Raw genomic sequence first — 230,686 nt, 5'->3', positions numbered from 1 at the left:
CGGGATGCCGTCCAGCAGGTCGTCGGGGCCGAACCGGGCCCAGCGGTGCCGCCAGCCGTGCCAGACGGTGCCCGGAAGGCCGAGGGCGGAGAGGTCGGTGACCCCGTCGCCGTTGCCGTCGGGCACGACGCTGACCGTCGACAGGTCGCGGACGCCGAGGCGGGCGAGCTCCAGCGCCAGCACCGTGGAGTCGAGGCCACCGCTGAGCGCCAGGCCGAGCGGCCGGTCGGACACCAGCAGCCGCCGCACCGACTCGGCGACGGCCGCCCGCAGCTCGCCGGGCCCGGCCGGCTGTGGTGCGGGGGCGACCGTGTCCGTGCCGAGGTGCTGTACGTGACCTTCCTTGATCAGCAGTCGGGCGCCCGGCGGCACCGGCGTGATGTCCTCGTAGAAGGTGCCGCCGTCGACCACGCGGCCGTACAGCAGGAACTGGGCGACGGCCGCCCGGCGCACCTCGGCGGGCCCGAACAAGTCCAGCAGCGCCGGGATCTCCGAGGCCACGGCGACGCCTGCCGGGTGGCGGCGCAGATACAGCGGTTTGATGCCGAGGAGGTCCCGGCCCACCGTGAGCGAGCCGTCGGGCGCCCGGCGGACCAGGGCGTACATCCCGTCGAGTGCCGTGCCGGACGGATCCCCGGCAGCGTGCACCGCCTCGGCCTCGTCGAGGCCGCCCGCCGGCACGGTCCCGCCGGCCACGTACACCTCACCGTTGAAGGCGTACGCGGCCGACGGGCCGGCGAAGGGCACGGCGTCGCCCGGCCGGCTGCGGACCCGCAGCCGGCACATGGCCACCGCGGACCCGTCGTCACCGACCACCCCATGGCCGTCCGGGCCCCGGTGCGGCAGCTTGCCGATGGCCTGCCGGGCCAGCCGGTCGGCCCGCCACCGCCGGGACGGGGCGGGGGCCAGGCTCACGCCCACGACGCCGCACACCGGTCAGCCGTCCTGTCGTGCGGGACGTGCCTCGGCGGTGTACATCCGCGTCGACGGTGCCTGCCCGAACGGCGTGGTGGCCAGCAGGGCCAGAGTGCGACCGGCCACGTCCGCCGCGTCCAGCAGGGCGACGATGTCGTCGTGGTCGAACCGCTGCTCCCGTCCCCGGCCGCGGTACCACTGGAGCAGGGTCGCCGAGTCGATGGCCCCGTGCGGGAGGAGCGCGTCGGTCAGGACGTCCCCGGCGGCGGCGAAGTCGACGATCTTGGCGTCGGCGTCGTAGAAGCGCTCCAGGCATCCGCGCTCACGCCCGACGGCGATCATGCGCTCGTCCATCGGGTACAGGCCCAGCTTGATCGAGGTGTGCAGCCGGCCCCCGTCGGCGAGCAGGTCCAGCATGCCCTCGACGCCCCGGCGGGCCTCGGTCTCGCTGAAGCGGTTGACCAGCCGGTCGTTGAGGACGAACTGCTGCGTGCCGCGCAGGTCCTCGGGCGCGGGCCTGGTGATGTCGTGCCGCAGCACCCGGCAGGAACCGGCGGGCAGCGCGGCGCGAAGGTCGTCACACATGCGCGCGGAGAAGTCGAGGACGGTCACCTCGGCGCCGCGCGCGATCAGCGCCTCGACGAGGTCCTTGGTGGAGGCGCCGACGACGGTGCACGTGTCACCGGCGCCGATGCCGTCCATGAACAGGCCGATCTCCTCGTCGCTGGGCTTGGCGGTGGTGCGCCCCGACTCCCAGAACAGGGAGCCGATCAGGTCCCAGGCGGCGGACTTCTCGTTCTCGGACGCGGTCTCGGTCGCGGTGGTGGTCACTGGTGGCTCCCTACGGGGTCGAGCAGGCTGGAGTTGTAGTCGCCTGCCAGTACGTGGTTGATGTAGGTCCCGGCGCCGCCCACGACGCGGTAGCCGTGCGGGACGCCGGCCGGGATGAACACGCCGGCCGGGCTCTGGACGGGGAACGTGCGGTCGCCGAGCGTCACCTCGACGGACAGGCCCTGGTACGCCTCCTCCTCGCCGAGGAAGACGAACAGGCTGTCGCAGTGGTGCACATGGGTGTCGACGTGCCCGGCGCCGTAGTCGTCCATGAGCGGGATGCGGCGAGCGATGCAGTACTGCTCGGCGCCGGGCACGAACCGGTTGTCGACGACCACGAAGCGGTCGCCCGGGCCCTTGCGGTGGTGGCGCAGTTCGGTCGCGGAGATGATCTGCGGGTCGTTGATCCACTCCTCCGGCCGCTCGGGCAGGCCCGCCCGGTGCGTGGTGCCCGTACGGCCGACCCGAGCCGGATCCATCCACTCGTAGGAGGACGGCTCCCGCTCCACGGCCGCCACGTGGAGCTTGGCGACGTGGTGGAACACGTCCCGGCCGACGATCGGGCGCCGGTGGTCAGGCATCGAGCGGGAGTGCGCGCCGACCAGTCGGCTGAGCTCGGGCAGCAGCTCACCTGCGGTCAGCGGCCGGGTGCCGCGGAAGTCGAGGTTGGTGGCGAGGGCGGCGTAGTCGGTGATGCCGGCCCGCTCGCCAAGTCCGTTGACGGAGGTGGAGGCCCAGGTGGCGCCCGCGTCGAGCGCCGCGAGGGTGCCGGCCAGGGCGAGTCCGCGGTCGTCGTGCAGGTGCACTTCGATGTCGGTGCCGGGACACGCCGCGCGCAACCTGCCGATCTGCTCGCCCACTTCGTGCGGCTCCAGCACTCCGACGGTGTCCGCGAAGCAGATCCGCTCGGCTCCCGCCGCCACCGCGATCCGGTAGGCCTCGACCAGGTCCGCGGTCTCCGTGCGGCTGCTGTCCTCCACCGTGAACCGGACCCGGAGTCCGAGGCGCCGGGCGTGCGTGACGGACTCCTCGATCCGCAGGTGCAGGTCCTCCACGTTGTGGCCGGGCAGCCGGGAGCGGCGCGATATCTCGTTGACCCCGAGGAAGACGCCCACCCAGGCCGCGCCGCTCTTGGCGACGGCCTCGATGTCGTCGACGTGGGCGCGGGCGTGGGCCAGCACCGGTACGCCGCCGGCCGCCTCCACCACGGCGGCGGTCCGCAGGACCTCCTCCGGGCCGACGGCGGGATGGCCGCACTCGATGGCGTCCGCCCCCGAGCGCACCAGGAGGGTGGCGATGTCGACGCTCTGTTCGAGGGTGAAGCGGCCGTGCGCGGACTGCGTGCCCTCGCGCAGCGTGCTGTCGATGATGTACGTCATCGGGTCTCCCGGAGGTCCTGGAGGTCGGCGAGCGGGAAGCTGTCCTTGGCGCGGAACTCCGGGTCGGAGCCGTCCGCGAAGACGACGACCATGCCGCGCCGGTCGTCCGGTGAGGTGTTGGCGGCGCTGCCGTGGGCGAAGTGGCGGTCCCACATGACGGCGTCACCGGGGTTCAGCTCGAACTGGACGGGCTCGCGCAGTCCGTCCTCGACGGCGTCCAGGCCCGGGTGCCAGCGGTAGTGCGGGCGCTCGCGGTGCGGGATGTGGCCGCCGGCGTGCGAACCGGGACTGCCGAAGAGACCGCCGTTGGCCGGGGATACCGGGGTAAGCGCGAACCAGACGCTGAACGCCTTCGGATACTGGTACGTCCACAGGGCCTGGTCCTGATGGAGGGTCACCTCGGTTCCGACCAAGGCGGGTTTGAGGAAGGCGGCGTGGAACACCACGGTGGCGCCGTCGCCGATCAGTCGCCGGGCGATGCCGGTGACGCCGGAGCGCACCAGCATGGGACCCCACAGCTCGGGGTCGTTCCACAGCAGCCGGCGCAGCTTGCGCAGCCTACGGCCCTCACCGTCGGCGCCCCCTTGGTCGTACTCGGCCTCGTAGCCGGCGGGCACCTCGTCGGCGGCGTCGAAGGTGTCGAAGGCCTCGACGGCGAGCTGCTGGTCCTTGTCGTCCAGGAGCCCGGGCAGCAGGTGGTGGCCGTCGCGGGCGTAGGAGTCGTAGTCGATGTCAGGCATGGCGGTCCTGTCGCTGGGAGGAGGGGCCGGCTGCGAGGACCTCGCGCACCGGCAGATCGGGCTGGGCCGCGAGGGCCTGGACGGCGGCCAGGAAGTCGTGGGCGAACTCCCGTACCACGGCGTCCGGGTACTCGGAGCGGTAGTACAGCGCGGTGAAGCGCACGTTCGGGCCATGCCGCAGCATCCACAGGTGGAGGCCGGGCGAGTCCGCCGTCTCCGGCAGGAAGACCGGCTCGGCCCGTGTCCCGCCGAGCTGCAGCGACCCGCCCCACACGTCGTTGAACATGAAGTACACGCCGGGCGACTTGCGGAACCCGCCGTTGCCGGCGGCCGAGCCGGGCCACATCACGGCGCGGACGTAAGCGGCGGGCAGGTCCCCGTGCGCGGTCGCGGCGAGCGCGGTCTCCCGCACGGCGGCGACGAGATGGCCGAAGCCGCGGGAGAGATCGACGTCGGTCGTCGGGAAGACCCCGTTCGCGAACCAGCCGACGGTGTCCTGGAAGCCCGGCTCCAGCCGGTTGGCCGCACTGGTCAGCAGGGTGACCCGGGAGCGCCCGGTGCCCTGTGCGACCAGCGCCTTGAGCGCGGCGAGCGTCACGACGTACGGCGTCGTGCGCAGACGTGCGCACAAGGAGTCGAGTGCCTCCACGGCCGGGGCGGGGACGTTGTACTCCAGGCTCGCCGGGTCGTGCAGACCGCCGTCCGGCAGATAGCCGGGCAGGCGCAGCTCCAACGCCGTGGGGTCGGAGCCGAGTTGGTCCAGCCAGTAGCGTGCGACCTCGTCGCCGCGGCCGTCGAGGAAGCTCTCCCACTGCAGTGCCGACCACTCCGCGTAGCTGCCGGAGGCGGTGAGCCGGGGCGGCTCACCGGCGGCCAGGGCACGGTAAGCGGTGGCCAGGTCGGCGGTCAGGACGTCCAGCGACCAGCCGTCGGCGACCATGTGGTCGAACACCAGGGCCAGGTAGTGGTCGTCGGCGGCACAGCGCACCAGGTGGGCCCGGAACAGGGGTGGCGCGGTGCGGTCGAAGGTGCGGCGGACCTCCTTGTCGAGGAGCCGTATCGCCTCCTCTGACCGCTCGTCCTCAGGGAGCCACGACAACTCGTCGGCCAGGAGTTCCACGCGGGCCCCGGCGACGGTGTACTGGCGGACGGTGCCCTCGCGAGTCTCGAACCCGGTGCGCAGCGTCGCGTGCTGCTCGGCCACGGCCTGCAACGCGCCCTCCAGCAGCGCCGGTTCGAGGGGGCCCCTCAGCCGGTAGACCGCGTGGAACTGGAGCGCCGGTGCGTCCGGATCGCCCAGCGCGGACAATCCAGCCCACTCCTGGGCCATCGAGGCACGGCCGTCGGACTGCAGGGCGGCGGGCTTCGGTGCCGCTACCGCTGCGCTCGTGTCCATCCGTTCGGCGAGCTCGCGCACGGAGGCGGCGGTGAAGACCGTACGCGCGGACAGCCGGACCCCGAGTTCTTCCGCCACGAGGCGGATCAGCCGGAAGGCGAGGATGCTGTTGCCGCCACGGTCGAAGAAATTGTCGTCGGGCGCGATGTCCGGCGCTTGAAGCAACTCGCGGTGAATGCGCAACAGAGCGTTCATGGCGACCGGGAAGCTTTCGTCGGTATTACTCTCGGTCACGTGAGGGTCTCCATTGATCGGCCGTAGAATTCCGCGAGAATGCCGATGACGGAATCCTTCAGAAAAGACTGGTGGGTGCCTTCCGTGACGACGCAGGAGAAGTGTCCTCCGCGTTGCGCGCGGGCGAGCATGCGGGCCCGCTCGGCTTCCGGAACCACCGGGCTCTGCCGGGCGACGACGGAAAGGACGGGGATTCCCAGACCATCCAGCGCGTCCAGCAGGTGGCGATAGTCGTAGTGCCACTTGAGGAAGCTGGCCTCAGCCCAGTCGTCGGCCTCGTAGCGTTCCGGGAGCCGTTCGAAGGACTGGTCAAGGAGGACGACGCCGGCGATCCGGCGAGGTCCCAGGGCGGCCCCCAGTACGGCAGCGACCAGGGCCCCGTACGAGTAGCCGATCACATGCAGCGGCCCGGGCAGCGGGTCGAGGATCCGCTGTACATCGGCGGCGAAGTCCAGCGGCGAGTACCCCCACTTCGGGGCCGGGCTGGCACCGTGTGCCCGCAGCGAGGGGTAGACGGCGACGGAGCCCACGGGGCAGAGGGCGTCACCGATGGCCCGGAGGGCTGTCTTGTCCTCGCCGAACCCGTGCAGGAGCAGCAGGGACCCCGGTGCGGCGGGACCGGTCGCGGTCCCCGACAGCAGGTCGTGGTCGAGAAGTTCCACTGTGCCGACCCGGTGGAGCTCGGGCAGTGCGTAGGGCATCGACGTCTCCGCGGCCTCAGCGGAGCTCAGTCAGCGGCCGGCCCAGCCCGGGCGGGGTGACGCTGGTCGGCCAGACCCCGCCCCGGTAGCTGCCGGCGGCGGTGGCGCCGTACAACGAGGCGAAGTCGTCCGGTAGTTCCGGGCTGCCGGAGAAGGCCAGCCACAGCCTGAGCAGCAGCCGTCCCCGCCCGCCGCCGTCGGTGAAGGCCGTCCGGGCGTGAAAGATGTGGAAGTTGTTGATGAGCTGCAGGTCACCGGCGCGCAGCTCCATGTCGAGGGCGACCCCGGGCCGCCGCAGTGTCCGATCGAGCGCGTCCATGGCGGCGATCTGGCGTTCGGTGAGCCGCGGCGCCGTGGCGTGCCGTTGCGAGCCCTCTATGAAGCGGCGCACGTACCGGGCGGCGAAGTCCCCGCCGGTCTCGCTGAACACGGGGATGCCGGACCAGGGGGCCTCGCCCGGCTGTTCCTCGCCGCGCCGGTCGTTGGGGAACGGCCGGCACAGTTCCGCCAGCAGTTCCGGATGCTCGTCCGCCAGTACGTCGTGCACGTACCGGGACGACGCGAGCCTGCTCAGGCCGCCGCTGCGCGCCGGGCGCACGCACAGCAGGCCGATCACATCGGTACGGTCCACGTGGAACGGCAGTTCGGCAGAGCTCTCGTAGCCCCGCTGCACCGGACTGGACACGTCGGCGCCGCGGTCCTCGACCCGGCCCAGCACATCACCCTTGCGGCTCTGCGAGACCGGGCGGCCGAGGAGCTGCCCGAGGATCCAGTAGGCCATCTCGACCTCACGCGGGTCGGTGCGGTCCACCGGGAACCCGGTCAGGACTACGAACCCCGGGCCGCCTGCCAGTCGATGGCGCAGACCGGCGGCGAACGCCCGGGCACGGGACAGTCCCGTGGGAACGGCCCCGCCGATCTCGAAGCCCGCGCCGCCCGACATCGCCGAGCCGGCGGCCTGTACGAGTTCGGCGGCCACGTCCGGCGGGAAGGGAACACGCCACAGCTTCTCTCTGCCGACGAGTTGATCCCCTGACCAGACCGCCCCCGTCGGACCCTCGGCGAGTGGATTCGCTGAACCTGTTTCCTCGGTCTCCGCTATGGTCACCGTCACGACCGCCCGTCTCTCCGTGAATTCGCAGAGAAGGATTTCGTCGGCCGGGTACGCGAGTCAACGGGCTACGGCGTCCCCATTAAAGGGGACAGACGGAGGAGTTCGGACGCCCTTATCATGGTGGGACTTGCGGCCACTCTCGTGGTATTCAGGTCCCGGTGGAGTGGGACGGCGGGCGTGGGCTTCCGACTGTCCTCCATGCGGAAGCCGAAGTGGTTCACCCCGACCGGGATAGGAAGCAACTGCCGTCCGGGTCACGGTGGAAGAGTTCCCTCGCGAAGACCGAGGAGTAGCGCTCCGACCGTTTCTCCGGATCGCGGGCCGATGTCCTGGACTTGTAGCCGGACCCGCGCCGCCGCCAGGGGCGCCGGTATCGCTTGGGTGCCGTGCTCGCGGTGTGCATTTCGCCTGCGAGGGCGCGGCAGCATTCCAGACCTGCGCCATCCGTGACAACCAGGAGACGAGCACTTCGCCGGCTGACGCCAAAGCCAACGGAGTTCGCCTACCCGGCCAACGCAAGGACGAGTGGCAGCACTTGGCCGGCTCCGGCCTGGCGCAGGAGGCGTGCGCCTACGGCCAGGGTCCAGCCGGAATCGGTGTAGTCGTCGACAAGCAGGACCGGTCCCGGGGCGGCGGCCAGGGCGGCGGCAAGTTCGTCGGGCACAGTGAACGAGGCAGCCAGGGCCCGCAGCCGCTGGGCGGAGTTGCTGCGGTGCGCCGCATACTCATCCGCTTGCGGGGTGTAGGCAAGGCTGCCGAGTAGCGGGAGCCTGCCGACACGAGCCACGCCCTCGGCCAGGGAGGCGACCAGCTGGGGGCGGGAGCGGGAGGGCATGGCCACGATGCCCACGGGCCTCGCCACCGCGTCAGGAGAACCACTGGCCCAGCCGCCCGGCGAGCGAGCCCAGTCGGCCAGCACCGTCACGACGGCGGCCAGCACGTCGTCCGGGACCGGCCCGTCCGCCGCTTGCGCCGCCAGGATCGGCCGCAGCCGGTTGCCCCAGCCGATATCCGACAGCCTTCCCAGCGCACGCCCCGTGACCGCCTGCTGGCCCACCGGGATACGGCCTTTAAGATCCATGCCGACCGCGGCGAGCCCGGTCGGCCACATCTTGCGGGGCTCGATCTCAACGCCCGGGCGGTCCAGCTCTCCCGTCGCTGCCGCAAGGGCTGAAGGAGAGACGGCGGGATCGAGCCAGGACCCGGCACAGTTGTCACAGCGGCCGCACGGGACCGCCTTCTCATCATCGAGCTGCCGCTGCAAGAACTCCATCCGGCATTCCGCGGTCGCCACGTAGTCCCGCATGGCCTGCTGCTCGGCCTCCCGCTGCTTGGCGACCCAGGCGTACCGCTGCGCGTCGTACGCCCACGGCTGCCCTGTCGCGGTCCAGCCACCCTTCACCCGTTTGACGGCCCCGTCCACGTCCAGGACCTTCAACATCGTCTCAAGGCGCGAGCGCCGAAGATCCACCAGCGGCTCCAGCGCCGGCAGCGACAACGGACGGCCCGCCTCCTCAAGCACCGCCAGAGTGCGCCGGACCTGCTCCTCGGGCGGAAAGCCCACCGAAGCGAAGTACGCCCAGATCGCCTCGTCCTCCTTGCCCGGAAGCAGCAGCACGTCCGCGTGATCCACGCCACGCCCCGCACGCCCCACCTGCTGGTAATAGGCAATCGGCGACGAGGGCGACCCCAGATGGACCACAAAGCCGAGGTCAGGCTTGTCGAAGCCCATCCCCAGCGCGGACGTGGCAACCAGCGCCTTCACCCGGTTCGCCAACAGGTCCTCCTCCGCCTGCAACCGGTCGGCGTTCTCCGTCTTCCCCGTGTAGGAAGCCACCGGAAACCCCCGCTGCCGCAGGAACCCCGCGACCTCTTCCGCCGCCGCCACAGTCAGCGTGTAGATGATCCCCGAACCCGGCATATCCCCCAGCCGCTCCCCCAGCCACGCCAGCCGGTGCGCCGCGTCCGGCAACTCCAGCACACCCAGCCGCAAGCTCTCCCGGTCCAGCGGCCCACGCAGAACCAGAGCATCCCCACCCCCCGTGCCCAGCTGATCGGCCACATCCGCGGTCACCCGCGCGTTCGCGGTCGCCGTCGTGGCCAGCACCGGCACGCCCTCCGGCAGCTCTGCCAGCATCGTGCGCAGTCGACGGTAGTCGGGCCGGAAATCGTGGCCCCAGTCAGAAATGCAGTGCGCCTCGTCGACCACCAGCAGACCAGTCGTGGCGGCGAGCTTGGGCAGTACCTGATCGCGGAAGTCCACGGAGTTGAGGCGTTCCGGGCTGACGAGGAGAACGTCGGTCTCGCCGCGCTCGACCTCTCCGTAGATGGTGTCCCACTCTTCCGGGTTGGCCGAGTTGATCGTGCGTGCCTGGATACCGGCCCGCGCCGCCGACTCGACCTGGTTGCGCATCAGCGCCAGCAGCGGCGAGATGATCACTGTCGGCCCGGAGCCACGCCGGCGCAGCAGAGCTGTGGCCACGAAGTAGACCGCCGACTTGCCCCAACCAGTGCGCTGCACCACCAGAGCACGCCGACGCTCCTCCACCAGGGCCGCCACCGCCTGCCACTGGTCCTCCCGCAACCGCGCCGAACCCCCCGGGGCACCGACTAGCTCAGCAAGGATGGCATCGGCTTCAGCACGGAGCTCCAGGTTGTCCATGTCTCCATGCAACCCGATGGCAGGGACTGTCGGCCACTTCACCCCTTGTGACACCCCAATCACGATCCGCTTTCCGGTCAGGATCGGCTGAGGGGCCGAAGTCGCCGCCGGGGTAGGCGCGACACCAGGCCGGCCGCAGACCACTAGTCTAGTAGTGCTTCGTTACGCCGGGTGATATCGCCTGGTGGTGGGCATCTTCTTCGGTATGAGGTTGGGGGAGGTGGAACGGCTCCGGGGTGAGTTGGCGGAGTTCGTTGCCGATGTGTTCGCCTCGCTGCCGCGGCGGGATCAGCGGCGGTGGGGCGCGTGTTATCTGCGGGGTCTGATGCTGGACGGCCGTCGGAAGTCGATCCAGCCGATGGCCGAGCGTCTGCCGGACGGCAACATGCAGGCCCTGCAGCAGTTCGTGAACCAGTCGCCGTGGGATCCGCTGCCGGTGCGGCGGCGGATCACCCAGAGGCTGTGCGAGGCGATCAGCCCTGAGGTGTGGGTGGTCGACGATGTGTCGTTTCCCAAGTGCGGCACCGCGTCGGTGGGGGTGGCCCGGCAGTACCGCGGGGCGTTGGGCAAGCGGGGCGAACTGTCAGGTCGCGGTCAGCGTGCACGCGGCCACCGACACCGCCTCGTGCCCGCTGGAGTGGGAGTTGTTCCTGCCCCGGGAGTGGGCGGACGATGACCGGCGACGGCAGCGGGCCGGGGTGTCCGAGGAAGTCAGTCATGTGTCTAACTGGCTGTTCATGGTTGCCGGGTCCAGTCCGTCCACTCCTGGGTGTGACTGTCTCGCCCACAGGTTCGGGAACGCGGCCGACCGGCCGGGGCGCCGGCCCCGGTACGGCTCGGACATGAGCGATGCCGAGTGGGCTGTGGTGAAAGATCTACTGCCGGTTCCGGGCTGGCTGGCGGGCCGAGGCGGCCGGCCGGAGGGGTTCTGCCACCGGCAGATGATCGACGCGGTGCGCTATCTCGTCGACAAGGGCATCAAGTGGCGGGCGATGCCGTCCGACTTTCCGCCCTGGCCGCGGGTCTATGCATTCTTCGCCCGATGGCGGGACACCGGGCTGGTGGGCGAACTGCATGATCGCCTGCACCAGGCCGTTCGCCAAGCCGAAGGCCGTGGTCCGGAGCCGAGTGCGGCGGTGGTGGACTCACAGTCGGTGAAGGCGGACGCCACCGTCGCCCACACCTCACGCGGGCTCGACGCGGCCAAGAAAATCGACGGGCGCAAGCGGCACCTGCTCACCGACACGCTCGGGCTCCTCCTGGCCGTGCTGGTCACGCCGGCGTCCGTGACCGACCGGGACGGCGCCCGGACCCTTCTGCCGACAGCAACCGGCCGCTTCAGGCGGCTGGCACGGGTCTGGGCCGACGGCGGCTACACCGGCCACCTCACCGACTGGACCAGCCAGCATCTGGGGATCGTCCTAGACATCGTCCGCCGAGGTGAGGAAGTCCGAGGCTTCCAGCCACTGCCCCGCCGCTGGGTCGTCGAGCGGTCCTTCGCCTGGTTTCTGCGCAGTCGGCGCCAGGTCCGGGACTACGAACGCCGCACCGACACGAGCGAAGCAGTCATCCGCTGGTCGATGATCGCCCTGATGAACGCCGCCTGGCCGCACAGTCTCATCAGTCCGCTGTCCTGCCGGCAGGCTGAATCTTCCCGGCCTCACCTCCACCAGCCAGCCCCGTTCCACCAGCCTCTTCAGCCGTGCTCGCGCACCCTCGACCCGAAGTCCTGAACGGCCAGCTACCCGCAGCAGTGACAGCGACCGTGCCGCCAGAAAACCTGGGGGACCAACGAGAGAGCAGTCGTACCGCACCGCTGCCCTGACACCCCTCGCGCTACACGTTTACACAGGTCAGGACCTCAAGTCCGCCTGGAATTTGAATGCCTTCCCAGTTTCGTAGCCCGGAGCGGCTCAACAACCCGGACTTCCGGCACCAGGTGCTGCCCCGGCTCGCGGCCGCCACCGGGCTCCTGGTGGTGGACGAGGCCCACTGCATCTCCGACTGGGGCCACGACTTCCGGCCGGACTACCGCCGGCTGCGCACCATGCTCGCCGACCTCCCGCCCGGTGTGCCGGTGCTCGCGACCACAGCCACCGCCAACGCGCGGGTGACGGCCGATGCCGCGGAACAGCTCGGCACCGGCGTCAGCTCGAACGCCCTTGTGCTGCGGGGCCCGCTGGACCGCGACAGCCTGAGTCTGAGTGTGCTGCGGCTGCCGGACGCGGCGCATCGGATGGCCTGGCTCGCCGAGCACCTCGACGAACTGCCGGGCTCCGGGATCATCTACACACTCACCGTGGCCGCCGCCGAGGAGGTCACCGCGTTCCTCCGGCAGCGCGGGCACACGGTCTCGCCGTACACGGGCAAGACGGAGAACGCAGATCGTCAGCAGGCCGAGGAGGACCTGCTCGCCAACAAGGTGAAGGCGCTGGTCGCCACCTCCGCGCTCGGCATGGGCTTCGACAAGCCCGATCTGGGCTTCGTGGCGCACCTCGGCTCGCCCTCCTCCCCCATCGCCTACTACCAGCAGGTGGGCCGCGCGGGACACGGTGTGGAGCACGCCGAGGTGCTCCTGCTCCCGGGGAAGGAGGACGAGGCGATCTGGAAGTACTTCGCGTCGCTCGCCTTCCCCTCGGAAGACCTGGTGCGCCGAACGCTCGATCTCCTCGCGCACGCGGAGAAGCCTTTGTCGCTGCCCGCTCTGGAGCCCTTGGTGGAACTGCGCCGGTCCCGTCTGGAGACCATGCTCAAGGTCCTCGACGTGGACGGCGCGGTCAGGCGGGTCAAGGGCGGCTGGGTCTCGACCGGGCAGCCGTGGACGTACGACGCCGAGCGGTACGCGTGGGTGGCACGCCAGCGGGAGACCGAGCAGCAGGCCATGCGCGCGTACGCGTCGACGACGGACTGCCGCATGGAGTTTCTGCAGCGCCAGCTCGACGACGAGGCCGCCAAGCCGTGCGGTCGCTGCGACAACTGCACGGGCCCCCGCTTCGTCGCCGAGACGTCCGATGAGGCGCTCGACGCCACGCGCGTGGACCTGGGCCGGGCGGGGGTCGAGGTGGAGCCCCGGCGCATGTGGCCCACAGGGCTGCCGGCGATCGGGGTGGACCTCAAGGGACGTATCCCGGCCGGTGAAGGCCGCGTCGGGACGCGCCTTGGGACGTCTGTCGGACATCGGCTGGGGCAACCGGCTGCGGCCCCAGTTCGCACCCCAGGCCCCCGACGGACCTGTTCCGGACGATGTGGCGAAGGCCGTGGTGGGCGTGCTGGCCGACTGGGCCAAGGGTCCCGGCGGCTGGGCTTCCGGCACATCGGATGCCCAGCCGCGCCCGGTCGGCGTCGTCACTGTGGCCTCCCGCACCCGCCCCGCGTTGATCCACTCCCTGGGCGCGCGCATCGCGGAAGTCGGCCGGCTGCCGCTGCTGGGGTCCATCGAGTACACCGACGAAGCGCACCCGGGCTCCCGGAGCAACAGCGCGCAGCGGCTGAAGGCACTCGACGGCGCTCTGACCGTGCCGCACGCCCTCGCCTCCGCCCTGGCCGAGGCCCAGGGGCCGGTCCTCCTCGTGGACGACTACACGGAGACCGGGTGGACCCTCGCGGTCGCGGCCCGCATGCTCCGGTGCGCAGGGGGTGTTGCCGCTCGTACTGGCCTTGCAGGGCTGACGGCCGAGCCTCCGGTTGCAAGGTGTCGGCTCAGGAGCACAGGGCACCCGCCACCTGACGAGTTGCGCACCCCTCTGGACGCCGCACACACCTGTGGCGTACGAACGTGTCGTGCTCGAACGCCCCATGGGTGGCCCGGCGGCGCACTGGGTAGGGATATTAGCCGCGCATCATCTGATAACGGTCGACGGCCTCAATTGCTCGTTGCCGCATTCAAGTTCGACAGGAAGAATTGAAGTCCGCTCCCGCACGGCGCGCCCGCCGATCCGGTAGGGCTTCGCTGCGGTGCGCGCTCCCAGGAATCCGACCTCGCCCGCAGTGTGGGCGCGTAGCCGAAGGGAGGACCGTGACCTTCGGATTCGCTCCGGCCTCGGCAGCGGCGTCGACGTCCGCCGCTTCCGCCAACCGCTTGCTCGAACCCGCGGAATGGGCCGCCGCCGGGATCCCACTGTTGCGTGACCCCCGTGAGGTCGTCAGCGGACTGCATGCCCGGCACCACCCGCAGCCGGCGACGGCTGTCGTCGCCGTGCTCGACCCGGACGAGCGGCTGCGGGCGAGCGCCTCGTTCGTCCGCCGCCCGGCCCTGGCCGACGGCTGGATGTTCCGCAACGTGCTGCTCGCGCAGCTGCGCCGGGTGATCCCGCACGATCTGCGGCGTCGCACCCCGGTGCGGACCGCGGTGCTGCTCTACTGCCGTGAGGGCGACGCTCGTTGGACGGAGGAGGACGGCGCGTGGATGTGGGGCCTGCGCGACGCCTGCACCCTGCACGGGCTGCGCTGCGGGGCGTACATCACGCTGACGCGTGACGGCTGGCAGGTCCTCGGCGAAGGCCGCGGCGGACGCCGCCCCCACTCGGCCTCGGCACCGGAGCCGTTCGCCGCGTCCGAGGCGGTGCCACCGCTGCCGCGCACCGGTGGCGCCGCCTCGGAGGTCCTGCGCCGCGCGGCGGCGGCACGCTGAAACCCTCTGGCCCGACCGTTCGCACGGGTGCTGTGCCGTGCCTCCAGGGCTGTGCCCTCAAGGCGCGGCATAAGAGCCCGTGTACCGACGAGCACAGGGCCGCCGGGCGCGTCTCCCCACCGCGCAAAACCCGTACGCAGCCACGGCGTCCAGTCCTCCGGGCATGACGAACCGCCCACCCTGCGGAGACGCCGTAGCGGCGCTGAAGCCCTCCTCAGCGCCCGACCGGACGCTGAGGAAGCGGCTCAGACGCCCGCGCCCAGCACCGAGTTGATCTGCTGCGGGTCACCGCAGACGATCAGCAGGGTGTTCGCCCGGGTGTGGGCCAGGGACAGCACGCTCGCGGCTACGGCCTCGGAACCACCGTTGACGGCGACCACGACCACCGGACGCGACGCGGCGCGGGCCGCGACGGTGGCGTCCGTGTAGAAGACGTCGTCACGGGCGTCGTGCTGGGCCCAGTAGGAGGTTTCTCCGAAGGACAGCTCGTGGATGGCCCACGGGTGCTGTTCACCGGTCGTGATCACCAGGACGTCACTGGGGGCGCGACCGGAGTCCAGGAGCAGGTCCACGGCCTCCTCCGCGGCGTCGAGCGCGCCCTGTGCGGAAGCCGGGATCAGCTGGATCTGCGGGGCGGCCGAAGCGGCGGCACCGGCCGGGGGCCCGGACGGGCCGGGCTTGGCGGCTGCGTCACGCGACGAACGTTGCACCGGAGGCGCGGGCCGGAGAGGGCCTGGACGACCGGGACGCGACGGAGCCGCGGGACGGGGGCCGGGTACGGGACGGGGGTCGGCGCGGTGCGGCCGCTGGCCGGAGTGGCGCGGGGACCCTGGGCACTCTCGTGAATCTGAGGCTCCTCGGGAATGAGAGGCATGAGTTGATATCTATCAAACGTTGGTACGGCCCGCGTCGGCGGGTAGCGCACGAGTGCGAACGAAACCGTCAGAAATCGAAGCCGAGCTGACCCTCGATTTCCGGAACACTTCCGTCCGCCCAGCTGCGGACCTTCTTGAGGTGCCGCCACTGGGGCAGCGCATCAAGATACGCCCATGACAACCGGTGGTAGGGGGTGGGGCCCCGCTCCGCCAGTGCGGCCTTGTGCACGGGGGATGGATACCCGGCGTTGTCCGCAAAACCGAAGTCTGCATGGTCGATACCCAGTTCGGCCATCATTTTGTCGCGCTGAACCTTGGCGATCACCGATGCCGCGGCCACCGCCACGCAGGACTGGTCGCCCTTGATCACCGTACGGACCCGCCAGGGCGTGCCGAGATAGTCGTGCTTGCCATCGAGGATGACCGCGTCCGGGCGGACCGGCAGGGCATCCAGCGCACGCCCCGCCGCGAGGCGCAGGGCGGCCGTCATCCCCAGATCGTCTATCTCCTCCGGGGAGGCATGACCCAGGGCGTACGACGTCACCCACGTCCGCAGTGTCTCGGCGAGTTGGGTGCGCCGCTTGATGGTGAGCAGCTTCGAGTCCGTCAGGCCCTCGGGCGGCCGGCGTAGTCCGGTGATCGCCGCGCAGACGGTGACAGGGCCGGCCCACGCGCCGCGCCCCACCTCGTCGACACCTGCAACGATCTTCGCTCCGGTCGTGGCTCGAAGGGAGCGCTCGACGGTGTGAGTAGGTGGTTCGTACGGCATGGCGCCCCTAGGTTACGCCGCCGGGAAGCGCCCGCGACACCCCGGCCCGCCCTGGCGGCGTCACGCCTCTCGCGAGCCCCCGCAAGGAGCCGCTCGGCAGCAGCAGCGGAACCGTCAACTGGTCGATCATCTCCTCGATTTCATGATCCTGCCATTCGCAACCGCACATCCCGGAGCGGCACATCATCGTCGTGGGGATGACCTCCAGGGCAGAGCCGTTCGCAGCGCCAGAAGCGCACCTAGCCTCTCCTGACTCCCCGGTTGATGACCTCTCACAGCATCTCGATGGCAGGCTCCACGGCCCCGAGGATCACGGCATGAACCCCTCGGCCCACCTCATATCGCATTAGTGAATCAGGGAGCGAAGCGCGACGCCGGGACGGAAAGAGGAGCGGGCGACTACGGAAGGTTCCCGCTGTCCACGGAGAGTTCTCGAAGAGGTGGAAGGGCTCTTGCCGCTACGCCGACGCGGGCACCCAGCCCGGGAGCGGTTCTGTCCGCCCCACCCATTCGGCGGGCGGCGCCCCGGCCTTGCCCGCGGCGATCACGCCGCCGACGATGGCGCAGGTGGTGTCGACATCCCCGCCGACCTGCGCGGTCGTCCAGAACGCCTGCTCGTAGTCACCGAGGCTTCTCGCCGCCGACCAGAGGGCGAAGGGCACGGTGTCGTGGGCGGTCGTGCGCCGGCCGCACCCCAGTACCGCCGCGACCGTGGCCGGGTCGCCGTAGTCGAGCATGTCCCGGGCCCGGCGCAGCCCCGCGCCCACGGCGCTCTTCGGTACGAGGTCGATGACCCCGTCGAGGAGGGCCTCGGCACCGGGCGGCCCGCCGGGGGCGGCCGCGAAGGCGGCGGCCGCGGCGACGGCCATCGCACCGACTACCGCCTCGCGGTGCTGGTGGGTGGTGTAGGCCGAGATCTCCGCCTGGTGGGTCGCCTGCTCCGGGTCGCCCGCGTACCAGGCGCCCAGCGGGGCGATCCGCATCGCGGCGCCGTTCCCCCAGGACCCCTGCCCGTTGAAGAGCGCCGCGGCGAGTTCACGCCAGTCCCCGCCCTCCCGGACGAGTCGCAGCAGCCGGTTGACCGCGGGGCCGTAGCCGCGGTCGAAGTCGTGGTGCTCGGCGAAGGAGCGGGCCAGGGCGTCCTGGTCGACGCGATGGTGTGCGGCCAGCACGGCGACGACGGAAGAGGCCATCTCTGTGTCGTCGGTCCACTGCCACGGTCCGGAAGGCACCTCTCGGCGCTTCAGCAGCGGGTAGTTCACCGGCACGAAGTACTGGGAACCCAGGGCGTCTCCGACGGCCAGTCCGCGCAGACTGGCCAGGGCGCGGTCCAAGCGCCCTTCGGGGGAGGAGTCAGCGGTCATCGCCCTGCCACTCTATCCGGTGATCCCGTAGGGTTCGGGATCTCGCCAGCGGTCGAACGGCCGGTCAAGCGTGTACTTGCCGTCCTCCCCCAGAACGAGCATCCGCACCTCGCCGTTCCCCGGGTTCGCCAGCGATTCGAACTCCGCGACCGTCCAGTGGAACCACCGCATGCAGAACAGCCGCATGGCCAGACCGTGGGTCACGATGAGGACGTTCGGCGGGTGGTCGGGGTCCTCGAAACTGCGGAACAGGCTCTCCAGGAAACCGCCGACCCGGTCATAGACGTCGGCGCCGGACTCCCCCTGGGCGAAACGGTAGAAGAAGTGACCGTACGCGTCCCGATAGGCCTTCTGGAGACGGACCTCGTCCCGGTCCTGCCAGTTGCCCCAGTCCTGCTCGCGCAGCCGGGGCTCCTCACGTACACGTATGAGGTCGGGGTCGAGATGGAAGGAGCGCAGCGTCTCGTGCGTACGGCGGTACGGGGAGACGTACACACTGACGTGTTCACCACCGAACCGGTCACGCAGCCGCTCTCCCGTCGCCTCCGCCTGCCGCCGGCCCTTTTCGGTCAGCGACAGGGCGTGGTCGGGTACACGCTCGTACACGGAGTCATCAACATTGCCCGTTGACTCGCCGTGCCGGACAAGGACGATGCGCCGTGGTCGTGCCATGCCAAGACCCTAGATCGGGTGAGCGCTTGCGCAGCACTCATACCTCACCCATACAGCGTAGGTCACACAGATCCTGCACCACAGGTCACACAGGTCACGCCCGTTGCCGACCGGAACCAATCCGCCCAGACCATTCTGAATCGGACCGCCCGAATCAGACTTTTCCGAATCGGGCCGTCCGGGCCGTCCGGGCTGTCCGGGCTGTCCGGGCTGTCCGGGCTGTCCGGGCTGTCCGGGCCATCCGAGCCGTCCGAATCAGACGGTCCAGCTCGACTCCATGCCCACGATGTCTCCGGTGAGCGCCGCCACGTCCGCCTCCGTCTGAGCCCTCAGGGCGAGCCGCTCCACGCGCTCGGTTCGGTACTTGCCGTGTTCTGCGTCCGAGCGCCACATCGACAGCACCAGGAACTCGTGCCCGGGCGCCTCTCCGAACAGCCCGCGCACCATGCCGGGAGAGCCGGCCATCGCCGGGTTCCAGACCTTCTCCTGCATCAGCACGAAATGCTCGGCCCGCTCCTCGTGGGCACGGCAGAGCGCCACTCGCAGCAGGTCGGCGTCCGTGAAGCGAGGTTCGAAGCCGGTCTTCACGTCGAAGCGGTAGTCGAAGAGCCTGACCTGGGCGTCCTTGAAGGTGCCCGACTGGGCCGACGCCAGCCGGTCGTGGGACCGCGCCATGAAGGAGTCGTAGAAGGCACGGCTCTCCCAGAACGCGAAGATGTGCGCCACATCCGGCCGCCCCCGGCTCCAGCCACCCCCTGCCCGCGAAACCCCGGCTCCCCCAGAAGCCCCGCCCACTTCCGCTGCCCCCGCTCGAACCCGCGGCGGTCCACCACGGTGCAGCGAATCCACTTGACCAGCACCGCGCCATGGTAAGGCCACGGAGCGTGGCCCCGGTCACTCTCGGCCGAACCACTCCTCCCCGCGCGCACCCGCACGCGTGGCAGGATGGGCAAACAGTGGCAAGCGCCCGGCAGTTGGGGCGAACAGGCGGGTCGGTACGGGGAAGGGGACTCTGGTGGACGGGCTCAACAAGGGACTGAGCAAGATCGAGATCGCGATGAGGTGGGATCCCAGTCCGGCAGGGCATCCGTCCACCGATCTGGATCTCGTCGCGGCCACGTATCCGGCGGACGACCCGCACGGCGATCCCGCCTACGTGGTGCACTTCGACAGCCGTTCCCCCGACGGCACCATCTATCTCAACCGGGACAGCAAGGACGGCCAGGGCTTCGGCTACGACGAGGTCATGACGCTGGAACTCGGCCGGCTCGCCGACCGGTACGCGCGCGTGGTGGTCGGTGTCGTCATCCAGCAGCGCCCGGCGGAGCGCACCTTCGTCAGCGTGATCAACCCGGGCCTGCGGATCCGCGAGGGGTACACGGTCCTCGCGGAGGACGACTTCGGCGGTGTCCTCGGCGCCACGGCGGCGACGGTCGCGGAGTTCGTCCGGGACGGCTCGGGTCCGTGGGAGTACCGCCGCGGTCTGCACGGCTTCGAGGGCGACCCGTCCGACTTCGCCAGGACGATGGGCGCCGCACGCCGGCCCTGAGCTTCTTCCGCCGCCGCACACGGTCCGCCGCGCCCGCGACCGGGACCCGCGGCCGGCGCACGACAAGAGGGGCACCGCCCGAAGGCGGTGCCCCTCCGTCATCGGCTCAGGCGCTCGGCGTCAGCTGCAGCCGCTGGTCGAGCCGCAGCCCTCGCAGATGTAGCACGAACCGGCGCGCTGCATCTTCGTACCGCAGGAGAAGCACAGCGGGGCGTCGGCCTGGATGCCCAGCTGCATCTCCACCAGTTCGGCGCTGGTGTGGGCCTGCTGCGGGGCGGGCTGGGCCGCCACTTCGTTCTTCGGCGCGGAGACGGCCTTCAGCTCCTGGGCGCGCGGCGCCGACTGGGCCAGGCCCTCGACGTCGACCTCGTCCTCGTTCGGCTCGTACGAACCCGTCTCGAGGTGGCGCTGGCGCTCATCGGCGGAGTGGATACCGAGCGCGGAGCGCGTCTCGAAGGGCAGGAAGTCCAGCGCCAGGCGACGGAAGATGTAGTCGACGATCGACTGCGCCATCCGCACGTCCGGGTCGTCCGTCATGCCGGCCGGCTCGAAGCGCATGTTCGTGAACTTCGAGACGTACGTCTCCAGGGGGACGCCGTACTGGAGGCCGACGGAGACCGCGATGGAGAAGGCGTCCATCATGCCCGCGAGGGTCGAGCCCTGCTTGGACATCTTCAGGAAGACCTCGCCGAGACCGTCGTCCGGGTAGGAGTTGGCGGTCATGTAGCCCTCGGCACCGCCGACGGTGAAGGACGTGGTGATGCCGGGACGTCCCTTCGGGAGGCGCTTGCGGACCGGGCGGTACTCGACCACCTTCTCGACCTTGGCCTCGACGGCTGCGGGCTCCTCGACCTTCTCCGCCTCCTTCTTCTTGGCGGAGAGCGGCTGGCCGACCTTGCAGTTGTCGCGGTAGATCGCGAGCGCCTTGACGCCCAGCTTCCAGGCCTCGAAGTAGATCTCCTCGACCTCCTCGACGGTCGCCGACTCCGGCATGTTGACCGTCTTGGAGATGGCGCCGGAGATCCACGGCTGGATCGCGGCCATCATGCGGACGTGGCCCATCGCGGAGATGGACCGCTCACCCATGGCGCAGTCGAACACCTCGTAGTGCTCGGGCTTGAGGCTCGGGGCGTCGATCACGTTGCCGTGGTCGGCGATGTGGGCGACGATCGCCTCGATCTGCTCTTCGAGGTAGCCGAGGCGGCGCAGGGCCTGCGGGACGGTGCCGTTGACGATCTGCATCGAGCCGCCGCCGACCAGCTTCTTGAACTTGACCAGCGCGAGGTCGGGCTCCACACCGGTGGTGTCGCAGGACATCGCGAGGCCGATGGTGCCGGTCGGGGCGAGCACGGACGCCTGGGAGTTACGGAAACCGTTCTTCTCGCCGAGGCGGACCACGTCCTGCCAGGCCTCGCTGGCTGCGGCCCACACCGGGGTGTCCAGGTCGTCCATACGGACGGCCTTGTCGTTGGCGTCCGAGTGCTGCTGCATGACGCGCTTGTGAGCGTCGGCGTTGCGGGCGTAGCCGTCGTACGGGCCGACGACCGCGGCGAGTTCGGCGGAGCGCCGGTACGCCGTACCGGTCATCAGCGAGGTGATGGATCCGGCGAGGGAGCGTCCGCCGTCGGAGTCGTAGGCGTGGCCGGTCGCCATCAGCAGGGCGCCGAGGTTGGCGTAGCCGATGCCGAGCTGGCGGAACGCGCGCGTGTTGTCGCCGATCTTCTGGGTCGGGAAGTCGGCGAAGCAGATCGAGATGTCCATCGCGGTGATGACCAGCTCGACGACCTTCTGGAAGCGCTCGGCCGCGAAGGACTGGTTGCCCTTGCCGTCGTCCTTGAGGAACTTCATCAGGTTCAGCGAGGCCAGGTTGCAGGACGTGTTGTCCAGGTGCATGTACTCGCTGCACGGGTTCGACGCGGTGATCCGGCCGGACTCGGGGCAGGTGTGCCAGTTGTTGATGGTGCCGTCGTACTGGATGCCGGGGTCGGCACAGGCCCACGCGGCCTCGGCGATCTTGCGGAAGAGCGCCTTGGCGTCGACCTCCTCGATGACCTCGCCGGTCATCCGGCCGCGCAGGCCGAACTGGCCGCCCTGCTCGACCGCGGTCATGAACTCGTCGTTCACACGGACCGAGTTGTTGGCGTTCTGGTACTGGACGGACGCGATGTCGTCGCCGCCCAGGTCCATGTCGAAGCCCGCGTCCCGCAGGATGCGGATCTTCTCCTCTTCCTTGACCTTGGTCTCGATGAAGTCCTCGATGTCCGGGTGGTCCACGTCGAGGACGACCATCTTGGCGGCACGGCGGGTGGCGCCACCGGACTTGATCGTTCCTGCGGAGGCGTCGGCGCCGCGCATGAAGGAGACCGGACCGGAGGCGTTGCCACCGGAGGACAGGAGTTCCTTGGAGGAGCGGATCCGGGAGAGGTTCAGACCGGCGCCTGAGCCGCCCTTGAAGATCATGCCCTCTTCCTTGTACCAGTCGAGGATCGACTCCATGGAGTCGTCGACGGCCAGGATGAAGCAGGCGGAGACCTGCTGGGGCTGCTTGGTGCCGACGTTGAACCAGACAGGGCTGTTGAAGCTGAAGATCTGGTGCAGGAGGGCATACGCCAGCTCGTGCTCGAAGATCTCGGCGTCGGCGGGAGAGGCGAAGTACTTGTGGTCCTCTCCGGCCTTCCGGTACGTCTTCACGATGCGGTCGATCAGCTGCTTGAGGCCGGTCTCACGCTGCGGGGTGCCGACGGCACCGCGGAAGTACTTGCTGGTGACGATGTTGACCGCGTTCACCGACCAGAAGTCGGGGAACTCGACGCCGCGCTGCTCGAAGTTGACCGAGCCGTCGCGCCAGTTGGTCATGACGACGTCACGGCTCTCCCACGCCACCTCGTCATAGGGGTGGACCCCAGGGGTGGTGTGGATGCGCTCGATACGCAGCCCCTTGTTCGCCTTGGTGCCCTTGGCGCGGGAACTCCGTGCCGGACCGCTCGCCGTCTCTGTCATGCCGCCTCCCTGTACGGGCGAAAACGCCCTGAAGTGCCCCGTTGTTCCCGTGGCACGGTGTTCTGTCTGGTGTTGCGGGCACCGACTCGCATCGCCCGCAACAGGTCTTCACGTCGCCGCCGCCCGGCCGGGCCCGGAGCTGCCGTCCGGGTCCGGCCCGCCGGTCAGTCGGCGGCGCCTGCGGGCTCGGGGACCTGCTTCGTCCCCCAGGCCCGCCGTCGTCTTCCCGGCTCCCCGCAGCCGCGTCCTCGCGGTCGTCGTCGTCCGCGTCGGTGCGTCCCGTCTCTTCCCTCAGTTCCGCGATGGCCGCCTCGAAGTCCTCGAGCGAGTCGAACGCCCGGTAGACGGAGGCGAATCGCAGATAGGCGACCAGGTCGAGCTCCTGCAACGGACCGAGAATGGCCAGCCCCAGGTCGTGAGTGGTCAGCTCGGCGCTTCCGGTGGCCCGCACCGCCTCCTCGACCCGCTGGCCGAGCTGGGCGAGCGCGTCCTCGGTGACGGGCCGTCCCTGGCATGCCTTGCGCACACCGGTGATGACCTTGGTACGACTGAAGGGTTCGGTGACTCCTGACCGCTTGACCACCATGAGCGAGCACGTCTCCACGGTCGTGAAACGACGGGAGCAGTCCGGGCACTGGCGGCGCCTGCGGATCGACGTGCCGTCGTCGGTCGTACGACTGTCGACGACACGGCTGTCGGGGTGCCTGCAGAAGGGGCAGTGCATGAACTCCCAACCCTCCTCACAGCAGACTCAATGGCCTCGCTGGGCATCTTGCGCCCCACGAAGCAGTCCCAAGCATAGGCGATGACCATGGGCACCGAGACCCGGGGGACCACAACTTGTGGGCTGCTGCTGCAATCCAACCACTAGATGTGGGGATTGGCTCATACATCCACACCGTCCACGCGTGTCGCACGCGCAGACGCAGGTGAGGCGGGCAAGCCGAGCCGCACCGCCCCACGCCGCACAGCGCCACCCTGCTTTTCGCGCGCGGACGGACGCGCCACGCGTGCGCAGCCGCACCAGTTCACGCACGGCCGTATCGCTGCGGCACATGCGGAGATACGGTGAGCGCCGCGAGGAGGGGGCGTGGGACTCCCGCACAGATGACCGCTGGTCCCAGGGCAGGGGAATGCCGGATGGCAGACTGGGGCAACAGTCCACGAGGCGATCACCCCGGCGGTGAAGAGTACAGCAATGGACCCTTTCGCCCGCCAGGAAACACGGCAGCCAATACACCCGGACACATGATCGCGACAGTCGATTCGCGATTTTTCACTCGAACGTGTGTTTGGCGCAACCTTTCGAAACCAACTACCGTTGTCCAGCAGGGAGACCATCGAGAGGGGCCGACGTGACCACCACCGCAGACAGCGCCACCATCACTGCCCAGGACCGCTCCCAGGGCCGACTCGAGCCGGTGCACGCGATGAACGAAGTTACGAACCCGGAGGGGCACAAGCGCTCCTTGCCGGGACGACCTCCCGGCATCCGGGCTGACAGCTCCGGACTCACCGACCGCCAACGCCGCGTGATCGAGGTCATCAGGGACTCAGTGCAGCGGCGCGGCTACCCGCCGTCGATGCGGGAGATCGGACAGGCCGTCGGCCTTTCCAGCACCTCCTCCGTCGCACACCAGCTGATGGCACTGGAGCGCAAGGGCTTCCTGCGCCGCGACCCGCACCGCCCGCGTGCGTACGAGGTGCGCGGCTCGGACCAGGCCGCCTCCGTGCAGCCCACGGACACCGCGGGCAAGCCGGCCGCGTCCTACGTCCCGCTGGTCGGCCGCATCGCCGCCGGTGGCCCGATTCTCGCCGAGGAGTCCGTCGAGGACGTCTTCCCTCTCCCCCGCCAGCTCGTCGGCGACGGTGAGCTGTTCGTCCTGAAGGTCGTCGGCGACTCGATGATCGAGGCCGCGATCTGCGACGGCGACTGGGTGACGGTCCGCCGCCAGCCGGTCGCGGAGAACGGCGACATCGTGGCCGCGATGCTCGACGGAGAGGCCACCGTCAAGCGCTTCAAGCGCGAGGACGGCCATGTCTGGCTCCTGCCGCACAACGCGGCCTACGAGCCGATCCCCGGCGACGACGCGACCATCCTCGGCAAGGTGGTGGCCGTGCTGCGCCGCGTCTGACGCCACGCACCGCGTCGGGTGGGCCCAGCGGGCCCGCCCTCTGACCGGGCCCCGGGACCTCTGCGCCGGTTCCGGGGCCCTGTGCTGTCCGGGCCCGGTAGCCCGTAGGTCAGCCTGGGGCCGAGGTGCGTGGCGGGGGTCGGCGTGTGACTCCGCGGCCGCGGACCGACCCCCGAGACTCATCCCGCTTCCGTCTCCTGCGCCGCCGCGTCGATCGCCGCCAGCGACTTCCGCACCTGATTACGGTCGGCCGTGAACCAGAAGTCAGGCATCGACGCCTTCAGATAGCCGCCGTAGCGGGCCGTCGCGAGCCGCTGGTCCAGCACGGCGACCACACCGCGGTCGCCCGATGCCCGTACGAGACGGCCGGCGCCCTGGGCCATGAGGAGCGCGGCGTGGGTGGCGGCGACCGCCATGAAGCCGTTGCCGCCCGCGTCCTCCACGGCCTTCTGGCGGGCGCTCATCAAGGGGTCGTCGGGACGCGGGAACGGGATCTTGTCCATCACGACCAGCTGGCAGCTGGGCCCTGGTACGTCCACGCCCTGCCACAGCGACAGCGTGCCGAACAGGCAGGTCTTCGGGTCCGCCGCGAAGTTCTTGATGAGCTCGCCGAGCGTCTCCTCGCCCTGGAGGAGGATCGGGAACTCCGGGATCCGGGAGCGCAGTTCCTCGGCGGCCAGCTGGGCCCCCCGCATGGAGGAGAACAGGCCGAGGGTGCGGCCGCCCGCCGCCTGGATCAGCTCCGTGAGCTCGTCGAGCATGTCCGCGCGATCGCCGTCCCGTGCGGGGCGCGCCAGGTGCTTGGCGACGTACAGGATGCCCTGCTTGCGGTAGTCGAAAGGCGAGCCGACGTCGATGCCCTTCCACTGAGGGAGGTCGCCGCCCTCGGTGCCCTCGGGGGCGAGGCCGAGGGAGGCACCGACGCCGTTGAAGTCGCCGCCCAGCTTCAGCGTCGCGGACGTCAGCACAACGGAGCGATCCGCGAAGAGCTTCTCCCGCAGGAGACCCGAGACCGACATGGGGGCGACGCGCAGGGAGGCGCCGAAGCGGTCGTGGCGCTCGTACCAGACCACGTCCCATTCGGAGCCGTTCGTGATCCGCTCCGCCACGTCGTGCACGTTCTCCACGGACGCCAGAGCCTGTTTGCGGATCGCGTCCTCGTCCTGGACGGACTTGTCGCGGGTCGCGCCGATCGCGGAGATGACGGTGCGGCACGCGTCGCGCAATGCCATGAGTGCGTAGCCGAGATCCTCGGGGATCTCCTCGAGCCGGCCCGGCAGCGCCAGTTCCATCAGCCGCTCGAACCCCTCGGAGGCGGTCTGGAGCTGGTCCGCCGCCTTCTCGTTGACGAGCTTCGCGGCGCGGCGCACCGCCCGGTTGACCTGGCCCGGGGTCAGCTCACCCGTGGCGACTCCGGTGACCCGGGAGACCAGCTCATGGGCCTCGTCGACGATCAGCACCTCGTGCTGCGGAAGGACCGGGGCGCCCTCGATGGCGTCGATGGCGAGCAGCGCGTGGTTGGTGACGACGACGTCGGAGAGTTTGGCCCGCTCGCGGGCCATCTCGGCGAAGCACTCCGCTCCGTACGCGCACTTCGAGGCGCCCAGGCATTCCCTCGACGACACCGACACCTGGGCCCAGGCCCGGTCCGAGATACCGGGCGTGAGGTTGTCACGGTCCCCGGTCTCGGTCTCGTCGGCCCAGTCGCGCACCCGCAGCAGGTCCTGACCCAGCTTGCTGGTGGGCGCGGCCGCCTCGAACTGATCGAAGAGGCCCTCTTCCTCGTCCTGCGGGACACCTTCGTGCAGACGGTGCAGGCACAGGTAGTTCGACCGGCCCTTGAGCATCGCGAACTCCGGGCGGCGGCGCAGCAGGGGGTGCAGCGACTCGACCGTTCTCGGCAGGTCGCGCTCCACGAGCTGGCGCTGCAGGGCCAGGGTGGCTGTCGCGACGACCACACGCTCCCCGTGCGCGAGCGCGGGCACCAGGTAGCCCAGGGACTTGCCGGTGCCGGTGCCGGCCTGGACCAGCAGGTGGGAGCCGCCGTCGATCGCTTCCGCGACGGATTCGGCCATGGTCACCTGACCGGGGCGCTCCGTACCGCCGACGGCGGTGACGGCAGCATGCAGGAGTTCGGGGAGTGAGGGCTTCGTCATAGCGCGACCACCCTACGACCCGGCACTGACAAACGGGTGATCAAGGCGGGGGCGGGGGACGGGATCAAGACCTTGGGCTCCTCGGCGGGGTGGGTGCTCGTGGGAACTACAGCGCCACGCGCCGCGTTCAATGAGTGATGCGGCGGTGACACAGCGCTACAGCAGATGCCGGAGAGACCGGTCTCGGACCATGAGGGCGGCCCGCTTCTCGGGCAGGGCGACCTCGGCGGAGAACCGGAAGCCGGCGGTCAGAAAGGCGGCGATGGAGGGGGTGTTGCGAATGTCGGGTTCTGCGATGACGCGGGCGCAGGAGGACCGCTGCGCGAGAGCGAGATCGGCCACGGCACGCAACAGCAGACCGCCCAGACCGCGTCCCCGGTCGGCGACAGCGCCGACGACGACGTGGATCCCCGTGTCATGAGGCCGGGCGGGATAGTGGCGGGCCAACGGGTCGAGGTCCGCTCGGTAGATCTCCCAGTAGCTCATCGGCGTTCCGTCCAGCACTCCGACGCACGGCACGCTGCGTCCTTCGCCGGCGAGCTGGGCCCGTAGGTGGTCCTCGGTCCTGTCCTGCGGTCCGGACAGCTCCCAGAACGCCGCGGCAGGGTCGTTCATCCATCCGCTGATCAGCGGAAGGTCACGGTCGACACGCACGGGGACGAGGTGGAAGTCGCCTGCGGAGGTACGGGCCGGGCCCCAGTCGGCGACGTGGTCGAGGAGGTCGGCCGCAGCCGGGAGGACCGATGTGTCACGGGTCGTGGTGAGGGAGACGACGCCCGGAAGCCTCAGATCCATCGTGTCCTCGCCACACTCGCCCTCACCGGCATCGGAGCCGAGGACGGCCGTGAGGGGAGCGGCGGTACCGGGGGCGGTGGTGGGATCGGCGAAGGGCACCGAACGCTCCTCTCAGTAGGGGAGGTGGGCATGTCCGCAGAGATGAGAGAGGTCGGTTGTGGTCGGGGACGGTCAGGGCGATCAGGAGTGCAGGGGGTTGGCGATGGTGACGTAGACGGACTGGGTGTCGACCGGGCCGACGAGTTCGTCGAGGCCGTGCAGCCGGGTCAGCAGGTTGGCCTTGCAGCGCAGCACCGGTGAGTCGAGCAGGCGGGCGGGCAGCGACGTGCGCAGCCGGGCCGGACCGGAGGCTACGTCTCCCAGGAAGCGGCGGAAGGCGGCGAGCAGCAGCCGCTCGTCGGCCAGTCCCTGGGAGCCGAACGCGCCGATGAGGCCGAGCACGTTGTTGACGGCGAGGTAGTAGGCGAAGCGCTCGTCGGCGACCTCGTCACGGACGAACGTGTCGCTCTGTTCTCCGATGCCGGCCAACCGGGCTTCGAGCTCCGCGCGCCGGGACTCGCGGAAGTAGTAGCCCTGGTTGTCGCGGTAGCGGCCGCCCGTGGGCCAGCCCTCGGCGTTCAAGACAAGCAGGGTGTTCTGCTGGTGCGCTTCCAGGGCGATGCCGGCCTCAGCGTCCAGCCACAGAACGGGGCGCACGACATGCTGGAGGTAGCGCAGGAACCACTCGGCGGCAACGGCTCCGTGCGGTCGGCCGGTCCGGCGGGCGAGACGCGTGACGACCTCGGCCAGCCTGGACCGAAGTACCGGGCGATGGGCCTCCGGGCGGTCCGGAACGGCCCCGGGCCGGGCCGGCGAGCTCGGGCGCGGCGAGACGAGTCCGGCCACGCAGGAAACGTCGTCGGAGGGGGTGAACGGGTTGTGGCGGATCACCACGTCCAGTCCGGGCAATGGAGCACCGTCGGGATCGTCTACAGCCAGCCAGGCCGGGTCGCGCACGATGTCGAAGCCCGGGTGCACGGCACGCCACTGCTGCGCGAGTCCGCTGCGGAGCAGGCGGTGGACCTCGACGCCCCGGTGGAGTTCCTTGCGGAGGTTCTCGCGGCGGGAGTTGGTGATGCGCAGGCCCAGCGACAGTTTGAGCATCGCGGGGGCATCGGTTCGGTAGACGGTTCGTACGGAGGAGGTGGGCTGCCAGGAAGTGCCGTGAGTGCCGAGGTCACGGAGCAGCCCCGAGTCCAGCAGGGCAGCCGTCTCGGGACGGTGCCGGACCTCACCCGCCTGCCAGGGGTGCAGGGGCAGCAGGGCGTACCCGTCCGGCAGCGGCAGGCATGTGCCGGCCAGGCGTGCGGTGAGCCGGGCGGCGGGGACGGTCCGGCCGCGTTCGGTCCAGGCGGAGTCGGTGGCGAGGACGGAGGGAGCGACAGCCAGCCAGTGCAGAGGGAAGGAGCCGCGCAACTCGGGTGAGTAGAGCCGGGCTTCGGTCTCGGAGAGGCCCTCTCGGCTCTTCGGTGACGGATGCAGGGGGTGTCCGAGGACGAGTGCCTGCTCCGCGGCGAGGAAGAGGTCAGACCCGTCGGCCGGATGTTCCCGGCGATCGCTGACGAAGGCGGCGACACGGCGGAGGGAGTCGGCGACGCCCGCGACCAGCGAGACGCCGCCGAGGCCGTCGCCGGCAGCGACACCGACGGTGGGGTCGTGGGCGCCTGTGAGACCGGAGTCCGGGGCGGGGCTGACGCAGGTGTCGGTGCCAGTGCCGGTGTCGGTGTCGGCGCCTTCGGTGAACGTCTCTCTGGTGAGCAGGGCGGCGACGGTGACGGCATCGGCCGACGGGGCGTGGTCGGGGGCGTCGGCCAGTTGCGGCGGGCCGAAGCGGTGCCAGCCCGTCAGGGACCAATAGCGGACCGGGGCGAGAAGGGCCGTGCCGCTGGCGGGAAGGGGGATGCGAAGGATCCCGTCGGCGGGGGCGGGCTGGTCGTTCTCGCGCACCCAGCAGCGCAGCAGGTTCTCCACGGCGGCCGCCTGGGCGGCGATGTGCGGGTCGGGGTGGTCCAGAAGTTCGGTGACGGGTCCGGGGCTCAGCTCCTCGGCGGACGGTGAGCCGGGCCTCTGACCAGGAACCGCCGACTCCGCGCACGCACGCGGCAGCCGGGCGTCGACGGGGCCTGCTCCCCGCATCGCGGCGTGTTCGTTGGGCTCGGGAAGGGCGTTCAGCACGGTTACCTCGTGGAGTGGTTCAGGGACGTGCGGTCGGGGCGTACGAGCCGAGGAGTTCCACGCGGCTCGCTGGTTGGAAGCCGAGGGCTCACGGCGTATACGGCTCCGCTGCCGCGCCCGCGTGGCACCGAGCGGCCGCTAGCACGGCGTCGGCCAGGCGGTCCAGCACGGCGGTCGCCTGTTCGTCGGTGATCGTCAGCGGCGGCAGCAGTCGTACGACGCTCGCGTGAGAGCCGCCGAGTCCGACGATGAGGCCGCGCCGCAGGCACTCCCGCTGGACCGCGGCGGCAAGTTCGGGCGCGGCGGGAAGGGGCCGGCGCGCTCGGTCCGGGACAACCGGTGCCTTCAGTGGGGCGGATGCCTGCGCCGCGTGGTCCCGGCAGCGTCCCCCAGTCCCATCGGCGCCCCAGTCACCACTTACCGATCCCCCGGGAATCCGCCCAAGTCCCGCGACTTCCCCGTTCTCTCCTGCCTCCCCCTCGGGATCCACGAATTCCACCCCGATCATCAGCCCCCTCCCCCGGACATCCCCTACACAGGGGAACTCTCTTACCAGCAAACGAAGTTGGTTCAGCATGCGCGCACCGAGAGTCGCCGCGCGCTCTGCGAGGCGGTTCTCCCGGACGTGGGCGAGGGTTGCCGTGCCGGCTGCCATGGCGAGCTGGTTGCCGCGGAAGGTGCCGGTGGGGGCGCCGGGTTCGCCGGCGTCGAGGTCGTCGCGGTGGACGACGACGGCCAGCGGCAGGCTGCCTCCGATGGCCTTGGAGAGGACCATCACGTCGGGGGTCACTCCGCTGTGTTCCACCGCCCAGAAAGCGCCGGTCCGCCCGACGCCCGTCTGGCTCTCGTCGGCGATCAGCGGGACGGACCGGTCGGCCGTCAGCTGCCGCATGCGCCGCAGCCAGGCGTCCGGCGCCGGGATCACCCCGCCCTCGCCCTGGACGGGCTCGAGAATCATCCCGGCGGGGAGCGGTACTCCCGGATCGGGGTCGTCCAGGACGGACTCGGTCCAGCGGGCGGCGAGGTCGGCACCGGCCTCGCCGCCGACTCCGAACGGGCAGCGGTAGTCCTGCGGATAGGGCAGGCGGGTGACCCGTACGTCGTGGGCGACGGTGGACGCGTCGGGCGGCCCGGCGGCCCTTGCGTGGCAGGCACCGGCGAACGCGATGAGGCCGGTCCGCCCGGTCGCCGCGCGGACGAGTTCGCAGGCGGTCTCCACGGCGTCGCCGCCGGCCGGTCCGCAGAAGCGCACCCGGGCCCGGTCGGCGAGGCCTGGCGGCAGAGTATGGAACAACTCGGTGATGAAGGCGTCCTTGACGGGGGTGGCCAGGTCGAGGACGTTCAGCGGAGCACCGGAGTCGAGGACCTTGCGAATGGCCTCCAGGACGACGGGGTGGTTGTGCCCGAGCGCGAGCGCGCCGGCGCCCGAGAGGCAGTCCAGGTAGCGGCGACCGTCAGCGCCCTCGATGGTCAGCCCCCGCGCCCGCACCGGGACGATCGGCAGGGCCCGGGCGTACGTCCGGGCCGCGGGCTCACGCGCGGACTGGCGGCGCAGGATGCCCTCCTGTGCGGCGCGCGTTCCTGGTGCCGTGTCGCCGTCGACCGCACCACCCGGGAGGGTTCTCACCGGCGTACGCCCCACAGCGACCTCCTCTGACGCACATCCCCCACGGGTGGATTTCGCCACGACTTCCCTGACCTCCCACTGGGCACGGGCACAGAGGACCGCACGCAGACAGCAGACCCCCCACCGCTACCAACCCCCGACCGCTCACCGGGTTACGGGTTGCTTCAAGATCCTTTCCGTGACGGAACTGTTGCGGTCCCGTCGGATCGCCCCCACAGCCACCGCATAGTGTGTGGTGCCGTTCCCGGGCGCCGGGAGGCCGGCCCGAACTCCCCGCGAGTTCGCCGGACACCGCACCCGAGGCGCCGGTTCGTCCCAGTTCGTTCACATCAGGGGGAGTCAGATCATGCGATCCATACGGCCGTCGTCCACCACCAGCCGAGGGGGGTGGACGCGCCGCAGGAACTCCCCCGTGCTGGCCGCCGCCCTCGCCTCGGCCCTCGCACTGACCGCCACCGCCTGCGAGTCGGGTGACGCCGCGGCGGGCGGTGAGGCCTCCTCATCCGCGGCCGCCTCCGCCTCCGCCTCCGACGACGGCAAGCTCAAGATCCCGGACGACATCAGGGACCGGCTCCGTGAGCACGGGATCGACGTCGACAAGTGGAAGAACGGCGCCTGGAAGAACTGGGACCGGGACGACTGGCTGCGCGAGGCCAACGAGTACATCAACCCGATCATCGAAGGCCTCTGGGACCCGGACCGTATGCGGGATGCCGAGGAGCCCGACCAGGGCGTGGACGACAGCGACCTCGCCGGTGACCAGGGCGTCACCGACCCCACGCCCGAGCCCGTCGAAGCGCAGGCCGTGCCGCCGTCCTACCACGCCAACGCCCCCACGGCCGGGAAGGTGTTCTTCGACTCCCCCAAGGGCTCGGCCGTCTGCTCGGCGACGGTGGTGAAGGACCCCGCCCACCCGGGCAAGTCCAACCTGGTGTGGACGGCGGGCCACTGCGTGCACGCGGGCAAGAAGGGCGGCTGGTACCGCAACATCGCGTTCGTTCCGTCGTACAACGACGACGGCAAGCCGGTCGCGGAGCTGGAGAACGTCACCCGGGAGGACGTGGCTCCCTACGGTGTCTGGTGGGGCGACTGGGCGCAGACCTCTGACCAGTGGATCGAGCAGGGCGGTTCGACGGGCGGCGACGGCGCTCCGTACGACTTCGCGGTGATCCATGTGACGCCGGAGAAGGGCAGCGGCGGCAAGTCGCTGGAGGAGATGACCGGTTCGGCGCTGCCGGTCGATTTCAAGGCTCCCGCCGTGCCGAAGACGAAGAGTGTCACGGCGATCGGCTACCCGGCCGCGCCGCCGTTCGACGGGCAGAAGCTGTACCGGTGCCAGGACCGGCCCGGGCGGCTGTCGATCACGGCGTCGGATCCGACGATGTACCGCATCGGCTGCACCATGACCGGAGGTTCCTCGGGCGGCGGCTGGATCGCGCCGGGGACTGACGGCAAGCCGGCGCTGGTGTCCAACACCTCGATCGGCCCGGTGACGTCGGGCTGGCTGGCCGGACCGCGCCTGGGCGACGTGGCCAAGGGTGTGTACGACTCGGTGAGCAAGAAGTTCGCGGGCCGCTGACGGCAGGCTGATCAGCACGGCGGTGGGGCCGGGGACTCACGGAAACCTTCACCGGCCCACCGCCGTTCGCCCCCAACTCCCCGGGCATAGTGGGGTGTCGCGCATCGCAGGCCACACCGAGGCCTCTGCGTGACAAGCACATGACATCCACACGCAGCAGCACCCCAGCACCAACAGCACGCACAGCACGCACCAACGGGGGTCATCGCACCATGCGCTCCACACGTACGTCCGCGGCACCGAACCGCGGGCGGCGCACCGTCCTCGCCGCGACCGGGCTCGTCGCCGCCCTGGCACTCACGGCCACCGCCTGTGACGGTTCGGCGGACTCGGCGAGCGACAAGCCCGACGCCACCACCTCGCAGGCCGCGGACGGCGGCGGCAAGGTACGGATCCCGGCCGAACTCGCCGGCAAGCTCAAGGAGCACGGGATCGACGCCGACCGGTGGAAGGACGGGGGCTGGAAGGACTGGGACAAGGACAAGTGGCTCAGTGACGCCAAGGACTTCGTCAACCCGGTGATCGAGGGCCTCTGGAAGCCGGACCGGATGCAGTCCGCGAAGGAGGCCGACAAGACGGTCACGACGAAGGACGCGTCGGCCGGTCAGGGCGTCAGCGACCCGGATCCGGCGCCCGTACGGGCACAGGCGGAGAAGACGCCGTACCACCGGAACGCGGCGCCGGTCGGCAAGGTCTTCTTCGACTCCCCCGACGGCCCGGCTGTCTGCTCCGGCACGGTCGTCAAGGACGTCAACCACCCGGGCAAGTCCAACCTGGTGTGGACGGCGGGCCACTGCGTGCACGCCGGTGGCAACGGCGGCTGGTACCGCAACATCACCTTCGTCCCCGCCTACAACGACTACGGCAAGTCCGAGGCGGAGCTGACCAACGCGAACCCTGCCGAGATCGCCCCGTACGGCAACTGGTGGGCCGACTGGGCCTCGACCTCGAACCAGTGGATCAAGGGCGGCTCGGAGACCGGTGGCGAGGGGGCCGCGTACGACTACGCCGTGCTGCACGTGAAGCCCGAGCGGGGCGGCAAGTCCCTGGAGGAGACGGTCGGCGCCGCGCTGGACGTGGACTTCTCCGCCCCCTCCGCGGCCGAGGCGCGCAAGATGGGCGCCTGGGGCTACCCGGCCGCGCCGCCCTACAACGGCCTGAAGATGTTCAAGTGCGTCGACATCCCCGGCCGGTTCTCACTCAGCCCGACCCTGCCGACGATGCACCGCATCGGCTGCACCATGACCGGCGGTTCGTCCGGCGGCGGCTGGTTCCGGGTGCGGGACGGCAAGTCCGTGCTGGTGTCCAACACCTCGATCGGCCCGGCCGACAACTCCTGGCTGGCGGGCCCGCAGCTGGGCCGCGACGCCGAGGCGCTCTACCAGAACATGAGCAAGACGTACGGCGGTCGCTGACCGAAGCGCGCCGAAGGCCCGCTCCCTGCGGACAGGGAGCGGGCCTTCGGCGGGCTTGCGCGCTTGCGCTTACGTCAGAGCGCCGGTGCCGGAGCGTACGGCACGAGCTCCGCCGCCAGCTCCTCGTGCACCCGCACCTTGAGCAGGGTGCCCTCCGGGGTGTGCTCCTCGGAGATCACCTCGCCCTCGTCATGGGCACGGGCGACCAGCTTGCCGTGCGTATACGGCACGAGCGCCTCGATCTCGACCGAGGGGCGCGGCAGCTCGTTGTCGATGAGCCCGAGCAGCGTGTCGATGCCCTGGCCGGTCCGGGCCGAGACGGCGATGGACCGCTTCTCGACGCGCAGCAGCCGCTGCAGGGTCAGCGGGTCGGCCGCGTCGGCCTTGTTGATCACGACGATCTCGGGTACGTCGGTGGCGCCGACGTCCCTGATCACCTCGCGCACGGCGGCCAGCTGCTCCTCCGGGAACGGGTGCGAACCGTCCACCACGTGCAGGATCATGTCGGACTCGCCGACCTCCTCCATCGTGGAGCGGAACGCCTCGACCAGGTGGTGCGGCAGATGGCGGACGAAGCCGACGGTGTCGGCCAGCGTGTACAACCGTCCGCTCGGGGTCTCGGCCCGGCGCACGGTCGGGTCGAGGGTCGCGAACAGGGCGTTCTCGACCAGCACGCCCGCGCCCGTGAGCCGGTTGAGCAGCGAGGACTTGCCGGCGTTGGTGTAGCCGGCGATGGCGACCGAGGGCACCTTGTTGCGCTTGCGCTCCTGGCGCTTGATCTCGCGGCCGGTCTTCATCTCCGCGATCTCCCGGCGCATCTTCGCCATCTTCTCGCGGATCCGCCGCCGGTCCGTCTCGATCTTGGTCTCACCGGGGCCACGGGTGGCGAGGCCGCCGCCCTTGCCACCGCCCATCTGCCGGGACAGCGACTGACCCCAGCCACGCAGCCTCGGCAGCATGTACTGCATCTGCGCGAGCGCGACCTGCGCCTTGCCCTCTCGGGACTTGGCGTGCTGGGCGAAGATGTCGAGGATCAGGGCCGTACGGTCGATGACCTTGACCTTGACGACGTCTTCGAGGGCGATGAGCTGGCCGGGGCTGAGCTCACCGTCGCAGATGACGGTGTCCGCGCCGGACTCGACGACGATGTCACGCAGCTCCAGGGCCTTGCCGGAACCGATGAAGGTGGCCGCGTCGGGCTTGTCGCGGCGCTGGATCACGCCGTCGAGCACGAGCGCGCCCGCGGTCTCCGCGAGGGCGGCGAGCTCCGCGAGGGAGTTGTCCGCGTCCTGCGCGGTCCCCGTGGTCCAGACGCCGACGAGCACGACCCGCTCCAGGCGGAGCTGGCGGTACTCGACCTCGGTGACGTCCTCGAGCTCGGTGGAGAGGCCCCCACACGGCGCAGGGCCGCGCGGTCGGAGCGGTCGAACTGTTCGCCGTCCCGCTCTCCGTCGATCTCGTGGCTCCAGGCGACGTCCTCTTCCATCAGGGCATCGGCCCGAAGACCCTCGGGGTGGCTCTGCGTGAAGCGCTTGGTGTCCTGGGAGGGGGAAGAAGAGGAGGTCATTGGATCCTTACGTAGCTGGGAAGCCGTTCAATGTTCAGAACGCACGAGCACTCCGGGAGATTCCCGGCGCTCCGTGCCGCGCCGACCTGTCGATAGTCGCACGGCACGGGGCGTCTCGTCACCGTGTTATCGGGCGGCTCCCGGGGCGGGCGCAACCTGCTTCGCGGGTGCCGTCTGCTTCGCGGGCGCCGTCTGCTTCGCGGGCGCCGTCTGCTTCGCGGGCGCCGTCTGCTTCGCGGGCGCCTGACGCTTCCAGTCCGGGTGGCCCGGCATCGGCGGGGTCTTCTCGCCGTACAGCCAGTCCTTGAAGAAGCCGCTCAGGTCGCGCCCCGAGATCTCGGAGGCGAGCCGGACGTACTCCGCCGTCGAGGCCGTGCCGTCCTGGTGGCGGCCGACCCAGGCGCGCTGCAGGCGGTCGAAGGCCGGGCTGCCGATCTCCTCGCGCAGGGCGTACAGGACGAGCGTCGCGCCCTCGTACACGTTGTGCCGGAAGATGCCGGTCTTGCGGCCGGGCTCGGGGACCTTCGGCGCGGCCGGCGGGCCGCCGACCGTCCGCCAGCCGTCGGAGGAGGCGTACGCGGCCTTCATCCGGTCCCGCATCGGCTTGCCGCCCCGCGCCTCGGCGTACAGCGCCTCGTACCAGGTGGCGTATCCCTCGTTGAGCCACAGGTCCGACCAGGTGCGAGGGCTGACGCTGTCGCCGAACCACTGGTGGGCCAGCTCATGGACCATGATCGACTCGACGTACCACTCCGGGTAGGCGGACTGGGTGAAGAGCTCCCGCTCGAAGAGGGAGAGCGTCTGGGTCTCGAGTTCGAAGCCGGTGGAGGCGTCCGCCACGAGCATGCCGTACGTCTCGAAGGGGTAGCGGCCGAGCTTCCTCTCCATCCAGGCCATCTGGGCGGGGGTCTTCCTCAGCCAGGGTTCGAGCGCCTTGCGGTCCCGGGTCGGTACGACGTCCCGCAGGGGCAGTCCGTGCGGGCCCGTGCGGTGCAGCACGGTGGAGCGGCCGATGGAGACCTGCGCGAGCTCGGTGGCCATGGGGTGATGGGTGCGGTAGGTCCACGTGGTCGAACCGTTGTTCTTGGCCACACCGGCGGGCAGGCCGTTGGCGACGGCCGTGAGGCCCGTCGGCGCGGTGACCTGGATGGTGAACATCGCCTTGTCGGAGGGATGGTCGTTGCAGGGGAACACCCGGTGCGCGGCATCGGCCTGGTTGGCCATGGCGAGGCCGTCCGTGGTGCGTACCCAGCCGCTCTCGAGGCCCTTGGCGGACACGGGGTCGCTGGTGTGCCGCACGGTGATCCGCATCCAGTCACCGTCCGGCACGGCTTGCTGGGGCGTGATCACCAGGTCCTCGCCGGCGGTGCTGAATCCGGCGGGCTCGCCGTCGACCTCGACCGAGTCGACCGTGCCATGGGCGAAGTCGAGATTGACGCGGTCCAGGTCGGCGGTCGCCCTGGCCTTGATGGTGGTGACGGCCCGCAGCGGCCGGCTGTTGCTGCCGGGATAGGTGAAGGAGAGGTCGTACGACGCCACGTCGTAGCCGGGGTTGCCCAAGTACGGGAAGAGGCGGTCGCCGACGCCGAGCGGGACGACAGGGGCACTCGCGGCGACGAGGCAGACGGAGACGGCCGAGGCGAGCAGCGCCGCTGCCGTTCTCCGGCGGCGCGAACGGGGGCCTGGATCTGGGGGGTGAGGAGCATGCCCCACGGCTATCAGCGCAGGCGAGCGCGGTGGGGACGGCGCGCGTCCGGCCCTCCCGGGGCTCACCCGCCCGGCCGTCCGTCGGTACCTGCTCAGCCGCCCTGCGGCTGCGGCTGCGGCTGCGGCTGCGCCCTGCTGACGTCGTACACCCCGGCCACGTTGCGCATCGCGCGCATGAGGGCGGGCAGGCGGGCCGCGTCCGGGAGTTCCACGGTGTACGTGTGCCGCACCTGTTGCTGGGTCGGGGGCTCGACGGTCGCGGAGACGATCTCGGCGCCTTCGAGGGCCATGGCCTCGGTGAGGTCCGCGAGCAGATGGGGCCGGACGAACGATTCGGCGGTGAGTGTGACCCGGCACTCGGTGGTGTCGCCCCAGCGCACGCCGACCTCCGGACGCCCCGCGTCCTTCATACGGGCCACGGCGGCGCACTCGACACGGTGCACGGTGACCGCTCCCCCGCGTACGGAGAAGCCGGTGATCTCGTCGGGCGGTACGGGCGTACAGCAGCCGGCGAGCCGGACGGTCGCGTCGGGCAGGTCGGCGAGGACGTGGCCGGCGGTGGGTCGGGCGGACGTCTGTTCGGGGGCCGGCCCGTCCGTGCCGGACGCGTCGCCGCCGGCAGGCCGGGGAGCCGCCGCGCGATCCTCGGCCTGGCGGTCCTCCCGGGCCTCGGTCCGCTGAGCCTCGGCCTGTGCCGGGTGGGCGGTCAGCCACCGCTGGATGGCGATCCGTGCCGCGGGTGTGTGGGCGTGCTCCAGCCACTCCCGGGACGGCTCGGACGCCGGGTCCTGGCCCATGAGGAGCTGGACGGTGTCGCCGTCCTTGAGGACGGTGCTCAGCGTCGCCAGGCGGCCGTTGACCCGGGCGCCGATGCACGCGTGCGCGTCCTCGCCGTACTGCGCGTACGCGGCGTCCACACAGGTCGCCCCCTCGGGCAGGCCGATCGTGCCGCCGTCGGGCCGGAACACGGTGATCTCCCGGTCCTGGGCGAGGTCCTCGCGCAGCGTCGACCAGAAGTGGTCCGGGTCGGGCGCCGCCTCCTGCCAGTCGAGGAGCCGGGAGAGCCAGCCGGGGCGGGTCGGGTCGACACGCTCGCCGTCGGCCGGGTAGTCGGGGGCCGGTGCGTAGGGGTTGCCGAGCGCGACCACTCCGGCCTCGGCGACCTTGTGCATCTGGTGCGTACGGATGAGGACTTCGACGACCTGGCTGTCCTCCCGCGCCACGGCGGTGTGGAGCGACTGGTAGAGGTTGAACTTCGGTACGGCGATGAAGTCCTTGAACTCCGAGACCACCGGCTTCATACAGGTGTGCAGTTCGCCGAGGACGCCGTAGCAGTCGGCGTCCTCGTTCACCAGGACCAGGACGCGGCCGAAGTCGGAGCCGCGGAGCCGGCCGCGTTTGCGGGAGACCCGGTGCACGGAGACGAAGTGACGGGGACGGATGAGGACTTCGGCCGGGATGTCCGCCTCGCGCAGCACAGTCCGCACCTCGTCGGCGACCTCTGCGAGCGGGTCGTCCGCGCGGGCGGCGTTGCGGACGATCAGCTCCCTGGTGTGCGCGTACTCCTCGGGGTGGAGGATCGCGAAGACCAGGTCCTCCAGTTCGGTCTTGAGCGCCTGGACGCCGAGCCGTTCCGCGAGCGGGATGAGCACGTCACGTGTCACCTTGGCGATGCGCTCCTGTTTCTCGGGGCGCATGACGCCGAGGGTGCGCATGTTGTGCAGCCGGTCGGCGAGTTTGATCGACATGACGCGGACGTCGTTGCCGGTGGCGACGAGCATCTTGCGGAAGGTCTCGGACTCGGCGGCGGCGCCGTAGTCGACCTTCTCCAGTTTGGTGACGCCGTCGACGAGGTAGCGGACCTCCTCGCCGAACTGGTCGCGGACCTGGTCGAGTGTCACGTCCGTGTCCTCGACGGTGTCGTGGAGCAGGGACGCGGTCAACGTCGTCGTCTCGGCACCGAGTTCGGCGAGGATCAGGGTCACGGCGAGCGGGTGCGTGATGTACGGCTCGCCGCTCTTGCGCATCTGCCCGCGGTGCGAGGACTCGGCCAGGACGTAGGCGTGGCGCAGGGGTTCGAGGTCGGCGTCGGGGTGGTGGGCGCGGTGGGCCTCGACGACATGGCTGATGGCGTCGGGCAGCCGGTCGCGCGCGGCGGAGCCGAGGAGCGCGGCTCTGCCCAGGCGGCGCAGGTCGATCCGGGGACGGGCCTTTCTGCGCGGGGCCGTCGGCGTCAGCGGTGATGACACCGCGCCCGGCATCGGGCCTGGGGTCACGGAATTCGTGGCCTCCGCACTCATGGGCACCTCCGGCTGCGTGGACCGGCGGACGGGTGCCCCTGGGCGGACACGGCTCACGGGGCGGCTTCGGTCCCCCGTCCGGGCCGGTGCTTGATGCTACCGAGCCCACCACGTCCGGCTGACCGCCTCTCGCCGAGCGTGAAACTGATCACCCATTCGAGGGACGAATGTGAGGTTTGTGCCCCGCTACGCCGCACCCCTGACGATCTTTTTCCGCCAAGTGGCCGATTCTCGCGATGGTTTCGGGTCGAGTGGCCGAGGGTGATCGGCTGTTTCGGGCCGATCACCCCGGCTCACGCGCCGCTGACGGTTTCCAGCCAGGCCGAGTCGATCTCGCCCTCGGCCACGATCACGGCCGGGCCGGTCATCTCGACCTCGCCGTCGGGCCGCTCGGTGATCTCCAGGGTGCCGCCGGGGACGTCCACGATGTACGTCGCCGGGGTGCCGGTGGCGGCCGGGTCGGCGCCGTCGCGGCGGGCGGCGGCCACGGCGACCGCGCACGCGCCCGTGCCGCACGAGCGGGTCTCGCCGGAACCCCGCTCGTGCACGCGCATCGCGACGTGCCCGGGGCCCCGGTCGATCACGAACTCGACGTTCACACCGTCCGGGTAGGCTGCGGCCGGGCTGAAGGGCGGCGGGGAGAGCAGATCGCCCGCGTGGGACAGATCCTCCACGAAGGCGACCGCGTGCGGGTTGCCCATGTTGACGTTCCGCGCGGGCCAGCTCCGCTCGCCGACGCTCACCGTGACGTCGCTTTCGGGGAGCAGCGCCCTGCCCATGCCCACGGTGACGTCACCGTCCTCGGCGATGTGCACGGCCTTCACGCCTCCGCGCGTGGCGACGGCGATGTCGCCTTCGGTCACATGCCCGGCGCGCTGGAGGTAGCGCGCGAACACCCGCACGCCGTTGCCGCACATCTCCGCGATCGAGCCGTCGCCGTTGCGGTAGTCCATGAACCACTCCGCCTGGGCCGCCAGGTGCCGGGCCTCGGGGTGCGCGGCGGAGCGCACCACATGCAGCAGTCCGTCACCGCCGATGCCCGCGCGGCGGTCGCACAGGGCGGCGACGGCGGCCGGGGGCAGGTCGATGGTGTTCTCGGGGTCCGGGACGATCACGAAGTCGTTCTCGGTGCCGTGGCCCTTGAGGAAGGCGATCCGCGTGCGCGTGCTCATTCCTCGATCGTACGGGGCGCTTCGCTGAGCGGACCGAGTACGGGGTGGTGAGGTCCCAGTACGGTCCGTCGCGGTGTGCGGGCCGGTCGTGGCTTGTCGCGCAGTTCCCCGCGCCCCTTTGGGGCGCGGCCCTCAGGGCATTGCTCTAGCGGAGCCTTGCTACTCGCCAGACGGCGAGGGTCACCACGACGGCGACGATCAGGGCGTACGCGAGGACGACGCGCCAGTCCGGTCTGCGGCCGGAGCCGCGGGGCGGGAGGCCCGGCCAGGTGTGGCCGACGCGACGGGCGGCCATCATGCCCCAGCCGGCGGCGCACGAGCAGATCAGCAGGCCGAGCATGGCGATGACGGCCCCGCTGTCGCCGAAGTCGAAGGCGAGCGGGAACGCGAACATCAAGGAGCCGAGTGCGGCCAGGCCCACGATGGGCGCGAGCTGCCAGATGCGCATCCGGCGCTGCGGGCGCAGCTCGACCTCGACCTCCTCCGCGAACATCTCGTCGGGCTCGGGGCCGTCGTCCGTCACACCCTGCGTCTCGTCGTCGGGCCCGTCGGAGCTGAGACGGTCCGTCTCCTGCTCGGATCCGTCCTGGTGCTCCGGTCCGTCCAGACGCTCCGATTCATCCCGGTCGGCGGTGATGTGATCGGTGCTGTGTGCGGTGTCGCGAGGGCCGGCCTCCATCGCCACGCGCCCTCCCAACTAGGACTCACTCGGTCGATCGAAGCTCGATGATGGCACGCCGCCGGAGACCCGGATGACGGCCTGGGCGTCCCGATGCCATGACGTGATCAGGCTGTAACCGGTCGTTCGACCAAGGACAGCGCGAGCTGCGGAAGTTCTGTGAGATCGGCCGCGGCCCCACTCAACCAGTGCACCCGCGGATCGCGCCTGAACCATGAATCCTGACGGCGCGCGAAGCGCTTGGTGGCACGCACGGTCTCGGCCCGCGCTTCCTCGATCGTGCACTCCCCGGCATCCGCCGCGAGGACCTGCTGGTAGCCGAGCGCGCGCGAGGCCGTACGCCCTTCTCGCAACCCTTGCGCCTCCAGTGCGCGCACCTCGTCCACGAGGCCGGCGTCCCACATCCGGTCGACCCGGCGTGCGATGCGCTCGTCCAACTCCGGGCGGGCCACGTCGACGCCGATCTGGAGGGTGTCGTAGACGGAGTCATGGCCGGGGAGGTTGGCGGTGAAGGGCTTGCCGGTGATCTCGATCACCTCGAGGGCCCGGACCACCCGGCGGCCGTTGCTCGCCAGGATCGCACGACCGGCCTCGGGGTCGGCGGCGGCCAGGCGGGCGTGCAGCGCGCCCGAGCCGCGCAGCGTGAGTTCCTCCTCCAGACGGGCGCGGACCTCGGGGTCGGTACCGGGGAACTCCATCTTGTCGACGGCCCCGCGCACATACAGTCCGGAGCCGCCGACCAGGACCGGCCAGCGGCCCTCCGCGAGCAGCGCCTCGATGCGCTCCCGGGCAAGGCGCTGGTACTCGGCGACGGACGCGGTGACGGTCACGTCCCAGATGTCCATGAGGTGGTGCGGGACGCCGCCGCGCTCCTCGGGCGTCAGCTTGGCGGTGCCGATGTCCATCCCTCGGTAGAGCTGCATGGAGTCGGCGTTGACGACCTCGCCACCGAGACGCTGGGCCAGGAAAACGCCCAGATCGGACTTTCCGGCCGCAGTTGGTCCGACGACGGCGATGACGCGGGGGGCGGTGGGTGCACTGCTCACCGACACAGTCTCGCAAACCTGGAGCCCCTCTCTCGAACGAGTTACGTGACGCCGCAGCTCCGGGGTCGTTGCCCGTTGCGAGGTTCCTGCCGCCGGATCACGGAGGCAGTGGCCCTGGTCGCGCAAACGGACGCACCGGGCAACGCGGGATTTCGCCCGCACGAGTAACGTATGGAGTGGATATGGGCGTTTTTGCACGACTTCTCCGGCGGTCGAAGGCCACGCCTGAGGCGCATGCCGCCGAGGCTCAGTCAGACACGGCGAAGGCCGGGCCCGAGGCGGAGGAGGCGGCCGAGGCCCCGGAGGCGAAGGGGGCCGACGGAGCCACGGAAGCGGCAGAGGCGAGTGCGGGGGCCCCCACCGAGGCAACCGAGGGCGAAGGCGTCGACATCCCCAAGCAGCAGTCCACCGACAAGGCGGCCGACAACGAGGCCGGCGAGGGCGCCCGTACGTGACCGCCCCGCGCCAGGGAAGGTGAAGCGATGGGTCTCCTGGACAACGTGAAGGCCAAGCTGGGCCCGGCCAAGGGCAAGGTCTCGGACCTCGCGCAGCGGCACGAGGGCAAGGTCCACCACGGTCTCGAGAAGGCCGCGCATGCCGTCGACAAGAGGACCAAGGGCAAGTACAGCGACAAGATCCAGTCGGGTACGGGCAAGGCCAAGGGTGCCGTGGAGCGACTCGCGCACAAGGGCGAGCACGGACCGGACGCGGCGGACACGACACCGCCGCGGGACGCAGGTGGTACGACGCCACCGCCGACCGCGGGCGGCACCACGCCGCCGGACGGACCACCGCCCACTTCCTGACGGGCACGGGAAACGGCGGACGGCCGCGGAGCACGAGGGCTCCCGGCCGTCCGCCGTTTCCCGTGCCCTGCTGTCCGGTCTACGACCAGGCGGCCACGAAATATCCCACGCCGTACGGCGCGTCCGCGTACAGCAGGGATCCGCCGAGGTCCGTGCCCTCGGCCGCACCCGCCAGGACCTGCCAGGGGGCCCGGCCGGACGCCTTCAGCTCGTGCGCCAGCCGTGTGTCCAGCGCCGTGAGGGCGGCCAGGTCCGCCATGCCGAGGGCTCGCCCGACTTCGGCGTCGAAGGGCGCCGCCCGTTCGTCCAGATAACCCGGGGCCTTGAGCGTCCGGCACGCACTGGCGTCCCCCATCACCAGCAGCGCGACCCGCTCGGCTCGTGCGGCGATGTCCCGTCCGGTCTCGGCGCACCTCTCGGGCGTGAGGGATTCCCCGACGCCGAGTCCCTCGACCGGGGCGTCGGACCACCCGGTCCGCTCCAGCAGCCAGGCGGCCACCGCCAGGGAGTACGGCAGCCGCTGTTCTCCCCGCGTGCCCTCGGCCGGTCCCAGCCGTACGTCGAGATCGACGCCGAAGCTCCGGAACGACCCCCGTGCCCCCTCCGGATAGGTCTCGGGCCCGGCGCTCCCCACCGGCCCGACGGCCACGAGCCGGTCGGGACGGGCGGCGGCGAGCACGCCCAGGGCGTCCGTGCAGGCGGCCCGCGCGGCGTCCAGCTCCGGTGCGGCGCCCGCGGCGACCTCGGGGACCAGAAGGGGCGGGCAGGGGCAGGCAGCGGCGGCGACAAGCATGATCGGCAGGGTAACCCCGGGAACCCTCGCGCGCGCATCCCGCACCCGGCGAACCGGCTGGGGCCCACCGCCGGACGGACCGGCTGCGGAAGCCGGGCAGGAGGCGACCCGCGACGCGAGACCGGGAAATCCCGGGCGGGGCCCGCCCGGCAGACCTCCGACCAGGGAACCCCGGGCAGGAACCCACCCACTACACCGGCCGGGAGACCCCCGGCCCGGACCCGCCCAGCAGGCCGGCGACCAGGCAACCCCGGGCAAGAGCCCGCCCGCCACACCAGCCGGGACCCCTCGGTGAGGACCCACCCGGCACCGCCGACCAGGCAGCCCCGGCAGGAACCCACCCCCGACACAGGCCGGCAGACCCCCGGCCCGGACCGCCCGGCAGATCTCCGACGAGGAGCCCCGGGGTAAGGGCCCGCCCGCCTCGCCGGCCAGGGCCGGGGAACCGCGTGGAGAGCCCGGTCAGTCCAAGCCGCAGCCGCTCGTCGCCGCGGGGAGCGGCTCGGGGACGCCGATCTTCGGCAGACCGAGCAGGACGCCGGCAGGCTGGGCCGGCTTGCCCGTCTTCTCGGCGTTGCGCTTCTCCCAGGCGTCGCCCGCGCGCGTGCGGCGCACGTCGAGCACGGGGCCCTCGGCGAGGAGGTGGTGCGGAGCGGCGTAGGTGATCTCGACCGTCACCACGTCACCCGGGCGGACCTCCTGGTCCGGCTTGGTGAAGTGGACGAGGCGGCTGTCGGGGGCGCGGCCGGACAGCCGGTGGGTGGTCTCGTCCTTGCGGCCCTCGCCCTCGGCGACCATCAGCTCCAGCGTGCGGCCGACCTGCTTCTTGTTCTCCTCCCAGGAGATCTCCTCCTGAAGGGCGACGAGACGCTCGTAGCGCTCCTGGACGACCTTCTTGGGGATCTGGCCGTCCATCTCGGCGGCCGGGGTGCCGGGCCGCTTGGAGTACTGGAACGTGAAGGCCTGGGCGAAGCGCGCCTCGCGCACCACGTGCAGCGTCTGCTCGAAGTCCTCCTCGGTCTCGCCGGGGAAGCCCACGATGATGTCGGTGCTGATCGCCGCGTGCGGGATGGAGGCGCGGACCTTCTCGATGATCCCCAGGAAGCGTTCCTGGCGGTAGGAGCGGCGCATGGCCTTCAGGACCGGGTCCGAGCCGGACTGGAGCGGCATGTGCAGCTGCGGCATCACGTTCGGCGTCTCGGCCATGGCGGCGATGACGTCGTCGGTGAAGTCGCGCGGGTGCGGGGACGTGAAGCGGACGCGCTCCAGGCCGTCGATCCTGCCGCAGGCGCGCAGCAGCTTGCTGAAAGCCTCGCGGTCGCCGATGTCGGAGCCGTACGCGTTGACGTTCTGGCCGAGCAGCGTGATCTCGGAGACGCCCTCGCCGACCAGGGCCTCGATCTCGGCGAGGATGTCGCCGGGTCGGCGGTCCTTCTCCTTGCCGCGCAGGGCCGGGACGATGCAGAAGGTGCAGGTGTTGTTGCACCCGACGGAGATCGACACCCATGCCGCATACGCGCTCTCGCGGCGCGTCGGCAGCGTCGAGGGGAACTCCTCCAGCGACTCGGCGATCTCGACCTGCGCCTCTTCCTGCACGCGGGCGCGCTCCAGCAGGACGGGCAGCTTGCCGATGTTGTGCGTGCCGAAGACGACGTCCACCCAGGGCGCCCGCTTCACGATGGTGTCGCGGTCCTTCTGCGCCAGACAGCCGCCGACCGCGATCTGCATGCCGGGGCGGCTCGCCTTCTTCGGCGCGAGGTGGCCCAGGTTGCCGTACAGCTTGTTGTCGGCGTTCTCCCGTACCGCACACGTGTTGAAGACGACGACGTCCGCCTCGCCGTCGGAGCCCTCGGGGGCGCGCACATAACCCGCGTCCTCCAGCAGACCGGACAATCGCTCGGAGTCGTGGACGTTCATCTGACATCCGTACGTGCGAACTTCGTATGTCCTGGATGTCTGCTCATCCACTGCCGGGCTCCGGTCGCTGCTGATGGTCATGGCTCAAGGGTAGGCGCTCCCGGGCGAGGGCCGTGTCCGGACCGGCTCAGGACGCCTGCAGCACCGAGGGGCCCTCCTCGGCGATGCGCTCGACGATCGCGGGCGGCAGGCGGTCGTCGGTCACGATGGTGTCGAGCCCGTTGAGAGGGGTCACGTTGAACCGCTCGACGATGCCCCACTTCGTACTGTCGGCGAGCAGGGCGACGGAGGTCGCCGCTCGCATCACGGTCTGCTTGAGCAGCACCTTGTCGGTCGAGGGACTGGTCACGCCGTGGGCCAGGTCCCAGGAGCCCGCGCTCAGGAAGCAGATGTCGATGTTCAGCGCCCCGATGGCGTGGGCGGCGAGCGGCCCGCTGCTCGATCCGCTCGACACGTCGATCTCGCCCCCGGTGTGAATGGCGCGGATCTCCGGAAGACCGCAGAGGGCGATCGCGGCGTGGAAGTCGTTGGTGACGACGGTGAGGTCCTTGCGGCCGGCCAGGAACGGGACGGTGGACTGGCAGGTCGTTCCCGCGTCGAGGAAGACCGCCATGCCGTCCTCGACGAGGCCCGCCGCGGTCTCGGCGATGGCCTGCTTGCGGGGAAGTTCCAGCTGGGCCCGGGACTCCCTCTCGCGGGGCGGGGCGTGGCCCGTCCAGTCCGCCAGTCTGACGCCGCCCTGGACCGACACCACCTGGCCGTTCTTCTCCAGGGCGGCGATGTCACGGCGCACCGTCATGTGGGAGACGTCCAGCCGCGTCATGAGCTCCCGGATGCTCAGCACGCCGGTGCTCCGCAGCAGGCGCAGGAGTTCCTGGTGCCGCTGTTCCGGAATCAGCGGTGCCCTGACCATCACGTCTCCTCCAGAACGGTACCGAGGGAGATCAGATTAACTTCCCGCCTCCGACCTAGTGACAATGTGTGAATCCATGTTCTAGCGTGTTCCGCCATGGTAACGAAGTTTCAGTCTCTTGACGCGATCGTCCGTACCGGAGCCCTGCTGATCGTCCGGCTGGACAGCGCGGAAGAGGCCCTGGCCGTGTCCGAGGCCGCGATCGAGGGCGGTGTGCGCGCACTGGAGATCACGCTCTCGGTGCCGGGCGCACTGGATGTCATATCGAAGCTGTCCGAGCGCTACGGCAAGGACGGCGTGGTCGTCGGCGCCGGGACGGTCCTGGACGAGCAGGCGGCCCACGCGTGCGTCTCGGCGGGGGCGAACCTGCTGGTGAGCCCCAATCTGAACCCGGCGATGATCGCGGCGGCCAACCGCTATCAGGCCGTCACGGTCAGCGGAGCCTTCACCCCGACGGAGATCGTCGACACGATGCAGGCGGGCGCAGACATCGTGAAGCTCTTCCCCGCCGAGTTCATGGGCCCCGAATACGTCCGGACCGTCAAGGCCCCCCTCCCCCAGGCACCGCTCATGCCCGCCGGCGGCGTCTCGCCCGACAACGTCAAGGCGTGGTTCGACGCCGGTGTCGTCGCGGTCGGCGTCGGCAGCTCCGTGACCAAGGCCGCCCGTCCCGACGGTGACTACCGACGCGTGACCGAAGCGGCCCGGACCGTCCTGCGGTCCATCGAAGACGCCCGGGCCTGACGCCCGGACACCCGACTCCGCCCACCCCCCACTCCTGACCCTTGCGGTGTCTCGTCCCCCTCCCCAACCCTTGCGGTGATCCCCCAGGAGCCCCCCATGTCCCAACCACTCTCCGATGCCCAGGTTCCCGAGAGAACTGACGCCGACGCCCCGCGGTCGATCAGGATCCGCTGGGTCCTGGTCGCCCTTCTGGTCATCGGCGGCGTCGTCAACTACCTCGACCGCTCCAACCTGAGCGTCGCGAACACGACCGTCGCCAGGGAGTTCGACCTCAGTTCCACCCAGATGGGACTCCTGCTCGCGGCGTTCGCCTGGCCCTACGCGCTGGCCAACCTCCCGGCCGGCTATCTCGTGGACCGCTTCGGGCCCAAGCGCATGTACGCCTGGGCGGCCGCGCTGTGGTCACTGGTGTCGATGCTCTCCGCGACCGCGAGTTCGTACGGCTTCATGTACGCGGCCCGGGTGGCTCTCGGTGTCGCCGAGGCCCCCTTCTTCACCGCGAGCCTGAAGGTCAACCAGAGGTGGTTCGCCCAGCACGAGCGCGCGCTGCCGATCTCGATCGTCAACACGGGCTCGCAGATAGCCAACGCGATCGCCCCGCCGCTGCTCACCACACTGATGCTGCTGCTCGGGTGGCGCGGCATGTTCGTCGCCATCGGCGCGCTGGGCGTGGTGCTCGTGCTCGTGTGGCTGCGTGTCTACCGTGACCCGACGGTGCGCGAGCAGGCGGCCGTCCTGGGCGAAGAGTCCGCGCCCCCGGCGCCCGAGGCCGAGGCCGAGGCGAAGGCCGGGTGGGGACAGCTGTTCCGGCAGCGGAACACGTACTTCATGATCCTCGGCGCCTTCGGCATCTTCTACACGGTGTGGGTGTACCTCACCTGGCTGCCCAGCTACCTGGAGACCTCCCGCGGCTTCAGCCTCACCGCGACCGGCTGGCTGGCGTCCCTGCCGTTCCTGTGCGGTATCGCGGGCGTACTCTTCGGCGGCTTCCTCTCCGGGCGCCTGATCAGCCGCGGGGTCTCCGCCGTCACCTCGCGCAAGATCCCGATCGCCGGCGGCGCGGCCCTGGCGGCCGCCGCCGTGCTGCCCGTGGCCTACGTCGAGAGCACCCCGCTCGCGATGGTGCTGCTGTCGGTGGGCTACTTCGCCGCGCAGGTGCCGATCGGCTGTCTGTGGACCCTGGCGTCCGACGTCGCGGAGCCGCACCAGGTGGCCTCGCTGGGTGCCATCCAGAACTTCGGCGGTTTCCTCGGCGCGACGCTGGCTCCGATCGTCACCGGGAGCATCCTGGATGCCACCGGAGGCAGCTACAACCTCGTCTTCCTGGTCGGCGGGGTGCTGCTGCTGGTCGGCGGTTCCTCGTACCTGTTCTTCGTCAAGGACCGCAGGGCCCCCAAGGAGAGCCTCACATGACCGTTCCACGGGCCTACTTCGTGATCGGGCCGGCCGGGTCGGGAAAGAGCACCGTGGCCCGGCTGCTCGCCCGGCTGACCGGGGCGGCCTGCATCGACAAGGACACCGCCTGCACCCGCTTCACGGAGGCGCTCCTGGAACTCGCAGGAACGGACCCCTCCGAGCGGGACCTCAACCCGTACTACCAGTCGGCGGTGATGGACCTGGAGTACCTGACCATCCTGGACCTGGCGCGAGACAACCTCGCCGTGGGCCGGCCGGTGGTCCTGGACGCCCCGTTCGGCCGGTACTTCTCCCGCCCCGGCTATCTGGCCGAGGTGGCCGAGCGCCACTCCTGGCCCCGCCACGCCGAACCGGTGGTGGTGCGGGTCGAGACCGACTCCGGCACCGCCCGGGCCCGCGTCCGTGCCCGCGGCTGCGCACGGGACCTGTCCAAGCTCGCGGACTGGGACGCCTTCTGGCAGAAGTCCCAGGACAACGAGTGCAGGTGGTCGAGCCGTCACAGCCTGGTGTTCGACAACCGGGCCGACGGTGTCACTCCGGAGGCGGTCGCTCGTGCGCTGGGCGGACTCGCCGACGACGACGTGAGGGCGCCCGGGCTCACGGCTCGATGAGCCCGGCCCGGATCGCGTACCGGGTCAACTCCAGGCGGTCGCGCATACCGAGCTTCTGGAGGAGGTTGGCGCGGTGACGTTCGACCGTCTTGGCGCTGATGAAGAGGAGTTCGCCGATCTCCTTCGAGGTGTGGCCCTCGGCGACCAGCTTGAGGATCTCCTCCTCGCGCTCGGTGACGGCCCGTTCCGGCAGGCCGTCGCCTTGGTGCAGCCGCTCCAGGTAGGAGCGGACCAGGGCCCGCTCGGCGCCCGGGTAGATGAACGGCTCGTCGCGCACGGCCGCCCGGCAGGCCTCGACCAGGTCGCGGTCGGCGACGGACTTGAGGACGTAGCCGCTGGCTCCGGCCCTGAGCGCCTCGAAGAAGTACTCCTCGTTGTCGTACATCGTCAGGATCAGGATGTGCAGGTCGGGCAGCCGGCGGGAGAGTTCGCGGGCCGCCTGGAGGCCGGTCATGCGGGGCATGGCGACATCGAGGACGGCCAGGTCCACGGCGGTGTCCCGGGCCCGGGCGACGGCCTCGGCCCCGTCTCCGGCCTCGGCCACGACCGTCAGGTCCGGCTCCCCGTCGAGGATGAGGCGCACTCCCCGGCGTACGAGGGTGTGATCGTCGGCGAGCAGGACACGGATCGGAGTGGGGGCGGCGATGGGGGCGGGCATCAGGGGGCTCCTCGGCCTGACGGGTGGGGACACATCAGCGGGCGCCTCGGCCCGGCCGGTGGGGACACATCAGGGGGCTCCTTCCGTCATGGGCACGCGCAGGCGTACGTCGGTGCCCCGGCCGGGGGCCGGTTCGACGGTGAGGGCGGCGCCGATCAGGAGTGCGCGTTCGCGCATGCCCGTGATGCCGGCGCCCTCCGGGGCGTCGCCGACGCCCGTGCCGTTGTCGCGTACGAGAAGTTCGACGCCGCCGGGGACCTGCTGGAGGCGGAGTTCGGCGCGGTCGGCGGTGGCATGCCGGGCGGTGTTGGTCAGGCCTTCCTGGGCCACCCGGTAGACGACGAGTTCCGCTTCCGGGCTCAGGGCGGGGAGGTCGCCGGTGACATGGTGGCGCACGGTCAGCCCATGGGCCGTGAACTCGGAGGCGAGCGAGCGCAGGGCGCTGGCCAGCCCGAGCTCCTCCAGGACACCGGGGCGCAGCCGGCGGGCGATGCGGCGGATCTCGTCCAGACCGGCCCGGGTCGCCTCCTGCGCCTGGCCCACCTCCTCGCGCAGCTCCTCGGGCGCCCGGTCGGCGACGCGTTTGAGCTGGAGCAGGACGGCGGTCAGGGTCTGCCCGACCTCGTCGTGGAGTTCGCGGGCGATCCGGTGCCGTTCGCTCTCCTGCGCGGACAGGGCCCGGGCAGCGCCCGCGGCCCGCTCGGCCTCCAGCCGGTCGAGCATGGTGTTGTACGTCGTGATCAGCGCGGCCGTCTCCGCCGGTCCGGCGACCACCGGGCGGGTTCCCGGACGCAGCAGGTCGGCGGTGGCCATGGCCCTGCCGAGCCGTTGCAGGGGCGCGAGTCCGAAGCGCAGCACCAGCGCGTTGCCCGCCAGCAGCATCACCAGGCCGCCGAGCAGGACGAGTGCCTCGCCCGCCAGGACGGGGGTGGACACGGTGACCGGCCCGAGCAGCAACGCCGTGGCCACGACCAGGCCCGCGGCGTTGAGCGAGAAGATCCGCCAGAACAACGACACGTTCCTGGATCCGCCCCTTCCGGCCTTCGCGTACGGCACCTCCCTCTCCACCCTTTCCGGCGACCGGCCGCTGTGTATATCCGTCACAACACCCATGTCGTCACCGTACGGCCGGATGGCAGCATGCGGACTTGACTCGTCCGTTGATCGACACCGACACGGCACGACCTACAAGACAAACAAACCAAACAAGACGCAAAAGGGGAAGAAACGTGTCAGCTCCGCGCCTGAGGGCGACGCCGCTGCCGGGTATCGGGGTCCAGTACGACCTGGAGACCCGGGAACACCGCCATCTGTCGGTGGTGGCGCACCGCGACGGCACGCGCACGGTGAACGTGTACCGGGCCGACGATCCCGATTCCTGCGCGCATTCGCTGCGGCTGACCAGCTCGGAGGCGGGTTCGCTGATCGACGCGCTGAAGCCGTCCCACCACAGCCCGAGCCTGCTGTACACCACGGACCTGGGGCTGGTGGCCGAGCGGATCGAGGTGGCCGCGACCTCGCGCTGGAACGGGCGGGTGCTGGGCGACATGAAGATGCGGACGGAGACCGGCGCGTCGGTCGTGGCGGTGCTGCGCCGGGCCGAGGCCATTCCGTCGCCCACGCCGGACTTCCGGCTGGCGGGCGGTGACACGCTGATCGTCGTCGGGACCCGTGAGGGCGTCGACGCCGCCGCGACGATACTCGGGCGGGAGTGAGCCTGTGCACTCCGCGGTCCTGCTCATCGAGTTCGGTTCCATCATCCTCGGCCTCGGCCTGCTCGGCCGGTTCGCCGCCCGCTTCCGGCTCTCGCCGATACCGCTGTACCTCCTGGCCGGACTGGCCTTCGGCGAAGGCGGGCTGCTGCCGCTGGGCGCGAGCGAGGAGTTCGTCGCCACGGGCGCCGAGATCGGCGTCATCCTGCTCCTGCTGATGCTGGGGCTGGAGTACACGGCGAGCGATCTCGTCTCCAACCTCAAGACGCACTATCCGTCCGGTCTGGTCGACTGCGCGCTCAACGCGCTGCCGGGAGCGGCGGTGGCGCTGCTGCTCGGCTGGGGGCCGGTGGCCGCCGTCGTCCTGGCCGGTGTCACCTGGATCTCGTCGTCCGGCGTGATCGCGAAGGTGCTCGGCGATCTGGGCCGGGTCGGCAACCGGGAGACACCTGTCATCCTCAGCGTGCTGGTGCTCGAGGATCTGGCGATGGCCGTGTACCTGCCCATCGTCACGGCACTGGTCGCGGGAGTCGGGCTGATGGCAGGCAGTGTGACCCTGGCGATCGCGCTGGGCGCGGCCGGGCTCGTGCTGTTCCTGGCCCTGCGCTACGGCCGGGTCATCTCGCGGTTCGTCTCCAGCGACGACCCGGAGAAGCTGCTGCTGGTGGTGCTGGGCCTGACGATCCTGGTCGCCGGTGTCGCGCAGCAGCTCCAGGTGTCGGCGGCGGTGGGCGCCTTCCTGGTGGGCATCGCGCTGTCGGGCGAGGTGGCGGAGGGTGCGCACACCCTCCTCAGCCCCCTGCGGGACCTGTTCGCGGCGGTCTTCTTCGTCTTCTTCGGACTGCACACCAACCCGTCCAGCATCCCGCCCGTCCTGCTGCCCGCCCTCGCGCTGGCCGTCGTCACGGCGCTGACGAAGATCGCCACCGGGTACTGGGCGGCCCGGCGGGCCGGGATCTCCGTCAAGGGCCGCTGGCGAGCCGGCGGTGCGCTGGTGGCACGCGGGGAGTTCTCGATCGTCATCGCGGGCCTGGCGGTCGCGGCCGGCATCGAACCGTCCCTCGGCCCCCTGGCCACGGCCTACGTCCTCATCCTGGTCGTCCTGGGCCCCCTCACCGCGCGCTACACGGAGCCGGTGGCGATGTGGTGGAGCGGACGCCGCGAGGCCCGTCGGGAAACCCCGGCGCCCGCGCCCCGGAAGGCCGAGGCGGAGGCGCCGGTGAGCGACTGAGGAGGGGACGCCGGTGGGCGACTGAGGAGGGCGTGGGCCGGCCCCCGGGGTTCCCGGGGGCTGGGGCCCTGGCCCTGGGAGCGTCAGTCGCCCCCGCCCGAAGCCCACCCCTGCCTCCGCAGCACCCCCGGCACATCCGGTGCCTCGTAGTGCTCGCCCTTGAGGACCTTGCCGTCCTCGCGTCGCGAGACCGAGCCATCGGGGCCGATCTTGGTCATGTTGGAGCGGTGGATCTCGGTCAGTACCGCGTCGAGGTCGATGCCGTGGACGAGGGCGGTGCCGTACGCGACGTAGACGACGTCCGCCAGTTCGTGGGCGAGTTTGTCGAGCGGGCCCCGGACCGACACCTCGGCGACCTCCGCGGCCTCCTCCGCGAGGAGTTCGCCGCGGTGGGCGGCGAGTCCGGGGGAGATCTCCGTCGGGGTACTGCGGGCGTCCAGGCCGAAGGCGAGGTGGAATTCGCGGACCAGGTCAGCGGGCGAGGAGCTCATGGGGACGACAGTATCGGCCGCCACTGACAGTCCTCCCCGCCCCGGCGCCGACCGCGGCCCCTGGTCAGCGGGGCACCCAGGCTGGCAGGATCTCGCGCATGTCCAAGATGTTCCCCCGTATCGGCAGGCGCCGGGCCCTGCAGGGCGGCGCCGCCTCCCTCCTGGTCCTCGGGCTGCTGCTGGCATGGCTGCGCCCCTGGGCCGAGGAGCCTCCCGGCGGGGCGATCACGTTCAGCACGGGCACGCGCGCCGGGGTCTACCACGAGTACGGCGAACTCCTGCGCGCCGAGATCGACCAGGACATGCCGGGCCTGAGGGTGCGCCTGCTGACCAGCGCCGGATCGCAGGAGAACGTCTCGGACGTGGCGACGGGCAAGGCCGACTTCGCGATCGCGGCGGCGGACGCGGTCGCCACGTACAAGCTCGACCACGGCGCAGGTGCCGGCCGGCTGCGCGGCATGGCCCGCCTGTACGACGATTACCTGCAGCTCGTCGTACCGCCGGACTCGGACATCCGCTCCGTCGCGGACCTGCGGGGCAAGCGCGTGGCCATAGGGCTGCCGAACTCCGGCGTGCGGCTGATCGCGAACGGGGTCCTCAAGGCGGCCGGGATCGACCCGGAGAAGGACATCAAGCCCTCCTCGGACGGCATCGACACCGGTCCCAAGCGGCTGGGGCACGGCCTCGACGCGTTCTTCTGGTCGGGCGGACTGCCCACGGACGGGCTCAGCCGCCTCGCCAAGAAGTCGTCCTCCGCCTTCCGGTTCGTGCCGATCGACGCCAGGCTCGTCGCCAAGCTGCACGACCAGGGCGGTGCGACGCGGTACTACCGCGCCACCAAGATGCCGGAGTCGGCCTACCCCACCATCCAGCGCGGTGACCCGGTGCCGACCCTGGCGGTGTCCAACGTGCTGGTCACGCGCAGCGACATGGACCCCCGGCTCACCGAGTGGCTGACCCGTACGGTGATCGACAGCCGGGACGGCATCGGCGCGACCGTGCACTCCGCCCAGCTGGTCGACGTCCGCACCGCGATCTACACCGACCCGCTCCAGCTGCATCGCGGCGCCCAGCGCTACTACCAGTCCGTCAAGCCGTAGGCGCCGACCTCGGCACGCTCACTGTCACCCGCAGCCCGTGCGGCTCGTGCCGGTCGTACGTGATCGAACCGCCGCCCGCCGCGAGCAGCGCCCGTGAGATGGACAGTCCAAGGCCCGACCCCTTGATGTTCTGGTGACCGGCGCTGCGCCAGAAGCGGTCGCCGACCCGGGCCAGCTCCTCGTCGGTGAGGCCCGGGCCGTGGTCGGTGACGGCGATGGTGGAGGTGTCCCCGTTGGAGGCGACGGTCACCTCGACGGTCTGGTCCTCGGGCGTGAACTTCACCGCGTTGTCGATGACCGCGTCCAGCGCGCTGGACAGCGCGACCGGGTCGGCCCACGCGGTCGTGGGCGGGCAGTCGCCGACCAGGCGTACGCCCTTGGCCTCGGCGGTCGGGGCCCAGGCCGCGAGTCGTTCGGCGGCGAGCTCTCCGATGTCGGTGATCCTCAGGTCCGCCTCGGTGTGCTCGGCCAGCGCCAGATCCAGCAGATCGTCCAGGACCTGCGCGAGGCGCTTGCCCTCGGCCTGGACGGAGGCGATCTCCTTGTTGCCCTCGGGCAGTTCGAAGGAGAGCAGCTCGATGCGCAGCAGCAGCGCCGCGAGCGGGTTGCGCAACTGGTGCGAGGCGTCGGCGACGAAGGCGCGCTGCTGCTCCAGCACGTCCTCGACGTTGTCCGCCATCTCGTTGAACGACCGGGCCAGCCGCCTGAGTTCCGGCGGACCGCCGGCGGCGGCGACCCGGGACTTGAGCCGTCCGGTGGCGATGTCGTGGGTGGTGGCGTCGAGGACACGCACCGGCCGCAGGACCCAGCCGGTCAGTCGCAGGGCGGCGCCCACGGCCAGCAGCATCGCGGCGGCCTCGCCCGCGCCGATGACCAGCCAGCCGTGCAGGGTGCGCGAGCGCAGCTGCCCGGTGGGCGAGTCGGTGACGACGACCGCGACCACGTCCCCGTCCCGGATGACGGGCGAGGCCACCACGAGGTTGTTGCGCTGCCAGGGCCAGACCTGCTGCGGGTCGTGGCTGCGGCGGCTGAGCAGCGCCTCGTCGAAGGCGTCGCGCACCTCGCCCTCTTCCGGCAGGGACCACCTGGCCGGTGCGTGAGCCATGGCACTGCCGCTGCGATAGAAGACACCGGCACGGATGCCGTAGACGTCGTAGTAGCTGTCGAGTTCACTGCTGAGCGTGGCCAGGCGCTCGTTCTCGAACGCACCGGTGGTCCCGTCGGGCGAGTCGGTGACGAACTGGGCGAGGGCGGCGAAGCGCGCGGTGTCGTCGATCCGGTCGACGACGACCCTCTGCTGCTGGGCCCCGGCCAGACTGACGGCCAGCGGGACCCCGAGCGCGAGCAGCACGGCCGCCATCAGGATGATCAGCAGCGGGAGCAGACGAGTGCGCACCCGGCCCCGCTAACCGGCGGGCGCGACGAGCCGGTATCCGACTCCGCGTACGGTCTCGATGAGGGCCGGCATGCGCAGCTTGGCGCGCAGCGACGCCACGTGCACCTCCAGAGTGCGCCCCGTCCCCTCCCAGCTCGTCTGCCACACCTCGCTGATGATCTGCTCCCGGCGGAACACCACCCCGGGCCGCTGCGCGAGCAGGGCCAGCAGGTCGAACTCCTTACGGGTCAGCTGGATCACCGAGCCGTCCACGCTGACCCGGCGATTGGGCAGCTCGATGTGCACCAGGCCGAGCCGCAGCTCGGTCTCGATGCCGCTGGAGGTGTCCTCGTGGGAGGTGCGCCGGCTCACGGCGTGGATGCGGGCGAGCAGCTCTCCGGTGTCGTACGGCTTCACTACGTAGTCGTCGGCGCCGAGGTTGAGGCCGTGAATGCGGGAGCGGACGTCGGAGCGGGCGGTGACCATGATCACCGGGGTGGCGGTGCGCTTGCGGATCTTGCCGCAGACCTCGTACCCGTCCTGGTCGGGCAGGCCGAGGTCGAGCAGGACGACACCGAAACAGTCACTCTCGGGGACGAGTGCCTGGAGGGCCTCCTCACCGCTGCGCGCGTGCGTGACGTCGAACCCGTGGCGTGCCAGGACCGCCGACAGGGCGGCGGCGACGTGGTTGTCGTCCTCGACGAGCAGCAGTCTCACCCGGGCCCCCTTCGGTTCACTGGCCGTACGATCTGTCTGTGTACAAAAAACGCGTGCACGCGCGCGCGTGCACCTTGTGCAGTCACGCTGATGGATGAGGACGGCGTCAAGAGGGTTCCGGTTGCGGAGAGCTTCCGTTACCCGGCCGATATGAGCGCTGCTCATAAGTGCTACGACACGTGTCCGATTGCTATCGGATCGTGATGCTCAGATTCCCCTCAGATGTAATGACGCAGGTCGTAGAGGGTAACTACTGTCCTCCGAAACCGAGGAGGACGGAGCCTGAGAGCGATGACCGAAGTATCGGTGGCCAAGGAAGATGTGGCCGCGACCGGCGAACTGGTCGTCCTGAAGAGCGTCAACAAGCACTTCGGCGCGTTGCACGTACTCCAGGACATCGACCTGACGATCGCCCGCGGCGAAGTCGTCGTGGTCATCGGACCCTCCGGGTCCGGTAAGTCCACCCTGTGCCGCACCATCAACCGCCTGGAGACGACCGACTCCGGCTCGATCACGATCGACGGCAAGCCCCTGCCGGCCGAGGGCAAGGAGCTGGCCAAGCTCCGGGCCGATGTCGGGATGGTCTTCCAGTCCTTCAACCTCTTCGCGCACAAGACCGTGCTCGAGAACGTGATGCTCGGCCAGATCAAGGTCCGCAAGAAGGACAAGAAGGCGGCCGAGGAGCGGGCTCGGACCCTGCTCGACCGGGTCGGCGTCGGCGCACAGGCCGAGAAGTACCCCGCACAGCTCTCCGGCGGCCAGCAGCAGCGCGTCGCGATCGCGCGGGCGCTGGCCATGGAGCCGAAGGTCATGCTCTTCGACGAGCCGACCTCCGCGCTCGACCCCGAGATGATCAACGAGGTGCTGGAGGTCATGCAGCAGCTCGCCCGCGACGGCATGACCATGATCGTCGTCACCCATGAGATGGGCTTCGCACGATCGGCCGCAAACCGCGTGGTGTTCATGGCGGACGGCCGAATCGTCGAGGAGGCTGCGCCCGACCAGTTCTTCAGCAACCCGCGCAGTGACCGCGCCAAGGACTTCCTGTCGAAGATCCTGCACCACTGACGGCGCACTGCGCGTGCGACGCGCCCCGCGTCGCACGCCCTGCCGGCCCGCATCTCTTCACCAGCCAAAGGATGTTCATCATGAAGCTCCGCAAGGTCACCGCCGCCTCGGCCACCATCTTCGCTCTCGCTCTGACCGCCACCGCGTGCGGCGGTGAGGGCGGCGACTCCGGCTCCGACGGCGGCGGCGAGACGATCACCGTCGGCATCAAGTTCGACCAGCCCGGCCTCGGCCAGAAGACGCCGCAGGGTTACGCCGGCTTCGACGTCGACGTCGCCACGTACGTCGCGAAGAAGCTCGGTTACAACGCGGACCAGATCGAGTGGAAGGAAGCGAAGAGCGCCGACCGCGAGACCATGCTGCAGCGTGGTGACGTGGACTTCATCGCCGCGACCTACTCGATCACCCCTGAGCGCCAGGAGAAGGTCGACTTCGCCGGTCCTTACCTGCTGGCTCACCAGGATGTGCTGGTCCGTGCCGACGACAACAAGATCAAGTCGCCGAAGGACCTGAACAACGCCAAGCTCTGCTCGGTGACCGGCTCCACCTCCGCGCAGAACGTGAAGGACAAGCTGGCTCCGAAGGCGCAGCTGCAGCCGTACCCGACGTACTCCGCCTGTCTGCCCGGCCTGCAGAACGGTGCCGTCGACGCGCTGACCACCGACGACTCCATCCTCGCCGGTTACGCCGCCCAGTCGCAGTTCAAGGGCAAGTTCAAGCTCGGCGGCTTCAAGCTGACCAACGAGAACTACGGCATCGGCGTCAAGAAGGGCAGCGACCTCAAGGCCGACATCAACAAGGCCCTCGAGGCCATGGTCGCCGACAAGGCCTGGCAGGAGGCCGTGGACAAGAACCTCGGCCCGGCGAACTACAAGAACGAGCCCGCGCCGAAGATCGGCGACATCAAGAGCTGAGGCAACGCCTGACGGGTGCGCCGCCCCGCGGGGCGGCGCACCGGGGCATCCCTATACGCGGAAGCGCGGGAGATCGTGTTCGACTTTCTTGAAGGTTACGACCTGCTGGGAGCCTTCTGGACGACAGTGCAGCTCGCTGTGCTGTCCGCCGTGGGCTCTCTCATCTGGGGCACCATGCTGGCCGCCATGCGCGTCGGCCCGGTGCCGTTGATGCGGGGTTTCGGGACCGCGTACGTGAACATCGTGCGGAACATCCCGCTGACCGTCATCATCCTGTTCACGTCGCTGGGCCTGAACCAGACGCTGGGTGTCTCCCTCGGCGCCGACGACGTCGAGACGATCAACTTCCGGCTGGCGGTCCTGGGCCTGATCTTCTACACGTCGTCCTTCGTGTGCGAGGCGCTGCGCTCCGGCATCAACACGGTGCCGGTCGGGCAGGCGGAGGCAGCCCGGGCGATCGGTCTCAGCTTCAGCCAGGTACTGGGGCTGGTCGTGCTGCCGCAGGCGTTCCGTTCGTCCGTCGTCCCGCTGGCGAACGTGCTGATCGCCCTCATCAAGAACACCACGGTCGCGGCCGCCATCGGTGTCGCCGAGGCGGCGGTACTGATGAAGGAGATGATCGAGAACGAGGCCCAGCTGCTGCTGATCGCGTCGATCATCGCGTTCGGCTTCGTGGTACTGACGCTGCCGACCGGTCTGATCCTCGGTTGGGTGGGCAAGAAGGTGGCGGTGAAGCGATGAGCTCCGTTCTGTACGACGCCCAGGGCCCCCGGGCCAAGCGGCGCAACGTCATCCTCACGGTGGTCTTCGTGGCCGCCGCCGCGGCCCTGCTGTGGTGGGTGTTCAGCACCCTCAAGGACAAGGGCCAGCTGGAATGGGTGCTGTGGGAGCCGTTCTTCTCCGGCACCGAGGCCTGGTCCACCTACATCTGGCCGGGCCTGCTGAACACACTGAAGGCCGCCGTCCTGGCGGTGATCATCGCGATGCCGCTCGGCGCGGTTCTCGGCATCGCCCGCCTTTCGGACCACGTGTGGGTCCGGGTTCCGGCCGCGGTCGTGGTCGAGTTCTTCCGGTCCATCCCCGTGCTGGTCCTGATGATCTTCGGCCTCGCTCTGTTCGCCGAGTACACCAACGTCAGCTCCGACGACCGTCCGCTCTACGCGGTCGTCACCGGTCTGGTGCTGTACAACGCGTCCGTCCTCGCCGAGATCGTCCGGGCGGGCATCCTGGCCCTGCCCAAGGGCCAGTCCGAGGCGGCGCAGGCGATCGGCCTGCGCAAGGGCCAGCTGATGCGCCTGATCCTGCTGCCGCAGGCGGTCACCGCGATGCTCCCGGCCATCGTGAGCCAGCTCGTCGTCATCGTGAAGGACACCGCGCTCGGCGGCGCCGTTCTCACCTACTCCGAACTGCTCTCCGCGGCGAACACGATGAGCGGCTACTACGGCGCGAACATCATCGCCAGCTTCACGGTCGTGGCGGTCATCTTCATCGCGCTCAACTTCGCCCTCACGTCCTTCGCGAGCTGGCTCGAGCGCCGGCTGCGGCAGGCCAAGAAGTCGACGGGGGCGGTCGTGGGCGCGAACGACGCGCAGATTGCCGGCGGGCCTGGAGCGGGCGCCGGAGGCGGCGTCTGACACTCGGTCACCTCATGTGACACCATCAGGGGCAGTGGCATGATCGCCACTGCCCCTGGTCACTTGACGCAAGCACCGGCAATGGGTTGCATACGTTCTGTGATCGTGCACCCTGCTCCAACTTCGTGTTCACCTGCGTCCCTCGGGACGTCACCACGGGCAGGGGGCGCCGCGCCGTGGACCCGGTGATCGTCGTCGGAGCGGGGCCCGTCGGGCTCACGCTCGCCCTGGCGCTGGCGCGTCAGGAGGTGCCGTGCGTGGTTCTCGACGAGGGGCCGGGCAAGGACGAACCCCGTGCGTCGCGCACCGTGGTCCTCCGCGAGGACACCACCGCTCTCATCGAACGGCTGACCGGCGTCCCCCTGGACCGGATCGGCGCCCACTGGGCCGGATGGCGGTCGGTGCGGCGCAAGCAGGTGATGCGCGAGGTCTTTTTCGACGGTACCGAGCCCGTCCCGCTGCACATCGCCCAGCACGAGCTGACCGGCGCCCTGCGCGCGGCCCTCGCGGGCGAACCGCTCGTCAAGGTCGCGGTGGAAAGCCGGCTCGACAGCATGGAGCAGGAGTCCTCGGGCGTCACGGCCCACACCCGCGGCCCCCAGGGCACATGGTGGCGCGGCAGTTACCTGGTGGGCTGCGACGGCCCCCGTTCGACCGTGCGCAAGCTCCAGGACATCCGTTTCCCCGGCCGTACGGCGGTGGAACGCCACGCCGTCGCGGCGCTGCGGACGGAACTGCCCTGGTACAACGAGGCGTTGCTGCACCGTATGCCGCCGTGGCGCATGTCGGGTCCCTCGGCAGGCGAGGTCACCGCGCGTCCCCTGCCGGACGGCGTCTGGCGTCTGGACTGGCTCCTGCCACCCGGCAAGGATCTGGTCACACCGGAGCTGCTGCTGACCCGCATCCGGGAGACTCTGGCGGGTTGGTCGGGCGGTACGACCCCGCCGTACGAGCTCCTGGACACCGGTGTGCACACCGTCCACCACCGTCTCGCCCGCCGCTGGCGCGCCGACCGCGTCTTCCTCGCCGGGGACGCGGCGCACCTCCACGGCTCGCTGGGCACGCACGGGCTGGACGAAGGTCTGCGGGACGCCGACAACCTCGCCTGGAAACTGGCCCTGGCCTGGCACCACGGACCCCACGAGGCGCTCCTCGACAGCTACCAGACCGAACGCCGGGCAATTGTGGCGGCCCGGCTCCGCGCGGCCGACCAGGCCCTGCCCCTGCTGCGCGGCGGCGGAGGCCTGCGCTCCTACGTCCCCGGCTCGGCCCGGGGCCACGACTCGCTCCTCACGGACGGCCACTTGGGGCACGGCCAGCTGGGCGCGCCGGGGGCGTACGCCGACTCGCCGCTCGCGCCCCCACCCCTCGAAGGTGAGGTCCCGGTCCGGACATCGCCCGGCTCGTCGGTCATCGACGTACGGGTCACCGCGGAGGACGGCACCTTCGTCCGGCTGCGGGACCGGCTGGGCCGCGGCGCGCTGCTCGTCGTGCTGATCGCCCCTGGCACGGGCGTGTGGGAGCGCAGGCACTGGGTGAGCGCCGGCATCATGCCCCAGCTCGCCGCGGCGGTCATGGCGCTGCCGCACCACGCCGAGCTGCTGGTCGCCGAGAGCTATCCCGGCGCTGCCGCGCACACGGTGCTTCTGGTGCGCCCCGACGGCCATCTCGTGACCGCGCTGGGCGGAGTGCGCCCGGCCGATCTGTACACGGCGGCCGAGGCCGCGCTGGGCGCGCAGGCGCAGGCACAGGCGCAGTCACAGGCGCAGGCACAGGCACAGGCCGGTGCCTCGGCCGGTTTGCGCTGACCTCGGGTGCCGGAGGGGACGTGCTCTCTGTCACAGTGCGTCCGCAGGTGACAGTGAGTTGACCGGTTCGGACGGCCGTGGTGTACTCCGGTGCGTGACTGACACCTGTGTGCGCCTGTGGCGGAGGGTCCATATGGACCTCCTCCGCTATGCGGGCTGCGTGTGTCGCCCGTCCTGCTGACTTCGCATCCTTCTTCCCCTCCGCGCGCGCCGCGCTCTCCACGCCGGCCGACGCGTCCCCATGCGAACCCGCATCAGGACTTCCAGGACGGCACCCGTGTCTGTTTCCCCCTCCGCATCCCCTTCCCCTGTCTCCACGTCCGTCACCTCCACCTCTTCCGGGCCCACCCAGGCCGACCTCTTCGACTTCGTCCGTCGTACGGCCGCCGACACCGAGCTGATCGACTCCCTGCCGCTCGACCCGGAAGGCCGTACCTGGGTGCGGCTGGAGGGGCCCGGCGGCAGCGAGGCCTGGCTGATCGGCTGGCCGCCCGGCTCGGGCACCGGCTGGCACGACCACGCCGACTCCGTCGGGGCCTTTCTGACCGCGTCGGGCGAGCTCAAGGAGAACTCGCTCGCCGCCCGGCTGCCCACCGACGGCTGGAAGACCCTGGAACTCTCCGACGGTGTGGACCGGGAGCGCCGGCTGTCGTCCGGGCAGGGCCGCGCCTTCGGCCGCCACCACGTCCACGAGGTGCTCAACGAGTCCCCCGAGCGGCACGCGATCTCCGTCCACGCCTACTACCCGCCCCTGCCGCAGATCCGCCGCTACAGCCGCAGCGGGCCGATCCTCCGGCTCGAGCAGGTGGAGCGGCCGGAGGACTGGCAGTGAGCGCCGGCGCGCACGAGCCGGTGAGCGGTGGCAGCGGCAGCGGCAGCGGCAGCGGCAGCGGTGCGCAACCTCCCGTCGGCATCGACGAGTTGTTGGAACGCGTACGCGCGGGCTACGAGCGGATCGAGCCGCAGGAGGCGTACGAGGCCGCCGAGGCGGGTGACGCGCTGCTGGTGGACATCCGCTACGCGGCACTGCGCGAGCGCGACGGCCTCATCCCCGGCGCTCTCGTCGTCGAGCGCAACGAGCTGGAGTGGCGTCTCGACCCGCAGGGCAGCCACCGCGCCGCCGAGGCCACGAGCCACTCCCTGCGTGTCGTCGTGATCTGCAACGAGGGCTACGCCTCCAGCCTGGCGGCTCAGTCCCTGCACCAGCTGGGCCTGCTCCGGGCCACCGACCTGGTCGGCGGGTTCCAGGCGTGGAAGGCGTCGGGGCTTCCGGTCGTGTGATCACCGGTGAATCCGAACGGCTCGTCTCAGAACTGCTCGTCCCCGAGAAACTCCGCGTCCTCGCCCTCCTCCTCCAGCGCCTGCCGGACCACGCGAAGGGCCATGCCCTCGGAGTAGCCCTTGCGGGCGAGCATGCCCGCGAGACGGCGGAGCCGCTTGTCGCGGTCGAGTCCCCGGGTGGAGCGGAGCTTGCGCGCGACGAGTTCACGCGCGGTCGCCTCTTCCTGCTCGGGCTCCAGCTGGGAGACGGCCTCGTCGATCAGCGTGGAGTCGACGCCCTTGGTCCGCAGTTCCCGGGCGAGCGCACGCCGCGCCAGTCCCCGGCCGTGGTGGCGGGACTCCACCCAGGCGTCCGCGAAGGCGCTGTCGTTGATGAGGCCGACCTCTTCGAACCTCGACAGCACCTCCTCGGCGGCGTCGTCCGGGATCTGTCGCTTGCGCAGGGCGTCGGCGAGTTGCTTGCGGGTCCGCGGGGTCCCGGTGAGCAGGCGCAGGCAGATCGCCCGGGCCTGCTCGACCGGGTCCCCTGGAAGCTCCCCCTGCTCGGCCCTCGACGAGGAGGGGGAGCCTCCGTCTTCGGTAATCACCTCACCGAAGCCCTGCCGGCGACGTCCACGCCCACGACGCGCCCCGCCGTCACGCGAGCCGTCCCCGCGTGAGCCATCCCGGCGTGAACCGCCTCCGCGTGCGCCCGCGCCGGGTGAGTCGCTGCCCTGGGAGCCGCCCCCGTACGGCCCCTCGTCCTCCCTGTACGGCCCGTCGGAGTACGGCCCGTCGGTCCCGTACTCGCCGTCACCGTCCACGGCCGAGCCCGCGTCGCCTCCGGTGCCCCTCCCCCGTGGGGTACCGGAGGCGGCGTACTCGTACTCCGCCCAGTCGGTTCGTCGTGTCACGGGTCAGCTCTTGGCTGCGGCGGCCTTGGACTTGGCGGTCTTGGCCGCTGCCGGGGCGGGCACCGCGGGCGCGGCGTCGGCCGGAGCGGGGGAGACCGCGGCGTCCGTGCCCGGCTCGGCGGCCGGCTCCTCGGGTCGCACGCCGACGCCCAGCTTCTCCTTGATCTTCTTCTCGATCTCGTTGGCCAGGTCGGGGTTGTCCTTCAGGAAGTTGCGCGCGTTCTCCTTGCCCTGGCCGAGCTGGTCACCCTCGTACGTGTACCAGGCGCCGGCCTTGCGGACGAAGCCGTGCTCCACGCCCATGTCGATCAGGCCGCCCTCGCGGCTGATGCCCTGGCCGTAGAGGATGTCGAACTCGGCCTGCTTGAAGGGCGGCGCGACCTTGTTCTTGACGACCTTGACACGGGTGCGGTTGCCCACCGCGTCCGTACCGTCCTTCAGGGTCTCGATGCGGCGGATGTCCATGCGCACCGAGGCGTAGAACTTGAGCGCACGGCCACCGGTCGTGGTCTCCGGAGAACCGAACATCACGCCGATCTTCTCGCGGAGCTGGTTGATGAAGATCGCGGTGGTCTTCGACTGGTTGAGCGCGCTGGTGATCTTCCGCAGGGCCTGGCTCATCAGGCGGGCCTGCAGACCCACGTGCGAGTCGCCCATCTCGCCCTCGATCTCGGCGCGCGGGACGAGCGCGGCGACCGAGTCGATGACGATGAGGTCGAGGGCTCCGGAGCGGACCAGCATGTCCACGATTTCCAGGGCCTGCTCGCCGTTGTCCGGCTGCGAGAGGATCAGGTTGTCGATGTCGACGCCGAGCTTCTTCGCGTACTCGGGGTCGAGGGCGTGCTCCGCGTCCACGAAGGCGACCTGGCCGCCGGCCTTCTGCGCGTTCGCCACCGCGTGCAGAGTCAGGGTCGTCTTGCCGGAGGACTCCGGGCCGTAGACCTCCACCACTCGGCCGCGTGGGATGCCGCCGACGCCGAGCGCCACGTCGAGTGCGGTCGACCCGGTGGGGATGACCTCGATGGGCTCATTCGGCCGCTCGCCCATGCGCATGACAGCGCCCTTGCCGAATTGCCGTTCAATCTGTGCGAGCGCGGCGTCCAGGGCCTTCTCGCGGTCGGTTCCTGCCATGGGTTCCACCCGATTTGCTTGAGTCGATCGCTTCACGTCAAAGACGCTAATGCCTGCCACTGACAATGCGCCCCGACGCACGTCCAGCCTGTGGATAACTCGGGCACTTCTCTACCCAAAGTACGTCGAAATGCTCGCCGTTGAGCCTTGCCGGAGACTCCATAAGAATGGATGTTCGATTTTCGTGTCAAGCGCACCCCCTCGGCGACGGCAGCGGTGCCACGTCGTGGCTCGGTCCAGCGAACGACGAGATCAGGAGGAGCCCTGGCCGGGTCCTCCGCCCTCCGGGTCCTTCGAGTCCTCCGGTCCCTCCGCACCTGGCCGCCGTGCCCACAGCCGCCTCGTCCGCGCTATCAGGCCCGGCCCCTCCCCGCGCCAGCGATGGCCGTGCACACGCGGGTCGTCCGTGACGTCGTAGCGCTTCACGTACGCCCCCAGGAAGGCCTGGAGCGTCGCGATGGCGGGGATGGCGATCAGCGCGCCGACGGCGCCGAGGAGCGCGGTGCCCGCGATGACCGAGCCGAAGGCGACCGCGGGGTGGATGTCGACGGTCTTCGAGGTCAGCTTGGGCTGAAGCACGTAGTTCTCGAACTGCTGGTAGACCACGACGAAGGTCAGCACCCACAGCGCGTACCAGGGATCCACCGTGAACGCGATCAGCATGGGCAGGGCGCCCGCGAGATACGTGCCGATGGTGGGGATGAACTGCGACACCAGGCCCACCCACACGGCCAGCACGGGCGCGTACGGCACGTCCAGTATCTGCAGCAGGACGAAGTGCGCCGCGCCGGAGATCAGCGCCATCAGGCCGCGTGAGTAGATGTAGCCGCCGGTCTTGTTCACGGCGATCTCCCAGGCGCGCAGTACCTCGGCCTGCCGGGCGGGCGGCAGGACGGAGCAGAGCGCGCGGCGCAGTCGCGGGCCGTCCGCGGCGAAGTAGAACGAGAACAGCCCGATCGTCAGCAGCTGGAAGAGGCCCCGAGGACCTGGGCGGACACGTCCAGAACGCCCGTGGCGCTGTTCTGCACGTAGTTGCGCAGCCAGTCGGAGCGGAGCACACCCTCCTGGATGTCCACGCGCTTCAGGTCGGTCTTGAAGTGTGTGTTGATCCAGTGGATGACGGAGTCGAGGTACTCCGGGAAGCCCTCGATCATCTTGATGATCTGGTCCGCGAGGATGGAGCCGAGCAGGGTGACGAAGCCCGCCGACACGATCACCACGCCGATGAAGACGACGAACGCGGCCAGGCCTCTGCGCATGCCGCGCGAGGCCATCCAGCCCACCGCCGGTTCGATGGCGAGCGCCAGGAAGAACGCGATGAGGATGTTGATCAGCAGGCCGGTGACCTGGTGGAAGGCCCAGCTGCCCAGCTGGAAGGCGGCGACGAGGGCGAGCGCGAGCACCATGGCGCGCGGCAGCCAGCGCGGCATGCGGCCGTTCGGCTCGGCGGTTCCGCCGGCGGGGGCCCGGCCGGCGGCGTCGTACCGAACGGGGAGGACTGCCGGGCTTCCTGCCCGCTCTCGTCAATGGGTGCCACGGACCAAGTCTCACCCACGCCACCGACAGCCGTCTGCCCGCCTGCGATCTTCGTGACCCGTCAGCGGTCTGTGCGACCGGTCGGCCGTCCACCGCGACCGGTCGACGCACTGCGCGCCGGGTCGGTCAGCGCCTCTCCCGGGGCACGTCCATGACCGAGCAGACCACCTGCCAGACCTCCTTGGCTGCCCAGCCGGCCTCCAGCGCCTCGTGCACGGTGCGCCCGCCGAGCTCCGTCATCACGTGATCGCGCGCGAAGGTGTCGGCGTAGCCCGCACCGAAGTGCTCCGCCATCCGCTGCCAGAAGACCGTCAACCGCATGACTCCAGTATCCCGCCCCTGGGGTGGGCCTGAGCCAGGACCGCCTGCCGGCGCCGCTTTCCGCCCTACGGTCTGACCCATGGCCGAAACAGGAGCTTCCACACTCCCCCCGACGCCCATGCCGCACAGCCCTGTCACGCGCGCGGAGCGCTTCGTCTGGCTCACCGCGCGCGTGCTGGAGCAGCGTCTCTTCGCCCACCGCTTCCGCGGCGCCGCCGCAGACCCGGTGGAGACGGCGCTGGACGCCTACCGCAACGAGGACGGCGGGTACGGCCACGCGCTGGACCCCGATCTGCGCGGCCCGGTCAGCCGGCCGCTGCACACCGCCCATGCCCTGCGCGTCCTGGACGCCGTGGCGCGCTGCGCCGGCCAGCGCGTGGAACGCGTGTGCCGCTACCTGACATCGGTCTCCACGGCGGACGGCGCGCTCCCGGTGATCCATCCCAGCGGGCGTGGCTACCCGACGGCCCCCTTCGTGCCGGTCGTGGCCGACCCGGCCGGCGACCTCCTGGCCACCGGGCCGGTGGTGGGGCTGCTGCACCGCAACGAGGTGTGGCACGCCTGGCTGTTCCGGGCCACTGACTTCTGCTGGCAAGCGGTCGAGTCCCTGCAGAAGTCGCACCCGTACGAGATCGAGGCCGCCGTGGCCTTCCTGGACTCCGTCCCCGACCGCCCGCGCGCGGAGGCGGCCGCCGACCGTCTGGGCCGCCTGGTACGCGCACAGGGCCTTGTGGCCCTGGACCCCGACAACCTGGAGGCGTATCCGGTCTCCCCCGGCTACGCCTCCGGCGCGCACCACTTCCCGTACGACTATGCGAGGACGCCGCGCTCCCTCGCGCGCGCGTGGTTCACGGACGACGAGATGACCCGCTCCCTGGACCACCTCGCGGCCCGGCAGCAGGAGGACGGCGGCTGGCCCGTCCGATGGCGCCACTGGGCCCCGGCTCCCGCCCTGGAGGCCCGGCCGGTCGTGACGATCGAGGCCCTGCGCGTCCTCAGCGCCTACGGCCGCACCATCGACTGATCACCAGGCCCCCGTGGCCCGCACCCCCGCGGTCACCACCACGGCCGCCGCGACGACCAGCAGGAAGGGGGCACGCAGCACCAGGGCCACGGCCGCCGCTGCGAGCCCGGCGGCCCGTGCGTCCAGCACCAGCGTCTGCCCGTCGGCGAAGGTCTGCTGGGCCGTGAGCGCCGCCAGCAGCGCGACGGGCAGCAACGCGGCGAGACGCTTGACGACGGGCCGCTCCAGGGCTCCGGCCGGTACCAGCAGCCCCGCCAGCTTGACGGCGTAGCACCCGAGGACGGTCACACCGATGGCGATCCAGACGTTCACTCGTCGTCCTCCCGGGAAGCAGGCGCACCCCGGCGCCGGCCGTCCGCCCAGAGGACGACCGGCGCCGCCAGCGCGGCCAACAGCACCGGCACCCCGGCGGGGAGCACGGGCAGCAGCCCGAGCCCCAGCAGCACGGCCAGCCCGGCGACGGCCCGCTCGGGGCCTGTCCTCAGCATCGGCGCGAGCAGGGCCAGGAACACCGCGGGCCCCGCGGCGTCCAGCCCCCACGCGTCGGTGTCCCCGATGGCCTCGGCGCCCAGGGCGCCGAGCAGGGTGGTGAGGTTCCACAGGACGTACAGGGTCAGCCCGGTCACGAAGAACCCGATCCGCGCACCGCGCCGCGTGGGCTGGGCCAGCGCGACGGCGGCCGTCTCGTCGATCACCCACTGGGCGGCGAACGGCCGCACCGCGCGCGGGAGGGCCAGCAGCTGCGACAGCCGCAGGCCGTAGAAAGCGTTCCGCACGCCCAGGAAGAAGGCCCCGGCAGCGGCCGTGAACGGACTGCCTCCCGCCGCGAGCGCACCCACCAGGGCGAACTGGGACGCCCCGGTGAACACCAGAAGGCTGAGCGCACATGTCTGCGTCAGCGTGAGTCCGCTGCCGGCCGACGTCACTCCGAAGGCGAAGCCGGACAGCCCGACGGCCACCCCGACGCCCAGTGCGTCCCGCACGACGGCCCGGTCCTGTTTCCCACCGGTCCCTGTATCTCCGAGAGCTGTCTGATCCACCACGCCCCGCACGCTACGAGGAGCCGCTACCGCAGGTCTTGTACGTTCTTGCGCTCCCGCTGATACGCCCCGGGAGGCACCCCGACCATCCGGGTGAAGTGCCGGTTGAGATGCGGCTGATCGGTGAACCCCACGGCGACGGCGACCTCGGCGGGCGCCGTCCCGAGGTCCAGCAGCCGCCGCGCACGCCGGACTCGCGCGTCCGTGAGCCACGCGTGCGGGGGCATCCCGTAGGTGTCCCGAAAGGCCCGCAGCAGCGAGAACGGACTGGTCCCGAGATCAGCCGCCAGCTGTTCCAGGGTCGGCGGCCGCGCCATCCGTTCCTGCAGCACACCACGCGCGCGTGCCGCGATCCGGGTCCCTGCCGTCCGCACCTGCCGCCGCGGCATCGGCCCACCGTTCAACCGCAGCAGCCTGGTCACGGCGACCCGCAGCAGCGTGTCCGCGGCCAGTGCGTTGCCCTCGTCGGCGGCCCGCAGCACCTGGTGCACCAGACCGGCGGCGTACGGATCGTCCACCACCGGGCTGACGAACCCCGGCGTCCCCCGCAATGCCGTCGTCTCGGCCGCGATCTCCGCCACCACGTCGACCGGGGGATACACGGCCCCGTACCGCCACCCCTCGGGTACGCCGGCCCGCCCGGTGTGCGGAGTGTCGGGATTCACCAGCGCGAGAGCCCCCGCCCCGGCGTACTGATCACCCCCGCCGTGGTGGAACACCTCCACCCCGTCGGCGATGGCGGCGACCACGAAGTTCTCGTGCGTGTGCCGGACGAATGTCTTCCGCACGTACCGGGCCCGCAGCAGATCCACCCCGGGCAGCTCGTCGTACTGCCAGTGCCGAGCGCGCTCTGTCATACGGCCATTGTCCGCTGCCCCGCCCACGGCTCCCCGGTCACCCGTCTCGGGCGCCCGCAACGCTCGCGAAGCCGCCCCGGCCGAGCCGCCACGGGACCCGTTGTCAGTGCCGAGGTGCACGATGGACGCATGCCCAGCAATGCGCACCGAGCCCTGGACGGCTTCTCCCCCGCGACCCGCGCCTGGTTCACAGGTGCCTTCCCCGCGCCCACCACCGCCCAGGCCGGCGCATGGGGGGCCATCCAGGAGGGCTCGGACGTGCTGGTCGTCGCCCCCACCGGCTCCGGCAAGACCCTGGCCGCCTTCCTGGCCGCCCTGGACCAGCTCGCCTCGACCCCTCCCCCCGCCGATCCCAGGAAGCGCTGCCGGGTCCTGTACGTCTCGCCCCTCAAGGCCCTGGCCGTGGACGTCGAGCGCAACCTCCGCAGCCCCCTGACCGGCATCCGCCAGGAATCCGTGCGGATGGGCCTGCCCGAGCCCGAGGTCAAGGTGGGTATCCGCTCGGGCGACACCCCGGCCGCCGAGCGCCGCTCCCTGGCCACCCGCCCGCCGGACATCCTGATCACGACGCCCGAGTCGCTGTTCCTGATGCTGACCTCCGCCACGCGCGACGCGCTGACCGGTATCGAGACGGTGATCCTCGACGAGGTGCACGCGGTCGCCGGTACCAAGCGCGGCGCCCACCTGGCCCTCTCCCTGGAGCGGCTGGACGGCCTCCTGCCGAAGCCGGCCCGCCGCATCGGCCTCTCGGCGACGGTCCGCCCGGTCGACGAGGTGGCCCGCTTCCTGTCGCCCCAGCGCAAGGTGGAGATCGTCCAGCCGGAGTCGGGCAAGGAGTTCGACCTGTCCGTGGTCGTTCCGGTCGAGGACCTGGGCGAGCTGGGCGGCTCCCCGGTGGCGGACGGCTCGGAGGGCGCCGAGCGCCCGTCGATCTGGCCGCACGTCGAGGAGCGGATCGCCGACCTCGTCCAGTCCCACCGCTCCACGATCGTCTTCGCGAACTCCCGCCGCCTCGCGGAGCGCCTGTGCAACCGCCTGAACGAGATCGCGTACGAGCGGGCCACCGGCGAGCCTCTCGACGAGCACCACTCCCCCGCCGAGCTGATGGGCGGCTCGGGAGCCGTCCAGGGCGCCCCCAGGTCATCGCCCGTGCCCACCACGGCTCGGTCTCCAAGGAACAGCGCGCCTTGGTCGAGGAGGACCTCAAAGCGGGCCGGCTGCCCGCGGTGGTCGCCACCTCCAGTCTGGAGCTGGGCATCGACATGGGCGCGGTGGACCTGGTCGTCCAGGTCGAGTCCCCGCCCTCGGTCGCCTCCGGCCTCCAGCGTGTGGGCCGCGCGGGCCACCAGGTGGGCGCCATCTCCACCGGCGTCGTCTTCCCCAAGTACCGAGGCGACCTGGTCCAGGCGGCGGTGGTCACCGAGCGCATGCGCACCGGCGCCATCGAGTCGCTCAGGGTCCCCGCCAACCCCCTGGACGTCCTGGCCCAGCAGGTCGTCGCCATGACGGCTCTGGACACCTGGCAGTTCGACGACCTGCTGGCAGCCGTCCGCCGGGCCGCCCCCTTCGCCTCGCTCCCCGAGTCCGCCTTCACGGCGGTGCTCGACATGCTCGCCGGCCGCTACCCCTCCGACGCCTTCGCCGAATTGCGCCCGCGCGTGGTGTGGGACCGCGTCACCGGCGAGATCACCGGCCGCCCCGGCGCCCAGCGCCTCGCCGTCACCTCCGGCGGCACGATCCCCGACCGCGGTCTCTTCGGTGTCTTCCTCGCGGGTGCCGACCCCAAGAAGGGCGGCGGCCGGGTCGGCGAGCTCGACGAGGAGATGGTCTACGAGTCCCGCGTCGGCGACGTCTTCACGCTCGGCACCAGTTCCTGGCGCATCGAGGACATCACCCGCGACCGCGTCCTGGTCTCCCCCGCCCCGGGCGTGCCGGGCCGGCTGCCCTTCTGGAAGGGCGACCAGCTGGGCCGGCCGCTCGAACTGGGCCGGGCGCTGGGCACGTTCCTGCGCGAGGTCGGCTCCCTGCCCGAGGACGACGCCCGCCTCCGCCTCCTCGCCGCGGGCCTGGACGCCTGGGCGGCGGACAACGTGCTCTCGTACCTGACGGAGCAGCGCGAGGCCTGCGGCCACGTCCCGGACGACCGGACGATCGTCGTGGAGCGCTTCCGCGACGAGCTCGGCGACTGGCGGGTGGTGGTGCACTCCCCTTCGGCGCCCAGGTGCACGCCCCGTGGGCGCTCGCGCTCGGCGCCAAGCTCTCCGAGCGGTACGGCATGGACGCGCAGGTCATGCACGCCGATGACGGCATCGTGCTGCGCCTGCCGGACGCCGACCTGATGAGCCTGGACCTGCTGGACCAGGAACCGCTCAAGACGGGCCGGGAGTACGACGCCGATCAGGCCCCCGTGGGCGCCGCCGACGTGGTCTTCGACAAGGGCGAGGTCGACCAGGTCGTCACCGACCAGGTGGGCAGCTCGGCCCTGTTCGCGTCCCGCTTCCGCGAGTGCGCCGCCCGCGCCCTGCTCCTGCCCCGCCGCAACCCCGGCAAGCGCACGCCTCTGTGGCAGCAGCGGCAGCGCGCCTCCCAGCTCTTGCAGGTGGCGAGCGAGTTCGGCTCGTTCCCGATCGTCCTGGAGGCGGTCCGCGAGTGCCTCCAGGACGTCTTCGACGTCCCCGGGCTCGTCGAGCTGATGGGCGACCTGGAGTCCCGCAAGGTGCGCCTCGTCGAGGTCACGACCGCCGAACCGTCACCCTTCGCGCGGTCCCTCCTCTTCGGCTACGTCGCCCAGTTCCTGTACGAGGGCGACTCCCCGCTCGCCGAGCGCCGCGCCGCCGCCCTGTCGCTGGACTCCCGGCTGCTGGCCGAGCTGCTGGGCCAGGCGGAGCTGCGCGAGCTGCTCGACGCGGAGGTGCTGACCGAGCTGGAGCGCGAACTGCAGTGGCTCACCGAGGACCGCCGCGTCAAGGACGCCGAAGGAGTCGCGGACCTGCTCCGCCTCCTCGGCCCGCTCACGGATACGGAACTCGCCGAGCGGGGCGCTGAACCCCAGTGGGCTCAGGAGCTGGCCGGTGCCCGCCGTGCCATCCGGGTCCGGATCGCGGGCGGGGACCACTGGGCGGCGATCGAGGACGCGGGCCGGCTGCGCGACGCCCTGGGCACGGCCCTGCCGGTCGGTGTCCCGGAAGCGTTCACGGAGCCCGTCAAGGACCCGCTCGGCGACCTCCTCGCGCGCTACGCCCGCACCCACGGCCCGTTCACCTCGGCCACGGCGGCGAGCCGTTTCGGTCTGGGTGTGGCCGTCACCGAGGGCGCCCTCCAGCGGCTCAGCGCGGCGGGCCGGATCGTCCAGGGCGAGTTCCACCCGGCCGGGATCGGCCAGGAGTGGTGCGACGCGGCCGTGCTGCGCCGGCTGCGCCGCCGCTCCCTGGCCGCCCTGCGGCACGAGCTGGAACCGGTGGCGCCCGCCGCGCTCGCCCAGTTCCTCCCGCAGTGGCAGCACATCGGCAAAGGGCACTCCCTGCGCGGCGTCGACGGGCTGGTGCGCGCCATCGAGCAGGTGCAGGGCGCGTCGGTGCCGGCCTCCGCCCTGGAGAGACTCGTCCTGCCTTCCCGGGTCGTGAACTACACCCCGGGGATGCTGGACGAGCTCACCGCCGCGGGCGAAGTGGTGTGGGCCGGGGCGGGCTCGCTGCCCGGCAAGGACGGCTGGGTCTCCCTCTACCTGGCGGACGCGGCCCCGCTGCTCCTGCCGCCCCCGCACCCCTTGGAGCTGACCGCCCTCCACCAGTCCGTCCTGGACACCCTCTCCGGCGGCTACGGCCTGTTCTTCCGCCAGATCGCCGACCAGGTCCGCGCCACCACCCACCCCGACGCCACCGATCCCCAGCTGGCCGACGTGCTCTGGGACCTGGCCTGGTCCGGCCGCCTGACGAACGACACGCTCACCCCCATGCGCTCGCTGCTCGGCTCGGGCCGTACCGCCGGGTCCACGGCCCACCGCGCCAAGCGCGCGGTCCCGCGCGGCCGGTACGGCACCCTGACGGCCGCGGCCCGCCCCGCCGCGTCCCGCTCCGGTCCGCCGACCGTCGCCGGCCGCTGGTCCCTGCTCCCGTCCCACGAGCCGGACCTCACGGTGCGCGCCCACGCCCTCGCCCGCACCCTGCTCGACCGGCACGGCGTGGTGACCAGGGGGGCGGTCTCGGCGGAGGGCGTCGAGGGCGGGTTCTCGGCGACGTACCGCGTCCTGTCCGTCTTCGAGGAGAGCGGCCAGGCCCGCCGCGGCTATGTGGTGGAGGGCCTCGGCGCGGCCCAGTTCGCGATGGACGGCGCCGTGGACCGCCTGCGCGCGGTGTCCAACGCCCGCGACCGCGGCCAGGGCCTGCCAGGCCCCCACACGGGCCCCGACCTCGATCCGTTCCCGGCCCATGATTTCGCCGAGCCGGACGACGCGCCCCGCTCCAACGACCACACCGACGACCCGGGCCCCGACGGCCTCCCCGACTTCGGCCCCACCTACGACACACCAGCACCCCAGCCGTCTCCGGGCGACTACGTCTCGCCTCGCGACCACCCCCCGCAGGCCGCCCCGCCCTGGCAGAACGGCGGACGCGCGGCCTACGAAGCCGGGTTCCCGGGCCGCCGTACCCGCCCGGACCCCGCGTCCAGAGCCGTCGTCCTTGCCGCCGCCGACCCGGCGAACGCGTACGGCGCCGCCCTGGCCTGGCCCGAGCCCCCGACCGGCGCCGGGCACAAGCCGGGCCGCAAGGCGGGCTCCCTGGTGGTGCTCGTCGAGGGCGAGCTGACGCTCTACATGGAGCGCGGCGGCAAGACCCTGCTGGCCTGGGCCGCCGACCCGGACGGCGCCCCCACCGACGACCCCCGGCTGCGCACCGCGGCGGAGGCACTCGCCGCAGCCGCCCGCGCGGGCTCCCTCGGCACGGTCACGGTGGAGCGGGTCAACGGCACGCAGGCCCTGACCTCCCCCATCGGCACCCTCCTGGAAGGAGCGGGCTTCATCGCCACACCCCGCGGACTCCGCCTCCGCGCCTGACGCCCACCACTCCCGGCGCATGCGCGAACGCCCCGTGCCACCCTTGACCCATGCCCGAAGGTGACACGGTCTGGCAGACCGCGAAGCGGCTGCACGGCGCCCTCGCGGGCAAGGTGCTGACCCGCAGCGACCTGCGGGTGCCCCGGTTCGCCACGGCCGACCTCACGGGCCGTGCGGTCCTCGACGTCACCCCGCGCGGCAAGCACCTCCTGACCCGCGTGGAGGGCGGCCTGACGCTCCACTCCCATCTGCGGATGGACGGCTCCTGGAAGGTCTACGCGAACGGCCGGCGATGGACCGGCGGCCCCGGCCACCAGATCCGCGCGATCCTCGCGAACGCCGACAGCACAGCCGTCGGCTACCGCCTCCCCGTCCTGGAACTCCTGCGCACCACCGACGAGCACCGCGCGGTGGGCCACCTCGGCCCGGACCTCCTCGGCCCGGACTGGGACCCCGAGCGGGCCCTCGCCCATGTCCTCCAGGACCCCGCCCGCCCCTTCGGGGAAGCCCTGCTCGACCAGCGCAATCTCGCCGGCATCGGCAATGTCTACAAGAGCGAGCTCTGCTTCCTGCTCGGCGTCACCCCCTGGCTCCCCGTGGGCGACCTGCCCGCCGAACGCACCGCGAAGCTGCCCGCGCTGGCCAAGAAGCTGCTGGAGACCAACCGCGACCGCCCGGTCCGCAGCACGACGGGCCGCCACGGCCAGGACCTCTTCGTCTACGGCCGGGCTCCCCGCCCCTGCCTGCGCTGCGGTACCTCCGTACGCGTCGCCGACCAGGGCGACGGCTCGCGCGAACGTCCGACCTACTGGTGTCCCACCTGCCAGCCGGGCCCCGCCCCGGCCCCGGCCAGACGCATCCGGCCCGCCCCAGGCAATTGACGACCCGTCAGATCCGCTCGTACGGTCCTTGCATGCCCGTCACGGCGTACGACCTCACCGGCCGCAGCGCGTTCGTCACCGGGGCCGCGAGCGGTATCGGCCGCGCCTCGGCCCTGCTGCTCGCCGAGGCGGGCGCGACCGTGCACTGCGCGGACCGCGACAGCGAGGGGCTGCACGAGACGGCGACCCTGATCAAGGACACCGGCGGCACGGCCCACCCACACCTCCTCGACGTCACCGACCGCTCCCAGCTGAAGCAGGCCATCACCTCCTGCGAACGCCTCGACGCCCTGGCCGCGATCGCCGGCATCATGCACAGCAGCCCCGTACTGGAGACCCGGGACGAGGACCTCGACCGGGTGCTCGACGTCAACTTCAAAGGTGTGCTGTACACCTGTCAGGAGGCGGCCCGACTGATGATCGCCACCGGCACCCGGGGCAGCATCGTCACCATGGCCTCGGGCGCCGTCGACACCGGCGGTCCCGGGCTGCTCTGCTATGGCGCGGCGAAGGCGGCAGTGGTCCAGCTGACGAAGACCCTCGCGACGGAGGTCGGCCGACACGGTATCCGCGTCAACGCGGTCGCTCCCGGCTGGATCCGTACGCCGATGACCGACCGCCACGACAGCGAGGCCCAGACCCACACGGAGTCCTTCATGGCCCGCATGTCACCCCTGGGCCGGGTGGGTGAGCCCGAGGACATCGCTCACGCGGTCCTGCACCTGGCATCCGACGCCTCGGCCTTCACCACAGGCCAGATTCTCCGCCCGAACGGGGGTGTGGCGATGCCGTGGTAGCGCGGGTCCGACGATCACCCCGCACGCGTCCCGCGTTCACCCCGCACCCCCCACACCCTCCGCCACCGCCCCGAACCGAGCACACCACTCGCCCTCCCCTTCGGCACACAGTGCACCGGCAACACGCTCAGCCCCCATCCCCCGGCCACGACCGCCGCCTCCAGCTCCCCGGCCGCGGGCACGACCGCCAGCCGGAGCACGGCCCACCACCACAGCAACCCCAGGCCGAGCACGGCTCCGCGGATCCCCCAGCCCCAGGCCCCCAGCGCCCTATCCCCGCCATGGCCGACACCTCCAGCCCGACGCTATTCGGCCGCTCGGACCCGCGGGCAGGGCGCACCAACGGCACACAGGCGCACCGCGCACCACTCGAAGCCGGGCGGCATCGCACCCGGCCGGCCTGTCACCCGGTTCCGTCACCCGTTCTCGGCCTGGAACATCCAGTGATGCTTCTCCAGTTCCGCTGTGATCCCGATGAAGATGTCCTGGCTCACCGGGTCCGGCTCGCCTGTCGCCTCGACCCGCTCCCGCATCCGCGCGATCACCGCGCCCAGCGCCTCCACGAGCGTCCCCACGGCGGTCGTGTCATCGACCCACCCTTCGGGGGTCACGCCGATTCCGCTGCCGACGGCCACCGTCGCGGCACGTCCGTCGGGCGAGATACCGAGCGCCGCGGCACGCTCCGCCACGGTGTCGGAGTACTTCCGCGCGGTGTCGACGACCTCGTCGAGCTGGAGATGGACTGAACGGAAGCGCGGTCCCACCACGTTCCAGTGGATCTGCTTCGCCACGAGCGCGAGATCCACCAGGTCGACCAGCGCACCTTGCAGCGCCTCCGACACGGTCTTCAGGCTCGCGTCGGACAACGGGCTCTTCACGACGTACATCCGCACCTCCGTGGACTGGCCCCCGCCATCCCCTCAACGATGACCGCCGTACGCCACACCAGCAAACGCACATGAAAAAACGGGCGTCCGACGGCGGACTGTCCGCGCGCAAGCAAAAACCCCGGGCGGGCACCCCTCCGGATCTCCCGGAGAGGCCCGGCCGGGGCCTCAGCACTTCTCAGCGCCTGATCGGCGCCGTTCGCTTCATACCGCGTACGCGAAAACGCTCACGCGGCGACGACGTCCACCGCCTCGGCGGGCGCCTTGATGGTCACCCGCTCCGGTGGCACACCGGTCACCGAAACGGAACCCAGCATCGGGCGAACCGGCGTGGGTACAGGCTCGCTGGGGGTGGCCGCAGCAGACTGAGCCAGCTCGGCGAGGGCGAGCTCATCGCTCACTTCCCGCATGAGCTCGGACATCCGTACGTCCAGCGCGTCGCAGATGGCGGAGAGCAGCTCGGAGGAAGCCTCCTTCTGCCCCCGCTCCACCTCGGAGAGATAGCCGAGTGAGACTCGGGCGGACGAGGAGACTTCGCGCAGAGTACGGCCCTGGCGCTGGCGCTGCCGACGCAGCACGTCACCCAGCAGGCGACGGAGCAGAATCATCGGTGGCTCCCTCCTCGGACCGCGTAGCCGCATCCATTACGCCCCACCGTACCGCCTTGCGCCGCGGCCGTGCGGGGAGCGATGTCGTGTTCACTCAGGGCTGCAAACATCAAAACCCCCCGTTCCGTTCCGTATCCTGTGTCCGCTCATTCCCAGTCTGTTCGCCCGCAAGCTCCTTCAGGAGCAGTGCGAGTACGCTCCGTACACTCTCTCTACGAATTTCCTCGCGGTCGCCGTTCAACCGCAGAGCCTTCACTTTTCCGCCGCGGGCAGAACCGGAATCGCCCCCGAAGGGCCCCTCCAGGGTGCCTGTGACGCTCTGGAGGTTGATGTGACGTCCGCCGCCGCTACGAGGCCACCGGTCAACGACTCCGAGACGGCGAGCGCCCGGCCCTTCACCGTGAGTAGTCGCACCACGTAAGTGGCCGTGGAACTCACGCTTCCTTCTCCTCCAACGCGGCCTTGCGCTCGGCGATTCCCTGCCTGCGCAGCACAATGGCCTGTTTCACATAGTCGAGCCCGGTCACCACGGTCAGCACGACCGCAGCGGCCATCACCCACCACCTCAAGGTGGCCAGCCACCCCGTCAGCGCCAGCACATACATGCCCACGGCCACGCCCTGGGTGAGGGTCTTGAGCTTGCCGCCGCGGCTGGCGGGGATGACGCCGTACCGGATGACAACAAAACGCAGGAGGGTGATCCCGAGTTCCCGCCCGAGGATGACGCCGGTCACCCACCACGGCAGATCCCCGAGCGCCGACAGGCAGATCAGCGCCGCACCCATGATCGCCTTGTCGGCGATGGGGTCGGCGATCTTCCCGAAGTCGGTGACCAGGTTGTACGTGCGCGCCAGGTGACCGTCGAAGATGTCCGTGATCATGGCGATGGCGAAGGCCGCCCAGGCGAGGGCGCGCCACGCCGGGTCGTACCCGCCGTCCGCGAGCATCAGCGCCACGAAGGCCGGCACGAGGACCAGCCGGAGCATGGTCAGGAAATTGGCGATGTTCCAGACACTGGCCTGGTTGACGGCCGCCGCCGTCAGCTTCCCGCCCCGCGCACCCTTGTCTTCACCCTGGGCGTCGACGCCGGCCCCGTCCGAGCTCTCACCGACGAAAGCCCCACTGCCACTCGCACCGTGCCCCGCACCGGACGTCCCGCCCTCGGCCGACCTCGCGGCCGTACGGCCGACCGCCGACCCGGGCACCTGCCCCGAGGCCGCACCGGCCGCGGCCCTCCTCGCGCCGGAGGCGCCTCCCGCCGCAGCTGCCGGGACACCGGTCATCTGCCCGCCTCCTCACTCCACGCAGGCGACGCGAACGAACCCTGCAGGGGCTCGGCCACCAGGTCGACACCCTCCGTACCGACCACCTTCGCCTCGACCATACGACCGGTGCGGAGTCCCGCGCCGCTCGTGAGCTGCACCTGGCCGTCCGTCTCGGGCGCCTGGTGCGCGGCGCGGCCGTACACGCCCTCCTCGTCGACAGACTCGACGAGCACGTGCAGCGTCTGGCCGACGCGCTCCTCGGCGCGCTGTGAGACGAGCTCCTCGGCCAGCCGCGAGACCCGGGCCAGCCGCTCGGCGACCACGTCCTCGTCGAGCTTGTTCTCGTAGGTCGCCGCCTCGGTGCCCTCCTCGTCGGAGTAGCCGAAGACGCCGATGGCGTCCAGCCGCGCGCCGTTCAGGAACCGCTCCAGTTCGGCGAGGTCGGCCTCGCTCTCGCCGGGGAAGCCGACGATGAAGTTGGAGCGCACACCGGCCTCGGGCGCCTTGCTCCGGATGGTGTCGAGCAGCTCCAGGAAGCGGTCGGTGTCGCCGAAGCGGCGCATCGCGCGCAGCACGCCGGGCGCGGAGTGCTGGAAGGAGAGGTCGAAGTAGGGCGCGACCTTCGGGGTCGACGTCAGGACGTCGATCAGGCCGGGCCGCATCTCCGCGGGCTGGAGGTAGCTCACCCGGACCCGCTCGATGCCGTCGACCTCGGCGAGCTCGGGCAGCAGCGACTCCAGCAGGCGGATGTCGCCCAGGTCCTTGCCGTAGGAGGTGTTGTTCTCGGAGACCAGCATGATCTCCTTCACGCCCTGCTCGGCCAGCCAGCGGGTCTCGTTCAGCACATCGCTCGGGCGGCGGGAGATGAACGAGCCGCGGAAGGACGGGATGGCGCAGAAGGAGCAGCGCCGGTCGCAGCCGGAGGCGAGCTTCACGGAGGCGACCGGGGTGCCGTCGAGGCGACGGCGCAGGGGCGCGCGGGGACCGGAGGCCGGAGCGAGGCCTTCCGGAAGGTCGGCCGGGGCGTGCCCGGGCAGGGCGACCTCGGCGGCTGACTCCTGTCGCTCCGCCGGGCTGATCGGCAGCAGCTTGCGCCGGTCGCGCGGGGTGTGCGAGGCGTGGATGCCGCCGTTGAGGATGGTCTGGAGCCGGTCCGAGATGTCCGTGTAGTCATCGAATCCGAGCACGCCGTCCGCCTCGGGGAGGGCCTCGGCGAGTTCCTTGCCGTACCGCTCGGCCATGCAGCCCACCGCCACCACGGCCTGGGTTCTGCCGTGCCCCTTGAGGTCGTTGGCTTCCAGGAGGGCGTCGACGGAGTCCTTCTTGGCGGCCTCGACGAAGCCGCAGGTGTTCACGACGGCGACGTCCGCGTCCTCGGCGTCCTCCACGAGGTGCCAGCCGTCGGCCTCCAGACGGCCTGCGAGCTCCTCCGAGTCCACCTCGTTACGGGCGCAGCCAAGGGTGACCAGTGCGACGGTACGGCGTTCAGGCATGGGCTCAAGAGTACTTCGTCCCGCTGACACCCCACGTCGACGGGGTTGGCCGATCCCGGCCAACCCCGTACGTCGGACACCCCTGGGGCGCGGTCACCCGGCCTCGGGGTCGCCCTTCGTGTACGTGAGACGTTCCACGGACCCCGGCTGGAAGTCGTCCTCGATCTTCTTGCCGTTGACGAAGAGGTCGATCGCGCCGGCGTCCCCGAGGACGAGGTGCACCTTCGAGCTGTCCTGGAAGGTCTTGGAATCGCCCTGCTTGAGGACGCCGTCGAAGAGCATCCGGCCGTTGTGGTCCTTGGCGGCGATCCAGCTGCGGCCGTCGGCGGCGGCCACCCGGACCGTCACCTTGTCCTGAGGCGCGGCCGCGATGGCGCTGTCGGAGGGTTTGGGCTTGGGTTCGGCGGGCTTCTTGGACTTGGTGGTCGGGGAGACGGACGCACCGGGCGTGGAGCCGTCGGCCACATTGGCCTCGCCGGCGCCGTCGTCGCCGCCCTGGAACATGGTGAACCCTACGAAACCGATCACGACGACGATCGCGGCGACCATGGCCGCGGTCCAGTTCGGGCCCCGCCGCTCCGGACGGATGCGTTCCGCCTCGAACAGGGGAGCCGCCGGGGTCGGCGCGGGACGGCCGCCGTGCGTGTCGCCGTACTGGGCGAGCAGCGGCGCGGGGTCGAGATGGACGGCCTTGGCCAGGGTCCGGATGTGCCCGCGGGCGTAGACGTCCCCACCGCAGGCGGTGAAGTCGTCGGCCTCGATGGCGTGCACGATGTTCATGCGGACCCGGGTGGCGCTACTGATGTCGTCGACGGTCAGTCCGGCTGCGATACGCGCCTGCTGCAGGACACGGCCGATGGAGGGGCGGGCTTCCTCGCGGTCGTCTTCGACGCGCTCGTCTTCGAACGGACGCTCGTCTTCAGGGGAGTTGCCGATGGACACGGGGGCGCCTTTCGAGCGTGTAGCCGCCTGTGCTGGAAGTTCAGTCTAGGGGGGGTGTGAAAGGGTGGGGCAACCGGGCGGAGTCACTTTGTACGCCATCGGAATGGCCCGACATTCCGATGGTGGGGTCGGTGCTTTTCGCCTCCCTCAACTTGACGTACGCCGGAGGGAAACGGTTGCTCAATGACTCCTAACGGGTGAGTCACGATCCGGACACCCGGCCCGGTTGCCGTACCCGCCCCGCGAGGCGACCGCCGCTTCCCTACCCTTCAGACTCCCCCCGGATCAGCGCGAGCACGCCATCCAGCTCATCAGGCTTCACAAGAACGTCACGTGCCTTGGAACCCTCGCTCGGTCCGACGATGTTCCGGGACTCCATCAGGTCCATCAGCCGCCCGGCCTTGGCGAAGCCGACACGCAGTTTGCGCTGGAGCATGGACGTCGACCCGAACTGCGTGGAGACGACCAGTTCGGCCGCCTGGCACAGCAGGTCGAGGTCGTCACCGATGTCCTCGTCGATCTCCTTCTTCTGCTTGGTGCCGACGGTGACGTCGTCCCGGAAGACGGGTGCCATCTGGTCCTTGCAGTGCTGGACGACACCCGCGATCTCCTCCTCGGTCACGAAGGCGCCCTGCATACGGGTCGGCTTGCTGGCCCCCATCGGCAGGAACAGCCCGTCGCCCTTGCCGATGAGCTTCTCGGCACCCGCCTGGTCGAGGATGACGCGGGAGTCCGCCAGCGACGAGGTGGCGAAGGCGAGCCGCGACGGCACGTTCGCCTTGATCAGACCGGTGACGACGTCGACCGAGGGCCGCTGCGTGGCGAGGACCAGGTGGATGCCGGCCGCGCGCGCGAGCTGCGTGATGCGCACGATCGCGTCCTCGACGTCCCGCGGCGCGACCATCATCAGGTCGGCGAGCTCGTCCACGATGACCAGCAGATAGGGGTACGGCTGGAGCTCCCGCTCGCTGCCCTCGGGCGGCTTGACCTTGCCCTCGCGCACGGCCCGGTTGAAGTCGTCGATGTGCCGGTATCCGTAGGCCGCCAGGTCGTCATAGCGCAGATCCATCTCGCGTACGACCCACTGGAGCGCCTCGGCGGCCCGCTTGGGGTTGGTGATAATCGGCGTGATCAGGTGCGGGATGCCCTCGTAGGCGGTCAGCTCGACCCGCTTCGGGTCGACGAGGATCATCCGGACGTCCTCCGGGGTCGCCCGCATCATGACCGAGGTGATCAGGCAGTTGATGCAGGACGACTTGCCGGATCCGGTGGCGCCGGCGACCAGCATGTGCGGCATCTTCGCCAGCGAGTGCATGACGAAGCCGCCCTCGACGTCCTTGCCGAAGGCGACCAGCATCGGGTCGTCGTCCTCCGCGGACTCCGCCAGACGGAGTACGTCACCGAGGTTGACCATCTCCCGGTCGGTGTTCGGGATCTCGATGCCGACCGCGGACTTGCCGGGGATCGGGCTGATGATCCGTACGTCCGGGGAGGCGACGGCGTAGGCGATGTTCTTGGTCAGCGCGGTGATCCGCTCGACCTTCACCGCGGGTCCGAGCTCCACCTCGTAGCGCGTGACCGTCGGCCCGCGAGTGAAGCCGGTGACACTGGCGTCCACCTTGAACTCGGTGAAGACGGTGGTCAGCGACTCGACGATGGCGTCGTTGGCGGCGCTGCGGGCCTTGCCCGGGCCACCGCGCTCCAGCAGATCGAGCGACGGCAGGGAGTACGTGATGTCCCCGGAGAGCTGCAACTGCTCCGCACGCGCGGGCAGGTCGCGGGGCTCGGAGGGCGGGGCCTTGGTGAGGTCCCGGACGCCCGCCCTCGGCTTCTCCCGCTCGGGCTCGTCCTTCTTGAGCTTCTCCTGCCTGGGCTTGGCCTTGTCCTGCTGGGGGCGTGCGGCCGGGACGGGCGTCGGCGTGGTCGCCTCGCGGTCCCCTACCGTGACGCCCTGGGTGAGGTCGGCGACGATCGGCGAGGGCGGCATCCCGTGCATGACGGCACCGTCGAGCGCGGCGGCGGCCGCGGCGGCGACGTCCACGGCGTCCATGGGCCGGTTCATGTCCGGCTGCGGCACGGCGGACCGGCGGGGACGGCCGCGGCGCCGGGAGAGAGCCTCCTGCTCGGCAGTGTCGGGGTCGTACTCCGCGGGCGCCGGCGCGCGCCTGCCCCGCGGCCTGGCGGGCAGTGCCTCCCGCCACTGCTCCTCGTAGCGCTCGTCGTCCTCGCCGAACTCGTCCTCGGCCGGATCCCGGACGATCCCGAGCCGCATCCCGAGCAGCCGCAGCCGCTGCGGAATGGCGTTGACGGGAGTGGCCGTGACGACCAGCAGCCCGAAGACCGTCAGCAGCACGAGCAGCGGCACGGCGAGCACATGGCCCATGGCGTACGACAGCGGCGTCGCCATGGCCCAGCCGATGAGCCCGCCGGCATCCCTTATGGCCTGCATGCCTGCGCCACGCGCGGGCGAGCCGCAGGCGATGTGGATCTGGCCGAGCACGCCGATGACGAGCGCCGACAGGCCGATGACGATGCGTCCGTTGGCCTCGGGCTGCTCCGGATGGCGAATGAACCGCACGGCGATGACCGCGAGCAGTATCGGCACGAGCAGGTCGAGCCGGCCGAAGGCACCGGTCACCAGGATCTCGACCAGATCGCCCACGGGGCCCTTCAGGTCGGCCCAGGTGCCGGCGGCGACGATCAGCGCGATGCCGAGCAGCAGCAGCGCGACACCGTCCTTGCGGTGCGCCGGGTCGAGGTTCCTGGCGCCCTGCCCTATGCCGCGGAACACGGCGCCGACGGCGTGTGCGACGCCGAGCCACACGGCACGCACGAGCCGGTAGATGCCCCCGGTCGGGCTGGGTGCCGGTTTGGGCGCGGGCTTCTTCGCCGCGGCCTTCTTGGCGGGCGCCTTCTTCGCGGGAGCCTTTTTGGCAGCGGCCTTCTTCGCCGGAGCCTTCGCGGAAGCGGCCGCCTTCTTCGCGGGCGGCTTCTTGGCTGCGGAGGAACGTGAGGCCATGGGTGTGAGGTTACCGGTGGAGACGGCAGGGGACACGTGTGCCTGCGGCTTCACCCGTTCGTGTCGCTCCGGGAGAGGCGCGAAACTGACGCGCGTTCATGGACGGGCAACCACGCCCGCCCGCGCGTCAGTTCTGCGAGGACACCGAAGGTGTGCTCCCGGTGCCCGGCTCCAGCGCGTCCAGCGCCCGCCGCAACCCCGTGAGCTTGCGCTCAAGATGAGCCGCCGTGGCCACCGCGGCCGCGTCCGTCGACTCGTCGTTCAGCTGCTTGGTCAGCGCCTCGGCCTGCTCCTCGACGGCCGCGAGCCGCGCCGAGAGCTCCGCGAGCAGCCCGGCCGACTCCTTGGCCTCGCCGCCCTCGCTCTTGTCGCCGCCCTCCAACTGGAGCCGCAGCAACGACGCCTGCTCACGCAGCTGGCAGTTCTTCATGTACAGCTCGACGAAGACGGAGACCTTCGCGCGCAGCACCCACGGGTCGAACGGCTTGGAGATGTAGTCGACCGCGCCCGCCGCGTAACCCCGGAAGGTGTGGTGCGGGCCGTGGTTGATCGCCGTGAGGAAGATGATCGGGATGTCCCGGGTCCGCTCACGTCGCTTGATGTGCGCCGCTGTCTCGAAGCCGTCCATGCCCGGCATCTGGACGTCCAGCAAAATGACCGCGAAGTCGTCCGTGAGCAGCGCTTTGAGTGCTTCCTCCCCGGACGATGCCCGCACCAGCGTCTGATCGAGCGCAGAGAGGATCGCCTCCAGCGCCAGCAGATTCTCCGGCCGGTCATCGACCAGGAGGATCTTGGCCTTCTGCACCATGGCCCGCCCTCCTCGCCCCGGCGTGGGGCCTCCCCTGTCCGCAGGACCTGGGGACGCACCGGTCGGTGCCGCCCCAGGGGACGACTCCCTTACGTCGCCCGTCCTTGTGCCGGTCATCGTAGCCGCACCCTGCCTGTCGCCACACCCTGTCACCGTGATGTCACTGTGCACGTAGCGGAAACGCGGCAGGAGACCAGAAGGTTCCCCAGATCTTGTACTTCTACACGACTATGCGCACATCGAGTCGGCAACTCCGCGTGAACACCGAACCTTCCCCGCACGGTTGCGCGACGACCCGATGTTCCCCTCATTCCCCTCGCATCCACTGATCCATCACCGCGAGCAGGTGATCGGGGTCGACCGGCTTCGTGACGTAGTCGGAGGCACCCGACTCGATCGCCTTCTCCCGGTCGCCCTTCATGGCCTTCGCGGTCAGCGCGATGATCGGCAGCCCGGCGAACTGCGGCATCCTGCGGATCGCCGTGGTCGTCGCGTACCCATCCATCTCGGGCATCATGATGTCCATCAGGACGACCGCCACATCGTCGTGCTGCTCCAGCACCTCGATGCCCTCTCGGCCGTTCTCGGCGTACAGCACGGACAGGCCGTGCTGCTCCAGGACACTGGTCAAGGCGAACACGTTGCGGATGTCGTCGTCGACGATGAGGACCTTCTCACCGCCGAACCGGATGCCGCGGTGCGTCTTCGGCGCCAGTTCCCGCTCGGAGGGCGTCCACTGCTCCGGCGGCGCGGGGCGCGCCTCCAGCTCGGGCATCCTGCGGCGCCGCCGGAACAGGGCCGCCGGTCCGTTCTGCGTGTCGCGGTACGACTTCACCTCGGCCGGCGTGTCGACCTCCGCCTCGGACAGCTCGGACAGGTCGGACGACGGCGCCACCAGGTCACCGACCTCCAGGGCGGGCAGCTGCTGCTGGTAGCCCTGTGGCGGCAGTTCGCTGGGGTGCAGCGGCAGGTACAGCGTGAACGTCGAGCCGCGGCCCGTCTCGCTCTGCGCGTAAATCTCACCGCCGAGCAGCTGGGCGATCTCCCGCGAGATGGACAGCCCGAGGCCCGTACCGCCGTACTTGCGGCTGGTCGTGCCGTCGGCCTGCTTGAACGCCTCGAAGATCACCCGCATCTTGCTGGAGGCGATACCGATGCCGGTGTCCGTCACGGAGAACGCGATCAGCTCGGCGTCCGGGTCGGTCAGCGACCCGGTCTCCAGCAGCTGCGCCCGGATCCGCTGCGGCACATCGTCCCGCGCCGGCCTGATGACCAGCTCCACCGACCCCGAGTCGGTGAACTTCACCGCGTTCGACAGCAGGTTGCGCAGCACCTGCAGCAGCCGCTGCTCATCGGTGTGCAGCGTGGCGGGCAGCTCCGGCGACACCCGCACCGACAGGTCAAGGCCCTTCTCCGCGGTCAGCGGACGGAAGGTGGCCTCCACGTAGTCCACGAGCTGGACGAGCGCGATGCGCGTCGGGGAGACGTCCATCTTGCCCGCCTCGACCTTCGACAGGTCGAGGATGTCGTTGATGAGCTGGAGCAGGTCGGAACCGGCCCCGTGGATGGTCTCGGCGAACTCGACCTGCTTCGGGGAGAGGTTCCCCTCGGCGTTGTCGGCGAGCAGCTTGGCCAGGATCAGCAGCGAGTTGAGCGGCGTACGCAGTTCGTGCGACATGTTCGCCAGGAACTCGCTCTTGTAGCGCATCGACACGGCGAGCTGCTCGGCGCGCTCCTCCAGGACCTGGCGCGCCTCCTCGATCTCGGTGTTCTTCACCTCGATGTCACGGTTCTGCTGGGCCAGCAGCTCGGCCTTCTCCTCCAGTTCGGCGTTGGACGCCTGGAGGGCCTTCTGCCGCTGCTCCAACTCCGCCGACCGTTCACGCAGTTGCTCGGTCAGCTCCTGCGACTGCGCCAGCAACAGCTCGGTCTTGGTGTTGACGGAGATGGTGTTGACGCTCGTCGCGATCATCTCGGCGATCTGGTTGAGGAAATCCTTCTGGATCTGCGTAAAGGGAGTGAAGGAGGCCAACTCGATGACCCCGAGCACCTTGCCCTCGAACAGCACCGGCAACACGATCACCTGCGCGGGCGGTGCCTCACCGAGCCCCGAGGAGATCCTCAGATAGCCGCTGGGCGCGTTCTCCACGAGGATCGTGCGCTTTTCCGTGGCGGCCGTCCCGATGAGCGCCTCACCGGGCTGGAACGACGTCGGCATGGAGCCCATCGAGTAGCCGTACGAGCCGAGCATGCGCAGCTCGTACTGGTCGTCGCCCGCGGGGTTCTTGTCCTCGCCGTCGACGAGCGGCATCGCCAGGAAGAACGCGCCGTGCTGCGCGGACACCACCGGCGTCAGCTCGCTCATGATCAGCGAGGCCACGTCCTCCAGGTCACGGCGGCCCTGCATCAGCGCGGAGATCCGGGCCAGGTTGCCCTTGAGCCAGTCCTGCTCCTTGTTGGCGATCGTGGTGTCACGCAGGTTGGCGATCATCTTGTTGATGTAGTCCTGGAGCTCCTGGATCTCCCCGGACGCGTCCACGTCGATCTTCAGGTTCAGGTCGCCACGGGTCACCGCGGTCGCCACGCGCGCGATGGCACGCACCTGCCGCGTCAGGTTCCCGGCCATCTCGTTCACGGACTCGGTCAGGTCGCGCCACGTCCCGTCGACGTCACGCACGCGTGCCTGCCCGCCGAGCTGCCCTTCCGTACCCACCTCGCGGGCGACCCGGGTGACCTCCTCGGCGAAGGAGGACAGCTGGTCGACCATCGTGTTGATGGTCGTCTTCAGCTCCAGGATCTCGCCGCGCGCGTCGATGTCGATCTTCTTCGTCAGGTCACCCTTGGCGATGGCCGTGGTCACCATGGCGATGTTGCGCACCTGGCCGGTCAGGTTGGAGGCCATGCCGTTCACGGACTCGGTCAGGTCCTTCCACGTACCGGCCACGCCCGGCACATGCGCCTGCCCGCCGAGGATGCCGTCCGTACCCACCTCACGGGCCACCTTGGTGACCTGCTCGGCGAACGAACTCAGCGTCTTCACCATCGTGTTGATGGTGTCGGCGAGCTGCGCGACCTCACCGCGCGCCTCGATGGTGACCTGCCGTGTCAGGTCACCGCTGGCGACCGCCGCCGAGACCTGGGAGATGTTCCGCACCTGTGTGGTGAGGTTCTTGGCCATCAGGTTGACGTTGTCGCTCAGGTCCTTCCAGATGCCCGTGACACCCGGCACGTGCGCCTGTCCGCCCAGGATGCCCTCGGTGCCCACCTCCCGGGCCACCCGGGTCACCTGCTCGGCGAAGGAGGACAGCTGGTCGACCATGGTGTTGACGGTCGTGACGAGCTCGAGGATCTCGCCCTTGGCGTCCACGGTGATCTTCTTCGACAGATCGCCCCGGGCGACCGCGGTCGTGACCTCGGCGATGTTGCGCACCTGGATGGTCAGGTTGTTCGCCATGCCGTTCACGGACTGGGTGAGGTCCTTCCAGGTGCCGGAGACACCCTGCACCTCGGCCTGACCACCCAGGATGCCCTCCGTACCCACCTCGCGGGCCACACGCGTGACCTCCTCGGCGAAGGACGACAGCTGGTCCACCATCGTGTTCAGGGTGTTCTTCAGCTCGAGGATCTCCCCGCGCGCGTCCACGGTGATCTTCTGCGACAGGTCACCCCGGGCCACCGCCGTGGCCACCTGCGCGATATTGCGCACCTGGCCGGTCAGGTTGGACGCCATGCCGTTCACGGAGTCCGTCAGGTCACGCCACACACCGGCCACGCCCGGCACCTGCGCCTGACCGCCCAGCCGGCCGTCCGTACCCACCTCGCGCGCGACCCGGGTCACCTGGTCGGCGAAGGCCGACAGCTGGTCGACCATCGTGTTGATGGTGTTCTTCAGCTCGAGGATCTCCCCGCGCGCGTCCACGTCGATCTTCTGCGACAGGTCGCCCCGCGCCACGGCCGTCGTCACCTGCGCGATGTTGCGCACCTGGGAGGTGAGGTTGCCGGCCATCGAGTTGACGGAGTCGGTGAGCTCCTTCCACGTGCCCGAAACACCGTCCACCCGGGCCTGACCGCCGAGGCGGCCCTCCGTGCCCACGTCCCGGGCCATCCGCGTCACCTGGTCGGCGAAGCTCGACAGCTGGTCCACCATCGTGTTCACGGTGTTCTTCAGCTTGAGCATCTCGCCGGAGACGTCGACGGTGACCTTCTGCGAGAGGTCGCCGTTGGCCACCGCCGTCGTCACCTGGGCGATGTTCCGCACCTGTCCGGTGAGGTTCCGGAACGCCGTGTTGACGGAGTCCGTCAGGTCCTTCCATGTCCCGGCCGCACCGGGCACCTGTGCCTGGCCGCCCAGCTCACCCTCGACACCGATCTCCCGCGCCACACGCGTCACTTCGGCACCGAAGGAGGACAACTGGTCGACCATCGTGTTGACGGTGTTCTTCAGCTCCAGCATCTCGCCGGCCACGTCCACCGTGACCTTCTGCGACAGATCACCATTGGCCACCGCCGTCGTGACGGCGGCGATGTCCCGCACCTGAGTGGTCAGATTCCGGAAGACCGTGTTCACCGAATCGGTGAGGTCCTTCCACGTCCCCGCCGCACCCGGCACGTTCGCCTGACCGCCGAGCTGCCCCTCGGCCCCGACCTCGTTGGCTACACGCGTGACCTCGTCGGCGAAGATCCGTAGCGTCTCGGTCATCTGGTTGATCGTGTCGGCGAGCTGCGCGACCTCACCGCGCGCCGGCACGGTCACCTTGCGCGACAGGTCACCGTTGGCGACCGCGGTCGTCACCTCCGCGATCCCGCGCACCTGGGCCGTGAGGTTCCCGGCCATGGTGTTCACCGAATCGGTCAGTTCTTTCCACACACCGGCGACGCCCGGCACCTGCGCCTGACCGCCCAGCGCACCCTCGGTGCCCACCTCACGGGCCACACGGGTCACCTCGGAGGAGAACGCCGACAGCTGGTCCACCATCGTGTTGACGGTGTTCTTCAGCTCCAGCATCTCGCCGGCCACCTGGACCGTGACCTTCCGGGACAGATCACCCTTGGCGACCGCCGTCGTCACCAGCGCGATGTCCCTCACCTGGGCCGTCAGCCGGTACGCCATCGTGTTGACCGAGTCCGTGAGATCCCGCCACGAACCCGACATGCCACGCACACGTGCCTGACCGCCCAGCTTGCCCTCGGTGCCCACCTCACTGGCCACACGCGTGACCTCGTCGGTGAACGTCGACAGCTGGTCGACCAGGTTGTTGACCGTCCGCCCGACCTTCAGGAACTCGCCGCGCAGGGGATGCCCGTTGCCATCCGGAGCCTGCGTCCGCAACTCCATACGCGGCGACAGATCACCCTCGGCCACCGCGGACAGCACCCGGCTGACCTCGGAAACCGGCCGCACCAGATCGTCCACCAGGGCGTTCGAGTTGTCGATCGCCGTCGACCACGAGCCCTCGCAGGCCCCGGTCTCCAACCGCTCGGTCAGCTTGCCCTCACGGCCCACCATCCGCCGCACCCGGGCCAGCTCGCCCGTCAGATGCAGATTGCGGTCGGCCACTTCGTTGAAGACGGCCGCGATCTCGGCCATCACGCCGTCCCCGGACACCGTGAGCCGCTTGCGGAAGTTCCCGTCCCGCATCGAGACCAGGGCCGCCATCAGACGGTTCAGGGCCGCCGTGTCCACCTCGGTGGTGCCATTGCGCGCTTTGCCCTGGTTCCCCGGGGACTGTTTGCCCTGGTTGCTCGGGGACTGTCCGCCTTTCGCGCGCGTCTTCGTGCCACGCGTCGCTGCGCCAGACTCCACTGTGTCCCTCCCGCAGGGGTCGACCGTCACTGCTGTGCTCGGGTACCGCGCTCGGCGTACCAGTTACTACTGCGTATTCTCTGCCCTGCATATCAGGCTCTTGCCAGAGGGCTGCTGCCCGCCGTACGCCTCGGGCACTCAGCCTGCCCGGACCTTCACAAGAAGCTTGCCCAGTGTTTCACCCTGGCCGAACCAGGCCATAACAGTTCGGCAGCTTCGCACATCGTCCGCACACCCTCCGGACGGAAACACTGCAGACCGGCATCCGAATGGACCGCGAAGGTAAGTAACCTTGCATCCGGCTGTCCAGCCGCGCCGGTCCGTCCGGCCTGGGCGGTGGCACGAAGACGAGCGGGCATCGGAGGGGCGGCCGCACACATGACCACCGGACTGATCCCGGGGGACAGCCCCCGGACCCCCGGCCGACGGGCAGCCTGCCGCAACAGCGGCGCGAGCCGGTCGGCCACGCAGCCCAGCACGTCGAGAACCGGTCAAGGAGTTCTGTGATCACCGCGCGCGCGGCCGCCAGTTTCGAGCCCGTCGGGCGCTCGGTCGCGAGCGCCCGCTCCTTCGTCCGCGACACCCTCCAGGGCTGGGGCTTCGCCGACATCGTCGACGACGCCGTGGTTCTCACGAGCGAACTGGTGACCAACGCCGTGGTCCACGCCGGCACCTCCGCCGACCTGCTGTGCCTGCGCAGCGACGAGGGCGTGCGCATCGAGGTGGCGGACCGGTACCCCGAGCGGGAGATCCCGCTCCAGGCCACGGCCATCAACATGGGCAGCCCCGACCGCGAAGGCGGCCGCGGCCTCCAGCTCTGCGCGGCCCTCGCCGGCCGCTGGGGCGTCGAGTACACCCCGACGCACAAGACCGTCTGGTTCCAACTCGACCTGCCCGCACGCGCGGTGGGCACCCGAGCGGCCGGACCGGCCCTCCCCGCCGCCCTCCTCCCCCTCGCCGACGGCCGGGTCCGCGTGGCCGTCATCCAGATCGACCGCGTCGGCCACATCACCGCCTGGAGCGAGGACGCCGAGGAACTCTTCGGCTACCCGGCCGAGCAGGTCACCGGCAAGCCCCTGACCGACCTCGCGGCCTGGCCGCACACCCCGGGCACCAGCACCGGCGTCGCCGAGGCACTCCAGCTCTCCCGCTGGGAGGGCAGCTACGGCATCCGCGCCGCCACCGGCCGCGTCACCCCGGTCTACGCCTCGCACCTGCGCGTCCGTGACACCGGCGGCGAGCCGTCAACCGTGTGCCTCCTCGTGAGGGACCACGAAAGGGCCGTTCTGCAGACGCCCCTGCGCGTCCCCGCCTCCGACACCTCGACCACCTCCGAGGGCCAGAGCACCGACCCCTTCGAGGTGTTCATCGGCTCCCCCGCCCCGGACGACCTGGACGGCCTCCTCCAGCGCACGGTGGAACGCGCCCGCGACATGCTCGACGGCGACTCGGCCTTCCTCCTGCTCGCGACCGACGACGAGACGGAACTGGAGGTGCGCGCCTCCACGGGCCTGCCCTCCGCCCGTCAGCGCTTCGCCCGTGTCCCCGTCGAGGCGGGCCCCGGCCGCTACGGCTCAGCCCGCATGCCGGCCGTCCACGAGGATCTGACGGCGGTCCCCGGCGCGGTGCCCCTGCTGAACAGCACGGGCATGCGCTCGGTCGTCACCGTCCCCCTGAAGGTGGAGGGCCGCCTCACGGGCTCCCTCGGCGTCGCCGCCGAAGCCCCCGGCAGATACAGCAACGAGGAGGCGCTGCGCCTCCAGTTCGCCGCCGACCGCATCGCGCTCGCCGTCGAATCGGCCCGCCTGGGCGAACTGGAACGCCTGCGCCGAGGCTCCCTGAGCTTCCTGGTCGAGGCGTCCGACCTGCTGGCCGGCACCCTGGACCGCGACCAGACCCTGGCCCTGATGGCCCAGATGACGGTCCCGACCCTCGCTACCTGGTGCGCCGTCTACACGATCGCCGACCAGGCCTCCGAGCCGTACCTCTCGTACGTCCTGCACGAGGACGAGGAACTCATCGACGGCATCAAGTCCCTGTTGTCGAAGGTCCCTCCGCCCGACCCGGTCCCCACCCCCGGCGCCCGCGTCTGGACAGCCCCCGCAGAGGTGGCCCACCAGGCGGCGCTGCGCACCTCCATGCGCAGCCTCGGCCTCAGCGGCGGACCCACCCACCAGGTCACGACCGGCATCGGCCCGACCCTCGCCACAGCCTCCGCCGTCGGCGGCGAGACGGTCGTCCTCCCCCTGGTCGCCCGCAACCGCGTCATCGGCATGCTGACCCTCGGCAAGCCGACCGACGAACACTTCCGCCAGGAAATCCTGGAACTCGCCGAGGACCTCTCCCGCCGCGCCGCCCTGGCCTTGGACAACGCCCGCCTCTACTCGGAGCGCACGGCGATCAGCCAGGCCCTCCAGCGCAGCCTCCTGCCCCCGGAGCTCCCCGTGATCGCGGGCGTCGAGGTCGAGGTCATCTACCGCGCCGCCGGCGAGGGCAACGAGGTCGGCGGCGACTTCTACGACGTCTTCCCCATCCGCGACGGCGCCTACGGCTTCGCCATCGGCGACGTCTGCGGTACGGGCCCGAACGCGGCGGCGGTCACCGGCCTGGCCCGCCACGCCCTGCGCCTCCTGGCCCGCGAGGGCCTCAGCGGCCCGGCGGTCCTGGAACGCCTCAACTCCGCGATCCTCGACGAGGGCGCCCGCAGCCGCTTCCTCACCCTCCTCTACGGCGAGATGCGGCCCCAGGAGGACGGCAGCGCGGAACTGAAGGTCGTCTGCGCCGGACACCCGCTCCCGCTGCGCCTGCGCCAGGACGGCTCGGTCGAACCGGCAGCCGAACCCCAGCCGCTCCTCGGCGTCATCGAGGACCTGGAGCTGTACGAGCAGACGGTCACCCTCGACCCGGGCGACGTCCTCCTGTGCGTCACGGACGGCGTCACCGAACGCCGCGAAGGCGCCCGCATGCTGGGCGACGACGGTCTCGCCGACGTCCTCACGACCTGCACGGGCCTGACAGCCGGAGCGGTAGCGGCCCGCATCATGCGCGCGGTGGAACGCTTCGCGTCGGACGCCCCGTCGGACGACATGGCGATCCTGGCCATGCGCGTCCCGGGCCTCCACAAGGACTAGGACATGCGAAAGGCCCCACCCGTGAGGGTGGGGCCTTTTTGCTGGAGCCCCCAAGCGGAATCGAACCGCTGACCTTCTCCTTACCATGGAGACGCTCTACCGACTGAGCTATAGGGGCCTGTCGCCTTGCGGTTTCCCGCGCGGCAACGGAATAGATCATACCCCGAACAGACCCGTGCTCCCAACCACGTCAGAAGGCGGGCTGCAGCAGCCCTCCGAGGGCGTTGCACGCGGAGACGATCCGCTGCATTTCCCGCTTGGTCAGCGTCGCATCGACGGGCAGCGCAAGCGTCTCGTCAGCAGCTCGCTCCGTCTCCGGGAGAGAAACACACCGACGGAATTCGGGCAGCCTGTGCACCGGGGTCTTCACCGGCACCCGGCATTCAACTCCCTTGGCCCGCACAGCCCGCGCGAACGCGTCCCGGTCCGGTCGCCCGTTGCCCGGAACCCGCACGACGTACTGCTGGTAGGTGTGCCCGTCACCGTCGTCCGGCGTCCGCACGCCCCTCAGCTTCGCGTCGAGATAGCCGGCACGCTCCCTGCGCTGCGCTATCTCGTCGTACGGCGCTTCGGACTCTCCCTGCTCCAGCACGAGCAGTCCGTGCCGTGCTCCCAGCGTGTGCAACCGCGCGAGGTCGGCGAGCCGTCCGAAGCGGTGCACGACAACCACGGCCGCGGTGCGCGGAGTTACCGCCGCTTCCACAGCGACGGCGTCGAGGCAGTAGGTGACAGGATCTATGTCGGCGAACACCGGCATCGCCCCAGCCATGGCAACGGCCTCGGCGACCTCGACGTTCCCGAAGGCCGGCACGACGACCTCGTCACCGAGTCCGACTCCGGCAGCCCTGAGCATTGCAGCAGTACCCATGCTTTGGATGCTGAGCGCGCAACGTGAACTTCAAGTGACGCGGAACAAAAAAGGGCCGGTCCCGTAACCAAAGTTACGGGACCGGCCCTTTGAATGATTGTTCGGCGGCGACCTACTCTCCCACAGGGTCCCCCCTGCAGTACCATCGGCGCTGAAAGGCTTAGCTTCCGGGTTCGGAATGTAACCGGGCGTTTCCCTAACGCTAAAACCACCGAAACACTATGAAACTGTTGAACTGCCGCACCACACCATCACCTGGCATGGGGCTGTTCGTGGTTTCAGAACCAACACAGTGGACGCGAGCAACTGAGGACAAGCCCTCGGCCTATTAGTACCGGTCAACTCCACACGTTACCGTGCTTCCATATCCGGCCTATCAACCCAGTCGTCTACTGGGAGCCTTACCCTCTCAAGGAGGTGGGAATACTCATCTCGAAGCAGGCTTCCCGCTTAGATGCTTTCAGCGGTTATCCCTCCCGAACGTAGCCAACCAGCCATGCCCTTGGCAGAACAACTGGCACACCAGAGGTTCGTCCGTCCCGGTCCTCTCGTACTAGGGACAGCCCTTCTCAATATTCCTACGCGCACAGCGGATAGGGACCGAACTGTCTCACGACGTTCTAAACCCAGCTCGCGTACCGCTTTAATGGGCGAACAGCCCAACCCTTGGGACCGACTCCAGCCCCAGGATGCGACGAGCCGACATCGAGGTGCCAAACCATCCCGTCGATATGGACTCTTGGGGAAGATCAGCCTGTTATCCCCGGGGTACCTTTTATCCGTTGAGCGACGGCGCTTCCACAAGCCACCGCCGGATCACTAGTCCCGACTTTCGTCCCTGCTCGACCCGTCGGTCTCACAGTCAAGCTCCCTTGTGCACTTACACTCAACACCTGATTGCCAACCAGGCTGAGGGAACCTTTGGGCGCCTCCGTTACTCTTTAGGAGGCAACCGCCCCAGTTAAACTACCCATCAGACACTGTCCCTGATCCGGATCACGGACCCAGGTTAGACATCCAGCACGACCAGACTGGTATTTCAACGACGACTCCACCCACACTGGCGTGCGAGTTTCAAAGTCTCCCAGCTATCCTACACAAGCCGAACCGAACACCAATATCAAACTGTAGTAAAGGTCCCGGGGTCTTTCCGTCCTGCTGCGCGAAACGAGCATCTTTACTCGTAGTGCAATTTCACCGGGCCTATGGTTGAGACAGTCGAGAAGTCGTTACGCCATTCGTGCAGGTCGGAACTTACCCGACAAGGAATTTCGCTACCTTAGGATGGTTATAGTTACCACCGCCGTTTACTGGCGCTTAAGTTCTCAGCTTCGCCAAGACGAATCTTGACTAACCGGTCCCCTTAACGTTCCAGCACCGGGCAGGCGTCAGTCCGTATACATCGCCTTACGGCTTCGCACGGACCTGTGTTTTTAGTAAACAGTCGCTTCTCGCTGGTCTCTGCGGCCACCCCCAGCTCACCGAGTAAATCGGATCACCGGATGTGGCCCCCCTTCTCCCGAAGTTACGGGGGCATTTTGCCGAGTTCCTTAACCATAGTTCACCCGAACGCCTCGGTATTCTCTACCTGACCACCTGAGTCGGTTTAGGGTACGGGCCGCCATGAAACTCGCTAGAGGCTTTTCTCGACAGCATAGGATCATCCACTTCACCACAATCGGCTCGGCATCAGGTCTCAGCCACAAGTGATCCGGATTTACCTAGACCACGGCCTACACCCTTACCCCGGGACAACCACCGCCCGGGATGGACTACCTTCCTGCGTCACCCCATCACTCACCTACTAACCGCTTGGTTCGGCGGCTCCACCACTTTCCTTTCCCCGAAGGGTCCGGAACGGCTTCACGGCCTTAGCATCACGATGCTCGATGTTTGACGCTTCACAGCGGGTACCGGAATATCAACCGGTTATCCATCGACTACGCCTGTCGGCCTCGCCTTAGGTCCCGACTTACCCTGGGCAGATCAGCTTGACCCAGGAACCCTTAGTCAATCGGCGCACACGTTTCTCACGTGTGAATCGCTACTCATGCCTGCATTCTCACTCGTCAACCGTCCACAACTCGCTTACGCGGCTGCTTCACCCGGCAGACGACGCTCCCCTACCCATCACGATCCCCGTTGGGGGTATATATCGCAATGACACGACTTCGGCGGTACGCTTGAGCCCCGCTACATTGTCGGCGCGGAATCACTAGACCAGTGAGCTATTACGCACTCTTTCAAGGGTGGCTGCTTCTAAGCCAACCTCCTGGTTGTCTCTGCGACTCCACATCCTTTCCCACTTAGCGTACGCTTAGGGGCCTTAGTCGATGCTCTGGGCTGTTTCCCTCTCGACCATGGAGCTTATCCCCCACAGTCTCACTGCCGCGCTCTCACTTACCGGCATTCGGAGTTTGGCTAAGGTCAGTAACCCGGTAGGGCCCATCGCCTATCCAGTGCTCTACCTCCGGCAAGAAACACACGACGCTGCACCTAAATGCATTTCGGGGAGAACCAGCTATCACGGAGTTTGATTGGCCTTTCACCCCTAACCACAGGTCATCCCCCAGGTTTTCAACCCTGGTGGGTTCGGTCCTCCACGAAGTCTTACCTCCGCTTCAACCTGCCCATGGCTAGATCACTCCGCTTCGGGTCTTGAGCGTGCTACTGAAACGCCCTGTTCGGACTCGCTTTCGCTACGGCTTCCCCACCCGGGTTAACCTCGCAACACACCGCAAACTCGCAGGCTCATTCTTCAAAAGGCACGCAGTCACGAGGCAAGCACAAGTGCTTGCCCGACGCTCCCACGGCTTGTAGGCACACGGTTTCAGGTACTATTTCACTCCGCTCCCGCGGTACTTTTCACCATTCCCTCACGGTACTATCCGCTATCGGTCACCAGGGAATATTTAGGCTTAGCGGGTGGTCCCGCCAGATTCACACGGGATTTCTCGGGCCCCGTGCTACTTGGGTGTCTCTCAAACGAGCCGTTGACGTTTCGACTACGGGGGTCTTACCCTCTACGCCGGACCTTTCGCATGTCCTTCGCCTACATCAACGGTTTCTGACTCGTCTCACGGCCGGCAGACCGTAAAAGAGAGATCCCACAACCCCGTATACGCAACCCCTGCCGGGTCTCACACGCATACGGTTTGGCCTCATCCGGTTTCGCTCGCCACTACTCCCGGAATCACGGTTGTTTTCTCTTCCTGCGGGTACTGAGATGTTTCACTTCCCCGCGTTCCCTCCACTTGCCCTATGTGTTCAGGCAAGGGTGACAGCCCATGACGACTGCCGGGTTTCCCCATTCGGAAACCCCCGGATCAAAGCCTGGTTGACGACTCCCCGGGGACTATCGTGGCCTCCCACGTCCTTCATCGGTTCCTGGTGCCAAGGCATCCACCGTGCGCCCTTAAAAACTTGGCCACAGATGCTCGCGTCCACTGTGCAGTTCTCAAACAACGACCAGCCACCCATCACCCCACCCTTACCAGGTGAGTGCACTGGGGCCGGCGACTGAGGAAAAATTCGTTCCCTCAGACACCCAACAGCGTGCCCGACACACTCCCCGCTCCCCTCAACGTTCCACACTCAAAGAGCAGTACTAGAAGGAGAAGACGATCAAGTGTGCCGAATAGTCAACGTTCCACCCATGAGCAACCAGCATCAGACATTCGCTGATGTACTGGCCTCTGACCTCACCCCCGGAGGGGATCGGTAAGAAGTGCTCCTTAGAAAGGAGGTGATCCAGCCGCACCTTCCGGTACGGCTACCTTGTTACGACTTCGTCCCAATCGCCAGTCCCACCTTCGACAGCTCCCTCCCACAAGGGGTTGGGCCACCGGCTTCGGGTGTTACCGACTTTCGTGACGTGACGGGCGGTGTGTACAAGGCCCGGGAACGTATTCACCGCAGCAATGCTGATCTGCGATTACTAGCGACTCCGACTTCATGGGGTCGAGTTGCAGACCCCAATCCGAACTGAGACCGGCTTTTTGAGATTCGCTCCACCTCGCGGTATCGCAGCTCATTGTACCGGCCATTGTAGCACGTGTGCAGCCCAAGACATAAGGGGCATGATGACTTGACGTCGTCCCCACCTTCCTCCGAGTTGACCCCGGCGGTCTCCCGTGAGTCCCCAACACCCCCGAAGGGGCTTGCTGGCAACACGGGACAAGGGTTGCGCTCGTTGCGGGACTTAACCCAACATCTCACGACACGAGCTGACGACAGCCATGCACCACCTGTACACCGACCACAAGGGGGCGCCTGTCTCCAGACGTTTCCGGTGTATGTCAAGCCTTGGTAAGGTTCTTCGCGTTGCGTCGAATTAAGCCACATGCTCCGCCGCTTGTGCGGGCCCCCGTCAATTCCTTTGAGTTTTAGCCTTGCGGCCGTACTCCCCAGGCGGGGCACTTAATGCGTTAGCTGCGGCACGGACAACGTGGAATGTTGCCCACACCTAGTGCCCACCGTTTACGGCGTGGACTACCAGGGTATCTAATCCTGTTCGCTCCCCACGCTTTCGCTCCTCAGCGTCAGTATCGGCCCAGAGATCCGCCTTCGCCACCGGTGTTCCTCCTGATATCTGCGCATTTCACCGCTACACCAGGAATTCCGATCTCCCCTACCGAACTCTAGCCTGCCCGTATCGACTGCAGACCCGGGGTTAAGCCCCGGGCTTTCACAACCGACGTGACAAGCCGCCTACGAGCTCTTTACGCCCAATAATTCCGGACAACGCTCGCGCCCTACGTATTACCGCGGCTGCTGGCACGTAGTTAGCCGGCGCTTCTTCTGCAGGTACCGTCACTTTCGCTTCTTCCCTGCTGAAAGAGGTTTACAACCCGAAGGCCGTCATCCCTCACGCGGCGTCGCTGCATCAGGCTTTCGCCCATTGTGCAATATTCCCCACTGCTGCCTCCCGTAGGAGTCTGGGCCGTGTCTCAGTCCCAGTGTGGCCGGTCGCCCTCTCAGGCCGGCTACCCGTCGTCGCCTTGGTGAGCCATTACCTCACCAACAAGCTGATAGGCCGCGGGCTCATCCTTCACCGCCGGAGCTTTTAACCTCCACTCAGGAGAGTGGAAGTGTTATCCGGTATTAGACCCCGTTTCCAGGGCTTGTCCCAGAGTGAAGGGCAGATTGCCCACGTGTTACTCACCCGTTCGCCACTAATCCACCCCGAAGGGCTTCATCGTTCGACTTGCATGTGTTAAGCACGCCGCCAGCGTTCGTCCTGAGCCAGGATCAAACTCTCCGTGAATGTGTACCGGTAATCCGGTGCCACAGCACGAGAGCGGAACAGTCAGGCGGAATAGGCCCGACCGTTCACAGCGTCCTCGCTGTGTTTTTTCAAAGGAACCTCGTCCCAGCCTGACGGCCGGAGACGGGGTATCAACATATCTGGCGTTGACTTTTGGCACGCTGTTGAGTTCTCAAGGAACGGTTGCTTCCTTTGTACTCACCCTCTCGGGCTTTCCTCCGGGCGCTTCCCTTCGATCTTGCGTTTCCGACTCTATCAGATCTTTCCGATCCGATTTCCTCGGTGCTTTCCAGGTTCCCGCTTCCGCGTTTCCCTTTCCGGCGGTTCCGACTTTATCAGAAGTTCCTGAGTCGGATTTCCCCTCCCTCGGCCGAAGCATGATCCCCGGCGCTGAGTTGGCCGGGTGCCCCGTCGGGAGGAGTTGTAAACCTACTGGAGCGGGGCTCCTCGATGCAAATCGAGGAGCCCCGCTCCGAGTTGGCGCCTGGTCGGGCCCGACGGTCCGTCAGACCTCGACGACCACAGGCAGGATCATCGGCCGGCGCCGGTAGTTGTCCGAGACCCATTTGCCCAGCGTGCGGCGAACGAGCTGCTGGAGCTGGTGGGGTTCGACCACGCCGTCCTGGGCGGAGCGTTCGAGCACCTCCGTGATCCGGGGTGCCACGTCGCCGAAGGCGGAGTCCTCGATGCCGGAGCCGCGGGCCTGGATGTGCGGGCCGCCGGTGATCTTTCCGGTGGACGAGTCGATGACCACGAAGACCGAGATGATGCCCTCGTCGCCAAGGATCTTGCGGTCCTTGAGGGCCGGCTCGCCCACGTCGCCGACCGAGAGGCCGTCGACGTAGACATAACCCGCCTGGACCTTGCCGGAGATCTTCGCCTTGCCTTCGACGAGGTCTACGACCACTCCGTCCTCGGCGATGACGATGCGGTCGTGCGGGACGCCGGTCAAGGCGCCCAGTTCGGCGTTGGCCCGGAGGTGGCGCCATTCGCCGTGCACCGGCATCAGGTTCTTCGGGCGGCAGATGTTGTAGAAGTACAGCAGCTCGCCGGCCGAGGCGTGGCCCGAGACGTGGACCTTGGCGTTGCCCTTGTGGACCACGTTGGCGCCCCAGCGGGTGAGGCCGTTGATGACGCGGTAGACCGCGTTCTCATTGCCGGGGATCAGGGACGACGCCAGGATCACCGTGTCGCCGCTGACGATGCGGATCTGGTGGTCGCGGTTGGCCATGCGGGACAGGGCCGCCATCGGTTCGCCCTGGGAGCCCGTGCAGACCAGGACGACCTCGCGGTCGGGAAGGTCGTCGAGCGTCTTGACGTCGACCACCAGGCCCGGCGGGACCTTCAGATAGCCCAGGTCCCTCGCGATGCCCATGTTGCGGACCATCGAGCGGCCGACGAAGGCGACCCTGCGGCCGTACTCGTTGGCCGCGTCCAGGATCTGCTGGATGCGGTGGATGTGGCTGGCGAAGCTCGCCACGATGATCCGCTTTCGGGCGTTCCCGAAGACCTGGTGCAGGACGTTGGAGATGTCCCGCTCGGGCGGGACGAACCCCGGGACCTCGGCGTTCGTCGAGTCGGAGAGGAGGAGGTCGATCCCCTCCTCGCTCAGACGTGCGAACGCGTGCAGGTCCGTCAGACGGTTGTCCAGCGGGAGCTGGTCCATCTTGAAGTCGCCGGTGTGGACCACCATGCCCGCCGGAGTGCGGATGGCCACGGCCAGCGCGTCCGGGATGGAGTGGTTGACCGCGACGAACTCGCAGTCGAAGGGGCCGATGCGCTCGCGGTGTCCTTCCGCCACCTCGAGGGTGTACGGGCGGATGCGGTGCTCCTGGAGCTTGGCCTCGATGAGGGCGAGGGTCAGCTTCGAGCCGATCAGCGGGATGTCCGGCTTCTCGCGCAGGAGGAACGGGACGGCGCCGATGTGGTCCTCGTGGCCATGCGTGAGGACGATGCCCTCGATGTCGTCGAGGCGGTCCCTGATGGACGAGAAGTCCGGCAGGATCAGGTCGATTCCGGGCTGCTCCTCCTCGGGGAAGAGCACTCCGCAGTCGACGATCAGCAGGCGGCCGCCGTATTCGAAGACCGTCATGTTGCGGCCGATCTCACCGAGACCGCCGAGCGGGGTGACGCGCAGGCCGCCTTCGGGGAGCGGCGGGGGCGAGCCGAGTTCGGGATGCGGATGACTCAAAAGACTCTCCTCACCACGCACGCCACGTACCGGTGGGGCACGTGGCGCGCGTGACGTTCGTGCAGAAGCAGTTGTCTGTATGGGATGCGCGGGCACCGGTGGCCCGCTTATTCAGTTGTGAAGCACGCGCGCGGGGGTCCGCGCGAAGTCTGGTGTCAGAGCTGTACCCCGCCGGCGGCAAGATCGATCTTGAGTTGCTCGATCTCTTCGGGCGCGCACTCGACCATGGGGGCGCGCAGGGGCCCGGCGGGCAAGCCCTTCAGGGTGAGCGCCGCCTTCGTCGTCATCACGCCCTGGGTACGGAACATGCCCGTGTAGACGGGGAGCAGCTTCTGGTGGATCTCGGTGGCCTTCTGGACGTCGCCCGAGGTGTACGCCTCGACCAGGGCGCGCAGCTCGGGGGTGACCACATGGCCGACGACGGAGACGAAGCCGACCGCGCCGACGGAGAGGAGGGGGAGGTTCAGCATGTCGTCGCCGGAGTACCAGGCGAGGCCTGAGGTGGCGATGGCCCAGCTCGCGCGGCCGAGGTCGCCCTTGGCGTCCTTGTTGGCGACGATGCGCGGGTGCTCGGCGAGGCGGACGAGCGTCTCGGTGTTGATCGGGACGCCGCTGCGGCCGGGGATGTCGTAGAGCATGACCGGCAGGCCGGCGGCGTCGGCGATGGCTGTGAAGTGCCGGTAGAGGCCCTCTTGCGGGGGCTTGTTGTAGTACGGCGTCACGATGAGCAGGCCGTGTGCGCCGGTGCGCTCCGCCGCGCGGGCGAGCTGGATGCTGTGGTGGGTGTCGTTGGTGCCGACGCCGGCCACCACGTGGGCGCGGTCGCCCACGGCCTCCAGGACCGCCCGTACGAGATCCGTTTTCTCCGCGTCGCTGGTGGTCGGGGACTCGCCGGTGGTCCCGTTGATGATCAGGCCGTCGTTGCCTGCGTCCACCAGGTGGGTGGCGAGCCGCTGCGCGCCGTCGAGGTCGAGTGCGCCGTCCGCCGTGAAGGGCGTGACCATAGCGGTGAGGACCCGCCCGAAGGGGGTCTGCGGAGTGGAGGTCGGAGCCATGGGTTACACGCTACTCGTTGCTCAGGACCGGGTCTGCCCTAGGGGCAGGCGACAAGTCGCGACAAAGGTGGAGCCCGGCACTGCCTGCTCGGGGGTTCAAGCAGTGCCGGACCCGTTCGATCAGGCTAAGTGAACTTCTCGAAATGCCGCAATACGGACACTTCGCACGGCTGAACCGTACATCTGTGCCTGATCGGGGAGCCGGGCCGTCTTACGGCGCGACGCGTCCGTTCGCGTTGAAGGCGGCGTAGGTGAGCGGCATGAGCCGGGCCCACTCGGCCTCCATCTTCTCGCCGACCATCTCGATCTCGCGCTGCGGGAAGGAGGGGACCTTGGCCAGCTCGTGCTGGGTGCGCAGGCCGAGGAAGTGCATCAGCGAGCGGGCGTTGCAGGTGGCGTACATCGAGGAGTACAGGCCGACCGGGAGGACCGCGCGGGCGACCTCGCGGGCGACGCCGGCGGCCAGCATCTCCTGGTAGGCCTCGTACGCCTGCCGGTAGGAGTCCTCCATCACACGGCCGACCAGCTCCTGCTGGGCCTGGGTGCCCTCGACGAAGACGTACTTGCCGGGACGGCCTTCCTGGACCAGCTTGCGGGACTCGTCGGGGACGTAGAAGACCGACTGGAGCTCCCGGTACCGGCCCGACTCCTCGTTGTACGACCAGCCGACGCGGTGCCGCATGAACTCGCGGAAGACGAAGATCGGGGCGCTGATGAGGAAGGTCATCGAGTTGTGCTCGAAGGGGCTGCCGTGCCGGTCCCGCATCAGGTAGTTGATCAGGCCTTTGGAACGCTCGGGGTCCTTGCCCAGCTCCTCCAGGGACTGCTCGCCGAGGGTCGAGACGCGGGCGGCGAAGAGGACGTCCGCGTCGGACGCGGTGTGCTTGACCAGCTCGACGGTGACGTCGCTGCGGTAGCTGGGCTTGGGGTCGTCGGCGGGGGTGTCGGTCACGGTTGGCAGGGCCTTCCCATCTCGTCGTGTGGCGACGTCACTCTACGGCCCGTCGAAATCAGAGCGATCGGTGGCGTGCCGCAATGAAGTCGGTGAAACAGGGCACCTCTGAGGGAGTTCTTTCGTCTCTACTGATGAAAGTGATCCGTTCCACTCCGAAGGAGAAGCACCCCTGATGTTCGGTCGGCGTGAACCCGTACCGTTTGCCTTCGTCGCCGAGGCCGACAGGTTCCGCAGCAATATCACTCCCCCACCGCGTGAGCGGCTGTCGGTCAGCCAGCAGGCCGGCCGCTGGCTGATGGGGCTGACCATCGTGGCGGGGCTCGTGGGTTCCCTGGTCATCGGGACACCCGCGCTGACGGTCGATCGCCCGGAGTCGCATCCGCAGCAGTCGCAGGCGTCCCAGAACCACTGAGCGACCGCGGGCCGGCGGTGACTCCATCCGGCCCCCTGCCGGTGGTGACCGCGGAATCAGATCGGTAGCCTCACCGGGCACAGCCCACGCATGGATCGAGTGAGGACCAGCCGTGCCCCTGCCCTTCCTGACGGCCGACCGCGTTTTCGACGCGGCGGACGACGTTCCGCTGCCGCACGAAGACCGTGACACCTGGCGGCGGCCGTACCGCCCCGGGCCGTGGCGAGTGGGGGCGGCGGCGCTGGCGCTGCTGCTCGCCTCGTTCGTGCTGTTCGCCGCGGTCATCATCGCGGCGACGGCCGAACCGGCCTCGGCCGGGCTGGTCTTCGCTCTCGCGCTGCTCGTCATCGCCGGGGCCATGCGGTTGCTGCGCATGGGCGTGTGGGTGAGCGCGCGCGGGCTGCGGCACGTGGGTTTCCTCACGACGCGTACGGCGCCCTGGGAGCAGGTCGTCTCGGTACGCACGGTGCAGCAGCCGGTGCGCTGGCTGGGGCTCCCCCGGACCTTGCAGGGCCAGGCGCTGCTGCTCGTCCGGCGGGGGCAGGCCGCGGACGGTGTGCCCCCGCTGCTGACGACGCACAACGCGGACTTCCTGGGCCGGGCGGAGGCCTTCGAGCGGGCGGCCGACGCGGTGGAGGCGTGGGCCCACGAGTACGGCCTTCGCTGACGTCCCGGTGACATGCCTGAGGGGCCGGACCGTACGCGGTCCGGCCCCTCAGGCATGTGCGGGTGCGTCTCAGGCGGCCTCGGGCTGCTTGCCGTCGTGCAGGGCGATCGCACGTTGCATCGCCTTGCGGGCACGCGGGGTGTCGCGGGCGTCGTGGTAGGCGACGGCCAGGCGGAACCAGGTGCGCCAGTCGCCCGGTGCGGCCTCCGTCTCGGCCTTGCGCCGGGCGAAGACCTCGTCGGCCGAGTCCCGGTCGATGCGCCCGCTGGGAGTGCGCTTCAGTTCGTCGACGGGCAGGCCGCCCTCGGCGTCGAGTTCCGCGGCGAGCTGGTTGGCCCTGCGGACGAACTGCGTGTTCTTCCAGAGGAACCACAGGCCGATGACCGGCAGGATCAGCACCGCGACGCCGAAGGTCACGGTGAGGGGCGTACCGGTCTCGATGAGCAGGACGCCGCGGCTGCCGACCAGGACGAAGTAGACGACCAGGACGGCGGCCGTGAGGGCGTAGGTGAGCTTCGCGCGCATGACGGTCAGGGGCTCAGCTCAGGTCCAGGAAGTGTTCCAGGCCGAAGGTCAGGCCGGGAACGCTCCCCACGCGGCGGGCGCCGAGCAGGATGCCCGGCATGAAGCTGCTGTGGTGGAGCGAGTCGTGCCGGACCGTCAGAGTCTCGCCCTCGGCGCCGAGCAGGACCTCCTGGTGGGCCAGCAGTCCGCGCAGCCGGACGGCGTGCACCGGGACACCGTCGACGTCGGCACCGCGGGCGCCGTCCAGGGCGGTGGTCGTGGCGTCGGGGGCCGGGGCGGTGCCGGCGGTCCGGCGGGCCTCGGCGATGAGCTGGGCGGTGCGCGTGGCGGTGCCGGAGGGGCGTCCACCTTGTTCGGGTGGTGCAGCTCGACGACCTCGACGGACTCGAAGTACGGGGCGGCGAGCTGCGCGAACTTCATGGTCAGGACGGCGCCGATGGAGAAGTTCGGCGCGATGAGCACGCCGGTCTCCGGGGACTTCGCCAGCCAGCCGTTCAGCTGCGCGAGGCGCTCGTCGGTCCAGCCGGTGGTGCCGACGACCGCGTGGATGCCGTGGCTCACGCAGTAGTCGAGGTTGGCCATGACCGAGTCGGGTGTGGTCAGTTCGACCACGACCTGGGCGCCGGTCTCGGCCAGCGTCTCCAGATTGTCGCCCCGGCTCAGGGCGGCGACCAGTTCCATGTCCTCGGCGGCCTCGACGGCTCGAACGGCTTCCGAGCCGATCCGGCCCTTGGCGCCGAGGACCGCCACGCGCAGCTTGCTCATCTCTTGTGCTTCCTTCACCAGGGGTTCGTCAGGCGACAGCGTCGTGCAGGCGGGCCGCCTGTTTGTCCTTCAGCGGGCCGATGACCGACAGGGAAGGCCGCCGTCCCAGGATCTCGCGGGCGACCGAGCGGACGTCGTCCGGGGTGACCGACGTTATCCGGGCCAGCATGTCGTCGACGGACATCTGCTCGCCCCAGCACAGCTCGCTCTTGCCGATACGGTTCATCAGCGCGCCGGTGTCCTCGAGGCCTAGGACGGTGGAGCCCTGGAGCTGGCCGATGGCGCGCCCGATCTCGTCGTCGGAGAGACCGTGCTCGGCGACCTGGTCGAGTTCGTCGCGGCAGATCTTCAGCACGTCGTGCACCTGGGAGGGGCGGCAGCCGGCGTAGACGCCGAAGAGGCCGCAGTCGGCGAAGCCGGAGGTGTACGAGTACACGCTGTAGGCGAGGCCGCGCTTCTCTCGCACCTCCTGGAAGAGGCGGGAGGACATGCCGCCGCCGAGCGCGGTGTTGAGCACGCCCAGGGCCCAGCGCCGCTCGTCCGTGCGGGACAGGCCGGGCATGCCGAGCACGACGTGCGCCTGCTCGGTCTTGCGGTCGATCAGCTCCAGGCGTCCGGCGGTACGCAGGGCCCGGCGGCCGCTGCGCGGGGCGACGGGCTCGGCGCCCTGGTTCCTGAAGGCACCGGCCCTCTCGAAGGCGGTGCGGACCTGCCGTACGACCTTGGCGTGGTCGACGTTGCCCGCACAGGCGACCACGAGGTGGGTCGGGTCGTAGTGCTTCTTGTAGAAGCGGCGGATGCGGTCGGCGGTGAGGGCGTTGACCGTGTCGACCGTGCCGAGGACCGGGCGGCCGAGCGGGTTGTCGCCGAACATCGTGTGCGCGAACAGGTCGTGCACGCAGTCGCCCGGGTCGTCCTCGGTCATGGCGATCTCTTCGAGGATCGCGCCCCGCTCGACGTCGACGTCCTCCTCGAGGATGCGGGAGCCCGTCAGCATGTCGCAGACGACGTCGATGGCGAGCGGCAGGTCGGTGTCGAGGACACGCGCGTAGTAGCACGTGTACTCCTTCGCCGTGAACGCGTTCATCTCGCCGCCTACCGCGTCGATCGCGGCGGAGATGTCCAGGGCGGACCTGCGGTCGGTGCCCTTGAAGAGCAGGTGCTCCAGATAGTGCGTGGCGCCGTTCAGGGCCGGGGTCTCGTCGCGGGAGCCGACGTGCGCCCAGATGCCGAAGGTCGCGGAGCGGACCGAGGGCAGGGTCTCGGTGACGATGCGCAGGCCGCCCGGGAGGGTGGTCTTGCGGACCGTGCCGATGCCGTTGGCGCCCTTGATCAGGGTTTGGGTACGGGCGACGGCCCGCGCCTCCGAGGAGGTGCGGGCCGTCGCCGTCGAGCTGCTCGACGTCACTTGTCGGTGTCGTCCTTCGTCTCTGCGTCTTCTTCGCCCTCGATCACGGGGATGAGGGACAGCTTGCCGCGGGAGTCGATCTCGGCGATCTCGACCTGGACCTTGTGGCCCACGCCGAGGACGTCCTCGACGTTCTCCACGCGCTTGCCGCCGGCGAGCTTGCGGATCTGCGAGATGTGCAGCAGACCGTCCTTGCCCGGCAGCAGCGACACGAACGCGCCGAAGGTGGTCGTCTTCACGACCGTGCCCAGGTAGCGCTCGCCGACCTCCGGCATCGTCGGGTTGGCGATGCCGTTGATCGTGGTGCGGGCGGCCTCGGCGGACGGTCCGTCGACCGCGCCGATGTAGATCGTGCCGTCGTCCTCGATCGTGATGTCGGCGCCGGTGTCCTCCTGGATCTGGTTGATCATCTTGCCCTTGGGGCCGATGACCTCGCCGATCTTGTCCACGGGGATCTTGACGGTGATGATCCGCGGGGCGTTCGGGGACATCTCGTCCGGCGTGTCGATCGCTTCCATCATCACGTCGAGGATGTGGAGGCGGGCATCACGGGCCTGCTTGAGGGCGGCGGCCAGGACGGAGGCCGGGATGCCGTCCAGCTTGGTGTCGAGCTGGAGGGCGGTCACGAACTCCTTGGTGCCGGCGACCTTGAAGTCCATGTCGCCGAAGGCGTCCTCCGCACCGAGGATGTCGGTGAGGGCGACGTAGTGGGTCTCGCCGTTGATCTCCTGGGAGATCAGGCCCATGGCGATACCGGCGACGGGAGCCTTGAGGGGCACACCGGCGTTCAGCAGCGACATGGTGGAGGCGCAGACCGAGCCCATGGACGTCGAGCCGTTCGAGCTCAGCGCCTCGGACACCTGACGGATCGCGTAGGGGAACTCCTCGCGCGTCGGCAGGACCGGCACGATGGCGCGCTCGGCGAGAGCGCCGTGGCCGATCTCGCGGCGCTTCGGGGAGCCGACGCGGCCGGTCTCGCCGACGGAGTACGGCGGGAAGTTGTAGTTGTGCATGTAGCGCTTGCGGGTCACCGGGGAGAGGGTGTCCAGCTGCTGCTCCATACGGAGCATGTTCAGGGTCGTGACGCCCAGGATCTGGGTCTCGCCACGCTCGAACACGGCGGAACCGTGCACGCGCGGGATGGCCTCGACCTCGGCGGCCAGCGTGCGGATGTCGGTGACACCGCGGCCGTCGATGCGCTTCTTCTCCTTGATCACGCGCTCGCGGACCAGCTGCTTGGTGAGCGAGCGGTACGCGGCGGAGATCTCCTTCTCGCGGCCCTCGAACTCCGGCAGGAGCTTCTCGGCGGCGAGCGCCTTGACGCGGTCCAGCTCGGACTCGCGCTCCTGCTTGCCGGCGATGGTCAGCGCGGAGGCGAGCTCCGGCTTGACGGCGGCGGTGAGGGCCTCGAGGACGTCGTCCTGGTAGTCCAGGAAGATCGGGAACTCGCCGGTCGGCTTGGCGGCCTTGGCGGCGAGGTCCGACTGGGCCTTGCAGAGCACCTTGATGAAGGGCTTCGCTGCGTCCAGACCGGCGGCGACGACCTCCTCGGTCGGCGCCTCGGAGCCGCCCTCGACCAGCTTGATGGTCTTCTCGGTGGCCTCGGCCTCGACCATCATGATCGCGACGTCGCCGTCCTCCAGGGTGCGGCCCGCGACGACCATGTCGAAGACTGCGTCCTCGAGCTCGGAGTGCGTCGGGAAGGCCACCCACTGGCCGTTGATCAGAGCGACGCGGACGCCACCGATCGGGCCGGAGAAGGGCAGGCCGGCCAGCTGCGTGGACGCGGAGGCGGCGTTGATCGCCACGACGTCGTACAGGTGGTCGGGGTTGAGCGCCATGATCGTGGCGACGACCTGGATCTCGTTGCGCAGGCCCTTCTTGAAGGACGGGCGCAGCGGGCGGTCGATCAGCCGGCAGGTGAGGATGGCGTCCTCGGAGGGACGGCCCTCACGGCGGAAGAAGCTGCCGGGGATCTTGCCGGCGGCGTACATCCGCTCCTCGACGTCCACCGTGAGCGGGAAGAAGTCGAGCTGGTCCTTGGGGTTCTTGGAGGCGGTGGTGGCCGACAGCACCATGGTGTCGTCGTCCAGGTACGCCACGGCGGAGCCGGCGGCCTGCTTGGCCAGGCGGCCCGTCTCGAAGCGGATGGTGCGGGTGCCGAAGGCGCCATTGTCGATGACGGCCTCGGCGTAGTGGGTCTCGTTCTCCACTAGCGATATCTCCTCGTCCTCGTCTCCGCTGCCCGTGTGGCAGGGAGACGGTTGCGGAGAGCGCGCCGTGCTGTGCGGGCCGGTCTTCGATCGAAGCCCTCGGGGCTCGCATTCCCCGGGGGCCACTACCGAGGACCGGCGGCGGCTAGGTGCGCTTCTCCTCGTTCTGTGTCGTACGTCCTGTGTCGTACGACATGCGTTGTGCTACCACACTACAAAGGGGCGGTGACACTCCGCACGTACAGCAAAGGGAGCGGTCCCGTTTCCCCGGGAACCGCTCCCCTCACGACGTCTTACTTGGCGCCCGCCGCACCACGGCGGATGCCGAGGCGGTCGACCAGCGCACGGAAGCGCTGGATGTCCTTCTTCGCCAGGTACTGGAGAAGGCGGCGACGCTGACCCACGAGAATCAGCAGGCCACGGCGGGAGTGGTGGTCGTGCTTGTGGGTCTTGAGGTGCTCGGTCAGGTCCGTGATACGGCGCGAGAGCATGGCGACCTGGACCTCGGGGGAGCCGGTGTCGCCCTCCTTCTGACCGAACTCGGTGATGATCTGCTTCTTCGTAGCGGCGTCGAGCGGCACGCGTACTCCTCGTAGTCTCTGATGGCCACCGAGTGCCCCCGGTCTGTGTCTCGGGGGAGCTTCCATGACTCGGAAGGCGGGGATCCGCTGGGCGCGGCCTCCAGAGCGGTGAGCTCCGGGGGTGCGTACACAAACGGCCGTCGACCAGGGTACCAGGCGGTCAGGGGCGTCTTCGCCCCGGTCTTTCGAACCTCACGGCCGGAGCGGAGGGGGCCACTAGGGTGAGCGGGTTCGGATCGTCCGTACGTCGATGATCCGCACTTCGGGAACGGTACGTCGGGAAGGGGTCGCTGCGGCATGGCGGAGACGGCTGAGGAGATCAAGGCACGCAAGGAGCGGGAGCGGGACGAGCTCTACGCCCTCGACATCTCCGGTGTGGAGTGGCACAGCGCACCGGGCACCGAGGAGCACGAGGAGCGGGTCGAGATCGCGTATCTGCCCGAGGGGGCCGTGGCCATGCGGTCCTCGCTCGACCCGGACACGGTGCTGCGCTACACGGAGGCGGAGTGGCGGGCGTTCGTGCTGGGGGCGCGGGACGGCGAGTTCGATCTGGAGCCGGGGGCGCACGACGGCGGCTCGGAGGCGGAGGCCGGGCAGCGGTAGCTGCCGCGGGGCGCGACGAGGGGTGAGCCGGTGACCGGCCCCCCTCGTCGCTCTTTTTTGTGACCTCAAGACACCTTTCCGGCAAGGTGGTTCGAGGTTCTTCACGCTTATCGCCCTTTTTGTTCACCAAAGTGTGTGCTGCGTACGTCACTTCCGGGCAGCTTCTGGGCAGGTTGTGACGCGGCGGACAGGCGCTCGGGGGTGGACGGGCCTGCCGAGGCGGGGCTTGTGGTGATTAGGCTGGGACGGGGCGCCGCGTCAGAACCCGTGGAGTGGGCGTCGGTGCCCCAGGGGGAGAGCGGGGGCGCCTGTGGATCGGACGACCTCGGACGACCTCGGTACGCCGCAAATCGACTTCGTACGACGTCGGACGACAAGCAAGGGTCGCCCCAGCACGGCATGAGGGTGCTCGACCACACCAGGAGGAACACTGTGAGCAGCGATCGGGACGGGATCCGCGGGGGCTGGGCGACACCCGGCGATGACCAGCCCGACGCGGAGTCCGCAGCAGAGGTGACGGGCGAGTTCACCATCGACTACGCGCCGCCCGCCTGGTACACGCAGAACGCCTCGGCGAGTTCGAGCTCGGGGCAGGGGGCGGGTGCGTCCGAGGACTCCAGCGCTTCCGGGGCGCCCGCGAACTCCGGGGGTTCCGGGGCGCCGACGGGGGCTTCCGGGGTACCGAAGGGGCCGGTGCCGCCGCTGCCGGGGCTCACTCCGCCGCCGCACGCGAATGCTTCCGGCGGGACCTCGTCCCTTCCGGGGCAGGCCTCTGGTCCGTCTTCGGCTCCGGCTCCGGCTCCGGCGCCCGGGGCGCCCTTCACGCCACCCGCGCCGCCGCCCGCTCCGGGCGCTCCGTTCACGCCGCCCGCGCCCGCTCCCGCTCCGGGTGCGCCCTTCACGCCACCCGCGCCTTCTGGTGAGGGTCCTTCCGCCGTTCCCAGGCTTCCGATGAAGGGCGGTTTCGAGCCGCAGGTGTCGCAGCCGCAGGAGCGGCCCGAGACGCACGCGGCGGATCCGGCCTCTCCTACGGCCGTGCCGAACATCCCCGTCGGTGGGTTCCAGGCGCAGTGGACGCCGTCGGCTCCGCCGGAGGCCCCGGTCGCGCCTGCCACTCCGGAGCAGCCTCCGGTGGCTCCGACGGCTTCGGAGGTTCCGGCTGCTCCGGTGGCTCCGGTGGCTCCGCAGGCTCCGGCTGCCGAGGAAGCCGAGTCGGGGAACGGCGATCTGGAGAGCGGTGCCACCATGCGCTTCTCCGCCGTCGCCCTGAAGCGGGAGATCGCGGAGCGTGCCACCGAGGCGGAGGCTGAGACTCAGCGCGAGCCGGTGGACGAGGAGCAGGACAAGGACGGGGACGGGGACGAGGTCCAGGACTCGGGCGATGACGTCGAGGGTGCGCCCTCCGCCGACGCCGATGAGGCCGGTGACGGTGTCTCCTCCGAGCCTGCGGACGCGGTGGACGCGTTGGACGCGGCTGATGCCGAGGACGAGGACTCGCCTTCGGACGATGCGGCCGCGGAGGCCGAGCCCGACGAGGCCGTGTCGCAGGATGACGAACCTCAGGACTGGGTGCCCGCGCCTCCGGCGTCCCCGGCCCCCGAGGCCGACTCCATGGCCGTGGATGAGGACTCCGCCGCTCCCGAGCCCTCCGACGCGGAGCCCGCCGACGCCGCTCCCGAGGACAGCGTTCCGCAGGACGCCGCCGGGCGGGATGCGACCGACGCCCCGCCCGCCTGGACTCCCCCGGCCCCGCAGGGCGTGCCGCCGCTGCCGCCGTCGTACCAGCCGGCCGCGCCGGCGCCCGCGAGCCAGTGGCCGGCACAGCCGCAGGGACAGCCCACGGACTCGGACACACCGGCTCAGCCGCAGCCGACGGCCGCGCAGGGGCAGCCGCCCGTGCCGCCGCAGCCGTCGGTGCCGGCCCAGCAGCCGCCGTTCCAGCCGCAGGCGCCGCAGCCCGCGCCTGCCGCCTGGAACCAGCCGGCCGCGCCGACGCCGCCGCACCAGCCGCCGGCCCAGCCCGCACCCCAGCCCGGCGGTTACGGCTTCCCGCAGCAGGGTGGTCCGGGCCCGTCCGCGCCCCCCGCACAGGGTGGCTACGGCTTCCCGCAGCAGGGGGCGCCCGCCCCCGCCGCCCAGCAGCCCGGCACCCCGCCGGCTCCCGCGCCCCACGCACAGGGCGGGTACGGGTTCCCGCAGCAAGGCACACCCGCCGCACAGGGCGGATACGGCTTCCCCCACCCCGGCGCCCCGGCCCCGGCCGCTCAGCAGCCGCCGGCGCAGCAGCCCGAGACCCCGCCGGCCCCGGCGCCGAACCCGCAGGGCGGGTACGGGTTCCCGCAGCAGGGCGCACCCGCCCCGTCGGCGCAGCAGCCCCCGGCCCAGCAGCCCGGCACCCCGCCGGCCCCCGCGCCCCACGCGCAGGGTGGTTATGGCTTCCCGCAGCAGGGCGGGCCGGCTCCTGCGGGGCCCGACCCGCAGGGTGGCTACGGCTTCCCCCAGCAGCCCCGGCCCAGCCTCAGCCCCAGCCCGGTGTGCCCCCGCAGGCACAGCCCCCGTACCCCGGTCAGGCCGCGCAGCCGGGGCATCCGGGGCAGCAGCCCGGTCAGCCGCAGCAGCCCGTGGACCCGCGGACCGGGGCCGCCTGGCCGCAGCCCGTACAGCATGACCAGCGGCAGCCGACCAACCCCGGGGCCGCTCCGCTCGGTTACACCGCTGCCGTGGAGCTGTCGTCCGACCGGCTGCTCAACAGCAAGAAGCAGAAGGCGAAGAGCAGCCGTCCGGCGGCCGGTGGCGGCCGGTTCAAGATCGGCGGCAAGAAGGAGGAGGCCGAGCGGCAGCGGAAGCTGGACCTGATCCGCACGCCCGTGCTGTCCTGCTACCGGATCGCCGTGATCAGCCTCAAGGGCGGCGTGGGCAAGACGACCACGACCACCGCGCTCGGCTCCACCCTCGCCACCGAGCGGCAGGACAAGATCCTCGCGATCGACGCCAACCCGGATGCCGGCACCCTCGGGCGCCGGGTGCGGCGGGAGACCGGGGCCACCATCCGTGACCTGGTCCAGGCGATCCCGCACCTCAACTCGTACATGGACATCCGGCGCTTCACGTCCCAGGCCCCGTCCGGGCTGGAGATCATCGCCAACGACGTCGACCCCGCCGTCTCCACGACCTTCAACGACGAGGACTACCGGCGCGCGATCGATGTGCTGGGCAAGCAGTACCCGGTGATCCTCACCGACTCCGGTACCGGTCTGCTCTACAGCGCCATGCGCGGTGTACTGGACCTCGCCGACCAGCTCATCATCATCTCGACTCCGTCCGTGGACGGTGCGAGCAGCGCGAGTACGACGCTGGACTGGCTGTCCGCGCACGGGTACTCCGACCTCGTCTCGCGGTCCCTCACCGTCATCTCCGGTGTGCGCGAGACCGGCAAGATGATCAAGGTCGAGGACATCGTGTCGCACTTCGAGACACGCTGCCGCGGTGTCGTCGTCGTGCCGTTCGACGAGCATCTCTCCGCCGGCGCCGAGGTCAACCTCGACATGATGCGGCCGAAGGTGCGGGAGGCGTACTTCAACCTCGCGGCGCTGATCGCCGAGGACTTCACCCGCCACCAGCAGGCGCACGGCCTGTGGACCTCCGACGGCAACCCGCCGCCGGTAGCCGCCCCGCCGATGCCCGGCCAGCAGGTCCCGGCCCAGCACCCGTACCCTGGCCAGCCGGGCCCCGACCAGCAGGTTCCCGGTCAGCCCGGCCCGTACCCGCAGCAGCCCGGCCAGCCGTACGCGCAGCCCGGCCAGCCGTACCCCCAGCCGGGTCAGCCCCCGGCCCAGCCGTACCCGCAGGCCGCGGGTCAGCCGCCGTACCCGCAGCCCGGCCAGCCGGGCCCGTACCCGCAGCAGCCGCAGCCCTACGCCCAGCCCGGACAGCCCCCGGCCGCTGCTCCCCCGCAGCCGGGCTACGGCTACCCGCAGCAGGGCCAGCCCGGGTACCCGGCTCAGCCCGACGGGCAGACCCCGCCGCCTGCGCCCCCGACGCAGTAATCGCCTCACCCGATCGGCCCCTTTCGAGGGGCCGTTCGCCTTCCTGGCCCGCGCCGTTCCCACTCGGCGCGGGCTTCGGCGCGTTCAGGGGCGAAATCCGTTGCCAGCCCCTGGCCAGGAGGGCGTCAGTGGTCTCGACCAATGGGTGCGAAAAGCTCGCCAATTCGTTATTTCCGCAGGCCACAAGGGGTGAACGCGCCGTTGACGGGTGGAGACGGCCGCTGATACACACACATCAAACGTCTGACAGCTGATCAACCCGTCCTTCCCGTCCGAGCGATGACGCGAGGTCCGACCATGGGCACGAACGATCAGACACGCAGCCTCCCGCGCGGCCTCCGGCTCGTCGCCGTGGCCGGGGCGGCCGCGCTCACTCTCACCGCCGGGCTCGCGACCCCGCTCGACCCGGCGCCCCGGCAGGCCCGGGCGGCCGACGACGGCAAGGTGCTGACCGTCGCGGTGGCGCAGAGCGTGGACTCGCTCAGCCCGTTCCTGGCAGTCCGGCTGCTCAGTACGAGCATTCACCGGCTCATGTACGAGTACCTGACCAATTACGATCCCAAGGACAACCACGCCATCCCGGGCCTGGCCACCAAGTGGCAGTCGTCGCCGGACAAGCTGACCTGGACGTACACGATCCGCTCGAACTCCAAGTGGTCGGACGGCAAGCAGGCCACCGCCGAGGACGCGGCGTGGACGTTCAACAAGATGATGACCGACGACGGCGCGGCCACGGCGAACGGCAGCTACGTCGGCAACTTCAAGAAGGTGACGGCCCCGAGCCCCACCGAGCTGGTCATCGAGCTGAAGAAGCCGCAGGCCACGATGACGTCCCTCGATGTGCCGATCGTGCCGAAGCACGTGTGGGAGAAGGTCTCGGACTTCTCCGAGTTCAACAACGACAAGAGTTTCCCCGTCGTCGGGAACGGGCCGTTCACGCTGACGGACTACAAGGCCGACAGCTACGTCAAGCTCAAGGCCAACAAGGGCTTCTGGCGCGGGGCGCCGAAGTTCGACGAGGTCGTCTTCCGCTACTACAAGGACCAGGACGCGGCGGTGTCGGCGCTGCGCAAGGGCGAGGTGTCCTTCGTCGCCGGGTCGCCGTCCCTGACGCCGGCTCAGGCGGCGTCGTTGGAGGGCGCGGAGAACATCCAGGTCAACGACGCCCCCGGCCGCCGCTTCTACGCCCTCGCCACCAACCCCGGCGCGAAGGCCAAGAACGGCAAGAAGTTCGGTGACGGCCACCCCTCCCTGCTGGACCAGCGGGTGCGCAACGCGCTGTTCATGGCCGTCGACCGCGAAGCCATCATCGAAAAGGTGTTCCAGGGGCACGCCGTCGAAGGCGAGGGTTACATCCCGCCGCGCTTCCAGAACTACTTCTGGAAGCCGTCCGCGGACCAGAAGCTGGCCTACGACCCGGCCGAGGCGGCCCGGCTGCTCGACCAGGCGGGTTACAAGAAGAACGGCGACGGCAAGCGCGTCGGCAAGGACGGCAAGCCCATCAGCTACCGCGTGCTGTGCCACGCCACCGACCCGAACGACAAGGCGGTCGGCAAGTACCTCCAGGAGTGGTGGGGCGAGCTCGGCATCGGCGTCCAGCTCAACTGCCTGGACAACGTGACCGACCCCTGGCTCGCCGGGAAGTACGACCTGGCGTTCGACGGCTGGTCGGTCAATCCCGACCCGGACTTCGTGATGTCCATCCACACCTGCGGCGCCCTCCCGGCGACCCCCGAGGACACGGGTGCCACCGACAACTTCATCTGCGACAAGAAGTACGACGAGCTCTACGCCCGCCAGCTCGCCGAGTACGACCCCGCCAAACGGGCGGACATCGTCCAGCAGATGGAGTCGCGGCTGTACGACCTCGGGTACATGAACGTCATGGCGTATCCGAACGCGGTCGAGGCCTACCGGACGGACCAGATCAAGTCGATCACCACCATGCCGGCGAAGGCGGGGAACATCTACGGCCAGGACGGCTACTGGAGCTGGTGGTCGGCGGTCCCGGCGGACTCCGAAGGGTCGTCGGACAACGCGTCCTCGACGGGAGTCGTGGTCGGGGTCGTCGCCGCTGTCGTGCTCCTCGCCGGGCTCGGCGGTTTCGCTGCCCTGCGGCGGCGGGCCACCGCCGAGGACCGCGAGTAGCGCGGGCGAGCGGGCACAATGACCGCTGAAGCGACACCCGCGCTGGTCGAGGAGAGGGAACCGGCGGCCGGGCCCCGGGTACGCAAGGGCTCCGCGTACCCGAGGTACCTGGCGGGCAAGGTGGCCGGGGCAGCCGTATCGCTGCTGGCCGTGCTCGTCACCAGCTTCTTCCTCTTCCGGCTGATCCCCGGCGACCCGGTGAAGACCATGACGGGCGGCCGTCAGGTGTCGGCCGAGCAGCTGGCCGCCTACCGCAGGGAGTTCGGGCTCGACCTGCCGCTGTGGCGGCAGTTCACCGACTACTGCGGCAAGGCGCTCACGGGCGACTTCGGGACGTCGTACCAGTTCCGCTCGCCCGTCGTCGACAGGATCACCGAGGCGCTGCCGAACACCCTGCTGCTCACCGGGACCGCCTTCGTCCTGTACACCGCGCTGGGCATCTTCCTCGGCACGCGCTCGGCGTGGCGGCGCGGCACGGTCGGGGACCGGGTCAACACCGGTCTCGCGCTGACGCTGTACTCCATCCCGTCCTTCTGGCTCGGGCTGCTGCTGATCATCGTGCTGTCGGTGGGCATCGGCCCGCTCCCCGGGATGTTCCCCACCGGCGGCATGGAATCGGGCGGCAAGGAGGGCTTCGCGTACGTCCTCGACGTGGCGCACCATCTGGTGCTGCCGGTGGTGACGCTGGTGGCGGTGGAGTACGGGCAGACGCTGCTGGTCACGCGGTCGGCGCTGCTGGACGAGATGGGCAGCGACTATCTGACGACGGCGCGGGCCAAGGGACTGCGCGACGATCTCGTACGCCGTCGGCACGCCGTACCGAACGCGCTGCTGCCGACCGTGACGCTGATCTTCATCAACCTCGGCCGGACGGTGGCGGGCGTGATCCTGGTGGAGACGGTGTTCTCCTGGCCCGGGCTCGGCGGGCTGTTCTACCAGGCGCTGAGCGTGCCCGATCTGCCGCTGGTGCAGGGTCTGTTCTTCGTGTTCGCCGCCGCGGTGATCGTGATGAACACCCTCGCCGACCTGGTCTATCCGCTGCTGGACCCCCGGGTGGCCCGATGACGACGACAACCGACCCGGCCGCCCTGAGCCCGCGCGCCCTCGCCCGCCGGCGCCGCCGGGCCTCCGTCGCCCGCTTCTGGCGACAGTACCGCGCGGAGCGGGCGGGGCTGTACGGGCTGACCGCGCTCGCGCTGTGCGCGCTGCTGGCGTTGTTCGCGCCGCTGTTCGTCGGCTCGGACGTGAGCAGTGTGACCGACGCGCCGGGGCGTCCGATGCAGAGCCCGAGCGCCGAGTTCCCGCTCGGCACCGACCAGTTCGGCCGGGACCTGCTGGGCCTGGTGATCTGGGGCTCGCGGGTGTCGCTGCTGGTCGGGCTGCTCGCCGCCGTGCTGTCGGTGGCGATCGGCACCCTGATCGGGGTGACGGCCGGGCATTTCAAGGGCTGGTACGCCACGGTGATGATGCGGATCACCGACTGGTTCCTGGTCATGCCGACGCTGGTGCTGGCGATCGCGCTGGCCACCGTGATGTCCCGTTCGCTGACGACGACAGTCGTGGCGATCGGCGTCACCACCTGGCCGACCACGGCCCGGCTGGTGCGGGCGCAGACCCTGGCGGTGGAGACCCGGCCGTACATCGAACGGGCCAAGGCGCTCGGCGGCGGGCACGGGCACATCATGTCCCGGCACGTCCTGCCCAACGTCATGCCGCTGGTGCTGGCCCAGACGACCCTGATCATCTCCTCGGCCATCCTCGCCGAGGCGACACTCGCCTTCCTCGGCCTGGGCGACCCCACGGTCGTGTCGTGGGGCGGGCTGCTGCAGGACGCGCGGGAGGCGGGCGCTGTCAGTGCCGGGGACTGGTGGTACCTGGTGCCGCCGGGCATCGCCATCGCCGTGGTGGCGCTGGCGTTCACGCTGTGCGGACGAGCCGTGGAGTCCGTACTCAACCCCAGGCTGGGGGTGTCGCGTTGAGTCTGCTCGACGTCAGGGACCTGACGGTGACGTACCCGGGCGGGGCGGCCGCCGTGCGCGGCGTCGACCTGCGCCTGGACGCCGGCCAGAAGCTCGGCCTGGCCGGTGAGTCCGGATGCGGCAAGTCCACACTGGCGCTGGCCCTGCTGCGGCTGCTGCCGACGGGCACCCGGATCACCGGCGAGGTGCTCCTCGACGGCGAGGACGTGCTGACGATGAAGTGGGGCCGGGTGCGGGCGGTCCGCTGGGCCGGCGCCTCCGTCGTCTTCCAGGGCGCGATGCACTCCCTGAACGCCGTGCACCGCATCGGCGACCAGATCGCCGAGCCGATCCTGCTGCACAAGAAGGCCACTGCGGCCGGGGCGAAGAAGAAGACCGGCGACTTGCTGGAGCAGGTCGGACTGCCCGCCGCCCGCGCGGACGCCTACCCGCACGAGCTGTCCGGCGGCCAGCGCCAGCGCGTCATGATCGCCATGGCGCTGGCCTGCGACCCCCGACTGGTCATCGCCGACGAGCCGACCACCGCGCTCGACGTGATGATCCAGGCGCAGATCCTGCGGCTCATCGAGCAGCTCGTGGCGGACCAGGACCTCGGTCTGATCATGATCAGCCACGATCTGGCGGTCCTCGCCGACACCTGCGACCGGCTCGCGGTGATGTACGCGGGGCGGGTGGTCGAGGAGGGCCCGGCCGCCGAGGTCTACGAGGACGCCCGGCACCCGTATGCCAGGGCCCTGTCGGCCGCCTTCCCGCGCATCGGCGACCCGGCGTCCCGATTCGCGCCGCAAGGGCTGGCGGGCGACCCGCCCGACCCGGCCTCGCTGCCGTCCGGCTGTACGTTCCACCCCCGGTGTCCCGTGGCGCTGGAGTCCTGCGCCGAGGAGGACCCGGCCCTGCGGGAGGCCGGGCCCGAACGCCGGGCGGCATGTGTCCTGGTCGGCGGTCCGACGAGCGAAGCACGCGAGAATCCCGATGCCCTGGAGGAAGCGAGGCCCGGCACGCCATGACCATGTCCCCCACGGCATCCGACGTCACCACCACACCCCTGCTCAGCGCCCAGGGCCTCTACGTCACCTTCCCCGGCCGGCACGGCGGGCCCCGGGCCCGCGCGGTGGACGGGGTGGACCTCGACATCCGGCCCGGCGAGATCGTCGCCCTGGTCGGCGAGTCCGGCTGCGGCAAGACGACCCTGGCCCGCTCGCTGCTGGGCCTGGTCGAACCGACCGCGGGCCGGGTCACCTTCGACGGCCGCCCCCTGGACTACTCCGGCCGGTCCCTCAAGGCCTACCGCAAGCGCGTCCAGCTGGTCCTGCAGGACCCGAGCGGCTCACTCAACCCACGGCACACGGTGTACGACGCGGTCGCCGAGGGCCTGCGCATCCACGGCTACGGCGGAGACGAGCGGACCGCGGTCGCCGAGGCCCTGTCCCGGGCCGGGCTACGGCCCCCGGAGCGTTTCTTCCTGCGCTATCCGCACGAGCTGTCCGGCGGGCAGCGCCAGCGGGTCGTCATCGCGGGCGCGCTCGTCCTGGAACCCGAACTCCTCGTCGCCGACGAGCCGGTGGCGTCCCTGGACGCCTCCGTGCGCGGTGAGATCCTCGCCCTGCTGCTGCGGCTGCGCACCGAACTCGGCCTGTCCGCGCTGGTCGTCACGCACGACCTGGGCCTGGCGTGGAACATCGCCGACCGGGTCGCCGTGATGTATCTGGGCCGGATCGTGGAGACGGGAGCGGTGGAACAGGTGCTGACCGCACCCCGGCATCCCTACACCCAGGCGCTGCTGTCCGTCCTCCCGGAAGCCCCGGGCGCCCCGGTGATCCTCACCGGCGAGCCCCCGGACCCGTCACGCGTCCCGGCCGGTTGCCGCTTCCACGCCCGCTGCCAAATCCTCGCCGCGGGTGAGGCGGCCCGGGCAGGGGTGGCGGACGCGTGCAGGGGCCAGGACTTGGAGGTGCTGAGCGGGAGCGGGGACTCGCAGGTCGCGTGCCACTGGGCCGTGGCCACATCGCCCTCAAGGGGCGCGGGGAACTGCGCGACCGGCCCCCGCTCACCCGCGGACGGCGATCAAGCGGACTAGGCAGCCCCGTCCGCCGCCACCAACTCCCTGCACTTCTTGACGTCCTGCCCCATCTGCTCCAGCAGAGCGTCAAGCGTGTCGAACTTGGCCTGCCCCCGCACAAAGGCCAGGAAATCAACGGCGACATGCAACCCGTACAGATCCAGCCCGACCCGGTCGATGGCATACGCCTCGACCGTCCGCTCGGTCCCCTCGAACTGCGGATTCGTACCGACGGAAATCGCGGCCGGCATCACTTCCCCCTGGGCGTGCAGCCAGCCGGCATACACACCGTCGGCCGGGATGGCCGTGTGCGGCAGCGTCTCGACGTTGGCCGTCGGGAAGCCCAGCTCGCGCCCGCGCTGGGCACCGCGGACGACGACACCCTCGACCCGGTGCGGACGCCCCAGGATCTCTCCCGCACCCTCGACATCGCCCTCGGCGACCAACCGCCGCGTCAGCGTGGAGGAGAACGGCTCCCCACCGCCCGCCTCACCCGTCACGTACAGGTCGACGACCTCGACCTCGAAGTCGTAGGTCTTGCCCTGCGTGGCCAGGAACTCCACGTTGCCGGCGGCCTTGTGCCCGAAGCGGAAGTTGGGGCCCTCGACGACGGCCTTGGCGTGCAGCTTGTCGACGAGCACCTTGACGACGAAGTCGGCCGGGGACAGCTTCGAGAACTCGGTCGTGAAGGGGAGGATGAGCACGGCGTCCACGCCCAGGTCGGCCATGAGTTCGGCGCGGCGGTGGTGCGGGGCGAGCAGCGGCGGGTGGCTGCCGGGCCGGACGACCTCACTGGGGTGCGGGTCGAAGGTGACGACGACTGCGGGCACCCCCAGCTCCCGGGCGCGGTTCACGGCATGCCGGATGATCAGCTGGTGTCCGCGGTGGACTCCGTCGTAGGAGCCGATGGTGACGACGCTGCGCCCCCAGTCCTGGGGGATGTCCTCCAAGCCACGCCAGCGCTGCACTGTGCCTGCTCCTTGTCGAAAGCTCGTCGAGCCGTGTCCGTGGTTGTCCGTGGTTGCCTCGTACGCAGGTCTAAGGGTGCCATGCCGCTAGCTTCCGGCCCGCATCGGCATGGTCAGGCGGGGACGCGTACGCCCGCCAGGTTCTCGATCGTCCGGTGGGAGCTCGGCCCGACCACCGCCGCCCACTCCTCGGGCGCGTCGGCCAGCCAGCCGGCCGCGCGGGCGGCGAAGCCGGGCACGTGCCGGCCCAGATCGACCAGGGCGCGGTCGAAGCGGCCGGCGCCCTCCGGGGTGCGTACGAGGAGCAGGCCGACGCGGTGGACGAGGTCGCGCAGGTCGTCGCCGCTGTTCCGGGCGGCGGCCTGGAGCAGCGCGTCCAGCACGTCGGTGTCGTGCTCGCGGGCCAGGAGCGCGTCGCGCAGTTCGCGGCGCAGCGGGCGGGAGGCCGGGATGCCGGGCGGGGTGAGGACGGCTGCGAGGGCGCACCGCAGCCGCACCGTCCCGCCGTCCAGCAGGCCGGTGACCAGGGGCAGCAGCACTGCCCGGGCTTCCGGGCCCCGGTCGAGCCGCTGGTCGACGTACGCGGCTGCCTGCCCGGCGAGTTCCGGCCGCCGCTCCGTCGCCTCCCGGAGCAGTGCGGCGACCCGCCGGGCCAGGCCGGGCGGGGTGGCGTCGGCGAGTGCCCGCAGGGCCTCTTCCGCGTCGGGTCGCTCCAGCCGCGCGGCGAAGGCTTCGAGGACCGGCTCGGGGTGGGCCAGGAGGGCACCGGCCGGTACGTCCTGAGGGAAGCGCGGGTCGCCCGCCGCGAAGCGCTCCAGTGCCCGGGGGAGGTACTTGGCTCGGGTGTGCGGGTCCTGGACCAGGAGGGCGAGTGCACCGCCGTGCAGGGCGTGGCCGGCGGGGCGGGCGAGCAGGGCGAGGGCCGCGTACCGCAGGAGGGCGCGGTCCTCTCCGGTGCTCGCGTGGGGTGCGACGCGGAGTCCGTGCGCCACCGCGGCGTCGCGGCGCGCGGGCCGCTCGTCGAGCGCCCAGCGGTCCACGGCCCGGCACACCGCCGACGGTTCCTCCTCGGCCAGCGCGGCGAGCAGTTCGTCGGCCCGCCGGTGCGCGCGGTCGACGAGCACGTCCGTCAGCGCGTCCAGGGCTCGCCGGCGGTGGGTGTGCAGCAGTGCCTGGGCGGCCGTGGCCACGGTCGCGTGCGGGGTGGCGGGCAGCGGCCGCTCGTCGTCGAACCAGTCGGCGAGCAGTGGTTGCACCCCCATGGGGTCGTCGGTGAGCAGCCGCGCCACGGCGTCGAGGAAGCGGGGACCTGCCTCGCACGGCGGGCCGTCGGCGTGGACCAGGCGCCGCAGCAGACCGAGGCGCACGTCCTGCGGCAGGCGTACGCCGGTCCAGAAGGCGGGCCCGACCTCCTCCGGCACGGGCCGCTCCCGCCGCCGCCAGGCCACGATCCGGTCGGCGAGCAGCCGCAGCACCTCGGCGTACGGCGCCGCGTCGGGCACGGCCGACAGGGTCCCGGCGAGAAGCCGGGCGGCCCACCAGGACCGCGGATCGGCGTCCAGCGCGTGCACCAGGTCCGCCAGCCGGGAGGCGAGCCGACCGGTGCCGTGCTGGCGGGCGAGGAGCAGCAGGGCCTGGACCACGGGCCCGATGCGATGGTGCGGCACCGGGTCGGACTGCGGTTCTCCGCCGTGGTGGACGAGGGCCCGCAGGGCCTCGTCGAGGTCGAGGTGCGTGCCCTGGAGCCAATCGGCGAGTTCCTCGTGGGCGAAGCGGTAGCCGTTTCCGGCGGGCACGAGCAGGCCCTCGTCGAGGACGGCCCGCGCCCAGCCGGTGCCGCCGCCGAGCCGAGCGGGGGCGGGCCCCCACGGGAACACCGCCTCGAACGCCTCCCGGTCCACATCACCCGCCCCGGGACCGAGGCCGCGCCGGGCGGCCTCGTGCACCTGCCCGGCGACCTTGGCGGCCAGCCTGCGCACGGCGGTGCCGCGCAGGCCGTTCCCGGCGGCCAGGCGTGCGGCGACGCGCAGGGACATCAGGTCCAGGTGGGCGGCGAAGACGTCGTGCCGGTCGACGCCGGTGGCGGGCATGCCGGGGGCATCGCCGAGGGCGGTCCGGATCTCGGCGAGCAGCCGGAGGGCCAGGGGATGCCGGGCGTCGGTGCCGGCGAGGGCGCCGTCCGGGACGCCGTGCCGCAGACGGGCCTCCCGGGCCTCGTCCTCGGTGAGATCGCCGAGGCGTACAGACGCGGGCCGCGCTTGCGCATCGGCCGGCCGGTGCAGTACATCGGCCGGGAACGGCGCCTCCTCCCAGTACTCCGCCCGGCACGCCACCACCAGTCGCACTCCCGTCTCCCGCAGCCACCGCACGGTCCCGTCGGCCCACGAGCCCAGCCGGCGGGCCAGGGCAGGCGGCATCTCCTCGGGGCCGTCGAGGAGGAGCAGCAGGGGGCGGCCGAGGGCTCGGGCGAGGACGGCGAGGCGTTCGGGCGTGGTGTCGCCCAGGTCGGCCGGGAAGGGGGCACGGTCGGCTGCCACGGCCAGGGCGGCCCTTGCCAGCGCCCGGCCCGCCGCGTCCGCCACCGACACGTCGTCGTCCCGGAGTCCGGACCCGCGCAGCCACAGCGTGGGGTGCCCGCCGCGCTCCCGGCGGGCCACGAGCGCCGCGAGTTCCGTCGTACGACCGCTGCCCGGCGGTCCGACGAGGCCGAGGACGGCGGCCGGGCCCGCCGTGAAGGCGCTGAACTCGGCAGCCAGGGCCTCCCGTTCGACCGGTTCCGGCCGGGGACGGGCGGGGCCGTCCTGCGCCACCGATGTGCCGGTCAGCTCCAGCACTCCGGCCAGGTTGAGGTCCGCGCCGTACGCGGGGACCGTCGCCGCGTTCTCGGCGAGCAGTTCGGCGAGCAGGCCCGGCGCTCCGGGGCCCCGGAGACGCAGCGGCACCGCGAACCCGACGTCGCGGTGGTCGGAGCTGAGCGCCGTACCGAGTACACCGACGACGGCACCCGTCGCGGCGTCGAGCACGGGGCCGCCTGCCGCTCCCCCGGCCGGCCGCAGTGCGTCCCGCCCTGCCGTGCCGACCGCCAGTTCCAGCGCGTCGAGGTGGTGGACACGGTTCGTGGCCGTGTACGTCGCGGCGGCCGAGCCCAGGACACGTGCCTCGCGCCAGCCGCCGGCGGCGATCCGCACATAGGTGCCCGTCCGGGTGCCGTCCCGCACGGTGACCGGCAGCGGCGGCACATCGAGGCCCTCGGTCCGTACGAGGGCCAGGCCGAGGGCGGGCAGCGGGGTGACCGCGTCGGCGGTCACGGCACGGCGTCGGTCCCCGGCCCCGTGCAGGACGAGCCGGGGCAGTCCGTCGACGGCCTCGTGGCTGGTGACGAGTGTGCCGTGGTGGTCGGCCAGGAAGCCGGTGCCTCGGGGGCGGCCGGCGAGGTCGTGGATACGGACGAGGACTTCGCCGGGGACCGGGCCCGCCTGCTCCGCCGCCGCTACTGCCTGATCCGCCGTGGCCTGATGCGCTGCTCCGGCGCGGTCCTGGGAGTCTCGTGCGCTGCCGTCCGACTCCCGGGACCGGTTCCGCGACGCCATCGTCGAGCCTCCCCGCCGTACATCCGTGCCCTGCGTTCGACGGTAGGGGCGAGATGATCAGCGGGACAGGCCGCTCGGCGAAAGCGCCCCCTTCCGCTCCCCCCGTTCACTCCGAGCGCCCGCACGCACGGGTGAATCGACGGGGACGGCTGGATACACCCTAGGGGTGGGGGAACCGAGGGGGGACCGTGGAGCGGCGACAGTGGAGGTACCCCGTGGTCGCCGCTCCACGGGCGGACACCGGTCCCCCGGTCCCGCCCGTCAGCCGAAGACGGCCAGGCTCTTGGCCTTGCCCCGTTCCTGCTCGACGAGGGCGAGGAAGCGGCCCTCCGGGTCGAAGACGGCGACGGCGCCGGAGCCCGCGTACTCGTCGGGCATCTCCAGCCGTACGCCGTTGGTGAGCAGCTTGGCCCGCCGGGCGTCGACGTCCCAGCGCGGGAAGGCGGCCGTCGCGGCCTCGGCGATCGGCATCACCGCCAGCTCCTGCTGGTGCTGGTCGAGCGTGCGGGCCGCGTCCAGCTTGTAGGGGCCGACGCGGGTACGGCGCAGGGCGGTGAGATGGCCACCGACACCGAGGTCGGCGCCCAGGTCGCGGGCCAGGGCCCGGATGTACGTACCGGAGGAGCAGACGACCGACACGACCAGGTCGAGTACGGGCGTGCCGTCCTCGGCGACGGCGTCCCTGACGTCGTACACGCCGAAGGAGGAGACCGTGACGGGCCGGGCCGGGATGTCGAACTCCTCGCCCTCCCTGGCCCGCTTGTAGGACCGCACCCCGTTGATCTTGATGGCGCTGACCTTGGACGGCACCTGCATGATGTCGCCGGTCAGCTTGGCGACACCGGCGTCGATGGCGTCGCGGGTGACCTCGGAGGCGTCGGCGGAGGAGGTGAGCTCCCCCTCGGCGTCGTCCGTGAGGGTGTTCTGCCCGAGCCGGATGGTGCCCAGGTACTCCTTCTCGGTCAGCGCGAGGTGGCCGAGGAGCTTGGTCGCCTTCTCGACGCCGAGGACGAGGACGCCCGTCGCCATCGGGTCGAGGGTGCCGGCGTGCCCGACGCGTCGTGTTCTGGCGATGCCGCGCATCTTGGCGACGACGTCGTGCGAGGTGAAGCCCGACGGCTTGTCGACGATGACGAGGCCGTCGGGCGTGGTGTGCTTCTGGGTCATTCGGCGGTGTCGTCCGTCTCGTCGTCCTCGTCCGGCTTCCGGTACGGGTCGGCTTCACCGGCGTACTTCGCGCCGGCGGAGGCCTCGCGCACCTTCTCGTCGGACTGGCGCGCCTTGTCGAGGAGGTCCTCGATGTTGCGGGCCGTGTCGGGGAGGGCGTCCATGACGAAGGTCAGGGTCGGCGTGAACTTCACACCGGCGGCCCGGCCCACCTCGGAGCGCAGGATGCCCTTGGCGCTCTCCAGGCCGGCGGCGGCCTCGTTGCGCTCCTCGTCGTCTCCGTACACGGTGTAGAAGACGGTCGCCTCCCGCAGGTCACCCGTGACCCGGGTGTCCGTGATGGTGACGTGCGAGCCGAGCCGCGGGTCCTTGATCCCGCGCTGCAGCTTCTGGGCCACCACCTCTCGGATGAGGTCCGCCAGCCTTTTAGCCCGCGCGTTGTCGGCCACTGGTCCGTCTCCCGTTCTTTCCTGTCTGGGTCGTTCTCGGGTCGTCAGTCGTCTTCGCCGTGGAAACGCCGCCTGACGGACAGCAGTTCCACCTCGGGGCGGGCGGCGACCAGCCGTTCACACCGGTCGAGCACCTCACTCAGGTGCCCCGCGTCGCCGGACACCAACGCGAGGCCTACGACGGCCCTGCGGTGGAGGTCCATGTGGTCCACCTCGGCCGCGCTCACCGCGTACTTGCGCTGGAGCTCGGCGACGATGGGGCGGACGACGGAGCGCTTCTCCTTCAGCGACCGGACGTCGCCGAGGAGCAGGTCGAAGGACAGAGTCCCCACGTACATGTGTATCCGGATGACCCGCCGGTACGGGATCGATGGCCCTGCGGATTCGGGTGGCAGGGACATCAAGAACGGTACCGCGAACCTGCCGGTGGCTCGACGGGGTTTCCTTTGCCCGCCGACCCGCCACCCGACGCGGTGGGTTCGAGGTGCTTCCCGGGGCTCCGCCCCGGACCCGGGCGGGGACTGCGTCCCCTGCACCCCTCACGGCGATTCGCCCCAGCACCCCTACCGGCTTGCCAACGGCCAGCCGGCCGACGGGGCAAGCCCCGTCGGCCGGTTGGTGGAACCGTGGGTCACACCCGCGGCTTCTCGCGCATCTCGTACGTCGCGATGACGTCGTCGACCTTGATGTCGTTGAAGTTGCCGAGGTTGATACCGCCCTCGAACCCTTCGCGGATCTCGGTGACGTCGTCCTTGAAGCGACGCAGGCCCTCGATGTTGAGGCTCTCCGCGACGACCTTGCCGTCGCGCAGCAGGCGGGCCTTGGTGTTCCGCTTGACCTCGCCGGAGCGGATGAGAACACCCGCGATGTTGCCCAGCTTGGACGACTTGAAGACCTCGCGGATCTCCGCCGTACCGAGCTCGACCTCTTCGTACTCCGGCTTGAGCATGCCCTTGAGGGCCGCCTCGATCTCCTCGATCGCCTGGTAGATGACCGAGTAGTAGCGGACGTCCACACCCTCGCGCTCGGCCATCTGCTGCGCACGCCCGGCGGCGCGCACGTTGAAGCCGATCACGATGGCGTCGGAGCCCATCGCCAGGTCGATGTCGGACTCCGTGACCGCACCGACGCCGCGGTGCAGGACGCGGATGTCGACCTCTTCGCCGACGTCCAGCTGGAGCAGGGAGGACTCCAGCGCCTCGACCGAACCAGAAGCGTCGCCCTTGATGATCAGGTTCAGCTGCTGGACCTCGCCGGCCTTCAGCACCTTGTCCAGGTCCTCCAGCGACACGCGGCGCGTGCGCTTGGCGAACGCGGCGTTCCGCTCACGGGCGGCGCGCTTCTCGGCGATCTGACGGGCCGTACGGTCCTCGTCGACCACCAGGAAGTTGTCGCCCGCACCCGGGACGTTGGTCAGGCCCAGGACCTGAACCGGCGTCGACGGACCGGCCTCGGCAACGCTGTTGCCGTTGTCGTCGTGCATCGCCCGGACTCGGCCGTACGCGTCGCCGACCACCATGGTGTCGCCGACCCGCAGCGTGCCTCGCTGGACGAGGACCGTCGACACGGCACCGCGGCCGCGGTCGAGACGGGACTCGATCGAGATGCCCTGCGCGTCCTGGTGCGGGTTGGCCCGCAGGTCGAGCGAGGCGTCGGCCGTGAGGACCACGGCCTCCAGGAGGGAGTCGATGTGCAGACCCTGCTTGGCGGAGATGTCGACGAACATGGTGTCGCCGCCGTACTCCTCGGCCACCAGGCCGTACTCGGTCAGCTGACCGCGCACCTTGGTCGGGTCGGCACCCTCGACGTCGATCTTGTTGACCGCGACGACGATCGGGACCTCGGCCGCCTTGGCGTGGTTGAGCGCCTCGACCGTCTGCGGCATGACGCCGTCGTTGGCCGCGACGACCAGGATCGCGATGTCGGTCGACCTCGCACCACGGGCACGCATGGCGGTGAACGCCTCGTGACCCGGGGTGTCGATGAAGGTGATCTTGCGGTCTTCCTCGTTGACCTCGGTCGCGACCTGGTAGGCACCGATGTGCTGGGTGATGCCGCCGGCCTCGCCCGCGATGACGTTCGTCTTGCGGATGGCGTCGAGGAGCCGGGTCTTACCGTGGTCGACGTGACCCATGACGGTGACGACGGGCGGGCGGACCATCAGGTCCTCCTCGTCGCCCTCGTCCTCGCCGAACTCGATGTCGAAGGACTCGAGGAGCTCGCGGTCCTCCTCCTCCGGGCTGACGATCTGAACCGTGTAGTTCATCTCGCCGGCAAGGAGGTGAAGCGTCTCGTCGGAGACGGACTGCGTGGCCGTGACCATCTCGCCGAGGTTCATCATGACCGCGACGAGCGACGCCGGGTTGGCGTTGATCTTCTCCGCGAAGTCGGTGAGGGAAGCACCGCGCGACAGGCGAACGGTCTCGCCGTTGCCGCGAGGCAGCATCACACCGCCGACCGACGGGGCCTGCATGGCCTCGTACTCCTGGCGCCTCTGCCGCTTCGACTTGCGGCCACGACGCGCCGGACCGCCGGGACGGCCGAAGGCACCCTGCGTGCCACCACGGCCACCGGGACCACCCGGACGACCGCCGAAGCCGGGACGACCGCCGCCGCCGGGACCACCCGGACGACCGGCGAAACCGCCGCCACCGCCACCGGGACCACCCGGACGACCGGCGAAACCGCCGCCACCGCCACCGGGACGACCCGCGAAGCCGCCGCCACCCGGGCGACCGCCGCCGCCACCGGGACGACCGCCGCCACCGGGACCGCGGCCGCCGGGGCCACCGCCGCCGGGACGCGGGCCGGCAGCGGGACGCTGCGGCATCATGCCGGGGTTCGGACGAGGACCGGCCGAGCCACCGCCGGGACGCGGGCCGCCACCCTGCGGACGCGGCATCGAACCCGGGCTCGGACGGTTGCCACCCGGAGCCTGCGGACGCGGACCGCCGCCGCCCTGGGCGCCGGGCGCCTGGGGACGGGGACCGCCACCCGGGCCGCCGGGGCCGGGACGGCCACCCTGCGGACGGGGCGCCTGCGGGCGCGCCATGCCGGTGGAGCCACCGGAGGTGAAGGGGTTGTTGCCCGGACGCGGACCGGACGGACGAGAACCGCCCTGACGCGGCGCCGGAGCACCGGGACGCGGGCCCCGCTCGCCGCCGGGACGGCCCTGGCCGCCCTGGCCCTGGCCGGGACCGCCGGAGGGGCGGCCACCACCGGGCTTGGGGGCGCCGGGGCGCCCACCACCGCTGGGCTTCGGCGCGGCCGGGGACGGAGCCGCAGCGGGCGGCGCCGTGAACTCGGGCGCGGCCGGGGCCGGACGCGGCGCGGGCTTGGGGCCCGGCGTCGGACGCGGACCCGGGGCCGGCGCGGGGGCCGACGGGGCTGACGGGGCCGACGGCTCCTGGGCCGCGGCGGGCTTGGGTGCGGCCGGCGGCTTCGGGGCAGCCGGACGGGCCGCCTGCGCCGGAGAGGGCGCGGCGGGACGGGGGGTGGCCTTCTTGGGGGCTGCGGGCTTCGCGGCGGACTTGCCGTTGCCACCACCCTGGAAGGCGTCAGTCAGTTTGCGTACGACGGGCGCTTCGATCGTCGAAGACGCCGAACGGACGAATTCACCGAGTTCCTGGAGCTTGGCCATGACGACCTTGCTCTCTACACCGAACTCCTTGGCGAGTTCGTAGACCCGGACCTTAGCCACTTCGCTCCTTTGAGGTCCGGGTTACGTCCGGACCGTCGCTAGTTCATGGGCGTACTCATCGCGTACTCATCGAGTGCTCATCGCAATCTCGACCTGCTTTCGACTCGCGAGGTACCAAGCCGCACGGTGTTCCGTGCGACACGTCTTTACCGTGTTGCCTGGTCGGCAACTGTTGTCTGCTCGACGTATCGGCGCAACGCCTTTGTGTCGAGCGGTCCCGGGGCGCGCAGTGCCCTCGTGAACGCCCGTCGGCGTACCGCCTGGTCCAGACAGATCTGGGCGGGGTGTACGTACGCACCCCGGCCGGGCAGCGTACCGCGAGGATCAGGGGCGCATGCGTCCTTGATCAACACGATCCGCAACAGATCGGCCTTGGCCGCTCGCTCCCGACACCCCACACAAGTGCGTTCAGGGCATGCGCGGACGCGCGTCCGGCCAGACACCGTTAAGTCTACCTCCCCGTACGCGCCTGACCCCTTTGGGGCAGGATTCGAACAGTTGCCGCGCATGAACCTGTCGTGATCTGAACGGCCCGCGGCTTGGATCTATTCCCCGGAGCTGTCCCCGGAGCCTTCCCCGGAGCCGTCCCTGGCGCCGTTCCCGGCCGGTTCCGTGTCCGGGCGGATGTCGATCCGCCAGCCGGTCAGCCGGGCCGCGAGCCGGGCGTTCTGCCCTTCCTTGCCGATGGCCAGGGAGAGCTGGTAGTCGGGCACGGTCACCCGGGCCGACCGGGTCGCCATGTCCACGATCTCCACCTTGGAGACCCGGGCCGGGGAGAGCGCGTTCGCCACCATCTCGGCCGGGTCCTCCGACCAGTCGACGATGTCGATCTTCTCGCCGTTCAGCTCGCCCATCACATTGCGCACCCGGCCGCCCATGGGGCCGATACAGGCGCCCTTGGCGTTCAGACCGGAGCGGGTGGAACGGACGGCGATCTTCGTCCGGTGACCGGCCTCACGGGCGATCGCGGAGATCTCCACGGATCCGTCGGCGATCTCCGGCACCTCCAGGGCGAACAGCTTCTTCACCAGATTGGGGTGCGTACGGGACAGCGTCACGGACGGGCCGCGGACGCCCTTGGCCACCCGGACGACGTACGACCGCAGGCGCATGCCGTGCTGGTAGGACTCCCCCGGCACCTGCTCCTGCACCGGCAGGATGGCCTCGAGCTTGCCGATGTCGACGAGCACGTTCTTCGGGTCGCGGCCCTGCTGGACCACGCCGGTGACGATGTCGCCCTCGCGGCCGGCGTACTCACCGAGCGTCGCGTCGTCCTCGGCGTCGCGCAGGCGCTGCAGGATGACCTGCTTGGCCGTGGTGGCGGCGATACGGCCGAAGCCCGTGGGGGTGTCGTCGAACTCGCGGGCCTCCTGGCCCTCCTCGAGGTCGTCGGGGTCCTCCTTCGCCCACACGGTCACATGGCCGGTCTGCCGGTTGAGCTCCACGCGCGCGTGACGGCGGCTTCCCTCGGTGCGGTGGTAGGCGATGAGGAGGGCCGACTCGATCGCCTCGACCAGCAGGTCGAAGGAGATCTCCTTCTCCCGAACCAAGCCCCGCAGGGCGCTCATGTCGATGTCCACGGCTACGCCTCCTCTTCCTTCTTGTTGTCCTTGCGGCTGAACTCGACCTGGACACGCGCCCGGACGATGTCGTCGAAGGCGAGTCTGCGCGCGGTGGGCTTGCGGCCCTTGACCCCGGGGATCTCGGTGTCGACACCGTCGTCGTCGACCTTCAGGATCCTGGCGACCAGCTCGCCGTCCGCCAGCTGGAACTTCACCAGGCGGTCCTGGGCGCGCACGTAGTGCCGGTGTTCCGTGAGGAGGCGCTCCGCGCCCGGGGTGCCGACCTCGAGGGTGTACTCCCCCTCGCCCATCGCGTCCGACTCGTCGAGCTTCGCCGAGAGCGCGCGGCTCACATCGGCGATCTGGTCCAGGTCGGCGCCCGTGTCCGAGTCGACGACCACGCGCAGCACCCGCTTGCGTCCGACGGAGTCCACTTCGATCTCTTCGAGGTCCAGGCCCTGAGAGCTGACGAGCGGTTCCAGTAGTTCTCGCAGCCTCTCGCTCTGGGTGGTGCTCATCCGGGTGACTCCTCGGCCGCGTGTGCTGTTGTGGGATGGGGCGCGTGTCTGGTCAAAGGGTATCCGGTCGCAGGGAGTGTTGCCGTCCACCCGGTGACGAACGGTGCCGCTGACCGGTCCCGGGCGACGGCCCGGGTACCGTGATCACGGGCGTGCAGCCCTGCCAGCCTCTTCTTTCTCGTACGAGCCCCCGAGGACGTCCGAAGTGCCGTTTTCCCCATCGCCGCGCGCCCGCTCGGGGCCGCGCAGGAGGAGTCTGCTCGCCGTCGGCTCGACGGCCCTCGCCCTGGCCGGCTGCACCGCCGGCGGCGAGGACTCCGGTGACCCGGGCGACGGCCCGTCGGCCGCCGACCGCAGGGCACGCGCGCGTGCGGCGCGGGACAGCGAGGAACTGGTCGAGCGGTACGACGCGGTGATCGCCGCCCGCCCGGGGCTCGAGGAGCTGCTGCGGCCGCTGCGGGGGGAGGTCGTACGGCACGCGCGGGCGTTCGGCGGCGGCCGGAAGCCGTCTTCGTCCCCTTCTGTCTCCTCCGCTTCATCGTCCCCCTCGGCCGCTCCTGTGCCGGGGAACGACCGGGACGCGCTCACCGTGCTCGCCGCGGCGGAGCGGGACCTCGCCGACCGGCGGGCCAAGGCACTGGTCGCAGTGGAGGGCGACCTGGCGCGGCTGCTGGCCTCGGTGGCGGGCGCCGGTGCGGCGCACGTCTTTCTGCTGACGGAGGGGGACGCGTGAGCGACTCGAAGGACCAGGAGCTGCGGGCCCTCCAGGCGGCGCTGGCCGCCGAGCACGCGGCGGTGTACGGGTACGGCGTCGTCGGCGGGCGGATCGGCGACGGGCAGCGCGTCGAGGCACGGACGGCGTACGACGCGCACCGGGCGCGCAGGGATGCGCTGGCGCGCGAGGTGAAGGACCTGGGCGGCAGGCCCGCGGCCGCTGCCGCCGGATACGCGCTGCCGTTCCCGGTACCGGACGCCGCGGCCGCCGTGCGGCTCGCCGCCGAGCTGGAGGACCGGGTGGCCGGGGTCTACTCCGACTTGGTGCGCGCGGCGGGCGGCGGGCGGCGGGTCCTGGCCGCCGAGGCGCTGCGGGAGGCCGCGGTGCGGGCGGTGCGCTGGCGCGGCGAGAGCGTAGCCTTCCCTGGGCTCGCCGAGCGGGCGGACACGGCTCCGCCCGCGGCCGCGCCCACGCCGTGACCCCGTAGGGCACGCATCGCGGACAGTACGAAGGGAACGACTCGCGCATGGTTTTCGAACCGCCGAAGCGCCTGGTCAGGGCGCTCGGTGAGACGGCACCGGACGGTGACGACTGGCTGGAGAAGCTGCCCGAGGCGGCGCGGCGGGCCGTCGCTCTACGCGAGTTGACCGTGGACCGGGTGCAGGTGCCCGGCGGGCGCAGCAGCCTGGTCGTGCTGGTGCGCACGGCCGACGGGACGCCCGCCGTACTGAAGCTGGCGCCGGACCGGGCCCGCCCGGAGGCGGAGCGGGCCGCACTCGCGCACTGGGGCGGCCTGGGCGCCGTACAGCTGCTGGAACCCTTCACGGCCGAGGGTGTGCTGCTGCTGGAGCGGCTGCATCCGGACGTGTCGGTGCGGTCGTTGCCGGAGGCGAAGGCACTGCTGGAGGCAGCGGGGACGATGCGGCGGCTGTGGGTGGAGCCGCCCGCCAGCTTCCCCTTCGAGACCGTGGCCGAGCGGACCGGGCGGCAGGCCGAGGCGATGCGGGCGCGGGCACGGGCCGATTCCGCGGTGGCCCCGCTCGTCGACCTGGCGCTCGCGGCGCGTGAGGAGCTGCTGGCCGCGCCGCCCGAACACCGGCTGCTGCACGGCACGTTCCGGCAGAGCAAGGTGCTCGCCGGGGAGCGGATGCCGTGGCTGGCCGTGGGCCCCGACCCGGTGGTCGGCGAGTGCGCCTTCGATCTGGCCCGGCTGGTGCGCGACCGGGTGGAGGATCTGATCGCCCAGCCGTCCGGCGCGGCCACGACCAGACGCCGGGTGAAACGGCTGGCCGAGTCCCTGGACGTGGACCAGGAGCGGCTGCGCGGGTGGACGCTGTTCCGGGCCGTGGAGTCCGGTGTGCGGGCGGGGCGGGTCGGGCGGCCCCGGGACGCGGAGTTGCTGCTGGAGTTCGCAAGCTGGCTGTGAGCCCCCGGGAGGACCGGGGCGCTCACAGGGCTCGGTAGTGGCTCAGGCCGTGAGCCGGGCGATGGCCTCCTCGACCGTCAGCTCCTCGCGCTCGCCGGTGCGGCGGTCCTTCAGTTCCACCACGCCGTCGGCCGCGCGCCGGCCAGCCACCAGGATCTGCGGTACGCCGATCAGCTCGGAGTCCGTGAACTTGACGCCCGGGGAGACACCGGGGCGGTCGTCGACCAGGACGCGGACACCGGCCGCGGCCAGCTTCTGGGAGATGTCGAGGGCCAGTTCGGTCTGCAGGGCCTTGCCGGCGGCGACCACGTGGACGTCGGCCGGGGCGACCTCGGCGGGCCAGCACAGGCCCTTGTCGTCGGCGCTCTGCTCGGCGAGGGCGGCGACCGCGCGGGAGACGCCGACGCCGTAGGAGCCCATGGTGACGCGGACCGGCTTGCCGTTCTGGCCGAGGACGTCGAGCTTGAGGGCGTCGGTGTACTTGCGGCCCAGCTGGAAGATGTGGCCGATCTCGATCGCTCGGTCGAGGACGAGGCCGGTGCCGCACTTCGGGCAGGGGTCGCCTTCCTGCACGACCACGACGTCGACGTACTCGCCGACCTCGAAGTCGCGGCCCGCGACGAGGTTCTTCGTGTGTGTGCCGGCCTTGTTGGCGCCGGTGATCCAGGCCGTGCCGGGTGCCACGCGCGGGTCGGCGATGTAGGTGACCTTCTCCAGGCCCCGCGGTCCGACGTAGCCGCGGACCAGGTCGGGGCGGGTCGCGAAGTCCGTCTCGGTGACCAGCTCGACGGTGGCCGGGGCGAAGTGCGCCTCGACCTTGCCCATGTCGACCTCGCGGTCACCGGGGACGCCGACGGCGACGATCTCGCCGTCGACCTTGACCAGGAGGTTCTTCAGCGTGGCGGAGGCCGGGACGCCGAGGGAGGCGGCGAGGGTCTCGATGGTCGGGGTGTCGGGGGTCGGGATGTCCTCGGCGGCCGGGACGCCGGAGGCGTCGACGGACTTCAACTCGTACGTGATCGCCTCGGTGTTGGCGGCGAAGTCGCAGTTCGGGCAGTCGGCGAAGGTGTCCTCGCCGGCCTCGGCCGGGGCGAGGAACTCCTCGGACTTGGAGCCGCCCATGGCGCCGGCGGTGGCGGCGCAGATGCGGTAGTCGAGGCCGAGGCGGGCGAAGATCTTCTGGTAGGCCTCGCGGTGCAGCGCGTAGGACCGGGCGAGGCCCTCGTCCTCGGTGTCGAAGGAGTAGGAGTCCTTCATCAGGAACTCGCGGCCGCGCAGGATGCCCGCGCGGGGCCGGGCCTCGTCGCGGTACTTGTTCTGGATCTGGTAGAGGATCACCGGCAGGTCCTTGTAGGAGGACGCCTGGTCCTTCACCAGCAGGGTGAAGATCTCCTCGTGGGTGGGGCCGAGGAGGTAGTCGCCGCCCCTGCGGTCCTGGAGCCGGAACAGCTCGGGGCCGTACTCCTCCCAGCGGCCGGTGGCCTCGTAGGGCTCGCGGGGCAGGATGGCGGGGAGCAGGACCTCCTGGGCGCCGATCGCGTCCATCTCCTCGCGGACGATGCGCTCCACATTGGAGAGGACCCGCTTGCCGAGCGGCAGCCAGCTCCAGATGCCGGCGGCGGTACGGCGCACGTACCCGGCGCGGACGAGGAGCTTGTGGCTGAGGACCTCGGCGTCCGCCGGGTCGTCGCGCAACGTCTTCGCCATCAACTGGGACATGCGCTGGACCGGTACGTTCGCCATGGTTTAGCTCCTGCTACTGGGGGTCCCCCCGCTCGAGCGCGGTCGAGAGTGGGGAGGGTGATGGCAGGAGGTTATCCGGGGGGTGCGGGGCGGTGGAAATCGGTTAGGGGCGCCGCAGGGGCAGCGGGGCGCCCATCACGGCGTACGGCTTCGGGGCACTGGGGAAGAGGACCTGGCGGGCCAGGTCCTGGTAGCCGAGGGAGCGGTAGAGGGCGCGGGCGGGGCTCTCGGTGTCGATCGCGGAGAGGATCGAGCGGGGTTCTGCGGCGCCGTCGGTGATGGTGGTGATCAGGGTGCGTCCGATGCCGCGGCTCTGGTGGGCGGGGTGGACGTGCAGTTCGGTGATCACGAAGGAGTCGTCGAGCCAGTGGTCGTGGTGGTTGGCTCTGAGGTAGGGCTCCACGACGGTGGACCACCAGTGGGTGCGGTCGTTGGGCATGCCGTAGACGAAACCCACGAGGGTGCCGTCGGCCTTGGCTCCGAGGGCCCTCGCCCCCGGGCAGGTCATGTGGCGGAGGACGATCTGGCGGCGGACGGCTACCTCGTCCGGGCCCAGGCCGAAGGCCACCGCTTGGACGGCCAGGGCCTCGTCGACGTGGGCGGAGAGGTCCAGTGGGCCGATCACGAGGTCCATGCGGGGAGCCTACAGGGGGGTTTCGGTTGTCAGCCGGGCGCAGGTTGTCTTTGGCCGGTCGCGCTGTTCCCCGCGCCCCTGAGGCTCGTCCCCCTCACGCCCGGTCAGAAGAGCACGCTCATGAAAGCGCCGACCTCTTGGAAGCCGACCCGTTGGTACGTCCTGCGGGCCGCCGTGTTGAAGTCGTTCACGTAGAGGCTGACCACCGGGGCGACGTCGGCCAGGGCGTAGCGAAGCACGGCTGCCATGCCGGGGGCCGCCAGGCCCGTGCCGCGGTACTCGGGGGCCACCCACACGCCCTGGATCTGGCAGGCGCGGTCCGTCGCGGCGCCGATCTCCGCCTTGAAGACGACCTTGCCGTCCGCGTCGAAGCGGGCGAACGCGCGGCCGGAGCCGACGAGTTCGGCGACACGGGCCTGGTAGAGGAGGCCCCCGTCGCCGGCGAGCGGGGAGATCCCGACCTCCTCGGTGAACATCGCCACACACGCCGGCATGAGCGTTTCCAGCTCGTCCTTGCGGACGCGGCGGACGTAGGGGTCCGGGGCGATGCCGGCCGGCAGGTTGTCGGTGACCATGAGCGGCTGCTGCCGGCGGACGTCGCGGGCCGGGCCCCACTGGGGTTCCAGCAGCCGCCACAGGTCTGCGGTGGACCCGGCGGGCCCGACGATGGAGGAGCAGCGGCGGCCGGCCCGGCGGGCCCGGTCGGCGAAGGCGCGGACGGCGCGCGGGCCGGCGCAGATCGGGACGAGGTTGGCGCCCGCGTAGCACAGGGACGTCAGCATGCCGTCCTCGTACCAGCCCCACATCTCGCCGCCGAGCCGCCACGGGTCGAGGCCGGCGATCTGCACCCTGGACGTCACGAAGGCGTTCGCGACCGGCTCGCGGTCGAGTACGGCGAGCGCGGCGTCCAGGTCGCTCGGTTCGAGGACCCGTGAGGTGGTCTGCGTCAACACGTGCGGGGCCCTCACACACTGGGGTCGGCTGATCCCCGCACTGTACCTGGCGGAGCTGGGGAGCGCCGCCCGCCCGCAGTGCTGTGACCAGTGGGGCATTCGCCGGCGCGGGGCGGTCGGTCGCCGAGTCGCTTCCTGAGCTCACTCACCTCGTCCTGGAGGCCGTGCACCATCCGGTACAGGGCCTGCACGGCGACGACGGCGACCCCGTTGGCGTCGATGGGGTGGATGGTCCGGTCGTCGGCCCCTAGCCCGAGCGCGGCGTACCAGTCCTGGGCCATGGGGCCGAGGTGCCGTACGCCCTCCTCGCCCCGGTAGCTCCACGTACTCACCGGCAGCGCGGCGACGACACGCAGGACCGCGTCTCCGTCCGTCGGGGGGTGGGCGTCGGGACCGGGCGACCAGGTGACGGGGGTGATGTCGACCTTGAGGGCGCGATCACTCGAGGCGCCTCCTGCCTCGCCATAGGTTCTGTACGAGGCCCGGGCACGGATCGGCGGCGCTTCGCGGTCGATGTCCTTGAGGAGCGCCCTGCCCAGGACGGTCTCGGGGTGCTCGTCCCCCAAAACCCTGCGGAGCGAAGCGACGACCTGCGCACACCGCCACTGGGCCGCGGCGGGTCCCTCGGTCTCCAAGGCGGCGATGGCCAGGTTCATCCGGACGCGGAGGGTCTCGGGGTGGTCCTCGCCCAGGGCCTGGCCGGACTCCCGGGCGAGCTCCCGGAACAGGTCGAGAACCTGGAGGGGACCTTCGATCGTGGCCCGGACCGCCGCGTAGTTCGAAAGGGCCTGCATCGTGTGGGGATGCGTGCGGCCGAGATGCCGCTCCCGACGGGTCGCCACGTCCCGGAGGTCGTCGATGGCGGTGCCCTGATCGGTGTCCAGGCGGCACAGCGCCTCGACTTCGGCGGCCTCCGTGCTCAGGGGGTGGTCCGCGCCCAGCAGTGCCTCGCTGCGTTTGAGCACGGCAGTGGCCATGGCCAGGGCCTCCTCGGCCGAACCGCAGCGATGGGCCCAGTAGGCCAGCGAGATGCGGGTGCGCAGGCTGGTGGGGTGGCCGCTGCCGAGGGCCGTGTCGGTCTCGTCGGCGAGCCGGCCGAGCAGCGTGCACGCCTCGTCGTGGTGGCCCGCGCGTGCGGTGGCCCAGGCATGGGAGTGGCGGGCGGCGAGTGCGGCCGGCCCGGCCCGTCCGAACGTCTCGATCATGTCCGGCAGCAGCTGGGCGAGTTCGGTGTGCGCGTGGATCCAGTTGCCCGACCGGCCGCCGGTGCGGGCCATGCCCCAGCGGGCGAGCAGCCACAGGGTCCGGTCCCGGTCGGGGAGCGCCGCTTCACTGTGGGCGGTCTGGGCGTAGAGGCGGTTGGCCTCGTGCCAGCGGCCCATGTGGCCGAGCCACAGTGCCTCCCGCAGGGCGGCGAGCCGGGTGAGGATGTGCTGCGGCCCCAGATGATGCAGGCAGTCGGCGTGCAGCTCCGTCGTCAGCTCCAGGGCGCGGCGGACGTCCTGGGTGTGGCCGGTCCAGAACGCGAGTGCGTGCCGGGCGGCCAGGGTCTTGGGGCTCGTGTCGCCCAACTCCGCTTCGGCGCCGGTGACAAGCCGTGCCGCCGCGTCCCGCGCCAGTTCGGGTTCGCAGGCGGCGCCGAGCCTCGCGACGGCCTGTGCCAGCGCGTCGAGCCGTTCCTCCCCCGCCTCCCAGACCACGAACTCCTGGGCCGAGGAGTAGGCGAGTACGGCGTCGGCGGCGCCGTCCCAGCCGCCGATCCAGGTGTCGGCCGCAAGACGTGGGGCGAAGTCCCTGTCCGGTCGGGTGCCGGAGTTTCCCTGGCGGTCCCGGAGGTTCTGCCAGGACTCCTGCCAGTGGGCGTAGTCGACGTCCAGGGCGTGGCCCTTGTCGCCGGCGAGGGAGTCGACGCAGCGCAGCAGCGCCTCGACGGTCGTCCAGTCGCCGTTGCCGACGCCCGCCTCACGGTCTCTCAGGTAGCCGTAGAGGGTCTCGCGCCCGATGGTGAAGGACGGACCGCGGGCTTCCCGGGCCGGCCTGGTGGCCTTGACCACCTGTGCGACGGTGACGTCGCCGTCTCGCATGAGCCGGGCGAGCTCCGCCCGGAATTGCCGCCATGTCTCCACGGTGCCCTCTCGACGGAGCCTGTCCGGGACAGGTGTCCATGGTGTCCGGGGAGTCCGGGGCCGTCCAGCGGAATCGACCGGTCCGGCTGCCGTTCCCGGACGTCCGGGATTTCCCCGGGCCGGGCGCTCGGGAGGTGCACTCGTCTCAGGTGCCCGGTGGTGCTGCCGGGCGGTTTGGGGAGGTGCCGTGTTTCACTTCGTCGTCGGTCTGCTGGACGGTTCACCGGTCGTCGCCGTCCTGGCCCTCATCGTGCTCACGGGGCCGGTGCTGCTTCGGCAGGTTCTGCTGTTCCTGGGCTTCAGGTGGGCCCTGCGCGGGGTACGGCACGACACATCGCGGGTGTCGCTGTTCACCACGTACTCCGGCGCGCTGACGGCTCGCCGTGCGCGCGGGGTGCGCCGGGGCGGGCCCCGCCGTGGTGGGCCGGGAGATCGCTCACGGTGACCGGAGGGGCGCGGTGGCGGGGGCCGGCACGCCCTCGCGCGACCTGCCATGAGACGGCGCCCGCCGGAAGGCGGCGTGCGGCCGGAAGGCGGCGTGCGGCCGGGAGGCGGCGTGCGGTCCTCCCGGACCGGATCGGTGCGGTCGGTGCGGTGCGGGTCGGTCAGCCCGCCACAGCCACCGACGGTTCGCCCGAGGCGATGCCGTCCGCCTCCATCTGCTCGGCCAGCTTCATGGCCTCCTCGATGAGGGTTTCCACGATCTTGGACTCGGGGACCGTCTTGATGACCTCGCCCTTGACGAAGATCTGGCCCTTGCCGTTGCCGGAGGCGACGCCGAGGTCGGCCTCACGGGCCTCGCCGGGGCCGTTGACGACGCAGCCCATGACGGCGACGCGGAGGGGGACCTCCATGCCGGTGAGGCCGGCCGTGACCTCTTCGGCGAGCTTGTAGACGTCGACCTGGGCGCGGCCGCAGGAGGGGCAGGAGACGATCTCCAGGCCGCGCTCCTTGAGGTTCAGGGACTCCAGGATCTGGATGCCGACCTTGACCTCCTCGGCGGGGGGTGCCGACAGGGAGACGCGGATCGTGTCGCCGATGCCCTGGGAGAGCAGCGCGCCGAAGGCGACGGCCGACTTGATGGTGCCCTGGAAGGCCGGGCCCGCCTCCGTCACGCCGAGGTGCAGCGGGTAGTCGCACTGGGCGGCGAGCTGCTTGTAGGCCTCGATCATGACGACCGGGTCGTTATGCTTGACAGAGATCTTGATGTCGCGGAAGTCGTGCTCCTCGAAGAGGGACGCCTCCCAGAGGGCCGACTCGACCAGGGCCTCGGGGGTCGCCTTGCCGTACTTCTGGAGGAGGCGCCGGTCGAGGGAGCCCGCGTTGACGCCGATGCGGATCGGGGTGCCGTGGTCCCGGGCCGCCTTGGCGATCTCCTTGACCTTGTCGTCGAACTGCTTGATGTTGCCCGGGTTGACGCGGACGGCCGCGCAGCCCGCCTCGATCGCGGCGAAGACGTACTTCGGCTGGAAGTGGATGTCCGCGATGACCGGGATCTGCGACTTGCGGGCGATGGTCGACAGGGCGTCGGCGTCGTCCTGCGTCGGGCAGGCGACGCGGACGATCTGGCAGCCGGAGGCGGTCAGCTCGGCGATCTGCTGGAGGGTGGAACCGATGTCGGACGTACGCGTCGTGGTCATCGACTGCACCGAGACGGGGGCGTCTCCGCCGACCGCCACGGTCCCGACCTGGATCTGCCGGCTCTTCCGGCGCTCGGCGAGCTTGGTCGGTACGGACGGCATGCCGAGAGAAATCGCAGTCATCTGCAGTGCAACCCCAAGTCGTGGATCAAGGTCCGGTCCCGTGAGCGGCGGGCTCCGAGCTTCGCGCTTCGAGATTACGGCACATGGCTGGGGCCGGGCACATCCCGCCCCGCATCGCGCCCCATGGAGGCGGCCCGGCACGAGGAGTGCCGGGCCGCCACGGAACCGCGTATGACTAGGAGATTCTCACCGGGTTAACGACGTCCGCGATCAGGACGAGGATCGTGAAGCAGACGAAGATCCCCGCGACCACGTAGGCGACGGGCATGAGCTTCGCCACGTCGAAGGGGCCCGGGTCCGGCCGGCGCAGCACCTTGGCGGTGTTGCGGCGCAGCGACTCCCAGAGCGCGCCCGCGACATGGCCGCCGTCGAGCGGCAGCAGCGGGAGCATGTTGAACAGGAACAGGGAGAGGTTGAAGCCGGCGACCAGCATGAGGGCCATGGCCAGTTGCTGGGTCGGCGGGATGTCCAGGGTGAAGATCTCGCCGCCGACGCGGGCCGCTCCGACCACGCCCATCGGGGAGTCGGCCTCACGGGGCGCACCGTCGAAGGCCGCGTTCCACAGGGCCGGGATCTTGCCGGGGAGGGCGGCGAGGGAGTCGACGGCGTCGCCGATCCGGTCTCCCATCCAGCTCACGGACTCACCGAAGTCCTGCTTGACCACGCCGGTGGCCGCGCTGAAGCCGAGGAAGCCGGCCTGGACGTACTGGCCTTCGACGATCTGCCCGCTCGAGTCCTTCTTGGCGACCTGGTTGGTGGCGATCTTCGCCTGCAGGGTGATGTCCTGGCCCTTGCGGTCGACGACGATCGGCACCTCCTGGCCGGGGGTGGCGCGGATGAGGTCGGACAGCTTGTTCCAGTCGTCGGTCTTGACGCCGTTGAAGGAGACGATCTTGTCGCCCGCCTTCAGGCCGGCGGCGGCGGCCGGGCTGGCCGGGTCGCCCTTCTCACACTTGTCGCGGTTCTCGCTCTGCGCGATGACGCACTGGGAGACGGAGCTGACGGTGTTCGTCTGCTGGGTGATGCCGAAGCCCATCAGGATGGAGAGGAACAGCACCACGGCGAGAACGAGGTTCATGAAGGGGCCCGCGAACATCACGATCACGCGCTTCCAGGGCTTGCGCGTGTAGAACAGGCGGTTCTCGTCGCCCGGCCTGAGCTCCTCGTAGGCGGCGGTACGGGCGTCCTCGATCATGCCGCGCCACGGGGAGGTGGAGCGCGCGGTGAGCCGGCCGTCGGGGCCGGGCGGGAACATGCCGATCATGCGGATGTAGCCGCCGAACGGGATGGCCTTGATCCCGTACTCGGTCTCGCCCTTCTTGCGCGAGAAGATCGTCGGGCCGAAGCCGACCATGTACTGCGGCACGCGGATGCCGAACAGCTTGGCGGTCGACAGATGGCCCAGCTCGTGCCACGCGATCGAGAACAGCAGTCCGACCACGAAGATCACTATGCCGAGGATGAACATCAGGGTCGTCATGCACGGGCCTCCGCCGTCTGTGCCGCCAGTTCCCGGGCCCGGGTCCGCGCCCAGGTCTCCGCTTCGAGGACGTCCGACACGGTGAGTGAGGTTCCCGTACGCGGGGTGCCGTGCTCCTCGACGACCCGGGTGACGGTCTCCATGATGCCGTTGAAGGGCAGCGCGCCCTGGCGGAACGCCTCCACGCACTCCTCGTTGGCCGCATTGAACACCGCGGGGGCGGTGCCCGCGAGTTCGCCGACGTGCCGGGCGAGGTTCACCGAGGGGAAGGCCTCGTTGTCGAGCGGGAAGAACTCCCAGGTCGAGGCCTTGCTCCAGTCGAAGGTGGGGGCCGCGTCGGGGACGCGCTCGGGCCAGCCGATGCCGATGGCGATGGGCCCGCGCATGTCGGGCGGGGTCGCCTGGGCCAGTGTCGATCCATCCGTGAACTCAACCATCGAGTGGACATACGACTGCGGATGCACGACCACCTCAATGCGGTCGAAGGGAATGTCGTAGAGGAGGTGGGCCTCGATGACCTCCAGGCCCTTGTTGACGAGGGTCGCGGAGTTGATCGTGATGACCGGGCCCATCGCCCAGGTGGGGTGAGCGAGGGCGTCCTCGACGGTGACGTTCGCCAGTTCCCGCTTCGTACGGCCGCGGAAGGGTCCGCCGGAGGCCGTGACGACCAGTTTGCGGACGTCGGCGCGGGTGCCGGCGGCCAGGGCCTGGAACAGGGCGGCGTGCTCGGAGTCGACCGGGATGATCTGGCCGGGCTTGGCGAGGGCCTTGACCAGCGGGCCGCCCACGATGAGCGACTCCTTGTTGGCGAGCGCGAGGGTGCGGCCCGCCTCCAGGGCGGCCAGGGTCGGGGCGAGGCCGATGGAGCCGGTGATGCCGTTCAGGACGGTGTGGCAGTCGGAGGCCGCGAGCCGCGTGGCCGCGTCCGGTCCTGCGAGGATCTCGGGGAGCGGCTCGCCCGTGCCGTACTGCGCGGAGAGCGCCTCGCGCAGGGCCGGGACGACGTCCTCGCGGGCGACCGCGACCGTGGGCACCCGCAGCCGGTACGCCTGCTCGGCGAGCAGCGCGACCCGGCCGCCGTTGGCGGACAGGCCGGTGACCCGGAAGCGGTCGGGGTTGCGCAGCACGAGGTCGATGGCCTGCGTGCCGATGGACCCGGTGGAGCCGAGGATCACCACGTCCTTCGGGCCGTCGCCCGCTACGGGGTCGTAGACCAGGTGTGGATCGGCGAGGGGGGCTGGACTGTCGCTCATTCCTCCATTGTTGCCGTAAGGGTGGTGTGTGAGGACAGCGCATCCCCCTCCCAGGGGCGCGCGCCATGACAGTTCGCGCCCCTGGGAGGGCCGGGTCTACCGGATCGGGCGGTGCAGGTTCTCCCGCTGGGAGGCTCCCGGTGTCGCTTCCGCGATCCAGGGGCCGTCGCCCGAGGGGTCGATGATGCCCTGCTCCAGCCACTCGTACGTGCCGGATAGGACGCCCTTGACGACCTTGCGGTCGAGGTCGTCGGTGTTGGTCCACAGGCGGTTGAAGAGCTCTTCGATCCGGATGCGGGCCTGGCGGCAGAAGACGTCGGCGAGCTGGTAGGCCTCGCGGCCGTTCTGGCCCTGGGTGCGCAGGAGTTCGGCCCGTACGCACGCCGCGCTCATGGCGAACAGTTCGGCGCCGATGTCGACGATCCGGCCGAGGAAGCCCTGCTTGGACTCCATCCGGCCCTGCCAGCGGGACATGGCGTAGAAGGTGGAACGGGCGAGCTTGCGGGAGGTGCGCTCGACGTAGCGCAGGTGCCCGGAGAGGTCCACGCCGTGTTTGAAGTCGCCGTAGGAGGTGGGGAGCTGGCCTGGTCCGGCGACCAGTTTGGGGAGCCACTTGGCGTAGAAGGCGCCCGCGTTGGCGCCGGCCTTCGCCTTGTCGCCCAGGGACTTCTCCGGGTCGATGAGGTCGCCGGCGACGGAGAGGTGGGCGTCGACGGCCTCGCGGGCGATCAGCAGGTGCATGATCTCCGTGGAGCCCTCGAAGATGCGGTTGATGCGCAGGTCGCGCAGGAGCTGCTCGGCGGGGACGCCGCGCTCGCCGCGGGCCCGGAGGGACTCGGCCGTCTCGAAGCCTCGTCCGCCGCGGATCTGGACGAGTTCGTCGGCCATCGTCCAGGCCATCTCGGAGGCGTACAGCTTGGCGAGGGCGCCTTCGATGCGGATGTCGTTGCGGTCCTCGTCGGCCATCTGCGAGGCCAGGTCCGTCACGGCCTCCAGGGCGAAGGTGGTGGCCGCGATGAAGGAGATCTTGGAGCCGACCGCCTCGTGGTGCGCGACGGGCTTGCCCCACTGCTCGCGGACCGCCGTCCACTCGCGGGCGATCTTCAGGCACCACTTGCCCGCCGCGACGCAGGAGGCCGGCAGGGAGAGCCGCCCGGTGTTGAGCGTGGTCAGGGCGATCTTCAGGCCCTGGCCCTCCTCGCCGACGCGGTTGGCGGCGGGGACGCGGACCTGATGGAAGCGGGTGACACCGTTCTCGATGCCGCGCAGGCCCATGAAGGCGTTGCGGTTCTCGACGGTGACACCGGGCGAGTTCGTCTCGACGACGAACGCGGTGATGCCGCCGCGGTGGCCCTCGCTCTTCGGCACCCGGGCCATCACGACCAGCAGGTCGGCGACGACGCCGTTGGTGGTCCACAGCTTCACGCCGTCGAGGACGTAGTCGTCGCCCTCGGGCACCGCGGTGGTGGCGAGCCGGGCCGGGTCGGAGCCGACGTCGGGTTCGGTGAGCAGGAAGGCGCTGATGTCGGTGCGGGCGCAGCGCGGCAGGAAGCGCTCGCGCTGCTCCTGCGTCCCGAACAGCTTCAGGGGCTGCGGCACGCCGATCGACTGGTGCGCGGAGAGCAGCACGCCGATCGCGGGGCTGGCCGAGCCGGCCAGGGAGAGCGCCTTGTTGTAGTACACCTGCCCGAGCCCGAGCCCGCCGTACTTGGTGTCGATCTTCATGCCGAAGGCGCCGAGCTCCTTCAGACCGTCGATCACCTCGTCGGGGATCCTGGCGTCGCGCTCGATGACGGCCGCGTCCACCTTCGTCTCGACGAAGTCGCGGAGCTTGGCGAGGAACTCCTCGCCGCGCTGGACCGCCTCGTCGCCGGGGAGCGGGTGGGGGTGGATGAGGTCGAGCCGGAAGCGGCCGAGGAACAGCTCCTTGGCGAAGCTGGGCTTGCGCCAGTGCTGTTCCCGGGCGGCCTCCGCCACCTCACGGGCCTCCCGCTCGGTGACGGCGGGACGGGAAGAGGGAGTGATGGAAGCGGACATGAGGGGCACCTCGCCGCAACTAGGGTTATTGATGACTGTACGTTACCGACCAGTGCTACTGGATCGTTCGTACCCGAAACCGGACGCCGCCACCAGTCCTCGCGCGTCCGTTCAGCCGAAGGGGGCGCAGCGCTCCCGGCACTTGTCGCGCACCCGAGGACGGTGTTGCATCGAGGTGCCTCCCGGGAGGCTGACTCGTCCCGGGAAATCGGTATCGAAGCGCTTCGACAACCTATGGACACGTACTCCTGCTGGAGCTACTGTCGAATCACCCTCACCCGCCCATATCAGCAAGGCGCATTGTCGAAGCGCTTCACAAAGCTTGGAGAGCTGGATGGTCACCCTCGCCGAGGTCGCCCAGCACGCCGGAGTCTCGGCGAGCACGGTGAGCTATGTCCTCAGCGGCAAGCGGTCCATCTCCGCGAACACCCGGCAGCGGGTCGAGCGGAGCATCCGCGAGCTCGGGTACCACCCGAACGCCGGAGCCCGCGCCCTGGCCAGCAGCAGGTCGAACATCATCGCGCTGATGATTCCGCTGCGCACGGACATGTATGTACCCGTGATGATGGAGATCGCCATCGCGGTGGCGACCTCCGCCCGCACGCACGGGTACGACGTGCTGCTGCTCACCGGCGAGGAGGGGCCGGACGCGGTGCGCCGCGTCGCCGGGAGCGGGCTCGCCGACGGGATGATCCTGATGGACGTCGAGCTCGACGACGAACGACTGCCGTTGCTGCGGGCGACCGACCAGCCGTCCGTGCTCATCGGGCTGCCCGCCGACACCTCCGGCCTGACCTGCGTCGATCTGGACTTCCGGGCGACGGGCGCGCTGTGTGTGGAGCACCTGGCGAAGCAGGGGCACCAGGACATCGCCGTCATCGGCGAGGCCCCGGCCGTCTACGAGCGGCACACCGGCTTCGCCGAACGCACCCTCGACGGGCTGCGGACCCGTGCCCGGGAGCTGGGCGTGCGGCTGCTGCACCGGCCGTGCGAGGCCGGATACGACGCGATGGCCGTGACCCTCGCCCGGATCCTCGACGAGCGCCCGGACACCTCCGGGATCATCGTGCAGAACGAGTCGGCGGTCGAGCCGCTGCTCGCGCTGCTGCGGCAGCAGGGCCGGGCCGTGCCGGAGGACGTGTCGGTGGTCGCGATCTGCCCCGACCAGGTCGCGACGCAGGCCTCCGTGCGGCTCACGTCGGTCGCCATCCCCGCGCAGGAGATGGGCCGGCACGCGGTGGAACACCTGGTCGCCAAGCTGGAGAGGCGCGGTAGCGACGACGTCGTGCTGATCGCGCCCGAGCTGACGGTACGGGCGAGCACCGGGCCGGCGCCGAGCCGCCCGTAATCGGCCCTTCCCTTCCCTTCACTGAACAGCGCCCCTCCTCTCCGAACAACGCCCCGCTCATCGAACAGCGCCCCTTCCGGGGCACCCCCATGTCTGCTTCCGCACAGGAGCCCGCCCCGTGAATCAGCCTGCTGAAACCCAGCCCCAGGTGAGCCTCGCGCAGTCCTCCCCCACTGTCGGCACGTTCCGCGAGCGGGACGGCGCGCTGGAGTGGAGCGGCCGCCAGGAGACCGTACGGATCGAGCCGTGGGGTCCGGACGCGGTCCGGGTGCGTGCCCGGCTCGGCGGCCCGATCATCGAGGGGCTCCCGGGCGCGCTGCTCGACGAGGCCCCCGCGACGCCGTCCACGGTGAAGGTCGAGGACGGCCGGGGACAGCTGACCGTCGGCGCGCTCACCGTCGAGGTGAACGCCGAGGGTCTGATCCGCTTCCTGCGGACGGAGGACTCCGCCGAGATCCTCTCCGAGGACCGGGCCCACTTCTGGTGGCCCGGCTCCCGCCTCTACACGGCCGTCGGCAACGGCCACCACCGCCTGGAGCAGCGCTTCGCCGCCTACGACGACGAGAAGCTGTTCGGCCTCGGCCAGCACCAGCACGGGCGCCTCGACCAGAAGGGCCTGGTGCTGGACCTGGTCCAGCGCAACGCCGAGGTCGGCATCCCGGTACTCACCTCAAGCCGGGGTTACACGCTGCTGTGGAACAACCCGGCGATCGGCCGCGTGGAGCTGGCGCACAACGGCACGCGGTGGGTCGCCGACTCGGCCCGGCAGATCGACTACTGGATCACGGCGGGCGATCCGTCCGGCGCCCAGAGCCGCTACAGCGCGGTGACCGGGCGGACGCCGATGCTGCCGGAGTGGGCGGCGGGCTTCTGGCAGTGCAAGCTGCGCTACCGCACCCAGGACGAACTCATGGCGGTGGCGAGGGAGTACAAGCGGCGCGGTCTGCCCGTCTCCGCGATCGTCTGTGACTTCTTCCACTGGACGCACCTCGGCGACTGGAAGTTCGACCCCAAGGAGTGGCCGGACCCGGCCGTCATGGTGCGTGAGCTGGAAGAACTCGGCATCAAGCTGGTGGTGAGCGTCTGGCCCTCGGTGTCGCCGCTGAGCGAGAACCACCCGGTCATGGAGCAGCGCGGGTACTTCATCGGCACCCAGTACGGCCCGATGGCGCACGCCGACTGGCCCGACAAGGAGGTGGCGTCCACGGTCCAGGTGGCCTTCTACGACGCCACCAACCCGGACGCCCGGGAGTTCGTGTGGTCGAAGGTGAAGGAGAACTACCTCGACCCGTACGGCATCACGGCGTTCTGGCTGGACGCCTGCGAGCCGGAGCTGAAGCCGGGCTTCCAGGAGAACCTGCGCTACTGGGCGGGCCCGGGCCTGGAGGTCGGCAACGCCTACCCGGCCGAGAACGCCCGGACCTTCTACGAGGGCCTGCTCGCGACCGGCGAGGAGGAGATCGTCACCCTCAACCGCTCGGCGTGGGCGGGCAGTCAGCGCTACGGCGCCGCCCTGTGGTCGGGTGACATCGGCACCGACTTCCCGACGCTGCGCCGCCAGATCGCGGCCGGCCTCAACACGGCCCTGTCGGGCATCCCGTGGTGGAACACCGACATCGGCGGCTTCCACGGCGGCGACCCGGACGACCCGGCGTACCGGGAGGTGATGGTGCGCTGGTTCCAGTTCGGCGCGCTGTCCCCGCTGATGCGCCTGCACGGCTTCCGCGACCCGGGCATGCCGTTGGGCCCGGAGATGACCGGCGGCCCGAACGAGGTGTGGTCGTACGGCGAGGAGGCCGGGGCCGTCCTGGAGAAGTATCTGCGGCTGCGTGAGCGTCTGAAGCCGTATGTGCTGGACGTGATGCGCGCGGCCCATGAGGAGGGCCTGCCGGTGATGCGGCCGCTGTTCCTGGAGTTCCCGGACGACCAGGCCACTTGGTCGGTCGACGACTCCTACCTCTTCGGCCCGGATCTGCTGGTCGCCCCGGTGCTGACCGCCGGCGCGACCGCCCGTACGGCGTATCTGCCGGCGGGAGCTCTCTGGACGGACGCGTGGACGGGTGAGACGTACGAGGGTGGCCGGTCCGTGACGGTCGACGCCCCGCTGGACCGGATCCCGCTGTTCCTGCGGGACGGGGCACGGCTGCCGGTGGCGGAGTAGCCGCCACAAGCGGAAGGCCGGGGCCGGCCGCACCTGAGGGTGCGGCCGGCCCCGGCCACGTCGCGGGTCAGCTGCTGGTGATGCTCATACTGTTGGCCCGGAAGTCCAGGCCGCCGGACGACGAGGTGATCTCGAAGCCGAACTGGACGTCACCGATGGTCTCGTTGCCCATCCAGCCCTTGGTGTCCTTGATCCACTTCAGGACGGGCAGGATCTGCACGGAACCGGAGGTGGAGTCGGAGGTGCGCAGGAACGAGAAGACGTCCCAGTAGGTGCCGTCGGACCGCTGGGCCCGGCCCTTGTAGACGTCCCAGGTGTGGCCGCCGACGGAGACGCGCTCCTGGTAGCTGCCGAGCGCGCCGACGGCCCCGTTGTAGTTGACCCAGAGCATGATCTCGTAGTCGTGGTCCGTGTCCCAGACGTCGTACGAGGTGTTGTACGAGCCCGAGGACGGGACGGTGACGTTGTAGCTGCTGTTGAGCGACCCGAGCGAGGTGATGGACTTGTTCACCACCTTCTTGGCGTTCGGGTAGGACTTGATGCCACCGGTGTTGGGGTGGTTGGCGTTGACGCCCCAGTTGGTGCCGGAGTTGGCCCAGATGCACTGGGCGCCGGCGCCGCCGCCCCAGATGTTGTTGTAGAGCGTGTAGCCGTTCAGGCTCGTGTTGCCCCACTGGTCGCAGGAGTTCCAGACGGCGGCGGAGGCCGGCGCGGAGGCGAGAGCGATCGTCGCGCCGAGTGCCAGGGCCGGGGCGACCAGGGCCTTGGTGACCCTGCCGAGCGTGCGTGATGCCATGGGGTCCCTTCCAGGGGTGGGGGGATGAGGGGAGGAGCTACCGCGCCCTCAGGGAGAGGACGTGGTCTTCTCCGGCGACCAGGTGGAGGGATTCTGTGCCGGTGGAAGTCCGCAGTTCGACGCGGTGGGTGCGGCCCGGCCTGATGACGGCGGCGACGCCGTCCCGGGTCCAGGTGAGGTCGAGTTCGGCACCGAAGCGGGTGCGTACACCGCGCAGCGCGCCGCTCGGATACGCCGCCGGGAGCGCGGGCAGCAGGACCAGCCGGTCCGGGGTCGACTGCACGAGCATCTCGATCAGGACGGCGGGCAGGGTGTGCGCGGCGTCCGCGTTGTAGACGTCGCGCTTCGGGTAGTGGGCGCTCATCAGGGAGGCGTGGAAGAAGTCGCCGTCCAGGACCTGGCCGAGGGCGTGGGCGACGCGGCCGCCGTCCCTGAGCCGGGCCGCGATCAGGGCGTGGTGCAGATGGCCGTGCGCGGAGTCGTTCTCGGCGCCGCGCAGTTCGAGGGCGCGGTGGGCGGCCGTGGCGAGTTCGGGGCTGTCGTAGGGGGTGATCTCGTCGAGCGGCCAGACGCCGTAGAGGTGGCTGAGGTGGCGGTGGTCGTAGGAGTCCTCCAGGCCCGGCCAGGCCCATTCGGCCAGGGCCCCGTCCGCGTTGACCCGGTGCGGTGGGAGGCGGTCGGCGAGGGCGTTCCAGCGGTCGGCGTCGGGGCCGGGGTGGTAGACGGCGGCGGTGCGCAGGGCGTGGCGGGCCGCGGAGAGGTCCATGGCCGCGTTGAGGGTGCCCCAGCTCGCGCCCGCGGGGCGGTTCTCGGGCGAGTAGGACGGGACGACGACGAGCCGGCCGTGCTCGTCGGTGCGGGTGAGGAAGTCCTCGTAGAACAGGGCGACTTCGGCGAGGGCGGCGGCGGTGCGCGGGTCGCGGGTGCCCTGGGTCTCGTCGTGGTCGACGAGCGGCTTGAGCAGCCAGTCGGCGCCGGCGGTCCACAGGTGCAGCGGGTACTCGCGGTTGAAGTGGTACGAGTGGCCCGACTCGCCGTCGGTGTGGCCGGGGGCGACGACGCCCCGGGTGCCGAAGATCGCGCGGGCGTTGTCACGCCAGTCGGGCAGCTGCCGCCTGATCAGCGAGGCGTGGGCCTCGGTGACCTCGGGGAGGGCGGCGGAAGCGGCGGAGGCGGTCTGGAGGTTGAGGTTGGCGTCGTTGGTGAACGCGCCCGACCACGCGGTGTTCCAGTCGCCGGTCCACAGTCCGGTCAGCCGGGGCGGGAAGAGGCCACTGGCGGACAGCAGGTGGTAGCGGCCGGCCGCGAAGAGGCGCTCCAGCAGGGCGGTGCCGCGGGGCCGCTTCAGCAACTCGGATCCCGGCAGGGCCCGTTCGGTGGGGTCGGCGTCCAGGTCGAGGGTGACGCGCTCGTAGGCGGTGCGGTGCGGGGCGACGTGGCGGTCGAGGAGCTCGTCGTACTCCATGGGCAGATCGCGCAGGGCGCGGCCCTCGGCGACGACGTCCAGTTCGCCGGTGTGCCGGTGCACCCGGGTGAGGAGCAGCACGGAGCGGGCGCCCTCGATGTGCGCGCCGGGGGGCGCGAGGGTCGTCGTGCCCCCGGTGACGGCGATCAGGGTGACGCCGGTGCAGGCCAGGTCGCTGTCCGGGTAGCGGGCGCGCAGGCTCAGCAGGGCGCCCTCGGGGGTGAGGACGGCTCCGTGGCCGATGCCCAGTCCGGCGGGGGCGCCGGGCAGCCGGTGGTCCAGGTCGAGATCGAGGGTGAGGCCGGGGCCGGTGATCTGCTGGACGATCACGTCGTCGGCGCGGGAGACGAAGACCCGGCTGGTCCAGCCCGCGCAGGAAGCCCGTACGACGCCTGTGGTGAAGTCGACGTCGCGGCGGTAGTCGCGCCGGTCGCCGGGCGGCCTGCGCAGCCGCACCTGGAAAGCCGGGTGGAAGGGCCGCACCCACTGGTGCGGGCGGCCGTCCGTGAAGCTCTCGGCGGCGGTCGTGTCGCCGGCCAGGAGACGGTCCTGGAGCGCGGGGAGGTCTCCGGCGAGCTGCGGGGGCCGTGGGTCCCTGCCGTTGGGGCGCACCAGGGTGTGATGTGTGACGACGACCCGCTCGACGTCCGGATCACCGAACACAAGAGCGCCGTGGTGACCGTTTCCGCTCAGGAAGCCGTCCTCCCAGCGGGCCGCCGGGTGAGGCTCCCAGGTGCCGTGAACGGGGGCGGAGGTGGTCATGGCCGGAGCACCGCCGCCTCGTAGCGGCCGAGGGTGACCCGGTCGGTGACGGCCGTGCCCGTCAGCAGGTCGTGGTGGGTGCCGGGGACCTCGACGGTCACCGGCTCGCGGCCATGGTTGAGCAGGAACAGCAGCTCTCCCCGGCGTACGGCCTCGACCTGCCCGGGAAGACGGTCGAGCACGGGCCGGACGCCCGCGCCGTCGGCGATCCGGGACAGCAGCTCGCGCAGCGCCTCCGGCTCCGGGAGGGTGGAGAGGTACCAGGCGCGGTCCTTGCGCAGCACGGCGGGCATGCCGTCCAGTTCGCCGCCCTTGTAGCGGGTCGTGTCATCGGGGTCGGCGGGCTCGATCTCCTCGGACCACAGGGTGCCCCGGAAGCCCTCGCAGGCGACGGTCTCCCCCGCGTCCAGCGGCCACCATTCGTGCAGCGTGCGGATGCCGAACAGCTCCCGCAGCCGGATGTCCATGCCGCCGGGGCGCACCCGGTCGTCCTCGTCCGCGACGCCGGTCAGGAATCCGCAGACGAGGGTGCCGCCGCCGCGTGCGTAGGCGAGGAGGTTGTCGATCGCCGCGTCGGTGAGCGCGTACAGCTGGGGCACGACGACCATCGAGTACGGCGTCAGATCGTGCTCGGGGTGGGCGAAGTCGGTGGTGAGGTGGGCCTGCCACAGGGCCCGGTGCCAGGCGCGCAGCACGTCCGGGTAGTCGACCTGGGTGGACAGCCGTCCGTCCTGGGCACCGGCCCACCAGGCGTTCCAGTCGTGCAGGACGGCAACGTCCGCCGTGATGTGCCGGCCGGTCACCTCGGGGGCGATCCGCGCCAGGTCCGCCCCGAGCCGCTTGACCTCCTGGTACGTACGGCCCTCCTCCCCGGCGTGGCTGACCATTCCGGAGTGGAACTTCTCGGCGCCCTGCCGGGACTGCCGCCACTGGAAGTAGCAGACGGCGTCGGCGCCCCGGGCCACGGCCTGCAGGGACCACAGCCGGTTGAGGCCGCGCGGCTTGGGGTGGTTCACGCCGCGCCAGTTGACCGGCCCGGCCGCCTGCTCCATGAGCATCCACGGCCCACGCGCCTGGGAGCGGGTCATGTCCTGCACCAGGGCGCCGTTCTGGGCGCCGAGCGGATCGCGCGGATCGGGGTAGAGGTCGACGGAGACGACGTCCTCTTCCTCCGCCCAGCGCCAGGCGTCCTGGCCGACCCACAGCGGCATGAAGTTGCTGGTGACCGGCAGGTGCGGGGTGTGGCGCCGGACGATGTCCCGCTCGGCGGCGTAACACTCCAGGAGCATGTCGGAGGTGAAGCGCCGGAAGTCCAGGACCTGGCCGGGGTTGCGCATGTAGTGGGGCAGCCGGGGCGGCAGGATGCCGTCCCAGGTGTCGTAGCCCTGACTCCAGAAGGCGGTGCCCCAGGCCTCGTTGAGGGCGTCGAGCGTGCCGTACTTCTCGCGCAGCCACCGCCGGAAGGAGGCGGCTGCTTCGTCCCCGTAGTCGAAGGTGCAGTACTCGTTGTTGATGTGCCACATCGTCAGGGCCGGGTGGCCGCCGTAGCGGGCGGCCAGGTCCTCGGTGATCGCGGCGGCGTACCGCCGGTAGGTGGCGCTGGAGTGCGAGAAGTGCTGCCGGCCGCCCCACCACTCGGTGCGGCCGTCCTCGGTGACGGGCAGGGTGTCGGGGTGCAGCCGGCCCATCCAGGGCGGGGGCGAGGAAGTAGGGGTGGCGAGGACGACCCCGATGCCGTTCTCGTGCATGAGGTCCATCAGCGTGTCCAGCCAGCCGAACTCCCGTGCACCCGGTACCGGTTCCAGCTTCGACCAGGAGAACACGCCGAGGGTGACGGAGTTGACGCCGGCGGCCTTCATCAGCCGGACGTCCTCGTGCCAGGTCTCCTCGGGCCACTGCTCCGGGTTGTAGTCGCCGCCGAAGAGGAGCCGACCCCGGGTGGCGTCGCTCAGGGCAGGCCCTTTTCGCTCGGGCATCAGGCGGGCTCCCCGTACTGCACACCGCGACCGTTGGTGGCGATGTAGACCCGGCCGTACACGCGCGGGTCGCCGGTGACGGCCGCGCCGATCCAGCCCCACTGGTGCCGGTCGTCGTTGATCCGGGTCCAGGTCTTCGCCTCGTCGTCGGAGCGGTAGACGGCGGTGATGCTCTCGGTGGAGCCGACCAGGTAGACCGCCGGGTAGGAGGCGCCCTCGGCGGCCTTGCCGAAGCCAAGGGTGTACGAGGCCCAGCAGCCGGCGACCTTGGTGAAGGTCGCGCCGCCGTCGGTGGAGCGGTACAGGCCGTTCCACTTCAGGCTCAGCCACAGGTCGCCGGACCGGCCCGGGGCGGCGGTCAGCTGGAACTCCTTGTCGCCCGAGTTCAGGCCGGTGGCCCGGGCGGTGAAGGTCCTGCCGCCGTCGGTACTGGCGTGGAGCGTCCCGGTCGTGGTGTCGAAGGCATAGAAGCGGGTCGCGTCGACCGGGTCCGCGACCGGGACTGCGCCCTTGGGGAAGGAGGCGACCTCGGACCAGGTGGTGCCGTTGTCCGCCGAGCGGAATCCCGGATCGGCCGTGCCGAAGGACCACAGCAGCACGCTGCCGTCGGCGTTGGTGGCGATCGGCCCGGGCGCGGACTTGGCCATGGGCGGCTGGGCCTTGAAGGGAGCCCAGGTCTTGCCGCCGTCGTGCGAGCAGGCCCCGTTGCCGTTGTCCCCCCACCCGGCCCGGACGACGTACGAGGGCTCGGCCGCGGCCAGCGACAGGCCGGTCGACGTGCCGAACACGGGGTTGGACGCCATGCCGCGGGAGGGGGAGGCGGTGAGCCGCTCGTGGTACATCACGCCGATGTCCCCGGACCCGCTGAGCAGGTGCGCCTCTCCGGCCGGAGGGGAGATCAGCTGGCGTATGGACGCCTCCTCCAGACCGCGGATCTGCGGGGCCCAGTGCTTGAGGTCGCGGGTGCCGTAGAGGGTCGCGCCGGTGCCGTACACGACGTGCTCGGAGTCGAACGGGTCGACGGCGAGGGCCTGGATCCACCAGCCGAACTTGGGCTTGTCCGCGCCGAACGTGAGATAGGGGGTCTCGGAGACGTCGAGGACGGCCTTGTCCTTCAGGGACTTCCAGGTGCGGCCGCCGTCGGTGGTCCGGTACAGGGTGTCGACCAGCGCCCAGCGGTTGTTGGTGGAGACGACGACGGTGCCGGGTCTGCGGGCGTCGACGGCGACACCGCCGTATCCGAAGGAGTCGGTCCCGCCGTCCTCCGTCGCCCCGCCGGGCTTCACCGGCGTGACCTCGGTCCACTTCCCGTCCGTCGTGCGCAGCTTGTGCACACTGCCGTCGGACTGGCCGTTGGGGCCGGGGGCGTTGGCGTACGTCACGTACAGCTCGCGGGTGTGCCGGTCGTACGCGGCCCGGACCGGCACCTTGGCGGCGGTGCCGGCGGGCTGCTTCGGGACGGCCTCCCAGGCGGTGCCGTCAGCGGTTCTGTAAAGGTTCGCGGAGGTGCCGTCGGAGTCGCCCCAGCCCGCGTAGACCGTACGGCCCGCCGCGACCAGCAGCGTGACGCCCTGGCCGGTGGCGCCGGGCGTGGCCGGGAAGCTCACGGCCTTCCAGGTGGCGCCCCGGTCGGTCGACTTGAGCAGTCCGTCGTGGCGGGTGCCGAGCCACAGGGTGTCACTGTCCCTCGGGTCCACGAGCAGCCGCTCCCCGCACCCGCGCCCGTCCTCGTTGGCCCCGAGCTTCACGGTCAGGTCGGTGCGCTTCCAGGTGGCACCGCGGTCCTCGGACCGCAGCACGGCCCCGTTGCCGGCCCAGGACTGCGCGTACGTACCGAGAGCGAGGTACAACCGGTTCGGACGGTCCGGGTCGACGGCCATGGCCTCCACACCCAGCAGGTTCCAGTCGTCCCAGCCGATGTGATCGGTCAGCGGGACCCACCGGCCGGTCCGGTCGTCCCAGCGGTAGGCACCACCGATGTCGGTACGGGCGTAGGCGAGCCCGCGGACCGAGGGGTGGAAGAGGACGCCGGTGACGAAGCCGGTGCCGCCCTGGACCGCGTTGCGCCAGCGGTACGTGGTCCCCGCCGGGGCGGCGGCCTGCGCGCTGCCCTGGACCATCGGGAGGGAGACGACCGCGGCGACGGCAGCGGTCCCGGCCAGCACGGAACGTCTGCTGAGGTGAAACGTGCTCATGACATACCTCGGTTCTTGCAAAGAGAGGGGGAGTTGAGGCACCCAGGGGCGCGGGGAACTGCGCGAACCACCACAACGCAGCCGCAGACAGAGGACGACCGAAGCCCTGCGGCGAGACTCGGGACAAGGGGCGTCACCCCTTGACGGCCCCCGTGAGCATGCCCTTCTTGAAGTGCTTCTGGACGAAGGGAGAGAGGACCGCCACCGGCAGCAGCGCCATCACCATCACCGCCATCTGGATCGCGAGCGGCGAGAGCTGGCCGGTGTTGATCTGCGCCTGGAGGCCCACCGGACGCTGCTGCATCTGCACCAGCTGGATCATCACGTTCTGCAGCGGCATCATCTCCTGGTCGGTCAGGTAGATCGACGCGTTGAACCAGGCGCTCCAGTAGCCCACTGCGTAGAAGAGGCCGATCACGGCGAGGACCGCGCGGGAGAGCGGCAGAACGATCCTCCACAGGATCCGCCAGTCGCCGGCGCCGTCGATGCGGGCGCTGTCGATCAGCTCCTGGGAGATGTTCATGAAGAACGCGCGCAGCACCAGGATGTTGAAGACGCTCACGGCGCTGGGCAGGATCAGTGCCAGATAGGTGTCCGTCAGGCCGAGGGCCTGCACCAGCAGGTAGGTGGGGATGAGGCCGGCCCCGAAGAACATCGTCGCCAGCAGCGTCATCAGGATTCCGCGGTGTCCGAGCGAGCCGCTGCGCGACAGGCCGTACGCGCACAGGACCGACACCGTCATGCTGAACAGCGTGCCGACCACGGTCACGCCGATGCTCACCAGGGCGGCCTTCTGGACCTGGCCGCCGCTGAGGAGTTCCTGGTAGGCGACGAAGGTGATGCCCTTGGGGATCACCACCAGGCCGCCGGCCTCGTCGATGGTCTTCTTCGACTGGAGGCTGGTGACGATGACGATCCACAGTGGGAAGAGGATGGCCAGGCAGGCCAGGGTCAGGGCGGTGCCCTTGCCGGCCAGTCCGGCCTTGTTCGGCGGCTCCTCCCAGACCGGGCGGGGCGGGGCCGCCCAGCGGCTCGGTTTCCTGACGCGCCGGGTGTCGTCGGGCGGAGTGTCGAGGACGGCGGTCACTTCTTGTACACCCCCTGCTCGCCCATGAGATGGGCCACCTTGTTGGCGATCAGTACGAGCGCCAGTCCGACCACGCCCTTGATGAGCCCGGCGGCAGCGGCGTAGCTGAAGTCCTGGTTGCGGATGCCGTTCCACCACACGTAGGTGTCGAGGACGTCCGAGGCGTTGACACCCACGGCTTGTCGTTGGAGGAGCAGTTGCTCGAAGCCGACGGTGAGGGCATCGCCGACGCGCAGTACGAGCAGGAGGGCGATCACGGGTCGCAGGGCGGGCAGCGTGATGTGCCACATGCGCCGCCAGCGTCCGGCGCCGTCCATGGCGGCGGCCTCGTACAGGTCGCCCGAGACCGAGGAGAGCGCGGCGAGGAAGACGATGATGCCCCAGCCCGCGTCCTTCCAGACGGTCTGGGCCGTGACCAGGTACTTGAAGACCTCCGGGTCGGTCATCACATCGAAGCCCTCGTAGCCGTGCTGGCGCAGGGTCTGGGCGATGATCCCGGCTCCGCCGAAGATCTGCATGAAGACGGTGACGACGAGGACCCAGGAGAAGAAGTGCGGCAGGTACATGACCGCCTGGGCGACCGCCCGTATCCGGGGCCTGACCACGCTGTTGATGAGGAGCGCGAGCAGGATGGGGATCGGGAAGTAGAGCACCAGCTGCAGGAAGAACAGCACCAGGGTGTTCTGTACCGCGTGCCAGAAGGCCGAGTCGGCGAAGATCCGCTCGAACTGCTCGAAGCCGATCCAGGGGCTGTTGAAGATGGCGACGAAGCCGTTGTCACCGGCGTACGGGTCGTAGTCCTGGAAGGCCACCACATTGCCGAGGATCGGTATGTAGTTGAAGACCAGGATCAGCAGGACCGCCGGCAGCGTCATGAGGATCAGCGTGCGGTCACGCCTGAATCTGAGCTTCAGGCTCAGCTTGCCCGAGTTCTTCCCCCCACGGGTCCGGTGTCGGGCGGCATCACCGGACGCCGCCGGAGTCCCCGCGGGGGTCTTCGCCTCGGTCCGTGTCCGAGGCACCGTGCTGTTGGACACGGCCGTCTCCTTGCCTGAGCCCCGGATCAGTTCGCCGAGCCGTTGTCGTCGAGCAGCTTCTGGTACCAGTCGCGCAGGTCGTCGCCGCCCTTCTTCTTCCAGTCGGACACCGCCTGCTGCACGTCGCTGATCTTCTTCCGGCCGCGCACGACGTCGTCCTCGAGCTGCTCGAAGTCGTCGGCGAGGTTGGCCCAGCGGTTGGGCTCGGTGACGGTCAGCCCGTAGAAGGAGGACTTCTTGGTGAAGGCGCCCATGCGCTGCTGCCACTCGACGATGCCCCGGGTGATGTCCGGGAAGTCGGGGTAGGCGACGTACGGTGCCGGGTTGCCCGTGAGGTCGTAGGTGCTGCTGACCTCGTTGACGCCCTGCTGCGTCTTGGTCGGCAGGCCCTTCTTCACCGTGTAGTCGGTGCCCTCGACGCCGTAGGCGGTGAGCATGAACTCCTTGGTGCCGTACGGAGCGGCGCAGTAGTTGCAGAGTGCGAGGAAGTCCTTGATCTGCTGCTTGCTCGCCTTCTTGCTGACGAAGGTGAACATGCCGCCCGGCTGACTGGCCCAGAGCGTGGGATCACCCCCGTCGGCCCCGAAGATGTCGAACACGCCCATCTCGAAGTCGGGGTTCTGGGTCCGCTGCTCGGCGGTCTTGCCCCACCAGTCGGAGACGTTGTTGTTGTAGACCAGGACCTGTCCGGCGGTGAAGCGGTTGGCCGCGCTGCCGCCGGCCTTGCCCGAGACCGCGTCCGGGTGGACCACCTTCGCCGCGTAGAGCTTGCGCGTCCACTCCAGGGCTTCCAGGTACTGCTCGGTCTCGATGCGGTTGACGAGCTTGCCGTCCTCCATGTTCCACCACAGCGCCTTGTCGCCGCCCGGCAGGACACCGAAGAACTGGAAGGCGGACCACTTCATGTCGTCGCAGGCCCAGACCTTCGACTTGGCCTGCGTCGCCTCCTTCGCCCAGGAGAGAAACTCTTCGGGGCTCTTCGGGACGGCGTAGCCCTTCTCCTCGAAGATGTCCTTGCGGTACATGGCCGCCATGGTGGTGACCGAGGAGTTCGGCATCGGTATCGCGCGGAGTTGGCCGCCGAAGATGCCACGCTGCCAGGCGTCGGTGGGCACGGCCGCGAGGTTCGGGTAGTCCTTGACCTTGTCGCCGGACAGGTACGGGCCGAGGTCGGCGAACTTGGCGTTGATCGCGCTGGGTATCCGGCCCGTCAGGTTCCAGTCGGGCACCACCACGGCGTCGGGGATGTCGCTGGAGGCGAGGATCGCGCCGAGCTTCTGGTCGTAGGTGACGCCGTCCTGGTTCTGCCAGGTGATGTCCACGCCGACGGCTTTGTTCATGGCCGTGTAGTAGGGGTTGTCGCCCTTGGGCGGGGCGCCCCAGTAGGGGGCCATGATGGTCAGCTTGCCGCCGCTGCCCAGCTTCTGCTGCACCGAGGTCTTCAGCTCGGCCGCCGGGATCGCCTTGGTGAAGCCGACCGGCGAGCCGTTCTTGGACGGGATGTCCGGCGTCACCACGTTGCCGGCGACGTAGGCCGGCAACAGCTTCTTGGCGCTCTTGCCGGACGTCGTGCCGTCCTTCGAGCCACTGTCCGAACCGCCGCAGGCGGCGAGCAACGGCATCCCGCCCGCCACGGCGGCGGTGGCGACCGCCGTGGAGGCGAGGAAGGATCTCCGGCTCGGTCCGGAGGAGGCGGAGGCGGCGTTCGTCATTGCGTCAACCCTTCATGGCACACCAGGACACCCGGCGGAGGGCCGTCGGCTGCGGTGTCTCGAGTGGAACTGGCTGAGCCGAAGCGATACTCCGACGAGTGACGAGGAATGCGCACCACCGGGTGGCGGACTTCACAGTCGAAGCGCTTCGATGTTGCTGCGAGATTAAGTGAACACCCAGGGGTGCACAAGGGGCGATTCCAAGATTCTCCCGAGGTGTGCACGATCGCGGACTGACGCAAATGGCGCTTGGAATGGCGCCGCAGGGTCGGAGTTGTTGCGCCGAGATGTCTTGACACCCACCCCCAGGTCGAATCAGCATCGAAGCGCTTCGAAAGCGTCTGGCCGCTCCATCGCAAAGGGAATCCCACGTGACCGCACACACGCCGCCCACGCCGCCGTTCCGCGATCCGCGCCTGCCGTTCGCGAAGCGGATCGACGACCTCCTGTCGCGGCTCACACGGGAGGAGAAGACCGCGTTCCTGCACCAGTTCGCGCCAGCCGTGGAGCGGCTCGGCATCGCCGCCTTCCGCACCGGCCAGGAGGCCCTGCACGGCGTGGCATGGATGGGCCCGGCGACGGTGTTCCCGCAGGCGGTCGGCCTCGGCGCCACCTGGAACCCGGAGCTGGTGCGGCGGGTCGGCGACGCGGTGTCCAAGGAGGTCCGCGCGATGCGCGCCAAGGACGACCGCGTCGGGCTCAACGTCTGGGCCCCGACGGTCAACCTGCTGCGCCACCCCCTGTGGGGACGCAACGAGGAGGGCTACTCGGAGGACCCGAAGCTCACCTCGGCGATCGCCACCGCCTATACGCACGGCCTGCGCGGCGACCACCCCACCTACTGGCGCACCGCGCCCGTGCTGAAGCACTGGCTCGCCCACAACAACGAGACGGACCGGTCGACGACGTCGAGCTCGGTGCGCCCGCGCGTGCTGCACGAGTACGACCTGCGGGCCTTCCGCGAGACCGTCGAGGCGGGCGCGGTGGCCGGGGTGATGCCCGCGTACAACCTGGTCAACGGCCGCCCCAACCACGTCTCCCCCTACCTCGGCGAGCACCTGCGGGCCTGGACCGACGAGGAGTTGCTGGTCTGCTCGGACGCGGGCGCGCCGAGCAATCTGGTCGACTCCGAGCACTACTTCGACACCCACGAGGAGGCCACCGCCGCCTCCCTCGTCGCGGGCGTCGACAGCTTCACCGACCACGGCACGGACTCCTCGCAGATGATCGGACGGCTGCGCGGCGCCCTGGAGCGCGGCCTGCTGACCGAGGCCGACCTCGACACGGCCGTCCGCCGTCAGCTCTCGGTCCGCTACCGCCTCGGCGAATTCGACCCGGAGTACGACCCGCACGACGCCACCAGCGAGTTCGACTCCCCGGGGCACCGCGCCCTCGCCCAGGAGGCGGCCGAGCAGTCGGTCGTGCTGCTGAAGAACGACGGGGTGCTGCCGCTCGCCCCGGACACCCGCCTCGCCGTGGTCGGGCTGCTCGCCGACGAGTGCAAGCTCGACTGGTACAGCGGCACGCTCCTGCACCGCTCGACCCCGCTGGAGGGGCTGTACGAGCGGTTCGGCGCCGAGCGGGTGGAGTTCGCGGAGGGCGTGGACCGGGTCCGGCTGAGGACCTCCGCGGGCGCGTTCCTGCACGTGCCGGTGGTGGCGGACGCCGCCGACGAGGTGCGCGGCGCCGAGGGAGCGCTCGACCCGGCGCTGCTCGCGGGCCGCACGGACCTGCCCCCGCTGACCACTGACGCGGCCGGCACCGAGCTGGCGCTGGTCGACTGGGGCGAGGGCGTGCTGACGCTGCGCGCGCCCGACGGCCGCTATCTCTCGGTCGCCGAGGACGGCCGGGTCCGCGCCTCCGCCGACCAGCCGGGCGGCTGGGTCGTCCAGGAGACGTTCAGCCTGGAACCGCACGGGAACGGGCACCTCCTGAAGCACCTGGGAACGGGTCGCCACGTGTGTGTCTCCGCCGACGGCGTGAAGGTTGCCGAGGAAGATCCCGAGGTGTTCGAGCTGGTCGTCGCCGAGCGCGGCGAGGACGCGGTGGCGCGGGCCGCCGCTGCGGCCGACGTGGTCGTGGTGGTCGCGGGCAACGACCCGCACATCAACGGCCGCGAGACCGAGGACCGTACGACCCTGCGGCTGCCGGAGCACCAGGAGCGGCTGCTGCGGGCCGCCCGGGCGGCGAACCCGGCGACCGTGCTGGCGCTGGTCTGCGCCTACCCGTACGCCGTCGACCCGGCCAACCTCCCGGCCGTGCTGTGGACGGCGCACGGCGGCCAGGCGGCCGGCACCGCCCTGGCCCGCGTGCTGGCGGGCGACGTCTCCCCGGCCGGCCGCCTGCCGCAGACCTGGTACGCCGACGACGCCGATCTGCCCGGCCTCCTCGACTACGACGTGATCGGCGCCCGCCAGACGTATCTGTACTTCGAGGGCACGCCCCTGTTCCCGTTCGGGCACGGCCTGTCGTACGCGTCGTTCGCGTACGACGGCCTGACGACCCGGGTCGAGGACGGCACACTGCACGCCTCTTTCACGGTCACCAACACCGGTGACGTCACCGCCGACGAGGTCGCCCAGCTCTACACGCGGGCCGTCGACCCGTCCGTGCCGCGTCCGCGCCGCGAGCTGCTGGACCACCGGCGTGTCACGCTCTCGCCCGGCGCGACAGCGGAGCTGAGCTTCGAGGTCCCGCTGACCGCGTTCGCGTTCTGGGACGTCGCCCAGGACCGGTGGCGCGTGGAGCCCGGCGCGTACGAGCTGCTGGCCGGGGCGTCCAGCGAGGACGTCCGGCTGCGGACGGCCGTCACACTGGAGGGCGAGCCCACCCTGCCGCGTGCGGTCGTCGCGGGCGGTCTGACCGCGGCCGGTTTCGACGAGCAGAGCGGCGTCGAGATCGTCGACCGTACGAAGGTGTCGGGCGACGCGGTGACTCCGGTGGACGGAGCTTTTGGTGAACTGGTCTACCGTCGCTGCGACTTCGGGCGCGGAATTGCCGGGATGACGGTGGAGGTGTCCGGCGAGGGCACCGTCGAGCTGTCCCTCGACGGCGGCCCGGCCCTCGCGGTGCTGTCGCCCGCCGACCCGACCTCGGGCCCGTACGACTACGTCTCCCTCGGCGCACCCGTCGCCGCCGCGGGCGTGCACGACGTCCGCCTCAGGCTGCGCGGCCCATTGCGGCTCGCGCACGTCGGCTTCTCCGGTTGAGGGTCCGGAGCAGGCCGGCGTAAAGAAGGGGCCCGGCACCGGAAGGCATCGGTGCCGGGCCTCTTCGGGAACCCTATATGAAAATGATTCCCATGAGCTAGAGCGGTCGGGCTAGAGGTCGATCCCCGTCAGGACCAGTACACGCTCATAGGTGTAGTCCTCCATCGCGAACCGCACGCCCTCGCGGCCCACGCCGGACTGCTTGACGCCGCCGTACGGCATCTGGTCGGCGCGGTAGGACGGCACGTCGCCGACGACGACACCGCCGACCTCCAGGGCCCGGTGGGCACGGAAGGCGGTCTGGAGGTCGTGCGTGAAGACGCCCGCCTGGAGGCCGTACTTGGAGTCGTTGACGGCGGCGAAGGCCTCGGCCTCGCCGTTCACCTTCCGCACGGTGAGGACCGGGCCGAAGACCTCCTCGCAGGAGATCGTCACGTCGGCCGGCACGTCGGCCAGGACGGTCGGCGCGTACGAGGCGCCGTCCCGCTTGCCGCCGGTGAGCAGCGCGGCACCGGCGTCCACGGCCTCCTGGACCCATGTCTCGACGCGCTTGGCCGCGTCCTCGCTGACCAGCGGGCCGACGTCGGTCGCGTCGTCGCCCGGGTCACCGGTGACCTGGGCCTCGACGGCGGCGACGACGCGCGGCAGCAGCCGGTCGTAGACCGAGGCGTCGGCGATGACGCGCTGGACGGAGATGCAGGACTGGCCGCCCTGGTAGTTGGAGAAGGTGGCGATGCGCTGCGCCGCCCGGTCCAGGTCCTCGTCGCTCGCCCAGTCGGCGAGGACGACGGCCGCGCCGTTGCCGCCCAGCTCCAGGGTGCAGTGCTTGCGCGGCACCGAGTCCATGATCGCGTAGCCGACCTTCTCGGAGCCCGTGAAGGAGATGACGGGCAGGCGCTCGTCCCGCACGAGGGCCGGCATCTTGTCGTTGGCGACGGGCAGGACGCTCCAGGATCCCGCCGGGAGCTCCGTCTCGGCGAGCAGGTCGCCGATGATCAGGCCGGACAGCGGGGTGGCCGGGGCCGGCTTCAGGATGATCGGCGCGCCGGCGGCGATGGCCGGGGCGATCTTGTGGGCGCAGAGGTTGAGCGGGAAGTTGAAGGGCGCGATGCCGAGCACGACGCCCTTGGGGAAGCGGCGGGTGAGGGCGAGCCGCCCCTGGCCGCCCAGGTCGGTGTCGAGGCGCTGGGCCTCCCCGCCGTTGAAGCGCCGGGCCTCCTCGGCGGCGAACCGGAAGACGGACACCGCCCGTCCGACCTCGCCGCGCGCCCACTTCAGGGGCTTGCCGTTCTCGGCGGAGATCAGCCGCGCGATCTCCTCGGTGCGCTCGACGAGCCGCTTGCTGACGTGGTCGAGGGCGGCGGCCCGTACATGGGCGGGGGTGGCGGCGAACTCGTCCCGTACGGCGTGCGCGGCGGCCACGGCCTCCTCGACCTGCGCGTCCGTCGGCACGCTCACCCGTCCGACGAGCCGCCCGTCCCACGGGGAGCTGACGTCGAAGGTGTCCTCGCCGGTGGCCTGACGGCCGGCGAGCCAGAAGGCGTGGGTGGAAGTCATGTCTGGGTTCCGGCCCTTCGGCGTCGGGGGTGGTCCTGTGGTGTTACGGGTCCCACGGTAGGGGCGGGGTGGCCGAAGGGTGTTTGTCCGGGGTGTAGCAGTGCCGGCGGCGAACACTACGGTTTGGCGGGCGGGGCCGGTTCCGTGGTCGTCGCCTTGAGAGCCAGCCAGAGCTCCATACGGGCGTCCGGGTCGTCCAGGGAGCGGCCGAGGATCTCCTCGACGCGGCGCATGCGGTAGCGCAGGGTGTGCCGGTGGACGCCGAGGTCGGCCGCCGCCGCGTCCCACTGGCCGTGCCGGGACAGCCAGGCGCGCAGGGAGGCGACGAGGTCGCCGCGGCCCGTGGCGTCATGCTCGTACAGCGGCCGCAGCATCCCGTCGGCGAAGGCCCGCACCGCGTCGTCCGCCAGCAGCGGCAGCACCGATCCGGCCGCCATCTGCTCGTGCTCCACCAGGACGCGTCCGCGCCGTCGTGCCACCGACAGGGCCTGCCCGGCCTGCTTGTAGGCGGCGGAGGCGGCGATGGGCCCGGCCGGTGCCGACAGGCCCACGACCAGCTCGGCCTCCTCGCCGCCCGGCACCTTCTCGCGGACGCCCGCCCGGGCCGCCTCCAGGGCTGCCGCGTACTCCCCGCAGGCAGCGGCGGCGGCACCCCGGTCCGCGGCCAGCACCACAAGACGCTCCCCCTCGGGCACCACCAGGACGGCCTCGCCGGCCCGGGCCGCCGCGGACTCCATGACGTCGGAGAGCGCCGCGAGGGGGTCGCCGCCGGTGTCGGCCGCCGCGAGCGCGGCGGCGGAGGGCCGGTCGACGGCCGGGACGCCCGCCCGGGTCTCCGCACGGGTCAGCGCGGCCGACGCCGACACCGGCACGCGCTCCGCGACCAGCATCCGGAACGGCGCGTCCAGCAGCCCGCCGTACAGGCTCCCGGCGACCGTGCGCGCGTGGTCCGGCTCCCCGGCCAGCAGCATGCGCAGCACCGCCGCACCGACCCGCTGCTCGGCGGCCTGGAGGGACCGGGAGCGTTCCGTGGTCAAGGTCAGCAGTGCTATGGCCGAGTGGACGGCGTAGCGCTCGGCGGTGCCGAGGGCGGCGGCCGTGCCGACCGCGAGGGCCGCGCGAGGGCGCCGGCCCGTGCCGATGGTGTGCAGCTCGACCCGGTCCTCGTTCTCCGGCCCGCCGACCACCGAGGAGGCGGGCGCGGGGCGTTCCCGCAGCCGCTCGACGTCGCCGGTGAGCCGCGCGGCCCGCCGCCCGGCCCACTCCGGTGCCGTGGCGACGACGGCGCCCGAGGCGTCGTACAGCGCCGCCCACCCGTCGACCTGCGAGGCCAGCGCGGACAGCAGCCCCTCCGGCCCGCCGGTCTGCGCCTGCCGGGTCAGCTCGCGCTGGGCGGCGAACCCGGCCGTGACGGCCCGGTACTGGTCGGCGGCGATCGCGGCGGACACGGCCTTGCTGATGGCGAGGAAGGGGGTGCGGCGCGGCACCTCCAGCAGCGGCAGCCCCTCCTCCCCGGCCGCGTCGACGAGCGCCTTGGGCGTCTCCTCGTAGTTGACGCCTATGGCGAAGCCGAGCCCGACCACTCCGGCCTCGGCCAGCCGCCGCACGTAACGGCGCATGACCTCGGGGTCCTCGGCGTCCAGCTTGAGCGCGGTGATCAGCAGCAGTTCCCCGCCCTCCATGTAGGGCACAGGGTCGGCCAGCTCGCTGACGTGTGCCCAGCGCACCGGCACGTCGAGGCGGTCTTCGCCCGCCCGCACGGTCAGTTTCAGCGCGGAGTGGTGGACGAGCGAGGCGAGCGTCGGGGGCATGAGGCCTTCATGTCTGCGTCAGGGCTGTGTGGTGCTGTGAGATCTCTGTGCTCTTTTGGCCGCCACGTATGAACGACCTGTGACGATTCTGCCTCACCGTACGGTCCCCGCGTACCCGCACCCACTCGTGGACGTCAGCCCCGAAGATCCACCAGCAGCGGCGGCGCGTGCTCGCCCTTCACATCCGTCAGCGACAGCACCGCGTGCCCCGCCGGTACGCCGTGCGCCAGCTCGGACGCGGACCAGCGCTCCCGTTCGACCTGCCGCACGGTCACCGCCCGCGCGGTCGGCGCCTTGCCGGTGATCACCCGGCGCAGCATGTGCACGGCCTTGCCCGCCGGGGTCTCGGCGATGATCTGCCGGTCGGTGACGTCCCGGGCCTCGGTCCACTCCTTGCCCCACACCTCGGCGAAGTCCTGTCCGTCCCAGGGCGTGAGCCCCGACAGGGCCATCCGGCAGCCGGTGGAGCCGAGCAGGGGCCCTCGCAGCGGCCGGGCCACGTCGTCCAGTGTCCGCAGGGTGAGCACGACACCGGCGTTGCCGGACCGCAGCCGCTGGATGCCGCGCACGGCCTCCGGCGTCACCACACCGGTCGCGTCGTCCAGCACCAGACAGGCGAAAAGGGACCGGTCCTCGCGTACCGCGACACTCGCCGAGAACTGCGCGAGCACCAGCCGCGCCAGCATCCGGGAGGCGTCGGCGTGCCCGCGCTCGGGCAGGTCGATCCGCACCCGCACGGGGTGGTCGAGGGCCTTGAGAGTGAAGGGCCGGGTGGACCCTGAGGTGTCGAAGAACGAGGCGAAGGCGGGCCGGTCCAGCAGCGCGACCCGGTCCGCGAGCACCCCGCCGACATCTCCGGGCTGCCCCATCTGCCGCTCCCGGGCGTCGAGCTCCCGCAGCAGCGACTCCTGCCCGGAGTCCTGCAGCCCCTGCCGCAGCGCGGCGAACGGCCCGGGCGCCCCGTCCACGAGCTGCCGCAGCTCCGGTACGGAGGGAAAACGCCCGTGCACGGCGCGGAAGGGGCCGAGCAGCTGGGCGAGGACGGTCGTGGAGCGCCGGGTGTCACTGCCCGGGTGCGGATCGGCGAGGTCCCCGACGAGTGCCTCGGCCAGCACGGCGGCGGCCTCGTCCGGGTCGGCGGTTCCTCCGTACAGGTCGAGGTCGTACTCGGAGTCCTGGTTCCCGATCCGCACGACGACGTCGTACGCGTCGGCCGGCCCGAGCCCCGCGCCCGCCCCGCCGACCACGACGACCGCGGCCCGCCCGGCCAGCGCGTGCAGACACAGCGACTCGGCGAGGGGGCGGACGACGGTGCCGGTCTTGCCGGACCCCGCGGGGCCGACGGCCACGAGCGAGGTTCCGAGCAGGTCGGGCCCGAGGGCGAGCCCGGCCCCGCGGTAGGCGTAGGGGTTGCGGGAGTCGTCCACGGTGGTCCCGAGCCGTACCTGGCCGGTGAACAGGTCGTGCCGGGCGAGGCGCGCCGGCAGATCGCGCTCTCCGGAGGGGTGGAGGCAGGCGGCCGCGCCGTCCCGCAGGACGGTGGAGCTGAAGGTGGCGAGGCTGTGCCGTCCGGCGCGCACGCCTTGCCAGGCGCGGAGGATCCGGGCGTGGTCGACGTCCCGCATCAGCCCGGAGCGGGCCTCGGCGGCGAGCCTCTCGGCGGCGTCGACGGCTCCGGCGGCGCGGAGCTCGTTCCACTGGGCCGGGTCGTCCTGCGGGTCCCGATCGGGTGTCCGGGGCTCCTGGCGGCGGAAGCGGGGGACGACGAAGCGGCGCCACACCTCGCCCCAGCGGCCGAGCCGGGCCACCCCGACCATGATCGCCAGGGCGACGAGCAGTTCGTACCCCTGGTACACGATGAAGGTGCCGGTCTCGCCGAGATCGCTGTCGCCGCCGCGCCAGGCATCGGGAATGATCAGGTCGAACGGCACCCACCACCAGTTGCCGAGGTACCCGTTCTGCAGCAGCGACCAGATCAGCCATCCCACCAGGAAGGCGATCAGGGCCCCGCTCAGCAGCTGCCGGGTGGGGATCTCCTCGGGCTCCTCCGCGGGCCGCGGCCGGTGCCCGAACCGCCAGACGCCGGGCGCCGCGTCCGGCCGGGGCGTGCGCAGCCATGTCATGAAGGACGAGCCGTCGGGCACCGGCGGTGTCCCGGGCGCCCGCGTGGGCCGGGGCGGCACCGCCGGTCCGTCCGGGGGCGCGCTCCGGCCGCCCGGTGGCTCGCCGGGGCCGTTCGGTGGCACCGAGGGCACCTCCGGCGCCCCCGCCGGACGCGGTACGGGATTCGCCTGCGTACCCCGCGCCTCCTGCGTCCCGTCGCTGTCCATCGCCCTTTCCCCCTGACCAGCCGCTCCGTCCACCATCAGCGTGCCAATCTAACGCCCTCCCCTGGGGAGTTCACCGCTTACACGGCCGGGTCGTGGGCAGCAGCCCACCAGAGCGCCATGTCCACCCGGACAAGCCGCCCCGCCGACAACGCCCACATGGAGCATGCCCACCCCCTGTCCCCGCCCTAGCCTGCGAGAAAAGAAGCCAAGCGTCCGCAGAAACCCCTTCGCACCACCCAGGAGCCCCGCATGACCTCACTTCCGCAGGAGCGCCGCGTCGTCACCGCCATCCCCGGACCGAAGTCGCAGGAACTGCAGGCCCGCCGCACCGCCGCGGTCGCGCAGGGCGTGGGCTCCGTACTGCCCGTGTTCACGGCGCGTGCGGGCGGCGGGATCATCGAGGACGTCGACGGCAACCGGCTCATCGACTTCGGCTCGGGCATCGCCGTGACGTCCGTCGGCGCCTCCGCCGAGGCCGTCGTCCGCCGGGCCTCCGCCCAGCTCGCCGACTTCACCCACACCTGTTTCATGGTCACGCCGTACGAGGGGTACGTCGAGGTCGCCGAGGCGCTCGCCGAGCTGACCCCCGGTGACCACGCCAAGAAGAGCGCCCTGTTCAACTCCGGCGCCGAGGCCGTCGAGAACGCCGTCAAGATCGCCCGCGCCTACACCAAGCGTCAGGCCGTCGTCGTCTTCGACCACGGCTACCACGGGCGTACCAACCTGACCATGGCGCTGACCTCGAAGAACATGCCGTACAAGCACGGCTTCGGGCCGTTCGCGCCCGAGGTCTACCGGGTACCGGTGGCGTACGGCTACCGCTGGCCGACCGGTGCGGAGAACGCGGGCCCCGAGGCCGCCGCGCAGGCCATCGACCAGATCAGCAAGCAGGTCGGCGCGGAGAACGTGGCAGCCGTCATCATCGAGCCGGTGCTCGGCGAGGGCGGTTTCATCGAGCCGGCCGAGGGCTTCCTGCCGGCGATCCGCCAGTTCGCCTCGGACAACGGCATCGTGTTCGTCGCCGACGAGATCCAGTCCGGCTTCTGCCGCACCGGACAGTGGTTCGCGTGTGAGGACGAGGGCATCGTCCCGGACCTGATCACCACCGCCAAGGGCATCGCCGGCGGTCTGCCGCTGGCCGCCGTGACCGGGCGCGCCGAGATCATGGACGCCGCGCACGCGGGCGGCCTGGGCGGCACCTACGGCGGCAACCCCGTCGCGTGCGCCGGTGCGCTCGGCTCCATCGAGACGATGAAGGAGCTCGACCTCAACACGAGGGCGAAGCACATCGAGGCGGTCATGAAGGCCCGCCTCACCACGATGGCCGAGAAGTTCGACATCGTCGGCGACATCCGCGGGCGCGGCGCGATGATCGCCATCGAGCTGGTCAAGGACCGTGCCACGAAGGAGCCGAACCCGGAGGCGACCGCCGCGCTCGCCAAGGCCTGCCACGCGGAGGGCCTGCTGGTCCTGACCTGTGGCACCTACGGCAACGTGCTCCGCTTCCTGCCCCCGCTGGTGATCGGCGAGGACCTGCTGAACGAGGGCCTCGACATCATCGAGCAGGCCTTCGCCCGTATCTGACACGGCAGTTGCGCATCTGAGCCGTCGTCGGGGCAGGTGAGCCGTCCCGGTTCCGCTCCGAGGGGCGGCGAGCGGCAGAGCGTGTGAAGAAGGTGTGCGAGGTGGATGACAGGCGGCCCTGTGGCCTGTCCTCCGCCCAGCCGCTGTCGTAGGTTCTACCCAGATGAGAGATACACCCCCGCCCACAGGGGACTGTGGGTGACATCAGGCCGGGGCCTCCCCAGCTTCGACCTGGTCGTGCCCTCGCGCACACAACCGGAGCCTGTGGCTCTGGATCTCCTCACCGATCGGACAGTCGCCCGCCCCAAACCCCCCGGGGCGCGCGACGTTCCGGTCCGGACGGCCGCCTCGGAACCACCCCCCCTGTTCCGGGGCGGCCGACCTCCCTCTTCTCGCTCATCGGCCATCGGCCTCCCGCGCGACGCGCTCCAGCCGCCGCCGGTGCTTCTCCCACCACTCCTGATCGCCTTGCGGCATGTTGTCGGTGCTCTTCGTCAGCCCGACACCGCCGTCGATGAGCTCCCGCACGATGTCGGCATGGCCCGCGTGCCGCTGTGTGTCGGCGATCACTCTCACCAGGATGTGGTGCAGCGTCACCTCCCTGCGCTCCTCGGGCCACCACGGGACCTGACCGGTCGCGTCCAGCGCCAGCGCCTCGATCGTGCGGTCCGAGTGCTCCCAAGCCGCGCGGTAGAGCCCGGTGATCCGCTCGCGCGACTCGTCCGCGGTGGCCCACATGTCCGCGTTGGGTTCGGCGTCACGCGTGTACCACCAGGGCGGGGGCGGCTCCTCGACGAAGTAGGGCCGCCCGAACGTGTCGCCGAGATACCCCAGCTCCACCCCGGCGACATGCTTCACCAGGCCCAGCAGGTTGGTCCCGGTCGGTGTGAGCGGGCGGCGGACGTCGTACTCGGAGAGTCCTTCGAGCTTCCAGAGCAGGGCGTCGCGGGCGTCCTGGAGGTAACGGAGCAGGTCGGCTTTCGGGTTGGATCCGGTCATGCAGGGAGTCTGGCACCCGCCACTGACAACACGGCGGCCGTCCGCGCGGCGGAGGGCATCCGTGCCCGTGCCAAGCTGTGTCCCATGCCGATCTCCGGGAACCAGGTCCGCGACGAGCCCACCGCGACACACACGCGCTTCGTGGCCCTCCTGCTCAGCCTCCCGGCCCTGCTCTTCGTCCTGATCACCTGGCAGGTCGTCGCCGACGGCCCGCTGATCCGCCTCGACGAGCGCGCCAGCGCCGAGCTCGTCCACCCGGACCGCTACTCCGAACTCCTCGCCGACCTCGGCAACGTCCAGGTCGCGGTCCCGGTCCTCGCCGTCGCCCTCGGATACGTGGCCCTGCGGACCCGCCGTACGCGGCGCTGGTGGCTGCCGGTCACCGCCGCGGCCCTCCTCATGGCCCTGGTCCCGGCGCTGATCATCCCCCTGAAGGACCTCACGGACCGCCCGGGCACCCCGGCCGTCCCGCCGGGCACCGGCTACTACCCCTCCGGCCACACCGCCACGGCCGCCATCGCCTACGGCTGCGCCACCCTGCTCCTGCTCCCCCGGCTCCGCACCCCCCTCGCCCGCGGCGCCCTGGTCACCGCCTGCGGCGCCCTCGTACTCGGCGCGAGCTACGGCCTGGTCCGCCGTGGCTACCACTGGCCACTGGACGTGGCGGCCAGCTGGTGTCTGGGTGCGGTGCTGCTCTCCTCGCTGTGGCTGCTCCTCAGGCGGGGGACGGCCGGACAGCCGCGGTGAGCATTCCCTAGTCGTCCCGTTCCGTGGCCAGTCGCGCCGCCGCCTCGTGCATCGCCAGTTCCAGCAGGGTCGGGTCCGTCAGCATGCCCGAGCCGTCCGGCGGGATCAGCCAGCGGACGCCGCCGGGTGAGGAACGGCCCGGGTACGGCACGACGATCCAGGTGCCGGCGCCCGCCGTCCTGATGCCCGTGCCCAGCCAGCGGGCCGCGGTGCCCGGCGGCACGAAGAACCCGATGCGCTCGTCGCCGAAGTCGACGAGCACGGGCCCCGGCCGGTCGAGCACGCGGCTGAGCACGTCGAGCGTGGCGTAGCCGAGGTCCGGGGGCAGGATGAGCACGTCCCAGGCGCCGCCGGCCGGCAGCAGCGCGACCCCGAGCGGGTTGCGCTCCCACTCCCAGCGGCAGGCCTCGGGGTCGGGTGCGGCGGATGCGAGCCACTCGACCGCCGTCTTCGCACCGGTCATGAGGAAGACCCCCTGTTCTCTCGTGAAGCTCGTGAATCTCGCGGACGCGGCGCGTCCCGAGGGCGTCACGAGGGAGAAGGGGGTCTCCGTACGGTCATTACGCGGGTTTCGGCTCCTCGTTGGAGTGAACCGGATCACACCCTGCCCGGTCAGCTGTCGAAGCCGAGCCCCAGCCGGTCCATCGTGCGCAGCCACAGGTTGCGGCGGCCGTCGTGGGCGTCCGCGCGGGCCAGGGACCACTTGGTCAGGGCGATGCCCGTCCAGGCGAAGGGCTCCGGCGGGAAGGGGAGGGGCTTCTTGCGGACCATTTCCAGTTCCGTGCGTTCCGTGCGCTCACCGGACAGCAGGTCCAGCATCACCTCGGCGCCGAAGCGGGTGGAGCCGACGCCCAGGCCCGTGTAGCCCGCCGCGTAGGCGACCTTCTTCTGGTGGGCGGTGCCGAAGAACGCCGAGAAGCGGGAGCAGGTGTCGATCGCCCCGCCCCAGGCGTGGCTGAAGCGGACGCCCTCCAGCTGCGGGAAGCAGGTGAAGAAGTGCCCGGCGAGCTTGGCGTAGGTCTCCGGGCGGTCGTCGTACTCGGCGCGGACGCGGCCGCCGTAGGGGTAGATCGCGTCGTAGCCGCCCCACAGGATCCGGTTGTCGGCGGAGAGGCGGAAGTAGTGGAACTGGTTGGCGCTGTCGCCGAGTCCCTGGCGGTTCTTCCAGCCGATCGACGCCAGCTGCGAGTCGGTGAGCGGCTCGGTCATCAAGGCGTAGTCGTAGACCGGGACGGTGTACGAGCGGACGCGTCGGACCAGGTTCGGGTAGATGTTCGTGCCGAGGGCGACCTGGCGGGCGCGGATCCGGCCGTAGGGGGTGCGTACGGCCATGCCGGGGCCGTACGGCTTCAGGGTCAGGGCGGGGGTGCGCTCGTAGACCCGGACGCCGAGCTCCACGCACGCCCGCTTCAGGCCCCAGGCGAGCTTCGCCGGGTGCAGCATCGCCACACCCCTGCGGTCCCACAGGCCTGCCTGGAAGGTGGGTGAGTCCACCTGCTCCCGTACGGCCTCCGCGTCCAGGAACTCGACGCCCTCGGCGAGGCCCCGGCGGGCCGTCTCCTCGTGCCAGGCGCGCAGTTCCGCCGCCTGGTACGGCTCGGTGGCGACGTCGATCTCGCCGGTGCGTTCGAAGTCGCAGTCGATGGAGTGCCGGGAGACGGCCGCCTCGATCGCGTCGAGGTTGCGGGTGCCGAGCTCCTGGAGCTTGTGGATCTCGCCGGGCCAGCGTGCCAGGCCGTTGGGCAGGCCGTGGGTGAGGGAGGCGGCGCAGAAGCCGCCGTTGCGGCCGGAGGCGGCCCAGCCCACCTCGCGGCCCTCCACCAGCACCACGTCCCGTCCCGGGTCGCGTTCCTTGGCGATCAGCGCCGTCCACAGTCCGCTGTAGCCGCCGCCGACGACCAGCAGGTCGCAGGTCTCGGAGGTGGTGAGGGCGGGTTCCGGACGGGGCCGGCCGGGGTCGTCCAGCCAGTACGGGACCGGCTGGACGTCGGAAAGCGAATGAGTCCACTGATTCATGGCGCTCGGGGCCATGATTTCAACTCCCTACAGTGATGCCTTTATGCCTTTTGCCTGTTGCGGCGATTTCCTACGACCATGGAAGCCAGCACGAACAGTACGGCGACGACGAACATGGCCGTGCCGATGACATTGATCTGAACGGGCGTTCCGCGCTGCGCCGATCCCCAGACGAACATGGGGAAGGTGACGGTCGAGCCGGCGTTGAAATTGGTGATGATGAAGTCGTCGAAGGAGAGGGCGAAGGCGAGCAGGGCGCCCGCCGCGATTCCGGGGGCGGCGATCGGCAGGGTGACCCGCACAAAGGTCTGCACCGGGCCCGCGTACAGGTCCCGCGCCGCCTCCTCCAGTTTGGGATCCATCGACATCACGCGCGCCTTGACGGCCGTGACCACGAAACTCAGACAGAACATGATGTGCGCGATGAGGATGGTCCAGAAGCCCAGCTGAGCTCCCATGTTGAGGAACAGGGTGAGCAGCGAGGCGGCCATGACGACCTCGGGCATCGCCATCGGCAGGAAGATCAGCGAGTTCACGGCGGAGCGGGCGCGGAACCGGTAGCGGACCAGCGCGAAGGCGATCAGGGTGCCGAGGAGGGTGGCGCCGAGCGTCGCCCAGACCGCGATCTGGAGGCTGATCGACAACGAGCCACACAGATCGGAGACCCCGCACGGGTCCTTCCAGGCGTCCAGGGAGAACCGCTGCCATTCGTAGTTGAAGCGCCCCTTCGGTTTGTTGAAGGAGAACACCGTCACGATGACGTTCGGCAGCAGGAGATAGCCGAGTGTCAGCAGTCCCGCGATGACGACGAGATTTCTCTTGAGCCAGTTGACGAAGGGCATCAGACCAGATCCTCCGTCCCGGACCTGCGGATGTAGAGGGTGACCATGAGCAGAATGGCCGCCATGAGAATGAAGGAGAGCGCGGCCGCCGTCGGATAGTCCAGCACCCTCAGGAACTGCGTCTGGATGACGTTTCCGACCATGCGGGTGTCCGTGGAGCCGAGAAGGTCGGCGTTGACGTAGTCGCCGGTCGCCGGGATGAAGGTGAGCAGCGTGCCGGAGACGACGCCCGGCATCGACAGCGGGAATGTGACCTTGCGGAACGTCGTCGAGGGGCGTGCGTACAGATCACCGGCGGCCTCGTGCAGCCGGCCGTCGATACGCTCCAGCGAACTGTAGAGCGGCAGGATCATGAACGGCAGGAAGTTGTACGTCAGACCGCAGACCACCGCGAGCGGCGTGGCCAGGACGCGGTCGCCGGCCGTCCAGCCGAGCCAGTTGGTGACGTCCAGGACGTGCAGCGTGTCGAGCGCGCCGACCAGCGGGCCGCCGTCCGCGAGGATCGTCTTCCAGGCGAGGGTGCGGATCAGGAAGCTGGTGAAGAACGGCGCGATCACCAGGATCATGATCAGGTTCCGCCAGCGGCCCGCGCGGAAGGCGATCAGATACGCGAGCGGATAGCCGAGCAGCAGGCAAAGGATCGTGGCGGTGCCCGCGTAGAGCACCGACCGGACGAACTGCGGCCAGTACGAGGACAGCGCGTCCCAGTACGTGGCGAAGTGCCAGGTGACCTTGTAGCCCTCCTCCAGGGAGCCCGTCTGCACGGACGTGGAGGCCTGGTAGATCATCGGCAGCGCGAAGAAGACCAGCAGCCAGAGGATGCCCGGCAGCAGCAGCCAGTACGGCGTCCAGCGGCCCCTGCGCTTCGGGGGTTTCGGCTCGGGGGCTTGAGGTGCGAGGGGCGGTGGTGCCTCGGTGAGTGTGGACATCAGGCCGCCTCTTCCACTCCGGCATCGGCGTCCTGGTCGGCGTCCAGACCGAAGGTGTGGGCCGGGTTCCAGTGCAGGACGACCTCGGCGCCGGGCACCAGACGGGGGTCGCGGTCGATGTTCTGGGCGTAGACCTCGAAGTCGGAACAGACGGGGCTGTCGACGACGTATTGCGTCGAGACGCCGATGAAGCTGGAGTCGGCGATCCGGCCCGTGATGCGGTTGCGGCCCTCCGGTATCTCGCCGGCGTCGTCGGCGTGGGTGAGGGATATCTTCTCGGGGCGGACCCCGACCAGCACCTTGCCGCCGGTCGTCGTGGGCGCGCCGCACCGGGCTCCGGGCAGGACGAGCTTGCCGCCGCCGGCCTTCAGCACGATCTCCTCGCCGTTCCTGGAGTCGACCTCGGCCTCGATGAAGTTCGAGGTGCCGAGGAAGTTGGCGACGAACGTGGTGCGCGGGTTCTCGTAGAGGTCGGTGGGCGCGCCCAGCTGCTCCACTCGGCCCGCGTTCATCACGGCGACCGTGTCGGCCATGGTCATGGCCTCCTCCTGGTCGTGCGTGACGTGCACGAAGGTGATGCCGACCTCGGTCTGGATGCGCTTGAGCTCCAGCTGCATCTGGCGGCGCAGCTTGAGATCGAGGGCGCCGAGCGGCTCGTCGAGCAGGAGCACCTTGGGGTGGTTGATCAGCGCGCGGGCCACGGCGACGCGCTGCTGCTGGCCGCCGGAGAGCTGGTGCGGCTTCTTGCGGGCCTGCTCGCCGAGCTGCACGAGGTCGAGCATCTCGCCGACCTGCTTCTTCACCGACTTGATGCCGCGACGGCGCAGACCGAAGGCGACGTTCTCGAAGATGTCGAGGTGCGGGAAGAGGGCGTAGGACTGGAAGACCGTGTTCACCGGCCGCTTGTACGGCGGGAGCGCCGTCACGTCCTGGTCGCCCAGCGACACGGTCCCGGAGGAAGGTTCCTCCAGGCCGGCGATCATGCGCAGGGTGGTGGTCTTGCCGCAGCCTGAGGCGCCGAGCAGGGCGAAGAAGGAGCCCTGCGGCACGGTCAGGTCGAGGGGGTGGACGGCGGTGAAGGCGCCGTAGGTCTTGGCTATGCCCTTGAGGCGGACGTCGCCCGTGGCGTCTGTCTTGTTCGTCATGGTGGTCACGCCCCCGTCAGCTTCGCGAACTTCGCTTCGAACTCGGTCTCTTCCTTCGAGCTCAGCGAGCGGAAGGCGTGGGACTTCGCGGCCATGGCCTTGTCGGGAATGATCAGCGGGTTGTTCGCCGCGTCCTTGTCGATCTTCTCCAGCTCGGCCTTCACCCCGTCGACGGGGCACACGTAGTTGATGTACGCGGCGAGTTCGGCGGCCGGCTTCGGCTCGTAGTAGAAGTCGATGAGCCGCTCGGCGTTCGTCTTGTGACGGGCCTTGTTGGGGATCAGCAGGTTGTCGGTCGACGTCATGTAGCCGCTGTCCGGGACCAGGAAGTCGATGTCGGGGCTGTCCGCCTTGAGCTGGACGACGTCCCCGGCCCAGGCGACGCAGGCCGCGAAGTCGCCGCTGGTCAGGTCCGAGGTGTAGTCGTTGCCGGTGAAGCGGCGGATCTGTCCTTTGTCGACGGCCTTCTGGAGCCGGGCGATGGCCGCGTCGTAGTCGTCGGCGGTGAACTTCGCCGGGTCCTTGCCCATGTCGAGCAGCGTCATGCCGATGCTGTCGCGCATCTCCGACAGGAAGCCCACGCGTCCCTTGAGCCTGGGATTGTCCAGCAGGTCGGAGAGCGACTTCACCTCGACGCCGTCGAGGGCCTTCTTGTTGTACGCGATGACGGTGGAGATGCCCTGCCAGACGTACGAATAGGCCCGGCCCGGGTCCCAGTCGGGGCTGCGGAACTGGGCCGACAGGTTGGCGTAGGCGTGCGGCAGGTTGGCCGGGTCGAGCTTCTGCACCCAGCCCAGGCGGATGAGCCGTCCGGCCAGCCAGTCGGTGAGGACAATCAGGTCCCGGCCGGTGTCCTGGCCCGCGGCGAGCTGCGGCTTGATCTTGCCGAAGAACTCGTTGTTGTCGTTGATGTCCTCGGTGTACTTGACCTTGATGCCGGTGCGCCTGGTGAACTGCTCCAGCGTCGGGTGGTGCTTGCCGCTGTCGTCGACGTCCATGTACTCGGTCCAGTTGGAGAAGGCGACCGTCTTCTCCTTCGCGGAGCGGTCCTCCGCCGAGACGCCGCCCTGCGACGTGCCCGCAGCCGGGATGCCGCAGGCGCTCAGCGTCCCGAGTCCGCCTGCCGCGAGCGCCCCGCCCGCGGAGGCGCGCAGCAGGGAACGCCGGGTGAGGGCGGCCCTGCCGTTCCTGAAGCTGCGCCGCACGGCGGCCACTTGGGCCGGGGACAGGCGGTCGGGCTCGTACTGCTCCATGCGCGTGGTGCCCTTTCGAAGGGTGGTCGGCCGTTGGTCAGGCGGCACGCGGACGACTATCGGTCCCCGAAGACGGTGCGGTGCCAGTCCTTCGCGGCCACCGCGGTGTTGTCGAACATGACGTGCTTGATCTGGGTGTACTCCTCGAACGAATACGCGGACATGTCCTTGCCGTAGCCGGAGGACTTGTGGCCGCCGTGCGGCATCTCGCTGATGATCGGGATGTGGTCGTTGACCCACACACAGCCCGCCTTGATCTCGCGCGTGGCGCGGTTCGCCCGGTACACGTCCCGGCTCCAGGCGGAGGCCGCCAGCCCGTACGGCGTGTCGTTGGCGAGCGCGATGCCCTCGTCGTCGGTGTCGAAGGGCAGCACGACCAGGACCGGCCCGAAGATCTCCGACTGGACGACCTCGCTGTCCTGGGCGGCGTCGGCGATGAGGGTGGGCCGGTAGTAGGCGCCCTTGGCCAACTCGCCCTCCGGTGCCTCTCCGCCGGTCACCACGCGCGCGTAGGCCCGCGCCCGGTCGACGAAACCGGCGACCCGGTCCCGCTGGGCGTGCGAGATCAGCGGCCCGAGGTCGGTACCGGCGGCGAAGGGATCGCCGAGCCGGACGCTCTCCATGAGCGCGGCGGTCCCCTCCACGAAGGCCTCGTACAGCGGCCGCTGCACGTACGCGCGCGTGGCGGCCGTGCAGTCCTGCCCGGTGTTGATGAGCGCGCCCGCGACCGCGCCGTGGGCGGCGGCCTCCGGGTCGGCGTCGTCGAAGACCACGAAGGGCGCCTTGCCGCCGAGCTCCAGATGGAGGCGCTTGACGGTGGCCGTGGCGATCTCCGCGACGCGCTTGCCGACGGCGGTGGAGCCGGTGAAGGAGGTCATGGCCACCTCCGGGTGGCCGACGAGGTGCTCGCCGACTTCTTTGCCGGTGCCGGTGACGATGTTGATGACACCGTCCGGGATCCCGGCGTCCGTCGCCGCCTGGGCGAAGAGCAGCGAGGTCAGCGGGGTGAGCTCGGCGGGCTTCAGGACGATGGTGTTGCCCGCCGCGATCGCCGGGAGCACCTTCCAGGCGGCCATCTGGAGGGGATAGTTCCAGGGTGCGATCGACCCGACGACGCCGATGGGCTCACGCCGGACGTACGACGTGTGGTCGCCGGAGTACTCACCGGCGGACTGTCCCTGGAGATGCCGTGCGGCACCGGCGAAGAAGGCGGTGTTGTCGATGGACCCCGGGACGTCGAACTCGCGGGACAGCTTCAGCGGCTTGCCGCACTGCAGCGACTCGGCACGGGCGAAGTCCTCGGCACGGTCGGCCAGGACGGCGGCGAACCGGTGCAGGGCGTCGGAACGCTCGCCGGGCGTGGCCCCCGCCCAGCCGGGGAAGGCCTCGCGGGCGGCGGCGACGGCACGGTCGACGTCGGCCGTGCCGGCCAGTTCGTAGCGCAGGACCTCCTCGCCCGACGCCGGGTCGACGACCGCGTGGGTACGGCCGGAGGTGCCCCTGGTCAGACGGCCCGCGATGAACTGCGCGCCCTCCGCGAAGCGCTCCGCGGCCGGAAATCGGTCCGGGGTGGCGTTGCCCGGGTTGTGCATGTGGCTCTCCTCCGTGTCCCCTGGTGGGGCCGGCGTGGCTCAGGCTCGATTTGAGTGCCGATCCTGGCAGAGCAATGACACACCAACAAGGGATTCCGTTGTTGATTTTTGGTTACGCGACGGAATCTGTCGACCAGGTGTCGAGTTCGCCGCGAAAAGGCAGGACGGTGTGTCAGTGGTGCGTGCCAGACTCGCGTGCATGGAGAAGATCACGGGGGCGGTCGATTCCCGGGAGGCCCTGATCAGGGCGTCCCGGGATGGGGCGAGGATCAAGTATCTGCACTTCTGGGGGCACCGGCCGCGGCCGGACGGCCGGATCGGACCGAGCTGTCTGAGCCAGTGGTGGCCGGCGCCGTTCACGGTGGCCGGCGTGGAGTACGCGACGGCCGAGCACTGGATGATGGCGGGCAAGGCCCGGCTGTTCGAGGACGCGGCGGCGGAGCGGGCCGTGCTGGCCGCCGCGCATCCCGCCGAGGCGAAGAAGGCCGGGCGGCTGGTGCGCGGTTTCGACGAGGCGATATGGGAGCGGGAGCGGTTCCGGATCGTCGTGGACGGCAGCGTCCACAAGTTCGCCGAGCATCCGAGGCTGCGGGAGTTCCTGCTGAGCACCGGCGAGAGAGTGCTGGTCGAGGCCAGCCCCGTGGACCGGGTGTGGGGCATCGGGCTGGCCGCGGACGACGAGGCGGCTGCTGATCCGGAGCGGTGGCGGGGGCCGAACCTGCTGGGATTCGCGCTGATGGCGGCGCGGGAGCGGCTGCGCGGGGTCTGAGCGAGGTCCTCACAGAGGACCTCGGTGAGGGCATGAGCGAGGGGCCGGTCCATGGGACCGGCCCCCTGTGAGCGGCGGTTTCAGCTGGCCGCGCCGAGCCCGCCCATGATGCTGGCGAAGAGCAGGAAACCCAGCAGCGGCAGGATCACGGTCGCGATGATGCCGCAGACCAGGCCGGCGGTCGCCGCACCCTTGTTGGTGGCCTCACCGCGGGTGGCCCTGCCGCGGCCGATGGCGCCGAAGATGATCGCGAGAATGCCCAGGATCACGCCGAAGAACCACATGATGAAGGTCACGCTGCACACCACGCCGATGATGCCCAGCACCAGTCCGGTGGTTCCCATGCCGTTGCTCGGCTGCGCGGGCATACCGTAGCCGGGCGCCTGCGGGTAGCCGACGGGCGGCGCGGCCGGGTAACCGGGGCTGCCCTGGGGGTAGCCGTAGCCCGGGCCGGACTGCTGCGGATAGCCGTAGCCGGGGGCCGGCTGCTGCGGGGGCTGCGGAGGCTGGGACGGCGGACCGAACCCACCGGGTGTGGGGTTGGTGTTGGACATGGACGATCTCCCCTCGTTGTCAGACCAAGGCATCGTAGTGGCCAAGTCCGCCGAGGAGGACGGGTGTTTCAGTGGTGGGACGGGGCGGTGGCCACGGGGCCGCGGGCGCCGTAGTACGGGTCGTCGTCGGACGAGGTGTCGCTGTTGATCGCGGCCGTGATGCCGACGGCGATCAGGACGATCACGGTGATGCCGAGGATGATCCCGATGATGCCCATGATCAGACCCGCCTGGGCCTGGCCGTGGTTGGTCGCGACTCCGGCCTCGGCGCGCTTGCGGCCCTTGAGTCCGAAGACCACGGCGAGGATGCCGGTGACGAGGGAGACGATGCCGTAGAGGCAGAACAGCGTGCAGGAGACGATGCCGAGCACCATCGCCGCTATGCCCATGCCGTTCTGGGGGGCCGGGGGCATGCCGGGCCAGCCGTAGCCGGCCTGGGGGTAGCCGGGGCCCCCCTGGGGGTAGCCGGGGCCCGCCTGGGGGTAGCCGGGGTAGCCGTAGCCGCCGGGGGCGGTGGGGGCGGCGGGCGGTGGAGGTACGGCGCCCGTGCCGGAGGTGTCGAACTGTGGCGTGCCGGTGGGCGGGGTGAAGCCCGGCATCGAGGTGACCGTGGCCTGGTCGTGTACGGACGGCGGCTGTGGCGTCTGGTTCTTGTCGAGAGAGGTCTTGCTCTCCGGCGGCGCCCACGGGTCGTGGCTGCTGCCGTCGGGTTGCGTCGCGTCCGTCATCCTGTATCCCCCCGGGATCGTTCGTGCCGTCATGCTACGGGGCGGTGCGGTGCGTGCCGTCGTGCGGGTGCGTGGGGGGTTGCTCTCGCCCACGCGGCGGAGCCGCACATCGATACAGCCCCGCGCCCCTGAGAAGAAAGGGCGCCGCACCCACCGCATACGATGCATCCGAGTCATCGATCAGCCGATCACCCGCGCCCGCCCCCCTCGTGCGGCAAGGGCGCCGTTCCGGGGAGGAACCCTTGGCCCAGCATCTTGTCGACCCCCACGCCCCGCGCGACCTGACCGCGTTCATCGCGGAACTGCCCAAGGCCGAACTGCATGTGCACCACGTGGGCTCCGCCTCCCCCCGGATCGTGTCCGAGCTGGCCGCCCGGCACCCCGACTCCAAGGTGCCCACCGACCCCGCCGCCCTGGTCGACTACTTCACCTTCACCGACTTCGCCCATTTCATCGAGGTGTATCTGTCGGTCGTCGATCTGATCCGCACTCCGGAGGACGTCCGGCTGCTCACCTACGAGGTGGCGCGTGACCTGGCACGGCAGCAGGTGCGGTACGCCGAGCTGACCATCACGCCGTTCTCCTCCACCCGGCGCGGCATCGACGAGCGTGCCTTCATGGAGGCGATCGAGGACGCCCGCAAGGCCGCCGAGGCCGAGTTCGGGACGATCCTGCGCTGGTGCTTCGACATACCGGGCGAGGCCGGTCTGGAGGCCGCCGAGGAGACGACCCGGCTCGCCACCGACGACCGGCTGCGCCCGGAGGGCCTGGTCTCCTTCGGCCTGGGCGGGCCCGAAGTCGGCGTGCCGCGTCCGCAGTTCAAGCCCTACTTCGACCGGGCGATCGCGGCCGGGCTGCGCTCCGTACCGCACGCGGGCGAGACCACCGGCCCGGAGACGGTGTGGGACGCCCTCACGGAGCTGCGGGCCGAGCGCATCGGCCACGGCACCAGTTCCGCGCAGGACCCGAAGCTCCTCGCGCATCTCGCCGAGCACCGGATCGCGCTGGAGGTGTGCCCGACCTCCAACATCGCCACGCGCGCGGTCCGCACCCTCGACGAGCACCCGATCAAGGAGTTCGTCGAGGCCGGAGTCGTCGTCACGATCAACTCCGACGACCCGCCGATGTTCGGCACCGACCTCGACAACGAGTACGCGGTGGCCGCCCGGCTGCTCGGCCTCGACGAGCGGGGCCTGGCCGAGCTGGCGAAGAACGCCGTGGACGTGTCCTTCCTGGACGCGGCGGGCCAGGCCCGGATCAAGGGCGAGATCGACACGTACACCGCGGGGTGGCTCGACCGGTGACGCCTGTTCCCCTCGCCGTCGGCCACCGCGGCGACCCCTACCGCCACCGCGAGAACACCGTCGCCTCGCTGCGTTCCGCACTGCGACGGGGCGCGGACGCGGTGGAGATCGACGTACGCCTCACCCGGGACGGCGTGCCGGTCCTGCTGCACGACGACACGCTGAAGCGGCTGTGGGAGCAGGAGCGGCCGGTGCGCGCGCTGTCCTTTGAGGAGGTGCGCGGGCTGACCGGCGGCGGGGTGCCGTCGCTGACGGAGGCGCTGGCCGCGACCGACGGGCACCGGGTGATGATCGACCTGCCCGGCTCGCCCGGCGTGCGGGCGGTGCGCCGCATCATGGACGCCGTACGGGACGCCGGGGCGGCGGGCCGTGTGTACTACTGCGCGGGCGCCGACGCCATGCTCGCCGTGCGCGCGGCGGACCCGGAAGCGGAGATCGCCCTCACCTGGACGACCCTGGCCCCGCCCCGGCCGGTCCTGCTGAAGGCGATCCGCCCGCGCTGGCTCAACTACCGGTTCTCCCTGGTGGACCGGCCCCTCGCCGAGCGGGTGCACCGCGAGGGGTATCTGGTGTCCGTGTGGACGCCCGACACCCGCCGCTCCATGCGACGGCTCCTGGACGCCGGGGTTGACTCGATCACGACCAACCGCGTCGACGTGCTGTGCGCTACACGCGCGAGCGCTGCGGCACCGCCGCCGGATCGGCCGGGGCCGAGCGGGTGACGTACTGCGGCACCGGCGCGCTGTCCGTGCCGGTGTCGCGGACGAGGCCGTAGCGCAGGGCGCCCTGGGCGGGACCGGCGTTGATGTCCTCCTCCACGGCCTGCCGGTTCGAGGGGAAGACGATCAGGCCGTAGTCGCAGCCCCGTTCGTTCTGGGTGAGGGTGACGGTGCCGTCGACATAGAAGTACTCGTTCTGCCACATCTGCTGGGTGCCGGGCGGCAGTTCGGCGTGGCCGATGGCGGGCCCGCCCATGCCGGTGGCGTAGCCGTTCGGGGCGCCGGGCAGCGGGTCGTCCATCCGGCGCCAGCCGCCGGACGCCACGTGGAAGAGCTTGCCCTTCAGGCCGGTCCAGGAGGGCATGACCAGCGCGCCGGGCCGGGACTTGGGCGAGATCTGCCAGCGGACCAGGACGTAGCCCCGGCCGCTCAGCGTCACGCTGTCGCCCCGGTGCTGCATGACGGCCTTCGGGCCTCCGGTGCTGGTGATGCCGGGCTCGGGGCGGCGCGGCAGGGCGGCGGGCCGGGCGTTCGGGTCGGGGGCGCGGTCGACGGCGTCGACGACCGTGCCGTAGAGGTCGGCCTTCTTCGTCGGCGAGGGCTTCGGGGCGGGCGGGGCGGAGGACGGCGGGGGCCGGACGTGGTGGCCGTCGCCGTGGGGGTGGCCGCGGCCCGGGGCGGCGGGGCGTCCGGCGGCTGGGTGACGACGTAGGCGCCGCCCGCCACGATGGTCGCGCCGGCGGTCATCGCGACGGCCGGCTTGGTGAGGGCGCCGAGCAGCTTGGCGGACCAGCCGACCGAGCCGGCCGAGCCGACCGCCACGGCCGTCTTGCCGCCGAAGGCGAGCGACAGGGTGAACCCGACGGGCAGCGGGACGAGCGCGATGCCGACCAGGAGGCGTTCCGCCGGTACGACGGACTCGCGGGTGCCGCCGCAGTAGCCGCAGCCGCGGATGTGCCGGGCCAGCCGTTTGCGCCACACCGAGTCCGGCCGGCCGTTCCAGCGGCCGGTCAGCTCGCGCAGGTCGGCGCAGGCGCCGTCCAGGGCGCGGACGATGCCGCGCGAGGTCTCCAGGCGCTCCTTCATCCGCTGGACGCGCACGGCGGCGTGCTGGCGGGTGATGCCGACGGCGGCGGCCAGTTCGCGCCGGGTCAGTTCGCCCGCGACCTCCAGCCACCACAGCGACAGCAGGTGACGGTCCTCGTCGTCGAGCCAGCGCGCCGCCTCGGCGACCTCGCGCCGCTGGCCCTCCAACTGGAGCCGCAGCACGGTCAGTTCGGCGAAGTCGGAGGACTCCGTCTCCTCCAGCCGGCCCGGGGTCCTGCGGCGCGCGCGGTCCCGTATCTGCCGCATGGCGATCGCCACCAGCCAGGACCGGAAGCTGTCCGGGTCGCGCAGTGAGCCGAGGTTACCGACCGCGCGGAGCATGGTCTCCTGGACGACGTCGTCGACGTCGGCGTGGCCGTTCAGGGCCCGGCCCACGATGTTGTAGACCAGCGGCAGCCAGCCCGCGACCAGCTCGTCCAGCGCCCGCCGGTCGCCGTCCTGCGCCGCCGTGACGGTGGCGTGCCAGTGCTGACTGTCCACGATGGCCTCTCGACGCCTGGAGTCAAAGATGTCCGGATCACTGATGTTCCGCACGCACACTCTTCTGCGGCCCGGGGTACTTCGCCATGTCGGGGATCACACGGTGGAGACGACGTGGAGGAACGGCGATAACACTTTTTCAGTTCTCGCTCAGTGCCTGCCCCAGCTCCCCCCTCCGCCGTATGCCCAGCTTCTTGTACGTGCTGGTCAGATGGGTCTCCACGGTGCGCCGGGCGAGGTGGAGGAGGCCGGCGATCTCGGCGTTCGTACTGCCTCCGGCCGCCAGCCGGGCGATGCGCAGCTCGCTTCCGGTGAGGGCGCCTGAGCCGGTGCGGGCGGTGGCGGCGCGGCGGGCCCCGCCCTCGCGCAGGGCCTCCTCCGCCAGGGTCCGCAGCCGCACCGCGCCCAGGCGTTCGGCGTGTTCCGCGGCGGTCCGCAGACACTCCCGGGCGCGGGCGCGTTCGCCGGCGGCGGTCAGCTGCCGGCCCTGTGCGAGGAGCGCGGCCACCAGCTCTCCCTCCGTGGCGGCCGACGCGTGCGCGAGGAGGGCTACGGCCTCCTCGGCCAGGGTGAGGCCCCGGCGGCCGCCGGTGACCGTGCCGAGCACCCTGAGGGCGCGGCCGACGGTGCGGGGTGTGCCCCACACCCGGGCCAGGCGCAGTTCCTCCTCGGCCAGTGCGAGCGCGTCCTGGGGGCTGCCGAGGGCGAGGCGGCATTCTGCGGCGGCGGAGCGCCACGGGGTGACGACCGGGCTGATCACGTCGCGGGCGCTCTGGCGGCGGCCGCACTCCAGGAAGTCGTGCAGGGCCCCGGCCGTGTCGCCCGCGTCGGCGCGCTGCACGCCCCGCGCGTACAGGAAGCGGTTGAGCTCCCAGCTGTCGGGCGCCTCGCGCAGGTCGAAGCCGTCCGCGAGCCGCCGGGCCTCGGCGGTGCGGCCGGTCTCCACGAGTGCGATCAGAGTGGTGGCGTGCACGTTGGAGGGGCACTGGCCGTGAGTGGGGGGTTCAGCCGGCAGCAGCGTGTACTGGCCGCGCGCCGCGGCGATGTCGGCCCGCGTGTTGAGCAGCGCCGCGTGCATGGGGTGCAGCAGGTCGGGGCGCTGTCCGGCCAGGCCGCGGTCCACGAGGCGGTCGGCCTCGTCGAGTTCGTCGGCCCACTGGGCGACGGCCGCGGACGTGCCCAGCAGGAAGGGTTCCGTCAGCGGATGGGCCGGCTCGGCGAGCAGCGTGCGCACCTGCCGCATCGCGTCGCCCGCCGAGGCCAGTGCGGCGCTGGCCGCGTACCGGACGAGCAGCGCCCGGGTCGCCGGGCCCACGAGTTCCGGTGAGCGCTCGGCGGTCTCGGAGAGCCGGCGGTACACCTCGCTGCGGACCGTCTGGTCCTGGTCGGAGAGCAGGGCGGACGCGGTCTGGAGGGCGTTTCCCAGGTCGGGGTGTCCGGTGAGCTGGCCGTCCACCGTGCGCAGGACCTCCACGGCGGCGCGGGTCCGGCCGCGTCCCGCCAGCGCGGTGCCGAGGGCCACGGCGGCCCGTACCCGGTCCTGCGGTGTGCCGTTGAGTCCCAGCGCCTCGGTGAGCCGGGGGATGCCGGCCGAGGAGTCCCGGCCCGCGCACTCCAGGGAGCCCAGCTCGGTCAGCACTCGCTGCCGGTGGTCGTCGGGCAGCGGCTCCTTGAGGGCTCTGCGCAGGAACGCGACGGCGTCGTCGGAGCGGCCGTCGCGCAGCGCGAGGGAGGCGGCGTCCCGCAGTACGGCCGGTGCCCAGCCGGCGCCCACGGGGCCGGAGCGCAGCAGGTGCCGTGCCACCGCCGCGGTGGGGGCGCCGCGCTGCAGCAGCGCCTCGGCGGCGGTCCGGTGCACCGCGTGCCGCCGGGCCGCGGGGACATCCGTGAGTACGGCGTCCCTCAGCAGCGGATGGGCGTAGCGAGGCAGGCCGTCCGGGCCGGGGCGCAGCGGGCCGAGCCCGGTCATCGCGGTGAGCCAGCCCGCCACCCGGGCCGGATCGGCACCGGCGAGCTCCCCGAGCAGACCGGCCGGTGACGCGTCCCCGCCCGCTCCCCCCTCCGCCCGCCCCCATCCCTCCTCCAGCACGGCGAGAGCCCGGGCCACCTCCGCCGTGCCGTTCCCGGCACTGTCCAGCCACCACCGCACGGCGGCCACGTAGGAGCCCTGGTACAGGGCGGCGGAGGACTCGGGAAGGGCGGGGTACGGCAGCGGGACGTCGGTCGCGTACCCGCCGGAGGCGCTGAGGTCGTCGAGGAGGGCCCTCAGCAGCAGGGGGCTGCCCGCGCCGGCCCGGACGCAGCTCTCGACCCATGCCGTGGGGGCGTTCGGGTGCTCCGCGCGCACCAGGCCGGTCGCCGAGTCCGGGGTGAGCGGGGACAGGGTGTGGGTGTCGACGAGGGCGGGAGAGAGGGTGTGGGTGAAGCCCGGGGACGGCGGATCGATGTCGTACTGGCCGCGTTCGGTGACGGCCAGCAGGACCGGCAGAGGTAATCGGTCCACGTGCCGGGCGGCCTCCACCAGCCAGCGGTAGGAGGGGCCGTCGGCGAGGTGGACGTCGTCCACGGCGAGCAGCAGCGGGGACTCGGCGGCGTACGAGCGCAGCGCGTGCCGGAGCAGGGCGGCCTGCTGGCGTTCGTCGCCGGCCGGGTCGGTCCGCTCCGAGCCCGGTACGGGTGCGAGGAGTTGGAGCACGGCGGCGAAGGGCGCGGCCGCCCAGTCCGGGGAGCAGCGGGCGCGCAGCACGCGCATGCCCTGTGCGGCGGCGGCCTCGGCGGCCGCTTCCAGGACGCTGGTCCGGCCGGTGCCGGTGGCTCCGCGCAGCAGCACGAGGCCGCCCGTCCCGGACCGGGCGCGTGCGATGCCGGCCGCCAGCAGGGCGGCGGCCTCCCGGTGTTCGGCCGGCTGCGCACGCCGTAACTGCTCGGACTGAGGATCGGGCATTCCTGCCTCCCTGGTCGGACGTGGCGTCTTTCCCCGTCGAGGACGGCCTGCGCCCGGGGCCGGTGCCGTGACAAGGGCCACGGCGGCGAGTTCCGGCCCCGGTGGAACCGGTCGGGCCGTCACCTCACGGCTGTCGTGCGGCCGCCTGCGTTCTCGTGATCGGCGCGGGGGTCGTTCTCGTGGTCGGCGCGGGGGTCGTTCTCGTGGTCGGCGCGGGGGTCGTTCTCGTGGTCGGCGCGGGGCCGATCTCGTGGTGCGTCTCGTGGTGATCCACGATTGCGACCGGACCGTCCGCCCCAGAAGGGTGAGGAGTGCACATCCGCCACCGGCCCCACCGAGGTGGCGCGTACGCGGACATAGGGGAAACGGTTGCTCAGCACATCGCGGACCACACGCCCCGGCACGGCCGACTCCGCGTCCCGGATACCCGTGGCGGTGTACGCCACGGACCCGATATCGCGCGAGGGAGCGCTCAGCCAGCTGCGCCGGTTCCCGGAGATCGACCTGCGGGAGGAGACCGAGTCGGGCCCCGGCACGGTGGCCCTGCTCATCGACGACGTCCTGGACGACACGGCCCTGACCCGGCTGCGCCGGCTGGTGCGCAGCGAGGGCGCGCGGGCGGTGCTCGTGGTGTCCGCGCTGCGGGAGACGGAGCTGCTCGACGTGATCGAGTGCGGGGTCGGTGCCATCGTGTGGCGCCGCGAGGCCACCGCGACCCGGCTGGTGCAGGCCGTGCTCGCGGCCGCCCGCGGCGACGGCGACCTGCCCGCGGATCTGCTCGGCCGGCTGATCAACCAGGTGGGCACCCTGCATCGCGGCGCCGCCGGCCGTACCGGCGCTCCGGCCTCGGGGATGACACCCCGGGAGGTGGACGTACTGCGGCTGGTGTCCGAGGGACTCGACACCGGTGAGATCGCCAGCAAGCTGTCCTACTCCGAGCGCACCGTCAAGAACGTGATGCACGGGCTGACCACCCGACTGCACCTGCGTAACCGGGCCCACGCCGTGGCCCATGCCCTGCGGGAAGGCTACATCTGACCGAACGGGCATCCGAAGTCGCCCCCACGGGCAGCGCTTTCTGCCCCACGGCCGTCCCCGGCGTCCCTGCGGGCCGGGGCGGGTCGGAGGGCAGGATCGGATACGGCGGCGTACAGCACGGCAGGGCGGGAACGGGAGCACATCGGTGATCCACGAAGTGGACGAGGTTCTCAAGGGCCTGCTCAGCGGCGGCGCACTGGCCGGTTCCGGCATCGACGTGGCCCTCGACGCGCCGACCCGTGACTGGGCCGCCCGCCGCAACGCGCCCACGATCAACGCCTATCTGTACGACATCCGGGAGGACGTCGCCCGCCGTCAGCGGGGGCATGTCCCGATCCACGACGACCGGGACCTCGTCGTCAGGCACCGGCAGCCGCCGCGCTGGTTCCGGCTGTCGTACCTGGTGACGGCGTGGACGAAGCAGCCCCAGGACGAACACCGGCTGCTGTCCGCGGTGCTGGCCACGCTGATCCCGCGCGAGCTGATCGCGCCCTCCGAACTGCCGGGTTCCCTCGGCGCGTTGGGCATGACGATCCCGATGTCCGTGGCCGGCATCCAGACCGAGTCGCGCTCCCTCGCGGAGATCTGGTCCGCCCTCGGCGGCGAACTCAAGCCGTCCCTCGACCTGGTGATCACCGCCCCCTTCCCGGCCTACCCCGAGTACGACGCCGGTCCGCCCGTCACCGAGGGCGTGGCGGTCCGGGTCCGTACCGTGGACGGCACGCCGCCGGGGGCGGAGGAACGCGCGCACAGCGCACGGCAGGTGGCGGCGGCCCAGGAGGCCCGGGAGGCCAGGAGGGCCGCACGAGGGAACCGGGGACTGAACCGCTCGACATGACCACGCAGACGTCCGACACCTCTGCCCTCGCGCTCCTGTCCCGCCTCGCGGAACTGCGGGACCGGGTCGCCCTGCTGGTGGAGCACCGGTCCGCCGACGACCCCACGGCCGGCGATCCGCTGCGTGGCCTGTACCTGTCGGAGGAGGCCGTACGGCATCTGCTGCGCCCGGCCGAGCCGTTGCCGCTCGGCCGGCCCGGGCCCGGCGGGCCGCCCGATGACCGTCTGGCACGCCTCTCCGCCCGGCTCCGCCTGACCGAGCTCGACACCGCGCTGCTCCTCATCGCCCTCGCACCCGACCTGGACCGCGGCTTCGAGCCGCTGTACGGCTACCTCAACGACGACGTCAGCCGTCGGCGGGCCACCGTCGCGCTCGCCCTCGACCTGTGCGGCATCCCCGTCCACCTGCCCGGGGGACGGGCCCGGCTGCATCCCACGGCCCCGCTGTCCGCACTCGGCCTGCTCAGCGTGGAGGAGCCCGACCGACCTCTCCTCAGCCGCGCGTTGCGCGTACCGGACCGTGTCGTGTCCCACCTGCTCGGGGACGACACTCCCGACGTGTCACTCGCCCGGCATCTACAGATCCTGTCCGCGCCGGAGCCGGGTACGGACCTCACCGGCCCGGACGACGAAGCCGCCCGGATCGCCCGTCGGCTGGCCGAGCGACTGGTCTCCGGCCCCCCGCTCGCCGTGTATCTGCGCGAGCGCCGCGAGGGCGACGGGCTGCCCTGTGTCGTCGCCGCCCTGCGTGCCGCGGGCGTCGCGGCCGTGCGTTTCACGGGGCCCGTGGAGCGCGTCCCGGACTTGCTGCGGGAGGCCCGGCTGGGTGCCCGCGCGGTCGTCGTCACGGGCCTGCCGGAGCAACCGGCCGCGCTGTTCCGGGAGTTGGCCGCAGCCGTCGACGTCCCCGTGCTGGTGACCGGGCCACGCCCGTACGACCCCCGGTGGTGCGACCAGGATCCTCTCGTCCTGGAGGCGCCCGCACGGCGCGCGGGTGCGGTGGACGCCTGGTCGGCCGCCCTCGGCGGGGATCCCGGCTTCGACCTGGCCGCCACCGTCGCCCCGTACCACCTGGCCGGGGAGCACATCACGCGTGCCGCCCGCGCGGCCCGGAGCCTCGCCGAGTTCGACGGAACGCCGCTCTCCCCCGCCCATCTGCGCCTCGCCGCCCGGCAGCAGTCCGCCTCAGGCCTGGAGCAGCATGCCCGCCGGATCCGGCCCGACGTGGACTGGCGGGACCTCGTCCTGCCCGACGGGCCCCTGACCCAGCTGCGGGAACTCGCCCTGCGCGCCCGCCACCGCGACCGGGTCCTCGGCGACTGGCGGCTCAGCGCGGGCGGCGGCCGGGGCCGGGGCGTCCTCGGCCTGTTCGCGGGGGAGTCCGGCACCGGCAAGACACTCTCGGCGGAGGTGGTCGCGGCCGACCTCGGACTCGATCTCTACGTCGTCCAGCTGTCGTCCGTCGTCGACAAGTACGTCGGCGAGACCGAGAAGAACCTGGAACGCATCTTCACCGAGGCCGACCGCACGGACGCGGTGCTCCTCTTCGACGAGGCCGACGCCGTCTTCGGCAAGCGGTCCGAGGTGAAGGACGCGCACGACCGGTACGCCAACCTGGAGAGCGCCTATCTGCTCCAGCGGCTGGAGTCCTTCGACGGCATCGCGCTCCTCACCACCAACCTGCGCGCCAACATCGACGAGGCGTTCACCCGGCGCCTGGACCTGATCGTCGACTTCCCGTTCCCGGACGCCGGGCAGCGCGTCGCGTTGTGGCGGCACAGCCTCTCGCACGTACCCGGCGGGGGCGGCATCGAACTGGACGCGGTGGCGAGCGGCTTCGAACTGGCGGGCGGCTCCATCCGCAGCGCGGTGGTGACCGCCGCGTACCTGGCCGCCGGGCGCGGGGGCGAGGTCACGGCGGACGACCTCCTGGAGGGCGCCCGCCGTGAGTACCGCAAGGCCGGCCGCCTGGTGCCGGGGGAAGGCTCCTGGTAGCGGCCTCGCGCTCAGTCCTCCGACGGCTTGACGATTTCCCATTCCTGGTCGTCGGTGTTGGAGCAGTCGAAGAGGGTCAGGTTGGTGCCGTCGACGCCGGTGCTGTAACCGGCCACGTCCAGGCACTTGTTGTTGCTGGCGAAGTTGCGGATCCAGTAGGCGCCGCTCGGCTGCTTGTCGATCCACCACAGCTGGTTGTCGCGGGTCGTGCCGTCACAGGTGTACTTGGTGATCGGGGACCGCACGGCAGCCGCCCCGTAGTAGGGCAGGTCCACGCAGAGCTGCTCCTTGACGTTGCGGATCAGGAAGAGCGCGTGGCCGCCCGGCCCCTTGTCCGGTTCCGTCTCCTCGAGGTTCCACCGCTGGGTGCCCTGCGGGGACTCGTTGCACGTGTACTGATGCGGGCGGCCGTCGTCCTTACCGGTGCCCGGAAGGCCGACGCACATCTTGGTGGTGGTGTTGCGCAGCAGGATGTTCTCCGCCGGCACCACGGGCTTGGGAGGCTTCTTGGTCTGCTTGGGCGCGCCTCCGCCTCCTCCGCCGCCCTGGCCGTCGCCGCCCTCCGGCTGCTGCGGGGTGGGTGACGGGGGCGGCGGCGCCGAGGTCAGGGACGGGGTGGGTGTCGGGGAGGGCTCGAGGGTGCTGCCGGCGCCGACGGGCGACGCGTCGGCCTTGGTGTTGACCGAGGGCTTGTAGGCGAGCCACAGCATGAGGAAGGTGAACGCGAGGGCGAACAGGATTCCGAAGAGGGTCGCCAGCCAGCCGGGCAGGAACCCGCGCTGGACGAACGTCCCCTCCACGGGCATCGCCGTGGCGCCGGACCGCTGCACGGCGAGGGTGTAGGGCCGCTGCTCCTTCGACCCGAACCAGATGATGTTCTTGGGCTTCAGTGTGGTCTTGACGAACGCCGCCCGGCCCGGCTCGATCTGCACATTGGCCGGGTGGATGTCGTACGACAGTTCGTCGCCGTTGTCGCTGCCGCTGAGGGACGCGGTCAGCTTGGTGTTGCCCACGTTGTCGACGGCGAGCCGGGGCCGCCCCCGGAACCGCCCCTTGACCGTGGGCGGCACCAGCTCCGCCCGCACCTCGGTGAACGGCGTGATGGTCAGGTTCCCCTCGGGGACGGTCGTCGCCTCGGGATGCTCGGTCGGCGTGATCCGCACCGCGTAGGGGTTCGGGCCCGCCGTGGCGTCCGGCGTACGCGGCGGCGCGAACGTCAGCTCCACCGTGCCGGTCGTGCCGGGGTAGAGGCGCAGGGACGCCGGCTCGACCGTCGTCCAGGGGGCGACGGGGCCGACCGGTTCGAAGCGGTACTCGTCGACGACGTCACCGGTGTTGCGCAGGCGCAGGCGCACGCGCGTGCTGCTGCCCGGGTCGACGGTCGCGGAGGCGGGTTCCAGGGATGTCCACAGGCTCACGTCGCGACGCTAGCCGGGGTGTCCACGGCCCGTCAGGAAGCAAAAGGGCACGATGGGAGGGCCGAACGGGCCAGGGTGCGGGCCGTCAGGTCCGGGGCATGGGCGCTCCGGTTGCCGTCAGGATGAACTGGGCGTAGGAGTCGGCGTTCATGAGGGCGCGCCGGCCCAGGGCGTACCAGTTGGCCTGCTTGGGCAGGAAGGTCTGTTCGTCCTTGCCGATGAACTCCTTCGGATCACGCACCTCGCGCCGGGCGAGGACCGAGGGCTCCATCGCCTCCACCGTCTCCGGGCCGGCAGCGGCCTGGGAGTTGTCCTCGGCCATCTCATCGAAGTACGGGCTGTACTGGAAGTCGAGTGTGCCGGCGAACCGGTGCGTGGCCTCGTGGACGATGTACCACGCGTCCTGGCCCCGCTCCAGCAGGTGGATCGGCCCGGAGCGCTCCATCAGGGGCGGCAGTTCCTCACTCATCTTGTCGTGGCCGAGACTGAACAGACCCGCCACGTTCTCCGACAGGTTCCAGTCGACCCAGGCGGTGGCGTTGCCCGCACGCCCGGCACACCGCTGCTGGACGATCTCGGCGATCCGGGGCAGGAACGGCGCGAGCGCCCCGGGAGGGGCGGTCCGGAACACGGGGAAGCCCGACTGCAGACCCGCCAGCAGCGGGCCCGCGGGCGCGCCGTGCGCGTCTTTGAGCATCTTCGGCGCCGAGGCGATGCGGTGTTTGGCCTCGGCCACCGCGCGGCTGGTCTGTGTCCTGCGCCGGACGAGGTCCTTGTCGGCGATCCGGCCCTTGGTGGAGAACGCGACGTTCTCGCTGCTGTGGAGCTGCTCGCTCTCGTCGTCGTACGTGTCACCCGGATGGGGCTTCCGCCCGGGGTCGAGGCCCAGCTCGGCGGAGGTCCTGAGCGCGCCGGAGCCGCCCTCGCTCCGCCACCGGTAGTGAGGTCGTTCGCGTTCGTCCTGAACGCTGGCGCCCTGGTCGAACGTCACACGGTCCGCTGGACCGCCCCCGGGGCCGGTGTACTCGCGACTGGCCCCGCCGTGTCCTGGGCCGGGGTCGGCTGAACGGCCGGGACCGGCCCGCTCATCACCCGCCGGGCGTTGTCCACCGCGTGCCGCTCGCCCGAGTCGCCGACGTCGGACATCTTGACGCCGGCGCCGTTGTCCGTGCCGGGGACAAGGCCGGCCATCTGGTCCTGGAAGTGGGTGAGTTCGTGCGCCCAGTCCTCCTTGGTCAGCGGCGCGCCCTCGACGATGTGAGCCCCGGAGGTGTACGCCTTCGCGCCCGTCTCCGCCGCCGACTCCTGGGCAAGTGGCCCCTTGTGCACGCGTACGCCGCTGAAGTCGGCGCCGCCGAAACGGGCCTCCATCTCGGTCTGCAGCCCGGAGTCCATGCGCTGCCCCGGGGTGTTCAGCACGTCGTGCACCAGGGCGCGGCGCTGCACGGAGGGCGTGTGCCCGCAGTGCGCGTCGTGCTCGTGCCGCTCCTCCGCCACGGTCCGGGCCACGGCCGCGTTACCGGCCATGCGCTGGAGGGCCGGCATCGGGTGCACCGGCACGCCGGGCGCGTTCGCGCCGCGGTCGTCCCGGTCGGCGGCCCGCCTGCCCCCTGTTCCGTGTGCGTGCTCGGCGTTCTCCTCGGCATTCGACTCGTCACCGGACGGCTGACCCGTCAGTCCCACCCGCCGTGGGCGTGCAAGGGGAGGGCCATGGGGGCAGAGATGAGGGCAGGGCCCGCGTGACGAGGGTCGGGGCACCGTCGGACCTGCCCTTGCGGGCAACCGGATTGCCCCCGCTTCGGCACCGGAGGCCGTTCCCGCGCCGGTCCGGCGCGCGCGAGGGTGAGGGCTGTTCGTGTCTCGTACCCCGAGGAGAGCAGAGCATGCCGTCCTACCTGTCGCCCGGCGTCTACGTCGAGGAGGTGGCCAGCGGCTCGCGCCCGATCGAGGGGGTGGGGACGTCGGTGGCGGCCTTCGTCGGACTCGCGCCGACCGGACCGCTGAACGAGCCGACACTGGTCACCAACTGGACGCAGTACGTGGCGGCCTTCGGTGAGTTCACCGACGGGTACTACCTCGCGCACTCCGTCTACGGCTTCTTCAACAACGGCGGTTCCGCCGCGTACGTCGTCCGCGTGGGTGGCTCCTCCGAGAGCGCTCCCGCCGAGGCCGGCCAGGGCCCCGCCGCCGTCACCGGCCGTTCCGGCAACGCCCCGGCCGCACTGCCCGCGGGCGAGCCGAAGCAGCTCGGCACCTTCGCCGTCACCGCCGTGGCGCAGGGCGATCTGAGCGTCGAGGTCGCGGACCCCGAGGGCGAGGGCCCCGCCGAACGCTTCAAGCTCATCGTCAAGGACGGTGACAGGCCGGTCGAGACGTTCGACGTGACCGCCAAGAAGGGCGGCCGCAACTACGTCGTCACGCAGGTCAAGGAGCGCTCCAAGCTCATCACCGTCACCGAGGCCGCGCCGGCCGCGCAGCTGGCCCGCCCGGACAACCAGACGGTGGCCCTCGCGGCCCCGGCGCCCGCGCCCGCCGCCGCCTCCGCCGGTAACGCGGACGCCTCGCACCCGGGCCCGGCCCAGTACCTCGGCGACTCCGCCGACCGTACCGGCTTCGGCGGTCTGGAGGCCGTGGACGAGGTCTCCATGGTGGCCGTCCCCGACCTGATGGCCGCCTACCAGCGCGGCGCGATCGACCTGGAGGCCGTCAAGGCGGTCCAGCTCGGGCTGATCGCGCACTGCGAGCTGATGGGCGACCGGGTCGCCGTGATCGACCCGCCGCCGGGCATGAATGCCCGCCAGATCCGGGTCTGGCGCCAGGAGACCGCCAACTACGACTCCAAGTACGCGGCCCTGTACTACCCCTGGATCAAGACCTTCGACCCGGCCACCGGCCACTCCCGGCTGGTGCCGCCGAGCGGCCACGTCGCCGGCATCTGGGCCCGCAACGACTCCGAGCGCGGCGTCCACAAGGCCCCTGCCAACGAGGTCGTCCGCGGCGCCGTCGACCTCGAACTCCAGATCACCCGCGGCGAGCAGGACCTGCTCAACCCGATCGGCGTCAACTGCATCCGCGCCTTCCCCGGCCGCGGCATCCGCGTCTGGGGCGCCCGCACCCTCTCCTCCGACCCGGCCTGGCGCTACCTCAACATCCGCCGGTACTTCAACTACCTGGAGGAGTCGATCCTGATCGGCACCCAGTGGGTGGTGTTCGAGCCGAACGACCACAACCTGTGGGCCCGGATCCGGCGCAACATCTCGGCGTTCCTGGTCAACGAGTGGCGCGACGGCGCCCTGTTCGGCCAGCGCCCCGAGGAGGCGTACTACGTCAAGTGCGACGACGAGACGAACCCGCCGGAGTCGGTCGACGTCGGCAGGGTCGTCTGCGAGATCGGCATCGCCCCGGTGAAGCCCGCCGAGTTCGTGATCTTCAGGCTGGCCCAGTTCTCCAGCGGCGGCGGGGAGCTGGAGGAGTAACCCGGCCGCACACCCGCCATCCACCAAGACCCCCTAGAAGGACTGCGAACAGCACATGAGCCTTTCGCCGGGTGACTCCCTCACCTCACACAATTTCGGGCTGCAGATCGACGGCGTCATGGTCGAGTACCTCGCCGAGGTCAGCGGCCTGTCCATGGAGCAGGACGTCATCACGTACCAGCAGAACACCCAGAACGGCCAGAACAAGGTCGTGAACCTGCCGGGCGTGAAGAAGAACGGGACCTGCACGGTCGTCCGCGGTATGACGCAGTCGGCCGCGTTCACCGAGTGGATCAACCAGTCGATCACCGGCCAGATGAGCACGGCCCGCAAGAACGCGTCCATCATCATGATGGACTACCAGAGCAACCCGGTGAAGCGCTACAACATGCGCAACGCGTGGTGCAGCAAGATCGACACGAGCACCGTGAAGGCGGGCGAGGCGTCGGCGCTCACCGAGACCGTCACCATCGTGTTCGAAGAACTGGACATCGAGTAATGCGGCGTACGGCTGCCAGGGCCGGCGGCGCCGAGGTGGCGGCGCCGGCCCCCGCCACGGAATCGGGGGCGGAGGCGGTACCCGGCCCGGCCCCTGTGCTGCAACAGCACGAACTGCGCACCGAGTTCCCCTTCCAGCTGCCGCGCGGGTACGTCGACGAGGCGGGCACCGTCCACCGCGACGGCGTGATGCGCCTGTCGACGGCGCGGGACGAACTCGTGCCGCTGCGGGACGTACGGGTGCAGGAGAACCCGGCCTTCCTGTCGGTGGTGCTGCTGGGCCGGGTCATCACCCGGCTCGGCACGCTGCCGAATGTGCACGACGGGACCGTGGAGAACATGTTCGCCTCGGACCTCGCCTTCCTCCAGGACTTCTACCGCCAGATCAACGCGGAGGGCCACACCCGCGCGGCCGTGGAGTGCCCGCACTGCGCGGAGCCCTTCGAGGTGGAACTCGGCGGGAGCCGCCTGGGGGAATCGTGACGTACGCGACCGACCGGCTGCACGAGGAGATCGCGTACGTCGCCTACCACTTCCACTGGAGCATGGACGAGATCCTGGACCTGGAACACCGCGACCGCCGCCGCTACACGGCCGAGATCGCGTCCCTGGTCACGCGGGCCGGGGCGGAGGACTGAGGTATGGGGTTCCTGGACCGGTTGCGGGGACGGCGGGACGGTGGAGTCGCTGCGGCTGCCGCTGCCACTGAGGCGGTGCCGGTGCCGGTGCCGGTGCCGGTGCCGGTGCCGGTGCCGGCGAGCGGTGGTTCCGCGAGTACGAGTGCGGACACCGAGGCGGGTGCCGGGGGTGCCGGGCCTGAGGGTGCCGGGCCTGTGGTGAGCGCCGCCTGGTCGAGGCTGCCGTCGATCCAGCGGACCCTGGCTTCCGGGCAGGAGGCCGGGGTCGCGGACGCGGGGTTCGGCGGGCGCCTGCCGACGTGGCAGAACCCGTCGTTCGCGGGCACGGCGTCGCCCGCGGTCCTCAACGGCCAGTCGCACACCCTGCTGGGCGATCTCTCCCACCAACCGATGACGGGCCGCCCGGTGTTCGGCCTCGAACGCCCCACGGGAACTCTGCCGTTGACCGGCCCGGAGCCGGTGGTACAGCGGGCACCGGCCGTGCCGTTGCGGGAGATTCCGGCGAGGGGGGCGGGGGTCGGCGGGGCCCGTGCTGGTGCTGGTGCCGGTGGCGTAGCCGGGCCGGGTGGAAGTACCGGGGCCGGTGGCAAGGCTGGTGCTGGTGGCATTCCCAGTCCCGGTGCCGGTGCCGTCACCCGTGGTATTGCCGGTTCTGGTGGCAGTACCGGTGTCGGTACCGCCGAGGCTGGGGGCGTTGCCGGAGTTCCGGGAGGCTCGGGGGCGCCTTGGGGCTCGGAGGCCGCCGGGGGTTCGATGGCTTCCGAGGGCTCGGGAAATCCTGGGGTTCCGAAGGGCGCCCGGAGGGCGAAGGCTCCCGGAGCCGCGGGGACTCCCAGAACTCCGAAGAGTGCCGGGGACTCGCGGGCTCCCAGAACCTCAGGGACTCCTGGGGCCTCGACGAATGCCGGGGCCACGGAGGTTCCCGGTGCTACGAAGGGCGCCGCGGACTCGAAGACTCCCCGAGCCTCGTCGACCTCGAAGGTCGCCGAGGCCACGGAGGTTCCCGGTGCTACGAAGAATGCCTGGGGCCCGAGGATTCCCCAGGCCTCAGGGACTCCGGGTGCCCCGGAGGTTCCCCAGGCCTCAGGGACTCCGGGTGCCCCGGAGGTTCTCGGCGCTTCGAAGAATCCCGGTGCCCCGAAGGGCCCCCAGGGCTCAGGGACTCCCCGGGCCTCGAAGAACGCCGCGACCTCGCGGACTTACGGGGTTTCGAAGCATGCCGCGACCTCTGAGATTCCCCAGGCCTCAGGGACCCCCGGGGCCTCCAGGAGTGTCGGGGCCTCAGACGTCCCCGGGGGCTCGGAGCGGGTCGGCGGCGGGGCGGAAGCCGGTATGACGCCGGGGCCTGCCGCAAGCGCGGAGGCCGGCGGGATCGTGAAGACTGCCCGGGCGCAGGCGCCAGTGGTCCAGCGGCTGGGTACGAACAGCTCCACACCTTCGCGCGGCGGGTCGCTGCCCGCCCCGGAAGCCGCACGTGCCGCGACCGCCCGTTCGACCGCTCCCGTCACTCCGGCTGCTCCGGCGGTGCCCGTGGTGTCCCCGCTGCCGCCGCCCGTCCGGGAGGAGTTCGCCGCACCGCTCCCCGTTCCCGGCCTCGAAGTGAAGCCCGTACCGGCGAGCAGCCGACCGGCCCGGCCCGACTCCCTGACGAGGACACCGGCAGGAGCGGCACCGGTACAGCGCCGGACGCTCCCGGCGACGCGGCGAGCAGCGAAGCCCGACCGGCCTTCAACGAGCGCCAGCGGGGCGGGAGTTGAGACACCTGCGCCCGCAGCCCCGGACACAGTGCGGCGGTCGGTCACCGGCCCTGCCGGTGCGGGCCACGGCAACACCCCGGACCCCGCCGCGCCAGGCGACGATCTCCCGTCGGTCCCGGCCGTCACGAGCCGTACGACGACCCGCCCGGCCGCCGAGGCAGCACTCACACGTCCCCGGCCGGGTGCGGTGACCCCGCCGTCAGGACCGGCCGGGGCGCAAGGGCCCGCAGGCACTCCGTCGTTGCCGGGCCAGTCCCCGCGCAGCACGGCCGCAGCCGCACCGGCTCCGTCCGTCCAACGAAGCCCGGCCACCCCCGCCCGGCCGCAGCCCTCGCCCACCTCCAAGAGCACCGGCCCGGCTCACCCCCCGACCGCCCCCGCCCAAACGCCACGACGCACGCAGCCGGGCAACGCCGCTACGACGTCACCCACCGGCAACACCGCACCGGCACCCGGCCGCGACAGCCACCCGACGGGCACCTCCGCCCCACGCCCGCAGCCCGGGAGCAGCACCACCACACCCACCGGCGAGACCGTCCCCCACCCCGCCACACCCAGCAGCCGCCCCACACCGCCGACAGCCGAACCTGCCCCACCGCCCCACCCGCTTACCCGCACCAGCCCGGCCCCCACGGTCCAACGCCGGCAGACCGCCCCAGTCCGGCCGCCACGCCCCCGGGGCGACAACGGCGCCACAACACCCATCACCGCCACACCGCCGACGGGCACGCCCGCCCTACCCCCACGCACACAGCCAGACGGCAGCCCGACAACACCCTCCGGCGACACCACGCCCCACCGCACCGCAACCACATCGACGCCAGGCACCCCCGCTCCACCGCACCCCACACGTGCCCGCACCAGCACCAGCCCCGCCCCGACGGTCCAACGCCAGCAGGCCGTACCAGCACCCGCCCACAACAGCCGGACCAACTCCCGGCCGTCCGCCGACAGGCCTGCCCCGGCGCCCACCGGCGACACGCCGTCCCTCAGGGGCCCCGAACCACAGCCGCCCCACACCACCCCGCCCGCAGCACCCGCAGCACCCGCAGTCAAGGAAACCGTCGCCCCACCGTCCCTACACACCGTTCAGCGAGCGGCATCACCTCCCACCACGGCACCCGGCGCCACGCGCCACACCCCCCACCTCGGCCTCGGCGCACCGATCACCCCCCAGCCGGCCCCACCCCTCCCCGCCCCTCCCACCACGCCCCGCCGCTCCCTCACTCCACTCGGCGCCCCGGCGAGCACAGCCCCGACACCCCCGGCCGCCAACGCCCCCACCACCCCATCCGCCACCACCCCCCTCCCCGTAGTCCAACGCTTCTGGAAGAAGCCGAAGACCACCACCAAGAACGCCCCCAAGAACACCACCGGTGCCCTCGCATCCGCCGCGGCCGCCACCATCGCCCACACCCTCACCCCCCTCACCCCCCTCACCCCCTCACCACCCAAACCACCGCGCCACCCCCGTACACACCCCCCTCACCGCCCCAAAGCCCTCCGCCCCCGTACTCCGAATCCGCCCCACCCCCCTACACGGAGATCCCGAACGGCGGCTTCGACCCCCGGGACCTCACCGACTTCCAGCTCGACGAACTGGTCCACCGCCTCATCGGCCGCATCACCCGGCTGATCCGCACGGAACTCCGCATGGACCGCGAGCGGATCGGCAGACTCCGCGACCCCCGCCACTGACACAGAAAGGCCCTCGATGTCCCGCCAGGACCCGGGCTCCACCATCTGGTTCACCCTCAGCATCGACGGTGAGAGCCTCGGCTACTTCAACGGATGCGAAGGGCTGTCGTCCCAGGTGGAGGTCGAGCAGCGCCAAGAGGGCGGCAACAACGGGTTCGTCTGGCAACTGCCCACCCGTGTCACCTTCTCCACCATCCGGCTGACCCGCCCGCTCACCCCGGACACCACGAAGGTGGCCAAGTGGATCTCGTCCGTGCAGACGGGGATCAAGCGGCCCACCGCCCAGATCGCGGCGCTGCGCGCGGACGGTTCGGAGGTGGCCCGCTGGGGGCTGATCGAGGTGCTGCCGGTGAGCTGGACCGGTCCCAGCCTGGACCCCGCCAACCCGGCCGTGGCGACCGAGGTCCTGGAGATCGCCCACCACGGGTTCACGGACTGAAGGGGCATCACGACATGGCAAGGGCCAGCAGTACGGGCGCCGGAAAGAGCCTCGTCAGGGCGACGCTCGCGATCCACGAGCCCCCCGTCGGCAAGAGCACCACGCCCGGCGGCATCATCAAGACCTTCGGTTTCGACTTCAATCCGGCGCAGCTGTCCCTGACGCGCCGCGCCCAGTGGAAGTCGACGCCCGCGCAGATCGAACGGGACGGCTCCCTCCCGGAGTTCATGGGCGCCGAGGCACGGGAGATGGGCGTGGAGATCTTCCTCGACTCCTCCGCCAAGCCGACCGGCAACACCGTGCTGAAGAAGGTGGAGTCGCTGCTCGCCTGCTGCGAGGTGACCAACGCCAGCATCGCCGCGAAGCAGCCGTCGCCGCCCTGGGTGGTGTTCCAGTGGGGGTCGTTCTCCACGGCCCGGTTCACGGCGTACGTGAGCTCGGTGGAGGCGACGTACTCCCTCTTCGGCACGACGGGCGTGCCCATCCGCGCCACCTGCCGGCTCCAGCTGCACGAGATCCCGAGCAAGACCAAGCGGCAGAACCCGACGTCGGGCGCGCTCACCGCGCAGCGCGTGCACCGGGTCGTGGCGGGCGACTCCCTGCAGTCGCTGGCCTGGCGGGAGTACGGCAACGCCGCCGCCTGGCGCTCGATCGCCGAGGCCAACGGCATCGACGACCCGTCCCGGCTGCCGGCCGGCGCGGAACTGGTGCTGCCCGCCGCCGAGGAGGTACGTCCGTAATGGTGCAGTCCGCGTTCTCCAACGTCGTCGAGGTGAAGCTCGGGGGCGCCAAGCTGCCGCCCGACTTCGCCCGGGCGCTGGTCGAAAGCCACGTCGACCAGGGCGCCGGGGTGCCGGCCGCGTTCCGGCTGACGTTCCGGGACCCGTACCGGGTCCTCCTGCGCGACCTGAAGGTCACCTTCGGCACGCCGGTGGTCATCACGCCGGTGTCCGACGGCCAGGGTGCCGCCGACCCGCTGCTGACCGGCGAGGTCACCGGCCTGGAGGCCGACTACGACGGTACGGGCACGTTCACCGTGATCCGCGGCTACGACCTCGGGCACCGTCTGCTGCGCCGCCGCCGCGTGGCCGCCTACCGCAACCAGAGCGCGTCGGACATCGCCCGCAAGCTCGCCGCGCAGGGCGGGGTGCCGGTGGGGCGGGTGCAGTCGACGAAGACGGTGTACGAGTTCATCAGTCAGTCGAACGTCACCGACTGGGACTTCCTCGCCCGGCTCGCCGACGAGAACGAGATGGTGATGTCCGTCGACGCGGACGGCACGTTCCAGTTCGTGAAGCCGAAGCCGTCGTCCGGGGCGCCCTCGCCGCGGACCGACGGCGACCGGAGCCCGTTCGTGCTCCAGGCCGGGCACGACATCCTGCGGCTGCGGTCCGCCGTCACCGCCGCCGACCAGGTCGGCAAGGTCGAGTCGCGGGGCTGGGACGTCACGACGAAGAAGAAGCTGACGGCGACCGCGCCCGCCACCGACAACCCGGGTATCGGCATCGGCACGACACCCGGCGCGGCGGCGGGCAAGTTCAAGCCGGCCACGCTGGTCGAGACGAGCACGCCGTACGACCGGCAGAACGAGGTGAAGTTCGCCGCCGACGCCCTCGCCGACGACCTCACCTCCTCGTTCGCCGAGATGGAGGTCGTGGCGCGCGGAAATCCCAAGCTGCGCCCGGGAGTTCCGGTGACGCTGTCGGACGTCGGGGAGCCCTTCGAGGGCAAGTACACGGCGACGTCCGTACGGCATGTCTTCGGCGACGGCAGGCACTACGAGGCGTGGGTGACGGTCAGCGGGCGGCAGTGGCGGTCGCTGTACGGGCTCGCCTCCGGCGGCGCCGAGAGCGCGCCGCGGCTGCCGAGCGTGGCCAACGCCCTGGTGACCGATGTGAACGACCCGCTCAAGCAGGGGCGGGTGCGGTTGCGGTTCCCCTGGCTGGACGACAGCTATGTCAGCGACTGGACGCGGACCGTGCAGTGGGGCGGCCTCGGCGGCGGTGGCATCTTCCCCATGGACGTCAACGACGAGGTGCTCGTCGCGTTCGACCGGGGCGCCCTCGACCATCCCTTCGTCATCGGCGGGCTCTACAACGGCAAGGACAAGCCGACGCCCGTGAACGACGTGCCGCTGCACGACACCGTGCGCAAGAAGGCGAGCCGGCACACCGTCTCGGACCGGGACGGCAACCGGATGGACCTGCTCAGCCAGAAGACCGGCCTGCGCAAACAGGGCGTCCGGCTGGCCTCCGGCGACAAGCAGCTGGTCATCAACCTGGACCGGACGAAGACCGAGATCGTCGTGGACAGCAAGGGTTCGGTCACCATCAAGGGCAGCCGGTCGGTGTCGGTGGAGGCCGGCACGGATCTCCTGCTCAGCGCCCGGCGCAGCCTGACGCTCAAGAGCGGCGGGCCGCTGACCATCCAGGGCGGCGGGGTGGTCAACATGCGGGCCGCCGGAGCGATCAGCGTGAACGCGCTGGGCGCCCTGAACCTGGACGCGAAGGGCGTCGCGAACCTCACCGGCGTCGGCACCGTGCAGATCAACTCGCTCATCAACACGACGATCAAGGCTCCGACGACCCTCATCGGGTCGCCGGTGTTCGGCGTCAAGACCATTCCCGTACCGATGCCGATCCCGTGACCGTTTCCAGAGAAGACAGGGTGTGGTTCTGATGGCCGAGCAGTTCGTCGGCTCCGGCTGGTCGTTCCCGCTGCGCATCGGGCCGACCGGCGGGATCGCCCTGGTCAGCGGCGAGCGGGAGATCGAGGAGGCGATCCGGCTGGTCCTGTCGACCGCGCCGGGCGAGCGGCCGATGCGGCCGGACTTCGGCTGCGCGATCCACGACCTGGTGTTCGCGCCGGTCAACGAGCAGACCGCGGGCCGTATCCAGCACGAGGTGTACGCCAGCCTGGACCGCTGGGAGCCGCGCATCGAGGTCGACGACGTCGAGGTCAGCGCCGGCACCGACCAGAGCGTCCTCTACATCGACGTCCGGTACTCGATCCGCGGCACCAACAACCCGCGCAGCCTGGTCTTCCCCTTCTACGTCATTCCGTCCCACGACGAGCCCGACGCCCCCGAAAGCGACCGCTGATGGCACTGCCCTCCCCCAACCTCGACGACCGCCGCTTCCAGCAGTTCGTCGACGACGCCAAGCGCTACATCCAGCAGCGCGCCCCGGAGTGGACGGACCACAACGTCTCCGACCCCGGCGTCACCCTCGTCGAGACGGTCGCGCACATGGCCGACCAGATCGTCTACCGGCTCAACCGGGTGCCGGAGAAGAACCACCTGGCGTTCCTGGACCTCGTCGGGATCACCCTGTTCCCGCCGTCCGCGGCCCGCACCGAGGTGACGTTCTGGCTGTCGGCTCCGCAGGAGGAAGCGGTGTGGGTGCCGGTGGGCACGGAGGTCGCCACGCTGCGCACCGAGAGCGAGGAGGCGGTGGTCTTCGGGACCGAGCGCGAACTGACGGTGGTGCCCTGCGCGTTGCGTCATCTGCTGGTGCAGCACCGGGGTGAGCCGATGGCCGACCGGACCTCCGACCTCGCCGAGGAGGACAAGGACCTGCTGTGTTTCGCCGAGTCGCCCGAGCCCGGTGACGCCGTGCTGTTCGGCCTGACCGCCGCGGTCCCGCACTGCGCGGTCGCCCTGGACCTGGACAGCCGGGTGGACGGCGTCGGCGTGGACCCGCGCCAGCCGCCGCTGGTGTGGGAGGCGTGGACCGCGGACGGCTGGCAGCCGTGTGAGGTCGACCGGGACGGCACGGGCGGCCTGAACCGGCCCGGCGAGGTGGTCCTGCACATCCCCGCCGGGCATGTGCTGTCCCGCAACGCCGGCCAGGAGGCCGGCTGGCTGCGCTGCCGCGTCACCGACCCCAGGCCGAACCAGCCCTTCTACACCACCTCGCCCACCGTGCGCGCCGCCGAGGCGTTCACGATCGGCGGCACCACCGGGGCCGTGCACGCCGAGACGGTCTACGACGAGGCGCTCGGCGAGTCCACCGGGCTGCCGGGCCAGCGGCTGCGTCTGCTGCACGCGCCCGTGGTCGGCGACGACCCGCCGGTGCTGCTGCAGACCGCCGAGCACGACGGCTGGACGGACTGGCGGGTCGTAGCGAACTTCGCGGGCTCGGGCCGTACGACCGGCACATCACCCTCGACGCCACGACCGGCGAGATCGCCTTCGGCCCGGCCGTGCGCGAACCCGACGGGTCCCTGCGGCAGTACGGGATGGTCGCCCCCAAGGGAGCACCCGTCCGGGCCCGCCGCTACCGCACGGGGGGCGGGCGCGCGGGCAATGTGGCGCGCGGTGCCGTACAGGTCCTGCGCACCTCCATCCCGTACATCTCCGAGGTCGTCAACCGCGAGGCCGCGCGCGGCGGTGTGGACGGCGAGACGGTTCAGGAGGCGAAGGTCCGGGCCCCGATCACCCTGCGCGCCCAGGAGCGTGCCGTGACGCTGCGCGACTACGAGGAGCTGGCCCGCCGCGCCGCCCCGGAGACCGCGCGCATCACCTGCCTGGAGGGCGAGGAGAACGAGTACGGGGCCTACGCGGTACGGCTGCTGGTCGTGCCGCAGGCCGTGCCGGACCCCGGCGGCCGGCTGCGCTTCGAACAACTCGTGCCCGGTGACGCGCTGCTGGACCGCATCACCCGGCACCTGGACGAACGGCGTCTGATCGGGACCCGGTTGGCGGTGGGCCCGCCGTACTACCAGGGCGTCACCGTGGTGGCCACGGTGCATGCCTTCCGGGGTGTCGACACGGACCGGGTGCGCCGGGAGGCGCACGACGCTCTCTACCGGCACCTCGATCCGCTGACCGGCGGCACGGACGGCACCGGCTGGCCCTTCGGGCGACCCGTCCAGGCCGGTGAGGTGTTCGCGGTGCTGCAACGCGTGCCGGGGGTGGAGCTGGTCGACGAGGTGGTCCTGCATCCCGCGGACCCGCTCACCGGCAAACGCGGCGAGCCGACGAACCGGATCGATCTGTCCGCGCCGTCACTGGTGTTCTCGTTCGACCACCGCGTCCGGGTGATCGGAGACGGTTCGTGACGGGGCTTCGGATGGGGGCCGGCGTATGAGGGGCTCGATCGACGGCCTCGGATCCTCCACTCCGATCGGCACGATGCTGCCGGCCGTCTTCGCCGACGACGACCTGGCCCAGCGTTTCGTCGCCGGGCTCGATGACGTGATCGCCCCGATCCTGGGCGTGCTGGACTGTCTCGACACCTACTTCCGCCCCTCCCTCACCCCGCTCGACTTCACCCAGTGGCTGGGGAACTGGGTCGGCGCGGAGACCTCGGGCGACGAACCCGAGGCACGGCTGCGGGCGGCCGTGGCCGCCGCCGCGTATCTGCACCGCATCCGCGGCACCCGCCGCGGGCTGTCCGAGGCGGTCCGGCTCGCGTTCGGCGTGGAGCCAGAGATCACCGAGAGCGGTGGCGCCGCGTGGAGCGCCCGGCCGCTCGGCCCGTTCCCCGGCGCGCCCCGCCCCCGTCTGCACGTCCACCTACGGCTTCCCGCCCCGACCCCCGCGGACCACTACCGCCTGGAGACCCTCGTCTCCGCCGCCCGCCCCGCTCATATGCCGTACACGGTCCAGGTGACCGCCGGTGCCCCCGCCGAAAGGACCCGGGAGACATGACAACCCCCCAGAACTGCGCCGACTGCGGCACCCGCGCGGAACCGGGCCAGTCCTTCTGCGACGCCTGCGGGGCGGTACTGAGCTGGACGGACCGCCCCGCAGGCAGTACCGGCCCCCGCGCCGGGGCGTCCGCGCCGCCCGAGTCCTCCCGGCCATCCGCCCCGGGCCGGGCGGCTGAGCGGACCGGCCCCTCCCGGACCTCGGAGACCGCCGGCGAGCCCGAGTCCACCGGGCGGGCCCGGGCGTCCGAGCCCGCCGGAGGCTCCGGGACCACCGGACCCGCCGGAGGTTCCAGGGCTTCGGCGCCCACCGGCCACGTGAGGCCCGACGGTCAGCCGGGCGGCGCCTCCCCGTCCCCCTCGCCCGAGCCCGGCTGGGACGCCTTCGCCCGGCCGGACGGCGGGACGGGTCTGGCCCAGACGCCCCGCGACCGGTTCGGCACCGGCACGGCGACGCACCAGGCCGCCACCCGCACGGCCGGCTCGACCCCCGCGCATCCGACCCTGCCCCCGGCGCGGCCGCCGCCCGGCACGGCGACCACCCCGGCACACCCGGCACCACCGTGCCGAGCCCTGGCACCCACGCCCGCCACGGCACCACCGCTCACCCGGACACGACCACCGGTCCCGGAACCGCCCCTCACCACGACACCACCGGCCCCGGCACTCCTTCCCCGACCGACCGCTTCCCGGACGAAACCGCCCCCACCGAGCCCATCCCCCCGGCCACCCAGAACCCGCACCACCCCGCCGACGCCGGCTCGGCCTCCGGCTCCGGCTCCGGCTCCGACACGCACGGCATGACCGACCGCGCCCGCAGCCTCCTCATACCGGTCGGCGACCCCGAGCCCCAGCCCGAGCCGCACCCCTCCGTCACCCCGGTCCTGCCCGGCCGCCCCGACCCCCAGCGCCCGCAGGCCGTACGCGCCCCCGGTCAGGAACACGGCATGGACGGCGGCGCCCCCTGCCCCTGGTGTGCCACCCGCAACCGGCCGGAGCGGCACTTCTGCGCCCGGTGCGCGATGCCCATGGCCGGCGACGGACCGGCCGGCCCGGGCCGGCTCCCCTGGTGGCGGCGGTTCGGCCCGTTCGGCAGCCAGGAGGCACCGTGGGCGGGCGACCGCCCCCGGCTGCGCCGTGCCTTCGACCGCGTCCTGTCCTGGCTGGGCATCGTGATCGTGCTGTCCCTGCTGATCGTTCTGGTGATCAACATCCCCCAGGGCGTCCAGGCCACCCGCGACCACTTCACCAAGCGCGCCGAGGTGTCCCCGGACCGCTACGCCGCGTCCCGCCACTTCCCGGGCCACAAGCCGGACCTCGCCTTCGACAAGCTCAACGACACCTGGTGGGGCCCGGGCGTCTCCGAGTCGGGCAAGGGCCAGTGGGTGGAGGCCCGTTTCGACCAGCCGACCCGGCTCCTGGACCTGATCATCACGCCGGGCGTCTCCATCCGCCCCGACAAGCTCCGCGAGTCGGCGCTCCCGCACCGTCTCGAGGCGACGATCACCGGGGCCGACGGCAAGAAGTCGACCCGTCAGATCACCCTCGACCAGGGCGCGGGCCCCCAGCGGCGTGCCTTCCGCGTGGGCGAGGTCACCGCCGTCCGCTTCACCATCGAGTCCGCCCACGGCATCTCGGCGAAGAAGCAGGTCGCCATCGCGGAGATCGAGTTCTTCGGCCCGTCGAGCGCGAACAGCTCCTGAGCGCGCGGCGGCCCCGGACGGAAACCAACCGTCCGGGGCCGTCGAGCCTGACCGGTGACTACGCGTCCAGCGACGTCATCACGTGCTTGATCCGCGTGTAGTCGTCGAAGCCGTACGACGAGAGGTCCTTGCCGTAGCCGGACTTCTTGAAGCCGCCGTGCGGCATCTCGGCGACCAGCGGGATGTGGGTGTTGATCCACACGCAGCCGAAGTCGAGCTTCTTGGACATGCGCATGGCGCGGCCGTGGTCCTTGGTCCACACGGAGGAGGCGAGCGCGTACTCAACGCCGTTGGCCCACGTCACGGCCTGCTCCTCGTCGGAGAAGGACTGGACGGTGATGACCGGGCCGAAGACCTCCTGCTGGATGATCTCGTCGGTCTGCTTCAGGCCCGACACGACGGTCGGCGCGTAGAAGTAGCCCTTGTCGCCGACGCGCTTGCCGCCGGCCTCCACGCGCGCGTGCGCGGGCAGCCGGTCGATGAAGCCCTCGACCTGCTTGAGCTGGTTGGGGTTGTTGAGCGGGCCGAACAGCACGTCCTCGTCGTCCGGCTGCCCGGTCTTCGTCTCGGACGCGGCCTTGGCCAGCGCGGAGACGAACTCGTCGTGGATGGACTCGTGGACGAGCACGCGCGTGGCGGCCGTACAGTCCTGGCCCGCGTTGAAGTAGCCCGCGACGGAGATGTCCTCGACGGCCTTGGCGATGTCGGTGTCCTCGAAGACCACGACGGGCGCCTTGCCGCCCAGCTCCAGGTGGACGCGCTTGACGTCCTTGGAGGCGGACTCGGCGACCTGGATGCCGGCGCGCACCGAGCCGGTGATGGAGGCCATCGCGGGGGTGTCGTGCTCGACCATCAGGCGGCCGGTGTCGCGGTCGCCGCAGATGACGTTGAAGACGCCCTTGGGGACGATCGAGCCGATGATCTCGGCCATCAGGGCCGTCGAGGCCGGGGTGGTGTCCGACGGCTTCAGGACGACGGTGTTGCCCGCCGCGAGCGCCGGGGCGAACTTCCACACGGCCATCATCATCGGGTAGTTCCACGGCGCGACCTGTGCGCAGACACCGACCGGCTCGCGGCGGACGATGGAGGTCAGGCCCTCCATGTACTCGCCGGCCGAGCGGCCCTCCAGCATCCGCGCCGCGCCCGCGAAGAAGCGGATCTGGTCGACCATCGGCGGGATCTCCTCGGAGCGGGTCAGCCCGATGGGCTTGCCCGTGTTCTCCACCTCGGCCGCGATCAGCTCCTCGGCGCGCTCCTCGAAGGCGTCCGCGATCTTCAGCAGTGCCTTCTGGCGCTCGGCGGGCGTGGTGTCGCGCCAGCCGGGGAAGGCCTCGGCGGCCGCCGCCATCGCGGCGTCCACGTCCGCCTGCCCGGACAGCGGAGCGGTCGCGTACGCCTCACCCGTCGCGGGATTGACCACCTCGGTGGTCCGTCCGTCGGCGGCGTCCCGGAACTCACCGCCGATGTAATTGCGCAGACGACGAAGCTCGGTGCTCACTGCCGGCCCTCCAGTTCGGATGTCCAGTACTTGAGACACCCACCCTAGTCGCCAGGTCCACGTTTTCAACACCCCCACTCCCTTCATTCGTGCGGAATCCGCAGGCTTCGGCAAGCAAAACAACGGATTTCATCGATCACGCCTTGCGGAAGTGACGAGACCTCGTGCACAGTGAGCTCGTGGCCAGTCGAAGCGCAGAGCAGAAGGGGCCGCGGGAACTCCGCGAGTCCTCCCGCGAGTCCAGGAACGGCAGCTCGCCCCAGCTGGACGCCGTCTCCCTCGCCATCATCGAACAGCTCCAGGAGGACGGCCGCCGGCCGTACGCCGCCATCGGCAAGGCCGTCGGCCTCTCCGAGGCGGCCGTGCGCCAGCGCGTCCAGAAGCTGCTCGACCAGGGCGTGATGCAGATCGTCGCCGTCACGGACCCGCTCACCGTGGGCTTCCGCAGACAGGCGATGGTCGGCGTCAACGTCGAGGGCGACGTGGAGTCGGTCGCGGACGCGCTGACGGCCATGCCCGAATGCGAGTACGTGGTGATGACCGCCGGCTCCTTCGACCTGATGGTGGAGATCGTCTGCGAGGACGACGACCACCTCCTCGAGGTCATCAACAAACGCATACGGGCCGTGCCCGGTGTGCGCTCGACGGAGAGCTTCGTCTACCTGAAGCTCAAGAAGCAGACCTACATGTGGGGAACCCGATAACCGTGAGGACCCGATAGCCGTGAGCAAGGACCTCTCCCAGTCCGCGTACGACCACCTGTGGATGCACTTCACGCGCATGTCGTCGTACGAGAAGGCCCCCGTCCCCACCATCGTCCGGGGCGAGGGCACCTACATCTACGACGACCAGGGAAAGCGCTACCTGGACGGTCTCGCCGGCCTGTTCGTGGTGCAGGCCGGGCACGGCCGTGTCGAGCTCGCCGAGACCGCCTTCAAGCAGGCGCAGGAGCTGGCGTTCTTCCCGGTGTGGTCCTACGCCCACCCCAAGGCCGTCGAGCTGGCCGAGCGTCTCGCACACCACGCCCCGGGCGACCTGAACAAGGTCTTCTTCACCACCGGCGGCGGCGAGGCCGTCGAGACCGCCTGGAAGCTCGCCAAGCAGTACTTCAAGCTGACCGGCAAGCCCACCAAGCACAAGGTCATCTCCCGCGCGGTCGCCTACCACGGCACCCCCCAGGGCGCCCTGTCCATCACCGGCCTGCCGGCCCTGAAGGCCCCGTTCGAGCCGCTGGTCCCGGGCGCGCACAAGGTCCCGAACACCAACATCTACCGCGCCCCGCTCTTCGGCGACGACCCGGAGGCCTTCGGCCGCTGGGCCGCCGACCAGATCGAGCAGCAGATCCTCTTCGAGGGCCCGGACACGGTCGCCGCGGTCTTCCTGGAGCCGGTGCAGAACGCGGGCGGCTGCTTCCCGCCCCCGCCCGGCTACTTCCAGCGCGTCCGCGAGATCTGCGACCAGTACGACGTACTGCTCGTGTCCGACGAGGTCATCTGCGCCTTCGGCCGACTGGGCACGATCTTCGCCTGCGACAAGTTCGACTACGTCCCGGACATGATCACCTGCGCCAAGGGCATGACCTCGGGCTACTCCCCGATCGGCGCCTGCGTCATCTCCGACCGCCTGGCCGAGCCGTTCTACAAGGGCGACAACACCTTCCTGCACGGCTACACCTTCGGCGGCCACCCGGTCTCCGCGGCCGTGGGCCTCGCCAACCTCGACCTGTTCGAGCGCGAGAACCTCCCCCAGCACGTCCTCGACAACGAGGGCGCGTTCCGCTCCACCCTGGAGAAGCTCCACGACCTGCCGATCGTCGGCGACGTCCGCGGCAACGGCTTCTTCTACGGCATCGAGCTGGTCAAGGACAAGAACACCAAGGAGTCCTTCGACGACGAGGAGACCGAGCGCGTCCTGTACGGCTTCCTCTCCAAGGCGCTGTACGACAACGGCCTGTACTGCCGCGCCGACGACCGCGGCGACCCGGTCGTCCAGCTCGCCCCGCCGCTGATCTCCGACCAGTCGACGTTCGACGAGATCGAGCAGATCCTGCGGGCCACCCTCACGGAGGCCTGGACGAAGCTCTGAGCGTCGTCGCTCCGATCGTCTGATCGGACGATCAACACCAGCCCCGGTGCCGCCCGTTCGAGTGAGAAACGGCGGCCCGGGGCCGCGTGCTGTCCGGCGTCCAGCCCCTTGATGCCTAGCGTGCCCAGTGACTGATCGGCCCCGCCTTCGTTCCCCCGCACGGGGGATGGCACGGGAACTACGGATCTGAACCGAGGTGTACGCATGGAGGCCCCGCCGGACAACGACGTGCTCTGGGCACGCGCCCTGCACTTCCAGCACCACGACGGCTCGCCCGCGCTCTGCGGCGTCTCCCTCGGCGTCCGGGAGAGCGAGATCCTCGCCGTCAGCGGCCCGCGCGGCAGCGGCAAGACGACCCTGCTGCGGTGCCTGTCCGGTCTGGCGCCCGTCCGGCGCGGCGAGGTCTGGTTCAACAGCGTGCCCGTGCACACCATGGGCGCCCTCACCCGGGAGCGGCTGCGCCGCGACCGCTTCGGCTGGATCGACCCGGTCCCCTCGCTGGTGCCGGAACTCAACGCCTGGGAGAACGCCGCCCTGCCGCTGATGCTGCGCGGCACCAGCCGGCACCGCGCCAAGCGAGCGGCCCTGGAGTGGCTGGAGCGCCTGGACATCGGCGACGGCGCCCGCAAGCGCCCGCACCAGCTGAAGCAGGCCGAGCGCCAGCGGGTGTGCATCGCCCGCGCCCTCGCCCCGTCGCCCTCGGTCCTGTTCGCCGACGAGCCGACAGCGCCCCTGCACCGCGCCGACCGCGCCCACGCGCTGCGCACCCTCACCACGGCGGCCCGCTCGCACGGCATCACGGTCGTCCTGGCCACCCACGACCCGGACACCGCGGCCCTCGCCGACCGCACGGTCTTCCTGCTCGACGGGCGGCGCGTGCGGACCGTGCACCTGCCGCCGGTCGCGGAGACCACCGAGCCGGAAGGCCGGGCGGCGTGCTCGCTCTCCGTCTGACCCGCGCCGCCCACCCCGCCGTCCAGCTGCGCCGCCTGCTGGTCGCGACGGCCTCCGCGGGCACGAACTTCCTGCTGCTCTGCGCCCTGGGCTACGCGCTGGGCCACCCCGGCGACCCCGGCGCCGCCCTGCTGCGCCTGGCCTGGTGCGCGGCACCCCTCGCCGCCACGGTGTACTTCGCCCTCGCGGTGGCCCGCGCCGACCCCGGCACCAAGCCCCGCACCGGCCTCTCCGCGATCGGCCTCGGCCCAGTGCGCCTGATGGCCGTCTCGGCGACGACGACGGCCCTGTCCTGCACCCTGGGCTCGATGCTGGCCCTGCTGCTCTTCCTGCACCTGCGGGGCGATCTGACGGGTATGCCGTTCGACGGCGCGGCGGCCGAGGCCCTCGCGGCGGACCAGCCACTGCCGCTGCCGGGGGCCCTGACGCTGCTGACGCTCGTGCCCGGGGGCGCGTCGCTCGCGGTGGTGCTGGCGCTGCGGCCCAGGGAGCAGAAGGCGGCCGCGGCGGCCCGGGTGGTGTACGGCCGCTTCGGCGCGTACCGGCGCACCAGCCCGCTCGACTCCTTCGGGGCGTACGGCCGCTTCGGCCGGCAGATCAACCGGCCCGGGGGCGCTCCCGCCGGGCAGCAGAGCACGCCCCCACCGGCTCGGACGAGTGAACCGGCCTCGGCGGCGGCAGTCGGGGACCCCGGGATCGCGGTGAGCGTTGTGAGCGCGGTGAGCACGATCGAGGAACCCGCTCAGCCGTCCGTCCGGCACGCCGCGGCACCGGACACCGCCGACACCACCAACGCCGCCGCGGCCTCCGCGGCGGTGCTGCCGGACGCCGTCACGGCCGACGGTGCCCCCACCGCCGCCCCCTCCGGCCTCCCTTGGGGCACCACCGTCCTGGCCGCGGGGCTCGCCATGGAGACCTACGCGAGCCGTACCGCCCCCAGGGCGCCCGACCTCACCTTCTCCGGCGCCTCCCCCGGCGTCATGGCGGGCTGGACGCTGGCCGCCGTCGGCCTGGCCCTGGCCGGTCCCGGTCTGACCCACCTGTGCGGCCGGCTGCTCCAGTCGGCCCGCCCCGGCGCCCTGCGGCTGCTGGCCGGCCGCATCCTCATGACGGAGGCCACCCGCATCGGCCGCCCCCTGGGCGTGGTCTGCGCGGTGCTGTCGGCCACCTACGCGATGGTGCTGCTGCACGCCCCGGACGGACTGTCGCTCGGTCCGCTCACCCTCCTCGGCGTGCTCCTCGTGACCGGCTGCACCGTGGCGACGCTCCTGACGGCGGCCGTCGAGGCCCGGCAGGCCCGCGCCGACACCACCTCCGCGCTGCTGCGGCTGGGTGCCCCCGCGACCATGCTGCGCAGTGCCGCGGCCCTGCGCGCGGGCGCGCTGCTCGCCCTGTTCGCCCCGCTCACCCTGACGGTCGCGGAGCTGGCGGCGCTGCCGCTGGCGCGCTGAGGGCCCGTCCGAGAACTCGTACGAAAAAAATCTCCGGACCGCGATGAGTTCCGCGCGGGCCCGCGGTCTATCCCCGCGTAACGACACGGACCCGATAGCACGGCCCCGATGGGAGAGACCGCACATGTACCAGCAGATGATCTTCGTGAACCTGTGTGTCAGCGACGTCGCCGCCTCGAAGAAGTTCTTCTCGGAGCTCGGCTACACGATCAACGAGCAGTTCAGCGACGACACCACCGCCTCGGTCGTGATCAGCGAGACCATCGTCGTGATGGTGCACACCGAGGAGAAGTACCGGCAGTTCACGAAGAAGGAGATCGCGGACTCGAAGACGACCAGCGAGGTGCTGATCGCGCTGAGCGCCGAGAGCCGCGAGAAGGTGGACGAGCTGGTCGGGAAGGCTGTCGCGGCCGGCGGCTCCGTCTCCGGCGAGACCCAGGACCACGGTTTCATGTACGGCCGTGCCTTCGACGACCCGGACGGCCACACCTTCGAGGTCATCTGGATGGACCCCGCGGCCGTCCAGGGCTGAGACGCGCTGTGCCAGCATGGGCGGGTGCAGACGATGCCCGCCCATGCGGCCCACCATGACGACCGTGAGATCGAGACGCTCGAGGAGTTCGACGCGACCGTCTCGGCGCGCGGCACACTCGCCGGTCACCGCGTCCAGGCCGTCGACCTGACGGACCGTACGCGCGAACTCCTCACCACGGACACGGCGGGCGCGATCTTCCTCGGCTGCGCGATGCGCGAGGACGCGGCCGCGAAGATACGCGCGGACGGCGCCCTGGTCTTCCCGCCCGTCCCGGATCTGCCCTTCGATCCGTACCGCGGCCTGGTCTACTCGCCGGACGAGCTCTTCGCCTCCCTGCCGGACGGCTACGAGGCCACGCCCGACGCCCGCGCCTACGCCTGGTTCCAGCGCACGAAGGCCGACGGCGACATCTACGCGTCCATGCTGCGCGCGGTCCACGACGACTCCGTCTCGGACGCGCTCGACGAACTCCTGTCCGGTGCCCGGGTCGTGGGCGTGATGGGCGGCCACGCCATGGCCCGGGGCACCGAGGAGTACGCGGGAGCGGCGCGGCTCGGCCGCGAACTGGCCCGCGCCGGTTTCACGGTCGCCACCGGCGGCGGCCCGGGCGCGATGGAGGCGGCCAACCTCGGCGCGTACGCGGCCCCGTTCGACGACGAGATGCTCACCGAGTCGCTCGAACTGCTCGGCAAGGCGCCGCACTTCACTCCCTCGATCACCCAGTGGGCCTCGGCCGCCTTCGAGATACGCGCCCGCTGGCCGCAGGGCGGCCGCTCCGTCGGCATCCCGACCTGGTTCTACGGCCACGAGCCGCCGAACGCCTTCGCCTCGCACATCGCCAAGTACTTCGCCAACGCCACCCGCGAGGACGGCCTGCTGGCCCGGTCGACCGCGGGTGTGGTGTTCCTGCCGGGCGCCGCCGGAACCGTACAGGAGATCTTCGACAACGCGACGCCGAACTACTATGAGTCGCGCGGCGAGCCGACGCCCATGGTGCTCGTGAACCGCGCGCACTGGACGGAGAAGCTGCCGACGTGGCCGCTGCTCCAGTCGCTGGCCAGGGGGCGTTCGATGGAGGCGCGGATCGCGCTGGTCGAGCGGATCGAGGAGGCGCCGGAGGCGTTGAAACGCCTCGGCGGTTAATAAGCAGGCAAAGCAAGTGCTTGCAAGCTGCATATGCGTTGACACTACTTATGCGGCGCTTATAGACCTGTGAGTCTCCAGGTAGTGCTGATGTTCCGTCACCACTGCCTCAGCCCCCGCTTGAACACATCCTGTAAAGGACAAACGTGGCAGTTCTGTCCGTATCCCGCCGCGCACGTGCCGTGCGCATCCTCGGTGTCGTATCCGCCTCGGCCGCGCTCGCGCTCGGTACCGCCGGCAACGCGCTCGCCTGCAACATCAACGAGTTCTCCGCCGAGGCGAAGTGTGACGGCGACAAGGGCGTCATCACCGTCACCGACGTGGACCCCGCCGGCATCAAGGCGACCGTCACCGTGTACCTGCAGAACAACGGTGCCGACGCGAAGAAGGTCGGCGAGCAGGAGGTCAAGGGCTCGCGCGAAGGCACCACCATCACCTTCGCCGAGGACTGGAAGCCCAACGCGGAGTACCGCATCCACGTGAAGGCCACTCCGTACGTCGACGAGGACATCAAGCCGAACCTCGTCACCCCGGCCACGGCCTGCAAGAAGGAGGAGGAGCCCCCGGCTTCGACTCCCCCGGCCACGCCGACCCCGTCGGCCTCCCCTCGAAGCCGGCCGAGGAGACCGACACCCCGGCTCCGACGCCGTCGGAGAGCGAGAGCACCACGCCGGCGGGCAACGCGCCCGGCCCGGCCGGTGACTCCAACCTCGCCGAGACCGGCGCCAACTCCAACACCGGCATCATCGCCGGCATCGCGGCGGCCCTGGTCGTCGTCGGTGGTGGCGCGGTGTTCTTCGGCATGCGCCGTCGTGGGGCGAACAGCGACAGCTGACGCCCGCGCGTCCGTGCACGGTGGTGGCCCGTCCCCTTCACGGGGGCGGGCCACCGCCCTATCCGAACGACGCCCGCTCCAGCCAGAACTCCAGCACCTCCCGCTCCCCCAGCACCTCCAGCTCAGGAGCGTCCAGCGGCAGCCGCCGGTAGAACGCGAGCAGGACGGACGTCAGCGGCCCGCGCAGGGCGACCGTGGTCTTCTCGTGGCCCCGGCGCCAGGTGACACCGTCCTCGGTGAGCACGATCAGCCTCCCCCACCCTTCGGGCGGGGGGACCCCCGTCTCGCTGCGCTCGGCGTTCACCTCGGGCCCGGTGTCGGTGGCGTGCAGGTGGATGCTGCGGCCCGGGCCGCGCAGTTCCCTCGCCGCGATGTCGTGCGGGTCCGTCCGCTGTACGTACTCCACGATCTGCAGCCACTCGTCGATCGCGTCGGCGGCGACGTCGGGCGCGACCTCGTAGGGCAGCCCGGCGGCGAGCGTGGCGTCCGCGCGGTGCACGGTGATCTCGTGCGTCATCCGGCGGGCCCAGAACCCGGCGTTGAGGATCCCCGCCCAGCCCCACACCTTCGCGTCCGGCCCGGCCTCCCGCAGCGCGGCGACGACCTGCTCGCCCGCCTCCCCCAGCCACACGTCCAGCGCGGCGGCGTCACCCCGGACCTCGGGCCCTTCGGCATCCGGCACCTGCTCCTCGGGCACCTCTTCCTGGGCCCGGGTCCGCACCATGAGCTCCACCCAGCGCAGGGCGCCGCCCGTGTGCCGGACCAGCTCCTCCAGCGACCATTCCGGGCAGGTCGGCACGGTGGCGGCCAAGTCCGTCCCGGAGGTCACCACCGACCTCAACAGGGCGACCTGGTGGGCGATTTCGTCGCAGTAGCGGTCGTGCGCGAGGAGGGTCATGCCCGCACCATAGGCGGGCGGCGATCAGTCGAGCACGGCGATTTCCGCCGCGTCGAACTCCACCCCGGCCTCGTCCCCGACCTCGGGCGCCGCCCGCAGCGCGCACGCCGCCTCCAGGTGCGGGGCACCCTCGGGCTGGAGGCGGACGGCGACGTGGGTGCCTTTGAAGGTGCGGGCGGTCACCGTGCAGCGCAGCCCCTCGCCCGCGGGCACCAGACGTACGCCGGCGGGCCGCACCAGGAGGGTCCGTGTGCCCTGCGGTGCGCCCTCCGGCACCGGAACCTTGCCCCACGGCGTGTCCGCGGCCTCCGCACCCACCGTCGCCTCGACGACGTTCTCGAAGCCGAGGAAGCGGGCCACGAACGCGTCGGCCGGCCGCTGCCACACCTGAAGCGGCGTACCGGACTGGGCAATCCGCCCGTCCCGCATCACGACGACCCGGTCGGCCAGTGCGAATGCCTCCCCCTGGTCGTGCGTCACGGCGAGCACGGTCGTGCCCAACCGGCCGAACAGCTCGCGCAGTTCCACGACCAGCCGTTCCCTCAGCGACCGGTCGAGCTGCCCCAGCGGCTCGTCCAGCATCAGCAGCCTGGGGCTCGGCGCCAGGGCCCGGGCCAGCGCCACCCGCTGCTGCTCCCCGCCGGACAGCACGGCGACGGCCCGGCGGTCCGCGCCGGGCAGCCCGACGAGGTTCAGCAACTCCCTTACCTGCTCGACCTGTTGCCGTTTGGACGCCCCGTGCATCCGCAGTCCGAAGGCGACATTGCCGCCCACGTCCCGCTGTGGGAAAAGCTGGTGGTCCTGGAACATCAGCCCGACCCCGCGTCGGTGCGCGGGCACGCCCGCCTGGTCGCGTCCGTCGAGCGACACCCGCCCGGAGTCGAGCGGCTGCAGCCCGGCCACCGCCCGCAGCAGGGTCGACTTGCCGCTGCCGCTGGGCCCGAGTACGCACACGATCTCGTGCTCGGCGACCTCCAGGTCGACGGCGTCCAGCACGGCCCGCCCGCCGAAGCGGACCGTCGCGCCCTCCAGTGCCAGCAGCATCAGAACTCCCCTGTCCGGTCGGCGGTCCTGAGCCTCTCCAGCACCAGCAGCGCCACGGCGCACACCGCCATCAGAATCGTCGAAAGGGCCATCGCCTGGCCGTAGTTGAGCTCCCCGGGGCGCCCCAGCAGCCGCGCCACGGCCACCGGCAGCGTCGGGTTGTCGGGCCGCGCGATGAACACCGTCGCGCCGAACTCCCCGAGCGACACCGCGAAGGCGAAGCCGGCCGCGATCAGCAGCGCCCGCCGTACCATCGGCAGGTCCACCTCCCGCCACACCCGCCAGGGCGAGGCCCCCAGCACCGAGGCCGCCTCCCGCAGCCGCACGTCCACCGCCCGCAGCACGGGCAGCATGGTCCGCACGACGAACGGCACCCCGACCAGCGCCTGCGCGAGCGGCACCAGGATCCACGAGGACCTCAGGTCCAGCGGCGGCTCGTCGAGGGTGATCAGGAACCCGAAGCCGACGGTCACGGCGGACACCCCGAGCGGCAGCATCAGCAGCGCGTCGAAGCCGCGCACGAACCGCCCGGCGTCCCTGCGGGTGAGTGCGACGGCGGCAAGACCGCCGATCACCACGGCGATGACGGTGGCGGCGAGGGCGTACCCCAGCGAGTTACCGATCGCCTCGATCGGCGCCACCAGGAAGATCCCGCCGTCCGCCCTGGTCAGCGCACGGTAGTAGCCGAAGCCGGGCGCGTCCAGGGACCGCTGGACCAGCACGGCGAGCGGCAGCAGAAGCAGCACGACGACCGTGAGCAGCACCCCGCCCAGCAGCGCCCACTGCCCGGCGCCGCGCGGCCGGCGCGCGGTCACCGACGCGTCCACCAGCCGCAGCGCGGTCTCCCGCCGCCGTACGGTCCAGGCGTGCAGGGCGAGGATCGCGCCCACCGCGACGAACTGGATCAGCGTCAGCACGGCCGCCGTGGACAGGTCGAAGATCTCCGACGTCTGCCGGTAGATCTCCACCTCCAAGGTCGAGAAGGTGGGCCCGCCGAGGATCTGGACGACACCGAAGGAGGTGAAGGTGAACAGGAAGACCATGAGCGCGGCGGCGGCCACGGCCGGGGCGAGAGCCGGGAGCGTCACCTGCCGCCAGGCCTTCGTCGGGGACGCCCCGAGCATCCGCGCGGCCTCCTCCTGCCGCGGGTCCAGCTGCGCCCAGAGCCCGCCGACGGTCCGTACGACGACCGCGTAGTTGAAGAAGACGTGCGCGAGCAGGATCGCCCACACGGTGGTGTCGAGCCGTACGCCCCACAGCTGGTCGAGCAGCCCGCCCCGCCCGACCAGCGCCAGGAACGCCGTACCGACGACGACCGTGGGCAGCACGAACGGGACGGTCACGATCGCCCGCAGGACCTGCTTGCCCCGGAATTCGAAGCGGGCGAAGACGTACGCGCCGGGGAGCGCGATCACCAGGGTGAGCGCGGTGGAGACCAGAGCCTGCCAGGTGGTGAACCACAGGACGTGCCGGACGTCGGACTGCGCCAGCACCTCCCCGATCCGCCCGAACCGCCAGACCCCGTCGACCTTCAGTCCGCGCGCGACGATCGCGGCGACGGGGTAGGCGAAGAAGGCCGCGAAGAACGCGACGGGCAGGGCGAGGAGCCCGAACCGCGCCGCGCTCCCGCGCCGGTCCTTGCGGACGGCCGCATCGGTTACTTCAGTACGAGTGAGGTCCACGACTTGACCCACTGGTCACGGTGGTCGGCGATCTTCGCCGGGTCCATGGTCTCGGGATCCGCGGCCTGCGGCCCGAACTTCACGAACTCCGGCGGCACCTGGGCGCCCTCGCGCACCGGGTACACGAACATGTTGAGCGGCATGTCCTCCTGGAACCGCTCGCTGACCAGGAAGTCCAGGAACGCCTTGCCGCCCTTGGTGTTCTTCGCGCCGCTCAGCAGCCCGGCGTACTCGACCTGCCGGAAGCAGGTGCCCTCGGCGACCCCGGTCGGTGCCGTGCCCGGCTTGGGGTCGGCGAAGATGACCTCGGCGGGCGGCGAGGAGGCGTACGACACGACGAGCGGCCTCTCGCCCTTGGCCTTCTTGCCGCCGGCCGAGCCGGAGAACTCCTCGTTGTAGGCCTGCTCCCAGCCGTCGACGACCTTCACACCGTTGGCCTTGAGCTTCTTCCAGTAGCCCTCCCAGCCCTCGTCGCCGTACTTCGCGGCGGTGCCGAGCAGGAACCCGAGGCCGGGCGAGGAAGCGGAGGCGTTCTCGGTCACGAGCAGGTTCTTGTACTGGGGCTTGACCAGGTCCTCGAAGCTCTTCGGCGGCTCCAGCTCGTGGTCGGCGAAGTACTTCTTGTCGTAGTTGACGCAGATGTCGCCGGTGTCGACGGGCGTGACCCGGTGCTTGTCCTGGTCGGCTCGGTACTCGGCCTTGATCTGTTCGGAACCCTTCGCCTCGTACGGCTGGAACAGCCCGTTGTCGAGCGCCCGCGAGAGCAGCGTGTTGTCGACGCCGAAGAAGACGTCGCCCTGCGGGTTGTCCTTGGTCAGGATCGCCTTGTTCACGGCCTGCCCGGCGTCGCCGTCCTCCAGGACGTCGACCTTGTAGCCGGACTGCTTCTCGAAGGCGGCGATGACGCCCTTGGACACGGCCCACGAGTCGTGGCTGACGAGGGTCACGGTCTTGGAGTCACCGGACCCCTGGCCGTCACCGGACGACCCGCACGCGGCGAGCGTGCCGGCCATGCCGAGCCCGACGACCACAGCCGTCAGCCGCTTGCTCTTGTTACTCACTGGATTCCTCCTGGATGACCAGGAGAAGACGCGGTCCTGCCCGGGAACTCGGGGGATCCCGGGCAGGACGCAACAGCTCGAGTGATGACCGATCTCCCTACCCAGAATGACCTGGGCCAGGTTCGGAGGGTCTGCGGCCGTGTGCCGCACTCTCAGCGCTGTGGCGCTCCCCTGTCGGAATATGCAGGTGTCGGATATGCAGATGTTCTTACGCCGGTCAGACTACCGTTCGGTGGCCGCGAGCTGACCACACGCCCCGTCGATCTCCTGTCCACGGGTGTCCCGGACCGTCACCGGCACACCATGGGCGGCGATGGCCTCCACGAACGCCTTCTCGTCCTCGGGCCGCGAGGCCGTCCACTTCGACCCGGGCGTCGGGTTCAGCGGGATGAGGTTGACGTGCACGGGCCTGCCCTTGAGCATCCGGCCGAGCCGGTCACCGCGCCAGGCCTGGTCATTGATGTCCCGGATCAAGGCGTACTCGATGGACAGCCGCCGCCCGGACTTGGCGCTGTACTCGAACCCGGCGTCCAGCACCTCGCGGACCTTCCACCGTGTGTTCACGGGGACGAGGGTGTCGCGCAGCTCGTCGTCGGGGGCGTGCAGCGAGATGGCGAGCCGGCACTTGAAGCCCTCGTCGGCGAACCGGTTAATCGCCGGGACGAGACCGACCGTCGAGACGGTGATCCCGCGCTGCGAGAGCCCCACCCCGTCGGGCTCGGGGTCGGTGAGCCGCCGGATGGACCCGATGACCCGGTTGTAGTTGGCGAGCGGCTCGCCCATGCCCATGAAGACGATGTTGCTGAGCCGCGCCGGACCACCGGGAACCTCCCCGTCCCGCAGCGCCCGCATGCCGTCGACGATCTGATGCACGATCTCGGCGGTGGACAGATTCCGGTCCAGACCCGCCTGCCCGGTCGCACAGAACGGGCAGTTCATCCCGCACCCCGCCTGCGAGCTGATGCACATGGTCACCCGGTCCGGATAACGCATCAGCACGGACTCGACGAGCGTCCCGTCGAACAGCCGCCACAGCGTCTTGCGCGTGGTGCCCTGGTCGGTCGACAGATGCCGCACGACACTCATCAGCTCGGGCAGCAACGCCTCCCGCAGCTTCCCGCGAGCACCGGCCGGAATATCGGTCCACTGCTCCGGCTCGTGCGCGTACCGCGCGAAGTAGTGCTGCGAGAGCTGCTTGGCACGAAACGGCTTCTCCCCGACAGCCGCGACGGCCTCCTTGCGCTCGGCAGGAGTGAGATCAGCGAGATGCCGCGGCGGCTTCTTGGCTCCGCGGGGGGCGACGAATGTGAGTTCTCCGGGCTTAGGCATGGCTCAACCAGTGTCGCAGATCGCCGACGGTGGCCCGTGCCCCGCCCGCTCCACCCGCGACACCGGAGGGAATACGCCCTACGCGCCCGCGTGCTCCAGCCGGTCTTTGAGGAGTTGCTCGTTGCGCGGGAGTTCCTTGCGGACCTGGGGGCGCATGACGAGCGGAACCAGGATCTTGCCGACGCCGTGGCTCTCGAAGTCGATCTCGATCGTCACGTGCGAGCGCTGCCCCTCGTCGAACGGCTCGACCTCGCCGTGCACCCGTGCCCGTACGGGGCCGTCGACACCGCGCATGCCCCAGGTGTGGGGCGGGTCGTACTCGACGACCTCCATGGTCATCGGCATCACACGGCGGCCGACGTGCCGGGTGACCCGGAACCGGGAGCCGATACCGAGGGGCCCTTCGTCGAGGCGCTCCGCGGACACGGCGCTCAGCTGCCACTCCGGCATCCGCGGGGTGTCCATGACGTAGTCGTAGACGTCCTCGGGACGCCGGTCGACATCGATGCTCTGTCGAATGATGGACATGATGTCCCCCTTTGCGACCTACACCTGAATCGTCCCACTCGGCGCCCGTCGGTGCCTCCCCGGAGCGACTCGATGCAGGGCCGGAACGACAGTGAGCTCCCGCCCACAAGGACGGGAGCTCACTGGACGAGGTCCGTTCAGCCGGATCCCGCGAAGAGCACGAGCAGCAGCCACACCACTGGAGCCGTGGGCAGCAGCGAGTCCAGCCGGTCCATGATGCCGCCGTGACCGGGCAGCAGCGTGCCCATGTCCTTGATGCCGAGGTCCCGCTTGATCATGGACTCGCCGAGGTCGCCGAGCGTGGCGGTGACCGCGACCGCGAGGCCCAGCACCAGGCCCTGCCACCAGGCGCCGTCGTCGATGAGGAACTGCATACACAGCGCGCCCGCGACCATGGCGAAGGAGACCGCGCCGAGCAGGCCCTCGCGGGTCTTGCCGGGGCTGATGCGCGGGGCGAGCTTGGTCCGGCCGAAGCGCCAGCCGACGGCGTAGGCACCGGTGTCGCTGACGACCGTGAGCAGCAGGAAGGTGAGCACCCGCTGCGGCCCGTCGTCCGCGGTCAGCATCATCGCGACGAACGTCGCCAGGAAGGGCACGTAGAACGCCGCGAAGACACCCGCGGTGACATCCCTGAGGTATCCCTCGGGCGGTTCCGTCATACGCCAGACGAGCACAGCCAGCGCGGTGAGCGCCATGGCGACCCAGGCGCCCTCGGCGCCCCGGACGTACCCGGAGACGACCATCGCGGCACCGCCGAGCGCGAGCGGAACGAGCGGCGCGCGGATGCCCTTGCGTTCGTCCAGCCGCTTGGTCAGCTCCCACAGGCCCACCACGACGGCGACCGCGACGACGCCGACGAACACGGCCTTGACGACGAACAGCGAGGCGACGATCACCGCACCGAGCCCGACCCCGACCCCTATCGCGGCACTCAGGTCGCGGCCCGCGCTCTTCTTCGGCGGCTTGGGTGCCGGCTGCGAGGCGTCGGGCATGGGTTCCGGATTCGTCTCGTTTCGGACCGGGGGGCCGCTCAGCCGAGCAGCCCTCCGGCCGTCATCCTGGTTTTCGCCGTGGTCGGCTACGTCAGGCACGATGGGCATGGGGCGAGTCTGAGGCGCTTCATACGCATCGTATGCGGGACCCGCCGGAGCGGCCCCCTGGACGTGCCCATGGCCAGGACTCTGGACGTGGCCCGGGCTCTGGACGTGCCCGTGGCCATGCCCTTGGTCGGTGGGCCCCCAGTACCCGGCCTGTTGCGGCGCCCCCCAGGAAGAGTCGTTCATCAGACCTCGAGCAGCTCCGCTTCCTTGTGCTTCAGGAGCTCGTCCACCTGAGCGACGTACTTCGCGGTGGTGTCGTCGAGCTCCTTCTCCGCACGGCGGCCCTCGTCCTCGCCGACCTCGCCGTCCTTGATCAGCTTGTCGATGGCCTCCTTGGCCTTGCGGCGCACGGAGCGAATCGAGATCTTCGCGTCCTCGCCCTTGCTCTTGGCGACCTTGATGTACTCGCGGCGGCGCTCCTCGGTCAGCTCGGGGAACACCACCCGGATGATGTTGCCGTCGTTGCTCGGGTTGACGCCCAGGTCGGAGTCACGGATCGCCTGCTCGATG

At 70.8% G+C, this 230,686-nt stretch carries 167 protein-coding genes, 1 tRNA gene, 3 rRNA genes, 16 pseudogenes and 1 riboswitch (2 of these 188 cut by a window edge); of the genes and pseudogenes, 73 read left to right on the top strand and 114 right to left on the bottom strand.

Going from position 1 to position 230,686, the window contains the following annotated elements:
* The 8 genes from ACQEV8_RS32650 to ACQEV8_RS32615 all read right to left on the bottom strand — a co-directional run.
* Nucleotides 1-915 carry the 5' portion of an asparagine synthetase B family protein gene (locus ACQEV8_RS32650; RefSeq protein ID WP_432967314.1) on the bottom strand. 774 nt of this gene lie to the left of the window's left edge, so 915 of the gene's 1,689 nt are visible here — the first part of the coding sequence; its start codon is at nucleotides 913-915; its stop codon lies beyond the left edge, outside the window.
* Nucleotides 916-936: 21 nt separating this feature from the next.
* Nucleotides 937-1,746, bottom strand: a complete 810-nt coding sequence (locus ACQEV8_RS32645; protein WP_432967311.1) for a hypothetical protein — start codon at nucleotides 1,744-1,746, stop codon at nucleotides 937-939.
* Nucleotides 1,743-3,125 carry a homocitrate synthase/isopropylmalate synthase family protein gene (locus tag ACQEV8_RS32640; RefSeq protein ID WP_432967308.1) on the bottom strand — a complete coding sequence of 461 codons (1,383 nt, stop codon included), beginning with the start codon at nucleotides 3,123-3,125 and terminating at the stop codon, nucleotides 1,743-1,745. Before ACQEV8_RS32640 ends, ACQEV8_RS32645 begins: the two co-directional genes overlap by 4 nt.
* Complete coding sequence (locus tag ACQEV8_RS32635; RefSeq protein WP_432967305.1) at nucleotides 3,122-3,865, bottom strand: phytanoyl-CoA dioxygenase family protein; 744 nt, start codon at nucleotides 3,863-3,865, stop codon at nucleotides 3,122-3,124. Before ACQEV8_RS32635 ends, ACQEV8_RS32640 begins: the two co-directional genes overlap by 4 nt.
* A complete protein-coding gene (locus tag ACQEV8_RS32630; RefSeq protein WP_432967302.1) occupies nucleotides 3,858-5,495 on the bottom strand; it encodes a condensation domain-containing protein in 1,638 nt (545 codons plus the stop codon). The genes ACQEV8_RS32635 and ACQEV8_RS32630 overlap by 8 nt, the downstream gene beginning before the upstream one ends.
* Nucleotides 5,492-6,196 (bottom strand): alpha/beta fold hydrolase, encoded by a 705-nt coding sequence (locus ACQEV8_RS32625; RefSeq protein ID WP_432967299.1) that lies wholly within the window; start codon nucleotides 6,194-6,196, stop codon nucleotides 5,492-5,494. Before ACQEV8_RS32625 ends, ACQEV8_RS32630 begins: the two co-directional genes overlap by 4 nt.
* Before the next feature lie 16 nt (nucleotides 6,197-6,212).
* Complete coding sequence (locus tag ACQEV8_RS32620; protein ID WP_432967296.1) at nucleotides 6,213-7,310, bottom strand: TauD/TfdA family dioxygenase; 1,098 nt, start codon at nucleotides 7,308-7,310, stop codon at nucleotides 6,213-6,215.
* A gap of 502 nt (nucleotides 7,311-7,812) precedes the next feature.
* The gene (locus ACQEV8_RS32615; protein WP_432967293.1) at nucleotides 7,813-9,972 is read right to left on the bottom strand and encodes a RecQ family ATP-dependent DNA helicase; all 2,160 of its coding nucleotides are present in this window, start codon (nucleotides 9,970-9,972) and stop codon (nucleotides 7,813-7,815) included.
* 205 nt (nucleotides 9,973-10,177) lie between these two features.
* Here ACQEV8_RS32615 and ACQEV8_RS32610 point away from each other — a divergent pair.
* The 4 genes and pseudogenes from ACQEV8_RS32610 to ACQEV8_RS32595 all read left to right on the top strand — a co-directional run.
* Nucleotides 10,178-10,703 (top strand): annotated as a pseudogene (locus tag ACQEV8_RS32610) (IS701 family transposase); the annotation flags it as partial.
* Nucleotides 10,704-10,814: 111 nt separating this feature from the next.
* Entirely contained in the window at nucleotides 10,815-11,705 is an 891-nt protein-coding gene (locus ACQEV8_RS32605) for an IS5 family transposase (protein ID WP_432973165.1), read from the top strand.
* Between the two features lie 167 nt (nucleotides 11,706-11,872).
* Nucleotides 11,873-13,641: pseudogene (locus tag ACQEV8_RS32600) on the top strand (helicase-related protein); the annotation flags it as partial.
* A gap of 346 nt (nucleotides 13,642-13,987) precedes the next feature.
* Nucleotides 13,988-14,602: a hypothetical protein gene (locus ACQEV8_RS32595; RefSeq protein WP_432967290.1), complete on the top strand. Its 615-nt coding sequence runs from the start codon at nucleotides 13,988-13,990 to the stop codon at nucleotides 14,600-14,602.
* Between the two features lie 245 nt (nucleotides 14,603-14,847).
* On the opposite strand, the gene ACQEV8_RS32590 is transcribed toward ACQEV8_RS32595, so the two are convergent.
* From ACQEV8_RS32590 to ACQEV8_RS32570, 5 genes and pseudogenes are all read right to left on the bottom strand, one after another.
* Complete coding sequence (locus ACQEV8_RS32590; protein WP_432967287.1) at nucleotides 14,848-15,312, bottom strand: hypothetical protein; 465 nt, start codon at nucleotides 15,310-15,312, stop codon at nucleotides 14,848-14,850.
* Nucleotides 15,313-15,544: 232 nt separating this feature from the next.
* Nucleotides 15,545-16,246, bottom strand: coding sequence for a ribonuclease HII (locus tag ACQEV8_RS32585; protein WP_432967284.1), 702 nt, complete (start codon nucleotides 16,244-16,246; stop codon nucleotides 15,545-15,547).
* A gap of 458 nt (nucleotides 16,247-16,704) precedes the next feature.
* Nucleotides 16,705-17,610, bottom strand: a complete 906-nt coding sequence (locus ACQEV8_RS32580) for an ADP-ribosylglycohydrolase family protein (RefSeq protein WP_432967281.1) — start codon at nucleotides 17,608-17,610, stop codon at nucleotides 16,705-16,707.
* A 12-nt stretch (nucleotides 17,611-17,622) separates the two neighbouring features.
* Entirely contained in the window at nucleotides 17,623-18,282 is a 660-nt protein-coding gene (locus ACQEV8_RS32575) for a histidine phosphatase family protein (RefSeq protein ID WP_432967278.1), read from the bottom strand.
* A gap of 255 nt (nucleotides 18,283-18,537) precedes the next feature.
* A pseudogene (locus ACQEV8_RS32570) lies at nucleotides 18,538-19,142 on the bottom strand (DUF4937 domain-containing protein).
* A 155-nt stretch (nucleotides 19,143-19,297) separates the two neighbouring features.
* Here ACQEV8_RS32570 and ACQEV8_RS32565 point away from each other — a divergent pair.
* The gene (locus ACQEV8_RS32565; protein ID WP_432967275.1) at nucleotides 19,298-19,831 is read left to right on the top strand and encodes a TerD family protein; all 534 of its coding nucleotides are present in this window, start codon (nucleotides 19,298-19,300) and stop codon (nucleotides 19,829-19,831) included.
* A 120-nt stretch (nucleotides 19,832-19,951) separates the two neighbouring features.
* Here ACQEV8_RS32565 and ACQEV8_RS32560 read toward each other — a convergent pair whose 3' ends face one another.
* Complete coding sequence (locus ACQEV8_RS32560; protein WP_432967272.1) at nucleotides 19,952-22,831, bottom strand: vitamin B12-dependent ribonucleotide reductase; 2,880 nt, start codon at nucleotides 22,829-22,831, stop codon at nucleotides 19,952-19,954.
* 164 nt (nucleotides 22,832-22,995) lie between these two features.
* Nucleotides 22,996-23,555 (bottom strand): annotated as a pseudogene (gene nrdR / locus ACQEV8_RS32555) (transcriptional regulator NrdR).
* 631 nt (nucleotides 23,556-24,186) lie between these two features.
* Between nrdR and lexA the strand changes: the two are divergent.
* Entirely contained in the window at nucleotides 24,187-24,966 is a 780-nt protein-coding gene (gene lexA / locus ACQEV8_RS32550) for a transcriptional repressor LexA (protein ID WP_215118136.1), read from the top strand.
* Nucleotides 24,967-25,145: 179 nt separating this feature from the next.
* Here the strand turns inward: lexA and ACQEV8_RS32545 are convergent, their stop codons facing one another.
* The 4 genes from ACQEV8_RS32545 to ACQEV8_RS32530 all read right to left on the bottom strand — a co-directional run bounded on the left by ACQEV8_RS32545 (nucleotide 25,146) and on the right by ACQEV8_RS32530 (nucleotide 31,773).
* Complete coding sequence (locus ACQEV8_RS32545; RefSeq protein WP_432967267.1) at nucleotides 25,146-27,122, bottom strand: ATP-dependent DNA helicase; 1,977 nt, start codon at nucleotides 27,120-27,122, stop codon at nucleotides 25,146-25,148.
* Nucleotides 27,123-27,278: 156 nt separating this feature from the next.
* Nucleotides 27,279-28,016, bottom strand: a complete 738-nt coding sequence (locus ACQEV8_RS32540; protein WP_432967263.1) for a GNAT family N-acetyltransferase — start codon at nucleotides 28,014-28,016, stop codon at nucleotides 27,279-27,281.
* A gap of 81 nt (nucleotides 28,017-28,097) precedes the next feature.
* Nucleotides 28,098-30,128 (bottom strand): IucA/IucC family protein, encoded by a 2,031-nt coding sequence (locus ACQEV8_RS32535; protein WP_432973162.1) that lies wholly within the window; start codon nucleotides 30,126-30,128, stop codon nucleotides 28,098-28,100.
* Between the two features lie 91 nt (nucleotides 30,129-30,219).
* The gene (locus ACQEV8_RS32530; protein ID WP_432967260.1) at nucleotides 30,220-31,773 is read right to left on the bottom strand and encodes an aminotransferase class III-fold pyridoxal phosphate-dependent enzyme; all 1,554 of its coding nucleotides are present in this window, start codon (nucleotides 31,771-31,773) and stop codon (nucleotides 30,220-30,222) included.
* Between the two features lie 331 nt (nucleotides 31,774-32,104).
* Between ACQEV8_RS32530 and ACQEV8_RS32525 the strand changes: the two genes are divergently transcribed.
* A complete protein-coding gene (locus tag ACQEV8_RS32525) occupies nucleotides 32,105-33,337 on the top strand; it encodes a trypsin-like serine peptidase (RefSeq protein WP_432967257.1) in 1,233 nt (410 codons plus the stop codon).
* 212 nt (nucleotides 33,338-33,549) lie between these two features.
* Nucleotides 33,550-34,752 carry a trypsin-like serine peptidase gene (locus ACQEV8_RS32520; protein ID WP_432967255.1) on the top strand — a complete coding sequence of 401 codons (1,203 nt, stop codon included), beginning with the start codon at nucleotides 33,550-33,552 and terminating at the stop codon, nucleotides 34,750-34,752.
* Between the two features lie 74 nt (nucleotides 34,753-34,826).
* On the opposite strand, the pseudogene hflX reads toward ACQEV8_RS32520, so the two are convergent.
* The 6 genes and pseudogenes from hflX to miaA all read right to left on the bottom strand — a co-directional run bounded on the left by hflX (nucleotide 34,827) and on the right by miaA (nucleotide 43,223).
* Nucleotides 34,827-36,319 (bottom strand): annotated as a pseudogene (hflX, locus tag ACQEV8_RS32515) (GTPase HflX).
* A gap of 126 nt (nucleotides 36,320-36,445) precedes the next feature.
* Nucleotides 36,446-38,032: a M1 family aminopeptidase gene (locus ACQEV8_RS32510; RefSeq protein ID WP_432967253.1), complete on the bottom strand. Its 1,587-nt coding sequence runs from the start codon at nucleotides 38,030-38,032 to the stop codon at nucleotides 36,446-36,448.
* 86 nt (nucleotides 38,033-38,118) lie between these two features.
* Entirely contained in the window at nucleotides 38,119-40,326 is a 2,208-nt protein-coding gene (locus ACQEV8_RS32505) for a RelA/SpoT family protein (RefSeq protein WP_432967251.1), read from the bottom strand.
* Nucleotides 40,327-40,619: 293 nt separating this feature from the next.
* The gene (dapF, locus tag ACQEV8_RS32500; RefSeq protein WP_432967249.1) at nucleotides 40,620-41,498 is read right to left on the bottom strand and encodes a diaminopimelate epimerase; all 879 of its coding nucleotides are present in this window, start codon (nucleotides 41,496-41,498) and stop codon (nucleotides 40,620-40,622) included.
* A 145-nt stretch (nucleotides 41,499-41,643) separates the two neighbouring features.
* Complete coding sequence (locus ACQEV8_RS32495; RefSeq protein ID WP_432973159.1) at nucleotides 41,644-42,177, bottom strand: hypothetical protein; 534 nt, start codon at nucleotides 42,175-42,177, stop codon at nucleotides 41,644-41,646.
* A 107-nt stretch (nucleotides 42,178-42,284) separates the two neighbouring features.
* The gene (gene miaA, locus ACQEV8_RS32490; protein WP_432967247.1) at nucleotides 42,285-43,223 is read right to left on the bottom strand and encodes a tRNA (adenosine(37)-N6)-dimethylallyltransferase MiaA; all 939 of its coding nucleotides are present in this window, start codon (nucleotides 43,221-43,223) and stop codon (nucleotides 42,285-42,287) included.
* A 182-nt stretch (nucleotides 43,224-43,405) separates the two neighbouring features.
* Here miaA and ACQEV8_RS32485 point away from each other — a divergent pair, with 182 nt between their 5' ends.
* Both ACQEV8_RS32485 and ACQEV8_RS32480 read left to right on the top strand, forming a co-directional pair.
* Nucleotides 43,406-43,678 (top strand): hypothetical protein, encoded by a 273-nt coding sequence (locus ACQEV8_RS32485; protein ID WP_432967245.1) that lies wholly within the window; start codon nucleotides 43,406-43,408, stop codon nucleotides 43,676-43,678.
* A gap of 27 nt (nucleotides 43,679-43,705) precedes the next feature.
* A complete protein-coding gene (locus ACQEV8_RS32480) occupies nucleotides 43,706-44,029 on the top strand; it encodes an antitoxin (protein ID WP_432967243.1) in 324 nt (107 codons plus the stop codon).
* Nucleotides 44,030-44,108: 79 nt separating this feature from the next.
* On the opposite strand, the gene ACQEV8_RS32475 is transcribed toward ACQEV8_RS32480, so the two are convergent.
* From ACQEV8_RS32475 to ACQEV8_RS32465, 3 genes are all read right to left on the bottom strand, one after another.
* Entirely contained in the window at nucleotides 44,109-44,822 is a 714-nt protein-coding gene (locus ACQEV8_RS32475) for a class III extradiol dioxygenase subunit B-like domain-containing protein (protein WP_432967241.1), read from the bottom strand.
* A gap of 462 nt (nucleotides 44,823-45,284) precedes the next feature.
* Nucleotides 45,285-46,820 carry a tRNA (N6-isopentenyl adenosine(37)-C2)-methylthiotransferase MiaB gene (gene miaB / locus ACQEV8_RS32470; protein WP_432967239.1) on the bottom strand — a complete coding sequence of 512 codons (1,536 nt, stop codon included), beginning with the start codon at nucleotides 46,818-46,820 and terminating at the stop codon, nucleotides 45,285-45,287.
* A 46-nt stretch (nucleotides 46,821-46,866) separates the two neighbouring features.
* Nucleotides 46,867-47,652, bottom strand: a complete 786-nt coding sequence (locus tag ACQEV8_RS32465) for a DeoR/GlpR family DNA-binding transcription regulator (protein ID WP_432967237.1) — start codon at nucleotides 47,650-47,652, stop codon at nucleotides 46,867-46,869.
* A gap of 96 nt (nucleotides 47,653-47,748) precedes the next feature.
* On the opposite strand from ACQEV8_RS32465, the gene ACQEV8_RS32460 reads away from it, so the two are divergent.
* From ACQEV8_RS32460 to ACQEV8_RS32450, 3 genes are all read left to right on the top strand, one after another.
* On the top strand, nucleotides 47,749-48,396 hold the full coding sequence (locus ACQEV8_RS32460) for a bifunctional 4-hydroxy-2-oxoglutarate aldolase/2-dehydro-3-deoxy-phosphogluconate aldolase (RefSeq protein ID WP_432967235.1): 648 nt from the start codon (nucleotides 47,749-47,751) through the stop codon (nucleotides 48,394-48,396).
* A 96-nt stretch (nucleotides 48,397-48,492) separates the two neighbouring features.
* Nucleotides 48,493-49,809: an MFS transporter gene (locus ACQEV8_RS32455; protein WP_432967233.1), complete on the top strand. Its 1,317-nt coding sequence runs from the start codon at nucleotides 48,493-48,495 to the stop codon at nucleotides 49,807-49,809.
* A complete protein-coding gene (locus tag ACQEV8_RS32450; RefSeq protein WP_432967231.1) occupies nucleotides 49,806-50,423 on the top strand; it encodes an AAA family ATPase in 618 nt (205 codons plus the stop codon). The genes ACQEV8_RS32455 and ACQEV8_RS32450 overlap by 4 nt, the downstream gene beginning before the upstream one ends.
* Here the strand turns inward: ACQEV8_RS32450 and ACQEV8_RS32445 are convergent.
* Both ACQEV8_RS32445 and ACQEV8_RS32440 read right to left on the bottom strand, forming a co-directional pair.
* Nucleotides 50,410-51,081 (bottom strand): response regulator, encoded by a 672-nt coding sequence (locus ACQEV8_RS32445; RefSeq protein WP_432967229.1) that lies wholly within the window; start codon nucleotides 51,079-51,081, stop codon nucleotides 50,410-50,412. The two genes, ACQEV8_RS32450 and ACQEV8_RS32445, sit on opposite strands and share 14 nt — an antisense overlap.
* Nucleotides 51,082-51,150: 69 nt before the next feature.
* Nucleotides 51,151-52,194, bottom strand: a complete 1,044-nt coding sequence (locus ACQEV8_RS32440; RefSeq protein WP_432967227.1) for a sensor histidine kinase — start codon at nucleotides 52,192-52,194, stop codon at nucleotides 51,151-51,153.
* 116 nt (nucleotides 52,195-52,310) lie between these two features.
* On the opposite strand from ACQEV8_RS32440, the gene ACQEV8_RS32435 reads away from it, so the two are divergent.
* The gene (locus tag ACQEV8_RS32435) at nucleotides 52,311-52,796 is read left to right on the top strand and encodes a cation:proton antiporter regulatory subunit (RefSeq protein WP_432967225.1); all 486 of its coding nucleotides are present in this window, start codon (nucleotides 52,311-52,313) and stop codon (nucleotides 52,794-52,796) included.
* Nucleotides 52,797-52,800: 4 nt separating this feature from the next.
* Nucleotides 52,801-54,024 carry a cation:proton antiporter gene (locus tag ACQEV8_RS32430; protein ID WP_432967223.1) on the top strand — a complete coding sequence of 408 codons (1,224 nt, stop codon included), beginning with the start codon at nucleotides 52,801-52,803 and terminating at the stop codon, nucleotides 54,022-54,024.
* Between the two features lie 83 nt (nucleotides 54,025-54,107).
* Here the strand turns inward: ACQEV8_RS32430 and ACQEV8_RS32425 are convergent, their stop codons facing one another.
* A complete protein-coding gene (locus tag ACQEV8_RS32425) occupies nucleotides 54,108-54,515 on the bottom strand; it encodes a MazG nucleotide pyrophosphohydrolase domain-containing protein (RefSeq protein WP_432967221.1) in 408 nt (135 codons plus the stop codon).
* Between the two features lie 98 nt (nucleotides 54,516-54,613).
* Between ACQEV8_RS32425 and ACQEV8_RS32420 the strand changes: the two genes are divergently transcribed.
* Complete coding sequence (locus ACQEV8_RS32420; RefSeq protein WP_432967219.1) at nucleotides 54,614-55,615, top strand: TAXI family TRAP transporter solute-binding subunit; 1,002 nt, start codon at nucleotides 54,614-54,616, stop codon at nucleotides 55,613-55,615.
* On the opposite strand, the gene ACQEV8_RS32415 is transcribed toward ACQEV8_RS32420, so the two are convergent.
* Complete coding sequence (locus tag ACQEV8_RS32415) at nucleotides 55,605-57,011, bottom strand: ATP-binding protein (RefSeq protein WP_432967217.1); 1,407 nt, start codon at nucleotides 57,009-57,011, stop codon at nucleotides 55,605-55,607. The genes ACQEV8_RS32420 and ACQEV8_RS32415 overlap by 11 nt on opposite strands.
* A gap of 9 nt (nucleotides 57,012-57,020) precedes the next feature.
* Nucleotides 57,021-57,707 (bottom strand): response regulator transcription factor, encoded by a 687-nt coding sequence (locus ACQEV8_RS32410; RefSeq protein WP_432967215.1) that lies wholly within the window; start codon nucleotides 57,705-57,707, stop codon nucleotides 57,021-57,023.
* A 291-nt stretch (nucleotides 57,708-57,998) separates the two neighbouring features.
* Here ACQEV8_RS32410 and ACQEV8_RS32405 point away from each other — a divergent pair, with 291 nt between their 5' ends.
* The 8 genes from ACQEV8_RS32405 to ACQEV8_RS32370 all read left to right on the top strand — a co-directional run bounded on the left by ACQEV8_RS32405 (nucleotide 57,999) and on the right by ACQEV8_RS32370 (nucleotide 64,412).
* Nucleotides 57,999-58,775, top strand: coding sequence for an amino acid ABC transporter ATP-binding protein (locus ACQEV8_RS32405; RefSeq protein ID WP_432967213.1), 777 nt, complete (start codon nucleotides 57,999-58,001; stop codon nucleotides 58,773-58,775).
* A gap of 80 nt (nucleotides 58,776-58,855) precedes the next feature.
* Nucleotides 58,856-59,689: a glutamate ABC transporter substrate-binding protein gene (locus tag ACQEV8_RS32400; protein WP_432967211.1), complete on the top strand. Its 834-nt coding sequence runs from the start codon at nucleotides 58,856-58,858 to the stop codon at nucleotides 59,687-59,689.
* Between the two features lie 75 nt (nucleotides 59,690-59,764).
* A complete protein-coding gene (locus ACQEV8_RS32395) occupies nucleotides 59,765-60,430 on the top strand; it encodes an amino acid ABC transporter permease (protein WP_432967209.1) in 666 nt (221 codons plus the stop codon).
* Nucleotides 60,427-61,323 carry an amino acid ABC transporter permease gene (locus ACQEV8_RS32390; RefSeq protein ID WP_432967207.1) on the top strand — a complete coding sequence of 299 codons (897 nt, stop codon included), beginning with the start codon at nucleotides 60,427-60,429 and terminating at the stop codon, nucleotides 61,321-61,323. Before ACQEV8_RS32395 ends, ACQEV8_RS32390 begins: the two co-directional genes overlap by 4 nt.
* 176 nt (nucleotides 61,324-61,499) lie before the next feature.
* Entirely contained in the window at nucleotides 61,500-63,131 is a 1,632-nt protein-coding gene (locus ACQEV8_RS32385) for an FAD-dependent monooxygenase (RefSeq protein WP_432967205.1), read from the top strand.
* 133 nt (nucleotides 63,132-63,264) lie between these two features.
* Nucleotides 63,265-63,312: a hypothetical protein gene (locus ACQEV8_RS32380; RefSeq protein ID WP_311314449.1), complete on the top strand. Its 48-nt coding sequence runs from the start codon at nucleotides 63,265-63,267 to the stop codon at nucleotides 63,310-63,312.
* Between the two features lie 96 nt (nucleotides 63,313-63,408).
* The gene (locus ACQEV8_RS32375) at nucleotides 63,409-63,963 is read left to right on the top strand and encodes a cysteine dioxygenase (RefSeq protein ID WP_432967203.1); all 555 of its coding nucleotides are present in this window, start codon (nucleotides 63,409-63,411) and stop codon (nucleotides 63,961-63,963) included.
* A gap of 20 nt (nucleotides 63,964-63,983) precedes the next feature.
* A complete protein-coding gene (locus tag ACQEV8_RS32370) occupies nucleotides 63,984-64,412 on the top strand; it encodes a rhodanese-like domain-containing protein (RefSeq protein WP_432973156.1) in 429 nt (142 codons plus the stop codon).
* 26 nt (nucleotides 64,413-64,438) lie between these two features.
* Here the strand turns inward: ACQEV8_RS32370 and recX are convergent, their stop codons facing one another.
* The 4 genes and pseudogenes from recX to ACQEV8_RS32350 all read right to left on the bottom strand — a co-directional run bounded on the left by recX (nucleotide 64,439) and on the right by ACQEV8_RS32350 (nucleotide 68,293).
* Entirely contained in the window at nucleotides 64,439-65,305 is an 867-nt protein-coding gene (gene recX, locus ACQEV8_RS32365; RefSeq protein ID WP_432967201.1) for a recombination regulator RecX, read from the bottom strand.
* 3 nt (nucleotides 65,306-65,308) lie between these two features.
* Nucleotides 65,309-66,436 (bottom strand): recombinase RecA, encoded by a 1,128-nt coding sequence (recA, locus tag ACQEV8_RS32360; protein WP_432967199.1) that lies wholly within the window; start codon nucleotides 66,434-66,436, stop codon nucleotides 65,309-65,311.
* 252 nt (nucleotides 66,437-66,688) lie between these two features.
* Nucleotides 66,689-67,866: pseudogene (locus ACQEV8_RS32355) on the bottom strand (AI-2E family transporter).
* A gap of 232 nt (nucleotides 67,867-68,098) precedes the next feature.
* A complete protein-coding gene (locus ACQEV8_RS32350) occupies nucleotides 68,099-68,293 on the bottom strand; it encodes a DUF3046 domain-containing protein (protein ID WP_432967197.1) in 195 nt (64 codons plus the stop codon).
* Between the two features lie 79 nt (nucleotides 68,294-68,372).
* On the opposite strand from ACQEV8_RS32350, the gene ACQEV8_RS32345 reads away from it, so the two are divergent.
* On the top strand, nucleotides 68,373-69,317 hold the full coding sequence (locus ACQEV8_RS32345; RefSeq protein WP_432967195.1) for a hypothetical protein: 945 nt from the start codon (nucleotides 68,373-68,375) through the stop codon (nucleotides 69,315-69,317).
* Here ACQEV8_RS32345 and ACQEV8_RS32340 read toward each other — a convergent pair whose 3' ends face one another.
* From ACQEV8_RS32340 to ACQEV8_RS32330, 3 genes are read right to left on the bottom strand one after another with little or no spacing between them, the layout of a single operon-like run.
* Nucleotides 69,318-69,629, bottom strand: a complete 312-nt coding sequence (locus ACQEV8_RS32340; protein WP_432967193.1) for an AzlD domain-containing protein — start codon at nucleotides 69,627-69,629, stop codon at nucleotides 69,318-69,320. It lies immediately after the preceding gene.
* A complete protein-coding gene (locus ACQEV8_RS32335; RefSeq protein WP_432967191.1) occupies nucleotides 69,626-70,360 on the bottom strand; it encodes an AzlC family ABC transporter permease in 735 nt (244 codons plus the stop codon). The genes ACQEV8_RS32340 and ACQEV8_RS32335 overlap by 4 nt, the downstream gene beginning before the upstream one ends.
* 23 nt (nucleotides 70,361-70,383) lie before the next feature.
* Nucleotides 70,384-71,214, bottom strand: coding sequence for an AraC family transcriptional regulator (locus ACQEV8_RS32330; RefSeq protein WP_432967189.1), 831 nt, complete (start codon nucleotides 71,212-71,214; stop codon nucleotides 70,384-70,386).
* Nucleotides 71,215-71,343: 129 nt separating this feature from the next.
* On the opposite strand from ACQEV8_RS32330, the pseudogene ACQEV8_RS32325 reads away from it, so the two are divergent.
* From ACQEV8_RS32325 to ACQEV8_RS32315, 3 genes and pseudogenes are all read left to right on the top strand, one after another.
* Nucleotides 71,344-76,267: pseudogene (locus tag ACQEV8_RS32325) on the top strand (ATP-dependent helicase).
* Between the two features lie 50 nt (nucleotides 76,268-76,317).
* A complete protein-coding gene (locus tag ACQEV8_RS32320; RefSeq protein WP_432967187.1) occupies nucleotides 76,318-77,148 on the top strand; it encodes an Fpg/Nei family DNA glycosylase in 831 nt (276 codons plus the stop codon).
* Nucleotides 77,149-77,180: 32 nt separating this feature from the next.
* Nucleotides 77,181-77,945, top strand: a complete 765-nt coding sequence (locus ACQEV8_RS32315) for an SDR family NAD(P)-dependent oxidoreductase (RefSeq protein ID WP_432967185.1) — start codon at nucleotides 77,181-77,183, stop codon at nucleotides 77,943-77,945.
* Between the two features lie 416 nt (nucleotides 77,946-78,361).
* On the opposite strand, the gene ACQEV8_RS32310 is transcribed toward ACQEV8_RS32315, so the two are convergent.
* The 9 genes and pseudogenes from ACQEV8_RS32310 to ACQEV8_RS32270 form a co-directional block, all read right to left on the bottom strand.
* Nucleotides 78,362-78,832, bottom strand: a complete 471-nt coding sequence (locus ACQEV8_RS32310) for a Dps family protein (RefSeq protein ID WP_432967183.1) — start codon at nucleotides 78,830-78,832, stop codon at nucleotides 78,362-78,364.
* A 227-nt stretch (nucleotides 78,833-79,059) separates the two neighbouring features.
* On the bottom strand, nucleotides 79,060-79,440 hold the full coding sequence (locus tag ACQEV8_RS32305) for a helix-turn-helix domain-containing protein (protein ID WP_003993396.1): 381 nt from the start codon (nucleotides 79,438-79,440) through the stop codon (nucleotides 79,060-79,062).
* A gap of 109 nt (nucleotides 79,441-79,549) precedes the next feature.
* Nucleotides 79,550-79,878 (bottom strand): annotated as a pseudogene (locus tag ACQEV8_RS32300) (hypothetical protein).
* Entirely contained in the window at nucleotides 79,875-80,723 is an 849-nt protein-coding gene (pgsA, locus tag ACQEV8_RS32295) for a CDP-diacylglycerol--glycerol-3-phosphate 3-phosphatidyltransferase (RefSeq protein WP_432967180.1), read from the bottom strand. The pseudogene ACQEV8_RS32300 and the gene pgsA overlap by 4 nt, the downstream one beginning before the upstream one ends.
* Nucleotides 80,720-82,198: a 30S ribosomal protein S12 methylthiotransferase RimO gene (gene rimO, locus ACQEV8_RS32290; RefSeq protein WP_432967178.1), complete on the bottom strand. Its 1,479-nt coding sequence runs from the start codon at nucleotides 82,196-82,198 to the stop codon at nucleotides 80,720-80,722. The genes pgsA and rimO overlap by 4 nt, the downstream gene beginning before the upstream one ends.
* A gap of 93 nt (nucleotides 82,199-82,291) precedes the next feature.
* The gene (locus ACQEV8_RS32285) at nucleotides 82,292-83,140 is read right to left on the bottom strand and encodes a helix-turn-helix domain-containing protein (RefSeq protein WP_432967176.1); all 849 of its coding nucleotides are present in this window, start codon (nucleotides 83,138-83,140) and stop codon (nucleotides 82,292-82,294) included.
* Nucleotides 83,141-83,402: 262 nt separating this feature from the next.
* Entirely contained in the window at nucleotides 83,403-86,159 is a 2,757-nt protein-coding gene (locus tag ACQEV8_RS32280) for a DNA translocase FtsK (RefSeq protein ID WP_432967174.1), read from the bottom strand.
* A 127-nt stretch (nucleotides 86,160-86,286) separates the two neighbouring features.
* Nucleotides 86,287-86,967 (bottom strand): response regulator, encoded by a 681-nt coding sequence (locus ACQEV8_RS32275; protein WP_432967172.1) that lies wholly within the window; start codon nucleotides 86,965-86,967, stop codon nucleotides 86,287-86,289.
* A gap of 307 nt (nucleotides 86,968-87,274) precedes the next feature.
* Entirely contained in the window at nucleotides 87,275-92,770 is a 5,496-nt protein-coding gene (locus tag ACQEV8_RS32270) for a HAMP domain-containing protein (RefSeq protein WP_432967170.1), read from the bottom strand.
* 378 nt (nucleotides 92,771-93,148) lie between these two features.
* On the opposite strand from ACQEV8_RS32270, the pseudogene ACQEV8_RS32265 reads away from it, so the two are divergent.
* Nucleotides 93,149-95,901, top strand: a pseudogene (locus ACQEV8_RS32265) (SpoIIE family protein phosphatase).
* Nucleotides 95,902-95,943: 42 nt separating this feature from the next.
* Here the strand turns inward: ACQEV8_RS32265 and ACQEV8_RS32260 are convergent.
* From ACQEV8_RS32260 to thyX, 8 genes are all read right to left on the bottom strand, one after another.
* A tRNA-Thr gene (locus ACQEV8_RS32260) sits at nucleotides 95,944-96,019 on the bottom strand.
* A 72-nt stretch (nucleotides 96,020-96,091) separates the two neighbouring features.
* A complete protein-coding gene (locus tag ACQEV8_RS32255) occupies nucleotides 96,092-96,754 on the bottom strand; it encodes a DegT/DnrJ/EryC1/StrS family aminotransferase (protein WP_432973153.1) in 663 nt (220 codons plus the stop codon).
* A gap of 114 nt (nucleotides 96,755-96,868) precedes the next feature.
* A 5S ribosomal RNA gene (gene rrf / locus ACQEV8_RS32250) occupies nucleotides 96,869-96,985 on the bottom strand.
* A 92-nt stretch (nucleotides 96,986-97,077) separates the two neighbouring features.
* A 23S ribosomal RNA gene (locus tag ACQEV8_RS32245) occupies nucleotides 97,078-100,198 on the bottom strand.
* A gap of 309 nt (nucleotides 100,199-100,507) precedes the next feature.
* A 16S ribosomal RNA gene (locus ACQEV8_RS32240) occupies nucleotides 100,508-102,035 on the bottom strand.
* Together the 16S, 23S and 5S rRNA genes form the textbook arrangement of a ribosomal RNA operon.
* Nucleotides 102,036-102,540: 505 nt before the next feature.
* Nucleotides 102,541-104,226 carry a ribonuclease J gene (locus ACQEV8_RS32235; protein WP_432967168.1) on the bottom strand — a complete coding sequence of 562 codons (1,686 nt, stop codon included), beginning with the start codon at nucleotides 104,224-104,226 and terminating at the stop codon, nucleotides 102,541-102,543.
* A 155-nt stretch (nucleotides 104,227-104,381) separates the two neighbouring features.
* Nucleotides 104,382-105,281, bottom strand: a complete 900-nt coding sequence (dapA, locus tag ACQEV8_RS32230) for a 4-hydroxy-tetrahydrodipicolinate synthase (protein WP_432967166.1) — start codon at nucleotides 105,279-105,281, stop codon at nucleotides 104,382-104,384.
* 211 nt (nucleotides 105,282-105,492) lie between these two features.
* On the bottom strand, nucleotides 105,493-106,233 hold the full coding sequence (thyX, locus tag ACQEV8_RS32225) for an FAD-dependent thymidylate synthase (RefSeq protein ID WP_215118190.1): 741 nt from the start codon (nucleotides 106,231-106,233) through the stop codon (nucleotides 105,493-105,495).
* 175 nt (nucleotides 106,234-106,408) lie between these two features.
* Here thyX and ACQEV8_RS32220 point away from each other — a divergent pair, with 175 nt between their 5' ends.
* Nucleotides 106,409-106,648, top strand: a complete 240-nt coding sequence (locus ACQEV8_RS32220) for a hypothetical protein (protein WP_432967163.1) — start codon at nucleotides 106,409-106,411, stop codon at nucleotides 106,646-106,648.
* 112 nt (nucleotides 106,649-106,760) lie between these two features.
* Nucleotides 106,761-107,315 (top strand): hypothetical protein, encoded by a 555-nt coding sequence (locus ACQEV8_RS32215; protein ID WP_432967161.1) that lies wholly within the window; start codon nucleotides 106,761-106,763, stop codon nucleotides 107,313-107,315.
* Nucleotides 107,316-107,384: 69 nt separating this feature from the next.
* Here the strand turns inward: ACQEV8_RS32215 and ACQEV8_RS32210 are convergent, their stop codons facing one another.
* The 5 genes and pseudogenes from ACQEV8_RS32210 to rpsO all read right to left on the bottom strand — a co-directional run bounded on the left by ACQEV8_RS32210 (nucleotide 107,385) and on the right by rpsO (nucleotide 112,807).
* On the bottom strand, nucleotides 107,385-107,840 hold the full coding sequence (locus tag ACQEV8_RS32210) for a hypothetical protein (RefSeq protein ID WP_399023086.1): 456 nt from the start codon (nucleotides 107,838-107,840) through the stop codon (nucleotides 107,385-107,387).
* A 13-nt stretch (nucleotides 107,841-107,853) separates the two neighbouring features.
* Nucleotides 107,854-108,605: pseudogene (gene dapB / locus ACQEV8_RS32205) on the bottom strand (4-hydroxy-tetrahydrodipicolinate reductase).
* Nucleotides 108,606-108,633: 28 nt separating this feature from the next.
* The gene (locus ACQEV8_RS32200) at nucleotides 108,634-110,013 is read right to left on the bottom strand and encodes a M16 family metallopeptidase (protein ID WP_432967159.1); all 1,380 of its coding nucleotides are present in this window, start codon (nucleotides 110,011-110,013) and stop codon (nucleotides 108,634-108,636) included.
* Complete coding sequence (locus tag ACQEV8_RS32195) at nucleotides 110,010-112,226, bottom strand: polyribonucleotide nucleotidyltransferase (RefSeq protein ID WP_432967157.1); 2,217 nt, start codon at nucleotides 112,224-112,226, stop codon at nucleotides 110,010-110,012. Before ACQEV8_RS32195 ends, ACQEV8_RS32200 begins: the two co-directional genes overlap by 4 nt.
* A gap of 293 nt (nucleotides 112,227-112,519) precedes the next feature.
* The gene (gene rpsO / locus ACQEV8_RS32190) at nucleotides 112,520-112,807 is read right to left on the bottom strand and encodes a 30S ribosomal protein S15 (protein ID WP_391102924.1); all 288 of its coding nucleotides are present in this window, start codon (nucleotides 112,805-112,807) and stop codon (nucleotides 112,520-112,522) included.
* A gap of 297 nt (nucleotides 112,808-113,104) precedes the next feature.
* On the opposite strand from rpsO, the gene ACQEV8_RS32185 reads away from it, so the two are divergent.
* Together ACQEV8_RS32185 and ACQEV8_RS32180 are read left to right on the top strand one after the other, a co-directional pair.
* Nucleotides 113,105-113,410, top strand: coding sequence for a DUF397 domain-containing protein (locus tag ACQEV8_RS32185; RefSeq protein WP_432967154.1), 306 nt, complete (start codon nucleotides 113,105-113,107; stop codon nucleotides 113,408-113,410).
* 399 nt (nucleotides 113,411-113,809) lie between these two features.
* Nucleotides 113,810-113,923: pseudogene (locus tag ACQEV8_RS32180) on the top strand (hypothetical protein); the annotation flags it as partial.
* 23 nt (nucleotides 113,924-113,946) lie between these two features.
* Here the strand turns inward: ACQEV8_RS32180 and ACQEV8_RS32175 are convergent.
* Nucleotides 113,947-114,312: a hypothetical protein gene (locus ACQEV8_RS32175; protein ID WP_432973445.1), complete on the bottom strand. Its 366-nt coding sequence runs from the start codon at nucleotides 114,310-114,312 to the stop codon at nucleotides 113,947-113,949.
* A gap of 1,294 nt (nucleotides 114,313-115,606) precedes the next feature.
* Between ACQEV8_RS32175 and ACQEV8_RS32170 the strand changes: the two are divergent.
* From ACQEV8_RS32170 to ACQEV8_RS32145, 6 genes and pseudogenes are all read left to right on the top strand, one after another.
* Nucleotides 115,607-117,456: pseudogene (locus tag ACQEV8_RS32170) on the top strand (AAA family ATPase); the annotation flags it as partial.
* Between the two features lie 297 nt (nucleotides 117,457-117,753).
* Entirely contained in the window at nucleotides 117,754-119,604 is a 1,851-nt protein-coding gene (locus ACQEV8_RS32165; protein ID WP_432967152.1) for an ABC transporter substrate-binding protein, read from the top strand.
* Between the two features lie 18 nt (nucleotides 119,605-119,622).
* Nucleotides 119,623-120,669: an ABC transporter permease gene (locus ACQEV8_RS32160; RefSeq protein ID WP_432967150.1), complete on the top strand. Its 1,047-nt coding sequence runs from the start codon at nucleotides 119,623-119,625 to the stop codon at nucleotides 120,667-120,669.
* Nucleotides 120,666-121,583: an ABC transporter permease gene (locus tag ACQEV8_RS32155; protein WP_432967148.1), complete on the top strand. Its 918-nt coding sequence runs from the start codon at nucleotides 120,666-120,668 to the stop codon at nucleotides 121,581-121,583. The genes ACQEV8_RS32160 and ACQEV8_RS32155 overlap by 4 nt, the downstream gene beginning before the upstream one ends.
* Entirely contained in the window at nucleotides 121,580-122,590 is a 1,011-nt protein-coding gene (locus ACQEV8_RS32150) for an ABC transporter ATP-binding protein (RefSeq protein WP_432967146.1), read from the top strand. Before ACQEV8_RS32155 ends, ACQEV8_RS32150 begins: the two co-directional genes overlap by 4 nt.
* Nucleotides 122,587-123,660 (top strand): oligopeptide/dipeptide ABC transporter ATP-binding protein, encoded by a 1,074-nt coding sequence (locus ACQEV8_RS32145; protein WP_432967144.1) that lies wholly within the window; start codon nucleotides 122,587-122,589, stop codon nucleotides 123,658-123,660. Before ACQEV8_RS32150 ends, ACQEV8_RS32145 begins: the two co-directional genes overlap by 4 nt.
* On the opposite strand, the gene ACQEV8_RS32140 is transcribed toward ACQEV8_RS32145, so the two are convergent.
* The 9 genes from ACQEV8_RS32140 to rimP all read right to left on the bottom strand — a co-directional run bounded on the left by ACQEV8_RS32140 (nucleotide 123,657) and on the right by rimP (nucleotide 135,596).
* A complete protein-coding gene (locus tag ACQEV8_RS32140; protein WP_432967142.1) occupies nucleotides 123,657-124,610 on the bottom strand; it encodes a bifunctional riboflavin kinase/FAD synthetase in 954 nt (317 codons plus the stop codon). The two genes, ACQEV8_RS32145 and ACQEV8_RS32140, sit on opposite strands and share 4 nt — an antisense overlap.
* Before the next feature lie 113 nt (nucleotides 124,611-124,723).
* Nucleotides 124,724-128,200 carry a trypsin-like peptidase domain-containing protein gene (locus ACQEV8_RS32135; protein WP_432967140.1) on the bottom strand — a complete coding sequence of 1,159 codons (3,477 nt, stop codon included), beginning with the start codon at nucleotides 128,198-128,200 and terminating at the stop codon, nucleotides 124,724-124,726.
* A gap of 261 nt (nucleotides 128,201-128,461) precedes the next feature.
* Complete coding sequence (gene truB, locus ACQEV8_RS32130) at nucleotides 128,462-129,367, bottom strand: tRNA pseudouridine(55) synthase TruB (RefSeq protein WP_432967138.1); 906 nt, start codon at nucleotides 129,365-129,367, stop codon at nucleotides 128,462-128,464.
* Complete coding sequence (gene rbfA / locus ACQEV8_RS32125) at nucleotides 129,364-129,816, bottom strand: 30S ribosome-binding factor RbfA (protein ID WP_189728170.1); 453 nt, start codon at nucleotides 129,814-129,816, stop codon at nucleotides 129,364-129,366. Before rbfA ends, truB begins: the two co-directional genes overlap by 4 nt.
* Nucleotides 129,817-129,860: 44 nt before the next feature.
* Complete coding sequence (locus ACQEV8_RS32120; protein WP_184598380.1) at nucleotides 129,861-130,154, bottom strand: DUF503 domain-containing protein; 294 nt, start codon at nucleotides 130,152-130,154, stop codon at nucleotides 129,861-129,863.
* Between the two features lie 293 nt (nucleotides 130,155-130,447).
* A complete protein-coding gene (gene infB, locus ACQEV8_RS32115) occupies nucleotides 130,448-133,516 on the bottom strand; it encodes a translation initiation factor IF-2 (RefSeq protein ID WP_432967136.1) in 3,069 nt (1,022 codons plus the stop codon).
* A 146-nt stretch (nucleotides 133,517-133,662) separates the two neighbouring features.
* Complete coding sequence (locus tag ACQEV8_RS32110) at nucleotides 133,663-133,959, bottom strand: YlxR family protein (protein WP_382496744.1); 297 nt, start codon at nucleotides 133,957-133,959, stop codon at nucleotides 133,663-133,665.
* Between the two features lie 102 nt (nucleotides 133,960-134,061).
* On the bottom strand, nucleotides 134,062-135,096 hold the full coding sequence (nusA, locus tag ACQEV8_RS32105) for a transcription termination factor NusA (RefSeq protein ID WP_432967133.1): 1,035 nt from the start codon (nucleotides 135,094-135,096) through the stop codon (nucleotides 134,062-134,064).
* A gap of 2 nt (nucleotides 135,097-135,098) precedes the next feature.
* Entirely contained in the window at nucleotides 135,099-135,596 is a 498-nt protein-coding gene (gene rimP, locus ACQEV8_RS32100) for a ribosome maturation factor RimP (protein ID WP_432967131.1), read from the bottom strand.
* Between the two features lie 205 nt (nucleotides 135,597-135,801).
* On the opposite strand from rimP, the gene ACQEV8_RS32095 reads away from it, so the two are divergent.
* The 3 genes from ACQEV8_RS32095 to ACQEV8_RS32085 are packed head-to-tail and all read left to right on the top strand — an operon-like array spanning nucleotide 135,802 to nucleotide 137,737.
* Nucleotides 135,802-136,329 carry a hypothetical protein gene (locus ACQEV8_RS32095; RefSeq protein ID WP_432967129.1) on the top strand — a complete coding sequence of 176 codons (528 nt, stop codon included), beginning with the start codon at nucleotides 135,802-135,804 and terminating at the stop codon, nucleotides 136,327-136,329.
* Nucleotides 136,326-136,790 (top strand): ferritin-like domain-containing protein, encoded by a 465-nt coding sequence (locus tag ACQEV8_RS32090; protein WP_432967127.1) that lies wholly within the window; start codon nucleotides 136,326-136,328, stop codon nucleotides 136,788-136,790. The genes ACQEV8_RS32095 and ACQEV8_RS32090 overlap by 4 nt, the downstream gene beginning before the upstream one ends.
* A 47-nt stretch (nucleotides 136,791-136,837) precedes the next feature.
* The gene (locus ACQEV8_RS32085) at nucleotides 136,838-137,737 is read left to right on the top strand and encodes an aminoglycoside phosphotransferase family protein (RefSeq protein ID WP_432967124.1); all 900 of its coding nucleotides are present in this window, start codon (nucleotides 136,838-136,840) and stop codon (nucleotides 137,735-137,737) included.
* Between the two features lie 42 nt (nucleotides 137,738-137,779).
* Here ACQEV8_RS32085 and ACQEV8_RS32080 read toward each other — a convergent pair whose 3' ends face one another.
* The 4 genes from ACQEV8_RS32080 to ACQEV8_RS32065 form a co-directional block, all read right to left on the bottom strand.
* On the bottom strand, nucleotides 137,780-139,480 hold the full coding sequence (locus tag ACQEV8_RS32080; protein WP_432967122.1) for a proline--tRNA ligase: 1,701 nt from the start codon (nucleotides 139,478-139,480) through the stop codon (nucleotides 137,780-137,782).
* Between the two features lie 103 nt (nucleotides 139,481-139,583).
* Nucleotides 139,584-140,114 carry a GNAT family N-acetyltransferase gene (locus ACQEV8_RS32075; RefSeq protein WP_432967120.1) on the bottom strand — a complete coding sequence of 177 codons (531 nt, stop codon included), beginning with the start codon at nucleotides 140,112-140,114 and terminating at the stop codon, nucleotides 139,584-139,586.
* Nucleotides 140,115-140,218: 104 nt separating this feature from the next.
* Nucleotides 140,219-141,067, bottom strand: a complete 849-nt coding sequence (locus ACQEV8_RS32070) for a GNAT family N-acetyltransferase (RefSeq protein ID WP_432967118.1) — start codon at nucleotides 141,065-141,067, stop codon at nucleotides 140,219-140,221.
* An 11-nt stretch (nucleotides 141,068-141,078) separates the two neighbouring features.
* Complete coding sequence (locus tag ACQEV8_RS32065; RefSeq protein ID WP_432967116.1) at nucleotides 141,079-143,151, bottom strand: tetratricopeptide repeat protein; 2,073 nt, start codon at nucleotides 143,149-143,151, stop codon at nucleotides 141,079-141,081.
* 229 nt (nucleotides 143,152-143,380) lie between these two features.
* Between ACQEV8_RS32065 and ACQEV8_RS32060 the strand changes: the two genes are divergently transcribed.
* The gene (locus tag ACQEV8_RS32060) at nucleotides 143,381-143,638 is read left to right on the top strand and encodes a hypothetical protein (protein ID WP_432967114.1); all 258 of its coding nucleotides are present in this window, start codon (nucleotides 143,381-143,383) and stop codon (nucleotides 143,636-143,638) included.
* Between the two features lie 160 nt (nucleotides 143,639-143,798).
* On the opposite strand, the gene ispG is transcribed toward ACQEV8_RS32060, so the two are convergent.
* The 4 genes from ispG to ACQEV8_RS32040 form a co-directional block, all read right to left on the bottom strand.
* The gene (ispG, locus tag ACQEV8_RS32055; RefSeq protein ID WP_432967112.1) at nucleotides 143,799-144,956 is read right to left on the bottom strand and encodes a flavodoxin-dependent (E)-4-hydroxy-3-methylbut-2-enyl-diphosphate synthase; all 1,158 of its coding nucleotides are present in this window, start codon (nucleotides 144,954-144,956) and stop codon (nucleotides 143,799-143,801) included.
* A gap of 175 nt (nucleotides 144,957-145,131) precedes the next feature.
* Nucleotides 145,132-146,424, bottom strand: coding sequence for a M50 family metallopeptidase (locus tag ACQEV8_RS32050; protein WP_432973150.1), 1,293 nt, complete (start codon nucleotides 146,422-146,424; stop codon nucleotides 145,132-145,134).
* Nucleotides 146,425-146,432: 8 nt separating this feature from the next.
* Entirely contained in the window at nucleotides 146,433-147,689 is a 1,257-nt protein-coding gene (gene dxr, locus ACQEV8_RS32045; RefSeq protein ID WP_432967110.1) for a 1-deoxy-D-xylulose-5-phosphate reductoisomerase, read from the bottom strand.
* Nucleotides 147,690-147,785: 96 nt separating this feature from the next.
* A complete protein-coding gene (locus ACQEV8_RS32040) occupies nucleotides 147,786-149,726 on the bottom strand; it encodes an acyl-CoA dehydrogenase family protein (RefSeq protein WP_432967108.1) in 1,941 nt (646 codons plus the stop codon).
* A 334-nt stretch (nucleotides 149,727-150,060) separates the two neighbouring features.
* On the opposite strand from ACQEV8_RS32040, the gene ACQEV8_RS32035 reads away from it, so the two are divergent.
* On the top strand, nucleotides 150,061-151,074 hold the full coding sequence (locus ACQEV8_RS32035; protein ID WP_432967106.1) for a LacI family DNA-binding transcriptional regulator: 1,014 nt from the start codon (nucleotides 150,061-150,063) through the stop codon (nucleotides 151,072-151,074).
* A 118-nt stretch (nucleotides 151,075-151,192) separates the two neighbouring features.
* Nucleotides 151,193-153,235 carry a glycoside hydrolase family 31 protein gene (locus ACQEV8_RS32030; RefSeq protein ID WP_432967104.1) on the top strand — a complete coding sequence of 681 codons (2,043 nt, stop codon included), beginning with the start codon at nucleotides 151,193-151,195 and terminating at the stop codon, nucleotides 153,233-153,235.
* Nucleotides 153,236-153,302: 67 nt separating this feature from the next.
* Here ACQEV8_RS32030 and ACQEV8_RS32025 read toward each other — a convergent pair whose 3' ends face one another.
* The 7 genes from ACQEV8_RS32025 to ACQEV8_RS31995 all read right to left on the bottom strand — a co-directional run bounded on the left by ACQEV8_RS32025 (nucleotide 153,303) and on the right by ACQEV8_RS31995 (nucleotide 164,265).
* Nucleotides 153,303-154,031 (bottom strand): glycoside hydrolase family 12 protein, encoded by a 729-nt coding sequence (locus ACQEV8_RS32025; RefSeq protein WP_432967102.1) that lies wholly within the window; start codon nucleotides 154,029-154,031, stop codon nucleotides 153,303-153,305.
* Between the two features lie 37 nt (nucleotides 154,032-154,068).
* On the bottom strand, nucleotides 154,069-156,258 hold the full coding sequence (locus ACQEV8_RS32020) for a glycosyl hydrolase family 95 catalytic domain-containing protein (protein ID WP_432967099.1): 2,190 nt from the start codon (nucleotides 156,256-156,258) through the stop codon (nucleotides 154,069-154,071).
* A complete protein-coding gene (locus ACQEV8_RS32015) occupies nucleotides 156,255-158,234 on the bottom strand; it encodes a beta-galactosidase (protein WP_432967097.1) in 1,980 nt (659 codons plus the stop codon). Before ACQEV8_RS32015 ends, ACQEV8_RS32020 begins: the two co-directional genes overlap by 4 nt.
* Entirely contained in the window at nucleotides 158,234-160,429 is a 2,196-nt protein-coding gene (locus tag ACQEV8_RS32010; protein WP_432967095.1) for a 1,4-beta-glucanase, read from the bottom strand. The genes ACQEV8_RS32015 and ACQEV8_RS32010 overlap by 1 nt, the downstream gene beginning before the upstream one ends.
* A 133-nt stretch (nucleotides 160,430-160,562) precedes the next feature.
* Nucleotides 160,563-161,516, bottom strand: coding sequence for a carbohydrate ABC transporter permease (locus tag ACQEV8_RS32005; RefSeq protein WP_432967093.1), 954 nt, complete (start codon nucleotides 161,514-161,516; stop codon nucleotides 160,563-160,565).
* Nucleotides 161,513-162,553, bottom strand: coding sequence for an ABC transporter permease (locus tag ACQEV8_RS32000; protein ID WP_432967091.1), 1,041 nt, complete (start codon nucleotides 162,551-162,553; stop codon nucleotides 161,513-161,515). Before ACQEV8_RS32000 ends, ACQEV8_RS32005 begins: the two co-directional genes overlap by 4 nt.
* A 26-nt stretch (nucleotides 162,554-162,579) precedes the next feature.
* On the bottom strand, nucleotides 162,580-164,265 hold the full coding sequence (locus ACQEV8_RS31995) for a Tat pathway signal sequence domain protein (RefSeq protein WP_432967089.1): 1,686 nt from the start codon (nucleotides 164,263-164,265) through the stop codon (nucleotides 162,580-162,582).
* A gap of 371 nt (nucleotides 164,266-164,636) precedes the next feature.
* Between ACQEV8_RS31995 and ACQEV8_RS31990 the strand changes: the two genes are divergently transcribed.
* Entirely contained in the window at nucleotides 164,637-167,474 is a 2,838-nt protein-coding gene (locus ACQEV8_RS31990; RefSeq protein WP_432967087.1) for a glycoside hydrolase family 3 C-terminal domain-containing protein, read from the top strand.
* 111 nt (nucleotides 167,475-167,585) lie between these two features.
* Here ACQEV8_RS31990 and ACQEV8_RS31985 read toward each other — a convergent pair whose 3' ends face one another.
* From ACQEV8_RS31985 to ACQEV8_RS31975, 3 genes are all read right to left on the bottom strand, one after another.
* Nucleotides 167,586-169,031 (bottom strand): aldehyde dehydrogenase family protein, encoded by a 1,446-nt coding sequence (locus tag ACQEV8_RS31985; RefSeq protein WP_432967085.1) that lies wholly within the window; start codon nucleotides 169,029-169,031, stop codon nucleotides 167,586-167,588.
* Nucleotides 169,032-169,147: 116 nt separating this feature from the next.
* Nucleotides 169,148-170,842: a PucR family transcriptional regulator gene (locus tag ACQEV8_RS31980; protein ID WP_432967083.1), complete on the bottom strand. Its 1,695-nt coding sequence runs from the start codon at nucleotides 170,840-170,842 to the stop codon at nucleotides 169,148-169,150.
* A 134-nt stretch (nucleotides 170,843-170,976) separates the two neighbouring features.
* Nucleotides 170,977-173,172, bottom strand: a complete 2,196-nt coding sequence (locus tag ACQEV8_RS31975) for an ATP-binding protein (protein WP_432967081.1) — start codon at nucleotides 173,170-173,172, stop codon at nucleotides 170,977-170,979.
* 249 nt (nucleotides 173,173-173,421) lie between these two features.
* Between ACQEV8_RS31975 and gabT the strand changes: the two genes are divergently transcribed.
* Together gabT and ACQEV8_RS31965 are read left to right on the top strand one after the other, a co-directional pair.
* Nucleotides 173,422-174,756, top strand: a complete 1,335-nt coding sequence (gene gabT / locus ACQEV8_RS31970; RefSeq protein ID WP_432967079.1) for a 4-aminobutyrate--2-oxoglutarate transaminase — start codon at nucleotides 173,422-173,424, stop codon at nucleotides 174,754-174,756.
* Nucleotides 174,757-174,950: 194 nt separating this feature from the next.
* A pseudogene (locus ACQEV8_RS31965) lies at nucleotides 174,951-175,151 on the top strand (phosphatase PAP2 family protein); the annotation flags it as partial.
* A gap of 1 nt (nucleotide 175,152) precedes the next feature.
* Here the strand turns inward: ACQEV8_RS31965 and ACQEV8_RS31960 are convergent.
* A complete protein-coding gene (locus ACQEV8_RS31960; RefSeq protein WP_432967077.1) occupies nucleotides 175,153-175,755 on the bottom strand; it encodes a DinB family protein in 603 nt (200 codons plus the stop codon).
* 84 nt (nucleotides 175,756-175,839) lie between these two features.
* Between ACQEV8_RS31960 and ACQEV8_RS31955 the strand changes: the two genes are divergently transcribed.
* The gene (locus ACQEV8_RS31955) at nucleotides 175,840-176,502 is read left to right on the top strand and encodes a phosphatase PAP2 family protein (protein WP_432967075.1); all 663 of its coding nucleotides are present in this window, start codon (nucleotides 175,840-175,842) and stop codon (nucleotides 176,500-176,502) included.
* Between the two features lie 7 nt (nucleotides 176,503-176,509).
* Here ACQEV8_RS31955 and ACQEV8_RS31950 read toward each other — a convergent pair whose 3' ends face one another.
* The 7 genes from ACQEV8_RS31950 to ACQEV8_RS31920 form a co-directional block, all read right to left on the bottom strand.
* Nucleotides 176,510-176,965, bottom strand: a complete 456-nt coding sequence (locus ACQEV8_RS31950; RefSeq protein ID WP_432967073.1) for a hypothetical protein — start codon at nucleotides 176,963-176,965, stop codon at nucleotides 176,510-176,512.
* Between the two features lie 149 nt (nucleotides 176,966-177,114).
* Nucleotides 177,115-178,533, bottom strand: a complete 1,419-nt coding sequence (locus ACQEV8_RS31945) for an NAD(P)/FAD-dependent oxidoreductase (RefSeq protein ID WP_432967071.1) — start codon at nucleotides 178,531-178,533, stop codon at nucleotides 177,115-177,117.
* 26 nt (nucleotides 178,534-178,559) lie between these two features.
* Nucleotides 178,560-179,360, bottom strand: a complete 801-nt coding sequence (locus ACQEV8_RS31940; protein ID WP_432967069.1) for an ABC transporter permease — start codon at nucleotides 179,358-179,360, stop codon at nucleotides 178,560-178,562.
* The gene (locus tag ACQEV8_RS31935; protein ID WP_432967067.1) at nucleotides 179,360-180,289 is read right to left on the bottom strand and encodes an ABC transporter permease; all 930 of its coding nucleotides are present in this window, start codon (nucleotides 180,287-180,289) and stop codon (nucleotides 179,360-179,362) included. Before ACQEV8_RS31935 ends, ACQEV8_RS31940 begins: the two co-directional genes overlap by 1 nt.
* Entirely contained in the window at nucleotides 180,289-181,434 is a 1,146-nt protein-coding gene (locus ACQEV8_RS31930; RefSeq protein WP_432967065.1) for an ABC transporter ATP-binding protein, read from the bottom strand. The genes ACQEV8_RS31935 and ACQEV8_RS31930 overlap by 1 nt, the downstream gene beginning before the upstream one ends.
* Before the next feature lie 5 nt (nucleotides 181,435-181,439).
* Nucleotides 181,440-182,687, bottom strand: coding sequence for a polyamine ABC transporter substrate-binding protein (locus tag ACQEV8_RS31925; protein ID WP_432967063.1), 1,248 nt, complete (start codon nucleotides 182,685-182,687; stop codon nucleotides 181,440-181,442).
* Between the two features lie 56 nt (nucleotides 182,688-182,743).
* Nucleotides 182,744-184,279 carry a gamma-aminobutyraldehyde dehydrogenase gene (locus ACQEV8_RS31920; RefSeq protein ID WP_432967061.1) on the bottom strand — a complete coding sequence of 512 codons (1,536 nt, stop codon included), beginning with the start codon at nucleotides 184,277-184,279 and terminating at the stop codon, nucleotides 182,744-182,746.
* 199 nt (nucleotides 184,280-184,478) lie between these two features.
* Between ACQEV8_RS31920 and ACQEV8_RS31915 the strand changes: the two genes are divergently transcribed.
* Complete coding sequence (locus ACQEV8_RS31915; protein ID WP_432967059.1) at nucleotides 184,479-185,048, top strand: NADAR family protein; 570 nt, start codon at nucleotides 184,479-184,481, stop codon at nucleotides 185,046-185,048.
* Between the two features lie 80 nt (nucleotides 185,049-185,128).
* Here ACQEV8_RS31915 and ACQEV8_RS31910 read toward each other — a convergent pair whose 3' ends face one another.
* Nucleotides 185,129-185,602: a DUF4190 domain-containing protein gene (locus ACQEV8_RS31910; RefSeq protein WP_432967057.1), complete on the bottom strand. Its 474-nt coding sequence runs from the start codon at nucleotides 185,600-185,602 to the stop codon at nucleotides 185,129-185,131.
* A gap of 68 nt (nucleotides 185,603-185,670) precedes the next feature.
* Complete coding sequence (locus ACQEV8_RS31905) at nucleotides 185,671-186,330, bottom strand: DUF4190 domain-containing protein (RefSeq protein WP_432967055.1); 660 nt, start codon at nucleotides 186,328-186,330, stop codon at nucleotides 185,671-185,673.
* 242 nt (nucleotides 186,331-186,572) lie between these two features.
* On the opposite strand from ACQEV8_RS31905, the gene ACQEV8_RS31900 reads away from it, so the two are divergent.
* Both ACQEV8_RS31900 and ACQEV8_RS31895 read left to right on the top strand, forming a co-directional pair.
* Complete coding sequence (locus ACQEV8_RS31900) at nucleotides 186,573-187,634, top strand: adenosine deaminase (RefSeq protein ID WP_432967053.1); 1,062 nt, start codon at nucleotides 186,573-186,575, stop codon at nucleotides 187,632-187,634.
* Nucleotides 187,631-188,356: a glycerophosphodiester phosphodiesterase gene (locus tag ACQEV8_RS31895; RefSeq protein WP_432967051.1), complete on the top strand. Its 726-nt coding sequence runs from the start codon at nucleotides 187,631-187,633 to the stop codon at nucleotides 188,354-188,356. The genes ACQEV8_RS31900 and ACQEV8_RS31895 overlap by 4 nt, the downstream gene beginning before the upstream one ends.
* Here ACQEV8_RS31895 and ACQEV8_RS31890 read toward each other — a convergent pair.
* Nucleotides 188,301-189,940: pseudogene (locus tag ACQEV8_RS31890) on the bottom strand (RNA polymerase sigma factor). The gene ACQEV8_RS31895 and the pseudogene ACQEV8_RS31890 sit on opposite strands and share 56 nt — an antisense overlap.
* A gap of 139 nt (nucleotides 189,941-190,079) precedes the next feature.
* Nucleotides 190,080-192,884: an AAA family ATPase gene (locus ACQEV8_RS31885; RefSeq protein WP_432967049.1), complete on the bottom strand. Its 2,805-nt coding sequence runs from the start codon at nucleotides 192,882-192,884 to the stop codon at nucleotides 190,080-190,082.
* Between the two features lie 369 nt (nucleotides 192,885-193,253).
* Here ACQEV8_RS31885 and ACQEV8_RS31880 point away from each other — a divergent pair, with 369 nt between their 5' ends.
* The 3 genes from ACQEV8_RS31880 to ACQEV8_RS31870 all read left to right on the top strand — a co-directional run bounded on the left by ACQEV8_RS31880 (nucleotide 193,254) and on the right by ACQEV8_RS31870 (nucleotide 196,754).
* The gene (locus ACQEV8_RS31880; protein WP_432967047.1) at nucleotides 193,254-193,922 is read left to right on the top strand and encodes a helix-turn-helix transcriptional regulator; all 669 of its coding nucleotides are present in this window, start codon (nucleotides 193,254-193,256) and stop codon (nucleotides 193,920-193,922) included.
* Nucleotides 193,923-194,067: 145 nt separating this feature from the next.
* Nucleotides 194,068-194,760 carry a DUF4255 domain-containing protein gene (locus tag ACQEV8_RS31875; RefSeq protein WP_432967045.1) on the top strand — a complete coding sequence of 231 codons (693 nt, stop codon included), beginning with the start codon at nucleotides 194,068-194,070 and terminating at the stop codon, nucleotides 194,758-194,760.
* The gene (locus ACQEV8_RS31870) at nucleotides 194,757-196,754 is read left to right on the top strand and encodes an ATP-binding protein (protein WP_432967043.1); all 1,998 of its coding nucleotides are present in this window, start codon (nucleotides 194,757-194,759) and stop codon (nucleotides 196,752-196,754) included. Before ACQEV8_RS31875 ends, ACQEV8_RS31870 begins: the two co-directional genes overlap by 4 nt.
* A gap of 11 nt (nucleotides 196,755-196,765) precedes the next feature.
* On the opposite strand, the gene ACQEV8_RS31865 is transcribed toward ACQEV8_RS31870, so the two are convergent.
* The 3 genes from ACQEV8_RS31865 to ACQEV8_RS31855 all read right to left on the bottom strand — a co-directional run bounded on the left by ACQEV8_RS31865 (nucleotide 196,766) and on the right by ACQEV8_RS31855 (nucleotide 199,855).
* Nucleotides 196,766-198,172 (bottom strand): RICIN domain-containing protein, encoded by a 1,407-nt coding sequence (locus ACQEV8_RS31865; RefSeq protein WP_432967041.1) that lies wholly within the window; start codon nucleotides 198,170-198,172, stop codon nucleotides 196,766-196,768.
* 85 nt (nucleotides 198,173-198,257) lie between these two features.
* A complete protein-coding gene (locus tag ACQEV8_RS31860; RefSeq protein ID WP_432967039.1) occupies nucleotides 198,258-199,163 on the bottom strand; it encodes a hypothetical protein in 906 nt (301 codons plus the stop codon).
* The gene (locus ACQEV8_RS31855) at nucleotides 199,160-199,855 is read right to left on the bottom strand and encodes an eCIS core domain-containing protein (protein WP_432967037.1); all 696 of its coding nucleotides are present in this window, start codon (nucleotides 199,853-199,855) and stop codon (nucleotides 199,160-199,162) included. Before ACQEV8_RS31855 ends, ACQEV8_RS31860 begins: the two co-directional genes overlap by 4 nt.
* A gap of 200 nt (nucleotides 199,856-200,055) precedes the next feature.
* On the opposite strand from ACQEV8_RS31855, the gene ACQEV8_RS31850 reads away from it, so the two are divergent.
* From ACQEV8_RS31850 to ACQEV8_RS31800, 11 genes and pseudogenes are all read left to right on the top strand, one after another.
* Nucleotides 200,056-201,648 carry a phage tail sheath subtilisin-like domain-containing protein gene (locus ACQEV8_RS31850; protein ID WP_432967035.1) on the top strand — a complete coding sequence of 531 codons (1,593 nt, stop codon included), beginning with the start codon at nucleotides 200,056-200,058 and terminating at the stop codon, nucleotides 201,646-201,648.
* Nucleotides 201,649-201,703: 55 nt separating this feature from the next.
* A complete protein-coding gene (locus ACQEV8_RS31845) occupies nucleotides 201,704-202,147 on the top strand; it encodes a phage tail protein (RefSeq protein ID WP_189728071.1) in 444 nt (147 codons plus the stop codon).
* Nucleotides 202,147-202,629, top strand: a complete 483-nt coding sequence (locus ACQEV8_RS31840; RefSeq protein WP_432967033.1) for a hypothetical protein — start codon at nucleotides 202,147-202,149, stop codon at nucleotides 202,627-202,629. The genes ACQEV8_RS31845 and ACQEV8_RS31840 overlap by 1 nt, the downstream gene beginning before the upstream one ends.
* Entirely contained in the window at nucleotides 202,626-202,784 is a 159-nt protein-coding gene (locus tag ACQEV8_RS31835) for a DUF6760 family protein (protein ID WP_382496829.1), read from the top strand. The genes ACQEV8_RS31840 and ACQEV8_RS31835 overlap by 4 nt, the downstream gene beginning before the upstream one ends.
* A gap of 3,471 nt (nucleotides 202,785-206,255) precedes the next feature.
* Nucleotides 206,256-206,678: a phage tail protein gene (locus ACQEV8_RS31830; RefSeq protein WP_432967030.1), complete on the top strand. Its 423-nt coding sequence runs from the start codon at nucleotides 206,256-206,258 to the stop codon at nucleotides 206,676-206,678.
* Between the two features lie 14 nt (nucleotides 206,679-206,692).
* A complete protein-coding gene (locus tag ACQEV8_RS31825; RefSeq protein WP_432967028.1) occupies nucleotides 206,693-207,418 on the top strand; it encodes a LysM peptidoglycan-binding domain-containing protein in 726 nt (241 codons plus the stop codon).
* Nucleotides 207,418-209,325, top strand: a complete 1,908-nt coding sequence (locus ACQEV8_RS31820; protein WP_432967026.1) for a VgrG-related protein — start codon at nucleotides 207,418-207,420, stop codon at nucleotides 209,323-209,325. The genes ACQEV8_RS31825 and ACQEV8_RS31820 overlap by 1 nt, the downstream gene beginning before the upstream one ends.
* Nucleotides 209,326-209,356: 31 nt before the next feature.
* Nucleotides 209,357-209,779: a GPW/gp25 family protein gene (locus ACQEV8_RS31815; protein WP_189728055.1), complete on the top strand. Its 423-nt coding sequence runs from the start codon at nucleotides 209,357-209,359 to the stop codon at nucleotides 209,777-209,779.
* A pseudogene (locus ACQEV8_RS31810) lies at nucleotides 209,779-211,739 on the top strand (putative baseplate assembly protein). Before ACQEV8_RS31815 ends, ACQEV8_RS31810 begins: the two are co-directional and overlap by 1 nt.
* A gap of 25 nt (nucleotides 211,740-211,764) precedes the next feature.
* The gene (locus ACQEV8_RS31805; protein WP_432967023.1) at nucleotides 211,765-212,331 is read left to right on the top strand and encodes a phage tail protein; all 567 of its coding nucleotides are present in this window, start codon (nucleotides 211,765-211,767) and stop codon (nucleotides 212,329-212,331) included.
* Nucleotides 212,332-212,893: 562 nt separating this feature from the next.
* The gene (locus ACQEV8_RS31800) at nucleotides 212,894-214,033 is read left to right on the top strand and encodes an NADase-type glycan-binding domain-containing protein (RefSeq protein ID WP_432967021.1); all 1,140 of its coding nucleotides are present in this window, start codon (nucleotides 212,894-212,896) and stop codon (nucleotides 214,031-214,033) included.
* A 58-nt stretch (nucleotides 214,034-214,091) separates the two neighbouring features.
* Here the strand turns inward: ACQEV8_RS31800 and ACQEV8_RS31795 are convergent, their stop codons facing one another.
* On the bottom strand, nucleotides 214,092-215,531 hold the full coding sequence (locus tag ACQEV8_RS31795) for a gamma-aminobutyraldehyde dehydrogenase (protein ID WP_432967019.1): 1,440 nt from the start codon (nucleotides 215,529-215,531) through the stop codon (nucleotides 214,092-214,094).
* Nucleotides 215,532-215,695: 164 nt separating this feature from the next.
* On the opposite strand from ACQEV8_RS31795, the gene ACQEV8_RS31790 reads away from it, so the two are divergent.
* The 7 genes and pseudogenes from ACQEV8_RS31790 (at nucleotide 215,696) to ACQEV8_RS31760 (ending at nucleotide 222,534) form a co-directional block, all read left to right on the top strand.
* A complete protein-coding gene (locus ACQEV8_RS31790; protein WP_432967017.1) occupies nucleotides 215,696-216,235 on the top strand; it encodes an Lrp/AsnC family transcriptional regulator in 540 nt (179 codons plus the stop codon).
* A gap of 13 nt (nucleotides 216,236-216,248) precedes the next feature.
* Nucleotides 216,249-217,616 carry an aspartate aminotransferase family protein gene (locus ACQEV8_RS31785; RefSeq protein ID WP_432973147.1) on the top strand — a complete coding sequence of 456 codons (1,368 nt, stop codon included), beginning with the start codon at nucleotides 216,249-216,251 and terminating at the stop codon, nucleotides 217,614-217,616.
* A 204-nt stretch (nucleotides 217,617-217,820) separates the two neighbouring features.
* Nucleotides 217,821-218,570 (top strand): ABC transporter ATP-binding protein, encoded by a 750-nt coding sequence (locus ACQEV8_RS31780; protein WP_432967015.1) that lies wholly within the window; start codon nucleotides 217,821-217,823, stop codon nucleotides 218,568-218,570.
* On the top strand, nucleotides 218,552-220,021 hold the full coding sequence (locus ACQEV8_RS31775) for a hypothetical protein (RefSeq protein WP_432967013.1): 1,470 nt from the start codon (nucleotides 218,552-218,554) through the stop codon (nucleotides 220,019-220,021). Before ACQEV8_RS31780 ends, ACQEV8_RS31775 begins: the two co-directional genes overlap by 19 nt.
* Before the next feature lie 124 nt (nucleotides 220,022-220,145).
* Nucleotides 220,146-220,553, top strand: coding sequence for a VOC family protein (locus tag ACQEV8_RS31770; RefSeq protein WP_432967011.1), 408 nt, complete (start codon nucleotides 220,146-220,148; stop codon nucleotides 220,551-220,553).
* Nucleotides 220,554-220,577: 24 nt separating this feature from the next.
* A complete protein-coding gene (locus tag ACQEV8_RS31765; RefSeq protein WP_432967009.1) occupies nucleotides 220,578-221,699 on the top strand; it encodes an LOG family protein in 1,122 nt (373 codons plus the stop codon).
* 146 nt (nucleotides 221,700-221,845) lie between these two features.
* A pseudogene (locus ACQEV8_RS31760) lies at nucleotides 221,846-222,534 on the top strand (LAETG motif-containing sortase-dependent surface protein).
* A 58-nt stretch (nucleotides 222,535-222,592) separates the two neighbouring features.
* On the opposite strand, the gene ACQEV8_RS31755 reads toward ACQEV8_RS31760, so the two are convergent.
* The 8 genes from ACQEV8_RS31755 to frr form a co-directional block, all read right to left on the bottom strand.
* Nucleotides 222,593-223,432 carry a maleylpyruvate isomerase family mycothiol-dependent enzyme gene (locus ACQEV8_RS31755; RefSeq protein WP_432967007.1) on the bottom strand — a complete coding sequence of 280 codons (840 nt, stop codon included), beginning with the start codon at nucleotides 223,430-223,432 and terminating at the stop codon, nucleotides 222,593-222,595.
* A gap of 24 nt (nucleotides 223,433-223,456) precedes the next feature.
* A complete protein-coding gene (locus ACQEV8_RS31750) occupies nucleotides 223,457-224,476 on the bottom strand; it encodes an ABC transporter ATP-binding protein (RefSeq protein WP_432967005.1) in 1,020 nt (339 codons plus the stop codon).
* Entirely contained in the window at nucleotides 224,476-226,158 is a 1,683-nt protein-coding gene (locus ACQEV8_RS31745) for an ABC transporter permease (RefSeq protein ID WP_432967003.1), read from the bottom strand. The genes ACQEV8_RS31750 and ACQEV8_RS31745 overlap by 1 nt, the downstream gene beginning before the upstream one ends.
* Nucleotides 226,134-227,171, bottom strand: coding sequence for a thiamine ABC transporter substrate-binding protein (locus ACQEV8_RS31740; protein ID WP_432973144.1), 1,038 nt, complete (start codon nucleotides 227,169-227,171; stop codon nucleotides 226,134-226,136). The genes ACQEV8_RS31745 and ACQEV8_RS31740 overlap by 25 nt, the downstream gene beginning before the upstream one ends.
* 124 nt (nucleotides 227,172-227,295) lie before the next feature.
* Nucleotides 227,296-227,402, bottom strand: a riboswitch (TPP riboswitch).
* Nucleotides 227,403-227,441: 39 nt separating this feature from the next.
* Nucleotides 227,442-228,548 (bottom strand): 23S rRNA (adenine(2503)-C(2))-methyltransferase RlmN, encoded by a 1,107-nt coding sequence (gene rlmN / locus ACQEV8_RS31735; protein ID WP_432967001.1) that lies wholly within the window; start codon nucleotides 228,546-228,548, stop codon nucleotides 227,442-227,444.
* A gap of 78 nt (nucleotides 228,549-228,626) precedes the next feature.
* On the bottom strand, nucleotides 228,627-229,076 hold the full coding sequence (locus tag ACQEV8_RS31730; RefSeq protein ID WP_432966999.1) for an SRPBCC family protein: 450 nt from the start codon (nucleotides 229,074-229,076) through the stop codon (nucleotides 228,627-228,629).
* 137 nt (nucleotides 229,077-229,213) lie between these two features.
* Entirely contained in the window at nucleotides 229,214-230,359 is a 1,146-nt protein-coding gene (locus ACQEV8_RS31725) for a phosphatidate cytidylyltransferase (RefSeq protein WP_432966997.1), read from the bottom strand.
* Nucleotides 230,359-230,686, bottom strand: partial view of a ribosome recycling factor gene (frr, locus tag ACQEV8_RS31720; RefSeq protein WP_432966995.1) — the 3' portion only. The gene runs 230 nt beyond the window's last position; the window shows 328 of its 558 coding nt (coding positions 231-558); its start codon lies beyond the right edge, outside the window — the gene reads right to left on this strand; its stop codon occupies nucleotides 230,359-230,361. Before frr ends, ACQEV8_RS31725 begins: the two co-directional genes overlap by 1 nt.

This window comes from Streptomyces sp. CA-179760, from assembly GCF_050937045.1.
Lineage (GTDB): Bacteria > Actinomycetota > Actinomycetes > Streptomycetales > Streptomycetaceae > Streptomyces.
The sequence above is the reverse complement of the archived record's forward strand: the minus strand, read 5'-3'. Positions and strand labels throughout refer to the sequence as shown.

Bases quoted from the DNA above. Each gene is read 5' to 3' on its own strand.
- ACQEV8_RS32640 (WP_432967308.1), bottom strand. From the start codon at position 3,125: ATGACGTACATCATCGACAGCACGCTGCGCGAGGGCACGCAGTCCGCG.
- ACQEV8_RS32635 (WP_432967305.1), bottom strand. From the start codon at position 3,865: ATGCCTGACATCGACTACGACTCCTACGCCCGCGACGGCCACCACCTG.
- ACQEV8_RS32625 (WP_432967299.1), bottom strand. From the start codon at position 6,196: ATGCCCTACGCACTGCCCGAGCTCCACCGGGTCGGCACAGTGGAACTT.
- ACQEV8_RS32615 (WP_432967293.1), bottom strand. From the start codon at position 9,972: ATGGACAACCTGGAGCTCCGTGCTGAAGCCGATGCCATCCTTGCTGAG.
- ACQEV8_RS32605 (WP_432973165.1), top strand. From the start codon at position 10,815: ATGAGCGATGCCGAGTGGGCTGTGGTGAAAGATCTACTGCCGGTTCCG.
- ACQEV8_RS32585 (WP_432967284.1), bottom strand. From the start codon at position 16,246: ATGCCGTACGAACCACCTACTCACACCGTCGAGCGCTCCCTTCGAGCC.
- ACQEV8_RS32580 (WP_432967281.1), bottom strand. From the start codon at position 17,610: ATGACCGCTGACTCCTCCCCCGAAGGGCGCTTGGACCGCGCCCTGGCC.
- ACQEV8_RS32575 (WP_432967278.1), bottom strand. From the start codon at position 18,282: ATGGCACGACCACGGCGCATCGTCCTTGTCCGGCACGGCGAGTCAACG.
- ACQEV8_RS32560 (WP_432967272.1), bottom strand. From the start codon at position 22,831: ATGACAGAGACGGCGAGCGGTCCGGCACGGAGTTCCCGCGCCAAGGGC.
- ACQEV8_RS32545 (WP_432967267.1), bottom strand. From the start codon at position 27,122: ATGACGAAGCCCTCACTCCCCGAACTCCTGCATGCTGCCGTCACCGCC.
- ACQEV8_RS32525 (WP_432967257.1), top strand. From the start codon at position 32,105: ATGCGATCCATACGGCCGTCGTCCACCACCAGCCGAGGGGGGTGGACG.
- ACQEV8_RS32520 (WP_432967255.1), top strand. From the start codon at position 33,550: ATGCGCTCCACACGTACGTCCGCGGCACCGAACCGCGGGCGGCGCACC.
- ACQEV8_RS32505 (WP_432967251.1), bottom strand. From the start codon at position 40,326: ATGAGTGCGGAGGCCACGAATTCCGTGACCCCAGGCCCGATGCCGGGC.
- dapF (WP_432967249.1), bottom strand. From the start codon at position 41,498: ATGAGCACGCGCACGCGGATCGCCTTCCTCAAGGGCCACGGCACCGAG.
- ACQEV8_RS32495 (WP_432973159.1), bottom strand. From the start codon at position 42,177: ATGGAGGCCGGCCCTCGCGACACCGCACACAGCACCGATCACATCACC.
- ACQEV8_RS32485 (WP_432967245.1), top strand. From the start codon at position 43,406: ATGGGCGTTTTTGCACGACTTCTCCGGCGGTCGAAGGCCACGCCTGAG.
- ACQEV8_RS32480 (WP_432967243.1), top strand. From the start codon at position 43,706: ATGGGTCTCCTGGACAACGTGAAGGCCAAGCTGGGCCCGGCCAAGGGC.
- ACQEV8_RS32475 (WP_432967241.1), bottom strand. From the start codon at position 44,822: ATGCTTGTCGCCGCCGCTGCCTGCCCCTGCCCGCCCCTTCTGGTCCCC.
- miaB (WP_432967239.1), bottom strand. From the start codon at position 46,820: ATGACCATCAGCAGCGACCGGAGCCCGGCAGTGGATGAGCAGACATCC.
- ACQEV8_RS32465 (WP_432967237.1), bottom strand. From the start codon at position 47,652: ATGGTCAGGGCACCGCTGATTCCGGAACAGCGGCACCAGGAACTCCTG.
- ACQEV8_RS32460 (WP_432967235.1), top strand. From the start codon at position 47,749: ATGGTAACGAAGTTTCAGTCTCTTGACGCGATCGTCCGTACCGGAGCC.
- ACQEV8_RS32455 (WP_432967233.1), top strand. From the start codon at position 48,493: ATGTCCCAACCACTCTCCGATGCCCAGGTTCCCGAGAGAACTGACGCC.
- ACQEV8_RS32450 (WP_432967231.1), top strand. From the start codon at position 49,806: ATGACCGTTCCACGGGCCTACTTCGTGATCGGGCCGGCCGGGTCGGGA.
- ACQEV8_RS32445 (WP_432967229.1), bottom strand. From the start codon at position 51,081: ATGCCCGCCCCCATCGCCGCCCCCACTCCGATCCGTGTCCTGCTCGCC.
- ACQEV8_RS32440 (WP_432967227.1), bottom strand. From the start codon at position 52,194: ATGGGTGTTGTGACGGATATACACAGCGGCCGGTCGCCGGAAAGGGTG.
- ACQEV8_RS32425 (WP_432967221.1), bottom strand. From the start codon at position 54,515: ATGAGCTCCTCGCCCGCTGACCTGGTCCGCGAATTCCACCTCGCCTTC.
- ACQEV8_RS32420 (WP_432967219.1), top strand. From the start codon at position 54,614: ATGTCCAAGATGTTCCCCCGTATCGGCAGGCGCCGGGCCCTGCAGGGC.
- ACQEV8_RS32405 (WP_432967213.1), top strand. From the start codon at position 57,999: ATGACCGAAGTATCGGTGGCCAAGGAAGATGTGGCCGCGACCGGCGAA.
- ACQEV8_RS32400 (WP_432967211.1), top strand. From the start codon at position 58,856: ATGAAGCTCCGCAAGGTCACCGCCGCCTCGGCCACCATCTTCGCTCTC.
- ACQEV8_RS32390 (WP_432967207.1), top strand. From the start codon at position 60,427: ATGAGCTCCGTTCTGTACGACGCCCAGGGCCCCCGGGCCAAGCGGCGC.
- recA (WP_432967199.1), bottom strand. From the start codon at position 66,436: ATGGCAGGAACCGACCGCGAGAAGGCCCTGGACGCCGCGCTCGCACAG.
- ACQEV8_RS32350 (WP_432967197.1), bottom strand. From the start codon at position 68,293: ATGCGGTTGACGGTCTTCTGGCAGCGGATGGCGGAGCACTTCGGTGCG.
- ACQEV8_RS32345 (WP_432967195.1), top strand. From the start codon at position 68,373: ATGGCCGAAACAGGAGCTTCCACACTCCCCCCGACGCCCATGCCGCAC.
- ACQEV8_RS32330 (WP_432967189.1), bottom strand. From the start codon at position 71,214: ATGACAGAGCGCGCTCGGCACTGGCAGTACGACGAGCTGCCCGGGGTG.
- ACQEV8_RS32320 (WP_432967187.1), top strand. From the start codon at position 76,318: ATGCCCGAAGGTGACACGGTCTGGCAGACCGCGAAGCGGCTGCACGGC.
- ACQEV8_RS32315 (WP_432967185.1), top strand. From the start codon at position 77,181: ATGCCCGTCACGGCGTACGACCTCACCGGCCGCAGCGCGTTCGTCACC.
- ACQEV8_RS32310 (WP_432967183.1), bottom strand. From the start codon at position 78,832: ATGTACGTCGTGAAGAGCCCGTTGTCCGACGCGAGCCTGAAGACCGTG.
- ACQEV8_RS32305 (WP_003993396.1), bottom strand. From the start codon at position 79,440: ATGATTCTGCTCCGTCGCCTGCTGGGTGACGTGCTGCGTCGGCAGCGC.
- pgsA (WP_432967180.1), bottom strand. From the start codon at position 80,723: ATGACCGGTGTCCCGGCAGCTGCGGCGGGAGGCGCCTCCGGCGCGAGG.
- rimO (WP_432967178.1), bottom strand. From the start codon at position 82,198: ATGCCTGAACGCCGTACCGTCGCACTGGTCACCCTTGGCTGCGCCCGT.
- ACQEV8_RS32280 (WP_432967174.1), bottom strand. From the start codon at position 86,159: ATGGCCTCACGTTCCTCCGCAGCCAAGAAGCCGCCCGCGAAGAAGGCG.
- ACQEV8_RS32275 (WP_432967172.1), bottom strand. From the start codon at position 86,967: ATGGTGCAGAAGGCCAAGATCCTCCTGGTCGATGACCGGCCGGAGAAT.
- ACQEV8_RS32255 (WP_432973153.1), bottom strand. From the start codon at position 96,754: ATGCTCAGGGCTGCCGGAGTCGGACTCGGTGACGAGGTCGTCGTGCCG.
- dapA (WP_432967166.1), bottom strand. From the start codon at position 105,281: ATGGCTCCGACCTCCACTCCGCAGACCCCCTTCGGGCGGGTCCTCACC.
- ACQEV8_RS32220 (WP_432967163.1), top strand. From the start codon at position 106,409: ATGTTCGGTCGGCGTGAACCCGTACCGTTTGCCTTCGTCGCCGAGGCC.
- ACQEV8_RS32210 (WP_399023086.1), bottom strand. From the start codon at position 107,840: ATGCGCGCGAAGCTCACCTACGCCCTCACGGCCGCCGTCCTGGTCGTC.
- ACQEV8_RS32185 (WP_432967154.1), top strand. From the start codon at position 113,105: ATGGCGGAGACGGCTGAGGAGATCAAGGCACGCAAGGAGCGGGAGCGG.
- ACQEV8_RS32165 (WP_432967152.1), top strand. From the start codon at position 117,754: ATGGGCACGAACGATCAGACACGCAGCCTCCCGCGCGGCCTCCGGCTC.
- ACQEV8_RS32160 (WP_432967150.1), top strand. From the start codon at position 119,623: ATGACCGCTGAAGCGACACCCGCGCTGGTCGAGGAGAGGGAACCGGCG.
- ACQEV8_RS32155 (WP_432967148.1), top strand. From the start codon at position 120,666: ATGACGACGACAACCGACCCGGCCGCCCTGAGCCCGCGCGCCCTCGCC.
- ACQEV8_RS32145 (WP_432967144.1), top strand. From the start codon at position 122,587: ATGACCATGTCCCCCACGGCATCCGACGTCACCACCACACCCCTGCTC.
- ACQEV8_RS32135 (WP_432967140.1), bottom strand. From the start codon at position 128,200: ATGGCGTCGCGGAACCGGTCCCGGGAGTCGGACGGCAGCGCACGAGAC.
- truB (WP_432967138.1), bottom strand. From the start codon at position 129,367: ATGACCCAGAAGCACACCACGCCCGACGGCCTCGTCATCGTCGACAAG.
- ACQEV8_RS32120 (WP_184598380.1), bottom strand. From the start codon at position 130,154: ATGTACGTGGGGACTCTGTCCTTCGACCTGCTCCTCGGCGACGTCCGG.
- rimP (WP_432967131.1), bottom strand. From the start codon at position 135,596: ATGAGCACCACCCAGAGCGAGAGGCTGCGAGAACTACTGGAACCGCTC.
- ACQEV8_RS32085 (WP_432967124.1), top strand. From the start codon at position 136,838: ATGGTTTTCGAACCGCCGAAGCGCCTGGTCAGGGCGCTCGGTGAGACG.
- ACQEV8_RS32080 (WP_432967122.1), bottom strand. From the start codon at position 139,480: ATGGCGAACGTACCGGTCCAGCGCATGTCCCAGTTGATGGCGAAGACG.
- ACQEV8_RS32075 (WP_432967120.1), bottom strand. From the start codon at position 140,114: ATGGACCTCGTGATCGGCCCACTGGACCTCTCCGCCCACGTCGACGAG.
- ACQEV8_RS32065 (WP_432967116.1), bottom strand. From the start codon at position 143,151: ATGCGAGACGGCGACGTCACCGTCGCACAGGTGGTCAAGGCCACCAGG.
- ispG (WP_432967112.1), bottom strand. From the start codon at position 144,956: ATGACTGCGATTTCTCTCGGCATGCCGTCCGTACCGACCAAGCTCGCC.
- ACQEV8_RS32050 (WP_432973150.1), bottom strand. From the start codon at position 146,424: ATGTTCATCCTCGGCATAGTGATCTTCGTGGTCGGACTGCTGTTCTCG.
- dxr (WP_432967110.1), bottom strand. From the start codon at position 147,689: ATGAGCGACAGTCCAGCCCCCCTCGCCGATCCACACCTGGTCTACGAC.
- ACQEV8_RS32040 (WP_432967108.1), bottom strand. From the start codon at position 149,726: ATGTCCGCTTCCATCACTCCCTCTTCCCGTCCCGCCGTCACCGAGCGG.
- ACQEV8_RS32035 (WP_432967106.1), top strand. From the start codon at position 150,061: ATGGTCACCCTCGCCGAGGTCGCCCAGCACGCCGGAGTCTCGGCGAGC.
- ACQEV8_RS32025 (WP_432967102.1), bottom strand. From the start codon at position 154,031: ATGGCATCACGCACGCTCGGCAGGGTCACCAAGGCCCTGGTCGCCCCG.
- ACQEV8_RS32020 (WP_432967099.1), bottom strand. From the start codon at position 156,258: ATGACCACCTCCGCCCCCGTTCACGGCACCTGGGAGCCTCACCCGGCG.
- ACQEV8_RS32015 (WP_432967097.1), bottom strand. From the start codon at position 158,234: ATGCCCGAGCGAAAAGGGCCTGCCCTGAGCGACGCCACCCGGGGTCGG.
- ACQEV8_RS32010 (WP_432967095.1), bottom strand. From the start codon at position 160,429: ATGAGCACGTTTCACCTCAGCAGACGTTCCGTGCTGGCCGGGACCGCT.
- ACQEV8_RS31995 (WP_432967089.1), bottom strand. From the start codon at position 164,265: ATGACGAACGCCGCCTCCGCCTCCTCCGGACCGAGCCGGAGATCCTTC.
- ACQEV8_RS31985 (WP_432967085.1), bottom strand. From the start codon at position 169,031: ATGACTTCCACCCACGCCTTCTGGCTCGCCGGCCGTCAGGCCACCGGC.
- ACQEV8_RS31980 (WP_432967083.1), bottom strand. From the start codon at position 170,842: ATGCCCCCGACGCTCGCCTCGCTCGTCCACCACTCCGCGCTGAAACTG.
- ACQEV8_RS31975 (WP_432967081.1), bottom strand. From the start codon at position 173,172: ATGGACAGCGACGGGACGCAGGAGGCGCGGGGTACGCAGGCGAATCCC.
- gabT (WP_432967079.1), top strand. From the start codon at position 173,422: ATGACCTCACTTCCGCAGGAGCGCCGCGTCGTCACCGCCATCCCCGGA.
- ACQEV8_RS31960 (WP_432967077.1), bottom strand. From the start codon at position 175,755: ATGACCGGATCCAACCCGAAAGCCGACCTGCTCCGTTACCTCCAGGAC.
- ACQEV8_RS31955 (WP_432967075.1), top strand. From the start codon at position 175,840: ATGCCGATCTCCGGGAACCAGGTCCGCGACGAGCCCACCGCGACACAC.
- ACQEV8_RS31950 (WP_432967073.1), bottom strand. From the start codon at position 176,965: ATGACCGGTGCGAAGACGGCGGTCGAGTGGCTCGCATCCGCCGCACCC.
- ACQEV8_RS31945 (WP_432967071.1), bottom strand. From the start codon at position 178,533: ATGGCCCCGAGCGCCATGAATCAGTGGACTCATTCGCTTTCCGACGTC.
- ACQEV8_RS31940 (WP_432967069.1), bottom strand. From the start codon at position 179,360: ATGCCCTTCGTCAACTGGCTCAAGAGAAATCTCGTCGTCATCGCGGGA.
- ACQEV8_RS31935 (WP_432967067.1), bottom strand. From the start codon at position 180,289: ATGTCCACACTCACCGAGGCACCACCGCCCCTCGCACCTCAAGCCCCC.
- ACQEV8_RS31930 (WP_432967065.1), bottom strand. From the start codon at position 181,434: ATGACGAACAAGACAGACGCCACGGGCGACGTCCGCCTCAAGGGCATA.
- ACQEV8_RS31925 (WP_432967063.1), bottom strand. From the start codon at position 182,687: ATGGAGCAGTACGAGCCCGACCGCCTGTCCCCGGCCCAAGTGGCCGCC.
- ACQEV8_RS31920 (WP_432967061.1), bottom strand. From the start codon at position 184,279: ATGCACAACCCGGGCAACGCCACCCCGGACCGATTTCCGGCCGCGGAG.
- ACQEV8_RS31915 (WP_432967059.1), top strand. From the start codon at position 184,479: ATGGAGAAGATCACGGGGGCGGTCGATTCCCGGGAGGCCCTGATCAGG.
- ACQEV8_RS31910 (WP_432967057.1), bottom strand. From the start codon at position 185,602: ATGTCCAACACCAACCCCACACCCGGTGGGTTCGGTCCGCCGTCCCAG.
- ACQEV8_RS31905 (WP_432967055.1), bottom strand. From the start codon at position 186,330: ATGACGGACGCGACGCAACCCGACGGCAGCAGCCACGACCCGTGGGCG.
- ACQEV8_RS31885 (WP_432967049.1), bottom strand. From the start codon at position 192,884: ATGCCCGATCCTCAGTCCGAGCAGTTACGGCGTGCGCAGCCGGCCGAA.
- ACQEV8_RS31870 (WP_432967043.1), top strand. From the start codon at position 194,757: ATGACCACGCAGACGTCCGACACCTCTGCCCTCGCGCTCCTGTCCCGC.
- ACQEV8_RS31850 (WP_432967035.1), top strand. From the start codon at position 200,056: ATGCCGTCCTACCTGTCGCCCGGCGTCTACGTCGAGGAGGTGGCCAGC.
- ACQEV8_RS31845 (WP_189728071.1), top strand. From the start codon at position 201,704: ATGAGCCTTTCGCCGGGTGACTCCCTCACCTCACACAATTTCGGGCTG.
- ACQEV8_RS31840 (WP_432967033.1), top strand. From the start codon at position 202,147: ATGCGGCGTACGGCTGCCAGGGCCGGCGGCGCCGAGGTGGCGGCGCCG.
- ACQEV8_RS31830 (WP_432967030.1), top strand. From the start codon at position 206,256: ATGTCCCGCCAGGACCCGGGCTCCACCATCTGGTTCACCCTCAGCATC.
- ACQEV8_RS31825 (WP_432967028.1), top strand. From the start codon at position 206,693: ATGGCAAGGGCCAGCAGTACGGGCGCCGGAAAGAGCCTCGTCAGGGCG.
- ACQEV8_RS31820 (WP_432967026.1), top strand. From the start codon at position 207,418: ATGGTGCAGTCCGCGTTCTCCAACGTCGTCGAGGTGAAGCTCGGGGGC.
- ACQEV8_RS31815 (WP_189728055.1), top strand. From the start codon at position 209,357: ATGGCCGAGCAGTTCGTCGGCTCCGGCTGGTCGTTCCCGCTGCGCATC.
- ACQEV8_RS31805 (WP_432967023.1), top strand. From the start codon at position 211,765: ATGAGGGGCTCGATCGACGGCCTCGGATCCTCCACTCCGATCGGCACG.
- ACQEV8_RS31780 (WP_432967015.1), top strand. From the start codon at position 217,821: ATGGAGGCCCCGCCGGACAACGACGTGCTCTGGGCACGCGCCCTGCAC.
- ACQEV8_RS31770 (WP_432967011.1), top strand. From the start codon at position 220,146: ATGTACCAGCAGATGATCTTCGTGAACCTGTGTGTCAGCGACGTCGCC.
- ACQEV8_RS31755 (WP_432967007.1), bottom strand. From the start codon at position 223,432: ATGACCCTCCTCGCGCACGACCGCTACTGCGACGAAATCGCCCACCAG.
- ACQEV8_RS31750 (WP_432967005.1), bottom strand. From the start codon at position 224,476: ATGCTGCTGGCACTGGAGGGCGCGACGGTCCGCTTCGGCGGGCGGGCC.
- ACQEV8_RS31740 (WP_432973144.1), bottom strand. From the start codon at position 227,171: ATGGCCGGCACGCTCGCCGCGTGCGGGTCGTCCGGTGACGGCCAGGGG.
- rlmN (WP_432967001.1), bottom strand. From the start codon at position 228,548: ATGCCTAAGCCCGGAGAACTCACATTCGTCGCCCCCCGCGGAGCCAAG.
- ACQEV8_RS31730 (WP_432966999.1), bottom strand. From the start codon at position 229,076: ATGTCCATCATTCGACAGAGCATCGATGTCGACCGGCGTCCCGAGGAC.
- ACQEV8_RS31725 (WP_432966997.1), bottom strand. From the start codon at position 230,359: ATGAACGACTCTTCCTGGGGGGCGCCGCAACAGGCCGGGTACTGGGGG.